Annotated in this window: 208 protein-coding genes (2 of these 208 running past the window's edge); 130 read left to right on the forward strand and 78 right to left on the reverse strand. The window is 44.0% G+C overall.

The genetic code is table 11. From position 1 onward, the window contains the following. Window positions 1-880 carry the 3' portion of an alginate export family protein gene (locus WAE59_RS15625; RefSeq protein ID WP_337856915.1) on the forward strand. 494 nt of this gene lie to the left of the window's left edge, so 880 of the gene's 1,374 nt are visible here — the last part of the coding sequence; the start codon falls outside the window, past its left edge; it ends in the stop codon at window positions 878-880. A gap of 14 nt (window positions 881-894) precedes the next feature. On the opposite strand, the gene WAE59_RS15630 is transcribed toward WAE59_RS15625, so the two are convergent. After that, window positions 895-2,682 (reverse strand): amidohydrolase, encoded by a 1,788-nt coding sequence (locus WAE59_RS15630; protein WP_337856916.1) that lies wholly within the window; start codon window positions 2,680-2,682, stop codon window positions 895-897. A 277-nt stretch (window positions 2,683-2,959) separates the two neighbouring features. Here WAE59_RS15630 and WAE59_RS15635 point away from each other — a divergent pair, with 277 nt between their 5' ends. After that, window positions 2,960-3,739, forward strand: coding sequence for an alpha/beta hydrolase (locus WAE59_RS15635; RefSeq protein WP_337856917.1), 780 nt, complete (start codon window positions 2,960-2,962; stop codon window positions 3,737-3,739). Between the two features lie 96 nt (window positions 3,740-3,835). Here WAE59_RS15635 and WAE59_RS15640 read toward each other — a convergent pair whose 3' ends face one another. Next, entirely contained in the window at window positions 3,836-4,261 is a 426-nt protein-coding gene (locus WAE59_RS15640; RefSeq protein WP_337856918.1) for a Rid family hydrolase, read from the reverse strand. A gap of 118 nt (window positions 4,262-4,379) precedes the next feature. Between WAE59_RS15640 and WAE59_RS15645 the strand changes: the two genes are divergently transcribed. The 7 genes from WAE59_RS15645 (at window position 4,380) to WAE59_RS15675 (ending at window position 15,730) form a co-directional block, all read left to right on the forward strand. Continuing rightward, window positions 4,380-4,997, forward strand: coding sequence for an RNA polymerase sigma factor (locus WAE59_RS15645; RefSeq protein WP_337856919.1), 618 nt, complete (start codon window positions 4,380-4,382; stop codon window positions 4,995-4,997). A gap of 112 nt (window positions 4,998-5,109) precedes the next feature. Beyond that, window positions 5,110-6,264 (forward strand): FecR family protein, encoded by a 1,155-nt coding sequence (locus WAE59_RS15650; protein WP_337856920.1) that lies wholly within the window; start codon window positions 5,110-5,112, stop codon window positions 6,262-6,264. 309 nt (window positions 6,265-6,573) lie between these two features. Continuing rightward, a complete protein-coding gene (locus tag WAE59_RS15655) occupies window positions 6,574-10,047 on the forward strand; it encodes a SusC/RagA family TonB-linked outer membrane protein (RefSeq protein ID WP_337856921.1) in 3,474 nt (1,157 codons plus the stop codon). 18 nt (window positions 10,048-10,065) lie between these two features. Continuing rightward, window positions 10,066-11,490, forward strand: a complete 1,425-nt coding sequence (locus WAE59_RS15660) for a RagB/SusD family nutrient uptake outer membrane protein (protein WP_337856922.1) — start codon at window positions 10,066-10,068, stop codon at window positions 11,488-11,490. Between the two features lie 49 nt (window positions 11,491-11,539). Continuing rightward, window positions 11,540-12,577, forward strand: a complete 1,038-nt coding sequence (locus WAE59_RS15665; RefSeq protein WP_337856923.1) for a TlpA disulfide reductase family protein — start codon at window positions 11,540-11,542, stop codon at window positions 12,575-12,577. 39 nt (window positions 12,578-12,616) lie between these two features. Then, window positions 12,617-14,536: a sigma-54 dependent transcriptional regulator gene (locus WAE59_RS15670; protein ID WP_337856924.1), complete on the forward strand. Its 1,920-nt coding sequence runs from the start codon at window positions 12,617-12,619 to the stop codon at window positions 14,534-14,536. Between the two features lie 288 nt (window positions 14,537-14,824). Further along, a complete protein-coding gene (locus WAE59_RS15675; RefSeq protein ID WP_337856925.1) occupies window positions 14,825-15,730 on the forward strand; it encodes a LysR family transcriptional regulator in 906 nt (301 codons plus the stop codon). 12 nt (window positions 15,731-15,742) lie between these two features. Here WAE59_RS15675 and WAE59_RS15680 read toward each other — a convergent pair whose 3' ends face one another. From WAE59_RS15680 to WAE59_RS15690, 3 genes are read right to left on the reverse strand one after another with little or no spacing between them, the layout of a single operon-like run. Beyond that, a complete protein-coding gene (locus tag WAE59_RS15680) occupies window positions 15,743-16,345 on the reverse strand; it encodes a pyridoxamine 5'-phosphate oxidase family protein (RefSeq protein ID WP_337856926.1) in 603 nt (200 codons plus the stop codon). A gap of 15 nt (window positions 16,346-16,360) precedes the next feature. Then, window positions 16,361-16,633, reverse strand: coding sequence for a hypothetical protein (locus WAE59_RS15685; RefSeq protein WP_337856927.1), 273 nt, complete (start codon window positions 16,631-16,633; stop codon window positions 16,361-16,363). A gap of 25 nt (window positions 16,634-16,658) precedes the next feature. Then, window positions 16,659-17,813: an MFS transporter gene (locus tag WAE59_RS15690; RefSeq protein ID WP_337856928.1), complete on the reverse strand. Its 1,155-nt coding sequence runs from the start codon at window positions 17,811-17,813 to the stop codon at window positions 16,659-16,661. Between the two features lie 179 nt (window positions 17,814-17,992). Here WAE59_RS15690 and WAE59_RS15695 point away from each other — a divergent pair, with 179 nt between their 5' ends. Next, a complete protein-coding gene (locus tag WAE59_RS15695; protein ID WP_337856929.1) occupies window positions 17,993-18,877 on the forward strand; it encodes an alpha/beta fold hydrolase in 885 nt (294 codons plus the stop codon). A 13-nt stretch (window positions 18,878-18,890) separates the two neighbouring features. Here the strand turns inward: WAE59_RS15695 and WAE59_RS15700 are convergent, their stop codons facing one another. Together WAE59_RS15700 and WAE59_RS15705 are read right to left on the reverse strand one after the other, a co-directional pair. Next, window positions 18,891-19,502 carry an RNA polymerase sigma factor gene (locus WAE59_RS15700; RefSeq protein ID WP_337856930.1) on the reverse strand — a complete coding sequence of 204 codons (612 nt, stop codon included), beginning with the start codon at window positions 19,500-19,502 and terminating at the stop codon, window positions 18,891-18,893. Window positions 19,503-19,613: 111 nt separating this feature from the next. After that, window positions 19,614-20,510 carry a hypothetical protein gene (locus tag WAE59_RS15705; protein WP_337856931.1) on the reverse strand — a complete coding sequence of 299 codons (897 nt, stop codon included), beginning with the start codon at window positions 20,508-20,510 and terminating at the stop codon, window positions 19,614-19,616. A gap of 541 nt (window positions 20,511-21,051) precedes the next feature. Here WAE59_RS15705 and WAE59_RS15710 point away from each other — a divergent pair. Both WAE59_RS15710 and WAE59_RS15715 read left to right on the forward strand, forming a co-directional pair. Next, window positions 21,052-22,542, forward strand: a complete 1,491-nt coding sequence (locus WAE59_RS15710; RefSeq protein ID WP_337856932.1) for an alkaline phosphatase PhoX — start codon at window positions 21,052-21,054, stop codon at window positions 22,540-22,542. A gap of 73 nt (window positions 22,543-22,615) precedes the next feature. Continuing rightward, the gene (locus WAE59_RS15715) at window positions 22,616-24,421 is read left to right on the forward strand and encodes a cytochrome-c peroxidase (protein ID WP_337856933.1); all 1,806 of its coding nucleotides are present in this window, start codon (window positions 22,616-22,618) and stop codon (window positions 24,419-24,421) included. A gap of 163 nt (window positions 24,422-24,584) precedes the next feature. Here the strand turns inward: WAE59_RS15715 and msrA are convergent, their stop codons facing one another. Beyond that, complete coding sequence (gene msrA, locus WAE59_RS15720) at window positions 24,585-25,184, reverse strand: peptide-methionine (S)-S-oxide reductase MsrA (protein WP_337856934.1); 600 nt, start codon at window positions 25,182-25,184, stop codon at window positions 24,585-24,587. Between the two features lie 248 nt (window positions 25,185-25,432). Here msrA and WAE59_RS15725 point away from each other — a divergent pair, with 248 nt between their 5' ends. Continuing rightward, on the forward strand, window positions 25,433-26,398 hold the full coding sequence (locus WAE59_RS15725; RefSeq protein WP_337856935.1) for an isopenicillin N synthase family dioxygenase: 966 nt from the start codon (window positions 25,433-25,435) through the stop codon (window positions 26,396-26,398). A gap of 2 nt (window positions 26,399-26,400) precedes the next feature. Here WAE59_RS15725 and WAE59_RS15730 read toward each other — a convergent pair whose 3' ends face one another. Further along, window positions 26,401-28,215 carry a serine hydrolase domain-containing protein gene (locus WAE59_RS15730; RefSeq protein ID WP_337856936.1) on the reverse strand — a complete coding sequence of 605 codons (1,815 nt, stop codon included), beginning with the start codon at window positions 28,213-28,215 and terminating at the stop codon, window positions 26,401-26,403. A gap of 139 nt (window positions 28,216-28,354) precedes the next feature. Here WAE59_RS15730 and mutL point away from each other — a divergent pair, with 139 nt between their 5' ends. The 7 genes from mutL to WAE59_RS15765 all read left to right on the forward strand — a co-directional run bounded on the left by mutL (window position 28,355) and on the right by WAE59_RS15765 (window position 36,337). Next, on the forward strand, window positions 28,355-30,223 hold the full coding sequence (gene mutL / locus WAE59_RS15735; protein WP_337856937.1) for a DNA mismatch repair endonuclease MutL: 1,869 nt from the start codon (window positions 28,355-28,357) through the stop codon (window positions 30,221-30,223). Window positions 30,224-30,228: 5 nt separating this feature from the next. Next, complete coding sequence (locus tag WAE59_RS15740) at window positions 30,229-30,981, forward strand: rhomboid family intramembrane serine protease (RefSeq protein ID WP_337856938.1); 753 nt, start codon at window positions 30,229-30,231, stop codon at window positions 30,979-30,981. Then, window positions 30,974-31,849: a rhomboid family intramembrane serine protease gene (locus WAE59_RS15745; RefSeq protein WP_337856939.1), complete on the forward strand. Its 876-nt coding sequence runs from the start codon at window positions 30,974-30,976 to the stop codon at window positions 31,847-31,849. Before WAE59_RS15740 ends, WAE59_RS15745 begins: the two co-directional genes overlap by 8 nt. Window position 31,850: 1 nt before the next feature. Beyond that, window positions 31,851-32,963, forward strand: coding sequence for an endonuclease/exonuclease/phosphatase family protein (locus WAE59_RS15750; protein ID WP_337856940.1), 1,113 nt, complete (start codon window positions 31,851-31,853; stop codon window positions 32,961-32,963). 18 nt (window positions 32,964-32,981) lie between these two features. After that, entirely contained in the window at window positions 32,982-34,442 is a 1,461-nt protein-coding gene (gene cysS, locus WAE59_RS15755; RefSeq protein ID WP_337856941.1) for a cysteine--tRNA ligase, read from the forward strand. A 77-nt stretch (window positions 34,443-34,519) separates the two neighbouring features. Further along, window positions 34,520-35,377, forward strand: coding sequence for a DUF4440 domain-containing protein (locus WAE59_RS15760; protein WP_337856942.1), 858 nt, complete (start codon window positions 34,520-34,522; stop codon window positions 35,375-35,377). A gap of 72 nt (window positions 35,378-35,449) precedes the next feature. After that, complete coding sequence (locus tag WAE59_RS15765) at window positions 35,450-36,337, forward strand: glycerophosphodiester phosphodiesterase family protein (protein WP_337856943.1); 888 nt, start codon at window positions 35,450-35,452, stop codon at window positions 36,335-36,337. On the opposite strand, the gene WAE59_RS15770 is transcribed toward WAE59_RS15765, so the two are convergent. The 3 genes from WAE59_RS15770 to WAE59_RS15780 form a co-directional block, all read right to left on the reverse strand. After that, window positions 36,334-37,296: an AAA family ATPase gene (locus tag WAE59_RS15770; RefSeq protein ID WP_337856944.1), complete on the reverse strand. Its 963-nt coding sequence runs from the start codon at window positions 37,294-37,296 to the stop codon at window positions 36,334-36,336. The genes WAE59_RS15765 and WAE59_RS15770 overlap by 4 nt on opposite strands. A gap of 4 nt (window positions 37,297-37,300) precedes the next feature. Beyond that, window positions 37,301-38,668, reverse strand: coding sequence for a peptidylprolyl isomerase (locus WAE59_RS15775; RefSeq protein ID WP_337856945.1), 1,368 nt, complete (start codon window positions 38,666-38,668; stop codon window positions 37,301-37,303). A 64-nt stretch (window positions 38,669-38,732) separates the two neighbouring features. After that, window positions 38,733-39,323, reverse strand: a complete 591-nt coding sequence (locus WAE59_RS15780) for a hypothetical protein (RefSeq protein WP_337856946.1) — start codon at window positions 39,321-39,323, stop codon at window positions 38,733-38,735. A 111-nt stretch (window positions 39,324-39,434) separates the two neighbouring features. Between WAE59_RS15780 and WAE59_RS15785 the strand changes: the two genes are divergently transcribed. Then, a complete protein-coding gene (locus tag WAE59_RS15785) occupies window positions 39,435-39,977 on the forward strand; it encodes a hypothetical protein (RefSeq protein ID WP_337856947.1) in 543 nt (180 codons plus the stop codon). Beyond that, window positions 39,974-40,603 carry an RdgB/HAM1 family non-canonical purine NTP pyrophosphatase gene (gene rdgB, locus WAE59_RS15790; protein WP_443147263.1) on the forward strand — a complete coding sequence of 210 codons (630 nt, stop codon included), beginning with the start codon at window positions 39,974-39,976 and terminating at the stop codon, window positions 40,601-40,603. Before WAE59_RS15785 ends, rdgB begins: the two co-directional genes overlap by 4 nt. Here the strand turns inward: rdgB and WAE59_RS15795 are convergent. Beyond that, window positions 40,527-42,809 carry an OstA-like protein gene (locus WAE59_RS15795; protein ID WP_337856948.1) on the reverse strand — a complete coding sequence of 761 codons (2,283 nt, stop codon included), beginning with the start codon at window positions 42,807-42,809 and terminating at the stop codon, window positions 40,527-40,529. The two genes, rdgB and WAE59_RS15795, sit on opposite strands and share 77 nt — an antisense overlap. A 59-nt stretch (window positions 42,810-42,868) precedes the next feature. Here WAE59_RS15795 and tilS point away from each other — a divergent pair, with 59 nt between their 5' ends. The 3 genes from tilS (at window position 42,869) to bshA (ending at window position 45,953) form a co-directional block, all read left to right on the forward strand. Then, a complete protein-coding gene (gene tilS / locus WAE59_RS15800) occupies window positions 42,869-44,206 on the forward strand; it encodes a tRNA lysidine(34) synthetase TilS (protein ID WP_337856949.1) in 1,338 nt (445 codons plus the stop codon). Between the two features lie 48 nt (window positions 44,207-44,254). Next, window positions 44,255-44,737, forward strand: coding sequence for a hypothetical protein (locus WAE59_RS15805; protein WP_337856950.1), 483 nt, complete (start codon window positions 44,255-44,257; stop codon window positions 44,735-44,737). A 70-nt stretch (window positions 44,738-44,807) separates the two neighbouring features. Continuing rightward, window positions 44,808-45,953: an N-acetyl-alpha-D-glucosaminyl L-malate synthase BshA gene (bshA, locus tag WAE59_RS15810; protein ID WP_337856951.1), complete on the forward strand. Its 1,146-nt coding sequence runs from the start codon at window positions 44,808-44,810 to the stop codon at window positions 45,951-45,953. 74 nt (window positions 45,954-46,027) lie between these two features. Here bshA and WAE59_RS15815 read toward each other — a convergent pair whose 3' ends face one another. Continuing rightward, window positions 46,028-47,071, reverse strand: a complete 1,044-nt coding sequence (locus WAE59_RS15815) for a lactonase family protein (RefSeq protein WP_337856952.1) — start codon at window positions 47,069-47,071, stop codon at window positions 46,028-46,030. Window positions 47,072-47,144: 73 nt separating this feature from the next. Then, window positions 47,145-48,542 carry a pseudouridine synthase gene (locus WAE59_RS15820; RefSeq protein ID WP_337856953.1) on the reverse strand — a complete coding sequence of 466 codons (1,398 nt, stop codon included), beginning with the start codon at window positions 48,540-48,542 and terminating at the stop codon, window positions 47,145-47,147. 758 nt (window positions 48,543-49,300) lie between these two features. Between WAE59_RS15820 and WAE59_RS15825 the strand changes: the two genes are divergently transcribed. The 4 genes from WAE59_RS15825 (at window position 49,301) to WAE59_RS15840 (ending at window position 55,008) form a co-directional block, all read left to right on the forward strand. Next, window positions 49,301-49,936, forward strand: a complete 636-nt coding sequence (locus WAE59_RS15825) for a lytic transglycosylase domain-containing protein (protein WP_337856954.1) — start codon at window positions 49,301-49,303, stop codon at window positions 49,934-49,936. Between the two features lie 128 nt (window positions 49,937-50,064). Further along, a complete protein-coding gene (locus tag WAE59_RS15830) occupies window positions 50,065-51,087 on the forward strand; it encodes a 2Fe-2S iron-sulfur cluster-binding protein (RefSeq protein WP_337856955.1) in 1,023 nt (340 codons plus the stop codon). A 134-nt stretch (window positions 51,088-51,221) separates the two neighbouring features. Beyond that, entirely contained in the window at window positions 51,222-54,065 is a 2,844-nt protein-coding gene (uvrA, locus tag WAE59_RS15835; RefSeq protein WP_337856956.1) for an excinuclease ABC subunit UvrA, read from the forward strand. A 10-nt stretch (window positions 54,066-54,075) separates the two neighbouring features. Next, window positions 54,076-55,008, forward strand: coding sequence for an NAD(P)H-hydrate dehydratase (locus WAE59_RS15840; protein ID WP_337856957.1), 933 nt, complete (start codon window positions 54,076-54,078; stop codon window positions 55,006-55,008). On the opposite strand, the gene WAE59_RS15845 is transcribed toward WAE59_RS15840, so the two are convergent. The 4 genes from WAE59_RS15845 to WAE59_RS15860 form a co-directional block, all read right to left on the reverse strand. Continuing rightward, window positions 54,971-55,819 (reverse strand): anti-sigma factor, encoded by an 849-nt coding sequence (locus WAE59_RS15845; protein WP_337856958.1) that lies wholly within the window; start codon window positions 55,817-55,819, stop codon window positions 54,971-54,973. The genes WAE59_RS15840 and WAE59_RS15845 overlap by 38 nt on opposite strands. 1 nt (window position 55,820) lies before the next feature. Further along, on the reverse strand, window positions 55,821-56,372 hold the full coding sequence (locus WAE59_RS15850; protein WP_337856959.1) for an RNA polymerase sigma factor: 552 nt from the start codon (window positions 56,370-56,372) through the stop codon (window positions 55,821-55,823). A 110-nt stretch (window positions 56,373-56,482) separates the two neighbouring features. Then, complete coding sequence (gene lipA / locus WAE59_RS15855) at window positions 56,483-57,361, reverse strand: lipoyl synthase (RefSeq protein ID WP_337856960.1); 879 nt, start codon at window positions 57,359-57,361, stop codon at window positions 56,483-56,485. A gap of 84 nt (window positions 57,362-57,445) precedes the next feature. Next, entirely contained in the window at window positions 57,446-58,534 is a 1,089-nt protein-coding gene (locus WAE59_RS15860) for a Gfo/Idh/MocA family protein (RefSeq protein WP_337856961.1), read from the reverse strand. Between the two features lie 154 nt (window positions 58,535-58,688). On the opposite strand from WAE59_RS15860, the gene WAE59_RS15865 reads away from it, so the two are divergent. From WAE59_RS15865 to WAE59_RS15875, 3 genes are all read left to right on the forward strand, one after another. Further along, window positions 58,689-59,087, forward strand: coding sequence for a hypothetical protein (locus WAE59_RS15865; protein ID WP_337856962.1), 399 nt, complete (start codon window positions 58,689-58,691; stop codon window positions 59,085-59,087). A gap of 104 nt (window positions 59,088-59,191) precedes the next feature. Next, window positions 59,192-59,923: an endonuclease gene (locus tag WAE59_RS15870; RefSeq protein ID WP_337856963.1), complete on the forward strand. Its 732-nt coding sequence runs from the start codon at window positions 59,192-59,194 to the stop codon at window positions 59,921-59,923. Between the two features lie 54 nt (window positions 59,924-59,977). Beyond that, window positions 59,978-60,382, forward strand: coding sequence for an OsmC family protein (locus WAE59_RS15875; RefSeq protein WP_337856964.1), 405 nt, complete (start codon window positions 59,978-59,980; stop codon window positions 60,380-60,382). Here WAE59_RS15875 and ytxJ read toward each other — a convergent pair. The 3 genes from ytxJ to WAE59_RS15890 form a co-directional block, all read right to left on the reverse strand. Further along, on the reverse strand, window positions 60,379-60,711 hold the full coding sequence (gene ytxJ, locus WAE59_RS15880) for a bacillithiol system redox-active protein YtxJ (RefSeq protein ID WP_337856965.1): 333 nt from the start codon (window positions 60,709-60,711) through the stop codon (window positions 60,379-60,381). The genes WAE59_RS15875 and ytxJ overlap by 4 nt on opposite strands. Window positions 60,712-60,915: 204 nt before the next feature. Then, complete coding sequence (gene ribH, locus WAE59_RS15885) at window positions 60,916-61,407, reverse strand: 6,7-dimethyl-8-ribityllumazine synthase (RefSeq protein ID WP_337856966.1); 492 nt, start codon at window positions 61,405-61,407, stop codon at window positions 60,916-60,918. Window positions 61,408-61,490: 83 nt separating this feature from the next. Next, entirely contained in the window at window positions 61,491-62,159 is a 669-nt protein-coding gene (locus WAE59_RS15890) for a tetratricopeptide repeat protein (RefSeq protein WP_337856967.1), read from the reverse strand. 191 nt (window positions 62,160-62,350) lie between these two features. On the opposite strand from WAE59_RS15890, the gene recF reads away from it, so the two are divergent. Both recF and WAE59_RS15900 read left to right on the forward strand, forming a co-directional pair. Then, window positions 62,351-63,454 (forward strand): DNA replication/repair protein RecF, encoded by a 1,104-nt coding sequence (gene recF / locus WAE59_RS15895; protein ID WP_337856968.1) that lies wholly within the window; start codon window positions 62,351-62,353, stop codon window positions 63,452-63,454. Continuing rightward, entirely contained in the window at window positions 63,447-63,737 is a 291-nt protein-coding gene (locus WAE59_RS15900; protein WP_337856969.1) for a DUF721 domain-containing protein, read from the forward strand. The genes recF and WAE59_RS15900 overlap by 8 nt, the downstream gene beginning before the upstream one ends. 243 nt (window positions 63,738-63,980) lie before the next feature. On the opposite strand, the gene WAE59_RS15905 is transcribed toward WAE59_RS15900, so the two are convergent. After that, on the reverse strand, window positions 63,981-64,745 hold the full coding sequence (locus WAE59_RS15905; protein WP_337856970.1) for an FKBP-type peptidyl-prolyl cis-trans isomerase: 765 nt from the start codon (window positions 64,743-64,745) through the stop codon (window positions 63,981-63,983). Window positions 64,746-64,842: 97 nt separating this feature from the next. Next, the gene (locus WAE59_RS15910) at window positions 64,843-65,262 is read right to left on the reverse strand and encodes a nucleoside-diphosphate kinase (protein WP_337856971.1); all 420 of its coding nucleotides are present in this window, start codon (window positions 65,260-65,262) and stop codon (window positions 64,843-64,845) included. 109 nt (window positions 65,263-65,371) lie between these two features. On the opposite strand from WAE59_RS15910, the gene WAE59_RS15915 reads away from it, so the two are divergent. The 7 genes from WAE59_RS15915 to WAE59_RS15945 all read left to right on the forward strand — a co-directional run bounded on the left by WAE59_RS15915 (window position 65,372) and on the right by WAE59_RS15945 (window position 73,217). Beyond that, complete coding sequence (locus WAE59_RS15915; protein ID WP_337856972.1) at window positions 65,372-66,382, forward strand: DHH family phosphoesterase; 1,011 nt, start codon at window positions 65,372-65,374, stop codon at window positions 66,380-66,382. 7 nt (window positions 66,383-66,389) lie between these two features. After that, on the forward strand, window positions 66,390-67,388 hold the full coding sequence (locus WAE59_RS15920; RefSeq protein WP_337856973.1) for an FKBP-type peptidyl-prolyl cis-trans isomerase: 999 nt from the start codon (window positions 66,390-66,392) through the stop codon (window positions 67,386-67,388). Between the two features lie 75 nt (window positions 67,389-67,463). Further along, on the forward strand, window positions 67,464-68,231 hold the full coding sequence (locus WAE59_RS15925; protein WP_337856974.1) for a TatD family hydrolase: 768 nt from the start codon (window positions 67,464-67,466) through the stop codon (window positions 68,229-68,231). 2 nt (window positions 68,232-68,233) lie between these two features. After that, window positions 68,234-69,250, forward strand: a complete 1,017-nt coding sequence (locus WAE59_RS15930; protein ID WP_337856975.1) for an asparaginase — start codon at window positions 68,234-68,236, stop codon at window positions 69,248-69,250. Between the two features lie 72 nt (window positions 69,251-69,322). Then, a complete protein-coding gene (locus WAE59_RS15935) occupies window positions 69,323-70,738 on the forward strand; it encodes an MBL fold metallo-hydrolase (protein WP_337856976.1) in 1,416 nt (471 codons plus the stop codon). 51 nt (window positions 70,739-70,789) lie between these two features. Beyond that, window positions 70,790-71,761, forward strand: a complete 972-nt coding sequence (locus WAE59_RS15940; protein ID WP_337856977.1) for a polyprenyl synthetase family protein — start codon at window positions 70,790-70,792, stop codon at window positions 71,759-71,761. A gap of 7 nt (window positions 71,762-71,768) precedes the next feature. Next, window positions 71,769-73,217: a M28 family peptidase gene (locus WAE59_RS15945; protein WP_337856978.1), complete on the forward strand. Its 1,449-nt coding sequence runs from the start codon at window positions 71,769-71,771 to the stop codon at window positions 73,215-73,217. Here the strand turns inward: WAE59_RS15945 and xrtN are convergent. The 4 genes from xrtN to WAE59_RS15965 are packed head-to-tail and all read right to left on the reverse strand — an operon-like array spanning window position 73,185 to window position 77,916. Further along, window positions 73,185-74,408 carry an exosortase N gene (gene xrtN, locus WAE59_RS15950; RefSeq protein ID WP_337856979.1) on the reverse strand — a complete coding sequence of 408 codons (1,224 nt, stop codon included), beginning with the start codon at window positions 74,406-74,408 and terminating at the stop codon, window positions 73,185-73,187. The two genes, WAE59_RS15945 and xrtN, sit on opposite strands and share 33 nt — an antisense overlap. Next, window positions 74,408-76,945, reverse strand: a complete 2,538-nt coding sequence (locus WAE59_RS15955) for an XrtN system VIT domain-containing protein (protein ID WP_337856980.1) — start codon at window positions 76,943-76,945, stop codon at window positions 74,408-74,410. Before WAE59_RS15955 ends, xrtN begins: the two co-directional genes overlap by 1 nt. A 51-nt stretch (window positions 76,946-76,996) precedes the next feature. Then, window positions 76,997-77,299 carry a winged helix-turn-helix domain-containing protein gene (locus WAE59_RS15960; protein WP_337856981.1) on the reverse strand — a complete coding sequence of 101 codons (303 nt, stop codon included), beginning with the start codon at window positions 77,297-77,299 and terminating at the stop codon, window positions 76,997-76,999. Further along, entirely contained in the window at window positions 77,296-77,916 is a 621-nt protein-coding gene (locus tag WAE59_RS15965; protein ID WP_337856982.1) for a hypothetical protein, read from the reverse strand. Before WAE59_RS15965 ends, WAE59_RS15960 begins: the two co-directional genes overlap by 4 nt. A gap of 185 nt (window positions 77,917-78,101) precedes the next feature. Here WAE59_RS15965 and WAE59_RS15970 point away from each other — a divergent pair, with 185 nt between their 5' ends. The 6 genes from WAE59_RS15970 to WAE59_RS15995 all read left to right on the forward strand — a co-directional run bounded on the left by WAE59_RS15970 (window position 78,102) and on the right by WAE59_RS15995 (window position 87,896). Next, window positions 78,102-78,638, forward strand: coding sequence for an RNA polymerase sigma factor (locus WAE59_RS15970; protein ID WP_337856983.1), 537 nt, complete (start codon window positions 78,102-78,104; stop codon window positions 78,636-78,638). A gap of 78 nt (window positions 78,639-78,716) precedes the next feature. Continuing rightward, entirely contained in the window at window positions 78,717-79,715 is a 999-nt protein-coding gene (locus WAE59_RS15975; protein WP_337856984.1) for a FecR family protein, read from the forward strand. 124 nt (window positions 79,716-79,839) lie between these two features. Continuing rightward, the gene (locus tag WAE59_RS15980; RefSeq protein ID WP_337856985.1) at window positions 79,840-83,298 is read left to right on the forward strand and encodes a SusC/RagA family TonB-linked outer membrane protein; all 3,459 of its coding nucleotides are present in this window, start codon (window positions 79,840-79,842) and stop codon (window positions 83,296-83,298) included. Window positions 83,299-83,310: 12 nt separating this feature from the next. Beyond that, window positions 83,311-84,876: a SusD/RagB family nutrient-binding outer membrane lipoprotein gene (locus WAE59_RS15985; RefSeq protein WP_337856986.1), complete on the forward strand. Its 1,566-nt coding sequence runs from the start codon at window positions 83,311-83,313 to the stop codon at window positions 84,874-84,876. 24 nt (window positions 84,877-84,900) lie between these two features. After that, on the forward strand, window positions 84,901-86,436 hold the full coding sequence (locus WAE59_RS15990) for a DUF5689 domain-containing protein (protein ID WP_337856987.1): 1,536 nt from the start codon (window positions 84,901-84,903) through the stop codon (window positions 86,434-86,436). Window positions 86,437-86,483: 47 nt separating this feature from the next. Beyond that, window positions 86,484-87,896 carry a calcineurin-like phosphoesterase family protein gene (locus WAE59_RS15995; RefSeq protein WP_337856988.1) on the forward strand — a complete coding sequence of 471 codons (1,413 nt, stop codon included), beginning with the start codon at window positions 86,484-86,486 and terminating at the stop codon, window positions 87,894-87,896. A 79-nt stretch (window positions 87,897-87,975) separates the two neighbouring features. Here the strand turns inward: WAE59_RS15995 and WAE59_RS16000 are convergent, their stop codons facing one another. Then, entirely contained in the window at window positions 87,976-89,124 is a 1,149-nt protein-coding gene (locus WAE59_RS16000; protein WP_337856989.1) for a fatty acid desaturase family protein, read from the reverse strand. Between the two features lie 249 nt (window positions 89,125-89,373). Here WAE59_RS16000 and WAE59_RS16005 point away from each other — a divergent pair, with 249 nt between their 5' ends. Then, on the forward strand, window positions 89,374-90,336 hold the full coding sequence (locus WAE59_RS16005; protein WP_337856990.1) for an acetyl-CoA carboxylase carboxyltransferase subunit alpha: 963 nt from the start codon (window positions 89,374-89,376) through the stop codon (window positions 90,334-90,336). A 141-nt stretch (window positions 90,337-90,477) separates the two neighbouring features. Here the strand turns inward: WAE59_RS16005 and WAE59_RS16010 are convergent, their stop codons facing one another. Then, on the reverse strand, window positions 90,478-93,501 hold the full coding sequence (locus tag WAE59_RS16010) for a glycosyltransferase family 117 protein (protein ID WP_337856991.1): 3,024 nt from the start codon (window positions 93,499-93,501) through the stop codon (window positions 90,478-90,480). Window positions 93,502-94,243: 742 nt separating this feature from the next. On the opposite strand from WAE59_RS16010, the gene WAE59_RS16015 reads away from it, so the two are divergent. The 3 genes from WAE59_RS16015 (at window position 94,244) to pth (ending at window position 96,489) form a co-directional block, all read left to right on the forward strand. Continuing rightward, window positions 94,244-95,185, forward strand: coding sequence for a ribose-phosphate pyrophosphokinase (locus WAE59_RS16015; protein WP_337856992.1), 942 nt, complete (start codon window positions 94,244-94,246; stop codon window positions 95,183-95,185). 59 nt (window positions 95,186-95,244) lie between these two features. Continuing rightward, on the forward strand, window positions 95,245-95,823 hold the full coding sequence (locus WAE59_RS16020) for a 50S ribosomal protein L25/general stress protein Ctc (RefSeq protein ID WP_337856993.1): 579 nt from the start codon (window positions 95,245-95,247) through the stop codon (window positions 95,821-95,823). A 105-nt stretch (window positions 95,824-95,928) separates the two neighbouring features. Next, window positions 95,929-96,489 carry an aminoacyl-tRNA hydrolase gene (pth, locus tag WAE59_RS16025; RefSeq protein ID WP_337856994.1) on the forward strand — a complete coding sequence of 187 codons (561 nt, stop codon included), beginning with the start codon at window positions 95,929-95,931 and terminating at the stop codon, window positions 96,487-96,489. On the opposite strand, the gene WAE59_RS16030 is transcribed toward pth, so the two are convergent. The 5 genes from WAE59_RS16030 to WAE59_RS16050 form a co-directional block, all read right to left on the reverse strand. Continuing rightward, window positions 96,479-98,071: a response regulator gene (locus WAE59_RS16030; protein WP_337856995.1), complete on the reverse strand. Its 1,593-nt coding sequence runs from the start codon at window positions 98,069-98,071 to the stop codon at window positions 96,479-96,481. The genes pth and WAE59_RS16030 overlap by 11 nt on opposite strands. Window positions 98,072-98,101: 30 nt before the next feature. Further along, the gene (locus WAE59_RS16035; RefSeq protein WP_337856996.1) at window positions 98,102-98,929 is read right to left on the reverse strand and encodes a CheR family methyltransferase; all 828 of its coding nucleotides are present in this window, start codon (window positions 98,927-98,929) and stop codon (window positions 98,102-98,104) included. Window positions 98,930-98,945: 16 nt separating this feature from the next. Further along, a complete protein-coding gene (locus WAE59_RS16040; RefSeq protein ID WP_337856997.1) occupies window positions 98,946-102,422 on the reverse strand; it encodes a hybrid sensor histidine kinase/response regulator in 3,477 nt (1,158 codons plus the stop codon). Between the two features lie 82 nt (window positions 102,423-102,504). Beyond that, window positions 102,505-103,188 (reverse strand): LytR/AlgR family response regulator transcription factor, encoded by a 684-nt coding sequence (locus WAE59_RS16045; RefSeq protein ID WP_337856998.1) that lies wholly within the window; start codon window positions 103,186-103,188, stop codon window positions 102,505-102,507. Window positions 103,189-103,197: 9 nt separating this feature from the next. Further along, entirely contained in the window at window positions 103,198-104,697 is a 1,500-nt protein-coding gene (locus WAE59_RS16050) for a sensor histidine kinase (protein ID WP_337856999.1), read from the reverse strand. Window positions 104,698-104,826: 129 nt separating this feature from the next. Here WAE59_RS16050 and WAE59_RS16055 point away from each other — a divergent pair, with 129 nt between their 5' ends. The 3 genes from WAE59_RS16055 (at window position 104,827) to WAE59_RS16065 (ending at window position 108,026) form a co-directional block, all read left to right on the forward strand. Continuing rightward, window positions 104,827-105,180, forward strand: a complete 354-nt coding sequence (locus WAE59_RS16055) for an arsenate reductase (protein ID WP_337857000.1) — start codon at window positions 104,827-104,829, stop codon at window positions 105,178-105,180. A 68-nt stretch (window positions 105,181-105,248) separates the two neighbouring features. Further along, window positions 105,249-105,986 carry a carboxypeptidase-like regulatory domain-containing protein gene (locus WAE59_RS16060; RefSeq protein ID WP_337857001.1) on the forward strand — a complete coding sequence of 246 codons (738 nt, stop codon included), beginning with the start codon at window positions 105,249-105,251 and terminating at the stop codon, window positions 105,984-105,986. A 75-nt stretch (window positions 105,987-106,061) separates the two neighbouring features. Further along, entirely contained in the window at window positions 106,062-108,026 is a 1,965-nt protein-coding gene (locus WAE59_RS16065) for a M1 family metallopeptidase (RefSeq protein WP_337857002.1), read from the forward strand. Window positions 108,027-108,085: 59 nt separating this feature from the next. Here WAE59_RS16065 and WAE59_RS16070 read toward each other — a convergent pair whose 3' ends face one another. Continuing rightward, complete coding sequence (locus tag WAE59_RS16070; RefSeq protein WP_337857003.1) at window positions 108,086-108,727, reverse strand: hypothetical protein; 642 nt, start codon at window positions 108,725-108,727, stop codon at window positions 108,086-108,088. Window positions 108,728-108,775: 48 nt separating this feature from the next. On the opposite strand from WAE59_RS16070, the gene WAE59_RS16075 reads away from it, so the two are divergent. From WAE59_RS16075 to rpsJ, 6 genes are all read left to right on the forward strand, one after another. Then, window positions 108,776-108,997 carry a VF530 family protein gene (locus tag WAE59_RS16075; RefSeq protein WP_337857004.1) on the forward strand — a complete coding sequence of 74 codons (222 nt, stop codon included), beginning with the start codon at window positions 108,776-108,778 and terminating at the stop codon, window positions 108,995-108,997. 271 nt (window positions 108,998-109,268) lie between these two features. Next, on the forward strand, window positions 109,269-110,132 hold the full coding sequence (locus WAE59_RS16080) for a helix-turn-helix transcriptional regulator (protein WP_337857005.1): 864 nt from the start codon (window positions 109,269-109,271) through the stop codon (window positions 110,130-110,132). 340 nt (window positions 110,133-110,472) lie between these two features. Continuing rightward, entirely contained in the window at window positions 110,473-110,886 is a 414-nt protein-coding gene (gene rpsL, locus WAE59_RS16085; RefSeq protein WP_008244597.1) for a 30S ribosomal protein S12, read from the forward strand. 16 nt (window positions 110,887-110,902) lie between these two features. Continuing rightward, window positions 110,903-111,370 carry a 30S ribosomal protein S7 gene (gene rpsG / locus WAE59_RS16090; RefSeq protein WP_099440695.1) on the forward strand — a complete coding sequence of 156 codons (468 nt, stop codon included), beginning with the start codon at window positions 110,903-110,905 and terminating at the stop codon, window positions 111,368-111,370. 19 nt (window positions 111,371-111,389) lie between these two features. After that, window positions 111,390-113,504 (forward strand): elongation factor G, encoded by a 2,115-nt coding sequence (gene fusA / locus WAE59_RS16095; RefSeq protein ID WP_337857006.1) that lies wholly within the window; start codon window positions 111,390-111,392, stop codon window positions 113,502-113,504. 62 nt (window positions 113,505-113,566) lie between these two features. After that, a complete protein-coding gene (gene rpsJ / locus WAE59_RS16100) occupies window positions 113,567-113,872 on the forward strand; it encodes a 30S ribosomal protein S10 (protein ID WP_008244591.1) in 306 nt (101 codons plus the stop codon). A gap of 77 nt (window positions 113,873-113,949) precedes the next feature. On the opposite strand, the gene WAE59_RS16105 is transcribed toward rpsJ, so the two are convergent. Continuing rightward, the gene (locus WAE59_RS16105; RefSeq protein ID WP_337857007.1) at window positions 113,950-114,555 is read right to left on the reverse strand and encodes a hypothetical protein; all 606 of its coding nucleotides are present in this window, start codon (window positions 114,553-114,555) and stop codon (window positions 113,950-113,952) included. 80 nt (window positions 114,556-114,635) lie between these two features. Between WAE59_RS16105 and WAE59_RS16110 the strand changes: the two genes are divergently transcribed. From WAE59_RS16110 to dnaK, 33 genes are all read left to right on the forward strand, one after another. Further along, a complete protein-coding gene (locus WAE59_RS16110) occupies window positions 114,636-115,472 on the forward strand; it encodes a sulfite exporter TauE/SafE family protein (RefSeq protein WP_337857008.1) in 837 nt (278 codons plus the stop codon). After that, window positions 115,469-115,864 carry a DUF1634 domain-containing protein gene (locus WAE59_RS16115; RefSeq protein WP_337857009.1) on the forward strand — a complete coding sequence of 132 codons (396 nt, stop codon included), beginning with the start codon at window positions 115,469-115,471 and terminating at the stop codon, window positions 115,862-115,864. The genes WAE59_RS16110 and WAE59_RS16115 overlap by 4 nt, the downstream gene beginning before the upstream one ends. Window positions 115,865-116,043: 179 nt before the next feature. Beyond that, entirely contained in the window at window positions 116,044-116,661 is a 618-nt protein-coding gene (rplC, locus tag WAE59_RS16120) for a 50S ribosomal protein L3 (RefSeq protein ID WP_337857010.1), read from the forward strand. Between the two features lie 4 nt (window positions 116,662-116,665). Further along, complete coding sequence (rplD, locus tag WAE59_RS16125; protein ID WP_337857011.1) at window positions 116,666-117,295, forward strand: 50S ribosomal protein L4; 630 nt, start codon at window positions 116,666-116,668, stop codon at window positions 117,293-117,295. Between the two features lies 1 nt (window position 117,296). Then, the gene (rplW, locus tag WAE59_RS16130; protein WP_324371161.1) at window positions 117,297-117,587 is read left to right on the forward strand and encodes a 50S ribosomal protein L23; all 291 of its coding nucleotides are present in this window, start codon (window positions 117,297-117,299) and stop codon (window positions 117,585-117,587) included. Between the two features lie 24 nt (window positions 117,588-117,611). Continuing rightward, window positions 117,612-118,436, forward strand: coding sequence for a 50S ribosomal protein L2 (rplB, locus tag WAE59_RS16135; RefSeq protein ID WP_337857012.1), 825 nt, complete (start codon window positions 117,612-117,614; stop codon window positions 118,434-118,436). Then, window positions 118,436-118,702 carry a 30S ribosomal protein S19 gene (gene rpsS / locus WAE59_RS16140; protein ID WP_008244581.1) on the forward strand — a complete coding sequence of 89 codons (267 nt, stop codon included), beginning with the start codon at window positions 118,436-118,438 and terminating at the stop codon, window positions 118,700-118,702. The genes rplB and rpsS overlap by 1 nt, the downstream gene beginning before the upstream one ends. A 7-nt stretch (window positions 118,703-118,709) precedes the next feature. After that, window positions 118,710-119,072, forward strand: a complete 363-nt coding sequence (gene rplV, locus WAE59_RS16145; RefSeq protein WP_012780780.1) for a 50S ribosomal protein L22 — start codon at window positions 118,710-118,712, stop codon at window positions 119,070-119,072. Window positions 119,073-119,077: 5 nt separating this feature from the next. Continuing rightward, complete coding sequence (rpsC, locus tag WAE59_RS16150; RefSeq protein ID WP_337857013.1) at window positions 119,078-119,935, forward strand: 30S ribosomal protein S3; 858 nt, start codon at window positions 119,078-119,080, stop codon at window positions 119,933-119,935. 38 nt (window positions 119,936-119,973) lie between these two features. Then, window positions 119,974-120,396 (forward strand): 50S ribosomal protein L16, encoded by a 423-nt coding sequence (gene rplP, locus WAE59_RS16155; protein ID WP_048907441.1) that lies wholly within the window; start codon window positions 119,974-119,976, stop codon window positions 120,394-120,396. 72 nt (window positions 120,397-120,468) lie between these two features. Continuing rightward, on the forward strand, window positions 120,469-120,678 hold the full coding sequence (gene rpmC, locus WAE59_RS16160) for a 50S ribosomal protein L29 (protein WP_337857014.1): 210 nt from the start codon (window positions 120,469-120,471) through the stop codon (window positions 120,676-120,678). A gap of 13 nt (window positions 120,679-120,691) precedes the next feature. After that, on the forward strand, window positions 120,692-120,946 hold the full coding sequence (gene rpsQ, locus WAE59_RS16165) for a 30S ribosomal protein S17 (protein ID WP_048907439.1): 255 nt from the start codon (window positions 120,692-120,694) through the stop codon (window positions 120,944-120,946). Between the two features lies 1 nt (window position 120,947). Then, window positions 120,948-121,316 (forward strand): 50S ribosomal protein L14, encoded by a 369-nt coding sequence (rplN, locus tag WAE59_RS16170; RefSeq protein WP_008244575.1) that lies wholly within the window; start codon window positions 120,948-120,950, stop codon window positions 121,314-121,316. Window position 121,317: 1 nt separating this feature from the next. Further along, on the forward strand, window positions 121,318-121,656 hold the full coding sequence (rplX, locus tag WAE59_RS16175) for a 50S ribosomal protein L24 (RefSeq protein WP_136835526.1): 339 nt from the start codon (window positions 121,318-121,320) through the stop codon (window positions 121,654-121,656). Then, window positions 121,656-122,222, forward strand: a complete 567-nt coding sequence (gene rplE / locus WAE59_RS16180) for a 50S ribosomal protein L5 (protein ID WP_337857015.1) — start codon at window positions 121,656-121,658, stop codon at window positions 122,220-122,222. The genes rplX and rplE overlap by 1 nt, the downstream gene beginning before the upstream one ends. After that, the gene (gene rpsN / locus WAE59_RS16185; protein WP_012780786.1) at window positions 122,222-122,491 is read left to right on the forward strand and encodes a 30S ribosomal protein S14; all 270 of its coding nucleotides are present in this window, start codon (window positions 122,222-122,224) and stop codon (window positions 122,489-122,491) included. The genes rplE and rpsN overlap by 1 nt, the downstream gene beginning before the upstream one ends. A gap of 117 nt (window positions 122,492-122,608) precedes the next feature. Continuing rightward, window positions 122,609-123,007, forward strand: coding sequence for a 30S ribosomal protein S8 (gene rpsH, locus WAE59_RS16190; RefSeq protein ID WP_048907435.1), 399 nt, complete (start codon window positions 122,609-122,611; stop codon window positions 123,005-123,007). 18 nt (window positions 123,008-123,025) lie between these two features. Continuing rightward, window positions 123,026-123,583 (forward strand): 50S ribosomal protein L6, encoded by a 558-nt coding sequence (gene rplF / locus WAE59_RS16195; protein ID WP_337857016.1) that lies wholly within the window; start codon window positions 123,026-123,028, stop codon window positions 123,581-123,583. 5 nt (window positions 123,584-123,588) lie between these two features. Next, on the forward strand, window positions 123,589-123,942 hold the full coding sequence (gene rplR, locus WAE59_RS16200; RefSeq protein WP_337857017.1) for a 50S ribosomal protein L18: 354 nt from the start codon (window positions 123,589-123,591) through the stop codon (window positions 123,940-123,942). Between the two features lie 18 nt (window positions 123,943-123,960). Further along, window positions 123,961-124,479, forward strand: coding sequence for a 30S ribosomal protein S5 (gene rpsE, locus WAE59_RS16205; protein ID WP_084237681.1), 519 nt, complete (start codon window positions 123,961-123,963; stop codon window positions 124,477-124,479). A gap of 4 nt (window positions 124,480-124,483) precedes the next feature. Then, on the forward strand, window positions 124,484-124,663 hold the full coding sequence (gene rpmD, locus WAE59_RS16210; RefSeq protein ID WP_337857018.1) for a 50S ribosomal protein L30: 180 nt from the start codon (window positions 124,484-124,486) through the stop codon (window positions 124,661-124,663). 112 nt (window positions 124,664-124,775) lie between these two features. Continuing rightward, window positions 124,776-125,222 carry a 50S ribosomal protein L15 gene (gene rplO, locus WAE59_RS16215; protein ID WP_337857019.1) on the forward strand — a complete coding sequence of 149 codons (447 nt, stop codon included), beginning with the start codon at window positions 124,776-124,778 and terminating at the stop codon, window positions 125,220-125,222. A gap of 3 nt (window positions 125,223-125,225) precedes the next feature. Beyond that, window positions 125,226-126,563, forward strand: coding sequence for a preprotein translocase subunit SecY (secY, locus tag WAE59_RS16220; RefSeq protein WP_337857020.1), 1,338 nt, complete (start codon window positions 125,226-125,228; stop codon window positions 126,561-126,563). 9 nt (window positions 126,564-126,572) lie between these two features. After that, window positions 126,573-127,358 (forward strand): type I methionyl aminopeptidase, encoded by a 786-nt coding sequence (gene map, locus WAE59_RS16225; protein ID WP_337857021.1) that lies wholly within the window; start codon window positions 126,573-126,575, stop codon window positions 127,356-127,358. 71 nt (window positions 127,359-127,429) lie between these two features. Further along, a complete protein-coding gene (gene infA, locus WAE59_RS16230) occupies window positions 127,430-127,648 on the forward strand; it encodes a translation initiation factor IF-1 (protein WP_048907428.1) in 219 nt (72 codons plus the stop codon). Between the two features lies 1 nt (window position 127,649). Further along, on the forward strand, window positions 127,650-127,766 hold the full coding sequence (ykgO, locus tag WAE59_RS16235; protein WP_008244551.1) for a type B 50S ribosomal protein L36: 117 nt from the start codon (window positions 127,650-127,652) through the stop codon (window positions 127,764-127,766). Window positions 127,767-127,876: 110 nt separating this feature from the next. After that, window positions 127,877-128,254: a 30S ribosomal protein S13 gene (gene rpsM / locus WAE59_RS16240; protein WP_048907427.1), complete on the forward strand. Its 378-nt coding sequence runs from the start codon at window positions 127,877-127,879 to the stop codon at window positions 128,252-128,254. A gap of 21 nt (window positions 128,255-128,275) precedes the next feature. Further along, window positions 128,276-128,665, forward strand: a complete 390-nt coding sequence (gene rpsK, locus WAE59_RS16245; protein ID WP_048907426.1) for a 30S ribosomal protein S11 — start codon at window positions 128,276-128,278, stop codon at window positions 128,663-128,665. Between the two features lie 65 nt (window positions 128,666-128,730). After that, the gene (gene rpsD, locus WAE59_RS16250) at window positions 128,731-129,339 is read left to right on the forward strand and encodes a 30S ribosomal protein S4 (protein WP_048907704.1); all 609 of its coding nucleotides are present in this window, start codon (window positions 128,731-128,733) and stop codon (window positions 129,337-129,339) included. Between the two features lie 79 nt (window positions 129,340-129,418). Continuing rightward, window positions 129,419-130,411, forward strand: coding sequence for a DNA-directed RNA polymerase subunit alpha (locus tag WAE59_RS16255; RefSeq protein WP_337857022.1), 993 nt, complete (start codon window positions 129,419-129,421; stop codon window positions 130,409-130,411). A 95-nt stretch (window positions 130,412-130,506) separates the two neighbouring features. Next, entirely contained in the window at window positions 130,507-131,037 is a 531-nt protein-coding gene (gene rplQ / locus WAE59_RS16260) for a 50S ribosomal protein L17 (RefSeq protein WP_337857023.1), read from the forward strand. A gap of 255 nt (window positions 131,038-131,292) precedes the next feature. Continuing rightward, window positions 131,293-132,321, forward strand: coding sequence for a class I SAM-dependent methyltransferase (locus WAE59_RS16265; RefSeq protein WP_337857024.1), 1,029 nt, complete (start codon window positions 131,293-131,295; stop codon window positions 132,319-132,321). A 167-nt stretch (window positions 132,322-132,488) separates the two neighbouring features. Further along, window positions 132,489-134,402, forward strand: a complete 1,914-nt coding sequence (dnaK, locus tag WAE59_RS16270; protein ID WP_337857025.1) for a molecular chaperone DnaK — start codon at window positions 132,489-132,491, stop codon at window positions 134,400-134,402. A 74-nt stretch (window positions 134,403-134,476) separates the two neighbouring features. Here dnaK and WAE59_RS16275 read toward each other — a convergent pair whose 3' ends face one another. The 6 genes from WAE59_RS16275 to WAE59_RS16300 are packed head-to-tail and all read right to left on the reverse strand — an operon-like array spanning window position 134,477 to window position 140,979. Further along, window positions 134,477-135,376, reverse strand: a complete 900-nt coding sequence (locus tag WAE59_RS16275) for a nucleotidyltransferase family protein (protein ID WP_337857026.1) — start codon at window positions 135,374-135,376, stop codon at window positions 134,477-134,479. Window positions 135,377-135,417: 41 nt separating this feature from the next. After that, entirely contained in the window at window positions 135,418-136,539 is a 1,122-nt protein-coding gene (locus WAE59_RS16280; protein ID WP_337857027.1) for a M42 family metallopeptidase, read from the reverse strand. Window positions 136,540-136,579: 40 nt separating this feature from the next. Then, entirely contained in the window at window positions 136,580-137,011 is a 432-nt protein-coding gene (locus tag WAE59_RS16285; RefSeq protein ID WP_337857028.1) for a GNAT family N-acetyltransferase, read from the reverse strand. 3 nt (window positions 137,012-137,014) lie between these two features. Then, window positions 137,015-138,178, reverse strand: a complete 1,164-nt coding sequence (locus tag WAE59_RS16290) for an MFS transporter (protein WP_337857029.1) — start codon at window positions 138,176-138,178, stop codon at window positions 137,015-137,017. Beyond that, entirely contained in the window at window positions 138,178-139,719 is a 1,542-nt protein-coding gene (locus tag WAE59_RS16295; RefSeq protein WP_337857030.1) for an acyl-CoA carboxylase subunit beta, read from the reverse strand. The genes WAE59_RS16290 and WAE59_RS16295 overlap by 1 nt, the downstream gene beginning before the upstream one ends. Window positions 139,720-139,743: 24 nt before the next feature. After that, on the reverse strand, window positions 139,744-140,979 hold the full coding sequence (locus tag WAE59_RS16300) for a porin (protein ID WP_337857031.1): 1,236 nt from the start codon (window positions 140,977-140,979) through the stop codon (window positions 139,744-139,746). 192 nt (window positions 140,980-141,171) lie between these two features. Here WAE59_RS16300 and WAE59_RS16305 point away from each other — a divergent pair, with 192 nt between their 5' ends. From WAE59_RS16305 to WAE59_RS16340, 8 genes are all read left to right on the forward strand, one after another. Beyond that, window positions 141,172-141,510 (forward strand): hypothetical protein, encoded by a 339-nt coding sequence (locus tag WAE59_RS16305; RefSeq protein ID WP_337857032.1) that lies wholly within the window; start codon window positions 141,172-141,174, stop codon window positions 141,508-141,510. 87 nt (window positions 141,511-141,597) lie between these two features. Then, window positions 141,598-143,202: a SulP family inorganic anion transporter gene (locus tag WAE59_RS16310; RefSeq protein WP_337857033.1), complete on the forward strand. Its 1,605-nt coding sequence runs from the start codon at window positions 141,598-141,600 to the stop codon at window positions 143,200-143,202. A gap of 6 nt (window positions 143,203-143,208) precedes the next feature. Continuing rightward, complete coding sequence (locus tag WAE59_RS16315; protein ID WP_337857034.1) at window positions 143,209-143,880, forward strand: carbonic anhydrase; 672 nt, start codon at window positions 143,209-143,211, stop codon at window positions 143,878-143,880. An 82-nt stretch (window positions 143,881-143,962) separates the two neighbouring features. Further along, window positions 143,963-145,579 carry a histidine kinase gene (locus tag WAE59_RS16320; RefSeq protein WP_337857035.1) on the forward strand — a complete coding sequence of 539 codons (1,617 nt, stop codon included), beginning with the start codon at window positions 143,963-143,965 and terminating at the stop codon, window positions 145,577-145,579. Between the two features lie 123 nt (window positions 145,580-145,702). Continuing rightward, window positions 145,703-148,294 carry a zinc-dependent metalloprotease gene (locus WAE59_RS16325; protein ID WP_337857036.1) on the forward strand — a complete coding sequence of 864 codons (2,592 nt, stop codon included), beginning with the start codon at window positions 145,703-145,705 and terminating at the stop codon, window positions 148,292-148,294. A 36-nt stretch (window positions 148,295-148,330) separates the two neighbouring features. Further along, window positions 148,331-151,681 carry a SusC/RagA family TonB-linked outer membrane protein gene (locus tag WAE59_RS16330; protein ID WP_337857037.1) on the forward strand — a complete coding sequence of 1,117 codons (3,351 nt, stop codon included), beginning with the start codon at window positions 148,331-148,333 and terminating at the stop codon, window positions 151,679-151,681. A 12-nt stretch (window positions 151,682-151,693) separates the two neighbouring features. Then, window positions 151,694-153,022: a RagB/SusD family nutrient uptake outer membrane protein gene (locus WAE59_RS16335; RefSeq protein WP_337857038.1), complete on the forward strand. Its 1,329-nt coding sequence runs from the start codon at window positions 151,694-151,696 to the stop codon at window positions 153,020-153,022. An 81-nt stretch (window positions 153,023-153,103) separates the two neighbouring features. Then, window positions 153,104-153,853: a LytR/AlgR family response regulator transcription factor gene (locus tag WAE59_RS16340; protein ID WP_337857039.1), complete on the forward strand. Its 750-nt coding sequence runs from the start codon at window positions 153,104-153,106 to the stop codon at window positions 153,851-153,853. A 38-nt stretch (window positions 153,854-153,891) separates the two neighbouring features. Here WAE59_RS16340 and pruA read toward each other — a convergent pair whose 3' ends face one another. After that, on the reverse strand, window positions 153,892-155,526 hold the full coding sequence (pruA, locus tag WAE59_RS16345; protein WP_337857040.1) for an L-glutamate gamma-semialdehyde dehydrogenase: 1,635 nt from the start codon (window positions 155,524-155,526) through the stop codon (window positions 153,892-153,894). Between the two features lie 49 nt (window positions 155,527-155,575). On the opposite strand from pruA, the gene lpxK reads away from it, so the two are divergent. The 3 genes from lpxK to WAE59_RS16360 are packed head-to-tail and all read left to right on the forward strand — an operon-like array spanning window position 155,576 to window position 159,436. Then, on the forward strand, window positions 155,576-156,634 hold the full coding sequence (gene lpxK, locus WAE59_RS16350; RefSeq protein WP_337857041.1) for a tetraacyldisaccharide 4'-kinase: 1,059 nt from the start codon (window positions 155,576-155,578) through the stop codon (window positions 156,632-156,634). Then, complete coding sequence (locus WAE59_RS16355; protein ID WP_337857042.1) at window positions 156,606-157,421, forward strand: purine-nucleoside phosphorylase; 816 nt, start codon at window positions 156,606-156,608, stop codon at window positions 157,419-157,421. The genes lpxK and WAE59_RS16355 overlap by 29 nt, the downstream gene beginning before the upstream one ends. After that, a complete protein-coding gene (locus WAE59_RS16360) occupies window positions 157,421-159,436 on the forward strand; it encodes a putative porin (RefSeq protein WP_337857043.1) in 2,016 nt (671 codons plus the stop codon). The genes WAE59_RS16355 and WAE59_RS16360 overlap by 1 nt, the downstream gene beginning before the upstream one ends. Here WAE59_RS16360 and WAE59_RS16365 read toward each other — a convergent pair. Next, on the reverse strand, window positions 159,433-160,614 hold the full coding sequence (locus tag WAE59_RS16365) for an asparagine synthetase B (RefSeq protein WP_443147265.1): 1,182 nt from the start codon (window positions 160,612-160,614) through the stop codon (window positions 159,433-159,435). The genes WAE59_RS16360 and WAE59_RS16365 overlap by 4 nt on opposite strands. A gap of 176 nt (window positions 160,615-160,790) precedes the next feature. Here WAE59_RS16365 and WAE59_RS16370 point away from each other — a divergent pair, with 176 nt between their 5' ends. The 3 genes from WAE59_RS16370 to WAE59_RS16380 all read left to right on the forward strand — a co-directional run bounded on the left by WAE59_RS16370 (window position 160,791) and on the right by WAE59_RS16380 (window position 162,962). Next, complete coding sequence (locus WAE59_RS16370) at window positions 160,791-161,228, forward strand: peptidylprolyl isomerase (RefSeq protein WP_337857045.1); 438 nt, start codon at window positions 160,791-160,793, stop codon at window positions 161,226-161,228. Between the two features lies 1 nt (window position 161,229). After that, entirely contained in the window at window positions 161,230-161,763 is a 534-nt protein-coding gene (locus tag WAE59_RS16375; protein ID WP_337857046.1) for a DUF5606 family protein, read from the forward strand. A gap of 404 nt (window positions 161,764-162,167) precedes the next feature. Continuing rightward, on the forward strand, window positions 162,168-162,962 hold the full coding sequence (locus WAE59_RS16380; RefSeq protein ID WP_337857047.1) for an SDR family NAD(P)-dependent oxidoreductase: 795 nt from the start codon (window positions 162,168-162,170) through the stop codon (window positions 162,960-162,962). A gap of 138 nt (window positions 162,963-163,100) precedes the next feature. Here the strand turns inward: WAE59_RS16380 and WAE59_RS16385 are convergent, their stop codons facing one another. Together WAE59_RS16385 and WAE59_RS16390 are read right to left on the reverse strand one after the other, a co-directional pair. Continuing rightward, entirely contained in the window at window positions 163,101-163,616 is a 516-nt protein-coding gene (locus tag WAE59_RS16385) for an Rpn family recombination-promoting nuclease/putative transposase (protein WP_337857048.1), read from the reverse strand. A 58-nt stretch (window positions 163,617-163,674) separates the two neighbouring features. After that, window positions 163,675-163,866, reverse strand: coding sequence for a PD-(D/E)XK nuclease family transposase (locus WAE59_RS16390; protein ID WP_337857049.1), 192 nt, complete (start codon window positions 163,864-163,866; stop codon window positions 163,675-163,677). Between the two features lie 118 nt (window positions 163,867-163,984). On the opposite strand from WAE59_RS16390, the gene WAE59_RS16395 reads away from it, so the two are divergent. Further along, window positions 163,985-164,197 (forward strand): hypothetical protein, encoded by a 213-nt coding sequence (locus WAE59_RS16395; protein WP_337857050.1) that lies wholly within the window; start codon window positions 163,985-163,987, stop codon window positions 164,195-164,197. Window positions 164,198-164,344: 147 nt separating this feature from the next. Here the strand turns inward: WAE59_RS16395 and WAE59_RS16400 are convergent, their stop codons facing one another. Both WAE59_RS16400 and WAE59_RS16405 read right to left on the reverse strand, forming a co-directional pair. Continuing rightward, window positions 164,345-164,539: a hypothetical protein gene (locus WAE59_RS16400; protein WP_337857051.1), complete on the reverse strand. Its 195-nt coding sequence runs from the start codon at window positions 164,537-164,539 to the stop codon at window positions 164,345-164,347. Between the two features lie 162 nt (window positions 164,540-164,701). Next, the gene (locus WAE59_RS16405; protein WP_337857052.1) at window positions 164,702-164,998 is read right to left on the reverse strand and encodes a GIY-YIG nuclease family protein; all 297 of its coding nucleotides are present in this window, start codon (window positions 164,996-164,998) and stop codon (window positions 164,702-164,704) included. A 237-nt stretch (window positions 164,999-165,235) separates the two neighbouring features. On the opposite strand from WAE59_RS16405, the gene WAE59_RS16410 reads away from it, so the two are divergent. The 5 genes from WAE59_RS16410 (at window position 165,236) to WAE59_RS16430 (ending at window position 169,211) form a co-directional block, all read left to right on the forward strand. Then, window positions 165,236-165,835 carry an RNA polymerase sigma factor gene (locus WAE59_RS16410; RefSeq protein ID WP_337857053.1) on the forward strand — a complete coding sequence of 200 codons (600 nt, stop codon included), beginning with the start codon at window positions 165,236-165,238 and terminating at the stop codon, window positions 165,833-165,835. 89 nt (window positions 165,836-165,924) lie between these two features. Continuing rightward, entirely contained in the window at window positions 165,925-167,136 is a 1,212-nt protein-coding gene (locus WAE59_RS16415; RefSeq protein WP_337857054.1) for a FecR family protein, read from the forward strand. A 386-nt stretch (window positions 167,137-167,522) separates the two neighbouring features. Then, a complete protein-coding gene (locus tag WAE59_RS16420; protein ID WP_337857055.1) occupies window positions 167,523-167,927 on the forward strand; it encodes a hypothetical protein in 405 nt (134 codons plus the stop codon). Further along, window positions 167,846-168,418 carry a peptidoglycan-binding protein gene (locus tag WAE59_RS16425; protein WP_337857056.1) on the forward strand — a complete coding sequence of 191 codons (573 nt, stop codon included), beginning with the start codon at window positions 167,846-167,848 and terminating at the stop codon, window positions 168,416-168,418. The genes WAE59_RS16420 and WAE59_RS16425 overlap by 82 nt, the downstream gene beginning before the upstream one ends. A 127-nt stretch (window positions 168,419-168,545) precedes the next feature. Continuing rightward, entirely contained in the window at window positions 168,546-169,211 is a 666-nt protein-coding gene (locus WAE59_RS16430) for a DUF6266 family protein (protein WP_337857057.1), read from the forward strand. Between the two features lie 61 nt (window positions 169,212-169,272). Here the strand turns inward: WAE59_RS16430 and WAE59_RS25885 are convergent, their stop codons facing one another. The 7 genes from WAE59_RS25885 to WAE59_RS16460 form a co-directional block, all read right to left on the reverse strand. Further along, on the reverse strand, window positions 169,273-169,431 hold the full coding sequence (locus tag WAE59_RS25885) for a DUF4143 domain-containing protein (protein WP_443147266.1): 159 nt from the start codon (window positions 169,429-169,431) through the stop codon (window positions 169,273-169,275). Window positions 169,432-169,583: 152 nt separating this feature from the next. Continuing rightward, window positions 169,584-171,212 (reverse strand): sodium:solute symporter family transporter, encoded by a 1,629-nt coding sequence (locus WAE59_RS16435; RefSeq protein WP_337857058.1) that lies wholly within the window; start codon window positions 171,210-171,212, stop codon window positions 169,584-169,586. Window positions 171,213-171,219: 7 nt separating this feature from the next. Then, the gene (locus WAE59_RS16440) at window positions 171,220-173,430 is read right to left on the reverse strand and encodes an alpha-N-acetylglucosaminidase (RefSeq protein WP_337857059.1); all 2,211 of its coding nucleotides are present in this window, start codon (window positions 173,428-173,430) and stop codon (window positions 171,220-171,222) included. A 4-nt stretch (window positions 173,431-173,434) separates the two neighbouring features. Then, the gene (locus WAE59_RS16445; protein ID WP_337857060.1) at window positions 173,435-174,625 is read right to left on the reverse strand and encodes an acyltransferase family protein; all 1,191 of its coding nucleotides are present in this window, start codon (window positions 174,623-174,625) and stop codon (window positions 173,435-173,437) included. Window positions 174,626-174,736: 111 nt separating this feature from the next. Then, window positions 174,737-176,335 carry a RagB/SusD family nutrient uptake outer membrane protein gene (locus WAE59_RS16450; RefSeq protein ID WP_337857061.1) on the reverse strand — a complete coding sequence of 533 codons (1,599 nt, stop codon included), beginning with the start codon at window positions 176,333-176,335 and terminating at the stop codon, window positions 174,737-174,739. An 11-nt stretch (window positions 176,336-176,346) separates the two neighbouring features. Then, window positions 176,347-179,388, reverse strand: coding sequence for a SusC/RagA family TonB-linked outer membrane protein (locus tag WAE59_RS16455; protein WP_337857062.1), 3,042 nt, complete (start codon window positions 179,386-179,388; stop codon window positions 176,347-176,349). A gap of 63 nt (window positions 179,389-179,451) precedes the next feature. Continuing rightward, complete coding sequence (locus WAE59_RS16460; protein ID WP_337857063.1) at window positions 179,452-180,342, reverse strand: inositol oxygenase family protein; 891 nt, start codon at window positions 180,340-180,342, stop codon at window positions 179,452-179,454. A gap of 162 nt (window positions 180,343-180,504) precedes the next feature. Between WAE59_RS16460 and WAE59_RS16465 the strand changes: the two genes are divergently transcribed. The 3 genes from WAE59_RS16465 to WAE59_RS16475 all read left to right on the forward strand — a co-directional run bounded on the left by WAE59_RS16465 (window position 180,505) and on the right by WAE59_RS16475 (window position 185,399). Beyond that, on the forward strand, window positions 180,505-181,515 hold the full coding sequence (locus tag WAE59_RS16465; protein WP_337857064.1) for a LacI family DNA-binding transcriptional regulator: 1,011 nt from the start codon (window positions 180,505-180,507) through the stop codon (window positions 181,513-181,515). Between the two features lie 99 nt (window positions 181,516-181,614). After that, window positions 181,615-183,909: a GH92 family glycosyl hydrolase gene (locus WAE59_RS16470; RefSeq protein ID WP_337857065.1), complete on the forward strand. Its 2,295-nt coding sequence runs from the start codon at window positions 181,615-181,617 to the stop codon at window positions 183,907-183,909. 5 nt (window positions 183,910-183,914) lie between these two features. Beyond that, complete coding sequence (locus tag WAE59_RS16475; protein ID WP_337857066.1) at window positions 183,915-185,399, forward strand: glycoside hydrolase family 28 protein; 1,485 nt, start codon at window positions 183,915-183,917, stop codon at window positions 185,397-185,399. A gap of 72 nt (window positions 185,400-185,471) precedes the next feature. On the opposite strand, the gene WAE59_RS16480 is transcribed toward WAE59_RS16475, so the two are convergent. From WAE59_RS16480 to WAE59_RS16500, 5 genes are all read right to left on the reverse strand, one after another. Then, window positions 185,472-186,722: a TlpA family protein disulfide reductase gene (locus tag WAE59_RS16480; RefSeq protein ID WP_337857067.1), complete on the reverse strand. Its 1,251-nt coding sequence runs from the start codon at window positions 186,720-186,722 to the stop codon at window positions 185,472-185,474. Window positions 186,723-186,734: 12 nt separating this feature from the next. Next, entirely contained in the window at window positions 186,735-188,069 is a 1,335-nt protein-coding gene (locus WAE59_RS16485) for a RagB/SusD family nutrient uptake outer membrane protein (RefSeq protein WP_337857068.1), read from the reverse strand. Window positions 188,070-188,080: 11 nt separating this feature from the next. Next, entirely contained in the window at window positions 188,081-191,740 is a 3,660-nt protein-coding gene (locus WAE59_RS16490) for a SusC/RagA family TonB-linked outer membrane protein (RefSeq protein WP_337857069.1), read from the reverse strand. 229 nt (window positions 191,741-191,969) lie between these two features. After that, the gene (locus WAE59_RS16495; protein WP_337857070.1) at window positions 191,970-193,130 is read right to left on the reverse strand and encodes a FecR family protein; all 1,161 of its coding nucleotides are present in this window, start codon (window positions 193,128-193,130) and stop codon (window positions 191,970-191,972) included. Between the two features lie 116 nt (window positions 193,131-193,246). Then, on the reverse strand, window positions 193,247-193,840 hold the full coding sequence (locus WAE59_RS16500; protein ID WP_337857071.1) for an RNA polymerase sigma factor: 594 nt from the start codon (window positions 193,838-193,840) through the stop codon (window positions 193,247-193,249). Window positions 193,841-193,985: 145 nt separating this feature from the next. Between WAE59_RS16500 and WAE59_RS16505 the strand changes: the two genes are divergently transcribed. Continuing rightward, the gene (locus tag WAE59_RS16505; RefSeq protein ID WP_337857072.1) at window positions 193,986-195,881 is read left to right on the forward strand and encodes a TlpA family protein disulfide reductase; all 1,896 of its coding nucleotides are present in this window, start codon (window positions 193,986-193,988) and stop codon (window positions 195,879-195,881) included. On the opposite strand, the gene WAE59_RS16510 is transcribed toward WAE59_RS16505, so the two are convergent. Beyond that, a complete protein-coding gene (locus WAE59_RS16510) occupies window positions 195,878-196,006 on the reverse strand; it encodes a hypothetical protein (RefSeq protein ID WP_337857073.1) in 129 nt (42 codons plus the stop codon). The two genes, WAE59_RS16505 and WAE59_RS16510, sit on opposite strands and share 4 nt — an antisense overlap. A 54-nt stretch (window positions 196,007-196,060) precedes the next feature. Continuing rightward, window positions 196,061-196,534 (reverse strand): 23S rRNA (pseudouridine(1915)-N(3))-methyltransferase RlmH, encoded by a 474-nt coding sequence (rlmH, locus tag WAE59_RS16515; RefSeq protein WP_337857074.1) that lies wholly within the window; start codon window positions 196,532-196,534, stop codon window positions 196,061-196,063. A 92-nt stretch (window positions 196,535-196,626) separates the two neighbouring features. Here rlmH and WAE59_RS16520 point away from each other — a divergent pair, with 92 nt between their 5' ends. Genes WAE59_RS16520 through WAE59_RS16530 form a run of 3 tightly spaced genes read left to right on the forward strand, consistent with a single transcriptional unit; the run spans window position 196,627 to window position 200,313 of the window. Further along, on the forward strand, window positions 196,627-198,447 hold the full coding sequence (locus WAE59_RS16520; RefSeq protein WP_337857075.1) for a MutS-related protein: 1,821 nt from the start codon (window positions 196,627-196,629) through the stop codon (window positions 198,445-198,447). A 35-nt stretch (window positions 198,448-198,482) separates the two neighbouring features. Continuing rightward, on the forward strand, window positions 198,483-199,820 hold the full coding sequence (locus tag WAE59_RS16525) for a GH1 family beta-glucosidase (protein WP_337857076.1): 1,338 nt from the start codon (window positions 198,483-198,485) through the stop codon (window positions 199,818-199,820). A gap of 43 nt (window positions 199,821-199,863) precedes the next feature. Further along, on the forward strand, window positions 199,864-200,313 hold the full coding sequence (locus tag WAE59_RS16530; protein ID WP_337857077.1) for a putative signal transducing protein: 450 nt from the start codon (window positions 199,864-199,866) through the stop codon (window positions 200,311-200,313). Window positions 200,314-200,367: 54 nt separating this feature from the next. On the opposite strand, the gene WAE59_RS16535 is transcribed toward WAE59_RS16530, so the two are convergent. From WAE59_RS16535 to WAE59_RS16545, 3 genes are all read right to left on the reverse strand, one after another. Further along, window positions 200,368-202,644, reverse strand: a complete 2,277-nt coding sequence (locus WAE59_RS16535; protein ID WP_337857078.1) for an aconitate hydratase — start codon at window positions 202,642-202,644, stop codon at window positions 200,368-200,370. A gap of 189 nt (window positions 202,645-202,833) precedes the next feature. Beyond that, the gene (locus WAE59_RS16540) at window positions 202,834-205,599 is read right to left on the reverse strand and encodes a bifunctional aconitate hydratase 2/2-methylisocitrate dehydratase (protein WP_337857079.1); all 2,766 of its coding nucleotides are present in this window, start codon (window positions 205,597-205,599) and stop codon (window positions 202,834-202,836) included. 335 nt (window positions 205,600-205,934) lie between these two features. After that, entirely contained in the window at window positions 205,935-206,552 is a 618-nt protein-coding gene (locus tag WAE59_RS16545; protein ID WP_337857080.1) for a polysaccharide deacetylase family protein, read from the reverse strand. 66 nt (window positions 206,553-206,618) lie between these two features. Here WAE59_RS16545 and WAE59_RS16550 point away from each other — a divergent pair, with 66 nt between their 5' ends. From WAE59_RS16550 to WAE59_RS16565, 4 genes are all read left to right on the forward strand, one after another. After that, complete coding sequence (locus WAE59_RS16550; RefSeq protein ID WP_337857081.1) at window positions 206,619-208,067, forward strand: TolC family protein; 1,449 nt, start codon at window positions 206,619-206,621, stop codon at window positions 208,065-208,067. Window positions 208,068-208,098: 31 nt separating this feature from the next. After that, the gene (locus tag WAE59_RS16555; RefSeq protein WP_337857082.1) at window positions 208,099-209,445 is read left to right on the forward strand and encodes an efflux RND transporter periplasmic adaptor subunit; all 1,347 of its coding nucleotides are present in this window, start codon (window positions 208,099-208,101) and stop codon (window positions 209,443-209,445) included. An 81-nt stretch (window positions 209,446-209,526) separates the two neighbouring features. Continuing rightward, window positions 209,527-210,525 carry an NAD(P)H-dependent glycerol-3-phosphate dehydrogenase gene (locus tag WAE59_RS16560; protein WP_337857083.1) on the forward strand — a complete coding sequence of 333 codons (999 nt, stop codon included), beginning with the start codon at window positions 209,527-209,529 and terminating at the stop codon, window positions 210,523-210,525. Window positions 210,526-210,572: 47 nt separating this feature from the next. After that, entirely contained in the window at window positions 210,573-210,911 is a 339-nt protein-coding gene (locus WAE59_RS16565) for a hypothetical protein (protein ID WP_337857084.1), read from the forward strand. A gap of 59 nt (window positions 210,912-210,970) precedes the next feature. On the opposite strand, the gene WAE59_RS16570 is transcribed toward WAE59_RS16565, so the two are convergent. Both WAE59_RS16570 and WAE59_RS16575 read right to left on the reverse strand, forming a co-directional pair. Beyond that, window positions 210,971-212,821, reverse strand: a complete 1,851-nt coding sequence (locus tag WAE59_RS16570) for a DEAD/DEAH box helicase (RefSeq protein WP_337857085.1) — start codon at window positions 212,819-212,821, stop codon at window positions 210,971-210,973. Window positions 212,822-212,905: 84 nt separating this feature from the next. Beyond that, entirely contained in the window at window positions 212,906-213,313 is a 408-nt protein-coding gene (locus WAE59_RS16575; protein WP_337857086.1) for a DUF4293 domain-containing protein, read from the reverse strand. 85 nt (window positions 213,314-213,398) lie between these two features. Here WAE59_RS16575 and truA point away from each other — a divergent pair, with 85 nt between their 5' ends. From truA to WAE59_RS16590, 3 genes are all read left to right on the forward strand, one after another. Then, window positions 213,399-214,157, forward strand: a complete 759-nt coding sequence (truA, locus tag WAE59_RS16580) for a tRNA pseudouridine(38-40) synthase TruA (RefSeq protein WP_337857087.1) — start codon at window positions 213,399-213,401, stop codon at window positions 214,155-214,157. Between the two features lie 3 nt (window positions 214,158-214,160). Continuing rightward, window positions 214,161-215,939 (forward strand): ABC transporter ATP-binding protein, encoded by a 1,779-nt coding sequence (locus tag WAE59_RS16585; protein WP_337857088.1) that lies wholly within the window; start codon window positions 214,161-214,163, stop codon window positions 215,937-215,939. An 83-nt stretch (window positions 215,940-216,022) separates the two neighbouring features. Next, on the forward strand, window positions 216,023-216,832 hold the full coding sequence (locus WAE59_RS16590) for a 3-keto-disaccharide hydrolase (protein ID WP_337857089.1): 810 nt from the start codon (window positions 216,023-216,025) through the stop codon (window positions 216,830-216,832). Here the strand turns inward: WAE59_RS16590 and WAE59_RS16595 are convergent, their stop codons facing one another. Both WAE59_RS16595 and WAE59_RS16600 read right to left on the reverse strand, forming a co-directional pair. Then, complete coding sequence (locus WAE59_RS16595) at window positions 216,833-217,267, reverse strand: hypothetical protein (protein ID WP_337857090.1); 435 nt, start codon at window positions 217,265-217,267, stop codon at window positions 216,833-216,835. Continuing rightward, window positions 217,254-218,483, reverse strand: a complete 1,230-nt coding sequence (locus WAE59_RS16600; RefSeq protein ID WP_337857091.1) for an MFS transporter — start codon at window positions 218,481-218,483, stop codon at window positions 217,254-217,256. The genes WAE59_RS16595 and WAE59_RS16600 overlap by 14 nt, the downstream gene beginning before the upstream one ends. 102 nt (window positions 218,484-218,585) lie before the next feature. Between WAE59_RS16600 and WAE59_RS16605 the strand changes: the two genes are divergently transcribed. After that, entirely contained in the window at window positions 218,586-219,488 is a 903-nt protein-coding gene (locus WAE59_RS16605) for a LysR substrate-binding domain-containing protein (protein ID WP_337857092.1), read from the forward strand. Window positions 219,489-219,577: 89 nt separating this feature from the next. Then, the gene (sucD, locus tag WAE59_RS16610; RefSeq protein ID WP_337857093.1) at window positions 219,578-220,450 is read left to right on the forward strand and encodes a succinate--CoA ligase subunit alpha; all 873 of its coding nucleotides are present in this window, start codon (window positions 219,578-219,580) and stop codon (window positions 220,448-220,450) included. Between the two features lie 125 nt (window positions 220,451-220,575). On the opposite strand, the gene fabG is transcribed toward sucD, so the two are convergent. From fabG to WAE59_RS16630, 4 genes are all read right to left on the reverse strand, one after another. Then, window positions 220,576-221,319 carry a 3-oxoacyl-[acyl-carrier-protein] reductase gene (gene fabG, locus WAE59_RS16615; protein ID WP_337857094.1) on the reverse strand — a complete coding sequence of 248 codons (744 nt, stop codon included), beginning with the start codon at window positions 221,317-221,319 and terminating at the stop codon, window positions 220,576-220,578. Window positions 221,320-221,340: 21 nt separating this feature from the next. Continuing rightward, window positions 221,341-222,414: an agmatine deiminase family protein gene (locus WAE59_RS16620; protein ID WP_337857095.1), complete on the reverse strand. Its 1,074-nt coding sequence runs from the start codon at window positions 222,412-222,414 to the stop codon at window positions 221,341-221,343. Between the two features lie 9 nt (window positions 222,415-222,423). After that, complete coding sequence (locus WAE59_RS16625; RefSeq protein ID WP_337857096.1) at window positions 222,424-223,293, reverse strand: carbon-nitrogen hydrolase; 870 nt, start codon at window positions 223,291-223,293, stop codon at window positions 222,424-222,426. 65 nt (window positions 223,294-223,358) lie between these two features. Further along, window positions 223,359-223,757 carry a cysteine-rich CWC family protein gene (locus tag WAE59_RS16630; RefSeq protein WP_337857097.1) on the reverse strand — a complete coding sequence of 133 codons (399 nt, stop codon included), beginning with the start codon at window positions 223,755-223,757 and terminating at the stop codon, window positions 223,359-223,361. Between WAE59_RS16630 and WAE59_RS16635 the strand changes: the two genes are divergently transcribed. Further along, window positions 223,645-225,783 (forward strand): LruC domain-containing protein, encoded by a 2,139-nt coding sequence (locus WAE59_RS16635; protein WP_337857098.1) that lies wholly within the window; start codon window positions 223,645-223,647, stop codon window positions 225,781-225,783. The genes WAE59_RS16630 and WAE59_RS16635 overlap by 113 nt on opposite strands. A 70-nt stretch (window positions 225,784-225,853) precedes the next feature. Here the strand turns inward: WAE59_RS16635 and WAE59_RS16640 are convergent, their stop codons facing one another. From WAE59_RS16640 to WAE59_RS16655, 4 genes are all read right to left on the reverse strand, one after another. Beyond that, the gene (locus WAE59_RS16640; protein ID WP_337857099.1) at window positions 225,854-228,232 is read right to left on the reverse strand and encodes a ribonucleoside-diphosphate reductase subunit alpha; all 2,379 of its coding nucleotides are present in this window, start codon (window positions 228,230-228,232) and stop codon (window positions 225,854-225,856) included. Between the two features lie 107 nt (window positions 228,233-228,339). Further along, window positions 228,340-229,314 carry a ribonucleoside-diphosphate reductase small subunit gene (locus WAE59_RS16645; RefSeq protein WP_337857100.1) on the reverse strand — a complete coding sequence of 325 codons (975 nt, stop codon included), beginning with the start codon at window positions 229,312-229,314 and terminating at the stop codon, window positions 228,340-228,342. Between the two features lie 379 nt (window positions 229,315-229,693). Continuing rightward, complete coding sequence (locus WAE59_RS16650; protein WP_337857101.1) at window positions 229,694-230,158, reverse strand: septal ring lytic transglycosylase RlpA family protein; 465 nt, start codon at window positions 230,156-230,158, stop codon at window positions 229,694-229,696. Between the two features lie 111 nt (window positions 230,159-230,269). Further along, window positions 230,270-230,686: the 3' portion of a methionine-R-sulfoxide reductase gene (locus tag WAE59_RS16655; protein ID WP_337857102.1), read on the reverse strand. 69 nt of this gene lie beyond the right edge of the window; the window shows 417 of its 486 coding nt (coding positions 70-486); its start codon lies beyond the right edge, outside the window; the stop codon is at window positions 230,270-230,272.

Raw genomic sequence — 230,686 nt, forward strand, 5'->3', positions numbered from 1 at the left:
AGGCAGGTTAATTTCTGTTCGGGATGGCAATACGACCCGTCAATATTTCACTGGTACAAAACTATGTTATAGCGCTCCTGATTTTGCCCTGGACGCTTTCGTAATGAATGCAGATGAAGTTCAGTCTGGTCTCTTTGACAACCGCAGCAGCGGGGCTAAACTCTGGGGTGCTTATTCGAATTTTAAATTTCATAATGCAGAACATCTTGACCTTTATTATCTGGGGATCAAGCGCAATCAGGCTCAGTTTGAAGTAGGGAAAGGGCGGGAAGTCAGGCATACGCTCGCCGCGCGGTACTGGAGAAAGGGCAAAGGTTTCGTTTATAACCTTGAAGCGGCCTACCAGTTTGGGACTTTCAGCGAAAAAAACATCAGCGCCTGGACAACGGCCATAGAATTGGGATATACTTTCGAGTATCTTATGTTTAAACCATCTGTAAATCTTAGGAATGATTATGTCTCCGGGGATAGAAAGCTGGCGGACGGAACACTGCAGACCTTTAACCCTTTATACCCGAAAGGTGGCTATTTCGGTTTCAATCCCTTGATCGGCCCCTCCAACCTGATCGACATCCATCCCTATCTCCTACTCATGATTACTGACAGATTATCTGTACAAGCCGACCTGATCTTTAACTGGAGGTATGCCATACAAGATGGGCTGTACAGGCCGGGTGGTACTTTCAATGCTGCCGGATCAGGTTCCAGGCATCACTACATCGGCACCACTCATCTGCTGAGTGCAGATTATCAATTCAACAGACACATTGCCTTGAGTTGCGGGGGGCAATATTTTGCCCTGGGTGATTTTTTAAAAGACATTACACCACACTGGGCGAACGCTAAATATTTTAATGCCCAGTTTTCCTTTAAATTCTAAACAGCAGCTGGTATTTATTGGTATTGATACCCTCCGTAAAAATTTACCGGACTCCAGTCTGGCAGAGCCTTTGGCACTTCTGGAGCAAGATTTTTATATTCGCCGGAGCCGTATATAACTTTACCATTTAAAATCGTAAGCACTGACCTGATGTCTTTAATGTCATTCTCGTCCACATTCAGGTAATCCGCGGATAAAATTGCCAGATCTGCGAGATAGCCCTTTTTAAGCATTCCCCGGTCATGTTCCTGCCGGATGAGCGAGGCACTGCCCTGGGTGTATAATTTTAATGCGGTAATCCTGTCCAGTTGGTTTTCTTTTGCAGCGAATTCCAATCCGCCTACCGACTTCCCGGTAACAAACTGGTAAATCCCCAGCCAGGGGTTGTAACTGGATACCCTCGTTCCGTCAGTCCCACCGCCAACCCTAATGCCCTTTTCCATCATCCTGCGAACGGGAGGGGTATTGAGCGCAGCTTTTTTGCCATATCTGGAGATAAAGCCCTCAGCCTGAAAGGCCATGCGGTCCTGGATAGCTAATCCTCCGCCAAGTAATTTGATCCTGTCCAGATTTTCATCGCTCACTGTTTCCGCATGATCGAAGAACCAGATCAGCCCATTTAGCGGAGTTTCCCTGTCCACTTGCTCAATCACATTCAGGAAGCGGCTGATGCTTTCGTTATAGGTGGCATGCAAGCGAAATGGCCAGCGGTTTTGAACAAGTTTTGATATGACCGCTTTGAGTTGAGTCTCCATTAGTGCGGGGAGTTCCGGGCGTGGTTTGATAAAGTTCTCAAAATCGCCGGCGGAAGCAACCAGGTTTTCCCCGCCACCCTGAACACGATATTCAAGGGTATGATCGTCCGAATGGTTTTCTCCGCTATGTTCGGCGATCTCAACCATATTGATCCACTTGATGTAATCCTGCAGTTCCGTTCCGGGCTTTTGTGCAAAAAGATAATAGGGGAGTCTGACAGTCAGTTCGGCCTTTTTAGAAAGTTCGTCAGTGATGCCATAGTCGTCCGGAAAGTTTTGAAAACCTCCGCCTGCATCCATCACACTGGTAACGCCAAGTGAATTGAGTTCCGAAATAAACTGTTTGGTTGAATTTATTTTCTCTTCCTGCTTCAGCTCAGGAAGTTTTGCGAGTGTTGAATACAGAATAAACGCATTTGGCTCAGCCACCAGTAGTCCCGTTGGCTGGCCATATTGGTCCTTTTGGATCAAACCACCGGCAGGGTTTGGCGTATCGCCTGTAATTCCCAGTTTTAGGATCCCTGCTTTATTCAAAAAAGCCTGGCCATAAAGGTGCAGGATGAAAGCAGGAGTAGTGCCCGTCGCGTCGTTAATTTCTGCTAAAGTAGGGAGTCTTTTCTCCGCAAACTGATACTCACTCCATCCCCCTACAACCCTGACCCACTGATCGGCCGGTGTTCGGGCTGCCTGTTCTCTGAGCATGGTTAAAGCACGTTTGAGCGATTTTACGCCATCCCATCTCAGTTCAGCATTGTAAAATCTGCCACCGCGGATCACATGAAGATGCGAATCATAAATGCCTGGAATGACTGTCTCTCCTTTCGCATCGATCACCTTTGCTTTTGAATTGCTGTATTTCAGGATTTGCTTATTGCTGCCCACCGCAATGATTTTATGGCCAGCAATGGCAAGGGCTTCTGCGGATGGCTGATCCTTGTTCAGCGTAATGACCTTGCCATTGGTAATGATCAGATCTGCCTGCTCTTGTGCATGAATGCTGTAAGGTAAAAGGAAAGCTATAACTAGCAGTATGGTCGATGGTTTCATATTTGTTGTTTTGAGTAAAAGAAAAATGATTGAATGGCTTGCTTTGTCAAATGTAAGGCAGAAGGGTGTCTCGGAAATGAATTTAAGTATCACTTAAATCATATGAGTTATCAATAAATTAATACGCTGTGAAATTCTGCTGATTCCCAAGTCGGGGCGATATCTGATTAATTATTTTTCTGATGACAGTTAGCAATTGCATGATTTTGCTTCAGAATTAATACTCGCGAATTTGGCCATTACAAATCCAGCCCATATGGGTACTAAACAAAAGATCATGAAAAGAAAAGTTTCTATTAAAAAGATGGCCGTTGCCGCTGTAATGCCAGTCATCTTATTGGCCATCCCGGGATCCCTTTCCGCCCAGGCGCCAAAAGTTAAAAATGTAGTATTGGTTCACGGCGCTTTCGCAGATGGTTCTGGTTGGCGGTCCGTTTATACACTGCTCAGCAAAAAAGGCTACAAAGTTACCGTTGTACAAAACCCGCTTACTTCCCTGGAAGATGATGCTGCTACGACCAGACTTGCGCTGGACAAACAAGATGGTCCTACAATACTGGTGGGCCATTCCTACGGTGGCGCCGTGATTACTGAAGCAGGGAACCATCCTAAGGTGGCAGCACTGGTCTATGTGGCTGCGTTCCAGCCGGACAAAGGAGAGACCGTTCTCCAATGGGTGCAGTCTGCTCCTGCTGCTCCTGAAAACGGGGTTCTGCCGCCGGATGAAAAGGGAATAGTGTATTATGATCAGCAAAAGTTCCATGCAGGTTTCTGTGCAGACCTTCCAAAAGAACAAGCGGAATTCCTTTATGCTTCACAAGGGGCCTTCCATGTCAAAGCTTTCGTGACACCGCTGACCGCAGCAGCATGGACGAGCAAGCCCAGTTATGCCGCGCTCTCCACGGAGGATAAAAGTCTTGATCCGGTAATTCAGCGTACGATGTACAAACGTTCAAATACCAAGGTAACCGAGATAAAAGGAAGTCACCTGATATTTGTTTCACAGCCTGAAAAGGTAGCAAAGGTTATTGAGCAGGCTGCTCAGGAACAAAAGTAAAGCAAGCGCATTGCGCTGCACCTGAATAAATGAAATGAGCTCGATATTCCATCGAGCTCATTTGGCAATTTTTTAGCTGAACCTCTCCAAACTAATTCATGCTTTAACCTTGTCTTTTTCTGCTTTTTTCTTCTTTTTAGCGCGTGCCTCAACCTTGATCTCGACAACCTGACCAGGTAGTGCAAGTCCGATAATCTCAACCATGGTGCTGGGCACTGACATCACATCGGGGTAAGCGGTCCTGCCGAGTTTTTTCCTCGCCCGGAAGGCAGATTCCATATCCGTCACGTAAATTGTTTCCTCCACAACAGTATCCATCCCCATATCGAAAGTTTTCAACAGCTTTTCGATGTTTTGGTAGGTTTGCTGCATTTGTGCTTCCATGCCTTCCGCCAGGTTCCCCGATTCATCCGCACCGAGCTGCCCGGAAATCCAGACAGATTTTCCTATTTTTAATGCCTGAGCATAACCATACTCTTTTTCCCAGGGCATACCTAAACCCCTGATTTCTTTAGTCTCCATATTATCGATTTATTTTAAATGTTGAATTTTACAAATGCAATTTAAAGGTATTGGGATCAGCGCAAATTCCCCCGCTTTTCGCGATCAGGCAATTTATAAGTGCTATAAAAAGGATGATATGATTATATTAGCGCTTCCGGAGCTCCGGATTGCCTCCATGGACCACAAAAGCGACTTCATTTCCGATGCACAGCTACTGTCGCAGTTAAAAAGCGGTGAGCGCGCTGCGTTTGACGCCTTGTATCAAAGGTACTGGAAGGACGTATACCGTATTGCATTTAAACGCCTGCAACATGAGGCACATGCCCAGGACATTACCCAGGACATCTTTCTGCTGCTCTGGCAAAAGCGTGCTGAACTGAGAATCGATAACCTACCGGCTTATCTGGCCACATCTGCCCGCAATAAAGTATTCAATCTCCGGGTTAAGGAACAGCGGTTCACCCCAATTACAGAACTGCTTGCGGACGTACGTCAGCATGCTGACCAGACGGATGCCCAGCTGATCAGGGAGGAATTTAAAATCGCCTATACCGCACTGCTCAAAGGCTTGACGCCGGTACAGCAGCAAATATTCGAATTGAAATATTTTGAAGATTTCGATACTGACGAAATCGCAGAGAAATTATCCCTATCTAAAAAAACAGTTCAGAATCAAAATAGTCTCGCGCTTGCCAAACTCCGGTCCTCGCTTGGTTTACTGGCACTGCTCATCCTGATGTATAAAAATTTGTAGCTGAATTCTGCTGAAAACCAGAGATTTTAAGAAAAGATCAATTTTTTTTTAAAAAGATCGGGAAGATAAGGGAAGATCTTTGTCATGTATTAAAAGCCAGGCGCTATTCACCATGGAGAAAGATCATTTTCTAAAAATATTATCAAAAGTACAAGACCGTACAGCAACAGAAGAGGAGGAAAATTTCCTGAGGGCTTACGACCGGATGTTTGAAAAGCAGCCGGATGGCTTGTCGCACCTTTCCCCGGCAGAATTAAAGGCAATGGAAAAAAAGATCAGATCGGGAATAGCCAGGGAAATGGGGGACAGGCCGGTCAGGATATCCCTCATACCTGGAGTCCGTCACTGGTGGCTGGCAGCTTCGCTCGGCATATTGTGCGCTGCCGGGATGATTTTGTACCTGTCCAGGCGCGAGGAGGGAATGATTCGTTATACGGGTAAGGTGCATACGATTTTACCGGGTAATAAGGGAGCAGTATTGATCCTGGGCAATGGAAAGCGCATTGATTTATCTGCTGCGGCCAAAGGTGTCGTTGCTGTACAGGGCAATATGAATATCGCAAAAACCGCATCTGGAATAATCGAATATGTGGCGGCCAATACCGCGCAGCCCGGTGAAAAACCAAGCTGGAACTCCATCGTTACCCCTCGCGGCAGTATCGTTGCCGTCCTGCTGCCTGATGGAAGTAAGGCTTACCTCAACGCGGGTTCATCTTTGCGTTTCCCGGCAGCGTTTACAGATGCCGAGCGGGCGGTGGAACTTTCGGGGGAAGCGGAATTTGAGGTGAGGCATCAGCCATCGCGGCCTTTCGTAGTAAGCTCTGCAGGGCAGAAGGTAGCGGTCTTAGGTACCCACTTTAATGTCAATGCCTATCCTGGTTCCAGGCGTGCCAGGACAACCCTGATCACAGGGAGCATAGCCTTATCCAGCAGCGTTGCGACCAGGATTTTGAAACCCGGTCAGCAGGCAAGTATTGCTGCGGGGAACAGCGATCAGAACATCAGCATCCGGGAGCTCAGCGAGCCGGCTGAGGCCATAGCCTGGAGGAAAGGGATTTTTCACTTTGAGAATTCAAGCATTCAGGAAGTGATGAAAGTATTTAGCCTGTGGTATGATGTAGACATCGTAGTGGAGGCCGACGTGCCTGAGCGATTGTTCTCCGGAGATATTCATAAGACACTCAGCCTGGAGAAAGCCCTGAAACTGCTCAATTACCATCAAGTATATTTTGAAATAAACGGCCGGAGCATCCGGGTCCGTTCCTGATCATCAACTTCCTAAAACTGACCTATTCACTTACTAAACCAACAAACCAACATGAGAAAAGACTACTAAAAAACAAAGCATTCCAGGAAGGGCGGTCAGTGAAAAAAATCTTTTCAAAAAAACCGCAGCGGTACTTCGAACTACCGCCGCGGCAAATGCTGAGCCATCCTTTTCCAGCCAGAAGCTGGAATAAATAATCAATTCGGTCAATTATTCAACTTACAACTCAACATGATCAAAGGTAATGAATTTATAACTCCTTTTGAAAGCTGGCGTATACGCCGGTTTTACAATAAAATATTATTAGTGATGAAACTAACTGCATTTTTGATATTTATCAGTTTGCTTCAGGTAAACGCAGAGAGCTTTAGCCAAATTTCGCTGAATGCCAGGAAAGTTCCATTGGTGAATGTCCTCAGGCAGATCCGGGCACAGACCGGCTATACCTTCTTCTACGAGGATAAAGATGTCAGTGAGCGCATGGTCAATATCCAGGTCTCCAATGTTTCCCTGGACCAGGCGCTTTCCATCTGCCTTAAGGGTACTTCACTGGATTTCGAACTGGTCGAGGATAATGTGGTGATTAAGCCTCGGGAAAAGAGCTTGCTAAATGCGCTATCAGAGATGGTCAGTTTGCCACGAACGGTCAACGGTACGGTCAGCGATGCCAAAGGCCCCATTCCTAATGTCAACGTACGGGTAAAAGGCACGTCGCGGAGTACGGTTACCGATGCCCAGGGGAGATTTCGTCTCGAGCGCTTAGAAAAGGGTGATATCCTGGTATTAACTTGTATAGGGTACAAGACTCAAGAGGTGATCATCAAAGATTCAGACCTGCTTGCCGTTCATATGGATGTAAACATTACCGACCTTGACCAGGTGGTCGTCATGGCTTACGGCAGCATTCGGAAAAAAGACCTTACGGGCTCCGTCTCTGTGATCGACATCAAAGACGTACAGGATGTTCCTTTCAATACCATCGATAATGCATTGGCAGGTAAGGCTTCGGGTGTTCAGATCACCAAGACGGATGGTACCCCTGGCGGGGCAGTGCGGATGCGGATCCGGGGTTCGACTTCGCTGTTAGGCGGAAACGAGCCACTTTACGTGATTGACGGGGTTCCTGTTCAGGTAGGTTCAGCATACCAGGAACCTGGCTACGGTATCAGCAGCCCAATGGGGAATGCCGTCAACAATCCTTTACTCGGCAACGGCGGCTCGACATCTGCGCTTTCCACGGCATTTGTGAACGGCTTGAACACGCTGGGCGGACTCAACGTTGATGATATTGAATCCATCACCATACTTAAGGATGCATCCTCAACGGCTCTTTATGGCTCGAAAGCCGCCAATGGTGTCGTGGTGATCACCACGAAAAAAGGGAAGAGTGACCAGCCGGCACAGTTCTCCGCCAGTTATTCCTCTACCCTTCAAACTGCGCTAAAACCCGATTTGTTAAACGGACCGGAATTTGTCGAGCTTTTTACCGAGTCCGTCCGAAATGCTTCAAACCGCTATAAGAGTTTCAATATCATCCCTGGGGCCTTTATCACCAATCTGTTGGCAAATCCTGCTTCATTTTTTGGAACGGCAAATACCGATTGGATTGATGAGGTTACGCGGCAGCCGATTGCCCACAATGCTGAACTGTCAATGCAGGGCGGAGGCAGCAGCTCCAGGTATTTTACTTCCCTATCCTATAACCAGACCCCGGGAGTGGTCAGGGCAACGGATTTAAATCGCATCTCAGGTAAACTTAATATTGAAAGCGACATCCGCAACCGGCTTAAACTGGTCGCAAATATGCTGCTGGGCTACACCGATCAGAATATAGGTGACGGTGCCTATGCGCAGGCCCTGAGGGCCAGACCAGATCTTGCTCCCTACTCAGCAAGTGGTACCCTCACAGATTTTACCGCTCCGGGAAGTGTCAGGAGATCTCCATTCATGAATCCCCTGGCTTTGCTGACAGCCACTAATAATGCGAAAAAGTTCTCACTGCTTGGCTCTTTTTCCGGGATTTATGATATTACCCGCGACCTGCAGTTTAAAAGTATTGTATCGCTCAATATGTACAGCTATAACCAGAGGCTGTATACACCCAGCTACCTCACTGTAGGCGGATTAGGCTCCGCGACTTATAGCAATGACGGGATAGGCAACAATTCCAACAGCAGGTTTGCAGACTGGCTCCTGGAAAACACGCTCAACTACCGAAAAGAAATCAATGAAAACCACAGTCTGGACCTGCTGATTGGTACCTCCTATGAAACTACGAAAATGAGTATGTTTTCGGTAACAGCGACTGGTTATCCCAATGACAACGTGTTGAATAACTTGTCTTCAGCAATCAGACCGATTTTTACCAAGGGAGATGATCCTGGCAGGCCCCAGGCTTATCTGGTTTCTTTTTTTGCGAGGGCTAATTATGGATATCTCGATAAATACCTGTTTACCTTTACAGGAAGAGCAGATGGCTCTTCTAAATTCGGTGCGGAAAATAAGTTTGGCTATTTTCCTTCTGCTGCCATCGCCTGGAGAGTATCAAAGGAAAACTTCCTGAAAAATGTTTCCTGGATCAGCGATATCAAATTCCGGGGAAGTTATGGTGTAACCGGAAACCAGAACATCGGCGACCAGATGTCGAGGACACTTTACAGTCCATATTCCTATGCGGGACAGAGTGCGCTCATTCCGAACCAGCTGGGAAATGAAACGCTGAAATGGGAAAGCACCCGCTCTACAGATGGCGGAATGGACATTTCCTTATTTAAAGAACGCTTAAGTGTGGTGGTCGATTATTACAGGAAGCAGACAAACGGAGCGCTGATTTCCCTGCCCCTCGCGCCTAGCAGTTCATATGGCTCGATCTTGAGTAACGTGGTGGGCATCAGGAATACCGGTTGGGAGGCCGCCCTTTCAGGCGATATCCTGCGTACGCGCTTTTTCAGGTGGAACGGATCCTTCAACATCACTTTCAATGAGTCAATGGTGACCAAATTGAGTGCCGACGCGAGCTTGTCGCAGATCGGCGACCTTACCGGCCTGAACATGGGGAATACCGCATTGATCGAGGGACGCCCATTGGGCTTGATAACCGGTAAAAATGTGAAAGGACTGATTCGCACTGCAGAAGACCTGGCAGCTTATAAAAAGAAGATGGGTATTTATGCCAACAGGCAGCCCTATGCGTATATGGGGATTGGAGACCCGATTTACGAATTAAACAACGAAAACGCTACCAACGGAAGTCTGCCGAACTATAATGTAATTATCGGAAGTGCAGCGCCAAAATATTTCGGTGGGTTTACCCAGGGTTTTAGCTACAAGAATCTTGATTTACAATTGTATTTCACCTATTCACAGGGCGGAAGCCTGATTTGGGGCGACCATGCCAGCAGCATGCAGTTTTCCAACAATACCAATATGAATGCATCCATTTTGGAGCGATATACGCCCGAGAATCCAAATACCGATCACCCATTGCTATGGTACGGTTCACAATACGACAAATCGAATCTGGATGTATTTAGTTCATCATTTATCAAACTGCGGACCCTTTCGCTGAACTACCGGTTTGTTCCGAATCTCTGGATGAGTAAAGCCGGCATCCGTCAACTGGGTATTTTCGCCACGGCGATGAATGTATTTACGGTCACCCGGTACCCTGGACTGGATCCTGAAGTATCAAATGATCCCTACAGCGTAACCGGCGGGTATATTGATGCGAGTAATTATCCATCGGTACGATCATTTACAATAGGCTTTAAAACTACTTTTTAACCATCCAAACGTATCAAAATGAAGATGAAACTATATATGCTGTTTTTTACCATCGCCTCAGTGCTGAGCAGCTGTAAAAAGCAATTGAACGTTTACCCGACGACCTCAGAAGTTGATGGTAATGTAATCGTAGATAGCAAGAGCGCACAGACCGTTCTCAATGGTGTTTATTACCAGTTTGCCGCCGGAACGCAGGATTATTCCGGAGTACCTGCAACAGGATGGATTACCTATAATGAAGTCATGTATTCTTTCATGGCTGGGACATTGGATTATTCGGGTGGCGGAAGTGAGTTTGAACTGTTTGAAATAGATGACCGCAATTCTGCATCGGATGTGCTCTGGTCTTATAATTATTTGCTGGTCAATGCCGCAAATGGTTTCTTAAAAAACCTGGAGCCTGCTGGTACCATTCCCGAAGGGCGTAAACGAGAGATGCAGGCAGAGGGTATGTTTTTGCGTGCTTTTGCCAATACACAACTGTTGCTCGCTTTTGCGGAATACAAAGACATGAACAGCAAGTACGGCATCTTACTGCGGAAAGAATTTGTTAACGCAAATAACATCAATTTGGCTCAGTCTACCGTAGCGGAGTCCTATGCATTTATTCTGCAGGACCTGGACTTTGCGATATCAAACCTGCCATTGCAAGGCAGTCAGCTTTATTATGCGAACCGCTGGGTTGCCAAATTGCTGAAAGCAAGGCTTTTGATCAACCGTGCTGCTCAGGGAGACTATGCGCAGGTCATCAGTCTGACTGATGATATCATCAAAAACAGCCCATTTGCCCTGGAGAAAAACCAGCGGGATATTTTTTGGACCAAAGGATTTTCCAGTAAGGAAGTGATGATGTCAGTACAACCTTATGCAGATCAGCAATTTAAACTGGTATCCTACCAACAGGGCCTTCATTATACTGGAACGGGATTGATGACTTCACTGTTCCGGGATGATCCACGTCGGGAATGGGTTTATACCGTCGTAGATGATTACTATCTGGGTGAACTCAACGAAGTGACCAAGTATTACTCTGGTAATCCGGATCCCAACCTGGCTACGCCCGTACCAAATGCTGAGAACTGCTACGCCTTTAGGCTAAGTGAGGCCTATCTGTTACAGGCAGAGGCGCTTGCCGTTCAGAATTCTGAGCTCGCTACAGCAAAGAACCTGTTGAAAACTGTGGTAGCGAATGCTGGTCTGAGCAATTTTGCGGAGATTGAGGCTGCGACTTCAGGAGCAGATCTTCAGGTACTGATCGTGAAGGAAGTGATGAAAAATTTCATCTGCGAAAATGGGGTTGACTGGTATGCACTTAGACGTTTGCCTTTTCAGACCCTGAAAAGTATCAGGCCCGCTATACCTGACCAAACGAGGCTTATCCTTCCGGTGCCCTACAGCGAACGTGCGAAAAACATAAAAATCCAGCAGAACCCAGGGTATTAAAGAGGGCCTGAAAATTTTTACACCACAAATATTCAATTAACAAACAGTCATGACCATCAAAAAAAATATATGGGCGGTAGCAGCCTTATTGCTGCCATTTTTATCCAATGCACAAGTCCAATGCACAGTTTCAGGAGAAAGCAAATATGCCAGAGCAAACGACCATGCTTTTTTGTACTATCTGCACAAAGACGGTTTTTATGAAGACACCGTCAAAATCAGCGGGGCTAAGTTTTCTTTCAAGACAGATATAAGAACAGCCCGGGAAGCCCAGCTGCGGATCGATCAGCTGGGTTCGAAAAGCTCCGGGCCCCGTGGCCCGGGAGCCGTCGGCATCTATCTGGAACAAGGAGAGGTCAATGTTTCCGTCGGGGAGCCGATCGGGCTTTCAGTAATCACTGGCGGTGCCGAGAATAAAGTATACGCAGCTTACAGGAAAGCCATGGCTGATCCTGGGGGCGAAGAACAAAAAACAAAGGCGTTTATAGAAGGCCACCGCGAGTCTATGGTCAGCCTGTGGCTGGTCAAAACAATGACTGAAAGGCCATCATTTGAGCTGGCTCAGGTTGAACCCCTATTCCATCTCTTTGCTGAAGATTTGAAGAAGACCACTGTTGGACAAGCCATTGCGAAAGCTATCGAAAAGAAAAAAAATGGAGTCGAGTCGGGCAAAATGGCGCCGCTGTTTGCCTTGCCGGATACCACTGGCAAGATGATCGCAGTCCAGGATTTCCGTAAAGGTTATGTGCTGCTGGATTTCTGGGCAAGCTGGTGCGGGCCTTGCAGAGCAGAGAACCCACATGTGCTGAAGGCCTACAATGCATTTAAGGACAAAGGTTTTACGGTATTTGCCGTATCTCTGGACGAAGCCAAAGATAGAGACAAATGGATTAAAGCGATTAAAGATGACCAGCTTGGCTGGACACAGGTGTCCGATCTCCAGGGCTGGACGAGTGCGGTAGTCGCGCTTTACGGCATAGAGGGAATTCCCCAAAACTACCTGATTGATCCGAGCGGTAAGGTGGTTGCTAAAAACCTCCGCGGAGATGCATTGAGTGAAAAGTTAGCGGAGCTCTTAGGCAAATAGAGAAACGGTCATGATCGTCAATATTTAGAATAAGTGGATATGAACAAAAAAATACTTATTGTCGAAGACGAATTTGCTGTAGGCGGTGCGCTGCCTACAGCATTGCTGCAGGCGGGTTATACCGTGACTGGCATTGCTTCTTCAGTAGAAGCTGCCGGGGAACTGCTGCACAATCATGGGGCAGATCTGGTCATTTTGGATGTTCAGTTAGAGGGAAAGCGGGGAGGTATTGAGTTGGCCAGGAAGCTGAAGCAGCACAATATGGCCTTTATTTATTTATCCGGGAATCCCAGTCAAAAAATACTGGATGAGGCCAAGGCGACAGATCCTTGCGGTTTTTTGGTCAAACCTTACCGTGAGCAGGACCTGCTGGTAACCGTTGACATTGCGATTTACAGGCAGAGGGGTGTTATGGCATCACAATCACAACAAAAAAATCTGCTGGAAAAACAGTTAGCTTACGTTTTTAGTCATACATCAGATGATCAGCAGAAACTGCTGAAAGTTGCCGAGGTGATGCGGGATTTTATCCCTTTTGATCTTATTGTTTCAGGCAGTCAGCCGTCAAATTCCGGCCAGTTTTCTGATTTTGGATATTTACGTACCGGATTTGATGAATATCAGTTTATTGGAGAGCAAGAGTTGATCACGATTTCTGGTCTGAGCGCAGGCAAACTATCAGAGGCAGTTAAAAATAGTTATGAGATGAGCGGTAATGCTGTTCATGAAGGAATCCTGTTAGAAAATTCAACTTCCAGCCCCTTGCAGAAAGTTTGGACCAACTGTTTTAAAATCTCCTCAACGCTCATGATCTCTGTTGTCAATAGCGAAGGATTTACGGTAGATTATGCCTTTCACAACCGTGAACCTTTCCTGTATACAGAAAAACATAAAGCCGCACTAGAAATTCTGAAGCGTTGTTTTAGGGGTACCGCCGTTAAATCCATGCATTCAGCAGTAAAATCACCTGTCCATAATTTCCCCGGTATTATTGGTCAGCATCCCCTTTTGCTTGCCGCATTGGACCTTACCAAGCAAGTTGCGCCTTACAATACCTCCGTGCTGATACTTGGTGAAAGCGGGACTGGAAAAGAAAAGGTTGCACATGCCATTCATGCCCTGTCATCTAGGAAAAGTGGACCTTTTATAGAAGTGAACTGCGGTGCTATCCCAGCTACACTCATAGAATCGGAGTTGTTCGGCCACGAAAAGGGAGCCTTTACCGGCGCCACGGAGAAAAGGAAAGGCAGGTTCGAACAGGCAGATGGTGGCACCGTTTTTCTGGATGAAATAGGAGAATTGCCTTTGGATATGCAGGTTAAACTGTTGCGTGTTTTACAGGAGAAGGAAATTAATTACGTAGGCAGCAATGCCCCGAAAAAGGTAGATTTGCGTATCGTAGCCGCCACCAACCGCAATCTGGAAAAAGAAGTAGCGGCGGGTAATTTCAGGCTTGATCTCTACTATCGGCTTAACGTATTTCCAATAACCTTACCGCCATTGCGGGACAGGAAGAGCGATATCGTTGCTTTGATCATGTTTTTTGCCCACAAGTTTTGCAGGGATTTCAACAAAGAGTTTAATGGCATCTCAGCATCTATGGTCGACAAGATGCTGGCGTATCAATGGCCGGGTAACATTCGCGAGCTGGAGAATGTGATGGAGCGCGCTGTGATACTCAACTGTGGGAATTCCGAATTGGAATTGAAGCAGCACCTTACCGGCACGATGTCAGAACAACCCGAAAAAGCCGGTATTGAAACCCTGGAAGATGTGAAAAACATTCAGCGGAAGACAGAGAAGGTTTACATCATTTCCGTGCTTAAAAAAACAGCAGGCCGGATTCGCGGCAGCAGTGGTGCAGCAGAATTGCTAAACCTTAAGCCAACAACACTGGAATCCAGAATGGCCAAATTGGGCATCAAAAAAGAAGACTATTCCGGACCTGCAGTAAACTGATTGAGGACATTAGCCATAAAGCCACAATCTGCTAATGCGAAACTCCATTTTTTTCAGAGTCCAGGAGCTATGATCTCCGAAAATACTGGAGTGATTTTGTAATTTAAATACAATCCGTCATTTAATTTAGATGTAAGTATTTGATTTTCAATTTGATGAAATATATTTTGTTGAGGCTGTTGATTTTGATGTTTATGGTACATGTTTGACTATACCATTACTCAATGGAGCCTAACAACCCATCGACGGTTAATACCGCAATATTTAAAAACCTTAAACATCCAAGCAATGGTCAATTTAGAATGGTTCAGAACCTTTAAAGTCATTTATGAAGCAGGAACACTCTCTGCGGCAGCACAAGCCCTGTTTATCTCTCAGCCAGGGGCTAGTTTACACTTAAGTTCACTGGAATCTTTTGCCGGTCACCGTCTTTTCGACCGGGATACGCGGAAAATGGTCGCGACGGAACGGGGTACCATGCTCTACAATTTTATCATTGACCATATGAACAAGCTCGAAGAGGCGGAGCAGATTTTTCACCGGAAATCCAAGGCAGAAAAGCCAACGGTGAATATTGGAATGTCCATTGAAATCTTCCAGCATATGCTTGAAGCGCACATATCCGACCTGCCATTCAATCTGGTTACGAAGTTTGGTGATCACAGCCAAATGCTGCAGGAGCTGAACAATGGCACTTTAGACCTGATCCTCACACCACAAAAAGGTACGCAACATAACATTGAATATAAGCCATTCACGAATGAGCGGATTGTACTTGTTTGTGGAAACCAGACAGATACCACAAAATTCGAAGAACTTCTACTGAAGGACGACCGGCCGGCATTGAAGGACTGGTTATCCAGTCAGATTTGGTACACGACTGCATCCGATATGGAGCAGCTCAAACGCTTTTGGTCGGCAAGTTTTGATACTTTACCGAGCTTCAGGCCTAAATGTGTTGTGCCGTCCTTCGGTTCTATATTGCGCTGTTTGTCTAATAACAAGGGGTTCGCAGTAGTACCCGATTTCCTATGCAATCGGGAGATCGCAGCCAAATCGGTCAAGCTGGCCTGGGCGGGCAGTCCAGCGCTGGAAAGCACCCTTTATTTCGGGAAGCGTAAGACTACAGCCTATCCGGAAGAGATCAAATACCTGGAAGAAATCCTGGTTAGGAACTGTTCGCCGCTAACCTGAAAAGGGCAGGCATTATGTGCCCTTTAAGCGCCTGATCTCTTCTTCCAGGGATTGTACATAGCCATTCCTTTCAGCGAATGCCGCTTCTATTTCATCCAGGGTATAACGGGGCGTAATGTGTTGGGGGCAATTCCAATTGAAACCCTTTATTGAAAAAAGGAGCATTCGTTCAGCTTTGTGTTTATAGTCTGCCGGGTCAAGGCGTTGAAAAAGTTCCGGATCTTCCGTGATCTCTACGATCTTTATGTCTGCGAACAACTTGAGCCTGGCCCTTTGCGGATAATCCATTAAAATCAAAGATACTTTAGCGTTATCCGCCGCATTTCCAACAGAGATATATTGCCTGTTGCCACTGAAATCTACCAGTCCGATAGTGGACTCATCGAGCACTTTAATGAAACCTTTTGGTCCGCCCCGATGCTGTATATAAGGGTAGCCTGTTTGGCTGATGCTGGCCATGTAGAAGCTGTCCCTGCTGCTGATAAAATTAATTTCAGCCGCTGTAAGTTCTTCTCCATGATATCCGTTCTCCATCCTTGCATAGGCTGCACGGCTTCCATGCAATTCCTGCAATTTCTTTACCGCGTCGGTAAATGCGATTTGTTCGTAGTTCATCTTGCCAGGTTTTGTTTATTCGTTAATGCCTTTGATCTTTGGGACCGCATCGGGATCGAATTCATACTTGTCACAGCGGTCTTCATACCAGTCGTTGACAAATTGTTCCTGACTTTCCAAATAAGCTTCAATGGCAGGTATGCCTGTTACTTCCTTTTCGCCGTCGACCAATCGCGTGGTCTCAGAATTGTCTGTTATAATGAATTCGTATTTCAAGGGCGTTCTATCTAATCGCTCCTTCCAGCCAGTAATATCATGGCCGGTTTCCGGATAAAATATTTTAATCATTTTGTTCTGTTTAAAATTTTAGTGTTTATTTAAGCGTCGTTTTAATCCATACACGACGGGAAATATAAGCCAGTAGTAATATCAGAAAGATCAAGAAAAACATTGCGACATCCAAATTAATATCGAGTAATCCAATCATCATTAAAGGTCCGCTGCCGTAGCCGGCGAAAAGAATTCCAGTACCTTTAGCTATGGCCTCCATTGGCGATGAATGTGCCGCCGGGAGTTTGAGGATACCGATAAACAGAGGTTGGCTGCAACCAAATCCAATCGACATGACGCCCAGTGCGCATTCCGCAAGCCATAATGGCAAATTCCCCGTCAATACCAGGAGACCGCTAGCCGTTAATCCAAGTGAAAGGTAAAGGATGGTGATAACTTTTTTATCGAGCTGGTAATGGTAGATCAGTAAGCTGGCCAGGAAACCGGGCAGGCCGAAAATGAACAGATCAGTCGCGATATGAAATTCATCCAGCTCATAGCGTGTAGTAAAATAATGACTGATCCAGACAAATACCCCGGAATGAAACACACCTGTTAAATATGCAAAGCTATAGCTATAGCCCCTTTTCCAGTTTGAGGTTGATTTTGTGGGGGTTTTTGATTGAACGGGCCTTATTGCTTCCCAGCGTTCCTGACCCTCTTTATGGAAATAAATAAAGAAAAGCAATGCGGCAAGCGCGCCGGTGGACAGATAGAGGTATCGCCAGCCAATAAAGCCATTTAACCAGCCACCCAAACTGGGGCCGAAAGTCATGCCCGTAGCCAATGCAAAAATGATCAGGACCATGTAATCCAGCGAGCGCTTTCGCTTGTAAGGCCTCAGGGCCAGGGTTAATGCCGATGGAAGCATAATGCCAGTGCCAAAGCCGGTTAATGCCCTAATGGTCAGAAAAAAAGCTGCGGAAGTGGCCGTGCTCAGTATGTAGGCAAACATGCACAACGCAGTAAGTGCATATAAGATGCACTTTCGGAGGTCGACAGCCGGCTTTAGGAAGACCATTGCAGCCGCGGCGATGGCAAAAGGAATTGCAAATGCAGGTACAGCCATGTGTATCAAAGAAGAATTGAAATCTTTTTCCAAGCTGGGGGTTAGCGGAGCGATCAGATAAGCTTGAATCATCAGGAGCATACAGGCCAGGCCCGGAATTAGATCGGGGCCCTGGAAAACTTGATTCATGTAATGGCGTTTCATGCTACAAATTTCGGCTGGGGGAGCCGTGTTTGCATATCATTTTAATGATATATCCTATTACCAAATTGATGCTGTCCGGGTTTATTTTTATAATGACTGTTATCATCAGGATAATGGTAAAAGGCAGCATAAGGTCGCAAATTCGAAATACTTTTGGAAAATACATGCAAAATCAAACCACATACAACTTTATCATGATCTCCGGACTAAAGATCTTTTATCGTGAAGCCGGTCCCAGGGATGCTCCGACCTTACTCTTATTGCATGGCTACCCTTCTTCCTCTTTCATGTTCAGGAACCTGATCAATGATCTGTCTGATCAATACCATCTGATTGCTCCGGATTACCCTGGATTTGGTAAAAGCGAACAGCCCCCAATTGCAGAATTTGACTATACATTTGACAATTTTGCGGCAATTATAGAAGGACTTTTAGATAAGCTGGGTATCGGAAGGTATAGCATTTACCTCATGGACTATGGTGCCCCTATAGGTTATAGGATAGCTGCGAAATATCCTGAAAAAGTAGACAGCCTGATTGTACAAAACGGTTGTGCATACGACGAAGGCCTGGATACATTCTGGGAGCCGATCAAAGCGTACTGGCACGACCGGACTAACAAAGAGGCAGAAGAGATATTACGCAGTTTCCATAGTCAGGAGGGTTTAAAGTGGCAGTACACGCATGGTGTCCCTAACATTTCGGTCGTCAGCCCGGATAATTGGGAGATGGATCTCCGGCACCTGGAAAGACCTGAAAATGACCAGATACAACTCGACCTTTTTTACGATTACAGGACCAACCCTCCAAAATATCCGGAATGGCAGCAATATTTCCGGGATTACAATCCGGAAATGCTGATTGTATACGGTAAGAACGATTACATCTTCCCCTCATCTGTTGCGGAGGCATATAAAAAAGACGTTAAAAATCTTGAATACCATTCATTCGACACCGGGCATTACGCACTGGAGAGCCATGGCATAGAAATCGGGGCAACCATAAAAAATTTCCTGGATCGAAAGCTGCGTCGACAATTATGGCGATAGCACCAATTTAAGGTTAAGCCAATTTCAGATGCTTAATTTCTGAAGGGTTGAATAAAGCACGCAGTGTATGGATTGCCCTTCTCAATCTCGTTTTCACTGTACCCAGCGGTATGTTTAATATCTCAGCAACTTCCATGTGTGTGTAGCCCTGAAAATAGATCAGGTCAAGTACATCTTTTTCAACTCCTTTTAAATGGGCAGTCAGCGTTCTAATGCCGATGAGATCTGGATTCATACTGGTCTGGTAATGTGCAAATTGCCCGACGCTCAGTTCTTCTATCGGCGAACGTTGGGCAGTTTGCAGGTTTGCTTTGCTCCTGGTGTAGTCTATAGCCAGATTTCTGGTCATGGAAATCATCCAGGTAAACAATCTGCCTTTGCTGGTATCATATCTTTCTATGGAATTCCAGATCTTGACGAACACCTCTTGCAATACATCTTCGGCGACTTCATCTGATTTTACGATACGGCTGATGACCCCAAAAAGAGCTGCGGAGTACATTTTATACAGTTTTTTAAAGCTCTTAGGACATCTTGAGCGCAGGCTCTGAATGAGCATTGTCTCGTCATGAATTGGTTGAGTGGTCTCAGTTTCATTCGGTTGAACGGCGGGGCGGATTCTCATAATAGCAGGTGTATATCAATCCCTTACAATTCTGAGTCCAATCCTTGCCATTACAGGTGAATATTCCTACTAGGAGTAAAGATACGTATTAATCATACTGTACCTCACCGGTCACAACCTCCTGATTTTGGCGGCCGATAGCTTAGTCAATTTTACAATTGTTTCTATTAGAAATTTATCTTTTTTCATTTCCCTTGCGATTTCCAATTGATATTCTTGCTTTCCTAGCAGTTTCCCTTCCAATTGTCCTTCTAGCCTTCCTTCCAATTGTCCTTCCAGTTTTCCTTCTAGTTTTCCTTCTAGTTTTCCTTCGTGCTTTGCGCGGTCGAGTAATAATTCTCTGATTCCCATAGTGGTGTTTCTTCTTGTTATTTTATTAAGTTCCTGTTCAAATAGTTTGCTGTTTTCCTGATCTCCAAACCGGATGTGGTAAGTCAAAAAGTTCAAGAGCGCATCGATTTTTTCTTTGGGCATTTTTTTGCTGAGGAGCTGCCGGGCCAATTTCAGTTTCACTTCCAGCAGGAAGGCATCTTTGTTGCCTGAACTCAATTGCCTGCCTTTCAATGCGGCTTTAGCGATCAATAGTACTACGGCAAAAGGATTTTCGCTGGCTGCCAACTGTTCTTCATCCTGTTGCGAGATTTTTAATACGTTATAAGTATAGACCAGGCTGGTACCCATATAAGACATTTGAAATGTATTGCTGCGTGATTTTTTGACAGGCTCTGTGAGTATGGCGAAAGCAGCAATGGGTTTTTCATGCCTATCAAAAATCCTGGAGTGGTAAGTGTACATGCGGCGACTAAAATCTTCCATATACCTGCCCTGTATTTCCAGGTGGATCAACACCCATTCTTCAGTGCCTTCCTTTGTGTACACCCTGACCAGTTTGTCAATGATCCTGGGTTTGTACACATCGTCCTGCGGGGGGAAGAGTTGTTCCAGTTCCTGGTTCAGGAAATCAAATCCCCGGCTAAAATCAAAATGGCTTTCCGCATCGGGGATCATAAAACGGAGAAAATCTTCGAAAAGATCTTCGAGGATCCCTTTATACAGCAGGTCATCTTTTTGATAGCTCTGTTTTTTTTGGGGTTTTTATTGTACAGCGCTTTAGGTTCCTGCAGCCTTTCGTATGCAGGGACCCAGCCGCCTGCGGGCACTGGAAGATGGGCGATATATGTAAGGTAAATGATCATGTTTTTCTGTTGCGAATATAGTCTGGCTTTCGCAAAATGCCAAGCTAAAAGGTAAAATTATTTTTCATAAGTAACTGAAAAACAATATTTTGAAAAATTATACAGGATTTTGTGATGCGAAGAAAAATATTGGTTCGGTGGGATTTGTTGTTGGTTGATTTCAGGGGTTTAATTCTTCTTGCAGGGTTTAAGTTTTCTAAGTATAGTTTAAGCCTGAAGACTTAAACCAATCATAATGATCTTGTTGACCGCATAGAAGAATTCTAAATTAAGGAAGGGGGTGTCATTTAACATGGGCTTAAATTCTTCGCAACATTGTCGCTTTAAGTTTGCATCAGAAACGAATACAAACGATGAAAAAAAATCTACTGAAAACGAAATCTCTTACCCTGGCTGTTGCAGCTTTTGTTGCTTCGGCAGTGGCGATCTCTGCTTGCCGTAAAGACAGGACTACCGGAGGCACAGAGGAACCTGTGGCGATTGACTTAAAAGATTACTCTGTAAACCCTTCCTTAGTGAAAACGATGACCGGGTTTGAGAACCTGAAGATCACTACACTGATCAGCAGTGATGACGTGCTTCCGGAATCGCCTAATTTTATCTTCGGCGCTCAGCCAGATGGAGCAGGTATCCTTAAAAACCCTTCCGGTGATGGCTTTATCATGATCAATAACCATGAAATCCTGCAGTCGGTATCCAGGGTGTACCTGGACAAAAATTTTAAACCGGTAAAAGGGGAATACATCGTGGATTCCGATGGTGGAATGACCCGCCTTTGTTCGGCCACTATGGCTACACCAGAGGAACACGGCTTTGCCCAGAATGTATTCCTGACGGCTGGAGAGAGCGGTGCGGAGTCGATGATCCATGCGATTGATCCTATTGCCCCGGCAGATAAAAAGAACCAGCAGCGTACCTTAAGTGCACTGGGCAGATGGAGTGCTGAAAATGCGGTGCCATTGCCGAAAGGCGCTTATCCTGGCAAAACAGTGATCATGATCGGTGAAGATGAAAGTGACGGACAATTGGCCATGTATGTGTCTAATACCCAGGGCGACCTGAACAGCGGTAAACTGTATGTCATGAAACGTACGAACAACGACCCTGTAGAGACCAATATGAGTAAAGGTCAGGCTTACGACGTGGAGTTTGTAGAATTGACCAATCCTAAAACTTCTACCGGTGCACAGTTGCAGCAACAGACTGTTGATAAAAAAGCACTGATGCTGGCGAGGGTAGAGGACATCGATTATAGAAAAGGCAGCGCTGCGAACGGCCGCGAGCTTTACTTCACGGCGACTGGCGTAAGTCAGGCCGATAAACTTACCCCGGTGAGTGGCAAGACCATGTGGGGCCGCGTGTATAAATTGGTACTGGATGCCAATGACCCGCTGAAAGGAAAGCTGGAAGTGGCTGTAGATGGCCATGACAGTCCTGGAAAAAGCATCGTAAACCCAGATAACCTCTGCGTAACGGAGAACTATGTGTACATCCAGGAAGATGGCGATTCATTTTACTTAAATAACGACCACGACGGTACCATCTGGCAATTCTCAATGGCTGCGAAATCCCTGAAACCGATGCTGCAGATGAACCATAGAAGAACAGATGCGACCTTCAACGCGAAATACAATTCTGTAAACAGTGCACTGCTGAGCAGCTGGGAATATGGTGCCATGTACGACGTTTCGTCGCTGACAGGTATCCCCGACAGTTTTGTGATCAACCTGCACCCGCATACCTGGCAAGATGCCAAATATAGGAATGCCGACGGTGGATCTGCCCGTCTGACCAACAACAGTGAAGGCGGACAAGTGGTGATCGTACGCGGCATCGCAAGATAAATAACCTTTCCCCCTCTAAATCCATCCCTCCCGGCAGATTGCCGTGGAGGGATCTTTGATTATACAATACCATATGAACGGCATTAAGCAGATCAGCATTTTTTTTCTCCTGATCACCAGTACCACACTTTTTGGAATCTATTGCAGCACGAAGTCAGATCCGGCAGGCCCCAGGGTGAAAGCCTCATTTGATGCCGAACTGGCAAAACTTCGGCAAATCGTGGAGGGCGAACTGCGCCCGGCACTGGCTGCAAAAAACGAGGCCGCGCTAAAAAAGAGTTTTTTGCATGCCCGGAGTCAATACAAGCAAGTGGAGTATTACATGGAATATTTCTTCCCGACCACCGCGGTGTTGATCAACGGCGCACCCATCGATGAGATAGAGCTCGGCGAAAATCTCGTGGAGCAGCCTACCGGTTTCCAGGTGATGGAGGAGTTGATCTATGAAGCACCCAATGCGGAAAACCGGCAGCTCCTGGCCAATGAAATCAATAAAATGAAGCTGAACCTGGCACGTGTGGCCCGGTACAATGCGCAATATGAAATCACGGATGAACAGATCTTTGATGCCATGAGGCTGGAGGTGTTCAGGATCACGAGCCTGGGGATTACCGGATTTGATACACCCACGGCATTGCAGTCGCTGCCAGAGGCCGCCGCAGCTTTAAATGGCATTAAGGGCGTATTGTCGTTGTACGGCGCAGAGGAAGGTTTGTCGGCCCGGATCGATATCGCCATATCGGTACTGCATCAGGCCCCTGATTTCAATGCGCTCAATCGCCTGGACTTCATCACGAAGCACCTGCAGCTGATCAGTGCGGATATAGACCAGCTGAGGCGCAAACTTCAGATTTCCCCGGTGTCGGGAAGTTCGGCGATGTCGGACGACGCAATTGGTTTATTTCAGAAAGATGCCCTGGATGTGAAGCGTTTCGTAGGTAACCATACCGAATACCCGACGGAAGAGAAAATTGCGCTTGGTAAATTGCTGTTCAACAGCAAGGTATTGTCTAATGCGGGCAACAGGAGCTGTGCAAGTTGTCACCATGAAAGCAGGGCTTTCACAGATGGGCTGCGTACCGCAAGCGGAATGGATGAGCGGGACAAAAGCAAGTCTATCGCCCTGCTGAGAAATACACCTACACTGCTGTATGCAGGATTTCAGCGCGGCTTTTTCTATGACCTGAAAGCGGGCTCTCTGGAAGACCAGGCCCTGGATGTGGTGCACCATAAACAGGAAATGGATGGCTCGCTGAAAGATGCAGCGTCCAGGATCAATCGGGATTCGGTGTGGACTGCCGCTTTCCGCAAAGCATATGGTACTGCAGCTGCGAAGGCAGATCCCTGGAAGATACAACATGCGCTGGCCACTTACATCCGTTCATTGGCACCTTTCTCTTCTCGGGTAGACCAGTACATGCGGGGAGATCAGCAGCAGCTCAATGAAGAAGAAAAGCGGGGTTTTAACCTGTTTATGGGCAAGGCCAAATGCGGCAGTTGCCATTTCGCCCCCTTATTTAACGGTACACAGTCGCCGATGTTTGCCAAGAGTGAGGCCGAGGTGCTGGGTGTACCCGGAAGGCCCGATACAGCAAAGGCAGTGATCGACAAAGATCAGGGCCGGTATAGCCTGAGCCCCTATCCGCAATACCGCTACGCGTTTAAGACCACTACCTTGCGCAACGTGGCCAGGACGGCGCCCTATATGCACAATGGCGTGTACAAAAGTCTGGAAGAGGTGTTGGATTTTTACAACCGCGGCGGTGGGGCAGGTATCGGCATGAGCCTGGAAAACCAGACCCTGTCGGCGGAGCCCCTGAATTTGAGCAAAAAGGAAATGCAGCAGATCATTGCCTTCCTGAAGGCGCTGGACGATTAGAAGAGGGTGTCCGAAAAGGTGCAATTTACTATTCTATGTTTCTCGTCATCCTGAATTTAGTTCAGGATCCCCGCTTGAGCATGGTTTAAATAGCATGTCCGTAGATCCTGAAATAAATTCAGGATGACGTACGTACCTTTTCGGACATCCTCTAATCGGTTTTCTAATGCTTTAATTTGGCTTTGAAGATTTTCTCCAGCTTTTCCATTTTGGGCAGAATGACCATTTTGCAGTAAGGCTGGCTGCCGTTTCTGTTGAAATAGTCCTGGTGATAGTTTTCTGCCACATAGAAAGGAGCGGCTGCGGCAATCTGTGTTACGATTGGCTTGTCAAAGGCCTTGCTGCTGTTCAGCTCTTTTTTATAGGCTTCGGCCAATTGTTTTTGAGCGGCATTGTGGTAGAAAACTACCGAACGGTATTGTGTGCCTACATCTGCGCCCTGGCGGTTGAGTGTAGTCGGGTCATGACTTTTCCAGAAGACTTCCAGCAGTTCTTCGTATTTGATTTTGGCCGGGTCGTAAGTGACTTCAATCACTTCGGCATGTCCCGTAGTTCCGGTACATACATCATCATAGGATGGATTGGCAACCGTACCGCCTTCATATCCAGACCTGACGGAAGAAACACCATCCAGGCGTTGAAAAAGGGCTTCTGAACACCAGAAGCAACCCATGCCGAAGGTGGCTTTTTCCAGTTTTTTGCTTTGTGCGCCGGCGCCGGTAAAGGACAGCAGTATCAGTGATAATAAGATTAGATTTTTCATGTGTGTGATTTTTTAGCAGGCTGAGCCTCTGTGCTCTTGTAAAACTACGCAGCACAACGGGATTTAGTTTGTAAGCCAAGTGAAACCGGGCCTATTTTACACTCAACTGATAATCCTGGCCGGTTTGGTTGTTGGTAACTTAAGTTTTTTATCTTGAGCTTGTTAATCAAGATAAAAAGATGGTTTTAGCGTTTATTAACAATACTTTCTTAAATTTATCTCATTATTAATCCTTAAATATACTTCTAATGTCAGCACCATATATTCCAAGTTTAGACCTGAGTTCCTACATCAACGGCAATGAGGAACAACGTAAAAAGTTCTCTGACGAACTGGGCCGGGCCTTTAATGACTCTGGTTTCGTGACGATCACCAATCATGGCCTGAGCCAGGAACTGATCGATAAGCTCTACAAAAACATACAGGCGATGTTTGGCCTTTCGAGGGAGCAAAAGCAGCAATACGAAAGGGTAGAACTGGCCGGTCAGCGTGGATATACCAGTCCGGGAAAGGAAACGGCCAAAGGTGCAAAGACAGCTGATCTTAAGGAATTCTGGCAGATCGGTCAGGAAGTGATGGATGCAGATCCGATCAAAAGCCAATATCCCGACAATGAGTTTTTGAAGGAGATCCCGGAATTCAATGAGGTGACGCGGGAGATTTACCAGCGCCTGGAAGCAAACGGCAAGCAACTGCTCCGTGCCATAGCTACTTACCTGGAATTACCGGTGGATTACTTTGATCAGCATGTACACAATGGCAATTCGATCCTGAGGGGAATCCATTATTTTCCGATCGAAGATCCGGATGCACTGCCGGATGATGCGGTACGTGCAGGTGCACATGAAGACATTAACCTGATTACCTTGCTGATCGGTGCCAGTGCTGATGGGCTGGAAGTGCTGACCCGGAGCAATGAATGGCTGCCGATCAAAGCGGGCCATACAGACATTGTGGTGAATGTAGGCGATATGTTGCAAAGGCTGACCAACAACAAATTGAAATCGACCACCCATAGGGTAGTGAACCCGCCTCGTGAACTGATGAAAACTTCACGTTTCTCTGTGCCATTTTTCCTGCACCCGCGTTCGGATATGGACCTGACCTGCCTGGATTCCTGTGTAGATGCGGAACATCCAAAATTATACACGGACATGACGGCCGGTGAGTACCTGGATGAAAGACTGAGGGAGATCGGCCTGAAAAAGATGTAGGCCTATTTCAGACCTTTATCAATCGCCTTATTGATCGCATCCTGTATCCTTCCGCGGATCTTCATGTTGCTCAGTTTATCTGTCACCGTAGGGTGGACACGGTTGGACAGGAACACATAGACCAGGCCGCGGCTGGGATCTACCCATACGCAGGTGCCGGTATAGCCGGTATGTCCGTAGGTCTGTGAAGAAGCCAGTTCTGAAGGATACTTTTTGCTCAGGTCCGGATCCCAGCGGTCGAAGCCAAGCCCCCTTCTGCTGACGTTGGATTGCTTGGTCGTGAAGGTCTCTACAGTTGCCGGGCTAAAGTACTGCGTTCCGCCATAGCTGCCTTTATTGAGCAGCATCTGGTAAATGATGGCAACATCGTTGGCGCTGGCAAAGAGTCCGGCATGACCGGATATGCCTCCCGCAAGTGCTGCTCCCTGGTCGTGTACATAGCCTTCCAATAAGGTTTTCCGGAAATAAGTATCCTGCTCCGTAGGTACGATCTGCTCTTTGCTGAACCGGTTCCTGGGTAGAAATCCGGCAGTCTGCATGCCCAGGGGTTTGTAGAAATTGTCCCAGACGTACTGATCCAGGGGAAGCCCGCTGATGCGTTCAACGATGTCTTTCATCACGTACATGCTGATGTCGCTGTACACGTACTGACCGCGGGTCTTGATGGGAGAGTTCAGCATTTTTGGCCACATGACATCCTTGAAGTAATTCCTGCGGATGTAATAGTTGTCGGCCACCTTAGTTGGGTAGGCCGCGCTTGAATCGCGGCTATAGTCGCTGCTGGTTACAGCATTGTGAAAGGGAATGTAAGGAATGAATCCGGCCTGGTGCAGCATCACCTCCCGCACGCTGATCGCATTCATGGGGCTGGTACGTGCTTTGGGAATGTATGCGCCGATATTGGTGTCGAGATTGAGCTTCTGCTCTTCCACCAGTCGCATGACCGTAGGCGTAGTCGCCGTAGTTTTAGTGAGGGAGGCCAGGTCAAAAATATCGCTTACTTTTTCAGGGAGGCCGCCATAAGTATGGTTGCCATAGGCTTTGTTGAAGATCACTTTGCCATCTTTGGCCACCAGTACCACAGCTCCGGGTGTGGCTTTTGCGTTGATGGCTTCCATGGCAATTTTGTCGATCGCAAGCAGCTCATCAGCATTGACACCGGCATCTTCCGGGAGGGTATATTTGAGCCGGATGGCGCTGGTGCTGAAACCAGAACCAGTGGTATACTTAGCTGAAATGGCAGTATTCAGTTTTTTGCTGAGTCCAATCCCGCCAAAGATGGCCTGGGGGATGACCGCTACTGCCAGGGGAGTACTGTCGCTGCTCCAGATGATCGGTGCCTTCAGTGCATCCAGCGCGCTCAGCCCTTTGGCTTCCCCAAAAACAGCGAGGATCACTTGTTTGCTGCGGGAAAGGCTGAGGATGAAATTGGTATTCCTGGCCTCAGATGCAGCAGCTGAAGGCAGTGTGATGATGATCGTATTGAAATATTTCAGGTCATCTTCCAGGTCGTTCAGGGTAGTTGCGGAGGCATAGTTTGCGGCAGAAAAGGAAGTGATCTTCGTGTATTTGTTGAGCAGACTGTCGAACACCTGCTGCTGGTCAAATCCCAGGCTGACAGCCGCGATATTCCTTTTTTCGAGCTTCATCAAAGGCACAATGGTGTCGTGGTTGTTAAGCAGTACTGCATTTCCGGCGATGGAATTGCTCAGGCTGAGCAGTTGTTGGTTTTGCTGATGACTTTGTGCGCAGGCGGTAAAAGTGAAAAGGGCAAAGAAACTGATGGTGATGATACCAGCAAGGTTATTTTTTCTCATATAAATCTCGATCTCTGTAGGTCTTGTTAGTACAACGTAAAATTAGGGATTTTGGTTGAAGCTTTTGTTAAAGATAGGAAACATCGTTCGGATTGAGGCTTATTTTGCCTAAATTAGCAACCTTTACCGAGGAACATAAATGTCAGATATCATACAACTTTTACCCGATAGCATAGCGAACCAGATCGCCGCAGGAGAGGTCGTGCAACGTCCGGCATCGGCAGTAAAAGAACTTTTGGAAAACGCTATAGATGCAGGGGCTAATAAAATACAACTGATCATCAAGGATGCCGGAAAGGCACTGATCCAGGTGATCGACAATGGTTGCGGCATGAGCGTAACCGACGCACGCATGTGTTTTGAACGTCATGCGACCTCTAAAGTGCGCAAGGCCGAGGACCTTTTTGCCATTCGTACCATGGGATTCCGCGGTGAGGCCATGGCCTCGATCGCAGCGATTGCACAGGTAGAGATGCGGAGTCGCCGTCATGAGGATGAACTGGGGACCAGGATAGAAATAGAGGGTTCGGAAGTGATCCTTCAGGAGCCGGTGGCTACACCCGAAGGAACCAGCATCTGCATCAAAAACCTTTTTTACAATACACCTGCGCGCAGGAATTTCTTGAAGAGCAACCCTGCCGAGATGCGGCACATCATCGATGAATTTCAACGCGTGGCGATGGCCAACCCTTCGGTGTCTTTTACCCTGCACCATGATGGGGCAGAGATCTACAGGCTTCCGGCTTCCGTATTGAAACAACGGATCGTGCACCTCTTTGGCAACAACTACAATGAACGCCTGATCCCTGTAGAGGAAGAGACCAGCATCATCAACCTGAAAGGTTTCATCGGCAAACCACAGTTTGCCAAGAAGACCCGGGGTGAGCAGTTCTTTTTTGTGAACAACAGGTACATCAAAGACCCTTACCTCAATCATGCGGTAAACCGGGCTTATGAAGAACTGCTGGCGGAGGAAAACTTTCCATTGTATGTGCTTTTTATAGACATAGATCCGGCTAAGATCGATGTAAACGTACATCCCACTAAGACGGAGATCAAATACCTGGATGAGAAGTCCATCTATGCGATACTGCATTCGGCCGTTAAGCGTTCCCTGGGTAGGTTCAATATCAGCCCGACGATCGATTTCGATCAGGAGACGGGTTTCAGCAGTATGATCACACCAATGCAGCCGGAAGAGATTGTGCCGCCAAGCATCAGTTTCAATCCTGACTTCAACCCTTTCGCAGGTGATAAGCCAGTATCTACAAGGGATGCTGCTTATGCCTCTTTTACCAAAAATTATGGTGGTGGCGGGGGCATGTCGGCCAGTACCAAGAACTGGGGCTCGCTTTATGAGATTGCGGAACATCAGCCGGCAGCGCAGTCGAGCCTCGATTTGCCTGCTACGCAGAATGACGACGTTTTTGCTCCGGTGCAAAAGCAATTGATGCAGCTGCACAACAGGTACATCATCTCGCAGATCAAATCGGGGCTAATGCTCATCGACCAGCAGGCTGCGCATGAACGGATCCTGTACGAGCGTTTTAGTTTGCATTTGGAGGATAGGAAAGGGGCATCCCAGCAGAGTTTATTCCCGCAGACCGTTACTTTGAGCCCGAATGACTATGAACTGGCCAGAAGTTTGCTTGAGGATATCAAAAGTTTGGGTTTTGAGGTACGGGAATTCGGTAAAAATACCCTGGTAATAGAAGGAATCCCTGTGGATCTGGGCAGCAGCAATATCAATGAAACACAATTGTTTGAACACCTGATCGAAGGCTTTAAGAATTCGCAGCAGGAGTTGAAACTTGATAAAAGAGATGCGCTGGCCAGAAGCATGGCGCGCAACAGTGCGATCAAGAACGGAACTGTGCTGAGCCAAACAGAGATGAATACCCTGATTGAACAACTTTTTGCCTGTAAGACACCTAATTTCAGCATCAGCGGGAAACCCGTGATCCAAACCATAGGGCTCACAGAACTGGATAAGAAATTTGATAAATAAGACGAATGAATAACCTCAATATACCGCCGGTAGTAAAGAACTTATTGATCATCAATGTGCTTTTTTTCGTGGCGACGATCGTATTTAAAAATACGGGGATTGCTGACCTTCGGGATATTTTAGGAGTCTATTATTTCGATTCTTCTCTATTTAAGGTGTGGCAGCTGCTGACTTATATGTTTATGCATGTTAATTTTATGCACCTGTTTTCGAATATGTTTGCATTGTTCATGTTTGGCGGCATGCTGGAGAAAAGGTGGGGTGCAAAGCGATTTTTGAATTATTACCTGATTACAGCGCTAGGTGCTGTAGTTTTACAAATGGGCGTTCAGGCCTATGAGGTTTATCACATTACCGGATCAGCAATAAATAACCCTGTGAATAATCTGCTGAGGACAGACCAATACATCCAGGGCGATATTAACATCCCTAATCTGAGTCAGGTCGATCACGATACGCTGTTGGGCATTTATGGAGGCACTATGATGGGAGCATCTGGAGCTGTATTTGGCGTTCTTGTTGCTTTTGGTATGTTGTATCCTAACATTGAGTTAATGATGCTCTTCTTTCCTGTACCAATTAAAGCGAAGTATTTCGTGATTGGTTACGTGATATTGGAGCTGAGTTCGGGTGTAGCGAGAGTACCCGGTGATTCTGTAGCCCATTTTGCACACCTTGGTGGTGCCTTGATCGGCTTTATACTGGTGAAATTTTGGAAAGATAAAAATAACGATAGATTCTATAAGTATTATGAGTAACAACACTTTTAAAGATTTAAAGCATAAGGTGTTTCAATCAGGTGATCCATCTTATCTTTATATAGGGATCAATACGATCATCTTTGTGGTATTCGCATTGATCAATGTGCCATTTTTTCTTTCAGGCAACGGGGGAAGTGCTTATGATGGACTGATCAGGGAATACATGGGCTTCCCTGCTTCTTTGCAACAATTGCCGTATCGTTTTTATACGATATTGACCTACCAATTCTTCCATGAGGGTTTCTTTCATTTGCTGTTCAATATGCTTTGGCTGTTTTGGATGGGCCGGATTTTTCTGGATTTCCTGAAACCACGTCAATTTCATTTCGTATACCTGTGCGGAGGTTTTGCCGGGGCACTGTTGTATTTATTGGCCTACAATGTATTCCCTGTCTTTGCTGCTGTTACTGCGAGCGGCACCGCCACTGTGATCGGTTCTTCTGCTGCGGTGATGGCCATTGTGGTCGCAACAGCAACATTGGTTCCTGATTATAGTTTGCGTTTGTTGCTTCTTGGAGATGTAAAATTGAAGTATCTGGCCATTGCTTATGTGGTATTAGACCTCATTGGTACTGCTTCTCCTGCTGCCGGCGGGAGTTTCGCGCACCTGGGTGGTGCGATCCTGGGTTTTGCCTATATCAAAATGCTGAGAGGAGGTACCGACTGGAGCAATATCTTCAAAAAGAAGCCCAAACTGAGGGTAGTAAAAAACAATACTTCAGGCAAAACTACTGCGCCAAGAAAAAATGTAGATCGGGTAGATCAGCAGGAAATAGATGCCATACTGGATAAAATTTCTAAAACTGGCTACGATAAACTGAGCAGGGAGGAAAAAGAAACCCTATTTAAGGCCAGCAAACATTAGCATGAAGAGATCAAAGCCAACATTCCTGGATAAATTGATGCGCCTGATTGCTGTTTTGCTCGCAATAGCATTGGTGCTCGGTTTTTTGGCTGGACGTTTTGACCCCAGAGATTATAAATACATTCCCTTTTTTGGCCTGGCTTATCCCTTTATGCTAGGCTTAAATGTGCTAATGATCATCTGGTGGTGCATCCGTGGCCGTTGGTCTTTTGCCTGCTCTACACTGATACTGATCCTTCTGGGCTGGTCGGCGCTTAGCGCAACATTTGGTATTTTTGGAAATGAGGGCATTGGGCCTAAAGCGCGTGCTGAGGACATCCGGATGATGACTTACAATGTGCACAGCTTCAAGCCCTATGGTACTGATATCGTTGATTCTGTAAAGGAGCAGATGCTGGATCTCATTCAAAAAGAAAATCCAGATGTCATATGCTTTCAGGAATACTTTACGCGTAGGAAAGGTCCATATGACATCACTGATAGTTTGAAGCGCATTTTGGACACCCGGCATTTTTACTTTGTGCCTTCATCTGACAACAATTATGAAGCGACAGGTCTGGCCATTTTCTCGAAGTATCCGATTGTTAATAAAGGTGTAATCGCGTTTGGCGAAAATTTTGTCGGCAACGGCAGTATCTATGTCGACCTCAAAATAAGGGGACAAAAGCTCAGGGTTTACAACGTACACCTGCAATCGATCTCGTTTGAGAAACAGGATTACAACTATCTGGATAAGGTGACAAAAAAGATGGATGCTGAACTGGTACCTGCAAAGCGAATTGCCAGTATGCTCAAAAGCGCCTTCCTGAAGCGCAGCGCACAGGTAGACATCATGAAGGCACACATGTCGACCTGTGAGATCCCATTTTTGGTAGCCGGAGATTTCAATGACACGCCCGCTTCTTATGCGGTGACGCAAATGACAAAATCGATGAACAGCACCTTCAAAGCCCATGGCAGCGGTTTGGGGCGCACCTATAATGGCAAGTTCCCGAATTTTCAGATCGATTATATCGCCACAACAAAGGACATTAAGGTACACAACTATCGCATCATAGAAGCTCAATTGTCAGATCATTTTCCTGTTCGCAGTGATTTGTCTTTAAATCCCTAAATTTTTTACCTTTACAACATGAATACAGGCTTACAGCTTTACAATACCCTTACGCGTAAAAAAGAACCATTCGAACCGCTCAACGCTCCTAATGTGGGCATGTATGTTTGCGGTCCTACCGTTTACAGTGATGTTCACCTGGGTAATTGTCGTACCTTCATCTCCTTTGATCTGATTTTCCGTTACCTCAAATACAGTGGTTATAAGGTGCGCTATGTGCGCAATATAACCGACGCCGGACACTTGGAAGGCGATAGGGATGAGGGAGATGATAAGTTTGCAAAGCGCGCCAAGCTGGAGCAGCTGGAGCCGATGGAGATCGTACAGAAATACACTCTGGGTTTTCATGACGTGCTGAGGATGTTCAATACCATACCACCAAGTATAGAACCTACGGCTACAGGGCACATCCTCGAACAGATAGAAATGATCAAGGAAATCCTGAGCAATGGTTACGCTTATGAAGCCAATGGCACGGTTTACTTTGACGTAGAAAAATACAGCAAACAATATAATTATACCATCCTGACCAACAGGAATTTGGAAGACATGCTGGCCAATACCAGGGAACTGGGCGGGCAGGATGAAAAACGTGGCCGACTGGATTTTGCCCTCTGGATCAAAGCAAAACCGGAAACGCTGATGCGCTGGCCATCTCCATGGGGTGTGGGTTTCCCGGGCTGGCATATTGAGTGCTCCGCAATGAGTGCCAAATACCTGGGTGATGAATTTGATATCCACGGTGGCGGGATGGACCTTGCCGCTACACACCATACCAATGAGATTGCACAATCGGAAGCCTGCAGCCATAAACAACCGGCCAAGTATTGGATGCATACCAATATGCTGACTGTAAATGGTTCAAGGATGTCTAAAACGGCAGGAAACGGGTTTTTGCCCGGCGAGCTTTTTACAGGTAATCATCCTTTACTGGTTAAGGGTTTTAGTCCGATGACGGTGAAGTTCTTTATGCTGCAGGCGCATTACAGGAGTACGCTTGATTTTTCCAATGAAGCCCTGGATGCCTCTGAGAAAGGTTTCAGAAGGCTGATGAATGCGGTCGCACTTCTGGACAAATTAAAGGTTTCTGAACAGAGTGATTTTGAGATCGCGCCTATCGCAGAAAACTGTGGCAATGCAATGAACGATGATTTCAACAGTCCGGTGGTCATCGCAGAGCTGTTTGAACTGGTAAGGATCATCAATACTGTATACGATGGCAAGGGTGCAATTTCTGCAACTGAACTGAAAAAGTTGAAGAAGGTGATGAATGATTTTGTATTTGAGATTTTCGGTCTGAAAGATGAAGACACTTCCAACACAGAACTGAACTCGGTGCTGGATCTCGTCATTGATATCCGTAAATCTGCCAAGGAAAATAAAGATTATGCAACTTCAGACAAAATCCGCCTGGGCCTCCAGGATATGGGCATACAGCTCAAGGACAGTAAAGAGGGCACCAGCTGGAACAAGATCTGATATTGTGCAATTGTTAATTACTTTTTAACCCAAAAAACACAGCATCTCTTATATTCGCTGTAACTATATCAAATACTATGAATAAATTTCTTTGTACAATCGTTGCTGCATCTATTACGATTGGCGCTTATGCGCAAAAATCTGATGGAAGCACCAAATCCCTGTTGAAAGCTGAAAAGGAATTTGCGGAAAACCTCTCAAAAAATGGTGCCAAGGTAGCATTCAATGAGTATGCTGCAGATAATGGTCTGGTCTTCAGGCCAAATCCTGTAAATGCAAAAACCTATTATGCGACACAAGGTGACACTAAAGACCTGAGTTGGACTCCGGCTTACGCCCGGGTATCCAGGAGTGGTGACTGGGGCTTTACTACCGGTCCTTTCACTTATAAAGGAAAAGAAACCGCTTATGGACAATATTTTTCCGTATGGAAAGCGGCTCCAAATGGCAAATGGGAACTGGTATTGGATCTGGGAACGGAGCACAATAAGCCCCTGAATAAAGTAAGCAATGAATTCATCGAACCAAAGGATTTCTATAAGCCTAAATTCCTCAACGACAGACAGCGCCTTGCCGGTGCAAACATCATTGAGACAACGGAAAAAACCTTGAATGCGACCTTAAAGTCATATGGCGTATCGGCATTTGCCGGATTTATCAATCCGGATGTAAGGATCCTTTTTCCAGGTTATGAGCCGATCATCGGTAAAGATAAGGCCCTGGCTTTCTTCAATAGTATGATCAGCAAAATAGCCTTGAAAACAACTAAGGTTGATAAAGCTGATGGAGGTGACCTGGCTTATTCTTATGGCATTGCTGCGGTAGATTATAAAGCCGACCTCAGGGAAAGCTTCAATTATGTATTCATTTATGAGCGTCAGGCTGACCACAACTGGAACCTGATTGCAACCGTATTTACTCCTGCTGATCGTTAAGATCTTATTGACATTTCGCACATGAAGGGTTTCTTAAAGGAGTATTTAAGGAACCCTTTTTATTTGAAGCTTATGAAAGGACCTTTAGTTTTTATAGTGATGCTGCTCTTTATGACCATACAGGCATCGGCACAGAAATTTGACCTTCAGGGCAACAGGGGTGCCCGGGGTATAATGCCTGAGAATACCATTCCCGGTATGCTCAGGGCTATAGATTTAGGTGTGAATACCCTGACCATGAATGCAGTGATCTCGAAGGATAAGAAAGTGGTGCTCTCCCAGGAGCCTTATTTCAACCATGAATTTAGTACCCGCCCTGATGGGAAGGCCATTACCCTGAAGGATCAGAAGAGCTACAACATTTATAAGATGGATTATGCCGATGTAGCGAAGTTCGACGTAGGAACTAAAGTGCATAGCCGATTTCCTTACCAGGAGAAAATGCCAGTCAGCAAGCCATTGCTGGAGGAAACCCTGGATGCTGTCGAGGCTTATGTGAAAGAACGTAAATTGCCAAAACCGGAATATAGCATAGAGACCAAGACGATTCCGAAAGGAGACAACGAGTTCCAGCCGGAGCCGGCGGAATTTGTAGCGCTGATCATGGAGATTGTGAATGCCAGGAAATTAGCAAAGAGGGTGACCATTCAGTCTTTTGATGTGCGTACACTACAGTACCTGCACGAACACTACCCTAAGGTGAAAACAGCTTTGCTGATCGATGAAAAGATTGACTTTGAAGTAAATGTAGCTGAATTAGGCTTTAAACCGACCGTGTATAGTCCTTATTCCGTTCTCGTAGGAAAAGGCCTGGTAGAGCGCTGTCATGAAGCCGGAGTGAAAATCATTCCCTGGACAGTGAATACCGTAAAGGATATGAAATACCTGATCGAACTTGGGGTTGATGGCGTGGTTACAGATTATCCGAACATCTACAAGAATGTAAAGGAGGACAATTAAAATAGGTTTTGGATGATTTTTTCGATGGAAAGACCTTCTGCTTCTGCACGGTAATTCCGCACAATGCGGTGCCTTAAAATGGCTTCAGCTACAGCTTGCACATCTTCGATGTCGGGAGAATACTTCCCGGATATGGCAGCATGGCATTTGGCACCTACGACCAGGAATTGTGAAGCTCTAGGGCCTGCGCCCCAACTGATGTATTTGTTTACTTCCTCCGTTGCCAATGGCGTATGAGGCCGCGTTTTACTCGCCAGTCTAACCGCATATTCTACAACGTTGTCGGCAATCGGAATATTTCTGACCAGCTTCTGAAAGAATTGGATCTGTTTGGCATCGATGATCTTTCTTAATTCTGTTTGGGTGTTACTGGTGGTATTTTTTACGATGGTGAGCTCCTCTTCAAAAGTCGGGTAGCCCAAATGCACGTTGAACATGAACCGGTCTAGCTGGGCTTCCGGGAGGGGATAAGTACCTTCCTGTTCAATCGGGTTTTGTGTGGCCAGTACAAAGAATGGGTTGGGTAACACATGTCTTTGTCCGGCGGCGGTTACTGCTTTCTCCTGCATCGCTTCCAACAGTGCCGCCTGAGTTTTAGGTGGGGTCCTGTTGATTTCATCAGCGAGAACAATATTGGAGAATATTGGGCCAGGGATGAACTTAAAGTTCCTGTCCTCGCCCAATATCTCTGCGCCGATGATGTCACTTGGCATCAGGTCGGGCGTAAATTGAATTCTATTGAAATTCAGGTCCATTACACCTGAGACAGTTTGTACGAGCAATGTCTTCGCTAGACCGGGTACCCCCACCAACAGGCAATGCCCGTTGCTAAAGATGGAGATGAGGACAGATTTTACAATGGCTTCCTGTCCGATCACTACTTTGCCGATTTCGGCTGTGATGTTTTTGTAGGCCTGGTGTAAAGCGTCTACGGCTTTGATGTCATTCTCAAACTGCATAAGGTTATTTTTTGGCTACAGGGCTAGTCCATAATTTCAATTCATCACAGCTACCATAATCTTCGTCGATCTTAATATAGGTATTTTCCCTTCTTTTCTCAAACCATTCGCTGAGTACACGGGAAATTTTATCCTGCTGTGCAAATTCCTTAAATTTAGCATAGTCCTGTTCCAGATTTGCTTTATGAGGTGCAATCTTAGATTTCAGTAACAGGATTTTGTAACCCTCTTTGCCATCAGGATCTGAGAAAGCAACCGGTTGGGAAATTGCGCCTGTCTTCATGGTGTCAACCACAAGAAATACCTTCGGGTCCAGTTTATCGGCAGGAATGAAAGTAGTCCTGGTAGATCTTCCATCATAAAACATGATCATACCACCATTGTATTGAGATTCTTTATTTCCGGAATACAAAGATGCAGCAGTAGAGAAAGGCAATTTTTTGGCCAGCAAATTTCTGTAGATCGTGTCAGCTTCAAGCTTGATGCGCTCCATACTCGCAGGTGTCGTCTGTGGTTTGATCAGGATATGACGGGCCTGAACCTGCTCACCACGGCGTTCGATCACCTGGAGAAAATGAAAGCCATGTTCTGATTCAAATACCGGGGAAAGTTCACCGGCTTTCAGTTTAAATGCCTGTGCAGTAAATTCTTTCACCATTTGCTGACGGTCAAAGAAGCCAAGGTCACCACCGTCGGGGGCCGAACCCGGATCTTCGGAGTAAGACTTGGCAAGAAATGCGAAATCTTCACCGCTTTTAACCCTCAGTCTGAGTGCTTCAATTTTATCTTTGAATTTTTGTTTCTCTGCGGCAGTCAGTTTAGGATACAGCACAATTTCACCCACTTCAAATTCAGTAGGGATATCCGGCAGACTGTCTTTCGCATAGGATTCAAAATAGCGTTTCACTTCCAGTGGGGTGACATTTACGTTTTCTGTGATCTTTTGCTGCATTTTGTTGGAGATCAGTTGCTCCTTAATGTCAGGTCTGATCTCATCCTTGTATTGCAATACGGATCTGTTCAGGAAACCTTCCAATCGCTCCTGTCCACCAGCTCTTTGGATCATGTTGCGCATACGCTTATCTACCTCTTCATCAATCTGTGGCTCTTCTACCATAATGGAGTCGATCTCCGCCTGTTGTTTCAGGAGTTTCTGGGTCAGCATTTGCTGAAGGATGTAACACTTAAATTTAGGGTCATCAGGATTTCCCTGGTTCAGGAACTGTGCATATTGCTGGTTGAGCTCCGACAATAAAATGATGTTGTTACCTAAAACAGCTACTACTTTGTCTATGTTCTTTTTAGGACCTTGAGCTTGTGTGTTGAAAAACAAGCAGATCAGTCCGCTTGCGATCAAATAAAATTTCCTCATTCTATGGTTGTTCAATTGTATTCTTTATTTGCAAATTTAACATTATCTGTACGAATGGCTGTATTTATAATTTAGCCAGTTTCTTCAATTCATCCTGGTAGCGCTTTATAGGGAAACGTTTCCTTAATGCCGTTACCCAGTCTTCTTCCATTTTCCGTTGATAATCTGCGATCACCTGTCCCCTTGCTTCCTCAAAAGACATTGTTCCATAAGCACTTCTATGTTGATCATAAAAGTTCCTCAGTTGATGTTCATCGTTTTGAGCCCGCTCCCAGATTTTTTTCTCCGAGATGTTGAACATCAGAACTGCCTCCTTGTATTCATTCATGATGAAACTATATTCTGCGCTGGTTTTTGAAATCCTTTTTTGTGCACGAAGCGCAGCTTCATAGTTCTCAATTTCACGCAGGTAACTCGTGTCTCTATCCATTCCTGCCTCCCGCGCATCCAATACCTTCAGCTTAAAATCAATATAAAGGTTAAGACAAGTTTCCAGTTCGCTGTAGGTTGCATTGGCATTACCAGCATGGTTCCGTTTAAAAAACCACATGAATTCCTTATTGCTTATGGCCTTTCCATTCACTACAGCCACATGCTGTGCATAGGCAGCGTTAACAAAAAGGGAAAGCATCACGACACAGCAAACTTTTCTCACAAAAGATCTTTGGTATTAATTTTTAAGGCATAAAAGTAATAAATAAAGGCACTATAATGAGATATTTAACTAATTTTAACAGAAAAAAGATTTCCTACAAAACAAGCATTGATGGCGAACGAACTGACAACTAGCGGAGATGGACTGCGTTTATTTTTTACAGACGATGTGTATCTGGTAAAGGAAGCTGAATCTCAGCAGATTCCGGATAGTTTGCCGATAGAACCAGTTCAGGCGAAGGTCGCAGCAACCGTTGCAGCAGCTCCGCCGGAGTACAAATTCCTTGGCAACAACAAACGTAATATCCTCATCCTGGTCAATGATCCATTGCATGAAGTGAGTGACGAAAAGGGGAGGGAGCTCTTGAGAAAGATTGTTAAATCTGTAAACCTGAGTGCCAATGATTTTGCCTTGCTCAACTACCATCAATACCCTGACAGCAGTTATACACAGCTGATGGCTCATTTTACCAGTACCATCGTGTTTGCTTTTGGTGTGTCATCACAACAGTTGGGCCTGCCTGTACACCCTGAGAATGTAGTGGTGAGAGAAGGGGAGGTGATGCTGATTTTCTCTGCTGAACTGAAACGCCTGGAGGCTGATATGGAAGGAAAGAAAGCTTTGTGGGGAAGTCTAAAGAAACTCGGATTATGATACCAGAACTTGTATTCGCAACGAACAACAATTATAAAACCAAAGAAATCAGTGCTTTGCTGGAAGGTCAGTACAAGGTGCTCAACCTGAGTGATATCGGCTGTACAGTTGATATACCTGAAACAGGAAGTACCTTTGCAGAAAATGCCACACTAAAAAGTCGCTATGTGGTAGAAAATTACGGAATCGACTGTTTTGCTGACGACAGTGGCCTGGAGATCGAAGCGCTTAACAATGAGCCGGGAATCTATTCCGCACGTTATTCCGGTAATAAAAATGACCAGGAAAATCTGGAGCTGGTACTGGAAAAAATGAAAGGCCTCAGCAACCGGAAAGCCAATTTCAGAACGGTAGTTTCCCTGATAAAAGATGGACAGGTCTATCTATTTGAGGGACTCATTTATGGTACGATCAGGCGGACACCCAGTGGTGAGCAGGGCTTTGGTTATGATCCGATATTCGAGCCTTTAGGCTACGATCTCACTTTTGCCGAAATGAGCATGGCTGAAAAAAACGCGATCAGTCACCGGGCATTGGCCATGCAAAAACTTATTGCTTTTTTGAAGGTGCAGGCTGCAGCTTCTCAATCAGGCTATCAGCCTTTGCGGTATCTAAAGATTTCTTGAGTATTTGCTGCACTGCCGGAGCTTCCTTGCTAATTAGAGAATCTGCTTTTTTTACGGTGGTTGTGGCCGCAGGCACAACTTTTTTGAGCGCATCGGTTGCTTGTTTCTTCAGAGCGCCCGGACTAAGGGGAAGTTTAGCTTCGGAAACTGTCTTTGGGATTTTTTGAGCAACTGGTTTCTTTGCTGCAGGTGTTTTTGCAGTCGGTTTGGGTTTTGGCTTCCCATTGATCACTTCTTTCTTGGATAAAGGCCTCAGTTCGGGTTTCCAGATGAAGCCCGTGAGTATGATGTCTTCCTTCAGTTCACCCATCGGGGTTCTCGCCCCCTCAGGATTTTTGATGGCAGAAAGCTTAGTAATCTTCTTGTTCTTGAAGAGTATTTTGATCCTGCTGCTCACCGTCTGGTTCATGTCGGTATAAGCGCTATCCTTATTCATATTGTAGTACACACTCTCAGCATTGCCATCGACAAATACATTACTGATTTCACCGTTGGTGAAGAATGCAGTGATCAGTTTTCCCTTGACCTGGTTAAACTTGGCGGAATCTGAATTTACATTCACCAGGAAACTGTTGCGTAGGGTCTGCATCGTATGCAGTTTTTTGTTCCGGAGTCTGAGGTAAATCGTATCACCGGTTTGCTGGGAATTCTGCGACCAGAGAATGGGTTTCCCATACCACCTCAATGTGGAGTCGGCACTCGTGTAAAACAAGGAATCGGCTACAGCCTGCATGTTTGACTTGAATACACGGACGTTGTGGTATGCCTTGATGATTCGGGTTCTAATGGTGTCTGCGGGGCTGGTGATGGTCGTATCCTTCAGGATACTATCTTTGAGTCCGGGCTTTTTCAAGGCTGCTTTAACGGCTGGTTTTAATGCATTTGATGCCCCCTTCGCCTGGCTTAAAGCTTTACGTGCCAACGTATCTGTTTTCTTTTGCAGGCTGTCTGTTTTCCTGACTAACGAATCTGTTTTCAGCAGGTTAGCTTTTTGAGTGAGGCTGTCCGGTACCTTCAGCGGAATGCTGTCAAGAGCTGTTGTGGTTTTGCTCAGGCTGTCGGGAGCAAGTACTGTTTTATCCTTGTCTCTTTTTCGCTTTCGTTCTGCTTTGTCCGGCTTCGACGGATTTTTTTCAGGTTCCTTTGTTTTTGGTTTTAGCGATAAGGAATCAGTAAGGGGGGTAACTGGTACTGTCGGTTTTGGGACAGCAGGTTCCTTGGGTTCTTCATCCGCAAGCTCATTGTCTTTGCTTAAGACCGGGGAAGCAATCAGAACCAGTTTTTTCTGTAGTACTTTTTGCGTTTCGAGGGTGTCTGCTCCCAACCATAGTGTATCCAGGCGCATTTTCCCATTTATTTTAACGGAATCTGCGGTTCCGAGTCCTACATAAGGATTTTTAGTGACCAGCGCACGCTCATCGGCCCGGTAGTAAAATCCGAGCTGTCCGTACATGACCGTTTTGTCTGAAGTATCACGGAAGACGATGTTTCTTACTGCTTTTCCTATCCCCTTGATGCCATCATAATAAAGACTGTCGCCTTTTAGTGAACGTGCGCCGTTAGTGTAGAGGTTTTTTTTGCCAAAAAATGCATATTCTGTTTTGGTATTGTAGGCCCCATTTTCAGTATAGAGGTTATCTTCCTTGCCTTTAATATCTGTAGGGCCGTAGAAGTAAACGAGATTACTTTTGGTATTGTAACGAAGCGTATCTGAAGTGATCCTGACCTGCGGAGTAACTGCCACCACGTCGAACCTAAAATAGGCATCATCACTGGAGGATAAATAAAAACCTCTTTTACTGGTGATGGTTACATCCTTATTCACAATTTTTCCGCCATCTACATAGGTGCCGATTTTTGTTCCCGTGTTGTAGTCAAGGATATTTGTTGTTAGTATCGAGCTGCGGTCGATCATCCTCACATTACTGGTCAGGTGGGCAATCTTCGTATTTCCATCATAGGTGAGGTGATCTGAATAGATGTTGATCGTATCTCCCTGGTTGATGTGTACATTGCTGAAAGCTTCAAATATGTTTCGTTCGGTATAAAACAATGCACTATCGCAGGAGAGGGTCGCTCCCTGGTGTTCAAATATTGGTTTTTTAAGGTGTGTAGCATTGGAACTCTTTACCATACTGCCACTTTCATTGTCCTTTAAAACAATCTTTACCTTCTGCTGCGCAATAAGGCTAAATGGCAATGCCATTAATATAAACAAAAAGCGTATTTTCTGCACTTTACAAAGTTAGTTGTTATTTTTGAAAGATGTTACCTCTTCAAAGTTTTAAGGACTTCATTGCCCAAAATATGCTCTTCGCAGTTGGCGATACCATTCTGCTTGCGGTAAGCGGAGGTAAGGATTCTGTGCTGATGGCGCATTTTTTCAAAGCTGCAGGTTATCGCTTTGGCATTGCACATTGCAATTTCAACCTGAGGGCCGACGAGTCCCAAAGGGATGAAAGTTTTGTACGGATGCTGGCGGCTACCCTGGATGTCCCTTTTCATGTAACGCATTTTAAGACCAAAGATTATGCCGCTGTCCATAAGGTTTCTACACAGATGGCTGCACGTAACCTCCGCTACGATTGGTTTGAGGAAGCCAGGGTAGCATATGGCTATGCAGCAATAGCCTTGGCGCAGCATCAGGACGACGCCATTGAAACCCTGCTGCTGAACCTTACACGTGGGACAGGTATCGCCGGTCTGCACGGAATTTTGCCAAAAAGAGGACACCTGATCCGTCCCTTGTTGTTTTTGTCGCGGGGAGAGATTGAAACACTCATCGAATCGGAACGCATCGACTATGTAGAGGACAGCAGCAACCTGAGCAGCTTTTACGCCCGAAACCGGATCAGGCTGAAGGTCGTTCCTGAGCTCAAGCAGCTAAACCCCAATCTGGAAGAAACTTTTACACACAATATCAGACGTTTTGCTGAGACAGAACAAGTTTTGCAGGATGTGGTCTCTTCGCTCCGGGATAACTTGTTCAGATCGCATGGACAGGATAGCCACATTTCCGTCAGGGAAATCAAGAAGCTACAGCCCCAACATTTGCTGCTTTTCGAACTATTAAGGCCCTACGGATTCTCTGAGCACGTCTGTACAGAATTGCTGGAAGGACTGCACAAACAAAGTGGTACATCTTATTATAGTACTACACACCGGATTACCGTCAATAGAGAAGACCTTATTCTGAGTTCAAGACAGCGGGATACGGTGCCCGCGCACACTTTTATTCATGGTCATGAGGAGGTGTTGAAACTTGGCGACCAGGAACTTGGGCTAAGTTATTCTGCAGTTCCTTATTTCGAAAAAGATTCAAATAAGGCCTTTGTAGACGAAGGTTTGCTGATTTATCCATTGATACTGCGTACGCGTCAGTCTGGCGACCAGTTTATCCCGCTGGGCATGAAACAAAAGAAAAAGCTTAGCGATTTTTTCATTGATGAAAAAGTACCATTGGGTGAAAAAGACCGTATTCCCTTACTGATCAACGGAAATGGAGAGCTGATCTGGGTTGCGGGCATGCGGCAGGACAACCGTTATAAAGTGACAGTGGGAACTAAAAAAATTGCAATCTTTGAATTAAAAACACGGCCATGACCTGAATGCAATTAAAAAACGAGTAACTTTATTTCAAAATCAGACCAAATGGGAAACCGCTACGCATTTTTTGAAAAACAATACATTGGCAGGGATTACATCCGCATCTGTATCCGGCTGGTGATGGCCGCATTCTGTTTTGCAGCTTATGTATATGAGCGCGACCGTGACAATACACAGGATTTATTCCTCGTCGTTGGTTTTGGTATCATCGGCGTTTCCATTGCGCTTTTGTTTCTGATCCAGTACAAGACAACCGTCGACAATAAGCGGATTATTATTGATGGACTTTGGTCAGCAAAGCGGGTGGAGATCGACCTAAACACAATTAAAACTGTAAGAAAGGATACTTATAGTAATTATTTCTTCAATAATCCTGTCTATAATCTGCATCGAAAAGGCAGCATCCGGTTTTACTCTTCCGGTAAAGATGTTGTCGTACTGACCGATAATGATGGCTTTCAGTATTACATTGGCACACAGCGACCGAACGAGATGTACCTGGTCATCCAGGCAGAAATGAAAGCTTAGCTAAATAATTGCATTGGTTTAACACAAAGCTCGTTTTAAGTGCGGTTATTTGCATCGTAAAACAAAATTAATGAAGATAGGTATTGTTTGTTACCCTACCTTTGGCGGTAGTGGCGTTGTGGCTACTGAACTAGGTAAAGCACTGGCTGATGAGGGCCATCAAGTGCATTTCATCACATATAGTCAGCCTGCCCGGCTCGACTTTTTCTCCGAAAATTTATTCTATCACGAAGTATCTGTAAGGGATTATCCTTTGTTCGACTATGCGCCTTACGAATCTGCTTTGGCCAGTAAACTGGTAGATGTGGTGCGTTTTGAACAGCTTGATATTCTGCATGTGCATTACGCCATTCCGCATGCTTCGGCTGCTTTTATGGCCAAGCAAATTCTGGAAACTTATGGAATCAACATTCCCTTTGTCACTACGCTGCATGGTACCGATATTACACTGGTAGGTAAGGATCCGACCTATAAGCCGGTCGTTACTTTTTCTATTAATAAATCTGATGGTGTAACTACGGTTTCCCAAAGTTTAAAGGACGATACGGAAAACCATTTCAGGATCACCAACGAAATTAAGGTAATCCCCAATTTTATAGATTTCAATCGCTTCAGTCTGAAGCCAAAGGATCACTTTAAAAAAGCAATAGCACCCAACAATGAACGGATCCTGATCCACACCTCCAATTTCCGCAAAGTGAAAAACACTGCTGATGTGATCAGGATGTTCCAGAAAATACAGCAGGTAATCCCCTCTAAACTCTTGATGGTAGGAGATGGACCTGAACGTTCTGCCGATGAAAAACTTTGCCGTAGTCTGAATATCTGTGAGCATGTGCGCTTCCTGGGGAAACAGGATGCAATAGAAGAGATTCTTTCTGTGTCTGATTTGTTCCTGATGCCTTCGGAATCGGAAAGTTTCGGACTGGCGGCCCTGGAGGCAATGGCCTGCAAAGTGCCTGCAATTACTTCTAATGCGGGAGGCTTACCGGAATTAAATATAGATGGTTTCTGCGGTTATATGAGTAATGTAGGGGATGTAGACGATATGGCGGAAAAAGCCATATCTATTTTGAAGGACGATGCAGTGCTTGCTCAGTTCAAAGAGAATGCACTGACCAGGGCCAAGGATTTTGACCTGAAGAAAATCCTTCCTGAATATGTTAATTATTATAATCAGGTCATTGCCTCGCAACTGAAGTTGAAGGAGGTTTAGTGTGCAATGAGCTTAAAAATAAAGGCCTTTGGAAAACGTATTTCCAAAGGCCTTTATTTTTTAAAGGTAAATGATTACTTAGTCGCCGTGAACACCAGGCATACCGGTGCTCCTACCTCAATTCTTTTGCCTGTGTCTTTCAGGCTTCCGTTGTTCATGTCCCGCTCGAAAATGACAATGTTGTTGGTATATTGGTGACCGACCAGCAGGTATTTCCCGCTCGGGTCGATTACAAAATTCCTCGGGCCTTTTCCTCCTGTACTGACGATCCCTCTTTTACTGAGCAAACCACCCTTTTCAACGGCGAAAATCGTGATTTTGTTTTCGGAGCCTCTGTTGCTTGCATAGAGAAACTTACCATCTGGCGAGAGTTGGATATGTGCCGCTCCATTTTCACCGCTGAATCCCTCTTCCGTAATTTTAGTGGTTTGGATCTTTTCCAATGAGCCATCGTGATAACGGAATACCGTAACGCCAGCAAATAGCTCATCTATCAGATAAGCATACTTTCCATCCTTACTGAAGGTCAGGATCCGTGGTCCGGAACCGGGTTCCACAGCAACACTGTCATGCGGGAGCAGGACATCGCTGGCTGAGCCCTTCTGATAGGCATAGACATGCACTTTGTCTGTACCCAGATCGTTAATCACTACATATTTGCCATCTGGTGTAAACTGTGCCATATGAACATGCGGAGCACTTTGACGATCCTTGTTTATGCTGCTTCCAGTGTGTTGTAAGGTCTGCTTCAGCGGACTGATTGAGCCATCTGCTTTCAGCCCAAATACGGATGCACTGCCTCCGGAGTAGTTGGCAGAGATCACATGTTTGCCATCTGTGATGATGAAACAGGGATCTGCGCCAGTGGCTTGCTTGTTCAACAATTTTAGACTGCCCAAAGAGGGGTCATAACTGAAAGCACTTACTGTACTGTTCTTACCGCTTTCATTCACGCTATAGATGAACTTTTGATCGGGACTTACAGCAAGGTAACTAGGGTTTTCTATTCCTTTATTGACCTGCTTTAGTTTAAAGGCTGCAGTTTCTATATTGAACTGATAAACATAAATCCCTTCACTTCCACCCGGTTTCGTATAGGTACCTACGATGAGATTCATTTCTTTTTGTTGAGCACAGCTATTTAATGTCAACAGAATCAAGGGTAAAAGGAAGGTCTTTTTCATGCTGTATTTATTGGATAAGGTGTTTGATCTGAATCAGTTCATGTTCCTCCAGGAAGCGCCATCTGCCGCGTGGCAAATCTTTTTTGGTAAGGTTTCCATAAACTACGCGGTCCAGTTTCACGACGTCATAGCCCAGGTGTTCGAAGATACGGCGTACGATCCTGTTTTTTCCACTGTGGATCTGGATGCCGATCTCACGTTTAGATGCGCCGGCAACATAAGAGACCGAATCTGGTTTAATGATCCCATCTTCCAGTTCCAGTCCGAACTGGATCTTGTTCATGTCTCCCTGGCTCAAACTTCTGTTTAATTCTACATGATAGATTTTGGTGATGCCGTTTCTTGGATGTGAAAGTTTATCGGCCAGATCGCCGTCATTGGTCATCAATAACAGACCTGTGGTATTTCTATCAAGGCGCCCTACCGGATAAATACGTTCCCGACTTGCTTTTTCTACCAGCTGCATGACAGTTTTTCGTTCCTGTGGATCGTCTGTAGTTGTGATGTAATCTTTAGGTTTGTTCAGTAATACGTAAATCCTTTTTTCGCGTTTCAGTAATTCGCCATTGTAGCGGATTTCATCTTTAAAAGGATCTACTTTTTGTCCCAGTTCAGAAACCACTTCACCGTTTACAGATACCACACCCGCAGCGATCAGTTCATCAGCTTTACGGCGTGAACAGATACCCGAATTGGCAATGTAGCGGTTCAGACGAATCAGTCCGTCGTCTTTCTGTACTGGATTTTTCCTTCCACGCATGGTAGGGCCGTTATCTATGCGCTCACCTCTGTCCTGGAAAGAAGGCTTAGAATCATCTCTTTTTCTAAATGGACGGCTATCTGTACTTCTGGATACACCACCTTTTTTATCGTCGAATTTCCTAAAAGGCTGGTCGCCTTTGGAACCGAAATTGTCTTTTTTGATATAGCTGCGTTTTTCGCCAGCTGGTACATCCCTTGAACTGCCTTCTTTAAATGCACGGGATTGTCTCGGTTTGAAATCGTTATTGTCAGCAGATCTGGCTGCTCTTGGTTTATAATCGCCTTCCGGGTTTCTTGAAGTTCTCGGTTTGAAGTCCCTGTCGCCTTCAGTCCGTGGTCTGAAGCTTTTGGAATCTCCATCTCTGCTACCCCGGGGTTTAAAATCTTTTCTGTCTCCTTCTCTTGGCTTGAAGTCTTTTCTGTCGCCCTCTCTGGGTTTGAAATCCCTGCTATCTCCGTCTCTCGGTGTTCTTGGCTTAAAATCCTTCGTGCCTCCAAACTTTTTATCCTTTCCCTCTTTATCATCAAACTTGCTTTTTCCTTTGTAGGAACTATCTGTTCCACTTGGTCTTCTGCCTGTTGTGCTTCGGTTTCCCGGTTTGGACTTGTCATCCCGACTGTTCCTGTTATTGTCTTTTGTCATGATACGCTATTAACCGCAAAATTAAGCGGGCAGCAAATTTAGTTAAAAATGCGGTCAATCACAATTTTAACTCATTGGTTTACATATTTATTGTATATCAACAGAACAAAGCCAACCCTGCTTTAACCAGCATGTTCGCAACTGATCTTATAATATTTACCGTATGGGTCTTGCTCTATCTCTGCTTCGTACAAGCCCTTCTTAAACCTTCTTAAGGCCGGGGGGTATAGCAAGGCCCTATCAACGCTTTACCAATGCCCTACAAGTGCGGGGCTCATGTGGGGCTGTCCTATGTTGGAATAAGGTTACAATTTGTAACTTTATTTAGGAACAAACGAGGCGTCGCACGGTTCGCCTGGAGATGGATCCGATGGCGTTGTGCCCCTAAAGTGATCAGGAGCCTTTACATTTACGAGGGCTATTAAATTGCTAAAATTTAGCTAAAATCACCCTTTTAAAATCTGGCCTGAGGTATGCTTAAAGGGCGTTTTTAGAAGGTTATTTTGCAATAGCTTGATAATTAGGCTTATATGTTGTATGTTTGCAGCCGTTTTATATTGTTAACCAAAAAAAGGAGGAAAATGATAAAGAAACACATAATAACATGTACGGTAATCATTGCATTACTGGTTATGGCAAAAGTGTTTGCTTACAACATGCCCCAAGCAGCAGAAAGTCTTTCAAAAAAGGACAAAACCAAAACAACAGATACAACAAAAACACCACCACCACAAACAGTAGCTAAGCCAGCATCTCTTATGGCAAAGCTCAACTTCGCAGAAGAATCACTACCACTAGGGGATGCCCGGGTAGAACGTAAGATGAAAAAGGTCCTTGCTGCATTCAATCATAGTAAAATACAGACCAATAAACTGCACGCAAAAGCTGCAGAGTGGTTTCCTGTGATAGAGCCGATTCTGGCCGCTTATGGTATACCGGAAGACTTTAAGTACGTTCCTCTGGTAGAATCGGGATTACAAGGCGGAACTTCGCCCAAAGGCGCATCAGGTTTCTGGCAGTTTATGCCGGGCACCGCACGCAATTATGGCTTGAAAGTCAATTCGCGGGTAGACGAACGTAAAAATTTGCGAAAATCGACGATCGCTGCCGCAAAATACATCAAAGAACTTTATGGGATCTTCGACAGCTGGACGCTGGTTGCCGCTGCCTACAATGTTGGGGACACTCACATGAAAAGGCAGATCAACCGACAAAATCAGGACAATTATTTTAAGATGAAACTGAACAGTGAAACTGCCGGTTACGTCTATAAACTGATTTCCATGAAGGCGATCGTACAGGATCCGGTACGTTATGGCTATAGGGCGCCAAGGGCACTCCTGGCTTATAACGCCGAAAGGGCTGCGAATGCAGCCGCTGCATCAGCAGAATAACAATAAGAGAAAAAAGACTGCAATAATAATGGGGAAAGCCGTTCCAATTTTGGGACGGCTTTTTGATTTTGTGCTAATTTTACTAATTTAAGCCTCCTATGGCATTGATGGAACTTCTGATTACAAACATGAAATACAGCGCAGGGGAAACGGTGTTGCTGACTTTCGAGGTCCTAAATGGCGATAAGCCCGATTATATGGCTGGGCAGTTCCTCACGCTCGTATTTAATATCAGTGGTCGGGAAGTCCGCAGGTCTTATTCGTTGTGCAGTTCACCCGATGCAGATGAACTGCTTTCCATTGCCATTAAGCGTGTGGAGAATGGAGAAATCTCCCGCTTGCTTCACCACAATACTTCAGTCGGAGACATTTTGTATGCAATGCCACCTAACGGGCAGTTTACCTATGAACCGGTTACAAGTCTGGCAAGGACTGTCGTGCTTTTCGGTGCAGGGGTAGGAATCACACCACTGTTTTCTATATTAAAGACTGCCTTGCTGAGAGAAAAATATTCAAAGCTGGTATTGGTTTACAGCAGCAGGTCGGTGGCTGAGACCTTGTTTTATGAGGAGCTTAACGATTTGCAGGTTCAATATCCCGATCGGTTTAAGATCATTTTTGTTTCCAGTGGAGCGAAAAATCTGTTGATGGCCAGGCTAAATGTTTTTCTGATCGAGAAGATCGTGAAAGAAGAAGTGTCCTTTGAACCGAAAGATGCATTGTTCTACACCTGCGGACCGATTGATTATATGGTAACCTGTCGCATTAAATTGCTGGAAATGGGTTTCGACCTGACTCAGATCAGGCGGGAAACCTTCGTGCTGCCGGAAGATGAAGTGGATGATGACGACATGACAGAGAAAGTGCCTCGGGATACCAATACCTATTCGGTTTTGCTGGATTATCGGGGACAGCAGCATCTGTTGCAGGTACCCTATGACAGGACCATCCTCCAGGTGGCCCTGGACCAGCGGATCAATATCCCTTATAGCTGCCGCTCTGGTATCTGCAGTACCTGTACCGCCAGTTGTACCAAAGGTCATGTGCACATGGATTATAATGAAGTGCTGACAGATGATGAGGTGGAAGCAGGCCGGGTACTGGTGTGTACAGGACATCCCACAGAAAATGGGACTACGATCGTTTGGTAAGCCAAACATATCGGTGTAATATCTGTTCTGTAATTCAGTAAAATAAGGTGGTTATTCCTGATAATGATTTATCTTTGCAGATTGAAAAATTGTTATCTTAAAATTTAGATCGCAATATCGTTTTTATATAAAATATGAGCAAAAATACCGTTGATCTCGGCGAGCAAAAAGATGTAGAAGTATATGGGGCCCGGGTACATAACCTTAAAAATATAGATGTTTCCTTTCCGAGAAATCAGCTGGTGGTGATCACTGGACTGAGCGGTAGTGGTAAATCTTCTCTTGCATTTGACACAATTTATGCAGAGGGACAACGCCGGTATATGGAGACCTTTAGTGCCTATTCCCGTCAGTTTATGGGGGGGATGGAACGTCCGGATGTGGACAAGGTTTCAGGGCTGAGCCCGGTCATTGCCATTGAGCAAAAAACCACCAGTAAGAACCCGCGTTCTACAGTAGGTACCATCACAGAAATTTATGATTTCATGCGTTTGCTGTACGCACGTGCGGCTGATGCTTTCTCCTACAATACAGGAGAGAAAATGGAACGCATGAGTGAAGACCAAATCCTGGGCAATATCTTCAATAAATACAGTGACATTGCGGTCAATATTCTCGCACCCGTAGTAAAAGGCCGTAAAGGACATTACCGTGAACTTTTTGAACAAATCCGGAAGCAGGGTTATGTAAAAGTACGTATCGACGGAGAAATTCAGGACATTACCCCGAAGATGCAGGTAGACCGTTACAAGATCCATGACATTGAGATCGTGGTGGACAGGCTACTGGTGGACCGCAAGGATGTGAAGCGTTTGCAGGATTCTTTACAGACCGCCATGAGACTGGGAAAGGGAATCATTAAGATCAGCGATAAAGAAAACAATGTCTCTCATTTCAGCCGCTTCCTAATGTGCCCGACTACGGGCATTTCCTACGATGAGCCACAGCCGAATAGTTTCTCTTTCAACTCTCCTTATGGAGCTTGTGAGAACTGTGATGGTTTGGGTTATATTTTTGTAGTGGATAAGGAATCGGTGATGCCCAACCTAAAACTGAGCATCATGAATGGCGGACTGGCACCCTTGGGTGAATACCGGGAAATCTGGATGTTCCAGGTTTTAAAAGCCCTGGCAAAGAAGTACAGTTTTTCTTTATCGACCCCACTGGAGAAATTAACGGAAGAGCAGATCAGCATCTTATTGAACGGTACACCCGAATTATTGAGTGTAGCTGTAGAGTATAATAAATGGAATGTTCAGAACTATCAGATCACCTTCGACGGTATTATTAAATTGCTCGAAGAGCAGCAGGAGCGTAAGGGTGAAGGTGCAGTAGACGATATGGAAAATTTCCGTAAGTTGAAAACCTGTCCGGTTTGTAATGGTGCAAGATTGAAGAAAGAAAGTCTGCATTTCAAAATCGACGGGAAGAACATCTTTGAACTGGCAGAGATGGACATCAACAGTCTGCAGCAATGGTATGTAGATGTGGAGAGCAGGCTCAGCGAAAGACAGAATACGATTGCTAAAGAGATACTTAAAGAGATCAGGGCGCGCCTGGGTTTCCTGACCGATGTTGGCCTGACCTATCTAACCTTAGACCGTACTGCCCGTACTTTATCTGGTGGTGAAGCGCAGCGGATCAGATTGGCTACCCAGATCGGTTCCCAGCTGATGAACGTGATGTACATCTTAGATGAGCCAAGTATTGGCTTACATCAGCGCGACAATGAGCGCCTCATCAATGCGTTAAAAAATCTCCGGGATCTCGGAAATACCGTTTTGGTGGTTGAGCATGATAAAGACATGATCCTGGAAGCAGACCATGTGATAGACGTGGGGCCGGCCGCTGGTGTGCACGGCGGACAGATTGTAGCACAGGGTACGCCTGCTGATATCCTGAAATCGGATACGCTGACCGCAGCCTACCTGAATGGACGTAAGGGAATAGAAGTCCCTAAAAAGAGAAGAAAAGGGAACGGACATAAATTGTCGATCATCAAAGCCACCGGACATAACCTGAAAGAGGTTTCTGTAGATTTTCCTTTGGGCAAGTTCATTGCTGTAACAGGCGTATCGGGCAGTGGTAAATCGAGCTTGATCACAGAAACTTTATATCCAATATTGAACCATCATTTCTTCAGGGCAAAGAAACATCCGCTGCCTTATGAAAAAATCAATGGATTGAAAGAAATAGATAAAGTCATAGAGATAGATCAGGCGCCGATCGGCCGTACCCCACGGTCTAATCCATCTACTTATACCGGGGTATTTTCAGACATTAGAAACCTGTATGTACAATTGCCAGAGGCAAAGATACGGGGCTATAAGCCCGGACGTTTTTCTTTCAATGTGAAGGGCGGCCGCTGCGAAACGTGTCAGGGAGGGGGAATGAAAGTTATTGAAATGAATTTCCTGCCGGATGTACAGGTGCCTTGTGAAGAATGTGGGGGTAAACGCTACAACAGGGAGACCCTAGAGGTGCGTTACCGTGGTAAGTCCATCAGCGATGTGCTGGACATGAGCATAGAAGATGCCTGTGATTTCTTTGAGAATATGCCTGCGATCTACCGCAAAATCAGGACACTAAAGGATGTGGGTTTAGGTTATATTACTTTGGGACAGTCCTCAACTACATTGTCTGGAGGAGAAGCACAGCGCGTAAAACTCGCAACGGAATTGTCGAAGAAAGATACTGGAAGTACATTTTACATTCTAGATGAACCCACTACCGGTTTGCATTTTGAAGACATCAGCGTATTGCTGGGGGTACTGAATGAACTGGTAGAGAAGGGCAATACGGTACTCGTCATAGAGCACAATCTGGATGTGGTGAAGGTGGCAGATTGGGTCATTGATCTGGGTGAAGAAGGTGGTGCTGGTGGTGGAAGGATCATTTTCGAAGGTACTCCTGAGGGTTTGGTTCAGAATCCGATCAGTCTGACCGGGAAGTTCCTGAAGAAAGAAATGGGATTGTAAACATAAGCAAATGCAAAGGTCAATTAATGATTTTCTACCCGATGGCTCTGCCCCTCAAGAAGTGGTAGCGACTCCGGGAATGAATTCTGGAGGAGATTATCTATTGATCGGCAAGGCTGATGTGAAACAGTTGTTGAAAGTCCGCGCAGCCTTTAGCCATAAGGGTACTTATGGTCATGCTTTGATTATTGCAGGCGCGCCTGCTACGATGGGCGCAGCATTACTGTGTGCCAAGGCATGCCTTTACGGTGGTGCCGGACTCACGACAGCGGCCATTCCGGAAAGTGGTTTACAGGCTTTGAATACTACTGTTCCGGAAGTGATGTACACAGAACGGGCAGCATTGCTGCAAAAAGATGCACTGGAAAGGTATACCTCTATTGCGATAGGCCCCGGATGGAAACAGGGAATGGGCTATTCCGACTCGGATATTCAGCTCATGCGGATCTTGATCGAGCGTAAGTTACCAGTACTGGCTGATGCCGACGCCTTAAATTTCTTCTCAGAAAACAAAAGCGATCTGGATAAGCTGCCAAAGCATAGTGTCCTAACGCCTCATATGAAAGAATTTGACCGCCTTTTTGGTGTGCATGCAGACTGGTGGTCGCGACTAAAGACCTTACGAAAACAGGCCATGGAAAGTGAGATTGTGATAGTTCTGAAAAATCAATACACTTTTATAGCAGATCAACAGGGCAAAATATACATCAATACTACCGGTGGACCAGCAATGGCGCAAGGAGGAATGGGAGATGTACTTACAGGTCTGATTGTATCTTTTATTGCCCAGGGATATGAGCCTGAAAATGCAGCAATTGTGGCCTGTTACTTACATGGTTCTGCAGGAGATGAGTTGGCTGAAGAAAGGTTCAATGTAACTGCTTCCGCAGTAGCGGAGCGAGTGCCTAGATCACGTTTCCTGCTACAATCATTTGCTCCATAGTAGGGCTTGGGCTTCCGCCGCGTTGCTCTAATGTCACTGCAAAGGTTTGTGCTGAAGCAATATCCTTCATATTTTTCAGGATCCCACTGTGTGCTGTTTCGATATCGAAAACACCGAGATCAACTGGTTTGCCATTGACCAAAGCCCAGAGTTGATACTGATGGTTTTTATCGTTTACCGGCAAATGTAATTTAGAATTGTCCATCATCACATGATTTCCTGTTACATGCCAGTAAACCACCATTTTCGCAGTGGGATCCATAGCGGTTCCGGCGAGTTTCACAGTTTTCCAGTTAGGATCATTCGTCATGTCGACTATCTTCTGCAGATCAGCATTGTCCTGTTTGATGTAGTTGACAGTACTTGTAAACTGCTCTTTCTCCATACTGAGACTAGCGATTTCATTTCGTGCATCGCCGAGTTCATTGTGCGCAGAGAACAATGCAATCACAGATACAATTAATAGGGCAATACAAGCAACCAGTGCTAGCCGAAGGGTCCTTATTTTAGATTCGTAATTGGGCTGGAGCGGAATTACCCTGGCCTGTTCGGCATCTGGTGTAATTGGTTCCTGGATAGGTTTGAACTTAGTAATGTCGGCCAGGATCTTTTGATCCAGACCTGCTGTCGGTTGCACTGCCCGTGCCACAGCATACTTTTCCATGGCAATTTCAATAGCTTCAATTTCCTGTTTTACTGCAGGATATTGTGCTGCCATTGCCTGAACTTCAACTTCCTCCTGGTCATTTAACTGACCGAGAACGTAGAGCTCAAGTATGCCGGATTCAATATATGCGCTTTCTTCTTCCACTTTAATTAAAATGTTTTCTTAACTCCATGATCGCCATGCGGATACGCGTTTTGACGGTTCCCAATGGTAAATTTAATTCCTCTGCAGCTTCTACGTGTGTATATCCTTTAAAATACACCATGTCGAGGACCTTATTAAGATCGGGTTTGAGTGCTGTAACCATTTCTTTTAATCCCAGAACATCGGCATTAAAAGTCACCTCTCGCTGCGTGTCAATGAAATCTACGTTATTTTCTATGTCTTGGTTTTTGGTAGAATTTTTAAAATCTTTAGAGCGTAACTTATCAATAGAAAGGTTTCTGGCGATGTTCATCATCCAGGTAAACAGACGACCTTTACTGCTATCATAGCTATCTGCTGAATTCCATATTTTGATGAAAGTTTCCTGTAAAAGATCTTCTGCTACTTCGGTTTGCTGGATCACTCTGGAGATTACACCCAATAAGGCACCTGAGTACATGTCGTACAGTGCCTGAATAGCCATGGTATCCTGTGATTTCAGTTTACGGATGAGCTCTTCTTCGGAGAGTGATATTTTTTTTGTCGGTGCCAATGAATTGCTAATATACAGAAACAACAACAAGAACAAAGCGATATTTGTTTTTTTGTGCTGATTGCAGCAAGTAAGAATGAAATGAACAGGATGGACTAATATCCTGTTTGTTAGAAATCAAAAAGATGTTTTTCTGCATGGTACGAAGAACGAACCAATGGTCCGCTTTCCACGTATTTTAAACCTTTCGCCATACCAGCCTCTTTGTATTTAGCGAACTGGTCGGGGTGGATCCAGTCGATGACCGGATGATGATTACGCGTAGGTTGCAGGTATTGCCCTAATGTCAGGATATGTACTCCGTTAGCCACAAGGTCGTCCATTGCTTCAAGTACGTCTTCTTCGGTTTCTCCGAGGCCGAGCATGATGCCCGTTTTGGTACGCAGACCAAATTCAGAAATGCGTTTTAACGCTTCAAGACTGCGGTCATATTTAGCTTGAATCCGTACTTGTTTAGTTAGGCGTTTCACCGTTTCCATGTTGTGGGAAACCACTTCTGGTCTTTCTTCCAATACACGGTACAGATTATCCCACTGACCTTTAAAATCAGGGATAAGGGTCTCAAGTGTAGTTTCCGGGCTTTCCCTGCGTATAGCCTGTAAGGTCTCTGCCCAAATAATGGAGCCACCATCTTTAAGATCATCACGGTCTACAGAGGTAATTACACAGTGTTTAACCTGCATCAGTTTTACGGAATTGGCTACACGGTTGGGTTCGTCGGTATCTACTGCAAGAGGTCTTCCTGTAGCCACTGCGCAGAAAGAGCAGGATCGGGTACAGATGTTGCCGAGGATCATGAAGGTTGCCGTACCGGCTCCCCAACATTCACCCATATTCGGGCAATTGCCACTTTCACAAATGGTGTGCAGCTTGTGGGTATCTACCAGGCTGCGCACTTGTGCATACTCTTTACCAACAGGAAGCTTTACTCTAAGCCAATCTGGTTTACGTTGAACTGGGTTTTCTGAAACAACCGGAAGTGCGATCATAGTACAAAGTTAAGCAATAGGTTTCAAATGTTAACCAATAGAGCAGAGTTTAGGATCATCCGAAGATCATAAAAACCTTTAGGGCTACAAGTAAACTTTCTTTCCAGTCTTTGCCGACCGCTTTGCGGCTTCCAGAATTCGGACAACTATCAGGTTATTTTCCAGTGAGGAAAGGTCATTTACAGGGGAAATTTCATTGTGGAGCAATGCACTGAGATAACTCAAATAGCTGCTTTGAGATTTCGGCAGCAACGGGGCGGTACTAATCCTGTAATTTTGATCAGACTTATTTTTGATGCGAAGGGTGTTGGCATTGACTGCCTGAATGTAACCTGTCTGACCAAATAGTTCGAGGTCTTTGATGTTGAATGGCCAGTTCCAGGATGCTTCAATGATTCCCGTAGTCTCTGGATATTCGAGCAGGATGGTTGCGTCATCGTCTACATCCGGGTAGGTCGTTTTTTTAATTTGTTTAATTGTTGCGGTTACAGATACCGGTGCTTTACCGTCCATCAACCATGTGAATAGATTAGCTCCATAGCAGCCAAAGTCGATCACAGCTCCTCCTCCATTTTTTACAGGATCAGTGAGCCAGTGTAGGAATTCTTTGCTGACCCCTATTTCTTTGGGGCCACTGTGGCCATCATGGGCTACCATTTTTCTAAGCCCGCCGATCGCATTTTCCTGTTTCACCTTGATGTAGGCTTCCTGGTTACTGGGGTACCAGGTGGTTTCATAATTGGTCAGTACTTTGATGCCATATTGCCTGGCCAACTGGACAATCCTTTCGGCATGCTTTACGGAAACAGCAAGGGGTTTTTCCACCATTACAGGGATGCCACGGGGAGCTGCTGCTTCTACCACTGACAAGTGTTCTGATATCGCATTGAAAGCGAGCACGACGTCGGGTTTACGATTGGCCAATAACTCGTTTAGTGTGGGGAAAAAGATCTCGTCCGGTAATGATGCCCTTTTTTTGAAGCGGGCAATTAAGACCTGATCATTTTCGGCAATGCCAATAATGTTGACTTCACCCTTTACATAGCTGTCCATAATGAGGTTTACATGGTCATGACTTAGGCCGGCCAGTGCGACATTGAGTTTGGATTGCGCTCCTGAAAAAAGACAGAGGAAAGTAAATAATACGAGTAATGTGCTACTTATTTTGAACATCGGTAGGTATATAGGTTAGGATGATTCATTTCATCTGAAATAAATATATAAATTAAAGAATTAGCGCTGAGAATAGAATTTAACATCTCTTAACATTTTGGCACTTAAACCATTTTCCTTATTGCCATTCTATAAGTAAAATAACAAGAGCAAAATGAAGAAATTACTTTTAAGCGCTATTTTATTCATTAGTATGGGTACAATGGCATTTGCACAGCAAGATGTTGCAAAAAAAGTTAAGAAAACACCGGAGGAAAAGGCCAAACACCTGACGGCAGAACTAAATAGTAAGTTGGCACTCACGGCGGATCAGCAATCAAAAATTTATGCAATTAACTTAGAGGGGATCAAAGCGCAAAGGGCCAGCCATCAAAAGGGAGAAAAGAAAGATGGAGCACATGTTAAAACTGAATTACAAAAAAGAGATGCAAAGATCAATGCCCTGCTCACTGATACACAGCGTAAGAATTATGAAACCTGGAAAAATGAAAAGATGAAATCTGCACATAAGAAAGGTAAGAAAAAATTAAAGCAGGGAACTGACAAAGTCTGATTTGACTTTGCGGCAATAGGGTAGATGGAGAAGCGGTCGGTAACGACCGCTTTTTTCTGTATAAAACTTTGTTGTACGGGCTTTGTTAATGGTAGAAAAGAAATATGCCAGAAGGACCTTCCATTGTTATTTTAGCTGAAAAGATGGAGCATCTGAAACACAAGATCGTACTGGAGGCTACTGGCTATGCTGATCTTGATATGGACGCGATTTTCCACAAGAAAATCATGGATATCAAAACCTGGGGCAAGCATTTTTTGATCTGCTTCAATGACTTTAGCATCCGCATACATCTGGGGCTTTTCGGTAGCTACCAATTTCAGGAACCTAAAAAGGTGAATCCTAAAATCGCACTTCATTTTAACGACGATGCTGTATATTTTTATGTTTGTACCGTAAAACGGATAGACGAGCCTTTGGATGAGGTTTATGACTGGTCTGCGGATGTGATGTCCGATCAATGGAATGCTGCGAAGGCGATGAAGAAGCTGAAAAAAATAGAAACAAAGCAGATTTGTGATGCGCTGCTCGATCAGCAGATTTTTAGTGGCGTTGGTAACATTATAAAGAACGAAGTTTTGTATCGTTGTAAAGTACATCCAGAGAGTTTGGTAGGTCAAATCCCGCTTGCAAAGCTAAAAGCTATTGTCAGGGAATGCAGGAGCTACAGTTATGATTTTTTGAACTGGAAGCGGAAAAACGAATTGTCTAAGCATTTCGAAGTGTATGAGCAAAAAGAGGCAAAGAAATCAGGTAAAAAAGTAAGGCGGAAGGATACCGGTAAGGGAAAGCGGAGCAGCTATTTTGTAGAAGAAGAGCAAGTACTGTATGTCTAATATGTTTGCGGCATTATAAAGAAATAGTGTTAATTTTAGGGCTCAAAATAGACTATGGCAACTTCAAAAATAACGTATAACGGTAGTTTACGTACTACATCGATTCATGAAAGATCAGGAAATGAGATTATTACTGATGCGCCGGTAGATAATAAAGGTAAAGGAGAAGCCTTCTCACCAACCGATTTATTAGCTACTTCACTGGGTAATTGTATGCTGACCATCGTAGGCATTGCTGCTGAGGAACATGGATTTAATATTGACGGCACAACTTGTGAAATCACCAAGATCATGGCCGAAAACCCAAGAAGGGTATCTGAAATTGTAGTGAATTTCCAATTTCCTGCAAATGACTATTCGGATAAAGATAAGAAGATCATTGAGAGATCCGCCAATACTTGTCCTGTAGCCTACAGTTTACACCCAGACATCAAAAAAACCGTTTCTTTCAATTATTAAGAACCGATAACCTCTGCAACTTCTTCCGCAGAGATATCGCTATGTGAAGCATCTAATACACATTCACCGTCTTTAATCAACAGAATCTGCGGTGATTCATGGTGTACCTGGAAAGTTTCCGCAATCAGTGCTGAAAGTTCACGATAACTGATTAAATCTAAAAAGTAAAGTGAGGTGGCTGGGGGGATTGCCTCCCAGTCCATTTCAAAACGGCGCTTAGCCATAGCACTAACGGAACAACGCGTGCTGTGTTTAAAAATTAAACTGTATCCTGTATTATTTTTTATTTCGCTGATCTGCGAGCTGTCGGTAATATTCTTCCACTGCATCTGATGTCTTTTCTTTAAAAGGGCTTAGCTATGCCTTATCCTCTTCTTCGCTTGCCTTCAGGGTATGAACTGTAAGCAGGGCAAAGACGACTGGAACAAGCTTCTAATATAGCTATGGCAAAAAATACGCCAATCAGTAATATTGCAATCTTCTTCATTCTACTAATTTACAATTTTTTGAAATAAACAAGCATTTTTTATTCTTTAAATGCTTGCTTTTAAATCTGCCATTTTTATCGCCGTAATGGCAGCCTCATCGCCTTTATTCCCATGTTTGCCTCCGGCCCTGTCAATAGCCTGTTGCTGATCATTGGTCGTCAACACGCCAAATATAACGGGTTTACTGTGTTTAATGCTAACATTGGTCACGCCCTGTGCTACTGCGTCGCAAATGAAGTCAAAATGTTTAGTGTCGCCCTGAATTACACAACCCAGACAGATTACTGCATCGAGGTCGGTGTGTTTGCTCAGTAGGATATCGGCCGCGCTAGTCAGTTCGAAACTGCCAGGGACGGCAACAGAAAGTATGTTCTCTTCCGATACACCATTGCTGAGCAGGGTCTGCAATGCGCCATTGTATAAACTTCCAGTGATTTCTGCATTCCATTCAGCCACCGCGATTGCGAATTTATAGGCGCTGCCATTAGGAACAGTAGTGTGGGAAAAGTCGGAGAGGTTTTTTAATTGTGTTGCCATGCTGCAAACTTAGCCAAAGATTGGATATAAAAAAAGACCAGCTGCAAAGCTGGTCTTTTTACTATAGGATTACCGGCCCGTATTTAGTTTACCTGCGCCTTTGCACGTGCGATGTAAGAATCGATCATGGCAGCTTCCTGGCTTTCCGGATATTGTGTTTTAACTTTAGTATACGCCTCTTCTGCGTTTTTAAAGTCTTTCAATTGCTCATATACCAGTCCTAATTTTTTCAGGAACATTGGAGAAGTGAACTTATTGCTGGCTTTATCAGCAGCTTTCTTGTAATAAGTAGCAGCTTGTTTGTAATCTTTTAATTCACTGTAAGCGTCGCCTAATAAACCAAGCGCTAAAGGATCGGCAACAGGACTTCCTGTGTCTGAATATTTCCCTAAAGATTCAACTGCTTTTTTGTATTCGCCTTTACGCAGGTAAATGCCACCAAGGTAAAGATTAGCAAGGTTAGCCGATTTTGTGTTGGCATACTCATCTGCAATCTGCTCAAATCCAGGAAAACCACCTTCACCATTGATCGCTTTGTTGGCCAAAGAATCTACGCCCAGGAAACTCTCTGATTTGTACATCTTGGCAGAGGCTTCTTCAGCTCTGTTTTTTAGATATACATTCTGATACCAAAAGTAAATAGCAACTAATGCTACAATTGCTCCAGCAATGAACAATAAGCTCTTTGAGTTCTCTTGTAAAAAAGGCCCCTTTTTTACTGTTGGATTTATTTCTTTTTCTGTTGTGGACATTTTATTTAAAAAAATTAAGGATTGCAAAAATACGTTTTTACATCAAAGTATCAACCCCTTTTTTGAGTATTTGAATAAAGTTTAATGATCTGAGCGTTAATTAGAAGCATGAGCTGGTTCAATTAATTAAGGCATGATGCTTTTATAGCTTGGAAATTGATCGTTTTAAACGGTAACTTTGAGGGAATCATATGTGGTTAAAAAACATTACACTTCTCAATTTTAAGAATTACGCAGATGCCAGTGTTAGTTTTTCTAAGACGGTAAATGCGTTTGTTGGCAATAACGGAGCCGGTAAAACCAATTTACTGGACGCCATCCACTATTTATGTCTTTGCAAGGGATACTTCAACCCGATTGATAGCCAGCAGATTAAAACGTCTGAGGATCTGTTTCTGATTCAGGGGGATTTCAATCGCGACGAAAGGAACGAGAAAATCACCTGCGGGGTTAAGCGCAATCAAAAGAAGCAGTTTAAACGCAATAAGAAAGAGTACGATAAACTTGCCGACCATATCGGCCTGTTTCCACTAGTGATGATTTCACCATATGATACCAATATCATCACAGATGGTAGTGAAGAGCGGAGACGCTTCATGGATAATGTGATCTCTCAAACAGATGCGCATTACCTGGATGGACTGATCCTCTACAACAAGCACTTGCTAAACAGGAACGCCTTATTGAAGCAGATCGCAGTGACCAGAAGCTATGATCCTTCGCTTTTGGAGATCTATAACGACCAATTGGTGGCTTCCGGGCTGAAGATCTTTGCCAAACGGCAGCAGTTCATGCTGGACTTTATTCCCTTGTTTGATAAGTATTACCAATTTTTAACCGAAGATAAGGAACAGGTCAATCTAGAATACCAGAGCCAACTCGCAGATACTGGTTTTGAGCAATTGTTGTTGAAGTCTATAGAAAAGGATAAATTACTGGAACGTACTACTACCGGAATCCATAAAGACGACCTGATATTTCAGATCAGCGATATGCCTTTGAAGAAGTTTGGTTCGCAGGGACAGCAGAAATCTTTTTTAATTGCCCTAAAGCTCGCACAATATGCTTATCTTCAGAAATATAAAGGCTTTAAGCCTTTGCTGTTGCTCGATGATATTTTTGATAAACTGGACGATAACCGAATGCATAAGTTGATGGAGATGGTTTCTCAGCAGGATTTCGGACAGATTTTTATTACAGATACCGGCAGGGAGAGGGTACTCGCCTTGTTTGAGAAAATCAAAGTACCCCTTACTCTTTTTGAAGTTAATAACGGAGCCATAAACCATGCGTAAACCCAATGACATTACCCTGAAAGAGGGGATCGGAAAACTGCTCAATACCTACCGGCTGAAAAGTAAATTCGATGAGACTTCTGTGGTTGCTTACTGGCCGGATCTGATGGGCAAGGCTGTCGCCAACCGTACAACTCAAATCTATGTATCTCAGCGGAAATTATTCGTAAGGATTGAATCATCAGTTGTGAAGAATGATCTGATGATGGTCAGGACCGGCATCATTCAAAAAATCAATGAACGAGCCGGTGCTGAAGTAATTGTAGATATTGTATTTCTATAGTTCAGTCCTAAAATACTTTGCTGACTAACCAAATGATCAGCGCAATAACAAGTACGACGACTATAATACCGGTCCAGACTCCGGCTTTAAAAATGCCTTCAACCAATTCACAACTTGTTAGTGTTGTGGTCAGGAATGCAATAATGGCTAGGGGGAAATATCTTTTGTATGTCATGGCTTATATTTTTCTTTACCTAACAAAGAAAGTTGCCAATGGTTTTGGGATTTGTCCCCATACCCTGATTACTGTGCCTGCTGCGCGGCTTTAGCCGGAGGCGTTACTTTCAGTAACTCAATTTCAAAGATCAATGTGCTATAAGGTGGGATATCCGCTCCGGCACCACGTTCTCCGTACGCAAGGTTATAAGGGATAAAGAATTTATACTTAGAGCCCGTCTGCATCAATTGTACACCTTCTGTCCAGCCCATGATCACGCCGTTCAATGGCAATGCGAGTGGTTCATTGCGAGAATAAGAACTGTCAAATTCCTTACCGTTTAGCAAACTACCTTTGTAATGAACAAGTACAGTGTCGGTCGCTGCGGGTTTAACGCCAGTTCCTCTTGTCACCACCTGGTATTGTAAACCACTTGGGGTTACCTGTACACCCGGTTGAGTTTTATTCTTTTCTAAAAAGGCTTTTCCCTCGGCAATGTTGGGTGCAAATTTCTTTTGGCTCATTGTTTTGAACAGGTTTGAAATCGCCTGTCTGGAATTTTCCTCAGAGATCAATGGGGTAGTACCCGCGAATGCATCTTTAAGGCCTTTGATCAGCAGATCATAGTTTAATGCAGTCAGTCCTTCATTTTTCATACTGCTGGCCATACCTATTCCGAAAGAATAGCTGGCAGAATCCAGGGAGGATTTAAAAGTTACCGGATTGGGTTTCGCAACTGAGGTCGTCTTTTTTGTTGCTGTCGTCGTTTTTTTTGCAACTGGCTTTTTGGTCTGCGCCAGCACTGCAAGTGAGCAAAGAGGTAGCAGGAGTGTAATGATTGTCTTCTTCATTTGTGTAAAATCAATTTATGCGGAAAGGTACAAACTAAATAAAAAAAAACAAGCACCGTTGAGGGTGCTTGCTTTATATCGTTTTGTGATGACAGGATTAGAAACGTTCGTCAGCGCTAAAGAAGAAATCTCCTTCGATGGCAGCGTTTTCATCTGAATCAGAACCATGAACTGCATTGGCATCGATAGATTTTGCATATTTGTTGCGGATCGTACCTTCAGCTGCTTCTGCAGGATTAGTAGCGCCGATTAAAGTTCTGAAATCTTCAATTGCATTTTCTTTCTCCAGGATTGCAGCTACAATTGGTCCCGATGACATGAATGCTACCAGGTCTTTATAAAAAGGGCGGGCTGCATGTACTTCATAGAATTTGCCTGCAGTTTCAGCAGTCAGCTGCGTATATTTTAATGCGATGATTTTGAAACCCGCAGAGGTGATGTCATTAATAATTGCACCAATATGCCCGTTTGCAACTGCATCAGGCTTGATCATGGTAAAAGTTCTGTTTGTAGCCATTTTTTATTCTAAATTTTCTGCAAAAATACGTTTAATACTGTTAATATTAAAGCTTGAAATATATTAAGCTTCAATTAATCTTTAAATCATTAGCTTTGCCAGGAATATTATGTTGTCTATCTCAGAAATAAAGGAGCTGCTGGCTACGCCGCAAAAGATTGTAATCACAACCCATCATAAACCTGATGGCGACGCAATGGGTTCATCCTTAGGATTATATGCGTATCTAATTCAGTTGGGCCATCACGTTAAAGTGATCACGCCAACAGATTATCCCTACTTTTTGCATTGGTTGCCCAATAACTCTGATGTGATCATTTATACAGAACAGAAAGAGAAGTCGGCAAGCTACGTAGCTGAAGCCTCTATGATTTTCTGCCTGGATTTTAATACATTGAGCAGGATCAATGAATTGGGTGAGCTTGTTCGTGCTTCGAACGCTTATAAGCTGATGATCGACCACCACCTCGAGCCCGAAGATTTTGACGATTATCGCCATTGGAGTATCAATGCCTGTGCTGCGGCGCAATTGGTTTATGAATTTATTGTCAATGAACTCGAAGACGGTCAAATGATGAATAAGGACATTGCTACTTGTCTATATACCGGTATCATGACTGATTCAGGTTCATTCCGGTTTGAATCGGCAACTTCTGCAGTATACAGAATTGCGGCAAGTCTGATCGATCTTGGAGCTGAGCACTGGAGGATCCATCAGTTGGTGTATGATAACGCAACAGAGAACCGCCTTCGGTTTTTGGGGCATTGCATCAGTAACAAATTGGAGATATTAAGGGCATACAATACCGCAATTATCTCTGTAACAAAGGAGGAATTGAATGAATTCAATATCGTAACGGGCGATACGGAAGGAATTGTGAACTATGCCCTCTCTGTAAATGGCATTAAGCTAGCTGCATTTATTATTGAAAGAACTGATAAAGTTAAATTATCTTTGCGCTCCACCGGAGATTTTCCTGCAAATGAGATTTGTAAGAAATACTTTAACGGGGGCGGACATAGAAACGCCGCAGGTGGCGCTTCTGATAAAAATCTGGCAGATACAGTAGAAGAATTTAAAACGATATTAACAGAATATAAAACTCAATTATTACAATAAAAACCACATGAAGAAAGGTATAATTATTCTTTTCGCGGCCACACTTGGATTGGCTGCTTGTAACAACTACAAAAAAGGACCAGGAGGTCTGATGTACCAGATCCATAAGGATGGCGGTAAAGACAAAATCAAAGAAGGTGATATCGTGAAGTTGAACTTTATCCAGAAAAACGAGCGTGATTCTGTAATGTTCAATACTTTTGATATGGAGCAGCCTCAAATCTTCCCTGTAGGTAAAAAAATGTATGCAGGTGATATGAATGATGTACTGTATCTTTTTGGTGAAGGTGACAGTGCTACTTTCAAATTGAACCTGGATACAATGGCTAAATATTCTGGCCAGCCTAAACCACCGGCAAATGCAAAAGATACTTATATCGTATTTACAGTTAAAGTAGAAAAAGTATTGAAGAAAACTGCTGGTGAAGCAGACTCTACTTTCCAAAAGAAAGCTCAGGAGTTCTTCCAGAAAGACTACCAGGCTGATGTAGCTACTAAAAAAGCAGCTGAGGCAGGGAAAATTTCTAAATTCATTGAAGACAACAAATTGAAGGTTCAAACTACAGCTTCAGGTCTGCAGTATGTGATCACTAACCCGGGAAGTGCTGAAAAGCCTGTTTTGGGTGATACGATCATGTTGAACTATACCGGTAAATTGCTGACTAAAAAAGCGGATGGATCTGAGCGTATTTTCGATACTTCTGTAGAGAAAGTAGCGAAAGATGCTAAAATCCACAACCCTATGGCTCAATATGCACCACGTCCTTTCACTATCGGTAATGCAATTCCGGGATTTGACGAAGGTTACCAGTTGATCGGTAAAGGTGGTAAGATCACATTGATCATCCCATCGAAACTGGGTTACGGTGAAGGTGGTCAGCCACAGGCTGGTATCACACCTTTCTCTCCTTTATGTTTTGAAGTGGAGATCGTAGATATCAAAAAACCAAAAGCTGCTCCGGCTGCACCAGTAGCACCTGCTGCTCCTGTTGCCCCTGCAAAATAGTATTCTGGCGACAGAACATCGACATAGAACCCTGTAAGGTATGCGCCTTACAGGGTTTTTTTATTAACTTCGTCCATGCTTTTAACCGATACCCACACGCATCTGTACTACGAAACGGATGAGGAGAAATTAGCGGAGCTGATACAGCGCTGCTTTGACAATAAGGTAGAGCGCTTGTTCCTGCCAAATGTAGACGTAGCTTCCATAGCCAAAATTGAACATTTGGTAAAGAAATATCCTTCTAATTGTTTTGCAATGGCCGGTCTGCATCCCTGCGATGTAAAGGAAGACTATGAACTGGTTCTTGATGAAATCTGCCAGAGCATGGTTGACAGGGACATTTATGCCATTGGGGAAATCGGCATTGATTTACATTGGGACAAAACCACGCTGGATATTCAGAAAGTAGCTTTCAAAGAACAGATCAAATGGGCAAAAGATATGGAATTGCCGATTGTGATCCATTGCCGCGAAGCTTTCGATGAAATATTTGAGGTACTTGAAGCGCAAAAGGGCGCCGATTTGCGTGGCATATTGCATTGTTTTACGGGCAATACCGATCAGGCATTTCAAGCAATTGAACTGGGTTTTCACCTGGGGATAGGAGGGGTTGTTACCTATAAGAAATCCGGACTTGATGAAGTACTAAAGCACATACCACTTGAAAAAATTGTGCTTGAAACAGACTCCCCTTATTTGGCCCCGGTCCCTTTCAGAGGGAAACCCAATGAAAGCAGCTATCTGCTGCATATTGCAGAACGGGTAGCCGAAATCTATCAAATCAGCCTTGAGGAGGTTGCAGAGGTGACAACGGCCAATTCCAGGCATATCTTTAACATTTGAGCATGAACAATATACTGATCATTTATACCGGTGGTACCATTGGGATGGTAAACGATCCTAAGACAGGCGCGTTAATTCCCTTTGACTTTAAGCAAATCCAGCAAAATGTGCCGGAGCTGGAACGGTTGAATTACAATCTTGATGTGTATTCTTTTGATCCAATCATTGATTCTTCGAACATGACACCTGAGATCTGGGGAGATATTGCACAGTTGATCTCAGATAAATATGAAGAGTTTGATGGTTTCGTCATCCTTCACGGCTCTGATACCATGGCTTTCACCGCTTCGGCCCTGAGTTTTATGCTGGAAAATCTGAGCAAGCCGGTAGTCCTAACTGGCTCCCAGTTGCCAATCGGTGAGATTCGAACGGATGCTAAGGAAAATCTGATTACCGCGCTGGAAATAGCTGCGACAAAAAAGAATGGCAAGGCAATGGTGCCGGAAGTATGTATCTATTTTGATTACCAATTGTACCGGGGCAACCGCTCCATTAAGTACAATTCGGAGAAATTTGAAGCTTTTCGCTCCCCCAACTATCCGATTCTCGCAGAAGCAGGTGTAACACTTTCATTTTTCAACAACTACATATTGCCACAGCCCGATAAGGATCTGAAAGTTCATTTGAACCTGAATCCCAACATCGGTGTATTGAAGCTTTATCCGGGAATCTCTCCCCAGGCGGTGAGGGCCATTACGCTATCTTCAGTAGATGCGATCGTTATGGAAACTTTCGGTTCTGGAAATACCACTACGGCAGATTGGTTTACAGATTGTTTGGAAGAGGCCATCCGTAACGGAAAGATCATTGTCGATATTACGCAATGCCAGCGTGGTTCTGTAGAGCTGGGGATGTACCAGACCAGTAAAAAATTGCAGCAAATGGGCGTGTTAAGTGGTTATGATATGACCTTTGAAGCGACAACAACAAAGCTCATGTACCTGATGGGGCAGGGGCTGGATCGCGAAGCAATTTCGAGGCTTATCGAAAAATCACTCCGGGGAGAATTGACTGTTTAAGGTAAAACTTATAGCCCAGGCTTTTTGCTGAGGGATTATAATGTTAATTTTGATGATATAATGCAAGGGATCATGAACATAGAGCAAATTTATACAGGTTGTCTGGCGGAAGCCGCTTATTATATAGAGAGTAATGGGGAGGCTGCGATTATCGACCCTCTTCGTGAGGTAGCTCCTTATTTAAAGAAGGCCTCAAAAGACAATGCAGTGATCAAATATATCTTTGAAACGCATTTTCATGCCGATTTTGTGTCAGGTCATGTAGACCTCGCAGAAAAGTCAGGAGCTGAGATCGTTTATGGCCCCACTGCCAGAACTTCCTTTAAATCACACATTGCCTCCGACGGAGAAACCTTTAAAGTGGGTGACCTTACGATAACTGTATTGCACACACCAGGTCATACTCCGGAGTCGGCAAGCTACCTGTTAAGTGATAAAGATGGGAAGCCTTATTGCGTATTTACCGGAGACACCTTGTTTATAGGAGATGTGGGAAGGCCTGATCTGGCACAACAGGGAGAGTTGACAATGGAAGATATGGCATCTACGCTGTATGATTCTCTCCAAAATAAAATATTACCACTTCCGGATGAAGTATTGGTGTATCCGGCTCATGGTGCAGGTTCTGCTTGTGGCAAGAATATGAGTAAGGAAACTTTTGATACCCTGGGTCATCAGAAGCAAGTAAATTACGCACTGAAGGCGGCTAGCCGTGAACAGTTCATTAAGGAAGTGACAGAGGGGATTTTACCTCCACCTCAATACTTTGCGAAAAATGCAGCCATGAATAAATATGGTTATGATAGTTTTGATGAGGTATATAAAAAGGGACAAAACCCACTATCTCCTGCAGAATTTGAAGCGTTGGCCAACCAGACAGGCGCCGTCATTTTAGATACCCGGGATCCTCAGGTATTTGCCAAATCCTTTATTCCTTCCTCTGTAAATATTGGTTTGAATGGACAGTTTGCTCCATGGGTGGGTGCCTTGATCAGCGATTTGCAGCAACCTTTGCTGCTGGTTGTGGAGACAGGGAAAGAAGAAGAAGCAATTACACGTTTAGCCCGAGTAGGATATGATAATACTATAGGTTACCTGGAAGGTGGCATTGAAGAATGGAAAAATGCAGGTAAAGATCTGGACGAGGTTCGTTCCATCTCAGCGACTGAGTTTGAAACCATCAGTCAATCCGACAATACCTTGAAAGTACTAGACGTGCGCAAGCCGGGAGAGTATGAGGCAGAGCATTTAGAAATGACAATGGCACGCCCATTAGATTACATCAACGAATGGACTTCCGCTTTAAGCCCTAAAGAAACCTATTACATTCATTGTGCTGGTGGTTATCGCTCAATGATTGCCGCCTCTATACTAAAAGCCAGAGGAATAGATCAGGTTGTCGATATCGCTGGAGGTTATGGTGCAATTAAAAATACCGGACTGAAACGTACAGACTTCGCTTGTCCCTCAAAAGCAATGACGGTTTAGTTTGGATCAATTTTTTTATAAGATATACAAGAATCTATTATTTTAACCTGAATGCCGGGAATAAACCAGATCAAACAGCCAATCGCAGCAGATATAGAGGTCTTTGAAGAGAAATTTAAGGATTCAATGCACAGTGACGCTCCATTATTGGACAGGATCACTCATTATATTGTCAAACGAAAGGGAAAGCAAATCCGACCGATGTTTGTGTTTTTTGCTGCAAAGCTATGCGGAGGCATTATTGAGTCGACCCATCGTGGCGCTGCTTTAGTGGAACTGCTGCATACTGCAACTTTAGTGCATGATGATGTAGTGGATAACGCCTATGAACGCCGGGGATTCTTTTCTATCAATGCCCTATGGAAAAACAAGATTGCAGTATTGGTAGGCGATTATTTGCTGGCTAAAGGTTTGCTGCTTTCTGTAAACAACAGCGAGTTCAGGTTATTGCAGATCGTCTCTGAGGCGGTAAAGCAAATGAGCGAGGGTGAACTGTTGCAGATCGAGAAGGTGAGAAAGATGGACATCAGTGAAGAATTATATTTCGAGGTCATCCGTCAGAAGACAGCTTCACTGATTGCATCATGCTGTGCCTGCGGGGCGGCCTCAGCGGGAGCAGATGAAGAAAGCATCGAGAAAATGAGATTATTCGGTGAAAAGGTAGGTATTGCCTTTCAGATAAAAGATGATACCTTCGATTTTGGAACAGATGATGTCGGTAAACCTATTGGCATAGATATAAAGGAGAAAAAGGTAACTCTGCCATTGATTTATGCACTCAACAGGGTAACCAAGACTGAAAAGAGAAGAATCATCAGCCTGGTAAAAAACCACCAGGATGATCCGGTAAAAATTCAGGAAATTATTGATTTCGTTAATGCCAATGAAGGTGTTCATTATGCAAACCAGAAAATGATACAATACCAGCAGGAGGCGTTTGACATCTTATATACTTTTGAAGCAGGGGAGGCCAGAACAGGTCTTGAACAACTGGTCCGGTACACGACGGAACGTAAAAAATAAATTCTCGATGAAAAGGGCATTATTTCTTTTTGGGTTTTTGCTAAGTATGGCAACTGTGAAGGGGCAGGATTTCAGTACGACTTTCAGCAGGATAAATACAGAGGTGTTATCATCCTCTAAAGCTTACCCCAATCTCAAACAAGCTACAGAACTTATCGGACACCGGCTTACCGGTTCAGAAAATGGAGCTAAGGCGGAGGAGTATGCTTTTAAGCTGCTTAAGTCTTACGGATATGATGTGAAATTTCAACCTTTCGAAGTGGAAAGCTGGAATAGGATCAGTAACGAAACCAGTGTTGGAGACAGCACATCGGCACTGAAAAGGATCACTTCCGTTACACTTGCACATTCGCCTGTGAAAGCGGATGTTACAGCAGAATTAGTAGATCTGGGAAACGGCCTGGAAGCGGATTATCAGCAAATGGCAGAAAAGGTTAAGGGTAAGATCGCTTTGGTCTATCTTGGTGTTTTACCTGGCTCTCCTGAAGGGACACCAGCGCTGCACCGCTCAGAGAAAGCAGCTATAGCCGCCAGGTATGGAGCATCGGGAATTGTACTCATAAATGGGGTAAAAGGTGGGGTATTGCTAACCGGTACGGCCTCCGTTACGGGTAAGCTCATCACTATACCGGCGGTTTGCATCGGTTTAGAGAATGGAATGCGCATCAAGGAGAAGCTTTTGAAGCAAGCACAGTTTGCGAGATTAAACATGACTAATTTCTCCGGTTTGATACGCGCCAGAAATGTGATCGCGACGCTTCGGGGCAGCGAATTCCCTGAAGAAAAGATCGTGATTGGCGGGCACCTCGATAGCTGGGACCTTGCTACAGGTGCTATCGACAACGGCATCGGTTCTTTTGCTGTGATCGACATGGCCAGAACTTTCAAAACTTTGGGCCTAAGTAGTAAACGTACTATCGAATTCATCCTGTTTATGGGCGAAGAGCAAGGTCTTTTGGGTTCCAAAGCATATGTTGAGGCAGCCAGGCATTCCAACAAACTTGATCAGATCAGATTTATGCTCAATTACGATATGACCAATGATCCGAAGGGTTTTTCTTCCAGCAGGAAAGAGATGAAAGAATTGTTTGCCGAATGGGGTCAGCAGATCACAAAACTGGATACTGGCTTTAAGAATGTCTTTTTTACTGGTGCATGGCTGCATAGCGACCATCAGCCTTTTATGCTCCAGGGAATTCCTGTTGGCGGTGGGACCGGAGGCAGTTTGCCAAATAACTCGGCACCATTTTACCATTCTAACGGCGATGTATTTAAGTTGGTTGACGAATCTGAACTGAAGAACACCGTACGTTATAGTGCGATGTTACTTTATGCCCTGGCTAACGTAGCAGACATTCCGGTAGCAAGGCAAAGTGAGGATGCGATAAGAGATTTCCTGAAAGAGAATGGGGTGGAAGTTCCTCTAAAAATCGCCGGCGAATGGCGATGGCAGTAACGTCTCTACTATTTTACGTAAGTCCTCGGATCTTGCCGTGTTGACATTTACCAGGTAAAAAGGACGGCTGTTTACAGCACTGTTCCATCTCCATTTCCACTGGTTGGTCGTTTTCATTTCTCCGTCATCGAACCACCAGGCTGCATATATTTTTTCTTGCCCTTTCTGAAGCGTAGCTGTGTAGATTTCTATATCAAGAATGGTTTCTTTGCGGATCAAATTAAATTCGTAGCCACTACCGGTCCAGCAGATCATTGGATTGTGCTCAGGTGCATAAAATGGAGTTGGTTTCAAGTAAATTAACGCCAGATTGTTTTGCAGCTTCGTGACATCTCCGTAAACTGTTTGCTTGGTATAGCCCTTGAGTTGAATGTGCCGATGAGCAACACGCCCTTGCTTGTGGGGCGGACTCAGGTAGGGGCCAAACCATACAACTAAGAGCAAGAGAATTAGCAATGTCGTTTTGTAGCTAAAGGTATGGACAGTGGTTTCAATATCATTCACAGGTGATTTGAACAACCAGTTCAGGAAACGTTCCGCAAATAATGCAAGCGGAAGCATCACGTAGACAACCATACAAATCATTCCTGCAAAATCATGCAGGAAATTTCCCGGCATTATCTTAAAGATCACGATCAGCAGGATGCGAAAATAGTTGGACATGATGTTCAACAAGAGTGTAGAGAGCAGTAACCCACAAATTGGGATAAAGCGCAGGGAAAGTTGATGTTTTTTTTCGTAATTCGCCGCAGTGAAAAGCGCGATTAATAACGACAAATGCAACATATTTAGTCCTGCACAAGCTTGATCAATGTAGAATTCGAATTTGCCAATAATTATCAGGTTACCAACTGATTTGACGGGCATTCCAGCGAAGGTCATGGTTTTTGCGACGATGTCGCTTAACCACAACCTAAGAGGAAAGCCGAGCGTGTCACCAAGGAACTTAAAAATCGGGGAGAGAATTACCATCACAAAAGTGATGATCAGGCTGAGCTTCCCAATAAAGTTTTCAAATAGCAACGATAAGCTAAATAGCAACATGAAATATAGTGTCGTCCGCGTAGGCAAAAGGATCGCTAAAGTTGTAAAGATCAGCGCGGGTATAAAAAACCGACGGCTGTATTTTGACTCCTCAACACGTATTGCGTAGCCGAGTACGATTATCCCAACCATGACTACCAGATTCATTAAAAAGTCAATTTTTTCAGATAACCGTTCCTGTGTAAAATGTAAGCCATAGTCGTGATGGCAAGAATGATTAACATCCATTCTTCCGGCTCTGGCGCGGCACCAGAAGAATTCATGCTTGCATTTTGCAAACTTTTTTTACTTTCATCAATTCCAAATCGCTCATAATCCCTTTGTGTTTCAAGCACAACCAGACTGGACACCGGACTGGCAATGAAAGCTTCATCGGCGGTTTTAATGAGTTCTTCCCTGTCATAGTCATTGGCGAAATACGTAGTTGCCATCCGTTTAAGAATATCATTATATGCAAATAATCTCAATAGATGATCCGGTGTATTGGCTTTTACGGTCGTCGAAGCAGTTTCTTTTTTTGTAATTGCCAGTTGTGCCGAAGGTATACATACCAAGGTGTCTGTTTCGGGCGCTTCTTCAAATACTTTTGCTTTTAATGAATTAATCAATTTCTCCTGACTTCCCCCATTGTATCTAAATGCGCGAAACTCTTTTAGTGTTTTGAGGTAAGGATTTGACGAAGTTTCCAATTCATAAAGCTGAACTGACGGTTTTGTTGCAAAGAAGTTAGATAGTTTATTACCAAATTCAGTTCCCTTTAGGTCATCAAGATTGGGAGACAGCTCGCTGCTTTTAGTAATCACAAGTGCAAGGGAAGGCTCCGCTATTTTGTAGAAGGGGAAGAGACTGAAGTTTTGCTTATTCAATTCCTTAAACTGCGCTTCCAGATTTTCTTCGGTCAGTACGGTTAACTGGTTATTGTATACGTAAACTTTTTTGTTCTTAAGCTGTCTCCATATATTCTGAAATTCTGGAAAGGACCAGCTGTTGTTGATGTCTAAATAAATCGTTTCGGGATTAAAGGACCGTTTGATGGGCCTGGCATCCTGTAGACTATAGGAGATTCCCGCAAACTGGAATGAATTTCTCGATAGCGGTACCTCGTCCATCGTGATGTTCCATTGATCTATATAATCCCGCTCCAGAGCATAGGTCTTATTCTCTTTTTGTTTCAAATCGCTCTGCAGGTTTTTTACTTCGCTGGAAAGCGTCATTTCAATTGCCTCTTCGGCTCCATCAAAACTGGGTCCGTCAAACCATATGTTTTCATAAATCAAACTTTTGCCGGTTTTTTTGAGCGGACTTGTTACACCAATTCTGAATTTCCTGTTTTCTTTATTACTGCAGGGGAAGACCCTTACGCTTAAGGTATTACCTTCCTGCCAATGCAGTACTGAGGGGTCTCTTCTTTCCACGCCCACTATAGCTTTGTAGGCACTGTCCGCCTTGCCTTTTGTGGTCAGCCTGGATGTGGCTTCCCTTCCGTTTATCCATAGTGAAAGCGAAGATGCCACAGCGCCTTCGGGAAGGTGAAATGTATAGATGGCTTCCTGTTCACTTGCCCAGGTCCGGAGGTCGTTATTTTGTATCGTCAGTGTTTTCTCAGTATAGGCCATTCTAAACTCCGGGTATATGCGTATGTTGGTCACAATGCTTTGGGTTTTTAGATAATCCCCCGACCAAAGCCGCTCTTGTGCCAGGTGTCGGGAATTGTAACTTGCCTTCAGAATTTTTATTTTATCTTCCGGATCCATTCTGGATTTCCCTATCAATAACTCAGCTATCATGACGAGTGGGTCATGCTGTTTGGGCTCGTCAAAGCCCGATCCCTCAAAATCCCCCCAGAACCAATTGCGGTTTTCCTTTGGGGTGGTGTAGACTAAATCTGCTTTAAGGAATCTTTCTGTGATGAAGTTATGTGGTATTTCGCGCGAAACAAGCACCCATTCCGGAAGATTGTTTTTATGAAGCGTATTTTGATTTTGTATACGCCGGATACAGTCGTTTATTCCTTTCCATTGGTATACGAATAGTACTGTAACGACTAATGGTACGACTATACCTAATCCAAGCAGGTACTTTGCGCTTGGGTATTCGCGCAACATACGGCTCAGCAAGCTTATCGTCAGGATCAGCAAAAAGAGCGGAATGAAGGCGTGAAGGGATAGGCCGATAAAGACAACAGCGAGTATGCCAATCGCGTATATAGGAACTAAATAGATCGCGTAGTAAGCAAAGACGACTGTAGCGATTCCCAGAATAAATACCATGATATGGTTCATCTGTCTCGAGAGGTATTGTCGGATGGAAGTTGCGACTATCGCAGCACAGGATAGAAACAATAAAATACACAACCAATCGCTGGAACGCTCAAACAGGTTCATCTCCTTGTTGAGCGCAAAGGCACTGATAAACCACAGGACTAAGAGGTGTGAAGTATAAATGATGCTTCCCTTACGAAATGCCCAACCATGGTTTGATATCGTTTTCAAGAATACCAGTACAGTATAAAACACCGTTATGGAGTAGCAAAAAAATAGCGAAGAATATTTTACTTCACTGTAGCGCAGAACATCTTCTATTAACAGCATCACCGAGGAGATGACAATGGCCAATATGCCCAAACAATTGAGCGTGTCGGCAGTTAGTGTAGAGTTTCGTTTAAATAAGGCTGAAGTTATCATAGTTTGTATGTTGAAAGAACTTTGTGATTCAAAGTATATGGTTAAAAAAAATTATTGCTTCTGCTGTTTGATTAAATTTTCAAGTGCCTGAAGATGCCTGATGAAAGCAGCCCGGCCCAGTTCTGAGGCGGCATAAGTAGTATTCGGCTTTCTGCCCAGGAATGACTTGTGTACGGTGATGTATTCCTCTTTCTCCAGGGCTTTGAGGTGAGAGGCGAGGTTGCCATCTGTTACGTTCAGCAATTCCTTTAGGGAGTTGAAGTCGTAATTCTCATTGGCCACCAATACACTCATGATCTGCAGGCGTATCCGGTTCTCGAAAGCTTTATCGAAATGTTCCAGTACTGATCTCACCTGTCGTATTTAAAATGCATAATTGAACCATAGATGATGTGCAGGATGCCAAATCCGATAGACCAGAAGATGATACCATATCCTGGATATAAAGCGCCAATAAGACCCAATATGATTTCCATAATCCCTAACCATTTTACATCTTCGAAAGTATAGTGGCTGGCCGCTACGAGCGCGAGGCCGTAAAATAGCAAACTCGCAGGGGCAATGATGCCATAGTATCCCCTGAGCATGAGAATAAGGATGAAAATGCCACCCGTTACCAGTGGTATTGCCATGTTCAACAGTAATTTCTTACTACTCGGATTCCAGACATTCTGATTTTTTCTGGCTGCTTTTCTCAGGGTTAATATGAAACCGGAGATCAGTGAAAGCAATAAAACTGCGAGGGCAATAAAAAATAACTGTAGGATTGTACCCTCGTCTGAAACATAGTAGTCTCTTGACTGTAGAGAAAAACCTTTACCGTAGACCGTTCTGTAACCCAACCATGCGCCAATAAGCGCATAGATACCAGCCAGTATCCCTGAAAGCCCACTCAGAGAGATAAACTTTGCAGAACGTTCCATCAGGTTTCTGATAGAATTGAGTTCGGTATAGATTTCTTTGTCTTCCATAAAAGTACTTTGATGTTCAAAGTAATGAAATAGTTTTTACACCTGCAATAGCTATTGATAATTATTTGTCTTCCGCCTCATTTCAAACACCCCTATTATTTAACATTGGCCTAACATAGCAAGCGTAATTTTGTGGGCAAATGGGAGAGTTCGGGATGTATTTAGATTTTACAGACGAAGCATTAATGAATTTAATCAGTAACGGTGAATCGAAAGCGCTGGAAGCACTTTTCAATCGTCACTATAAATCGCTTTGTCAATTTTGCGTGGTTTATACCAAAGACTATGAAGCAGCCGAAGAAATCATCGCTGATCTTTTTATTAAAATATGGGATGGAAGATTGGGGGAGCCAATCTTAAACGTAAAGGCTTACCTTTTTGCTGCTGCACGCAATTTGTCCCTAAATCATCTGCAAAAGAAAAAAGCGCCGGTCACTTCTATCGAAGAACTTCCTGAAACACATCTTTTTCAGGATCTGAATACCCCCTTCCGGATCCTTTCGGGACGAGAATCCTCTACGGAGATACTGCGTTTAATTGATCGCCTGCCGGATAGACAGCGGGAGATCTTGCTGATGAGCAGGATTGACCAAATGGACAAGCAAAAAATTGCAGCAGTCCTGGCAATCTCTGTGAGAACGGTAGAAACTACACTTTACCAGTCTCTTCGTGAACTTCGGAGAATGCTCAACGATTCTCCGAATGTCAATTTGGGGCATTAACAATTTATTAACGCAAGCTTAACCGGATACGCTACGTAATCAATTCCAATATCCTGTCTTTACAGATAGAGACAAACAATGGAAGATTACAGATATCAATTAATAGTTGCCTATTTCGAAAAGACCATCACCGATGATGAGCTAACGGAATTGCAGATCTGGTTGGAACAACATGCCGATCATCAGGAGCAATTTCGTGAAACCATGCAAATTCTTGAAGCATCACGCTTATATTTTAAGACTACAAGGCCGGCCGCTGCCAGCTGGAATACAATCAATGCGCACATTCAGAAAGAAATGCCCCAGAAGCCAGAAAGGAAGCTAAACTGGCTTGCATATGCAGCTACCTTACTGATGGTTTCCGGTTCCGCAATCTGGTGGCTTGTACATCAGTCTGTGAAACCAATGGAGCCGATCACCTATTCCGTAATTTCAAATCCGGAAGGAAGGCAATCTAAAATACTTTTGCCGGACAGTTCTGTGGTCTATTTAGCTGGTGGTAGCAAGATCAGGTATGCAAAGAATTTCAGGGGAAAACAGCGTACTGTGTCACTGAATGGCGAAGCTTTTTTCGATGTAAGGCACCGAAAGCGGCCATTTGTCATCAAGAGTGGAGAAATTACGACAGTAGTATTGGGTACTTCATTTAACGTCAAAGCTTTTCGGGCAGACCACAAGGTCACGGTAACTGTGAATACCGGCAAAGTAGGGGTCATGAGTACTATTGGCGGAAAAAAAACTTTGCTGAAGTACTTGTTACCCAATCAGCAGCTTGAAGTAAATGCAATCAATGGCCGCTATGTCTTCACTGAGGCTAATGCACATCATGTGAGTGCATGGATCAAGAACCATTTTGTATTCGATAATACACCGCTTTATGAGGTGCTTGCCACATTAGAACATAGGTATGGTGTAAATATAACCCTTATGGATAAGGAAGTTGGGAATGAAAGAATCACTGCCAAGTTCAGAAACCTGCCTTTTAAGCAGGTCATGCAGGAATTAGTAATCTTGTCCAGACTTAACTATCAGGAAAAAGACGGACAGTTTTTTATGTACGAAAGCAACAGCAAATAGGAGGAAAAATAATGGAATAGAGCTACTTCAGGTAATTAGAAAAGCCCGGAATTGCTGGTAACAATCCCAGGCATCAGTTCAAAAATTTAAACTCGGAATAAGTAAGTATAAACAAAGTAAATATATGAAAAAGTTATGGTTATTGACCATACTGGTGCTTTTACAGATGTCTTTAAACATTTTTAAAGCCCAGGCGCAAGTAAATGTTGACCGTGTGATTCCTTTCAGTGCGCAAGGAATTACACTCAAAGAAGCTTTCCAGCAATTGGAAAAATCAGGAGGACTTTCCGTCAATTATAACAATACGAAATTAAACGACAAACGGGTATTGACTGTCAGTAAAGCAGATAGAAGTATCAAAGAAATCCTGGACCTGCTGCTGAGCGGAACCCCCTTTACCTTCAGAAGGGGAAATGGCAACAACATCCTATTGGTTGAGAAGCCAGTTCCCAGCGGAAAAATCACCGGAAAGGTCGTTGACGAATCGGGAGCCCCGCTACCGGGAGCAATGGTCAGGATCACTTCCCTGGGTTTATCCAGACAGACGGAAGAAAATGGTAGCTATACATTATACGTGGTACCCGGAACTTACACATTGGAGATCAGCTTCATTTCCTATGAAAAATTCATCGCTCAAAATGTGCAGGTCCAGGCGAACAGTACAGCCCTGATCAACGCGAAAATGGTGCCTTCCAACAATTCACTTTCTGAGGTAGTGGTTACTGCACTGGGTATTAAAAGAGAAGAACGCTCACTGGGTTATGCGGTCACCAAAATAGACAGCACACAATTGACCGATGCGATTTCCAGCAACTGGACAGATGCCCTCTCAGGTAAAGTGGCTGGTCTGAACCTGGTCCGTAATGGTGGCCCGGCCGGATCAAACAAGATCATTCTGCGGGGTGAAAATAACCTGACCGGTGATAATGAGGCCCTGATCGTCATTGATGGCGTAGTGGCTTCCAGCAGTTCAAGACGTACCGCTGCTACTGGCGGCGGGGTGTACGGCACTTCCGGAGATATCATGCCGGCCGATTTTGGTAGTGGTTTAAATGACTTAAATCCTGATGATATAGAAAATGTGACGGTACTTAAAGGACCGGCAGCTTCCGCATTATACGGACAAAGAGGGGCAAACGGAGCCATCATCATCACCACAAAATCTGCGACGAAAAACAGAAAGGGAATGGGGATTACTTTTACCTCAAACAGTGTATGGGAAGATGTAAACCGCGGACCGGAAAGGCAACAGGAATTTGGAGCCGGTACTTTCGGGGTTTCTTACTTCTCTTACGGGGCTACAGCAGATGGGCCAAGTACAAATGCAACCAGTTCAACATGGGGTCCTGCGTTTAGCAACGGCGGGATGTTTTACCAGTTTGATCCTGTGACCAAGACAAGGGGGGTAGACAGGACACCATGGGTGGCCTACGAAGATCCGATTGATGCATTTTTTACTACCGGATTTGAATCTACCAATACCGTCAGCTTGGATGGAACTTATAAGAAAGTTGGTCTGCGCCTGTCCGCCAGTCACGGAGACAACGAATGGATTGTGCCAAACACAGGATTGGACAGGACCAGTGTGTCACTGAATGCGAATACCAACCTGACAAAAAAACTAAGCATCAACCTCAAAGCACAGTACAGCAACAGACATAGTGATAACCTGCCTGCTACAGGTTATGGCAACCAATCGCTGATGTATTGGTTTATGTTTGCCCAACCCAATGTGAATGTCGACTGGTATAGGGATTACTGGGCTCCTGGCAAGGAATTCCAACAATTGATCAATATCACTACCACCAATCCTGAAAGTCCATATGCCATTTCCGAGCAATACATCAATGCCCAGCGCAGAAATGGATTATTAGGTAACATTCAGGCCAATTACAATTTCACTAAGGAATTGAGTTTAATGGCCCGTGCATCAATGGACTTGAACAAAGATATCCGTGAAACACGACGTCCATGGGATGCTTCCGGAAATAAATTTGCCCAGGGCTCTTACCGGGTAGGAAATATCCGGTCCTATGAGGTGAATGCCGATTTCATGTTGAAATACAATAAACAGTTCAATAAAGACCTGCAGCTGACTGCCACCGCAGGAGGTAGCCAAATGCGAAATGTGTACAACAGGCTGGAAGCGCGCGCAGATGGATTGGTGATTCCGAATATTTACAGGCTGGATAACAACCAGAACCCTTTGGTCTATGCGCCTGATACTGCCAGGTACAGAATTAACAGTTTTTATGCCGCGGCTTCATTTGCCTATAAAAACTACCTGTTCTTAGACATCACCGGCCGTCAGGATTGGAACAGTACCCTGGCAACCCTCACAAGAACGGATAATGTAGGCTTTTTCTATCCTTCTGCCAGTGTCGCTTTCATTGCTTCTGACTATTGGAAACTCCCTAAAGCAGTAAGCTTTGCCAAACTGAGGGCATCAATTGCACAGGTGGGAAGCGGTAGTACCATACCTTACAGAACAGAGTACAATTACCTGTATGCATCAGATGGTATCTATCCGGATAGCGCAATGAACAATCCAAGGACCTTGCCGAACCCGAATTTGAAGCCATTGATCACCACTACAGTTGAGCTGGGCCTAGATTTGAAATTGTTTAAAAACCGGTTAAATTTCGACCTGGCTGTATACTCAGGCAACACTAAGAACCAGATATTAAACCGCATTGTAGATAAATCTACCGGTTACAATGTACAGGTAGTGAACATCGGTCGCGTAGATAATAAAGGTATTGAGCTGGCAGTAAATGCTACTCCTGTTCAGAGCAGGAATTTCAAATGGACCACTTATGGAACTTTCTCTGCCAATAGAAATACGATCAAAGAACTGGCAGATAGCTCCCTGGTACTGCGTACTGGCGCTTTAGGTGGTGGTCAGGTCGTAGCAAACGTCGGCGGCAGCATGGGAGATTTATATGGCAGGGGTTACTTAAGGTCACCTGATGGGCAGATTGTTTACAATCCAACTACTGGGGTAGCCTTAGAAAATCCTGATCTCCTGTACCTTGGCAACACGATGCCTAAGTTCAAACTCAGTTTCGGAACAGGCTTCACCTATAAAAATTACAGCTTAAATGTGTTGTTCGATGCCCAGCTCGGCGCGGTAGGCCATTCACTTACTTTCTCCAGGATGGCTTCACTGGGCAAGCATAAGGTGACTTTGCCAGGAAGGTACAATGGGGTCATCGGAGATGGTGTGCTTCAGAACGCCGATGGTACTTATAGAAAAAATGATGTAATCGCTACTGATATTGCGGCTTACTACGAATCAATTTACGGCAGTGGACAGGCAGAGGGAAGTATTTTCAGAACTGATTACCTCAAATTCAGGGAAGCGAATATTGGCTATGCCTTTAATAAAAGATTCCTGCAAAAAATGGGGATGAGCAAGGCAACGCTAAGTGTGTATGGACGTAACTTGTTCATTTGGTCGCCATGGCCGGTTTTCGATCCTGAGTTCGGAACATTAGCAGGTTCAGATATTGTTCAGGGTTTTGAAACAGGTCAATTGCCATCAACCAGAACAATAGGGGTACGTTTAGTTGTGGGCATTTAATCTTAAAAAATTATGAAAAATAATAAAAATACGATTGTATATATACTCTTGACAGTGTTGGGGCTATCCGCACTCTCTTGTACAAAGGATTTTACGGAAGTCAATACAGATCCAATCGGTGAGCGCAGTACAGAAGCACATCAGCTATTGGCTCCGGCCTTGGTGAATATTCTGAGCACCAATATGTCACGTAACTGGAGTTTCAACAATCAGTTGATGCAGGTTACCGTAGAGATCAACGACTCAGAGGGTAGGGTGTTCAGGTATGATGTCAGAAGGACCTGGGCCGATTATACCTGGAACAATTGGTATGTAAACATCACCGACCTCAAAGACATCTACAAGATCTCCAGCCAGCCGGAAAGCATGAATAAATCCTATCAGGGAATTTCTTTAATTGCGCAGACCTGGGCTTATTCACTGCTTACAGATACTTATGGAGATGTACCTTATTCTGAGGCCAATAACGGTAAGGAAGGCAATATGCAGCCTGCCTTTGATCAGCAAAAGGACATCTATGCAGATATGTTTAAAAAACTCGAGGCAGCTAATGAGCTTTTGAAAGAAGGAACGGCCATTGTGGCCACAAGCGACCCGGTTTATAAGGGTGACATCTCAAAATGGAGAAGATTTGGCAATTCACTTTACCTCAGGTTATTGCTGCGTGCATCAGGGAAAGCAGAAGTCAGGTCAACTGTAACAGCTAAAATGAAGGAGATGGTAGATACCAATCCTGCAAATTATCCGGTGATGGAAAACAATACGCATACGGCCAAAATCTTATGGAATGGAACAAACAGCAGTACCGCTGTTTATTCTTCACCACTTATGGTAGGTATTCGCGCCGTCGATTTTAGAAGTATGCCGATCTGTGATTTCTTTCTGGGCAAGCTGGTGGCCTGGGAAGATCCAAGGGTGCAGCCGAGCCTGGGTACCGGAGGGGTACCACGCTTTGGCATCGACAGGGGAGCCGACGGCTATGTTGGTGTGCCAAGTGGTTATTCGCCAGGTTCAGGTGTCGTCATACAGGCGCATTTCAATTCGGATGCAGAGAGTAAATTTACCTTACAAACAGATCCGAATACAGGAATCATCATGAACTGTGCAGAGGTCAGTTTTATCCTGGCTGAAGCTGCAGCGAAAGGTTGGATCAGCGGTGCAGCGGAAAACTATTATTATAAAGGTATGGCCGATGCTATCAATTATTGGATGCCCACTTACATTTCAAGTCCGACTGATGCCAGGTTCACAACTTACGTCAATGATGCAAATTTAAAGTGGGATGCCAGCCTGCCTTTGGAGTCTTCTGCTATGGGCAGCAAAAGCCAGATGGAGATGATACACATCCAGAAATACTATGCCATGTTTTTGGTGGATTTTCAGCAATGGTTTGAATATAGAAGAACAGGACATCCCATTCTGCCAAAAGGACCAGGTCTGGCCAATGGAGGTAAAATGCCTGCAAGGCTAAATTACCCGCTGGTTACACAATCTACAAATCCCAGCAGCTACAAAGCGGCGATTGCTGCGCAAGGTCCGGATGACATCAACACCCTGGTTTGGTGGCAAAAACCCTAATTCTTATTTATTCATAAAAATATCATGAAAAAGATTTTAAAAAAACATATACTGATGGTTGGGGCCTTTGTGCTCATTCTGGCTGCATGTAAGCGGGATAGTGATTATGTGATGAGCACCCCTAGTCCTTATATCTCCAATTTAGATTTAAGAAAGCTCTATAAAGGAAAAGATGTTGTCCTGACCAAAAATGTAACCCGGGAAGCAACTGTCGTAAAGGGTCAGGTGACCTCGGATCATTCCGGAAATAACCTGCCGGCCGGACTATTGTTCATCCAGAATCTGAGAATGGTAGGCAGTGGTATAGATTCATTACGCGGAATCGCAATCAACATTGGTGCTGCAGCTGCCAGTTACAAACCAGGTGACTCTGTACACGTCATCATAGAAGGGAGCGTTTTAAAACGTGTCAACGGCATCCTGCAGATCGCAGATGTTCCTGCTTCCAATGTAACTAAGGTAGCCTCCAACATCAAGCCCTTCGTTACCCCTATTTCTGCAGTAAGCATGTTGGCCAAGCCAGAGAATTTCGAAGGTTGCTTCGGTGTCATTTATAACTGTAATTTTGAACCTAATATCGGTGTAGAAACCATTGAAGGGGTAAAAACACTGAATGAAGGCTCGGGCGATATGCAAATGAATATCAATGCTACAGCGGGATTCAAATCCGAACTGCTGCCCTGGTCTGCCAATGTTCAGGGAATCGTCATTCCATCAGCAAGTACCGGAGTTCCGCAGATCTGGCCAAGGGTGAAAGAGGATTTTATAGCGACCAGTATCGTAGTCGATCCAAATATTCCACTGGGACCTAATCCGGCAATCATAACCGGCTACTTTGCAAACCCCTCTGGTACCGATGCCAACTATGAATACATACAGTTCATGGCTACACAGGATCTGGATTTCAGACAAAAACCCTTCAGCGTATATACAACTAACAACGCAGGCGCTTCTACACCCACAGGTCTTCCAATGAATGGATGGAACACAGGAGGGCTGCGTACCTATAAATTTAACCTCACCAAAGGTACGGTAGCTAAGGGCAAATTCTTTTACGTAGGTGGATATAAACAGATATCTGGCGTCACTTCAACCGACATCAGTCAGGCCAATTGGGTGGTAAGTAAGCTGTATAATGATAATGACGGAGACGATGGAATTGGCGATAAAACAGCTAACTTGTTGGCCAATAGTGGAAACGCAGCGGGTGTTGCTATTTTTAAAACCACCACTGTGGGCTTAACTACAGAACCATCAGACGTGATCTTTTTTGCCGGCGGCGGAACGATTTATGGCAGTGGTGTAGGATATTCGATCACCACTAATGATTTTTATAAACCAATGAACGGAAGTACAGCTCAGCCATTTTACACACAGGGGACCAACACCTCAAAATTTGCAGTGCCTGTAGACAGTGAGTTTAGCTACCTCGGTGGCGTGTACAGTATTGGCACCAAGACCTGGACCACTAAGCGGGCACATAAAACCCTGCCGGTTCCTAAGGCGGCATTGCTGCCGGTAATTGAAGAAATGCCAGGGGTCACAAAAATTACAAATTAAACCAGTTCCCCTAAAAGAGTAGATGAATTATTTTTAATACCATACACATGAACAGAAAATCATTCTTGCAGAGTTTAGGCTTCATTGCCGGAAGTGCATTCATCAGTCTGCAGACTGATGCTTTCTCTAAACTACGCCGCAATAAAACCATCAGCGGAAAAGTAACAGATAAAAATAAAGGGGTAGCCAATGTGGTGATCTCCGACGGTTTCTCTGTGGTCCGTACCGATAGCAAAGGGCAGTATACCATCACCCTCAATGATAAAGCAACCAATCTATTTATGAGTACCCCTTCAGGGTATGAATTTAAAACCAATGCAAATATCGCCAGACAGTATGAAGCATTGGGCAGTCGTAACGAATACGATTTTACACTCACACGTCTGAAGAAGAACGACAATAAACATAATTTTATCGTCTGGGCCGATCCTCAGGTACGTACGAAAGATGATGTGAAACAAATGATGGAAACTTCCGTTCCCGATACCATTGCACAGATCAAGGCATTAGGGCCAGATGCCCTGGTACATGGAATCACAGTGGGAGATATCGCCTGGGATTTCCTGGAGTTTTTTGACGATTACAATAAAGCGGTTGCACAAATGGGCATACCATTCTTCCAGGCCCTCGGTAACCACGATATGGATTACAGGCAAGGTGGCGACGAGACTTCTGATAAGACATTTAAAGAATTCTTCGGTCCAACCTACTACTCTTTCAACCGTGGCAAAGCGCATTACGTAGTTCTTGACGATGTGAGGTACCTGGGATCTGAACGTCTTTATGATGGATACATCACCGAAGAGCAGATCGCCTGGTTGGCAAAAGACCTGCAATACGTAGATAAGGATGCCTTGCTGATCATCAACCTGCACATTCCTTTGCACAATGGTGTGAAAAACAATGCCGACTTCTATAAAATCCTGGAGGGCTTTAAAAATGTACATGTAATGTCTGGTCATACACACTATAATGTAAATAACATCAGCAACGGTGTTTTTGAACACAATCACGGTGCCGTATGCGGTGCCTGGTGGTCGGAAAACATTTGTTCCGATGGAACGCCGAGAGGTTACGGTGTCTATACCGTAGATGGAAACCAGCTGGAATGGTTCTACAAACCCACAGGTTTGCCTAAGGAACACCAAATGAGCATTTACATCGATAAACTGACCAATCAAAATCGCTTATTGGTCAATGTCTGGAACTGGGATCCGGAATGGAAAGTAGAGTACAGTCTGGATGGAAAACCAATGGGCCTACTGCAGCAGCAGACCGGAGCTGATCCGGATGCAGTGAGGTTCAATGCAAAAGGGAAGCCGGCCAAAGGTCGCGCTTTTACCAAGCCTACGCAAACAGACCACCTCTTTATGGCACATTTTAAACCGGAAGTAAAGACCGTAAAAATTACCGTCACAGACCGTTTTGGTGCGGTACATAGCAAAGAGCAGAGCATCTAGTTTCTGCTGAGCACAACAAAAAGAGGGCTTTCCGCAAGGGAGCCCTCTTTTTGTTAAGCCTAATTGCAGGGCGTACAAACTAAGCGTAAGCTGCGGATATTTTTCTGGTAACCATACAGGATGAGCGGTTGATGTACGGGTTTTCCTCATAAGATTCTTTCCCGAGTCTACGGAGGGTTTTATAATGAGAGACCAGCGCATCGCTGAAAGTGATGCTTTCAATATAAGGCAGGTTAAATTCCAATGCCGTCTGCTTCACGATCTTTCCAATCTCCGGATAATGAATGTGACAGATCTTAGGGAAAAGGTGATGTTCAATCTGACGGTTCAACCCTCCGCAAAAGAAGGCTGCAATGCCGCTATTTGCAGAGAAATTGGCTGTAGTCCGCATCTGGTGCTCCGCCCAGGCTTCTTCCACATTTCCCTCTTCATTGGGGAGCGGGAAGCTGGTGCCTTCCACCACATGTGCCAGTTGAAATACCAATCCCAATACCAGGCCCTGCGCAAATTGCATCGCCAGGAAACCAATGATGAACTGCCACCAGGTGATGTCCATAACAAGCAGTGGCAGCACAATAAACAGAAAGTAATAGATCCCCTTATAGAAAAACAGGTTGAAATACTCGACCTTAGGGTGAACAACAACATGTTCGCCGATCTTTTTCTGGAAAAACTTTTTGTAGTCTTTTCTGAATACCCAGGAAAGCATAGACAGGCTATACAGTGCAAAGGCGTAAAAGTGCTGATAGCGCTGAATTTTATTTACGGTTTCCGATTCGGAAAAGCGGATCAGCCCGGGAGCTACGTCGATGTCTTCATCATGACCGGCAATGTTCGTATAAGTATGGTGTACTACATTGTGACAAATGTTCCATACATATGGACTGGCACCAATAAGACTGAAAATCAGGCTTCCCGTGTTATTAATTGCAGCGTGTTTTGAAAATGATTTGTGAATGGCATCGTGACAGATGTTGAAACCTACAAAGGCACCCGACATGCCGAGGATGATCCCAAGGATGAGCTTGATGTAGAGATCGAAACCACCAAAGAGGATCAATAAATAGGTGCCGGAGAGTATGCCGAGAAAAAAGGCAGCCTTGAACCACATGGCCGGAGAGGCATGGGTTGAGAGGGCATTGTCAATAAAGTAGGTATCTACACGTTTCCTGACTGTGGCATAAAAAGTGGACTTGTTGACATTGGTAAACTTGACTTTTTTAGCCATGAAGTGATTTTTGTAAGGTATTGACTTAAAAGTCGATGGATAATTGCTAATGTACCATATTTTAAGCGGTATCACTCATCTGGTGCATTATTATTCAATTACGAGAATATGAACCTAATGGTTTTCCATTCCCATTGGTATAGGGATAGTCCGATTCATTAAATTGATGGTCTGTTCAGAAGGTAAAATGATCTTAAGCCAATGAGCCTGTAAAAGTTTTAAATAAAATACCTATTTTTACAGCCCCTTATGGAACAGATAAAAACATCATTTGATTTTGAAAAGCCTTTGGCTGAGTTGGTTCAGCAAATTGAAAAGGTCAAACAAGTTGCCGATAAAACAAAAGTAGATATGTCTGCTACACTAACAGAACTGGAAGAAAAGGTTGCACAAACACAGCAATCCTTGTACAGTAACCTTACGGGCTGGCAAAAGGTTCAGATGTCCAGGCATCCGGAAAGACCACAGACACTGGACTACATCAGTCTGATCTGTGATGATTTCATAGAAATGCACGGCGACAGAACAGTGAAGGATGATAAGGCCATTATTGGAGGTTTCGCGACTATTGATGGGCAAACCGTTATGGTCATCGGTCATCAGAAAGGTAAAAACACCAAAGAACGTCAGTACCGCAACTTTGGGATGGCAAATCCTGAAGGCTACAGAAAAGCACTGCGTCTGATGCGCCTGGCAGAAAAGTTCAATAAACCTGTAATTTCTTTTATCGATACCATGGGTGCTTACCCGGGCTTAGAGGCAGAAGAACGTGGGCAGGGTGAGGCCATTGCGCGTAACTTATTGGAAATGTCGGTATTAAAAGTGCCTATCATTTGCCTCGTAGTAGGTGAAGGTGCATCTGGAGGTGCATTGGGCATTGGTATCGGCGATAAAGTATACATGCTGGAACATACCTGGTATTCTGTGATCTCGCCTGAGTCTTGTTCATCCATTTTATGGAGGAGCTGGGATTATAAGGAAAGAGCGGCAGAGTGCTTAAAGCTGACTTCAGATGACATGTACAATAACAAACTGATCGACGGCATCATTAAAGAACCACTTGGCGGAGCTCATCAAAACCCCGAGGAAATGGCCGCAACAGTAAAAGCGCAGATACTGAAAGATCTTAAAGAGCTTAAAAAAGAGAAAACAGATAAAATGATCGCTGCAAGGATTGATAAATTCTGTGCGATGGGCGTGGTTAATGAATAATTAAGCCCAATATAGCATCCAAAAAAGAAGCCTCCGAAATTATTTAATTTCGGAGGCTTCTTTTTTTATACCCATTTTTTCATGCAGGATATAATAGTATACCAGCGCAGCTCTTTATAAAACTGCGCTGATGATGATTACTTAATTCGGTGCGAAGTACCTGGAGAATCTGGATTCCAGGGCTGCAAATTCTGCATTCAAACTTTCAGTCAGTTTAGTCTGCTTGTGTTCGGCTGTAGTCCTGGCCATTTGGTTCAGGAACGACATGCCCAATTGCACATTCTGACCGCCTACAAACTTATTTTTGCTCTGCGAAACATCAGCCAGGTAAGTAAGCTCTTTCTTGATGTAAGCTGCAGACTTTTCAATCAGTTCATTGGCTTTCTTGGTCTCATTTAAATAATACAGGTTTTCTGCCATGAAATAAACACCCATCATAGAGCGGAGACCATAAAAGCGGTCAGGCATCACTTCGAAATAGCGGTCAGCTACCTTTTTGGCTTCTGCAGTCTTTCCTTCTCTCAATAAACCCGTGATGGCATTATTGAATACATTAGTGAAAATAGAGATGTCATCTGAAGACTGTGTATCCAGATATCTGGCATTTTTTACATTACCCCATACAAACTTGTTCATTAGGTTATTGTATAAGGCAGGGGTATTGATCAGTTCAGTTTTCGTTGCGGTATCTGTTTTCAAAGGAATCAGGCGCAAGGCAAGCCCTTCATTGTACAGGTAATTGTCCAGCCCATTGTACTGATCTGAAGGTACTGTACTTGCAAAATAAATTGGACGTTTCCAGTTGTTGTGCGCCAGGATGTCCAGCATGGCCAGTGTACCTTTAGTCACATAGTTCTTATTGAAGGTCCATTGCAGTTCAGGTGCAATCTTCGCAGAGTCTGCTGCAGCAACTACATTGTTTTTGATTACATCCGCTTTATTAACAGTCAATTTGAAATTCTTTGTAGGAATAAAGTTCACCCGTTTGCCACCCTCCAGCGGAAGTTTGTCTTCATCATTGTCGGAAAGCAAGAGGTCTACAATGTTTTTCAATTCTACTGAACCCGCAATTTTATAATCCTGGTAGTACATTACGTCCCTTACCCCCTGAACGTATTGAGATTCATTCATAGACAGTGGGAGAGGAGCCGAGCCGTTTTGAACCCGCTTCATGCCGTTAATGTACCAATCGGTATCAAATAAACTCAGGTTGACCAGACGGATATCAGGTCTGATGTTCTCCACCTCTTGTGCATACCAAAGCGGGTAAGTATCATTGTCACCATAGGTGAAAAGGATCGCATTTGGGGCACAGGACTGCAGGTAATCGATCGCAATGTCGCGCGCTACAAATTTGGTAGAACGGTCATGGTCATCCCATCCCTGGGCGGCCATGATCACTGGCGCTGCAAACAAGCCGATTACTGTAGCCAATACAGCGGCAGTAGCTGGTGTCAGTTTTTTAAAGATCCATTCCCTGATGGCCAATACACCGAAGCCCACCCAAATGGCAAAGGCATAGAAGGAACCTGCATATGCATAATCACGCTCCCTCGGTTCCAAAGGTTTCTGGTTCAGGTAAAGCACGATGGCGATACCGGTAAAGAAGAAAAGTAAAGCCACAATTCCTGCATCCTTCTGATTGCGTTTGAAGTGCCAGATTGCACCCATCAATCCGATGATCAAAGGCAGGAAGAAAAAGCGGTTATAAGCATTGCTGTCGGTAATAGAAGGTGGCAGATGACTTTGATCACCCAAACGGATGGCATCAATTGGTTTTACCCCACTGAGCCACTGGCCTTCGTAAATACTCCCTTGTCCCTGGTCGTCGTTCTGGCGGCCTACAAAGTTCCACATGAAATACCTCATGTACATTTGTCCAATCTGGTAGCTGAAGAAGAAGCCGATATTGTCAATCAGGTTGGGGAAATGCGTATCGTCAAATCCCATCATGTCTTTATAGTACCCAACATGCCTTGCGTCGTCGCTGTACATACGTGGGAAAGGTGTAGTCCTGTCGTATACGGTCTCGGTTTTTGTACCTGCAACCTCATATTTCTCAGCACCTTTTCTGTATAAAGTTTTTCCTTCTTTATATTCTGTAGGTTGTGAATTGTAATTGGGACCAAACAGCAATGGGCGGTCTCCGTATTGTTCCCTGTTCAGGTAACCGAGGAAGGAGAATGCATTGTCGGGATCACTGTTGTTCAGGTTAGGGTCTGCTTTTGCACGGATAATGATCATGGCAAAAGAACCGTATCCAAAAATGATCAGCACGGTAGAAAGTAAAGCCAGATTGAGGATTTTCTTTTGATGTTTGATCGAATAGCGGATGCCCCACACTAAAGCACCAATCAGAATGATCGCGAAGAAGATTACACCAGTACCAAAGCCCATACCCAGGGTGTTGACAAAGAACAAGTCGAAGTAGGCGCCAAACGAAACCAGGTATTGGATGATACCATATTGAATGACAGCCAGAATCAATATACCAACCAGACCCGCTTTAATGGTACCGGAAGTCGTTGGGTTTTTAGTTTTCTTAAAGTAATAGACAAAAGCGATGGCAGGGATGGTCAGTAAGTTCAATAAGTGGATACCGATCGATAAGCCCATAATATAGGCAATGAACAAAAGCCATCTGTCGGCCCTTGGTTCATCGGCCACAGCTTCCCATTTCAAAATGGCCCAGAATACGATGGCCGTAAATAAAGAGGAAAGTGCATATACCTCTGATTCTACAGCAGAGAACCAGAAACTGTCGGAAAATGTATAGGCCAATGCCCCAACCAGTCCTGCGCCCATGATGGTGATCAGGTTGGCTTTGCTGACTTCTTCAGCTTGCTGAACCAGTACTTTCTTAGCCAGTGCTGTGATTGTCCAGAAGAGGAACAATATGGTTGCAGCACTTGCAATTGCAGAACCTACGTTCATGAAATAAGCTACTTTACTGAGGTCACCAAAAGCAAAAAGCGAAAAGAAGCGCTGGATCATCAGGAATAGCGGCGCCCCAGGCTGGTGGACCACCTGCATTTTTAATGCAGAAGCAATGAACTCACCACAATCCCAGAAACTTACAGAAGGCTCTAATGTTAAGATATAAGTTAATGTGGCGACGGCAAAGCAAAGCCAGCCGGTAATGTTATTAATCTTTGAATAATTCATTTGTTTATTAAGTAGTTTTAATCATAAGGCTACTAAAGCGCAGCCGAAAATAAAGAATAAGATTGATAATCGGTAAAGTAATGCGGAGTTTAACACTTTTTGGGCTACCATCTCCATACCACCTTCGTACCTGAGTTGTACCTGCTTCGCAAAAAGGTACCTGTTTTGCGAAGCAGGTACAACTCAGGTATGCATCAGCTGCGCTTCAGGCGAAGAAAGGGGAGCAATGGTCTTTGGTTGGCTCCGTCCCTCTTCCGTCATTCCTCCGTCTTCGCTCCGACTATTTGTACAAATAGTCGGAGAAAGCATGGAGTCTGATGGCTGGAGGAAAGTTAAGTACCACGGCGCTTCAATGCCGATAGGAAATAGTTCCGTTCCGGGAGCGGAATAACCCCAGGCCTTTGTTGAGTATAGGTTGACTGAAAAATTTTTAAAAAAAGTTTAAATTTTAATTTGCTGATTCTCTGTGAATAATTGATTTCTGGCGCTGGAAATGGAAAAATATTTTGATTTTTTTTGCGCCTGCATTTGCAGAATTCAAAAAACTGCGTACATTTGCATTCCAATTCGGAAGCAACGTTGCTAAAGAAAAGGAAGATTGTCCGATAGTATAAGGGTAGTACAACGGTTTTTGGTACCGTTTGTCTTGGTTCGAATCCAGGTCGGACAACAAATCATATTCGGATTGTGAATTAAACTCCACAATCCGATTTTTTTTAACCAGTATTGAAATTGTTCAATAATGCCATTGCAATTCAACCCAGTTAAACTTTTTGCCGGTAGCGGGACAAAAGATTTGGCGCAAAAAATTGCCGAAAGTTACGGCAAGGCTCTTGGTAGTGTAACCCTCAGTAAATTTAGCGATGGTGAATTTCAGCCTTCATATGATGAAACGGTAAGGGGATGTGATGTGTTCCTAATCCAGTCAACCTATCAGCCCTCAGATAACCTGATGGAATTGTTGTTGCTGATTGATGCTGCGAAAAGGGCTTCGGCGCATTACATTACTGCTGTTGTACCTTATTATGGTTTAGCCAGACAGGACAGAAAAGATAAGCCAAGGGTGGCAATAGGCGCAAAACTGGTAGCCAATTTATTGAAATCTGCCGGTATCCACCGGATCATGACAATGGACCTTCATGCAGCGCAGATCCAGGGCTTTTTTGACATTCCTGTAGATCACCTGGATGGTTCAGTAATTTTCGTTCCTTATATCAAAAGTTTAGGTTTAGAAAACCTGACCATTGCTTCACCAGATATGGGTGGCTCTTACAGGGCACGTACTTTTGCTAAGTTTTTCAATGCTGAAGTGGTGATTTGCGACAAAAGACGTAAACGCGCCAATGAAATTGAATCCATGTCGATCATCGGAGATGTAAAAGGGATGGATATCGTGTTGATCGATGACATCTGCGATACTGCCGGTACCCTGGCTAAAGCTGCGGCTTTGATCATGGAAAAAGGAGCGAAAAGTGTAAGGGCAGTTTGTACGCACCCGGTATTGTCCGGTAAGGCTTATGAGACTGTAGAGAATTCAGCCTTGACGGAACTGATCGTAACTGATACCATTCCATTGAAGCAGGAGAGTTCGAAGATCAGGGTGTTGAGTACCGCACCTCTATTTGCGAAGGCAATAGCTAATGTAAATGAGCACGGGTCAATCAGTGACCTGTTTACTGTTTAATACAAATAAATAATATATAACCGATGGGGGCTTAAACCTCTGTCACAAATTCAAAAAAAATGAAAACAGTCGCAATTAGCGGTTCTACAAGAGAGAACGTAGGGAAACGCGATGCCAAAGAGCTTCGCTATGAAGGTAAAGTTCCTGCGGTATTGTATGGTGGTACAGAGCAATCACACTTTGCAGTAGTTGCAACGGAACTTAAGGATGCAATTTATTCTCCTGAAGCAAGCTTTGTTGAGATTTCTTTAAACGGTGTTAAAACTAACGCCATCATCAAAGAATTACAATTTCACCCATTAACTGACCAATTGTTGCACGTAGATTTTCTTCAGTTGTTTGACGACAAAGAAATCTTGATGGAAATCCCTGTTAAATTGACCGGAACTTCTCCAGGTGTTAAAATGGGTGGTAAACTGGTTCAGAAATTACGTAAACTTCGTGTGAGATCTTTACCTAAAGACATGCCTCAGGCAGTTGAAGTAAGTATCGCAAAATTAGAAGTTGGTAACTTATTCCGTGTACGTGACCTGGAAAAAGGTGCTTACACAGTAACAAACACTCCAGAAGATACCATCGTTTCTGTAGGTATGTCTAGAGCATTGAAACAAGCTGAACAACAAGCAGGTAAAAAATAATTTATCCGCTTCAGCATAAAAAGCAGCACCCATCACCGGTGCTGCTTTTTTTTTGAAGCAATGTGCGAAAGCTCAATTCAAATTAACTGTTATCTTTGCAGCATCATGAAATATCTAATCGTTGGTTTAGGAAATATAGGGCCTGAGTATGTAAATACAAGGCACAATATCGGGTTTAATATCGCGGATGAACTTGTGGCACAACTTGGCGGGAGCTTTTCCAACCTGCGCCTGGCCTATTACTCAGAGGTATCTTTTAAAGGAAAGAAACTACATGTGATCAAACCAACTACCTATATGAACCTCAGCGGTAAAGCAGTGAATTATTGGATGCATGAACTGCGCATTCCTATAGAAAACGTGCTGGTTATTGTAGATGATCTGGCCCTGCCTTTAGGTAAGCTAAGGCTAAAGCTTCAGGGCAGCAGCGCAGGGCATAATGGCTTGAAAAGTATCGAAGGCCTTTGTGGCGGACAAGGATATCCGCGTCTGCGATTTGGGGTGAGCGACAACTTTCCTAAAGGAAGGCAGGTCGATTATGTACTGGCTCCCTTTGATAAAGAAGAGCAACCTGAGCTTCCTGCTTTGATAGACAGAAGTGTGGAACTCATTAAAAGTTTCGTTACAGTGGGGCCGGCCCACACCATGACTGCTTTTAATAAGTAGTGTCTGTATACTTGCTGATCTTTTGATGAAGGAGTTCCAGTTCAAAAGGTTTACTCATTACGTCCGTTGCGCCTGCATCCATTGCAGTCTTTTTATCATTGTCCATCACTGCTGCTGAAAAAGTGATGATCGGGATGCGCTCTTTTCCTGGTACTTCGCCTTCCCTGATGAGCTTGATGGCATCCAATCCATTCATAACAGGCATAAAAGTATCCATCAGGATGATGTCGTAATCATTTTCTTTGAGTTTATCTATCGCATCTTTTCCGTTTTCCACTACATCGGCATCAATTTGCCAGTCTTTCAGGATCTTAATGATCAGGAATTTATTGATTGGATTATCTTCGGCGACCAGTACCCGGACATGTCCGAGCGGACTAAGGGTTTGAGCTTTTGGCTTGACTACAGGTGCCATTTCTTTGACAACCTCATACCAGTTGGTGAAACAAAATGTACTTCCTTTGTGCTCTTCACTAAATACTTCAAGGAGGCCACCTTTTAGCTTTGAGAGGTTCTTGACTATGGACAGGCCAAGACCCGTTCCGCCAAATTTTATGGTCGTTTGTTCATCTGCCTGTTCGAAAGTTTCAAAGATTTTTTCTATGTTTTCCTGCGCAATGCCAATCCCGGTATCAATCACCGAAAATCTGATCCGGATGTTATTCCCCTTACTGCTCAGGATCTCCACTTTCAGGGTAACACTGCCACTGGAAGTAAACTTAATGGCATTGCCGATGAGGTTCATCAGGATTTGGTTCAGTCGCAATGAATCAGCCATGATGTGCTGAGGCAGCTCGGGATCCAGTTCAGTCCTGAGTTCCAGTTTTTTTTCTTTGGCGCGGATGCGCAAGAGGTTGACCACAGCGTCGCACATGCCGATGATGTCGGTTTCAGCTCTGTTTATCCGGAATTTTCCGGATTCTATTTTGGATAAGTCGAGAATGTCATTGATTACGCCAAGCAGGGAGTTTGAAGAGATTTCCAGCAGATTGATCATCTCTTTCTGTTCCTGTGTAAGGCTGGTACGTTCCAGCAGGTGTGCGATACCAATGATCCCGTTGATGGGGGTCCGGATCTCGTGGCTCATATTGGCCAGGAAATTCTCCTTGATCCTTTTTCCCTGTTCTGCCTGTTCTTTGGCCTTGATCAGTTCCTTCTGATAGGCTTCTAATTCTTTGTTCTTTTTTTTGAGTTCCCTTTGGTTCCTGACAAATTGTATGAAAGAGTCCACTTTCGCGGATGTTACAAAAGGGTCCAATGGTTTGTAAAGGTAATCGACCGCTCCTGTATTGAGCCCTTTTACTGCATATTTGGTTTCTTTTGAAATGGCAGTCACGAATATGATCAGGATGTCTTTGGTCCTTGGATTGCTTTTTAGGATTTCCACCAGTTCAAAACCGTCCATTTCAGGCATTTGTACATCTACCAACGCAATGGCGATGTCCATTTCCCAGGAAATGCGCAGCGCTTCATTTGGATTTGTAGTGCTGATGAGGTTGATATCATTCCGCTGGAGCAAAGCTTCCAGTGCAACGATGTTTTCCGGTCGGTCATCAACAATTAATACATTAATCTTTTCCATTGGTAGCGAGTTTGTCAGTTTTTATAAAGCCTAAGCTATTTTTTGGTAAATGTTGTTTTTTTTATCGATTACTTTAAATCTCCCCAGCTCCGCGCTGCGTAATGTTTCTTTAGAGCCAAGACACAGAAAGCCGAAATTAGCCAGGCTATTGTAGAAGAGTTCGATCACTTTTTTTTGCAGTTCGGGATTGAAATAGATCAGTACATTGCGACAGGAGATCACCTGGAACTCGTTGAACACTCCGTCTGAAGCAAGATTGTGAACTGAAAACAGCACATTCTTTTTTAGGGAATGGTTGATCACAACAGCATCGTACTTAGCTGTATAGTAGTCAGAAAGCGTATGTTTGACACCAGTTTTAGTATAGTTTTCAGCATATTGCTTCATTTTTTGAGGATCGTAAATCCCATTTCTGGCATAGTCCAAAACCTCGGAATTGATATCTGTACCGTAAAAGAAACAGCGGTCGTAGAGGTTTTCTTCAGAAAAGAGTATGGCAAAAGAATAGAGTTCCTCTCCCGTGGAACAACCTGCATTCCAGACCTTGATGCGTTGGTAAGACCTAAGGTATGGTATGATATTAAGTGCAACTGATTGGTAAAATTGGGGGTCTCTGAACATTTCCGTCACATTTACAGTAACCTCAATCAGGAATGATTCAAAGTAATCGTGGTCATTGGTCAGTAAAGTACGTAAATCAAATAGATTTAGTTTTTGCAATTGCATAATTCTTGTCACTCTTCGCTTTAATGACGCAGGTGAGTAGTCCTGGAAATCGAAACCATGAATCTGTTTGATTAACTCAACGAGTTCAGATAATTGTTCGTAAGTGATGTTTTCTGGGGATGAATCGTTCATATACTAACCTGAATTATTAGCTTAACCATACCCTAAGCATAGATAATAACTTGTCCATATCCACAGGTTTGGAGATGTAGTCACTCGCCCCTGCTTCTATACATTTTTCACGGTCATTTTTCATTGCCTTGGCAGTGAGTGCGATGATGGGCAGTTTATTGAAACGTTTGTCTGCCCTGATTGCCCTTGTTGCTTCATATCCGTCCATCTCCGGCATCATGATGTCCATGAGCACAAGGTCAATTTGTTCAGCATCATTTAACCGCTCGATGGCTTCACGGCCATTGTTGGCAATGACGATGTTCATGTCGTACAGTTGCAAAGCACTGGACAAGGCAAAAATATTCCTCATGTCGTCATCTGTAATGAGTATGGTCTTATTCTTTAATGCTTTTTCTATCGTAGAGAAATTGCCTTTTGGAACTGATGGGGTAGCAGGTTTTAGTTCTGCCTGCTTGAGTTTGTTCATGAAAAGACTCACCTCATCGATCAGCCTGTCGTTGGATTTGTTGGATTTGAGGACCATCGCCTCCGTATAACGCATGATATGTGCCATTTTCTCGTCATCCAATTCCATTGCAGTGTTGATGATCACTGGAACATGCACCATGGCCGGTTGGGATTTGATCATGTCCAGCAGCTCGAAGCCGGAAATATCGGGCAGTTTAAGGTCCAGTATGATGCAATCGAAAGTATGGGCCTTTAACAAATCAAGGGCTTGTTTTCCGGTGAAGGCCTGCCTGACTTCCACACCTTTTTCCGTTAGTTGCTCTGTCAGAACAGTGCTGTGCAATTCCTGATCTTCGACTAAAAGTACCGTGTTGAAGTCATATTTGGCATGTGCGGAACTCAACAGGTTGAAGGCCTCGTCTAACTGGTCTTTTTCTATCGGTTTTTTGAGGAAACCGATGGCACCTTCTTTTTTTGCTTTACTTTCCTTCTCGTTGCCAGCCGACATCATGTGTACAGGGATGTGCTTCGTGCGTGGATCGGACTTCAATTTTTTAAGTATGGTCCAGCCGTCCATAACTGGCAGCATGATGTCCAATACAATAGCATCCGGAAGTTCAGAGAAGGCCAACTCAAGTCCTACGTCTCCGCTATGTGCAAGTATGGGTTTGAACCCTCTTTCCAGTGCATAATCATTCAGTACGTCAGCAAATACGATGTCGTCTTCTACGATGAGCAGGGTTTGTGTCCCGTTGTCTTGTTTTTCAATGCTGACAGGAGTGGACTGAACTGGTTTTTCCTCTGTAAAGCTTGCCTGTTCAGGGTTTTCCTTTGGTTCTGCAGTTGCTTCAATATGTTTTTCAGGGATAAAAAGGGTAAAAGTGCTTCCTACGTTCGCTTCACTTTGTACCTGAATTTCACCTCCAAGGATGTAAGCAAGCTCTTTACTTATGGAGAGGCCAAGTCCTGTACCACCATATTTTCTGCTGGTAGAGCCATCTGCCTGTTGAAATGCCTCGAATATCAGCTTTTGTTTATCGGCAGGAATCCCTATCCCGGAATCCTGTACAGAAATGGAGATGATCTGCGCTGAGGTATCTTTTAACTGGTCTGCAAAATAAGTTGTATCTGGAGCTGCGTTGCTGATTTTAAGGGTAATCTCTCCATGTTCCGGAGTAAATTTAAAGGCATTGGAAAGCAGGTTTTTAACGATCTGCTCCAGGCGTGCCTGATCGGTTAAGATGCTTTCAGGGAGCGCTTCGTCCAGCAAGGTATGGAACTTGATCTTCTTACTTCTTGCCAGTTCGCTGAACAGTGCTTCCATGTCGTTCCTGACCACAACAGGTTTTAGCGGCTCTATGCTGAGGTCTATTTTTCCAGACTCTATTTTTGACAAGTCGAGGATGTCATTGATCAATGTAAGCAGATCTGTTCCCGCATTGTGTATCACGCCGGCGTACTTGATCTGGTCTTCATTCAGATTTTCCGGTCGGTTTTCTTTTAAGATCCTGGCCAGGATAAGGATACTGTTCAGGGGAGTTCTTAACTCATGACTCATATTGGCCAGGAATTCAGACTTATATTTGCTGGACATTTCCAGTTCCTCAGCTTTAAGGCTCATGGCTTCACGTGCCTGGTTGACCAGGATATTGCGTTCTTCCAGCAGTTGGGCTTTTTCTTCCAGCTCGGCATTGGTTTGCCTTAACTCCTCCTGTTGCACACGAAGTTCTTCTTCAGAAGCCTGAAGTTGTTCAGATTTATAAACCAGCTCTTCATTGGTGGTGCGGAGTTCTTCCTGCTGACTTTGCAATTCTTCAGACTGTTGTTGAGTCTCCTCAAATAATGCCTGTAACTGAACACGTGCAATCGCACTATTGACGGCCACACCGATACTTTCTGATATGGCATTTAGCAACAGCATGGTTTTTTCCTCGGGCTCCTGATACAAACCAAACTCCAGTACGGCCAGGGTCTGGTTTTGGAAAAGGATGGGAATGAGAAAAAGGTGGCTTGGAACCACGTCGCCGAGTCCTGAACTGATCTTCAGGTAGTCCTTTGGAATATTGGTCAGCAACTTTATTTTCTTCTCTGCCGCGGTTTGGCCGATCAGTCCTTCTCCATACTCATATTGAGTTTGACCTCCCTTTTTAGGGGTATAGGCATAGCCCCCGCTATACTTGAAAGATTTCCCCCCGTTGTTGACGAGGAACATGGCGCCTACAGATGCATGGATGTGTTCGCTCATGGAAGACGTGATGTTGGCAGAGAGTTCCTCAATCTCCTGTTCCCCCCGTGTGGATTCTATGATGGCGGTGGCGCTTGCCAGCAGCCAGTTCTTAAATTCATTTTCGGCAGAGATTACAGCCAAACGCTCGTTGGATTCCCTGATCTGTAGCTCTGTTTCTTTTTGCTGATCGAATGTGCGCTTGATGTAGGAAAACAAAAATAGAATGAGGCAAAATATAATCCCGGCACTCAGTAAGACCACCCATTCGCTTTGAGCACTGCTGTCCAATGTAGCCTTTTTCCTCGTGGCCAACAGCTTATATTCTACATCGATGATCTTTCCGGAAATCGCGAGTATCCTGTTCTTATAAAACTGTCCTTTACCTTTCATGACCCGGCTTGCTGCAGCAGCCTGACCCTGGGTGTCGTTTAGCTTTAGTACTTCCTGCATTTCTTCTACCTTAGCATGTGCGTAGAAGTCCAGCGAGTCAATCCTTTCCTCCTGTTCGGGATTGTCTGAAACAATTTCCTTGAGATTCTGGACCGTTGGTAATATTTTAGCTGAGTTTTTATTGTAAGGTGCCAGGTATGTTCTTTCACCGGAAAGAATGAATCCCCTGATTCCTGTTTCTGAATTTAAAACGTAAGTTTCTACATCTTTTGCGATGTTGATGACATCGTAGGTATGACTTTGCCAATTGGTGCTGTCATTTAATTTTTCAATACTCAGGTGGGAGGTAATGGCAGAAACCAGGACAAATAGCAATGAGATGCCAAATCCTGTCAATACCTGCTGCTTAAAGGACAGTTTAAACATAATAAAAGGTAAGTAAGAAATTAATTACAATATTAACATTAATATCTTATTTGCGTGTTTTTGTTTAGCTTTTATAGCAGATTTAACACAGGTCCTGAAGACAGTGCGCATAGGTAGCGCCTATTGGAATACTCTTGTTTTCAATCCACACCTGTGTCCGGTCGAATTTGCTGATTTTGCTCCTCGCGATGATGAAGGTCCTGTGCGTCCTTATAAATTGGTTAGGAGGGAGGAGCAACTGCATTTCATTGAGTGTCACCCTTGTACTCAGTGTTTTTTTGTCGGAGAGGTGGATTTGTGTGTAATTTCCTGAAGCTTCGAAATAGCTGATGTCTTCCAGCAGCACTTTAATCTGCTCATAACCGTCTTTGATGAAAATGAACTTGCTTTCAGGAAGGTCTTTCCTGTTTCTCAGGTTGTATAATTCCAATGCTTTGTTGCAGGCTTTCAAAAAGCGGGAGAGTGGAAATGGTTTCAAGAGATAGTCTAATGCATCCAGTTCAAAACTCTTCACCGCATGTTCAGAATAAGCAGTGGTAAATACCACCATAGGTGGCATATTCAGGCTTTTTAAGAAGTCAATCCCACTGATATCCGGCATTTTAATGTCCAGGAAAATGAGGTCAACCTTGTTTTGTTGCAGATAGACAATGGCATCGAATGCATTAGTAAAAGTGGCTTTCAATTCGATAAAAGGCACTTTAGCGGCGTGTGCTGTTACCACGTCCAGGGCGATGGGTTCGTCGTCTATTGCGATGGCAATCATTGGCTCAAATTAGGGTTTTTCTGTCAGATTCAAAGTCAGATGTATAAAAAATTCCTTAGCATTTTGTCGGATGATCAGTTCGTGCTGATCTGGATACAGCAATGATAACCGTTGCTTGACATTTTGCAGGCCAATGCCACTTTGAAGTCGCTCGGGATCGTGCTCTGAATGTACATGGAGGCTATTGTGTACATCGAAATATAACGTTTGCTCGGCAATCTGCAGTGTGATCTTGATGTGTGAGGGATTGTTTAAGCTAATGCCATGCTTGAATGCATTTTCTACAAAAGGAATGAGGAGCATGGGGGTGATGAGCAGCAGTCCCTCGTAGGAGTCGACCTGTGTTTCGATACGGATTCCGCTGCTTGTAGCGGTTCTTAGCTTTTGTAGCGCAATATAATTATTGAGGTAATCGATGTCTCTGGTCAGGAGTATTTTATCCTCGGTATTTTCCTGGAGCATGAATCGCATCATATCCCCCAGTTTCTGGATGCCCTCTGCCGTGCGTTCGGAGTTTTCCTGCAATGCAGTTCCATAGAGGGTATTGAGTGCATTGAACAGGAAATGTGGATTGATCTGTGATTTGAGAAAATTAAGGTTTGCATCTGATTTTCCAAGTTCGGTTTTCAGATTGATGATTTCTTCTGTCTTTTGCAGGCTCCGGTTTTTGTAGGTCTGCCATGCAAAAGGCGTGACAAATATCATGAGGCTGAGGAAGTTGCCGAGACTTGCTATGGTCATGTATTGCTCCTCCCGTGCGCCAGCTACCAGTTGCTTTATTGAAAGGGAGTTCATGCCGGAATAGACCCCAATATTACCATCCATAAACCCATTACCTGATCTGGACAATAGCACCAGGAGAACGAGCAATAAAGAAGTAAAGATCCCCAGTGAAAACATCCTGAAGAAATAGGCACTGAATTTCCATTTTCTGTCGAAGACTGCCGGGATCATCACGCGCAATGCATATAAATAAATCAGCATGGCTGTAGGTACCACCAGGATCAGGTACAATTTGATGGTTGGATGTACATTTAGAAAATATGCCGCGGATACGGCCAGGATCCAGGCGCTCAGGAGAAAACCGGTTTCTTCTTCCAGACCATTTCTTGTGTTTCTTGAGTTTCCGGATAGCAATATAAATAGAGTCTTCAATGCCAGTAGTGCAGCCCAGTATACATTGATGATGCCGATGAGGATTGCAGCAAATATCAGGAAGTAAACCGGTAAAATATTTTTTGCAGCTCCCTCTTTCTTGTTCAGTTCAGGCTCGACGTGGAAATGGAGGAAAAGATAGCAGATGTAGATGACCAGGTGATTGAACAGGATTGGAATAAAGCGTTCGCCGATAAGGGTGAAGCTGTATTGCAAGACGCCGTTGACGGTGGCTGACTGGCTGATCGATGAATTGAAGGGGATGAGTATTTGATCGAATATGGAAAAAATGAATGCGATGACGACAAATGTGGTGACGATCCAAAATTCAATGCTGAGTTCTTTATGCTTCATGCCTTTAAGAGGTTTATTGGTAATTATCTTCTTTTATTTACTGCAATACTACGCACAGCAGAAGTGTCAAAAATAAAAATGTGATGAAAGCCTGAAAAAATGTGACGAATTATCATTTATTTTTGCAAAATGACTGTATACGGAATACCAAATTGCAATACTGTAAAAAAAGCAACCAGCTGGTTGACGGAGCATGGCCTTGACTTTGAATTTCATGATTTTAAAAAAAAGGGAATTACCGCGGAGCAATTGGCCGGCTGGTGTGAAGTTTTTGGCTGGGAAAATGTATTGAATAAGAAAGGGACCACCTGGAGAAAACTATCGGCCGGGGAGCAGGCAGCTGTATGCGATCAAAATAGTGCGATTGCCGTATTGCTGCAACATACCAGCGCGATCAAGAGGCCGATTGTAGAGGTCGATGGAAAAGCAGTGCTGATCAGTTTTAACGAGGAGGCCTATCAGGCTGAGTTGAGTAAGCCTTAGCTGACCTAAGAGGCTGTTAAAGTTTGTTAAATAATGATGGCCCTTGCAGTTGGAGTTTATCTTTGAGTATGTTCAAAAAGATGATCTTCCTGTTGCTGTCTGTTTTGCCGCTGTTTGCAGCAGCCCAACAGGTGTTTTCTGGTAAGGTGTACGACCTGAATGATAAAAAAATGCCCTTGCCTAATGCTCTGGTGAGAAATTTGAGTACTGGTAAATCGACAATGAGCCAGGCGCAGGGCAATTTTTCCCTTCCTGCCAAGGTTGGAGAGCTGATCGAGGTTTCTTTCGTGGGCTATCACACCGACACGCTTTATCTCATCAATCTGTCAGCCAGGACGATTTACCTGCCTGCAAATTCGACCCGTTTAAAAGAGGTAGCTATTTTAGGTGCAAAAGTGAACCCACTTGTGCTGTCGCCGGATCCGGAGGCCAGGGTTTTCAAGCGCTTTGAAAATGATGCGTTGAATGGAAAGGGAAATAATGACAGGGTAGGGGGCTTGAAATTCAATTTAGGCTACGGCAAGTACAAGCGAAAGCAGGAAAAGTTGGAAGCTGATGAAGAAAGGGATTTTTATGAGGCGGAGATCAATCAAACATTTACAGCGGAGTATGTCAGTAAGCTGACTAAATTAAAAGGAGATGATCTTAAGAACTTTATGAGTATTTACAGGCCATCTGCATTATTAGTCGGGGGACAGCGTCCGTTTAACTACGACTTTTATACCGTAAAGGCCTATCATACCTGGCTGAAGCTGCCAGAAGCGGAACGTAAACTACAGGCGATTCCGAAACTTAAGAATAATTAATAATCCCGTTACATTGACGATGGATTTCTGGGGTTTTTATACCTTTAGTGATCAAACTTTTAACCTACATCAAATATGTTCAATAAGTCTATTTTACTAGGGGCATTGTTATTTGCCTTTGGCCTTTCTGCCATGGCTCAGCAAACAGGTGCAGTCGCCGGGAAATACGATGCCCATGCTGCATTCAGCCCATTATTTTATACACAGAATGGCAATGAGTATCGTTCTGCAAATGGCTATCCAGGTCCAAAATATTGGCAGAATAAAGTAGATTACTCGATTACAGCAAATTTAGATGAGGCTGCCAATAAGGTAAGCGGCACGGTAACGATAACTTACAAAAACAATAGCCCGGACAAATTGCCCTTTCTGTGGTTGCAATTGGACCAAAACCTGTTTGCCCCTGAATCGAGGGGCAACTCACTGATTGCCGCTGGTAGCCGTTATGGTGCACGTGGCGAGAAGTTGGAAGGCGGATATAAAATAGAGGGACTGTCTGTAGTTCAAAAACTGAAGCCTGTTAAGTTTACCTCGCTAATAGAGGATACCAGGATGCAGATCAGGTTAGCTGAACCATTGGCTGCGAATGGAGACGTGGTTACTATTAAAATGAATTTTGCCTTTGTTGTGCCTGTGAATGGTTCAGACCGGATGGGGCACCTGACTACTAAAAACGGGGAGATTTTCTCTATTGCGCAATGGTTTCCGAGAATGTGTGTGTATGACGATGTATTGGGCTGGAATACTTTGCCTTATTGGGGTGCAGGTGAATTCTATTGTGAATATGGCGATATCGATTTTTCCATAACCGCACCTGCAAGTCACATTGTAATGGGCTCAGGGGAGTTATTGAACCCGCAGGAAGTATTTACCCCTACACAGCTTCAAAGATGGAATGCCGCAAAATCCAGTGATCAAACCATTGCGATACGTTCGGAATCTGAAGTAAATGATCCTAAGTCGCGCCCGGCAAAAGACAAATTGACCTGGAAATATAAAATCAAAAATACAAGGGATGCTGCATGGGGTTCTTCGAAGGCATTTGTACTGGACGCAGCCCGGATCAATCTACCTAGCGGTAAAAAGGCATTGGCAGTAGCCGCACATCCGGTTGAAAGTAATGGTAAAGATGGTTATGGAAGGGCGGCCGAATACGTTAAAGCTTCTATTGAACATTATTCGAACAAATGGTTTGAATATCCTTATCCGATGGCCATCAATGTAGCCAGTAACGTGGGGGGAATGGAATATCCCGGAATTGTATTTTGCGGCTGGAAAGCGAAGAATGAGAGCGCATGGGGAGTAATTGACCATGAATTCGGGCATACCTGGTTTCCGATGATCGTAGGTAGCAATGAACGTAAATATGGATGGATGGACGAAGGATTCAATACCTTTATCAACGGGATTTCCAGCGCCGAATTCAATAAAGGAGAATATAAGCAACAGCCGGAAGATATGCACAAGGTTGCGGAATACCTGCAGAATCCTGGTCTGGAATATATTATGTTGACTCCAGATGCCATGAAGGAAAGAAATATCGGTGTGAACCTGTATAGCAAGCCCGGATGGGGATTGGACATTCTGAGGAATGAAGTGTTGGGAGCTGATCGCTTTGATTATGCCTTTAAAAATTACATTGAGCAATGGGCATTCAAGCACCCGACACCTTTTGATTTCTTTCGTTCGATGGAGAACGCTGCCGGGGAAGACCTTTCCTGGTTTTGGAGAGGTTGGTTTTTGGAGAACTGGAAGATGGATCAGGCCATTAATGGTGTGACTGAAACAAAACGGGATGGAAAAAGCGTTTACAACATCACAATTGCAAATCTGGAGCAGATGCCAATGCCTGTAATTCTGGAAGTAACTCGGAAAAGTGGTAAAAAAGAGATCATCAGACTGCCGGTTGATATTTGGATGAGGAATACGCAATGGACAATTCCCTATGTTTCCGATGAAGAAATTACGGCTGTGGTGCTGGATCCGGCAAAAGTGCTCCCTGATGTAAACAGCAGCAACAACAGTTGGAAAAAGAATTAAATATTCTTTTAATTGGCAAAAAGCCCCTGTCGATGGTCGACAGGGGCTTTTTGCTGGTATTATTTATAAAAACTCTGTTTTAATTTTTCAGCATCTATTGTGCTTGCAGATGGTGTTTCATCCAGCCGGATCTGCCAGCCCTTTTGGTTCAATAGTTTGATCTCTACTTTAGCGACGGAGAGGTCTTTTCCTTTGATGGCCTGTTTAAAAATGACAGGCGCTTTGGGTTCGATATTTGAGGAAGTATGGAACAAGATTTCCAACCTGAACTTGGGCCATATTTGAATATCAGCCAATTGAGCCGAGTAGATTTTTTGGGCGGTACCTACAGGGATGATGCCCAGAAATTCACCTTTAAATTTGTTGTCTTTCTCTGTACTCAGGCTAAGCGGCAGCTGGAATGAAGTCTCATTCACCAGGTAGAAGTGCACTACGGAATTGCTGTGTTGGTCGGTAACAATCCCAAGGTATACACCATCGGTGATGAACTCTTTTTCAGGTATACTGGGTCTGGTCCTGACAGCAGTGGTCTCGTCTTCAGAAATTTCTCCATGTACCAAAGTAACCTTCGCGGCCAGTACGGGAATTTCAAAGTCATTGGCATCTGTGACGCCAATCGTATCTTTATCTATAATTCTGGTGATATAGCCTTCCAGGTTTTCATCCACGAAGCGGACGAAGTCTCCTAATTTATAATTCATTTGTCGATCTGTTTAACACTAATCAAATTTAGTTATTATTTTTGCCCTATGGCGGAGCAGGAGCAAAAAAACAATCCATTGCATGGGAAAACACTAGAGTTTGTCCTAAAACAACTCGTATGGCACTATGGCTGGGAAGAATTGGGTATGCTGGTTAAGATCGCCTGTTTCAATAATAATCCCACGATGAATTCCAGTCTCAAATTCTTACGTAAAACAGATTGGGCCAGGAAAAAAGTGGAGAAACTCTACCTCAACACTTTTCATTAAAGGCAGGCATTCAGGACATCCTTCTTTTTTAAAGTTAAGTTTGCTGAATGTTAATTTTATTATTTAAATTTGTTTTAACTAAATTCAGTCAGATGAATCTCAGGGCTTTAAGTGGGATTCATGTATTGAGATATTATAACCTAAATTTTATTGTATAAGACACCATCCGGAAGAATATGGGTTTTTCTGTTTGGTGGAGAGAACGAAGGCGTATAGGATATGCCTGATTATAATTGATAGGATAATAGTAAATTAATATATAGTGCTTTCGATGAACGAACCTGCTGCTGAATATGTACATACTGCATTGCCTTTCCCTACCATTTCGGGAAAGAAGACGATTGAGGTTTGTCGTTTCGACAGTTTTTCTAAATATTATGCTTTTGAATCCCATCGGCACAAGTTCGATATTGTAATCTGGGCTACACGTGGCCTGGGTGCCCAGTGCATAGACTATGTGGAATATGAAATGCTTCCGGGAAGGTTGTTTTTTGTTCGGGGAGGCCAGGCTCATCAGTTGAAGCAATATGCTGAAGATGGCTGGGTGATTCTGCTGAATGAAGAGGCCTTAAGAAATTTAAACGCTTCATTGCTGGATAATTTTTACCGCAGACCTTACCTGGATCTAAAAGAGCTTTCCTGTGAAACTTTTATGGGGTTATTTAGTTTATTGCAATTGGAAATGCGACAACAGGAGCCAAATGTGATGATGATTACCAACCTGCTAAATGGAATGTTGCTGTGTGCAGATCAGCGGAGTTCTTTTTTAAGTGCTATTGGTGGGGCGGACGACCGCTTTTCGATGATCAAGCGTCTGAAAGCATTGATTGAAAAAGATTATAAACGTCATAAGGATCCTGACTTTTATTACGATGCCATTGGGCTGCCCGGCCGCAGGATCAATAACATTACGAAATCTATTTTGGGTAAAACCGTGTACGATTTGATTCAGGATCGCTTATTGTTGGAGAGCAAGAGCTTGCTTAGTGGTACTTCGCTTACGGTGAAGGAAATTGCGGCAGAGCTTGAGTTTAATAGTCAGGGCTACTTTTGCCGGTTTTTTAAAAAAATGACTGGCATTACAGCGCTTGATTACCGTGCATTTTCGCATTCGGAGAATTTGGGGAGGCTCTAAAGTGCAATACTTAGGCCCTAAAGTATAACGATTCTTGATAAGCATGTTTTACATTTGCGCAGGTTTTTGGCCGGGCCATATTGGTTTTGATGAGCTGGAAATTTAGAAAACGATTAATAATCAATTATTATAAAGACTTTGTCGTTCTTTTTTTTGATTAGAATGATAAAATTTAGGGAAGTTAATAAGTAATAGGGCGATCCGGATGGATGCCCTATTTTTTTGTGCCTTAATAATTTTGTGTTAACCCCTTGATTTATAAAATGTATTGTCTTACCTTTGCAGTCCCTTATTGAGGGGTAAAGTTTTTAAACATTAATAGAAAAACAAAAAAGAAACAATGCCAACCATTCAACAATTAGTTAGAAAAGGTAGAGTAGCACTGGAGTTCAAGAGTAAGTCTCCGGCGTTGGACAGCTGTCCACAGCGAAGAGGTGTATGTACACGTGTATATACTACTACCCCTAAAAAACCAAACTCAGCAATGCGTAAAGTAGCGCGTGTACGTTTAACCAATGGTAAAGAGGTTAACGCGTACATCCCTGGAGAAGGTCACAACTTGCAGGAGCACTCGATCGTATTGATCCGTGGTGGTCGTGTTAAAGATTTGCCAGGTGTACGTTACCACATCATCCGTGGAGCATTGGATACTTCTGGTGTTGCTGGTCGTAACCAACGTCGTTCGAAATATGGTACTAAACGTCCTAAGCCAGGACAAGTAGCTGCGGCACCAACAAAAGGTAAAAAGAAATAATTAGGAGGAAAGAAAAATGAGAAAGTCAAAACCAAAAAAGAGAATTATCCTTCCTGATCCTAAGTTCAATGATGTTCAGGTAACCAGATTTGTGAACAATATGATGTACGATGGAAAGAAATCCATCGCATATGATATTTTCTATAACGCTGTTGAGCTGGCTGAGAAAAAAGCTGGTGAAAATGGCTTAGAAGTATGGAAACGTGCTTTAGCTAATGTAATGCCTGCTGTAGAGGTTAAGTCACGCCGTGTAGGTGGTGCTAACTTCCAGGTGCCTACAGAAGTAAGACCAGACCGTAAGATTGCTTTAGGTATGAAATGGTTGATTTCTTACGCTCGTAAACGCGGTGAAAAAACAATGAAAGAGAAATTAGCAGGTGAAATTGTTTCAGCAGCTAAAGGTGAAGGTGCAGCAGTTAAGAAAAAAGAAGATACGCATAAAATGGCTGAAGCCAACAAAGCGTTCTCTCACTTCCGTTTCTAATCATACAGAATCATAGAAAATGTCAAGAGATTTAAAATACACAAGAAACATTGGAATTGCAGCTCACATTGATGCAGGTAAAACTACAACAACTGAGCGTATCCTTTATTATGCTGGTGTTAGTCATAAAATTGGTGAGGTGCACGAAGGTGCAGCTACAATGGACTGGATGGCACAAGAGCAGGAGCGTGGTATCACGATCACTTCTGCGGCTACTACTGTAAACTGGAAATACAGAGGAGATAACTACCACATCAACATCATTGATACACCGGGACACGTTGATTTTACCGTAGAGGTAAATCGTTCATTGCGCGTATTGGATGGTCTGGTATTCCTTTTCTCTGCAGTTGATGGTGTTGAGCCTCAGTCTGAAACCAACTGGAGACTGGCAAACAACTACAATGTAGCCCGTATCGGTTTCGTTAACAAAATGGACCGTTCCGGAGCTGACTTCCTGAAAGTTGTTGGGCAGGTTAAGAGCATGTTGGGTAGCAATGCAGTTCCGCTGCAATTGCCTATCGGTGCTGAAGACAGCTTCAAAGGTGTAGTTGATTTGATCAACAACCGTGGTATCGTATGGAATGAGCACGATAAAGGTATGACCTTTACTGAAGTTCCAATTCCTGAAGATATGCTGGACGAAGTTGCTGAGTGGAGAGAGAAATTGCTGGAATCTGTGGCTGATTATGATGAGACTTTGATGGAGAAATTCTTCGAAGATCCTAATTCGATCACAGAGCGTGAAATCTTAGACGCTTTGCGTGCAGCTGTATTGGATGCTAAAATTGTACCTATGGTTTGTGGTTCATCTTTCAAAAACAAAGGTGTACAGACCATGCTTGACTATGTGATGGAATTATTGCCTTCACCAATGGATTCAGAAGGTATTGTTGGAACTAATCCAGAGACAGGAGCAGAGGAATTGCGTAAGCCAGATGAAAAAGAGCCGTTTGCAGCTTTGGCATTCAAAATTGCGACAGATCCTTTTGTTGGACGTTTATGCTTTATCCGTGTTTATTCAGGTAACCTTGAAGCAGGTTCTTATATTTACAACGCACGTTCTGAAAACAAAGAGCGTATCTCACGTATCTTCCAGATGCATGCGAACAAGCAAAACCCAATTCCTAACGTAGGTGCTGGTGATATTGCTGCGGTTGTAGGTTTTAAAGACATCAAAACAGGAGATACACTTTGTGAAGAGAAAAATCCGATCGTTTTGGAATCTATGGTGTTCCCTGAGCCAGTTATTGGTTTGGCAATTGAGCCTAAAACTCAAGCTGATATCGATAAATTGGGTATGGGCTTATCTAAATTGGCCGAAGAAGACCCTACATTCAGGGTTCAGACAGACGAGGAAACTGGTCAGACTGTAATTTCTGGTATGGGTGAGCTTCACTTAGATATCTTGATTGACCGCTTGAAACGTGAGTTTAAAGTTGAAGTTAATCAGGGAGCTCCACAGGTAGCTTATAAAGAGGCGATCTTTGGATCTACTCAGCACCGTGAAACGTATAAAAAACAATCTGGTGGTCGTGGTAAATTCGCCGACATTCAGGTGGTAATTTCTCCAATTGATTCAGATTTTGAAAAAGGTGGTTTGCAGTTTGTAAATGAAATCACTGGTGGATCTATTCCTCGTGAATTTATCCCATCTGTTGAGAAAGGTTTTGCTGCAGCAATGGCGAATGGTGTATTGGCTGGTTATCCACTTCCTGATATGAAAGTTCGTTTGATCGATGGTTCATTCCACGCAGTCGATTCAGATGCTTTGTCATTTGAACTTGCAGCAAGAATGGCTTATCGTGAAGCCTTGCCAAAATGTAAGCCTACATTGATGGAGCCAATCATGAAAATCGAGATCCTGACCCCAGAAGAAAATATGGGTGATGTTATCGGTGATATGAACCGTCGTCGTGGCCAGCTTTTGGGTATGGATACACGTAATGGTTCTCAGGTGATCAAAGCAACAGTGCCTCTTTCTGAGATGTTTGGTTATGTAACTCAGTTGCGTACCATCACTTCGGGTCGTGCGACTTCAACTATGGAGTTTGATCACTATGAAGCAGCGCCTAAAAACGTTCAGGATGAAGTTATTGCCAAATCAAAAGGCAGAATTAAATCTGTAGATTAAAAAATAAAATCGGCAGCCGGTTATTAATAGCTCTAACCGGCCGCCTCAATTAAATAAATATCATGAGCCAAAGAATCAGAATCAAATTAAAATCTTACGATTACAATCTGGTAGATAAATCTGCTGAGAAAATCGTAAAGACTGTTAAACCTACGGGTGCAGTGGTAAGCGGACCTATCCCTTTGCCTACAGAAAAGAAAATCTTCACTGTTTTGCGTTCACCACACGTGAACAAAAAAGCACGTGAGCAGTTTCAATTGTGCGCATACAAACGTTTGTTAGATATTTATAGTTCTAACTCTAAAACAGTTGATGCCTTGATGAAACTTGAATTGCCTAGCGGTGTTGAAGTAGAAATCAAAGTATAACTTTATAGTTGACGTTAAACAAAAATGCCTGTCTGGATTTCCAGACAGGCATTTTTGTTTAACCTGAATTTTGTTATTTATTTCCCCCGGCTTCTGATCTCTTCCAGTTTATTGCGTTCATCTTGTAATTCACGTGCGAGTTTTTTCTCTTTTTCATTGGCCTTTACTTTGTAAGCCTGATATTCCTGGGCAATCTCTTCATAAAGTGTGCTGCGGTACCTGGCCTCGTGGATATGTTTTGCCGATCTTAGTATAATAAAGGTGAGTACAAGGGCAAGTCCAAGAATTAAGCCCCATACCATCAAATTATAGTTGGATTTAGTAAAGGAAATTCCTAGAAAACTGATTTCGTTAATCCGTGCATTTGAATTCGCAAGTGAAGAGGTGGTTCCCGAAATGTTCTTTTTTAGGGTGTCAATTTCCTTTTCCTGGAGATTTATCTTTTTTCTGACCTCCTTCAACTGCTGTTGGGTGCTATTGAGTGAATCCCGGACACTTTGCCAGAAGGAAGAGAGCCGATTAGGGTTAACTAATTTGTAGCCATTCAAAGTCTTGGATTTGGAGAGTAGGACCTGGTATTGTCCCCTAAGGCTCGGATCTGTATTTGTTGTGTCAGCAACCTGAGCATGAGCGTAGAACTGAATTAAAAAAAGTGCAAGAATCAGGAATAGATTTTTTTTCATGTTCAAATAGTTTACGTCTAATTTAACATTCATTATTTAATTTTATTGTGTTTTGTGGAGAGATAGTATATTTGCAAGGCATGTCGGTATTACTCTTTACAATCATCGTCCTGGCCGGGGCATTTCTGGCCGGTCTTGTCGGGTCTTTAACCGGTTTAGGTGGTGGAGTTGTGATCATTCCCTTGCTGACGCTCGTTCTTGGTGTGGACATCCATTATGCGATCGGCGCTTCTATCATTTCGGTAATCGCGACTTCTTCAGGTTCCGCGGCAGCGTATGTTAAAGAGGGGATTACGAATATTCGTATAGGGATGTTTTTGGAGATTGCGACTACAGTCAGCGCGATTATCGGTGCTGTGATTACAGTCTTCATTGATCCTGGTTATATCGCAGTGATATTTGGGTTGATCCTTTTGTTTTCGGCGATGATGATGATCCGGAAGAAGGTAGACCGTTCGGATAATGATACTTCAGGGAAAATAGCCGTATTTTTTAAGCTCAATGGCGCTTATCCGACAGAAAACGGGCAGAAAAAATATGCAGTTCATAATGTTGTAGGCGGTTTTTTAATGATGTTCATTGCGGGTATCATTTCAGGTCTGTTGGGTATAGGATCTGGTGCATTGAAAGTCATCGCTATGGATAATATTATGAGAATTCCGTTTAAGGTTTCTACTACGACCAGTAATTTCATGATGGGGGTGACTGCGGCTGCCAGTGCGATCGTTTATCTTCATCGTGGACAGATTGATCCTGGAATAGCCATGCCGGTCACAGTAGGCGTATTGTTGGGTGCAACTATAGGGTCCAAGATATTGGTGAGGACCAAGACAGATAAATTAAAAATAGTTTTTGCTGTAGTGGTGACATTTCTTGCAATTCAGATGATTTATAATGGTTTAACGGGTAGGTTATGAGTAAAGGTAACAGGAACTTTTTGGCAGACAAGGACATTCAGTTGATCCTGGGTACCTTGCTGCGGGTAGGTGTGATTTCTTCCATGAGCGTAGTGTTCTTGGGAGGAGTAATTTATCTGATATCCAATTCCTCAGCTGTGGTAGACTACAATGAATTTGACCCGGGAAAATCGGGTTTATCCTCCATCGTTGCAATTTTTGCTGGCTTGAAGCATTTGGACGGTGCGGCGATCATTCAATTTGGTACTTTACTACTTATTTTTACACCTATTTTAAGGGTAGTTTTTTCTGTTTTTAGTTTTCTTATCGAGAAGGATTATCTGTATGTGCTCATTGGTTTGTTTGTTTTGTCTGTGATCCTTTTCAGTCTGAGTAATAAGTTGGCGGGTTAAATTCAGTTTGAAGGTCTATTAACCGCCGTCAAAAATAATTTGCAGTTATTTGAAAAAATAATGAGCTAACTATTTGAAAATTAAGATTTCTTTCCTATTTTTGCCGTCCCTTAACGGGGATGTATATCCACCTTGAACGAAGCCCTACTGCTTCGATGGGTGTTAAATTAAATTAGAAAATGTCAGGTATTATTGGAAAAAAAGTAGGAATGACCAGCATTTTCGACGCCGATGGAAAGAACATTCCATGTACGGTGATCGAAGCTGGACCTTGTGTAGTTACACAGGTAAAGACCGCAGAGAAAGACGGTTACGTTTCAGTTCAGTTAGGTTTCGACGAAGCCAAAGAAAAGAACACCACTCAGCCTTTGAAAGGCCACTTTGCAAAAGCGAACACTACCCCAAAGCGCAAATTAGTTGAATTTGAGCCATTTGAGGAATCTTTGAGTTTAGGTGATACCGTTACGGTAAGTATCTTTGCTGAAGGTGATTTTGTGGATGTAGTTGGTACGTCAAAAGGTAAAGGTTTCCAGGGTGTTGTAAAACGTCATGGTTTCGGTGGTGTTGGAGGTCAAACTCACGGACAGCACAACAGGATGCGTGCTCCAGGTTCACTGGGTGCTGCTTCTTATCCTTCACGTGTATTTAAAGGCATGCGTATGGCGGGTAGAATGGGTGGAGACAGAGTGAAAGTTCAGAACTTACAGGTTTTGAAAGTTTATGCTGATCAAAATCTTGTTGTAGTTAGTGGTTCCATTCCAGGAGCTAAGGGTTCTTACGTAATCTTAGATAAGTAAGCAGATGGAAGTTAAAGTATTAAACATTTCAGGAAAAGAGACAGGTGCCAAGGTGCAACTTCCTGAGTCGGTATTTGGCATATCGCCTGTTGACCACGCAATTTACTTAGATGTAAAGCAATATCTGGCTAATCAACGTCAGGGAACGCACAAGTCTAAACAACGTAATGAGATTGCAGGTTCAACCCGTAAACTATATAAACAAAAAGGTACTGGTGGTGCTCGTGCCGGAAGTATTAAATCTCCATTGTTCAATGGTGGTGGTCGCGTGTTTGGTCCTCAGCCGCGTGATTATAGTTTTAAACTGAATAAAAAATTGAAAGTATTGGCTCGTAAGTCTGCATTGTCTTACAAAGCACAGGATCAGAACATCGTTGTTTTGGAAGATTTCACTTTTGATTCAATCAAAACTAAAAACTACATCAATTTAGTTAGCGCTTTGAATTTGGCTGGCGAAAAGACATTGTTGGTTTTACCTTCACAAAATAACAATATCTATTTATCAAGCAGAAACATTCAGAAAGCGAAAGTAATCACTGCAGATCAATTGAATACTTATGATGTATTGAATTGCGGTAAGCTTTTGTTAACTGCTGATTCTCTTAAAACATTGGAGGAGGCATTTGCCAAGTAATATGGAACTTTTAAAAAAACCGATATTAACAGAAAAAGCTTCTGCATTAACAGAGAAGTCTAACCGCTTTACCTTTAAAGTAGATCATAAAGCGAATAAACTGCAGATCAAGCAAGTTATCGAGAAGATGTATGGCGTTAACGTTTTAGCTATCAATACAATGGTAGTTGACGGTAAAGTTAAATCTAGAAATACTAAAGGCGGATTAGTTACTGGTCGCAGCCCGAAATACAAAAAAGCTATTGTAACGCTTAAAGCAGGCGAGACTATAGATTATTACGCGAACATTTAATAAGAATTGAATATTTTATAAACTATGGGCTTAAGAAAATTTAAACCAGTTACTCCGGGAACCCGCTTTAGAGTAGGTGCCAGTTTTACGGAGATTACAGCAACCAAGCCCGAAAAATCATTGGTTGTATCTTCTAAGAAATCGGGAGGACGTAACAATACAGGAAAGATGACTATGCGCTACATGGGTGGTGGTCACAAAAAATCTTACCGTTTGATTGACTTTAAACGTGAGAAATTTGATATTCCTGCAACAGTAGCAACTGTTGAGTACGATCCAAACCGTACAGCACGTATCGCATTATTACATTATGCGGATGGTGAGAAGCGTTATATTATTGCTCCCGAAGGGTTGCAAGTAGGGCAAAAAGTAGTGTCAGGTGATACTGCTACTCCAGAGGTAGGAAATACCTTGAAATTGTCTAACATCCCATTGGGATCGATCATTCACAACGTGGAAATTCATCCAGGTCGTGGTGCTCAGTTAGCACGTAGCGCTGGTGCTTATGCACAACTTGCTGCACGTGATGGTAAATATGCTACTTTGAAGATGCCTTCAGGTGAGACAAGATTGATCTTGACTGCTTGTTTGGCAACAATCGGAGCTGTTTCTAACTCTGATCATGCAAATGAGGTATTAGGTAAAGCAGGACGTAGCCGTTGGTTAGGTCGTCGTCCGAGAACACGTCCGGTAGCGATGAACCCTGTCGATCACCCAATGGGTGGTGGTGAGGGTCGCTCATCAGGAGGTCAGCCTCGGTCAAGGAACGGTATGTATGCCAAAGGCTTCAAAACCCGTACACTTAAAAAATACTCAAATCGTTTCATCATAGAGAAAAGGAAGAAATAATGGCTCGTTCGATAAAAAAAGGACCTTATATTGACCATAACGTAGAGAAGAAAGTAGTATCTATGAATGATTCAGGCAAAAAGTCTGTCATTAAAACTTGGTCACGCAGATCAATGATCTCACCAGATTTTGTGGGTCATACATTTGCAGTACACAACGGTAATAAATTTATACCGGTATACGTAACAGAAAACATGGTTGGTCATAAGCTGGGAGAGTTTGCTCCAACCAGAACATTTAGGGGTCACTCTGAAAAGAAAAAATAATTAAGAGATGGAAGCAGTAGCGAAATTAAACAATTGTCCAACCTCACCACGTAAGATGCGTTTGGTTGTAGATCTTATCAGAGGTGAGCGTGTTGAGAAAGCTTTACATATTTTAAAGTTCACCAATAAAGATGCAGCAATAAGAGTTGAGAAACTATTATTATCAGCTATCAAAAACTGGGAGACTAAAAATGAAGGTTCTCGCCCTGAAGAAAACCAATTATACGTGAAAACGATAATGGTAGGCGGTGGCCGTCAGTTGAAAAGACTGAGACCAGCTCCTCAAGGACGCGGTTACAGAATACGTAAACGTTCAAACCACGTGACTTTGATAGTAGATAGTAAAAACGTTGAAACTCAAACTAATTAACAGAAATGGGACAAAAAGCACATCCAATAGGTAACAGGTTAGGAATCATCAAAGGTTGGGATTCTAACTGGTTCGGTGGCAACAACTATGCTGATAAATTAGTTGAGGACGAGAAAATAAGGAAATACCTTTCTGCACGTATCGCTAAAGGCGGCGTAGCTAAAGTGGTAATCGAGCGTACTTTGAAACGCATTACTGTTACAATCCACACGGCTCGTCCGGGTATTGTAATTGGTAAAGCGGGTCAGGAAGTTGACAAGATCAAAGAAGAGTTGAAAAAATTGACTAAAAAGGAAATTCAAATCAACATTTTTGAGATCAAACGTCCTGAGCTTGATGCACAATTAGTAGCAGAAGGTGTTGCCAAACAATTAGAGGCAAGGATCTCATTCCGTAGAGCAATGAAATCTACTATTGCATCGACAATGCGTATGGGCGCAGAAGGTATCAAAATTATGACTTCAGGTCGTTTAGGTGGTGCTGAGATGGCTCGTAGCGAACAGTATAAAGAAGGAAGAATTCCTTTGCATACTTTCCGTGCTGACATTGACTATGCATTAGCTGAGGCTTTAACTACCTACGGTAAAATAGGTGTTAAAGTTTGGATCTGCAAAGGCGAGGTTTACGGTAAACGTGATCTTTCTCCAAACATCGGTGCAACGAGCAATGCTCCAGGCAAAGGTGGCAGACCAGAAGGTGCATTCGCAGGAGGCAGAGACAGAGATAACCGTGGCGGTGGCGACAGAAGAAACGATAACCGCGGTGGTGGTAATCGTGGCGGAAGAGGTCCTGGTCAAGGCGGTCCTGGAGCAGGAAGAGATAATAGAGGTGGAAATACTCAAAACAGAGGTCCTCGTAAATAATTAGTTAACAGATCGTTTAACGATAATATTAGAATAAAATGTTACAGCCAAAAAGAACGAAGTTCAGAAAGATGCAAAAGGGCAGAATGAAAGGTTTAGCAACTCGTGGTGCTGAATTGTCATTCGGGTCTTTCGGGATTAAATCTTTAGAGTCGACCTGGATTACCAGTCGTCAGATAGAGGCAGCCCGTATTGCGGTAACTCGTTTCATGAAACGTGAAGGCCAGGTGTGGATTAGGATATTCCCGGACAAACCGGTAACTAAAAAACCAGCTGAGGTACGTATGGGTAAAGGTAAGGGTGCTCCTGAATATTGGGTAGCCGTAGTTAGACCCGGACGCATTATTTTTGAAGCCGAAGGTGTTCCTTTAGAAGTTGCTAAAGAAGCAATGAGATTGGCCGCTCAAAAATTACCTATCCAAACAAAATTTGTAGTACGTAGAGATTACGTAGAAGCATAGAAAGTTTTGGGTTGAATGTTGTAAGTAACTTGTTATTACAACCTCTAGACCCGCAACATAAAAATTAATAAAATGAAGAACTCAGAAATAACAGGGCTTTCACAAGAAGAACTAGTAGCCAGGATTGCAGAAGAAACTGAAAACTTAGTAAAGTTGAAATTTGCGCACACAATATCGGCTATTGAAAATCCTTCCCGCATACGTAAAGTAAGAAGAGATATCGCCCGATTAAACACTGAAGTGACTAAGCGTAAAGCTGAGTCTGCTACTGAAACTAAATAACTTTAGAGTCGAAATGGAAAGACAATTAAGAAAAACAAGAACCGGGTTGGTGGTAAGCAACAAGATGGATAAATCTATTGTTGTAGCGGTAGAGCGTAAAGTGAAACACCCGATCTATGGTAAGTTTGTTAAGAAAACTACCAAATTTATGGCTCATGACGAGAAAAACGATTGCGGTATTGGTGATACAGTACTGATCATGGAGACTCGTCCGCTGAGTAAAAACAAGAACTGGAGATTAGTGGAAATTTTAGAAAGGGCTAAATAACATGGTACAACAGGAATCAAGATTAAACGTAGCCGATAATAGCGGCGCAAAAGAAGTATTGGTTATCCGTGTACTTGGTGGTACTGGAAAGAGATATGCTTCTATTGGTGACAAAATCGTTGTTACCGTTAAAAGTGCATTGCCTTCCGGAAACATTAAGAAAGGAACAGTTTCTAAAGCAGTTGTTGTAAGAACAAAGAAAGAGATCAGACGTAAAGATGGTTCTTACATCCGTTTCGACGACAATGCAGCAGTATTATTAAATGCACAAGATGAGCCGCGCGGTACACGTATTTTTGGCCCGGTAGCGAGAGAACTGCGTGAAAAACAATTCATGAAAATTGTATCATTAGCACCGGAGGTATTATAAAATGAAAAATAAAGTAACTACACCAAAAGTAAAGATCCGTAAAGGAGATTTAGTAAAGGTTATAGCCGGCGATTCGAAAGGTCAGCAAGGTACAGTGCTTTCAGTATTAGCTACTAAAAGCAGAATCCTGGTTGAGGGCGTTAACCTTGTATCAAAACATACAAAACCAAATGCTGCTACACCAAACGGTGGTATCATAAAAAAAGAAGCTGCTCTTCATATTTCTAACGTGGCGTTGATCGATCCTAAATCAGGTAACATCACTCGCGTTGGCAGAAAGCTTAACGCTGATGGGAAATTAGTTAGGGTATCTAAAAAATCAGGAGAGGAGATCAAATAATGGCTTACGTACCAAGATTAAAAAGTAAATATAAAGAGGAGATTGTAACTGCACTTAAAGATAAGTTCAATTACAAAAGCGTAATGCAAGTTCCTAAGTTGGAGAAAATTTCTATCAACCAAGGTGTTGGTCGTTTCTCTGTTACTGACAAGAAAATTATGGACAGCTCTATTTTAGAGATGACAACCATTTCTGGTCAGCAGGCAGTTGGCGCTAAGTCTAAAAAAGATATCTCTAACTTCAAGTTGCGTAAAGGTATGCCAGTTGGTGTACGTGTAACTTTACGTGATAACAACATGTATGAGTTTTTAGATCGTTTAATTTCCGTAGCTTTGCCACGTATCCGTGATTTCAAAGGTATCAATGATAAAGGTTTTGATGGAAAAGGTAACTACACATTAGGTGTTACTGAACAAATCATCTTCCCTGAGATCAACATCGATAAAATCAATAAGATTTTAGGAATGGATATTACATTTGTAACATCTGCTACTACAGACGTTGAAGCATTGGAATTGTTAAAACAATTTGGGTTACCATTTAAAAATCAAAAAACAGAGCAATAATGGCAAAAGAAGGTGTAAAAGCTCGCGAAATTAAGCGTCAGAAATTGGTTGCTAAATATGCAGAGAAACGTGCAGAATTAAAAGCAGCTGGTGATTATGAAGGATTAGACAAGTTACCTAAGAACTCTTCAGCAGTTCGTTTGCACAACCGTTGCAAATTGACAGGTCGTCCTCGTGGTTATATGCGTACTTTCGGTATATCAAGGGTATTGTTCCGTGATATGGCTTTAGCAGGTAAAATACCTGGAGTAAGAAAAGCAAGCTGGTAGTCCCAGCTTTCTTTTGTGCTTGAGGGGTCTTCCCTCAAGCTCTAATAAAAATTTTAACCGATGGCAGGTCGCCCCGAATAGGTCGGGAAGGAAACCACTATCACAACTATATAAAAAATGAATACAGATCCAATAGCAGATTATCTTACAAGGGTAAGAAATGCCATCAAGGCAAATCACAGAATTGTAGAGATTCCTGCGTCTAACCTTAAAAAGGAAATTACTAAAGTACTTTTTGACAAAGGTTACATTGCTAACTACAAATTTGAGGATACTACAGCTCAGGGAACAATTAAGATTGCATTAAAATACAATGCCATCACAAAAATCCCGGCTATCCGCACATTAGTACGTATCAGCAAACCAGGCTTAAGGCAATATGCCGGTGTTGAAAATATGCCAAGAGTATTAAACGGTTTAGGTATCGCAATTTTATCTACATCTAAGGGTGTTATGACTGATAAAGAAGCTGCTAAACTTAACATTGGTGGCGAAGTTTTGTGTCACGTTTATTAATTAAAGGAGGATAGCAAAATGTCAAGAATAGGAAAAGCCCCAATTACTGTGCCTGCTGGTGTTACCATTACTGTTTCTAAAGAGAATGTAGTAACTGTAAAAGGACCAAAAGGAGAGTTAACTCAAGCAGTAGATTCAGATATCACTGTAAGTCAAGAAGACGGCGTACTTACTGTACAACGTCCATCAGAGCAAAAAAGACATAAAGCGTTACATGGTTTGTACCGTTCATTGTTGAATAATATGGTTGTTGGTGTAACAGAAGGTTATAAAATACAACAAGAATTGGTAGGTGTGGGTTACCGTGCTACTAACCAGGGAAATACTTTGGATCTTGTTTTAGGTTATTCTCACCACTATGTATTCCAATTACCGGAAGAAATTAAAGTAACAACAACTTCAGAAAAAGGTCAGACTCCTAAGATCATTTTAGAGAGTATCGATAAACAATTGATTGGTCAGGTAGCAGCGAAGATTCGTTCGTTACGTACTCCAGAGCCTTATAAAGGTAAAGGTATCAAGTTTGTAGGCGAAGTGTTAAGAAGAAAAGCAGGTAAATCGGCTTCTAAAAAATAATCATCATGGCAGGGAAAAAATTATCTCGTAGAGATCGTATAAAAAAAGGAATCAGAAAAAGATTAACAGGTTCTGAAAGCCGTCCACGTTTATCGGTTTATAGAAGCAATAAAGGAATTTATGCTCAAATCATTAACGACGTAACCGGCAATACAATTGTATCGGCTTCATCTTTATCTAAAGACTTTGCTGGTACCGGTAGCAAATCTGAGCAGTCAGTGGCTGTTGGTAAATTGGTTGCTGAGAAAGCAATAGCAGCAGGTGTTAAAGAAGTTGTTTTCGATAGAAATGGCTACTTATACCATGGACGTGTTAAATCGTTGGCAGAAGGTGCTCGCGAAGCTGGTTTAGTATTTTAATCTGAAAATAGGATAAGAATGTCAACTATCAATATAAAAAGAGTTAAGACTAGCGAGATCGAATTGAAAGATCGTTTAGTTAGCATACAACGCGTTGCCAAAGTAACTAAAGGTGGACGTACTTTCAGCTTCTCAGCCATTGTGGTTGTGGGCGACGAGAACGGAATCGTAGGTTATGGATTGGGTAAAGCGAAAGAGGTTACAGAAGCCATCGCTAAAGGCGTGGATGATGCTAAGAAGAATTTGGTTAAAGTTCCATTGTTGAACGGTACTGTTCCTCATGAGCAAATTGGTAAATTCTCTGGTGGTTTTGTCCTGATTAAGCCAGCGGCTGTCGGTACCGGAGTTATTGCCGGTGGTGCAATGCGTGCGGTGTTGGAAAGTGCTGGAGTACATAACGTATTGGCAAAATCAAAAGGTTCTTCAAATCCACACAACGTGGTTAAAGCAACTGTTGATGCATTGACAAAGATGCGTGATGCTTATACAGTAGCTCAGCAACGTGGCGTAGATTTAAATAAAGTTTTTAACGGATAATATTATGGCGAAGATCAAAATAACCCAGATAAAAAGCATTATCGACAGAAGCGAGCGCCAAAAGAGAACAATGCAGGCTTTAGGTTTAACTAAAATGAACCAAAGTGTAGAGGTTGAAGCAACATCTGCCATTATCGGAATGGTAAGGAAAGTTAACCACTTGGTTGCTATCGAGAATTTATAATGACTAAAGGTTGTAAATGTAGTTTATATAATTACATTTGCAACCTTTGTATATTGTTTAACCGTTGTCCCTGATTAGTGAAAGCGAAGGGCAACACAATAAGTTTCAAAAAATGAACTTAAGTAATTTAAAACCTGCAGCAGGTTCTACAAAAAATAGTAAAAGGATTGGTCGTGGTACTGGTTCTGGTCGTGGTGGTACTTCCACTCGTGGTCATAAAGGTGCTGGATCCCGTTCTGGACACAAAACCAAAATTGGTTTCGAAGGTGGTCAAATGCCATTACAACGTCGTGTACCTAAAGTTGGTTTCAAACCTATCAACCGTGTTGAATATGTTGGTGTTAACTTAGATGTTCTACAAGGTTTGGCAGAAAGATTTGAATTGACTTCGATAGATTTTGCAACACTTCAGGAACATGGCCTGGCGTCTAAGAACGACTTAGTGAAAGTTCTTGCACGTGGCGAGGTTAAATCTAAATTAGAAGTTAAAGCCCATGCTTTTTCTGCAGCTGCACAAAAAGCTATCGAAGCTGTTGGAGGCTCAATCGAAAAATTGTAATTAATGAAGAAGCTGTTTACTACTTTAAGTAATATTTGGAAAATTCAAGAATTAAAAGAGCGTATAGTATTTACGCTCATGATTCTTTTGATATATAGATTTGTTTCTCACGTGGTTTTGCCAGGTGTAGATGCAACTCTTTTAGGCGATAATGAAAAGTCAGGCCTTTTGGGTCTATTGGATATGTTTGCCGGAGGATCATTTTCCCGTGTGTCTATTTTGGCACTGGGAGTTATGCCTTATATTTCTGCGTCAATCGTAGTTCAGCTACTGGGAATTGCAGTACCTTCATTTCAGAAGATGCAAAAGGAAGGCGAAAGTGGTAGAAAAAAGCTGAATCAGATTACCCGTTATCTTACCGTAGCAATTACTGCTGTTCAGGCAGTTGGCTATGTGAAGACTCAGGTTCCCCAACAAGCGATCGTAATTGATCACACACTTTTCTTTGTGCTTGCTACCTTTGTTTTGGCAGCTGGAACTTTATTTGTGATGTGGCTTGGTGAGAAGATTACAGACAAAGGTATCGGTAATGGTATTTCATTGATCATTATGGTAGGTATCATTGCCAGGCTTCCTGTTGCGCTTTATCAGGAGGGAACCTCCAGAATAGCAGGTGAAGGTGGTCCGGTGGCCCTGGTCATCGAGATCGTTGCGCTGTTTGCAGTTGTAATGTTTACCATTATGATTGTTCAGGGAGTGCGCAAAGTGCCTGTTCAATATGCTAAACGTATTGTTGGAAACAGGCAGTTTGGCGGAGTTAGACAGTATATTCCATTGAAGGTTAATGCAGCTGGCGTAATGCCGATCATCTTCGCTCAGGCGTTGATGTTCATCCCGGCAACACTTACGCAGTTTTTCCCTTCATTACAGAATACCTGGCTTACGCAATTTAGTGATTACACTTCATTGGCTTACAGTCTGACATTTGCTTTCCTGATCATTGCATTTACATTTTTCTATACGGCTATAACTGTCAATCCAACCCAAATGTCGGATGATATGAAAAAGAATGGTGGATTTATTCCTGGAATTAAACCTGGATTAGCTACTTCGTCGTTCATTGATGACGTGATTTCAAAAATCACTTTTCCTGGAGCGGTGTTTTTGGCGATCATCGCTATTCTTCCATCCATAGCTGTGAAATTTGGGATAAAATCAGAGTTCGCTCATTTTTATGGTGGAACGTCACTTTTGATTTTGGTAGGCGTTGTATTGGATACCTTGCAACAGATTGAAAGTTATTTGTTGATGCGTCATTATGACGGCTTAATGAAGACTGGTCGTGTTACTGGAAGGTCTGGCATTCCTGCTCCTGCGAGCGGTAGCAATGCTGTGATTTAATAAATATTAATGTCCAAAATCTATTACAAATCTCTTGAGGAGATAGAGCTGATCAGAGAGAGTTCCTTATTGGTTTCCAGAACTCTTGCGGAAGTAGCTAAGGTGATCAATCCAGGGATTACAACTAAGTCACTAAATAAATTGGCCGAGACCTTTATTCAAGATCATGGAGCGGTCCCGGCCTTTTTAAATTACAATGGTTTTCCATATTCCTTGTGTATATCTCCGAATGAACAGGTAGTTCATGGTTTTCCAAGCGACTATGTAATTCAGGAGGGAGATCTTATTTCTGTGGATTGTGGTGTGATCAAGAATAATTATTTTGGCGATTCAGCGTATACATTCTCGATTGGCGAAATAAGTGAAGAGAAGAAAAAGTTGGTTGAAGTCACCCAGGAATGTCTTCAACGGGCCATTGATAAGGCTATCGTTGGATCCAGGATCGGAGACGTGGGATTCGCTGTTCAGGATTTAGCAGAGCGTAATGGATTTGGGGTAGTTAGGGAGCTTGTAGGACACGGTGTAGGCGTAAAGTTGCATGAGAAGCCTGAGGTTCCTAATTACGGTAAGCGAGGTAGCGGTATTAAGTTGGAAGAAGGAATGGTGATCGCTATTGAGCCAATGATTAATGCTGGTACTGCCAGTGTTAAATTTTGGTCAGATGGTTGGACCGTTACCAGTAAGGATAATAGACCGTCTGCGCATTTTGAGCATACAGTGGCTGTAAAAAAGGGGAGGGCAGATGTTTTATCGACCTTTTCATTAATAGAAGAAGTTTTAATAGAAAAAAAGTAAATAATTAAAATTTTTTATTTAATTTTGCAACCCTGTTTAATAGCAGCTAATTAAGTAAAAATCAATATTATATGGCTAAACAAGCCTCAATTGAACAAGACGGTGTAATAAAAGAAGCGTTGTCCAATGCAATGTTTCGGGTTGAACTCGAAAACGGTCATGAGATAATCGCACATATTTCGGGAAAAATGAGGATGCACTACATCAAAATTTTACCGGGAGACAAAGTAAAATTAGAGATGTCGCCTTACGATTTATCAAAAGGCAGGATTACTTATAGATATAAATAAAATGAAAGTTAGGTCATCAATTAAAAAACGTAGCGCTGATTGTAAGGTTATTCGTCGTAAAGGTAAACTTTACGTAATCAACAAGAAAAACCCTAAATTTAAGCAACGTCAAGGTTAATTAAAATTTAGATTTTAGGTTTACGAATTCTTATTGGATTATACAGGACGTGAGTTCTTTAATCGTAATCGTAAATCCAAGGTCGTGAATCAAAATCGCTAAATACAAATATGGCAAGGATATCAGGTATAGATTTACCAAGAAACAAGAGAGGCGAAATCGGATTAACTTATATCTTCGGAATAGGTAGATCAACTGCTCAGCGTATATTGACTGAAGCAGGTATCGATTTGAGCAAAAAAGTACAGGACTGGTCTGATGATGAATTATCAGCAATCCGTACCATCATCAACGATGGCGTTAAAGTGGAAGGTGCTTTACGTTCTGAAGTTCAACTGAACATTAAACGTTTAATGGACATTGGTTGTTACCGTGGTTTGCGTCACAGGAAAGGTTTGCCAGTGCGTGGTCAACGTACTAAAAACAATTCTCGTACACGTAAAGGAAAGAGAAAAACAGTTGCAAACAAGAAAAAAGCTACTAAATAAAATTAGTACTGAATAATAATTATGGCTAAGAGTAAAAAAGTTACCAAAAAGCGTATTGTTGTTATAGAGCCTGTTGGTCAGGCACACATCAATGCTACTTTTAACAATATCATTGTTACTTTGACAAATAACAATGGTCAAACTATATCATGGTCTTCTGCAGGTAAAATGGGTTTCAAGGGTTCTAAAAAGAATACTCCATATGCTGCTGGACAAGCTGCATCTGATTGCGGTAAGGTAGCGTTTGACTTAGGTCTGCGTAAAGTAGAGGTTTTTGTTAAAGGACCGGGTTCGGGCCGTGAATCAGCAATCAGAACATTGCAGGTTTCAGGTATCGAAGTTACCTCGATCAAAGATATTACACCGCTTCCACACAATGGATGTCGTCCTCCTAAGAAGAGAAGAGTTTAATTTATTAATTTTTAAAGCTAAGAGTCTGCAGCTACAGGTTGCATGATACTTTAAAACAAAAAGCAATGGCAAGATATACAGGACCAAAGTCCAAAATCGCGCGTAAATTCAGAGAGCCTATTTTTGGCCCTGACAAAGTATTAGATAGAAAAAATTACCCTCCTGGGCAACACGGTGCCTCAAAAAGGAGAGGAAAGCAATCAGAGTACGCAGTACAGTTGATGGAAAAACAAAAAGTTAAATATACTTATGGTGTATTGGAGCGTCAGTTCCGCAACTTGTTTACCAAAGCATCTTCGAGAGAAGGTATTACTGGTGATAACTTATTGCAATTATTAGAAGCTCGTTTAGACAACACAGTTTACAGATTAGGTATTGCTACTACACGTTCAGCTGCGCGGCAGTTAGTTAGCCATAAACACGTAACAGTTAACGGTGAAGTAGTGAATATTCCTTCATACCAATTGAAAGCTGGTGATGTTGTAGCCGTTCGCGAGAAATCTAAAACTCTGGAAGCTATCACTAATTCTGTTGCAGGAAGAGTAATCAATAAATTCAATTGGTTAGATTGGAATGCGAATGAATTGACCGGTAAGTTCTTAGCTTATCCGAATCGTGATGAGATTCCTGAGAATATCAAAGAGAACCTTATAGTAGAGTTATACTCGAAGTAATATATTCAATTAGTTGCCTTTTTAGGCAACTAATTTTTTTACGTTACATAATTTTAATAACGATCTAAAAACATTATAAATGGCAATTTTAGCATTTCAGAAACCCGATAAGGTAATCATGCAGAAATCAACAGATTTCGATGGTATATTTGAATTTCGTCCTTTAGAGCCCGGTTTCGGTGTAACAATTGGTAATGCCCTGAGAAGAATTTTACTTTCTTCTTTAGAAGGTTATGCCATTACAAGTATACGTTTTTCTGGTGTATCTCATGAATTTTCTACAATGAAAGGTGTTGTAGAGGATCTTACTGAAATCATTCTGAACTTGAAACAAGTTCGTTTCAAGAAAGTTGGTGATTCAGGCGATTCTGAGAAAGTTTTTATCGTAGTAAACGGACAGGAACAATTTGTTGCTGGTGACATCACAAAATTCTCTAACAATTTTGAGGTACTTAATCCTGACTTCGTAATTTGTAATATGGAGAAATCAGTTACCTTAGAAGTGGAATTGACCATTAATAAGGGACGTGGTTATGTACCAGCAGAAGAAAATAAAGTTAATGATGCTGTCGTTGGTGTGATTGCAATCGATTCGATTTTCACGCCAATGAAAAATGTGAAATATACGATCGAAAACTATCGTGTTGAGCAAAAGACAGATTATGAAAAATTAATACTGGATATTTCTACGGATGGATCCATCCACCCGGAGGAAGCATTGAAAGAGGCTGCAAAAATTTTAATCCAGCACTTCATGTTATTCTCTGATGAGAATTTGGTATTGGAGTCTCAAGCTAAAGAAGAAACTAAAGAAGTGGATGAGGAAATCCTGCACATGCGGAAGATCTTAAAAACTGAATTGGTTGATTTAGATTTATCTGTTCGTGCGTTAAACTGCCTTAAAGCAGCTGACATACGTACTTTAGCTGATCTTGTTTCTTATGATGTTGCTGATATGTTGAAATTCAGAAACTTCGGTAAGAAATCTTTAACAGAGATCCAGGAGCTTGTTAAATCTAAGAGTTTATCATTTGGCATGAACTTGTCGAAATTTAAATTAGACGAAGAGTAACAGCTAATTATATAGCACAAATAACATATTGTTAATAGTGTATAAATCCCTCAGATTAAATTCAAAGAGACGGTATACACTGAATAAATTCAAAAATGAGACACGGTAAAAAAGTAAACCACTTAGGAAGAACAGATTCACATCGTAAAGCGATGCTGGCAAATATGGCTTCTTCGTTAATTAAACACAAAAGGATTTCAACTACTTTAGCTAAGGCAAAAGCATTGCGTATGTACGTTGAGCCTATCATCACCAAATCAAAAAATGATACTACGCATTCACGTCGTATTGTGTTTAGTTATTTGCAAGACAAGGAGACCGTTACTGAGTTATTCCGTGATGTGGCAGCTAAAGTTGCGAATCGTCCCGGAGGTTACACAAGAATCATTAAGTTAAACAACCGTTTGGGTGATAATGCTGAAATGGCATTGATCGAGTTGGTTGATTACAATGAGGTTTACGGTAAAGAGGCTGATGCAGCTGAGAAGAAAACCACCCGTCGTGGAAGAAGCAAAGCTAAAAAATCAGATGCTCCTGTTGCTACTGCAACTGAAGAGGTTGTTGTTGAGGAAGAAGCGACTGAAGCACCGTCGGCTGAAGAATCTAAAGAAGACAAGGGAGAATAATTATTTATTTTTCTTAAGGAAAGGCCCTGTTCATTTATGGATAGGGCCTTTTTTCAATTTCTACTTTTCTGTTTTTAAGATTTCTAGCACTAAATAAATATGTCCAACCAGTTACAACTTACTATATTCCGAGATCACATACTGAACAGCATCTCAACTCGGACCTTTGTTAAAGCTTCCCTCGGAAATTATCAAGGAAACGTTAAAGAGCTAAAAAATATATACGTCCGTCAAGTCGTTATCAAGCGCAACGATATGCTATCATTTACCTATCGTTATAAAACCAGGGATATCGTTAAGAATTTTCAGATAGCTGAGGGAGTAGACTTAATGGTGGCCCTTATGAGTAACGATTTTAGGATTTGTACTGTTTTTTCATTTGCGCAGGAATTTATTCTTGAACTGAATAAGCAGGGTGTCCTATCTGTTCGTGAACGCAAGTCTGACCCAAAACCTATAGTTGATCTTTTGCATGATAAAGAAAAAAAGAGAATCATAAATGCAACGGGGAAATCTTACTTAACGGACTTGAGAATTTCGGATTCAACAGGGAAGGTATACAAAAATGCGCAAGATAAATATCGGCAAATCAATCAGTATATCGAGATTATAAATAGCTTGATTAAGGGTTTGCCAGAAGGATCGATTAGGCAAGTAGCTGATATGGGATCAGGCAAAGGTTATTTGACATTTGCCCTATATGACTATTTGCGTAATGTTGTTCAATTGGAAGCAAAGGTTACTGGAATAGAATATCGCCAGGACTTGGTTGACTTGTGCAGTGATATTGCGACACGTTCTTCATTCAATGATTTGAAGTTTGTGCAGGGGATTATTGAAAATTATGAATTGGAATCTATTGATTTGTTGATTGCTTTACATGCCTGTGATACAGCTACCGACGACGCTATTATAAAAGGCATTCAAGCAGGAGCTAAATTAATTGTAGTTGCTCCTTGCTGTCATAAACAAATTAGAAGGGAAATGGAAAAGAACAAGGTGAAAAATGATGTATCCTTTATGACCAAGCATGGCATTTTTCTGGAACGACAAGCAGAGATGATTACAGATGGAATTCGCTCCCTGATTCTAGAATATTTCGGCTATAAGACGAAGGTATTTGAATTTATATCAGACGTGCATACCCCTAAAAATGTACTGATCGTAGGTACGAAGAGCGGTATTTCGGATCAACGCAAGTCCGATATATTGATTGAAATTTTAAAGATAAAGCAGTATTTTGGAATTGGCACTCATCATTTAGAAAAAATAATGCCATGTTAGCTTATCGATTTCTGTCATAGTGTCACATTTTGGCTAACCAATTCGGACAGTTTTAAGCCTGTTATCTGGCTCCGCCGCTATTTTTTCTGCCAAAACCCTATTGGCACATTGCTTGTTAAACAGTTGTAAATTAAAAAGATTTTATAACATATAGATAGATAAATAGCATGTCAAAAATTATTGGTATAGACTTAGGAACAACAAACTCTTGCGTAGCCGTAATGGAAGGTAACGAACCTGTAGTTATAGCCAACAGTGAGGGTAAACGTACTACGCCATCCATTGTTGCTTTTGCAGAGAATGGTGAGCGTAAAGTTGGAGAGCCTGCAAAACGCCAGGCAATCACTAACCCAACAAAAACAATTTCGTCCATTAAAAGATTTATGGGAAGCAGTTTTGCTGAAGTTTCTAAAGAAGCATCGCGCGTTCCATACAAAGTTGTAAAAGGCGATAACAACACTCCTCGTGTGGAGATTGACGACCGTAAATATACTCCTCAGGAAATATCTGCAATGATTTTGCAGAAAATGAAAAAAACTGCTGAAGATTTCCTTGGTCATGAAGTTACTGAAGCTGTGATTACCGTTCCAGCTTACTTTAATGATGCACAACGTCAGGCAACAAAAGAAGCGGGTGAAATTGCGGGATTGAATGTTAAACGTATCATCAATGAGCCGACTGCCGCTGCTTTAGCTTATGGTCTGGATAAGGCACATAAAGACATGAAAATTGTTGTGTTTGACTGTGGTGGTGGTACTCATGATGTGTCTGTATTGGAATTGGGTGATGGTGTATTTGAAGTGAAATCTACGGATGGTGATACGCACCTTGGTGGAGATGACTTTGACCACATTATTATCGATTGGTTGGCCAATGAATTCAAAACTGAGAACGGTATGGATTTACATCAGGATCCAATGGCATTGCAACGTTTGAAGGAAGCTGCTGAAAAAGCAAAAATTGAATTATCAAGCACAACTTCTACAGAAATCAACTTGCCTTATATCACTGCTGATGCAAGTGGACCTAAACATTTGGTTCGCACATTGAGCCGTGCTAAGTTTGAGCAGCTGGCTGCAGATTTGATTAAACGTACAATCGAGCCTTGTAAATCTGCGTTGAAAAATGCTGGTTTGAAAACTTCTGATATTGATGAGATTATTTTGGTAGGTGGTTCAACCAGGATTCCTGCAATTCAGGACGCTGTAAAAGCCTTTTTCGGCAAAGAACCTTCTAAAGGCGTTAATCCTGATGAGGTTGTAGCTATTGGTGCTGCAATTCAAGGTGGTGTATTAACCGGAGAAGTTAAAGATGTATTGTTACTTGATGTTACTCCTCTATCTTTGGGTATTGAGACTATGGGTGGCGTGATGACGAAATTAATCGAAGCAAATACGACCATTCCTTCTAAGAAAGCAGAGACTTTTTCAACTGCTGCTGATAACCAGCCTTCAGTAGAAATTCATATTTTGCAAGGAGAGCGTCCGATGGCTGCTCAAAACCGTACAATTGGTCGTTTTATTCTTGATGGTATTCCACCAGCTCCACGCGGAGTTCCTCAGGTAGAAGTTGCTTTTGATATTGATGCAAATGGTATCCTACATGTATCTGCTAAAGATAAGGCAACAGGAAAAGAGCAAAAAATCCGTATTGAAGCATCATCAGGTTTAACAGATGATGAGATCAAAAGGATGAAAGAAGAAGCAGAGCAAAATGCAGAAGCTGACAAAGCAGCTAAGGAAGAAGCAGAAAAGATTAATGGAGCTGATGCTTTAATCTTCTCTACAGAGAAGCAATTAAAAGAGTTTGGCGATAAGATTTCTGCAGATAAAAAAGCACCTATCGAAGCTGGTTTAGCTAAATTGAAAGATGCTCATGCTTCTAGAAACTTTGCTGATATTGATGCTGCACAGGCAGAACTTCAAAATGCATGGAATGCAGCCTCAGAAGATATGTACAAAGCAGGTCAGGATGGTGCACAACCAGAAGGTGCAGCCGGAGCAGGCGATGCGCAAGGATCAGATGCTGGTGACAATGTTACAGACGTTGATTTTGAAGAAGTGAAAGACGATAACAAGTAATCATCTTCAAGTATACAATAGCATACAAAATAAAAAGGCCCTGGATGATCATCCAGGGCCTTTTTATTTAGAACTTAATTCCAAAGACTAGTTGGATAAATTCCATTTTTTACCAATTGGTCAATGCTGTTTTGTACAAAAGGTTTGTCTTCTTTATAAGTAACGCCAAACCATTGGCTATCCGTTGGAATTACCTTAAAGCTTGCTGTATTGGTTTTTACCAGATTTTCACCAATTAGTGGAATGAAGAATTCTGCTTTTGGTTTGTCTTTATTTTCCAGCGCAAATACCCTGAACATTTCTTCAGTTAATTTGAATACGGCAGGTGTGAAGCCCCAAAAATTCATAGAAACAGGGGTGTCATATTCCAGAGGATATTCAACTCCATTTTCCTCATAAACGATTGTTTCTCCTTTTTTATAGACCTGGGTACGTTCTGTAATGTCTTCGAGGTAACCTGCATCATTAGTTTTGCAAACGCCACGTGATACGGAGCCAAAATCAGACAACGTTTTTCCGATTTGATAACCGACGATGGAGTAGTTGCTGTCGTTTGCTTCAGTTGTTAGGAAGTGGACCATTTTTTGGAAAGCATCAAATCCGTAGTAATCATCTGCATTAATTACGCAGAAAGGTTCTTTGATGGCATTTCTTCCTGAAAGGATGGCGTGAGCAGTACCCCAGGGTTTTTCGCGATAAATCTCTTCTTCGATTCCAAATTGTTTCAGGTCGAAATTTTGAAAAACATAGTCGGTTTCAATTTTTCCTTTGAGTTTGGCATCAAAAATTGCCTTAAAATCTTCCAGGAATTCTTCTTTAATGATAAAAACAACTTTACCAAAACCAGCTTTTATTGCATCGTATATGGAATAGTCAATGATTGTTTCACCGTTCGGGCCAAAGCCATCAATTTGTTTCATGCTGCCATAGCGACTCGCCATACCAGCTGCTAGTATTAATAAGGTTGGTTTCATGTAGCGAAAATAGTGATTCAGTTTATATTCAAGGTAAAAACTTAGGACTGTTTGTTGTATTTGAAATCGTGGTCTTTTTCGATATTCAGCAGGGAATGATAAATCAAGCTGATTACATTATCCACATCTTCTTTATGGATCATTTCTACTGTGGTATGCATGTATCGTAAAGGTAGAGAGATCAGTGCAGAAGGTACCCCGCCGTTGGAATAAGCAAAGGCATCTGTGTCTGTACCGGTAGATCTCGATGAAGCCTGACGCTGGAAAGGAATGTTATTTTTCTCCGCAGTTTGAATCAATAGTTTGTTTAGATTGGTCTGTACGGCAGGCGCATAAGAAACAACCGGCCCTTTTCCGCAGGCCAAATCTCCCTGAGTGATCTTATTGATCATTGGCGTAGAGGTGTCATGGGTCACATCTGTGATGATGGCCACATTGGGTTTGATCCTGTGCGCAATCATCTCAGCTCCTCTTAAGCCGATTTCTTCCTGCACAGAATTCACAATGTATAATCCAAATGGAAGTTTCTTTTTATTCTCCCTGAGTAATCTTGCAACTTCTGCGATCATGAAACCGCCAGCTCTATTGTCGAGGGCTCGTCCTACGTAATAACGGTCATTCAAAACCATAAACTCATCCTCGTAAGTAATCACACAACCAACGTGGATGCCTAGCTTTTCTACTTCTTCCTTTGAAGTGCAACCACAATCCAGGAAAATGTTTTTAAGCGCAGGTGCCTCTTCTTTTTCCCCTCCACTGCGTGTGTGGATAGCAGGCCAGCCGAAAACAGCCTTAACCAGGCCTTTGTCAGTATGGATATTTACTCTTTTGGAAGGAGCGATCTGGTGATCAGAGCCCCCATTACGGATGACGTATATCAATCCATCTGAAGTGATGTAATTGACAAACCAGGAAATCTCATCAGCATGGGCTTCGATCACTACCTTGAATTCTGCTTCAGGATTGATTACACCTACAGCAGTACCATAGTTGTCGATGAAGCTTTCGTCGATATAAGGTTTCAAATAGTCGAGCCATAATTTTTGACCTGGATATTCGAATCCGGTAGGGGAAGGGTTGTTGATATATTTTTCAAAAAATTCCAGTGATTTTTTATTTACAACGGGAACGTGTTCCTGTTTATCGTCTTTTTTCTTTGTCATTTTTTAATTTATAATTCTAAACAAATATAGAAACTAAGGGCTAAGCGCCAAGTGAATTGTCAAGTTGTAACTCCATAATGACAAAATCAATTCCGTGTTTTTGTGATGTCAGATTTGTCTTTAGAAAGCCAAATTTAGCGTAGAAATCTACTGCAGATACCCGGGCATTACACCAGATTTTGCTGCCGCCCATGTCGCGGACGTGATCAATGATGTGACTGAGTAATACTGAGCCAAAGCCCTGGCCTTGTGCACTGCTGATGGTTGCAAATTTCCTGAACTGGTAATCGTTTTCCACATGAAAAAGCGAAACTACGGATACCAACTGATCATCAGCGAATAATCCAAAGTGCATTCCTTCAGCATCGTTATCCAACTTCACAGCTTCCATGGGCAGGTTTGGATACATGGCCTCGTGTCGGATTCTCCAGGTAAGGTCATCTCTGATCTGTTCAATGTGAACGACTGACATAAGCTAAACTTTTAATTTTTTTCGATAGAAATAGTAGATGCAGATATTGAGCAGGATTACTGTGCTGATGCCAGCACAAAAGAAAGGCCACTGTCCTTTTTCCCATAACCAGAGCCCCATCGCGGAACCAAAGGCCGCACCGACAAAGCTCACCGACATGAATACGGTATTCAAACGGTTTCGGGCTTCTGGTAAGATTGCATAAATCCTTGTTTGATTCGTCACGTGAATGGCCTGTTGACCGATATCTATCAGGATAATACCTATTACAAATAAATACAGATGGTTTCCTGTGAAGTAAAATGTTCCTATGCTGAGTAACTGGAGCGCAAGTCCGATGATCAGGTTTTTCCGTGGATTCATTCCGCCGCTTAACTTTCCCACTAAGGGGGCGGCTAAAGCACCCGCTGCTCCGGCAATCCCAAATAATCCGATTTGTAGTGTTTGTAGATTAAATGGTGGATTGGCAAGAAACAGGACCATGGTAGTCCAAAACGCACTCAATGTGGCAAAGGCCAGAAAATTGATCAACGATGCTTCCCTTAGTACGGGTTCAGTTTTGATGTAATGCCCCATTGATGCCACCAGTTGAGCGTAAGTACCTTTAAATGAAGGATGACTTGTTGGAAATCTTTTGGCCATTAGAAACAACAATAAGGTGCAAATTGCGGCTGCCATAAAATACACCGAGCGCCATCCCCAGATGAAGCCGATGCTACCACTTACTGCCCTCGAGGCTAAAATGCCGATAAGCAGTCCGCTCATAATGATTCCTATAGTCTGGCCACGGTCTTCATCAGTACTTAAATTGGCGGCCATGGGCAAGATCAATTGTGGTACTACAGAACAGGCGCCAATGAATACACATGCGATCTGCAATAGAAAAAAGGAATGTGAAAAACCTGCCAGCAGCAATGACATAACAGCCATTCCTGTAATTAACAGGATTTGTCTGCGTCTCTCGAACATGTCACCCAGGGGTACGATCAAAAATAGGCCCAGCGCATAGCCTGCCTGTGTCAGGTAGCTGATCTTTCCTGCATGACTTTCTGTAAGTCCAAATTCCCGGGCCACGAGGATTACCAATGGTTGGCAATAGTAAATATTGGCCACAATTAAGCCTGTACAAAAGGCCATCAAAAGTACGTCGGTGCGGTTCAATTTCATTATAGTGGAATATTGCCGTGCTTTTTGCGCGGGAGGTTAACGACCTTGTTTTCCAGCATCTTGAATGCTTTGATCAGCTTTGTCCTGGTTTGTGCCGGTTCAATAACCTCATCTATGAAGCCTCTTTCCGCTGCTCGGTATGGATTGGCAAATATTTCAGAATACAGACGTTCCTTTTCTAACCATTTTTCTTCCGGATTTTCAGCGGTGCTGATCTCTTTCTTGAAGATGATTTCTGCCGCACCTTTTGCACCCATAACTGCTATTTCTGCGCTTGGCCAGGCATAGTTGAGGTCGGCACCTATGTGTTTAGAGTTCATGACATCATAGGCACCACCATAAGCTTTCCTTGTGATCACGGTGATTCTCGGTACCGTAGCTTCGCTAAAAGCATACAGTAGTTTTGCTCCGTTAGTGATGATGCCATTCCATTCCTGATCTGTTCCTGGCAGAAACCCGGGAACATCTTCAAAGACCAATAGGGGGATATTGAAGCAATCGCAAAAACGAACAAACCTCGCAGCCTTAACTGAGGCGTGATTGTCCAGCACACCAGCGAGGTAAGCAGGCTGATTGGCCACAATACCAATGCTTCTGCCCGCCAATCTGGCGAAGCCCACTACGATGTTCTCTGCGTAATCTTTATGGACCTCCAGGAAACTGTCTGCATCAGAAACTTCGCTGATGACAGACCTTACATCGTATGGCTGGTTGGCATTTTCCGGCATGATGGAATTCAGTGCGACCCGGTCCTCATCACTTGCTGCATAAGGTAAAGCGGAAGGGATCTCCTCGCAGTTCTGGGGCACATAACTCAGCAACCTTTTGACATGATCTATGGCCTCCAACTCGTTTGCACAGGCGAAATGCGTAACTCCGGATTTAGTGGCATGAGTATTTGCCCCGCCCAGTTCTTCGGCGGTCACTTCCTCATGCGTTACTGTTTTGACCACATTTGGTCCGGTTACGAACATGTAAGAAGTATGTTCTACCATCAGGGTAAAATCGGTAATTGCCGGAGAGTAGACTGCACCGCCCGCACAGGGTCCCATGATGGCCGATAGTTGAGGAATCACTCCCGATGCCTGTACATTCCGGTAGAAGATATCGGCATAACCGCCAAGGGAAACTACACCTTCCTGGATCCGTGCACCCCCACTATCATTGAGTCCGATCAGGGGTGCACCATTTTTCATTGCCATTTCCATGATCTTACAGATCTTCTCCGCATGGGTTTCTGAGAGGGAACCACCGAAAACCGTGAAGTCTTGAGAGAAAACATATACCAATCTGCCGGCGATGGTTCCGTAGCCGGTAATTACACCATCACCGGGATATTTTTCTTTCTCCATGCCAAAATCGGTGCTTCTGTGGGTAACCAGCATTCCAATCTCCTCGAAGGAATTTTCGTCCAGCAGAAAGTGCAGGCGTTCGCGGGCAGTTAATTTACCTTTTTGGTGCTGACTGGCGATTCTGGCTTCTCCGCCGCCGAGCTGCGCTATTTTAATTTTATCCTGAAGTGTGGTGATCTTGTTCTTCATATCAAGTCTTTTAACAATCAAAAATTACCAGCGGTATTGAAGGCGCGTGGTAAATACATCATCTTTGAGGTCGTCAATGTATTGCGGCAATAATGTAGGGTCATTCACGACATGTTCATTGTATACCGTCAGTTTTAACCTTGAGTTGATCAGGTAGGTGAGGCCATAACCTAATGTACTGAACTTGATGTCCCCCGCTGTAGTATTGCTATTTGCAGCGCCAATTTCGTGTTCATGGATATCCTTATTGGGATCGTATACATCGTAGCCCACCAGTGCCGTTAATTTTGTTTTGGCAATCTTTTGTGTCAGCCATAGATAGTATCCGGCGAAAGAGCGTAAGTAGAGATCAGTAGCCGGTTGCGCCGAAAAGCTGGTGCTGGCCACGGGACCTGTAATGGATGAAGATGCGGCTACGCCCGGCTGTGTACCACCAATATATTCCATTTTCAATGAAGTCGCACCGAAGCTGTTATCATATTGGAGCTGCAGGTTGGCACCAAAATAATTCCTTTTGGCATACCAGTTTACATTGTCCGGGCTAGTGTTTTTCTTGTAGACATTTCCTTCCAGACTGTAAAAACTCTCCGTATCACTGCGTACAGAGCCCCGGTAAAAAGAGCCTCCAAAGCCGATGTGCAGTTTTTTGTTGGCCAGGCTATCAAATTTGAAGGCCAGGTTGCCCACAATGTCTTTCTTAGAATCATAGTCACGGGCTGCATGTCCGCTTCCATTAATCGCGGCGATCTCAGCGGTTAGGAATTTGGCAATCTTGTGTGGCCTATAACTGATCATTGCACCCAGATCACGTTCTCTGGGCATCAGCGTTTGAAACACCCTGGCACGTTCAGGAAAATCCCTGTAGCCTGAGGAATATACGATGGAATAGCCAAAGGGGCGGTTAAACAATCCCGCAGTAAACAGCAGGTCTTTGGAGTTTTCCTGATGGAACTGAATAAAGGCATCCATCAGCTGGACGCCGTTTTGTGTGGCATCAATCTGGAATACGATGCTCGAGAATTTATCTGCACGGTCTATTTTCAACCTTCCGCGTCTGATGATGAAGCGCTCGTCGGAGTTTTTGGCCCAGTCGCCACCAGAGAAAGAAGAGATCCCGGAAGACTGCGCCCTTTGGTATTGGGTCTGCAAATAGCCTGTGATGGCAATCTCGTGAGCATCATAGGAAGAGGGGGCGTTATTGTTTTGTGCACTTAGCACCCATGGGCAGCACAGCACCAGGCAGAGTAAAATTTGCTTCATTTAAGTTCGACATTCGTTGATGGGACTAAATTACGCTTATTGGGAGAGTTTTCTATAAACAGATGGGCATATTTTAACGAATAGGAGCGAGAATCCCAGAGGGGCAACAACTAAATTACATTTTTTTTACAACTTAATTTGCTGATAAGGGCTCTTTAACGTTATTTTTGAAAACAACAAAGAAAAATACAAATGTTCCTGAGGAAATATCGTGTACTTCTGGTGATTGCTTTCTTAGGTGTTTTTACATCGAAGATGGTCATTTCCGGTGCGCCTGTATTTTTCAGCCACATCGATAAAGAGATCATGAATTCCGTGATCATGCAGATCGAAGCGGAGCACAGTGCCGATGGTGATGCCGGTAAAGCCAAAGTGAAGCTTTGTGACTACAAGATCGATTTGCATTACGACTATAACATGCTTTTCGTACGCAGCGAGTATGGCCTCAAAAATAGTTTCATCGAGCACTTCAAGCGATATGTAGATCCATATCACCCTTCTGTTCCCACGCCTCCTCCTAACCACTGCTAATTTAATCAAGGCATTTCCATTTCCTTCATTTGAAGGTCTGGCTATGCAATTTTTAAGAATTAGTTGAATACATTAAAACATAGTTTTATGCAAAGTGGAAACTCAGTCTTTTCAAGACTGGATGTGAAGAAATATATATTAAAAAAGAACCTGAAGCGCGATTTACCCTCAAGTATCGTGGTGTTTTTGGTCGCCCTACCATTATGTCTGGGGATAGCCCTGGCCTCAGGTGCCCCTTTATTTGCCGGTCTGGTCACAGGTATTGTCGGGGGTATTGTTGTAGCCAGCATTAGCGGTTCTCAACTGAGTGTCAGCGGCCCTGCCGCAGGTCTTACAGCGATCGTATTGGCAGCAATTACCCAGTTGGGTACGTACGAGACCTTTTTATTGGCAGTAGTACTGGCCGGTGGGATACAGTTGATCCTGGGCTTACTAAAAGGCGGTACGATTGGAAATTATTTCCCGTCGAGCGTAATCGAGGGCATGCTTGCAGCGATCGGTCTTACCCTTATTCTTAAACAATTTCCACACGCTTTGGGAGTAGATTCAGATTTTTTCGGTGATGAGAGCTTTTTTCAGTCCGATAACGAAAATACTTTTTCTGCAATTGGAAATGCCTTGAGTCATCTTAGTCTGGCAGCCATTGTCATCAGTGGGCTGTCTATCCTGGTGCTGATCGTCTGGCCGAAACTTAAAAAAGTCAGCATGATCCCTGCCCCGCTTGTGGTGGTGGTATTGGGCACTGTATTGGCACTTGTCTTCCAGGGGACAAGCTATTCCCTTGATGCCAAGCATCTGGTAGAGATTCCGGTGGTCAATAGCTTTTCAGAATTCACAGCTTTATTTGCTACGCCAAACTTTTCGGCTATTGGCGACAGCAAGGTATGGGTTGTAGCGCTCACGATTGCTATCGTTGCAAGTTTGGAGACCCTGCTCAGTATCGAAGCAGTGGACAAGATAGATCCGATAAAAAGGGTAACACCGACCAATAGGGAGCTGATGGCTCAGGGCGCGGGAAATATGCTTAGCGGCCTGGTAGGTGGTTTGCCCCTTACTTCAGTAATCGTGCGGAGTTCTGCGAACGTCAATGCTGGTGGCCGTACCAAAATGTCGGCTATTTTTCATGGGGTCTGGTTATTGTTGTCCCTGCTTTTTATTCCCGGGCTGATCAATATGATCCCTTTAGCCTGTTTGGCAGCGATCTTATTGGTGACTGGCTATAAACTTACCAGGATAGCCTTGTTCAAGCACATGTACCATAAAGGATGGGACCAGTTTGTTCCATTTGTGGTCACCATCATCGCAGTTTTACTGACCGATTTATTGAAGGGTGTGGCTGTCGGTATGTTGGTCTCTATATTTTACCTGCTGCGTACCAATATGCGGAACCCATACTTTTACAAGATCCAGGAAGAAGGCAATAAAAAGAACATCAGAATTAAGCTGGCAGAAGAAGTATCTTTCCTGAATAAGGCGGCCATTCAGGTTGTCCTTACCAACATCCCTAAAGAGACCAATGTCATTATTGATGGCAGCAATTCCCGGTATATCGATCCGGATGTGCTCGAAACCATCTTTAATTACAAGCACAATGCCTACACTAAGGGTATTATTGTAAGTTTAGAAAATATTAAGGAACAGTATACTGTGCCAAAATTGAATAATAAAGTTATAGAAGAAATCAATAGATAAAATATTATGTGCGCAAAATTAGAAAAACCACAAACAGAACAAATTACATACGAAGGATTATTACAAGGCAATAAAGATTGGGTAGCGGCAACCCTCCAGGAAGATCCTGAATTTTTCGACAGGTTATCTGCCGGCCAGAAACCACCTGTACTTTGGATAGGTTGCTCAGATAGCAGGGTGCCTGCAAACCAGATCACCAATACCATGCCTGGAGATATCTTCGTGCATAGAAACATTGCAAATGTGGTGACGCATACAGACATGAATTTGCTGAGCGTATTGGATTATTCGGTCAATGTGCTTAAAGTAAAGCACATCATCGTTTGCGGTCACTATGGCTGCGGTGGTGTGAATGCAGCACTTGGAGACAAGCAAGTTGGTCTGATCGACAATTGGTTGAGAAATATCAAAGACGTATACCGGACACATGAGCGTGAGTTGGCCACCATCAAAGATACTCAGCGCAAGTTTGACCGTCTCGTCGAATTGAATGCCATAGAAGGTGCGGCGAATGTCATGAGTACCTCTATCGTACAGAATGCCTGGGCTTCTGGTCAGGAACTGTCGGTTAATGCCTGGGTATACAGTTTGAAAACCGGATTGATCACTGACCTGAAAGTTAGTGCTTCCAATGCGGACGACATCTCTCCTGTGTTTAAGATGCATGTAGATAAGTAATATTGGCAGATACTTTTAACTCAAAACTCCCGGTACACCTACCGGGAGTTTTTTTATGCCCTGCAGCACTTATATTTGCTTCATGAAGTTTGCCGTTTACAGTTCCAGATATTTTATCAGCATAGGATTGCTGATGTTGGCCTGTTTCACCGGAACAGCCATCTTCATATCGGATAAGCTGGGCCAGCAAACCGATCGGATCAGTGCTGATGTAGCGACCAAGGTCTACCAATTGAAGTCCAATATCATGAAAGGCGAGTTCAATGGCTTTGTGAGCGGGATCCATCAGGCAGGACTGATTGTTGATTATACGCCCTCGACCTCCAGTTTGCTGAAAAACAAAGCGCTGCTGGAAGCGCAATTGCTCAACCGGCCAAAGGTTCAGCATGGCTGGTATGCCATCCGGCAGAACGACAAAACCAGTTATCAGTCCTTCAGTAAAGAAAAAAATAGCTTTTATTACCGCAGCACACCAGGATACCTGAAATCGTGGGCCGACAGCCTGTTCCAACAGCAGGCAAAGCAGTTCAACAGTAAATTGATCAAAGTAGCAGATACACTTCACTGGCTGGCATCAGCATCCTATCAATTGCCGGATGCTGCAGTTGTTCTTCTGGGTATGGACATCAACCTGCGCAAGCTCCAGCATTACCTGCAGAGTGTAGATACGATCGGCAGAGCATCTGCATTCATTGCTGATGAACATGGTTATTACATTACCGGGCCGGAAGAACAGTTGATCGGAACAAAAATAAAAGAATCATTAAGTGCTCATTCAGGCACTACCAGGCTTGCAGATAGCATCAGTACCTATGAAATCACCAATTCGAGCTACCTGCAGGTGCCTGTGTTGAGATTTTATACGCCTTTGTCTATCGCTGGCATGAAATGGACAATGGTCATCGATACGCCATTGCTCACCGTAGACGAAGATGTAAAGGTCATCGAAAAATATGTGATGATCTTATTCATCCTCACGGCGATCCTCATTCTAGTCCTGATTGCCTGGTTTCAGGCCAAATGGCAGAAAGAGTTTATGCTGCGTCAGCAGGCAGAACTGAAACGTAAGGAGCTTGTTCTGGAAAAGCAGGAGCTCAATCTCGTTGCCGAACGGCAACAAAAAGAAAATGCCTTATTGCAGCTCAACAGTCTTAAGCAAAAGGTCAACCCGCATTTTCTGTTCAATTCCCTGAGTTCACTGAACGGTCTCATTGCCCGAGATCCCGAGCTGGCCAAATCCTTTGTACTCAAATTATCCAGGGTATACCGGTATGTACTCGAGTCCTATCCCAACGGACTGGCCAGTGTGGAAGATGAACTCGGCTTTGTCAGGGAATACTTCTTTCTCCTCAAAATCCGGTTTGGTGATGCACTGGCCCCGCTGGAAGTAGCTATCCCGGAGGAAATACAGGCCGACAGCATTCCTTTCATGAGCTTGCAGACATTGATCGAAAATGCAGTGAAGCACAACGTACTTTCCAAAACCAGGCCCCTCCAGATCACCATTCAGTATCTAGATGATTACATCGTGGTCAGGAATAACCTGCAGTTGCGAAATGACGTCAGCGATTCCGGCAAACAGGGACTCAACTACCTGAGGAGCACCTATGCTTACTTCAATAATCAGGAACTCCAATGCGGGATATCCGGAGACCATTACATCTGTTACCTGCCTGTGCTCAAATTAACTGAACCTTAATCAGGACATCATACTGAGTTCATCTTAAAAAATTCACTCCTGAATACTGCGGGTTCAGTCGGCAAATCTGCTGGTTCACTCTGCAACGTTTCCTAATCCGCCAATTATCAGGCATTTTGGAACATGATTTTGACTAAGACTTCATTAATTTCGTTTGCAATCTTCATTTCTGCAATCGCCGTTCAGGGCCAAATTCCAAAGAAACTTCCCAAAACCAGCCCTGTAAAACTGACTGCAGACACATTGAAAAAGAAAGCAGATTCCACCGCACAGAAAGAACTCAAAAATTATACTGATTTACTAAAAAAAGCCATCACCTCGCCCGGATTGTTTAAAGTACACCAGGTGGAGACAGACTATTATTTCGAATTGCCTTTGAAGCTGATGGAGAAGGATTTCCTGGTGGTCAACAAGCTTTCCTCTGTACCACTGGCACTTAATGAATCCGGATTGAACAAGGGGATGAACTTCGAAAATAAAGTGATCCGTTTTTCCCGCAATAAACTGGCAAAAACCATCTGGGTCAAAACCATCGTGCCACAGGTACAGTCTGCCCCTGGAGATGCCATCACACGTTCTGTTAAGGACAATTTTACCGGTTCGGTGATCGAATCTTTCAAGATCGAAGCATACAGTCCTGATTCTTCTGCAGTGGTCATCAAAGTCAACAAAGTATTCGATGGAACCGAAAAGAGCTTCAATGACGTCTTTACCGATATTGGCCTGGGTACTTCTCCCAAAACTGCCCTCTCGGCCATAGAACGCATCAAGAGCTTTCCGCAAAATATTGTGGTTAGATCCTTGATGAGCACCAGGGTTACTGAAGGACAAAACAGCATTCCCATCAGTGTGAATGTGACTACTAACCTGCTCCTGCTTCCCGAACTGCCCATGCAGCCCCGCTTTGCAGATGCCCGTGTTGGCTTTTTTAGTACACCGAGGTGGTATTTCTCCGACGAACAGCATAAAATGGAAAGCCGTGAACTGATCACCCGCTGGAGGATGGAACCCAGGCCTGAAGACCGGGAACGTTACCTCAAAGGCGAACTGGTAGAGCCGGTAAAACCCATTATCTTTTATATAGATCCTGCTACACCGAAGCAATGGAGAAAACAGATCATCGCAGGGGTGTTCGACTGGCAGAAGGCATTTGAACAGGCTGGCTTCAAGAATGCCATCCAGGCGCGGGAAGTAACAGATACGGCAGATTACGACGGTGATGATATCCGTTACTCGGAGATCACTTATGCCGCTTCTCCGAAGTCCAATGCCATGGGCCCGGCAGTGGTAGACCCCCGTTCCGGAGAAATCCTGGAGTCTGACGTGATCTGGTGGCACAATGTGATGACTTCCGTTCAATACTGGATGCGCATACAGACCGGCATCATTGATCCCGAGGTGCGTGGCAATAAGATGTCCGACGACAAGATGGGGCATGCCATCCGCTTCGTTTCTTCCCATGAAATCGGGCATACGCTGGGATTGAAACACAACATGGGCTCTTCAGCAGCATTTCCCGTAGACTCCCTGAGGTCGCCATCGTTTACCAACAGGATGGGGGGCACAGCACCATCAATTATGGATTACGCCCGTTTTAACTATGTAGCGCAGCCCGAAGATAAAGTGACCAGCATCACGCCGCAGATCGGGCTGTACGATAAATATGCCATTGCATGGGGTTATCGTTGGTTGCCCCTCTCAGATCCGCATGCTGAAATCCCAGTATTGAGAAAATGGATCGAGGAACACCAGAATGATCCTTTATATCATTATGGCGAACAGCAAAGCAGTATGAATGTGGTAGATCCACGGGCACAGTCGGAAGACCTGGGAGATGATGCGATGAAAGCCAGCAGGTATGGCCTTGCCAACCTGAAACGCCTCATTCCACAGATCGCAAGCTGGTCGGCCAGTTCAGGGGAAGATTATTACCAGACAGGAAAGCTCTATATGGCAGCACTGGGACAGTGGCAGACCTATGCCGAACATGTGACTGCCAATATCGGAGGTTATTATCTCGAAAACCCTGTGAGCGGCGACGGTAAAAAAGCGTATACTCCTGTGCCAAAAAGATTACAACAAAATGCCCTGGAATACCTGAAAACGGAAGTATTCTATATGCCTGAATGGCTTTTTGATCAGCAATTGCTGAGCAAGACTTTCCCGGTTAAGGATACACCGCTGGGGCCTTTTGAATATGCACCTTATAACCTCAGGAGGGAATTCCAGTACGGTCTGTTGTACAGCCTGACCAGTGATGAGCGTCTGCTCAGGATGCTGGAGATGGAACTGTTGTATGGCCGGGATTCCGTATATACAGCATCCGGAATGCTCAGGGAAGTGCGCAATTCGGTATTCGATAAAACGCTAAAGGGAAAATCGCTGAGTATTACCGACCGGATGCTGCAGCAAAATTATGTCGATGTCATGCTGGTTAGTACCGATAAGCTCCTGGAGAAAGTCACAAAGAAAAGCCTGATCGCAGTGCAGCCGGGCAATTTGCCGCAAACCTGCGATCTGGGCATCCTGCCGGAACTGAGGAACATCCATGTGAGCTCCATGGGCCGTACTTCCGATGTGGCAGCGTTGAAGAGGGCCGAGCTGATGCAGGTATTGAAGTTGCTGCAAAACCATCAGGGCCGGGGAGATGAAGCCACAAGGGGCCATTACCAGGATTTGATCCTGCGCATCAGTCAGAGTCTAAAAATCAATTAATTATATAAGCGTAAAACAATCAAACTATATTTAGATATGAATAAACCACTACTTTTATTCCTGTTCCTGCTGGCGATGAGCTTCGCAGGTTATGGTCAGAAAAGCACCACCATTACCGGAAAGGTGTCGGGTCCGGATGGACAACCGATTCCGGGTGCTTCCGTTTTTGTGGATCAGGCTACCATCGGGGAGCAGACGGGCGTCCCTGGTGTGATCCAAAATTCTGTGATCGGAACCGTTACCGACACCGAAGGAAAGTTCAGCCTGACTGTACCTCAAGGTACAAAAACACTCAGGGTCAGTTACCTGGGCTACAGTTCTGTTTCTGTCAATATTGAGAATAGAACCCAGGTCAATGTCCGCATGGAGAATAGCGACAATGCCTTGAACGAGGTAGTTGTCAATGGTTATACCAATATCTCCAAGCGGAAAAACACAACAGCGACATCGCTTGTTGCGTACGATAAAATTCGTCAGAATGGTGTTTCCGGTGTGGACCAGATGTTACAGGGACAGATTGCAGGTGTCAATGTCACCAACATCAGCGGTGGCCCGGGTTCGGCACCCAAAATCAGGATCCGTGGTACTGCTTCCTTAAACGGAGGCCAGGACCCTTTATGGGTATTGGACGGAATTCCGCTGGAAGGGACCAACCTGCCGGCTATTTATGATAAAGACAATATCGATCAACTGCGCAACCTTCCCATAGCGGGATTAAATCCGGATGACATTGCCGAAATTACCATTCTTAAAGATGCCGCAGCAACCGCGATCTATGGAGCCAGAGCTTCGAATGGTGTGATTGTCATTACCACCAAAAAAGGAAAAAAGGGGCCAACCTCCATTAGTTTCAATGCCAGCACCTTTGTGGCTGAGCGTCCCGATTTTGATAAGCTGAACCTCATGAATGCTTCAGAAAAAGTCGATTTTGAGCTGGCATTGGCGGGCCGTTCAGATTTGTCGTACAGGGGCAACCAGGGATCGATAGCCAGGATATTGAACAGCAACAACGAATTGGCCAACTACCGTGCAAACGGTTTCTCTGCGCTTAACCCTGTCACGCAGAATGCCATCAACAGCCTCAGGCAAAACAATACCAACTGGAGAAATGAAATTTATCAGGCTGCGGTAAACCAGCAATATGGATTGAGCCTTTCCGGTGGAAATGATGCGGCCAATTATTATTTTTCTTCCGGTTACTATAACGAACAAGGTACCACAAAAGGTACTGGTCTGGAAAAGTACAACATTACCTTAAAAACAGATTTTAAGATCTCTCCGAAAATTACAGCAGGCGCTGCGTTATTTGGTTCTAAAACCCATCGCAAAAGTTACCTGACGGAGATCGATGCGCGCACCAGTCCCTCTAACTATTCCAGGAACGTAAATCCTTACCAGACCGTAAGAGATGCCAATGGCAATTACGCCTATGATCAGGATATTTTCGGCACCAGTAATTTTAGCGGAGATGTCTATATCCCTTTTAATGCCATTGAGGAGCGGGAAAATACACGCTATGGCTTAGACAACAGCAGCTTGAAAGGCGTCTTCGATTTCAACTACCAGGTATATAGCGACCTGAAATTTAGTACTCAGTTGGGGCTGCAGTTTGAAGAAACCGGAGCGGAACGTTACATGGGTGTAAATTCTTATGCAGGACGTAAGCTAAGGGAGTCTACCAGGTATTACAACTCCACGACTAAAAAGTATGAATACTTCCTTCCTGTGGGCGGAGCCATTCAAAATGATAAGAGCTCACTTTTCCAGTACAACTGGAAGATGATTGCCGAATACAATAAGGTAATTGCGGAAAAGCATGAAATTGAAGCAGTTGTAGGAACCGAATTGAGAAGGAATAAGAATACCGATCTGACGACCAGGGGATTTGGTTTCAATGAAAGGACCCTGACCAATCAGAACATCTTATTTCCAAATGCCGACTTTGCCAATGCAGAAAGCTTCCGTGCGTACAAAAAGGGAATGGTAGAGAATGCCTTCGCATCCATTTATGGAACACTGTCCTATACCTATGACCGTAAATATACCCTATACGGAAGTATCCGTTACGATGGTTCAGACCTCTTTGGTGTAGATCCTAAATACAGGTACCTGCCCATCTATTCAGTTTCCGGAGCCTGGAACGCAAAAGAAGAGCATTTCATTAAAAATGTTGACGTGATTTCCAATCTCCGTCTGCGCGCTTCTTACGGTTTGCAGGGCAACATCGACAAAAATACCTCACCAAAAATTATCGGCCGTTATGAAGATGTCACCATTCTGCCGGGCGGAACAGAGACCGGTGTCGTCGTGACCAGTCCTCCGAACGAAAAATTGAGGTGGGAGAAAACATCGACCTTCAATGCCGGTCTGGAATTGGGCTTGTTTAAAAATGCTTTGCAGGTGACGGTAGATTATTACAATCGCTATGGTAAAGACCTGATCGGTTCGGAGGCGCTGCAACTTGAAAACGGCTTTGAATTTACCAACTCCAATTTCGCGAGGATCAGGAATAAAGGTCTGGAACTGAATATTTCTACGAGAAACATCAATACAGACCAGTTCAACTGGTCTACAGATTTCAACATCAGTCACAATAAAAGCGAGGTGCTGCGTGAAAAAGCGCCTGCCGGACAGCGTACCCCATCCAGGGAAGGACTTCCTGTCAATTCATTGTTTGTGTTGAAAACTGCTGGTCTGGATGAAAATGGTTTGCCATTGTTCGCCAGGAATGGTCAGTTATTGAAGTTGGAGGAATTTTACCAATTGTATGATCCCTATGCAGATTTCTTTCCTGGCGAAGCTGCAGAAACCAGGCTTACTGCCGATGGCTTCAAGGACCTATATACGTATATCGGTGACCGTGATCCCAAATTTACCGGAGGTTTAACGAACCGCTTCCGCCTGGGTAATTTTGATCTGGCGGTGACGGCTATATTTAACCTCAATCAATGGGTAATGGCAAATGCGCCATACAACCCGGCTACTTTTGACCGCGGTCAGAACTATTCCAAAGACCTGTTGAATGTACTGACACCCGGCAATGGCAGCCAGCTGCCAGCGATCTTTGGAAAAGACACTTACGACGACAGGTGGATGGCCTATTACTGGCTGAACAACGGAGATCCGGTGTCCTCTTTCAGAAACCTGGATATCTACGCTAAAAAGATGAGTTACGTCCGCATCAACAGCATGCGGATGGGATACAGCCTGCCAGCTGCTCTGGCGAAGCGGATCAAAGCAAGCAGCATCAGGTTCAGCGTAGAAGCCAGAAACCCTTTTGTGTTTGGTTCTGATTACAAAGGATATTTCGATCCTGAAACTTATGGTAACATTTATGCACAGCCAATTACGAAGAGCATTTCTTTTGGCCTGAATGCAACATTTTAAGCTTAAATACAGATGAATAAGATCATAAAATTAACAGCCGTCCTCCTTGTCGTACTTTCGGCCAGCAGCTGTAAGAAATATTTGGATATTGAGCCTGTTGGACGGGTGATCCCTAAAACGATAGAAGATTTCAGGGGGATGCTGACTTCAGCTTACAATGGCTTCCCGGTTCATAAGTCTTTATTGGCCGTGCGTACAGATGAATTGCTGCTGGATGAATATGGCACCAATTTCCCTGCCTATAAAGACATTTACACCTGGAACGACAATGCATCCGATGGCTTGACCACGCCAATTCCCTATGTTTCCTTTTACACGGTAATCTTCAACGCAAACCATGTCATTGCAGAAGTGGAAAAAGAAGCAGGAAGCACTGCGGAGACGGCGCAACTGAAAGGAGAGGCCTACCTGCTGCGGGCTTATGCACATTTTGAGCTGCTGAACCTATATGCAAAACCTTATAATGCAAGCACTGCCGCTACAGATCGCGGGATTGTATTGTCGCTGGCCATCGATCTGGAGCAAAATTACAAGCCGGCTACTGTTGCAGAAGTGTATGCCCAGGTGCTTGCAGATATCGCTGCGGGTCAGCAATTGCTGAACGTGACCAGTTTCGAGGCAGGATTCAACTATCGTTTTACCAAACGTGCGGCAGCAGCATTTGCTGCCCGGGTCTATGAGTTTAAAGGAGATTGGGCAAATGCGCTGGCATCCAGTCAGCAGGCACTGGCTTTGAAGAGTGACCTGGAAGACCTGAATGTTACAGGAGCATTGTTACCAAACAATTACCGCTCGAAAGAAAACATCATGTCTATGGAAAACGCCTTTAATGCAGGCATTACCAATTCATCGATGATCTCAGGTCATTTGCTGGGCATCTACAACCAGGCTAATGACCTGCGCTACCCACTTTATTTTGGAAGGTCATTTGGCAATACCGTTTCCCTCAAAGGCGGGTCGAACGATAAGAAGATCTCCTTCCGGAATGGAGAATTGTATCTGATCCAGGCCGAAGCTGCCCTGCAGAGCGACAATATGGCTCTGGCGCTGAAAAGCCTGCTCGATCTAAAAGTGAAACGTTTGAAACCAGCTTATTACCAGACAGAAGCCACACGCATTTCTGCTTTGGCCAAGGCAGCTTTACTTCAGGAAATCCTGAATGAGCGCGAAAGAGAGCTGGCACTGGAAGGCCACAGGTGGTATGACCTCAGGAGGTATGGGCAACCTGAACTGGTACACAGTTTTGAGGATGGCAGTACCTATACCCTGCAAAAAAATGATCCAAAATATACGTTGAGGTTCCCTGCTGAGGCAAGGGCCAACAACCCAAATCTTCAATAACACATCCTGATTTCCCTGAATTGAGGGGCTGCTGAAAAGCAGCCCCTTTTTATTTACTTTTGTAATCAAGCAATTATAGGGATGACTGCATTGATTATCGAAGATGAAGAACTGGCGGCTGATACCTTGCGTAGTATGCTGCTGCACATCAACCCCAATATCCAGGTACTGGATGTACTGGGGACAGTAGAGGCTGCGGTAAACTGGCTGCGCCGTAATAAGGCCGATCTGCTGTTTATGGATATCCATCTGGGCGATGGGGAGAGCTTTCAGATTTTCAGACAGGTAACTGTTGAAAGCCCTGTGATCTTTACAACGGCATACGACCAGTATACGCTCAAAGCCTTTAAAAACCAGGGCATCGATTACCTGCTGAAGCCCTTTGACGAAGAAGATGTCAGGGCTGCACTGGCCAAGCTGAACACGATCCGCAAAATGCCGGATGCCCTGCTTCCGCTACTGCAGTCGGGCAGTATCAGCGGAAATCAGCGCAACCGGTTTATGGTCAAGTCCGGGAAGCTGATCAAGACGGTGCAGGCAGAAGATGTGGCTTATTTTATGGCCGAGGACAAATACCTTTTCCTGGTCACCAGGGAGGGACACAATTACATCATTGCAGAAACCATCGGAAGCCTCGAACCCAGGTTAGATCCCGCAGATTTCTTCCGCATCAACCGGAAGTTCATCATCAATATCCATGCGATCCGGGAAATGTACAAACTGTCCCGCAACAGGGTCAGGATCCTGCTTTCGCCCGCACCGGCCGAAGGACTGGAAGTGGTGGTGAGCGAAGAGCGTGCCGAAGCTTTCAAGAACTGGCTCGATCAGTAAGCATAAAAAAAGCTCCTGAGTTCAGGAGCTTTCTTTATTTAATCATTTGCTAAAAAAGGATAGCGGTAATCTTTAGGTGGATCAAAAGTTTCTTTGATCGTTCTTGGAGATACCCAGCGTAACAAGTTGATCATCGATCCGGCTTTGTCGTTGGTACCCGAACCTCTGGCACCACCAAATGGCTGCTGGCCCACTACGGCGCCAGTACATTTGTCGTTGATGTAGAAGTTACCAGCCGAATTTCTCAGCGCCTGTGTCGCTTTCTCAATTGCGTAACGGTCCTGGGCAATCACAGCACCGGTGAGGGCATAGATCGAAGTCGTATCAATGGTGGTCAGGATGCTGTCGAAATCTGCATCATCATATACATAGATCGTCAGTACCGGACCAAAAAGCTCTTCGCACATGGTCGTGTATTTAGGATCAGTGACCAGCAATACCGTAGGTTCTACAAAATAACCTTTAGATTTATCGTAATTGCCACCGGCAATCACCTCCACACTACTGTCGGCTTTCGCAGCATCAATGTATTTGGCCAGTTTATCGAAGGACACTTCGCTGATCACGGCGTTGATGAAATTGCCGAAATCTTCTGTTCCGCCCATTTTAAAGGTAGCCAGGTCGCGCAGCATGTATTCTTTTACCTTAGGCCAGATGCTCTTAGCCACATATACCCTTGAAGCAGCAGAACATTTCTGTCCCTGGTACTCAAAAGCCCCGCGGATGATCGCAGTACTGGAAGCTTCTGCTTCCGCCGAACCATGCACCAGGATGAAATCCTTACCGCCGGTTTCGCCCACAATGCGTGGGTAGGTTTTGTATTTATGGATATTGGTACCTATGGTTTTCCAGATGTTCTGGAATACACCAGTAGATCCGGTGAAGTGGATCCCTGCAAAATCAGGATGGTTGAAGACCACTTCGCCCACTTCAGGGCCATCGGCATATACCAGGTTGATCACTCCGTCAGGTAGGCCAGCTTCCCTGAAGATCTGCATCAGCACATTGGCAGAGTAGATCTGGGTATCTGCAGGCTTCCATACCACTACGTTGCCCATCATGGCAGCAGAAGCAGGCAGGTTACCGGCTATCGCCGTAAAGTTGAAAGGCGTCAGCGCAAATACAAATCCTTCCAGCGGACGTTGCTCTACCCTGTTCCATGATCCTTTAGGAGATACAGGAGGTTGTTGTTTATAGATCTCAGCCATATAGCTGACATTGAAACGCAGGAAGTCGATCAGTTCACATGCTGCGTCAATTTCAGCCTGGTAGGCGTTTTTAGACTGCGCCAGCATGGTCGCTGCGTTGAGTTTATAGCGGTACGGACCTGCTACCAGGTCTGCGGCTTTCAGGAATATCGCTGCGCGGTGCTCCCATGCCAGGTTTTCCCAATCGGCCTTTGCTGCCAGAGCAGCATCTATGGCCTGTTTTACATGGCTTTTATCGCCAAAGCTGTACTGACCTAAAACATGTTGGTGGTCGTGCGGAGGAGTAGCGGTTCTTTTATGATCGGTGTGTACTTCCTTGCCGCCGATGTACATCGGTATCTCAATTTGTTGGGAACGGGCATCGGCCAATGCAGCCTTTAAAAGTTCACGTTCTTTACTTCCTGGTGCATAACCCAAAATGGGTTCGTTCACAGGAGTTGGTACGTTAAAAAATCCTTTAAGCATGATATAAATATTATTTGCGCAAAGATAATTCTTATTTTTGAAACCAAATATGATTAAAAACCTGCGTTTGGTCCTGCTGCCTTTTTCCATCCTTTACGGACTGGTACTCCTGATCAGGAATAAGCTGTACGACACAGGTGTATTGAAGTCTGTGGCCTTTGACCTTCCGGTGATCTGTGTAGGCAACCTTGCGGTGGGAGGCTCGGGTAAAACTCCTGTTACAGAATATCTTGTGCGTTTGCTGGAAGGGCGGAAGATTGCCATTCTCAGCCGCGGATACGGCAGGAAGACCCGTGGGTTTATTCTGGCCGACCAAAGGGCCACTGCTGCCCGGATAGGGGACGAACCTTTGCAGTATTACCATAAATTTCCAGAAGTCACCGTTGCGGTATGTGAAGACCGGGTAAAAGGGATCAATCAACTGAAAGATACGCACGACCTGATCATCCTGGACGATGCCTTCCAGCACCGGGCCGTAAGGCCGGGATTCAGCATTTTGCTGTTCGAATACCAGAAATTGCTCCGGCCCCAGTTCCTCTTGCCGGCTGGTAACCTCAGGGAATATTTTGCCGCCTACAAACGTGCAGATCTGTTGCTCATGACCAAGGTGCCCCAGGCACTTTCTTCAGAAGCACAGGCGGTTTGTCGTGCAAAGTTCAAAAGCGCCGGTTCCGCCACCTTCTTTTCCGGCCTTGCTTATCAGGAACTGCAGCATTTATTTAAGGACGAAAAACTGGAACTGAACAGCCTTAACGCCGACACCCGGCTGTACCTCATCACCGGAATTGCCAATCCAGCACCCTTGTTCGATCATTTGAAGCAGCGGGTAAAAACCATCAGGCACTATGATTTTCCGGACCATTACGACTTCAGTCCGAAGGACCTGCAGCGCGTCCTTACCGACTATAAAAATGATCCTTCAGAAAGAAAGCTCATCATCACAACAGAAAAGGATGCACAGCGTTTACTAGATGATGCATTAAAAGCATTACTTTTGGATTTACCTGTGTTTTATCTGCCCATAAAAATTGCATTGCATGCCGCAGATCAGCACTCATTTGACTCAAAGATTTTAGACTATGTTTCAAGCACTACACGAAACCGTTGAATATATCAAACGTAAAACCAGTAATTTCCAACCGGAGATCGGCATTGTGCTGGGCACCGGACTGGGCGGACTGGTGAAGGACATCGAGGTTGAATTTCAGCTCATGTACTCCAATATTCCCAACTTCCCGATCTCTACACTGGAATTTCATTCCGGTAAACTCATCTTTGGCAAGCTGCAGGGCAAGAATGTAGTGGCCATGCAGGGCCGCCTGCACTACTACGAAGGTTACAGTATGCAGCAGATCACCTTCCCGATCCGCACCATGAAAGCCCTGGGGATTGCCCATCTTTTTGTATCGAATGCAGCCGGTTCACTGAACCCCGATTTCAAGAAGGGCGACCTGATGGTCATCAGCGACCACATCAACCTTCAGCCGGAAAGCCCGCTGCGGGGCAGTAATGATTCAGATATGGGACCGCGGTTCCCCGACATGAGCCAGCCCTACAACCGTAAACTGATCCAGCAGGCATTGGAGATCGCAAAATCAGAAAACATCAATTGCCATCAGGGCGTATACATCGCCGTTACCGGACCAAATCTGGAAACCAAAGCAGAATACAAATACCTCCGTATCATCGGGGGAGATGCCGTAGGAATGAGCACCGTACCGGAAGTCATTGTGGCCAACCACATGAGCATCCCTGTTTTCGCCATCTCCGTACTTACGGATGAAGGTTTCCCTGAAGTGCTGGAGCCCGTAAGCCTGGAGGAGATCCTGGAAACTGCAAAAGCAGCAGAACCCAAAATGACAAAAATACTGAGCCAGTTAATATCTACCATCTAATGTACAGACACCTCGCCTTCTTTATTTTTAGCTTACTGATCCTCTGTGCCAGCAGCTCCTCCGCGCAGGACCTGAAGACTACCGTGAAGCAAAATAAGGAAATGGACTCATTGCGGAAAGAAGAGGAAGAAGGAAAGGATTCTATCATTTTCACCTCCAGGTTTATCCGCTACACGACTTTAAAACTGACGAAGGACAGCATCCAGACCATGCCGCTGGATACTACGCTGGAAGGTTTCCATAATTTCAACATCCTGGTACAGCCCCGCCGCCCTACACAGGGACTGGGAAATCTTGGTCTGCCGGCCCTGCCTTTGTTGTTCGAACCGGTGAAGACCATTGGCTTCGAAGCGGGTTTCCATACGCTGGAGCAATATGCCATGACGCAGGACGACGTCAGGTATTACCAGGCACGTACGCCCTTCACCAGCCTATACTATGTGAGTGCAGGAGAGGCCGAACAGGTGCTCAAGATCATTCACTCTCAAAACATCAAAAAGAACCTGAACGTAGGGGCCAATTTCAACAGGATCGGTGCCAATGGTTATTATGCGAGGCAAAGGGGAGACGACCTCAACGGTGCCCTGTTTACCTGGTACGAATCTCCCGGGAAGCGGTACAACCTCTGGGCAAGTGCAGTTTTCAATACCATGAAGGCCTATGAGAACGGCTCTATTGTAAATGACAGCATTTTCACGGCGCAAACAGCGAGCATCAATAAAATGTCGGAGGCCGTGCGCCTGAGCAATTCCAGGCGTATCTACCGGCAGAATTCAGTGATGCTCAAGCAAACCTATTTTGTGGGCCGTATAGACAGTCTGGACCAGGAGATCACCAAGAAAATCCTGCCGACAAACCGGGTCACCTATACTTTTAAGTACAATACCAATTCCTATGCCTTCCAGAAGGACCAGTTACTGGCAAATGAAAAACTTTTCCCGGTTGGCCGTGGAGATGCCTCTTATACCAACGACAGTACACATTACAGCCAGGTACAGAATGAGTTCATCTATAGCTTTTTCCTCAGGGCGAAGTCCAGTTCGCTGATCAAAAATGAGCTGAAACTGGATGCGGGGATCCGCCATGATTTTTACAACTACAACCAGGTGTCGCTTTATAAGAACAGGCAGAAGTTTTACGACTATTCTTCCAGCTTTCAGAACATCACCCTCCTGGGGACTGCGGGATACCGTTTCTCCAACAGGATCGATCTGAATGTAGACCTGCAGCAGATTTTCCAGGGCAGGAATACCGGCGACTTTCTTTACGAAGCCAAAAGTAATGTCCTCTTGAGCAAGTCAGTGGGCAGGATCGTATTGGGTGCCTATTTCCAGAATAAATCGCCAGAGGAAGTTTTCTCCAGGTACGTGGGCAACCATTATGAGTGGAGGGGAGATGCTTTGAATGCTGGCTTCGACCGGACAAAAACCATCAATGCCTCTTTCAGCTACCTCAACGACAAGCTGGGGCTTGATGCGACTGCAAAATATTTTCTGACCGATAAGTACCTGTATTTTGAACAGGCAGATTCCAATTCCATCCGCCCGGCACAGTTGGGCAGCACGGTCAACCTGCTGCAGCTTTCTTTGGGTAAGCGCTTCAGGTTTGGCAAGTTTACCCTGGACAGTTACCTTGTTTACCAGAAAACTGACAATGCCAATATCCTGCGTACACCAGAGTTCTATACTTTCAACAGTTTCTATCTCGACCAGACCTTTTTCAAAGTGCTCAAAACCAATGTTGGTTTCGACATCCGTTACAATACACCTTATTATGCCTATTCGTATTCTGTGCCTGCCGGACAGTTTTATGTCGATGAAGCCAAAAGGCGTTATGCCGGTGAACCGGTCGTGGATGTTTGGGTGAAGGCAAGTCTGCGCAGGGCCAATGTTTTCGTCAAATGTGACTATGTCAACCAGGGCCTGTTTTCAGGAGGGTATTACACGGTAAACCATTATCCGATGCCAGACCGTTTGTTGTTTAAGTTTGGCGTGAGCTGGAATTTCTACGATTAAGTCTTCTGCGGTTTCTTTTTAGCGGCCGGAAACAATACATTGTTCAGGATCAGGCGGTAGCCTGGTGAATTGGGATGCAGGTTGAGGTCTGTCGGCGGATCACCTACAGCATGCTGATAATCTTCAGGATCATGTCCGCCATAGAAAGTAAACTGGCCTTTGCCGATTTCACCGTTCAGGTACCTGACTTCTTCTGCCCCTTTGTTTTCTCCAAGTACAGTTACGCTGGGTTTCACGAGGCGCTTTCTAAAGGCTGTGGTCTGGCCCATAAAGCCTTTGATCACCTTGTCGTGGTTTTGTGTCAGCATGGTCGGCACCAGGTCCCATTTGGCAGAAAAGTCAAAGAGGGTAAAAAAATCATTGCTTTGCGACAGTGCGCGTGTCTGGGTCACATCAATATCGGAAAACTCATAATTGGCCGGATTCACATCCAGTCTGAAATCTTTAAAGGCAAAGGTGCGGGCAAAATTGAGCTTAGCCTGGGCCTGCGGATCGGCCGCATCCCCGTCAAACATGCTTTCGCAGATATCCACCCCTTCAGCGCTCAATGCGATGTCAAAACTATCCGTACCCGAGCACATGGCAAAGAGAAAACCACCCCCCGCACAGAATTCACTGATGCGTTTGGCCACTGCGAGCTTCATCTGAGATACTTTGCTAAAGCCGTTTCTTTTGGCAGTAGCTTCCTGGTTCTTCACATCCTCCCGGTACCAGGTCGCATTCCGAAAGGAGCTCCAAAAGCGGCCATACTGACCCGTAAAATCTTCGTGATGCAGGTGGAGCCAGTCGTAGCCCGAAAGTTTATCCTTCAGTACATCGTCGTCATACACCACCTCGTAAGGGATTTCTGCGTAGGTCAGCACCATGGTCACTGCATCGTCCCAGGGCAGTTTGCTCTTGGGTGAGTAGACCGCTATCTTCGGTGCTTTCTCCAGCTTCACCATTTCCATATTTACCTGCGGGTCGCTGATCTCATTGAGGATGGCCGTTACTTTGCCATCGGCAAGTACCTGGTAAGAAACACCCCTGGTCTTGCATTCATCTTCTATGCCTTTGTTGTACCCGATCAGGAAACTGCCGCCCCTGTAGTTGAGGAGCCAGCTCACATCAGCATTTTGTTTGATGCCCCAATAGGCAATGCCATAGGCCTTCAGGTGGTTTTTCTGGTCTTCATCCATGAAGATCAGTATGGAAGAAGCCTTTACTGCCAGTGTGAAGACCAATAAAAAACAGAGCAGAATGGATCTTTTTAGCATCATAGTTCGCATATTGGGTGTTTACGAATGTAAGAAAAAGGGCGCATATTGCATATGATTACAAATTTAGCTAAGTTTGGCATTTACTAAAATATCACATGAGCAAAGCAATAATCAAAACAGATAAAGGCGACATGACTGTTCAGTTTTACGATCAGGATGCCCCAAATACAGTTGCTAACTTTAAAAAATTAGCTAACGAAGGTTTTTATAATGGTGTTACCTTTCACCGCGTGATCCCTAATTTCGTCATTCAGGGCGGAGATCCTACCGGAACAGGCGCAGGTGGCCCGGGTTATAAAATCGATTGTGAGCTGACAGGAGAAAACCAATACCATGACCGTGGTGTATTGTCTATGGCACATGCCGGCCGCAACACTGGTGGATCGCAGTTCTTCATCTGCCACAGCAGGGACAATACTGCGCATTTGGACAGAAACCACACTGTGTTTGGTAAAGTAGTAGAAAATGTTGACGTAGTAGACAGCATCAGACAAGGAGACAAAATTACAAGTATAGAAGTAATCGAAGATTAATATGAACTTAAGAGGAATCGTAGCTGTATCCGGAAGGCCAGGACTGTTTAAATTAGTTGGACAGAATAAAGGCGGATATGTTTTGGAGAGCCTGGATGCTCAGAAAGTTAAAATTGTAGCAAACATCACTACAACCAAACTGGCTTCATTGGAAGACATCACCATTTATGGAGAAGATGACGACCTGAAACTGGTAGACGTAATGGCGAATATTGCTGCTTCAGGCAATGTTCCGGATGCGAAAGCAGATGGACAGGTACTCAGGAAATTTTTCCTTGAGGTAGCTCCTGCACATGATCAGGAAAAGGTATATGCTTCTGATATGAAAAAGATCGTAAGCTGGTACCATTTGTTGAAAGACCTTCCTTTATTTACAGAAACGGCACCTGATGCCATTGCCCAGGATGCACCTAAAGTAGAGGACAAGGTAGAGAAAAAGCCAAAAGCGACACCGAAACCGGCAAATGCGAAGGCAACCAGCAAAGCTACTGCCCCAGCTAAAAAAGCAAGCATGACGAGTAAGAAAGGCGTATAATTTAAAAATACGATTGCAAATAACATAAGGAAAGCCCTGGCATTTTGCCGGGGCTTTTTTGTTTACAAAGCGCAATTTTTTACATAGGAGTAGATTTACAATGAAAAATACAGGGACAGTCAAGGCTGGGTTAAGGTCTGCGGCATAGCTGAATGATAGCTGCGATAGGTTTGGTATATGCCGGGATAAAACAAACATCAGTCAAACATAACGGAGATATAGGGCAGATACCTTTCAGATGCGGGCGCATCCCTAATTCCCGTTTATTGTATATCGTTCTGTTTATTCGTCATTTTCTGAAATAGCGCAGGAAGATGTCCTGAATTCAGATTAAAATGTTGTTTTTCAGTTGTTTGGTGATGTGGCACTAAATTGGCGATACCATCAGATTAAACTCACATATTATGGACTTACAGTTAAATAACAAAAAAGCGTTAATAACCGGTTCTACCGCCGGGATAGGCTATGCCATCGCACTCCAGTTGGCAAAGGAAGGTGCAGAGGTCGTGTTAAATGGGCGCACGCAGCAGCGGGTAGATCAAGCGGTAGCACAGATCAAAGCAGACAGTGGAAATGATCAGATAAGTGGCATCGTTGCTGATTTTAGCGATGCCGAATCCATTAAAAATCTGATCGGCGAGCTGCCTGAGGTAGACATCTTGATCAATAATGTAGCCATTTTTGAACCCAAAGCTTTTGCGGACATCACTGACGAAGACTGGCTGCGCTTTTATGAGATCAATGTGCTGAGCGGCATCCGTTTGTCCAGGGCATACTTTGGTAAAATGCTGGCGAATGGCTGGGGCAGGATCATTTTTATCTCCAGCGAGTCTGCTATACAGATCCCTGAAGAAATGATACATTACGGGATGACCAAAACTGCACAGCTCGCAGTAGCGCGTGGCCTTGCTGAACTTACCAGGGGTTCTGCGGTCACTGTAAACTCTGTGCTTCCGGGGCCAACATTATCAGAGGGTGTTGGTGGGTTTATAGAAAATCTGGCCAAAGATCAAAGCAAAACCACTACAGAGGTAGAGGCAGACTTCTTTAAAACGATTCGTCCAACTTCCATCATTCAGCGTTTCCTTAGTACAGATGAAGTGGCAAATATGGTTACTTATCTGGCGAGTCCCCTGGCCTCAGCTACGAACGGTGCCGCCATCAGGGCTGAGGGAGGTTTATTGAAGGGAGCGGTTTGATGTCTTTCTAAAGCCCAATTTGGAAGGAGCATAAAAAAAGCGGGTGGAATCATTACGATCACACCCGCTTATCTAAATTAACGCTCTCAATATATTATACGCTTATAAAGTTGATATATTGTGAGCGAAGTATTTTTTTTAGAGTTTTTCTATTTCTTCGGCTGAAAGCTCGGTGAACTTTACGATCAGTTCCAATGGCTGACCGTCAGCCTTCATTTTTCGGGCAATTTCTAATTTTCCTTCAATTTTGCCGTCCTGCTTTGCGGTTTCCAAAGCCGAGTAATTGTCCCATTTTTGTTTTACACTTGCATCATATTTCATGCGCTCCTCCTTTGTTAGGTTGCTGTATTCAGCGATGTCAAACATTTTTTTGAATATCGGTTTTCTCAAATAAGCTGGCATCTTGTCCATTTGAGTGATGTATTTCAGGACATGCAGCCACTTGTCGAGATCCGAATCCAGATCTTTTCCTGTCTTTACAAAGTTACGCAATTGGATGTAAGTGTGCCTTAGCTTGTCATAGAAAATTTTCCCGGTATCCGGTCTGTAAAAGCAAACATCAAAAAGGTATTCCTTATCTGAAGGATCGATATCGAAGTCCTCCAATATGGCGATAAGATATACTTCTTTAAGGTCGTAATTCCATTCTTTCATTTTGCCTCTGGGTGCCTGTTCTGTTACAAGCCTGGAACTGTAGTAGATACTTCTCTCTTTAACTTATAGACCCCTCATCTTTGGCGATGCCGTGATGTTCGTTTTTGTTGTATATCAGGTCGACAATATTTTTTCTGCCTCGTAGTACCTGGTTGAGAAAGTCGATAAGGAGGTCTTTATTTGGGTCTGAGCCGAAGATTTTTTTGAATGCGATGTCATTGAGCGGGTCGATGTAACGTTTGATTTCCATAAACAATTGAATTGGTTATGGCGAATAGAGCCAGATTTGGGGAAACTGACTAAATGCAGGTAGAAAAATTTTATTAGACCAGATCAATATAATTATCGCTTCTAAAAATATATATGCATTGGAAACTACATTTGCTTTTGATTCTTCATTAGAAGTAAGCTCTGTAAAAGTATCGGCATTGATAGTTAAAGACCTCAAAAAACTAAAACGCTATATAACTTCAGGCAATCCATATACCACGAAACTCACACCCGATGAGGCATTCCAAATTTCAAGTGTATCAATGGATCAGCAAATAAAAGAAGGTAATTTATCATTTGTTGTTAATTAATCGGGAGACCCCAATCTTGTTGGCATTATACAGGTTGTGCCACCAACAACGCAGTGGTTGTAAAATGTCTCAGAATGTATAAATCCGTTACTATTAGCGTTTTGGTAATAATAAAGTGTACTCCTGTTTTTAGAATTGGTTAGCTTTTTAAAGTTTTTCTATTTCTTCGGCTGAAAGCTCGGTGAACTCCGTGATTTTTTCTATGGAAAAATCTTTAATTTTCATTTTACGGGCAATTTCCAGCGCTTTTCTATGTTCGCCCTCAATTTTTCCGTCCTGCTTTGCGGTTTCCAAAGCCGAGTAATTGTCCCATTTTTGTTTTACACTTGCATTGTAATACATACGTCCTTCCTTTGTTAGGTTGTGTACTTTGTTCCAGAGCAGCAAAATTAATTAAATCTATAAAGTTATCGTCCAGACGTCCATGAAATATTTCGGTTGTTTCCTGGCAAGTCCATCATTGCGAGGTACCCATGAAACAAGTTCAGGGCAGGCTGAGCAATCTCAAATTTCGACACCGTTACTTAAGTCTTTCCATTCCGGATTCATTTGATTAATCATATTGAGCTTGCTTTGTCTGTTTCCTCCCTTAATTCGTTTTTCTTCGTCTATTGCTTCTTGAATCGAGTCAAAGAAATGAAAATATACAAGCTTATTTATCCGATAACGGGAAGTGAAACTTCCAGGATATCGGCTGTTTTGATGGTCAAAGACCCGCTGCCTCAAATCTGAGGTGACACCGACATATATTACTGTATTGTACTTGTTGGTCATTAAGTAGACCCATCCTCCTTTTTCCATTACCATCTAGATGTTGAAATGGAGATTGCTTCGTGCCTCGCAATGACGTTGAATGCGATGTCATTGAGCGGATCGATGTAACGTTTGATTTCCATAAAGAATTGAATTGGTTATGGCGAATAGAGCCAGATTTGGGGAAACTGACTAAATGCAGGTAGAAAAATTTTATTAGACTTGCTAGGCCTATAGGCAGATATTCCATCAGGTTTTTTCTTCTTTTTTTATTATTTTCGTCATATGCGGTCTAAGTACTATAGTTATAGTGATGCTCAGCTTGCTGAATTGACCCTTCAGCAGGACGACTATGCCTATAAAGAACTGTATGAACGTTACTGGCCGCAGTTGTTTTCTTTTGCGCGCAGGCTGCTGAGAGATGAAGAAGATGCGAAGGATGTGATCCAGGAAACGTTCATTAAGCTCCATACAAAATTGAGCAGCATTGAGGTAGAGCAGTCGGTCCGGTCTTATTTGTACCGGAGTGTGCGCAATGCGATCATTGACCGGGCCAAGCATGATAAGATCAAGGGCAACTATATTGAAGGCATCAGACAATATATGGAGGCGGGGTATGAACATGCGGACGCTCAATTGCAGCTGAAAGAATTGAGTGCATTGATAGAAAGTGAGATTGAGAAATTGCCGCCGAAAATGCGTGCTATTTTTGAGCTGAGCCGGAAGCAGTACATGAGCCATAAGGAAATCGCAGAGGAAGTAGGCATTGATGAAAAGACGGTGAAGAAGCAGTTGTCCAATGCGATCATCAGGCTGCGCTCCAGGCTCGGTTGCTTTTTCTGGCTCCAGATCATGAGCCTGGTTCTTTGGATAAACCGAAGTTGAGTTTGTTTTAAAAAAAAATGCTACCGGTCTACTACCATTGCTATAGTTAGTCGTTCTCTCTATAAAATGGCGAAAAATAACATTAGAAAATGACTGAAGCAGAAATCAAAGATTTGGTAGAAAGGTACTCCAGGGCAGCATGTACTGGGGAGGAGGCCGCTATCGTTGAGGGTTGGTTCAATGACTTTGCCAGAAAAACGGTTGATGACAAGCCTGCGCCAGACTTTGAACGGATCGGGCCGGAACTCTGGGCACGGATCAAACCGCAGCCTGCAAGTCGGAAACTTCATGTGGATTTAAAATATATGGTGGCTGTAGCCGCTGCGGTAGCAACCATTGTCTTTGGCGTTTGGTTTTTCAGCCCTTCTCGTCATGGTGATAATGGCCGTCATCCTGAACTTGTTTCAGGATCTGACATAGCCCCAGGAAAGAATGGTGCTACCATCACCCTTTCTACTGGCGAGGTGATCCGGTTGAGCGAAGCGAAGAAAGGTGTAATCATAGACCCTACATCATTAACCTATGATGATGGTAGTGAGATTGCTTCGGAAGCTGCGCAACCTCGCAATGACGGCCGTGACGGGCAATCCCGCAATGACGGCCGTGGCGGGCAATCCCGCAATGACGGCCGTGGCGGCGGGACTGGTTTCAGTCTGAAGACTGAAACCGTAGTGCAAATGACTGCAACTACCACCAAAGGCCAGACCTATGAATTTACCCTTCCCGATGGTACGCACATCTTCCTGAACGCAGATTCAAAAATCACCTTCCCTTCACAATTTTCTGGGAAAGAACGCAAAATTTTGCTTGAAGGCGAGGCTTACTTCGTGGTAAAACACGACGAAAAACAGCCTTTTCGGGTAGCAAGTGTAGGTTTAGATGGTAAGCAACAAATTGTAGAAGATATCGGAACAGAATTCAATATCAATGCGTACCGGGATGAAGCCAGTATAAAGACTACACTGGTGGAAGGTAGTGCGCGGGTGAATGAAACGATGCTCAGCCCCAACCAGCAAGCGACAAACAGGGGAGGTGCCATCAAACTGAGCCAGGTAAATGCGGCAGATGTCGCAGCCTGGAAGAACAACAAGTTTATTTTTGATAACGATGACATCCGGTACATCATGAGGCAAGTGTCCCGGTGGTACAATGTAGAAGTGATCTACAAGGAAGTTCCCAACACAAAATTTGGCGGTACGGTATCACGCTTTGACAACATATCCAGTGTACTGGGTATATTAGAAGCAGCAGGAGGCGTCACTTTCAAGCTCGAAGGAAGGAGGGTGTATGTTGGCCGCTAAATTATCAAACACCAAGAACGCATTTAATCTCCCTATAGATAAAGCAATGAAGAATTATAAACCATTAAGGTGGAGGTTTCGGCAATACTGTCCACCTGATTTCGGAATCCGCTGTCCAGCCATTTCGCTGCAAAATGTCCACTAATTTCAGCCAAAGTATCCACTTGACTGATTTTAAAGGCTTTGAATCATCATTTATATGGGGTCTGCATTCCTGGTCTGCTGAGCAGTTTCAGAAAGCTCAGCGTACTGAAAATAGGGTAAAATCTGGATTCTAAACACAGAGTTATAAAGAATTGAATTGGGGAGGCTACTAACGCTTATCTAAGCGCATTTATCAGGCAGAAATACCTAGCGCCAGGTCCAGGGGATCCAGAAAGCGTTGGGTGAAAATTGACTGGACACTTTGGCCCGAAAAGAGGTGGATACTATCTCCGAAATCTCCAGTATGGCTCTATGATGAGGTTAAAAAAGAGCATGTGCTGATCGTCGTGCTGATGGCAATTCTGATATTTCTATCGGTTTTGCTGCCTGATCCGGAAGAGACGGCGAGCTATTTATTGAAGCAGATGATCCCGCTGGTATTGATCGCTCTGTCGGTATTTATACTGGTGCTGGGGCTGGCCTTTTGGCTGGTACAGCGCTTTTGGGAGGCAATGGGATTGCCGGAATTGGGGGAGATGGTTTTACAGTTTAACGGGATGCGGTTATGGTTACAGTTAGGGTTTTATTTTGCGTGTTTTGCGCTGGTCTTGGCTACTGGGGTTGGGGTTTTAATGGCGGTGTTGTAGGGCATGAGGAACAAGAGATTACTTCCTTGCCTCGCAATGAGGGCACAGGAGAAGAAAGAAGAAGGCAAGGGGCATATGCTGTCGTCCGCGCAGCGCAAAAAGAGATTGGAGTTCAGGAAATTGGCCAGAATACTGGTCCGCGGGTTGATCAGTATGGGGCCTTTGTTGGCATCAAAAGGCTTCCATGGTGTGCTGCTTTCGTTTCTTGGGTATTTCGGGAAGCAGGTTATGCAGCGCCAAGGACAGCATGGAGTCCCTCGCTCTTTCCTGCCAAGAGGAAAGTTAAAGCAGCAGGACGAGGAATGGTAATGGGATTGTATTACCCTTCTCTTGGTCGCATTGGGCATTGTGGGATCGTAATGGGGCTGAGGGGTGATTTTTGTGTCACCGTTGAGGGAAATACGGGAGCAACAGGGCAGCGCGAGGGGCAGGGGGTATGGCGCAAGACGCGGCATAAGCGGACGATCCATTGTTATGCGGATTGGTTGTGACTGGATGCGCAAGTCTGAAGACTTGCGCTAGTGAGATTGCTTCGTGCCTCGCAATGACGGCCGAGGGAACTCGCAATGGCGGCAGTGGCTGCGTTGCAAATAAAAAAATAAATCATAAATAGAAAATATGGGAAAATCAGCGAATGGGATTTTTGGAAATTTCCACGGGAGAATAGGGAACACGGTGTATTATACACGGAAGGGCAAGCAGGTGGCACGGAAGATTGGCATCAACAACAGGCCTCCGAGTTTAAAGCAGCTATATTGCCGGCAAAGGCTGCAAGTGTTGAGCGCTTTTTTTAAGCCAATAAAGGCTTACCTGGAGCTGGGCTTTGGCCAATCGGTGCGGGGTACGGAGATGTCGCCTTACAATGCTGCGGTGAAATATAACCTAAATAACGCAACGCAGGGGGAGTACCCCAATGTGAGGATGGATTATGAAAAGGTAGTGCTGAGCAGAGGTTCCCTAAGCCCGGCTCTAAATGCTTCGGTTTTGAAAGAAGCAGAGGGACTGAGGTTCAGTTGGGACCCAGGGTTTATCCACTACCAGAACAGGTACGATTCGGCCATGCTGCTCCTTTATTTTCCTGAACAGGAACAGGCCATTTGTTTGCTCAATGAAGCGCAGCGACAGACCGGGACAGCATTTGTTCCCCTTGCAGCACAGCAACTGAACAGGGAGGTACATCTATACATCGCTTTTGCCGGGCAGGGCAATCAGGCCGTCAGCGACAGTGTGTATGTCGGGGCTTTTAATTTATGGAACGATTCTGTTTTGCAGGAAATCAGCTAAGCCAATTACTTCTACATTTCCTTTGATGGTGTAATGGTCAGACCCGGAATAAATGAGGAACTTATTCTGTTTGTGCCGCTGTCCTGTAATAGCTATACTGCCATTTACTCGAGAGTTGACTGATGATATTTTCTATTACAAATCCTTCCCAACTGGCTCCAAGTGCCGGATGGCCGAGTAAATCTTCAAAATCTGAGATGTTTAACAGTTTGTGTAGAATATGCGATTTAACATTTCAAAATATGATTCTTCAGCTAGATCATAAATAGGTGAAAAGTATGTAATTTGAAAGTTCAACTTTCAGATTGCAAGAAAAATGGCCAAAAAGTATGTAATCTGAAAGTTGAACTTTCAAATTACATACTTTTTGGATTACCAGAAGACGGTATAGAGTGCGGTAAGAATCCCCATGATTAGAATGGAGCCCAGGGCAAAACCGGTACTGATCCTGAACATGGAAGTGTCTACTACAATGTCCTGATCGGAAGCGAGCTTTTGCGGTTTGCTCAAACTGATGACCACCATCAGGATTACAATGACCACGAAATCTATCGCCATGCGGTCCAGGAATGGATAATCCGGGAATGCGCCGTTAGTCCATACGGGAAGGAACTTCAGGACTGTGGAAAGCGGTATGGTGACCAGTGCTCCGGTCATGGCTGCAGCTGCGGTGGTGCGTTTCCAATAGAAACCCAGTAGGAAAATGGCCAGCACGCCGGGCGAGATGAAACCCACATATTCCTGGATGAATTGGTAGGCCTGGTCCAGCGAACGCAGGGACGGAGTTACAATGGCCGCTATGACCATGGAGATGACTACTGCCCAGCGGCCTACCCTGACCAGCTTACGGTCTGAGGCATCCTTATTGAAATATTTTTTATAAATGTCCAGCGAGAAGATGGTGGAGATGCTATTCGCTTTACCCGCCAAGGAAGCCACAATGGCTGCGGTCAGCGCGGCGAAAGCGATACCTTTCAGGCCAGGCGGCAGCAGGTTCATCAGCGTAGGATAGGCATGGTCAGGTTTGATGACACCTGCTTCGGACATTTCTGCCTGGAACAGTCCTTTATTGTGCAATACATACATCACAATGCCTGGCAATACCGCAATGACGGGAACCAATAGTTTTAAAAAGGCCGCAAATAGGATCCCTTTACGTGCTGTATTCAGGTCTGCGCCCAAGGCCCGCTGTACAATATACTGGTTGCAGCCCCAATAAGCGAGGTTGTTGATGAGCATACCGCCTATGATCACTGAAAATCCAGGGAGCTCTTTGTAATATTTGTTGGAGGAATCGAAGATCATGTGGAAATGCTCAGGGGCTTCGTTCCGCAGCACCGAGAGTCCCTTGAAGATGTCTTTCCCAAAGCCATACTCCTGGGACAGTAATGAAAGGGCCAGGTAAGTGGTGATGAGGCCACCGAAAATGAGGACGAGCACCTGTACAACATCGGTATACCCAATGACTTTCATGCCACCCAGCGTCACGACCATGGAGAAGATGCTGAGCCCTACAATGCACCATTCGAAACTGAGTGAGGAAATGGAGGAAATGGCCAGGGCCCCAAGGTAAATGATGGAAGTGAGGTTTACGAAGACATATACCAGCAGCCAGAATACGGCCATGATGGTGCTGACTTTGTCGTTGTACCGCTTGGACAGGAACTGCGGCATGGTGAAGATCCTATTTTTCAGGTAGACGGGAATGATGAATACCGCGACCAGGATGAGGGTAGCTGCGGACATCCATTCATAGGAAGCAATGGCCAGCCCAAGGGCGAAACCGGAGCCCGACATGCCGATGAAGTGCTCGGCAGAGATATTGGAGGCAATGAGTGAGGCACCAATGGCCCACCAGGTCAGTGAGCCCTCGGCAAGGAAAAAATCCTTGGAACTCATGTCACTGGATTTCTTTTTGTGGTAGATGTAATAGCCGTATGAAGATATGGCTATGAAATACACAAAAAATACAATGTAGTCTGCGGTTTGTAGGTGGTTCATATCGGTTTTAGTTTCCAATCATCTGTTTACGGTATTTTTTATGCATTTCGATGGCAGTTTTTACCGGGTCGCCCGAAGGATTTACGAAATAGTCCTTGCGCTGGTTTACCCATTTCCATTCCCATTCCCGGATCTCTTTATCGAAAGCCTTAAGGTCTACCGTTGTTCCGGCACCAAGTGCCTGTGTCGCCTTCGCGAAGAACTGCTGCCAGCGGGGTTTATAAAAATCGTTGAGCAGTCCGCTCCATTGCCGGCAGGCGTATTCGTGCAGAGGGTTATTCGCATCGCCCCATAAGGTGATGAGGTCTTTGGCGTTCATCTCGTACAGTTGTTTTTCTTCGTTGTTTTCGCCCCATTTTCTGGCATCGGCTACCCAGGGACCCAGTAAGAAATCTTTTCTGGTGGCCAGGAGCTTGTCCATGTCTTCGATGAGGGCAATGAACTTTGTGGATTCTGCTTTGAATGTGGCCAGGTCTTTCTGGCGGTAGGCTGCTACAAAACGTCTTTGTAGGGGAAGTGCATAATTGGCCAAAACCTGCCTGCTGAGGTCTACAAGATCGTACTGGTAACCGTCGCTGCTTTTGCTGCTTGCTGCAGCGAGGATCAGTTCGTCCCAGGCCGGGAGCAAATCCTGCATGTGGTAATTGAGTTTGGTATTCGTCCAGCGTGTAACCGAGTCCAGGGTAGGCCTGGCCTGTACAATGGATTCGGCACCGTCACGGATGTATTTGTCGGCGGGCACCTGGTAAACGGTCTTTCTCAAAATGTCCCAGGCTTTCAGGGCATGCACATCTTTGTTGCCGTAGCGGTTCCGGACGAAGTCTGGTAGCCATTGGTCCAGTTCTATGGCGGTATTGCGCCAGATGTTGGCGGTCATGAGTTCGTACATCACCGGGTTTTGCTCTATGCCTTCCATCGTGAGGCCAATGCCTTTCAGGTTGCCGCTTTTGGGGTCATTTAGGGCTTCGGCAGGGGCTTTTGCCACGACGTCCATACGGCCGAAGAGGTTGGTATTGCCCCCGAAATTGTGCAGCATGTTCCAGATCCAGGGCTTGCCATAGAAGGCGGAAGTGCGTTTCCAGACCGGCTCTATCTCTGTAGCCAGGTCCAGTAAGATCATTTTGTCGTTGGGCACCGCTTTCAATAGGGCCTCCGTTTGTGCTTCTTTCCAAAACTTGCGGTCACTGTAAAACAGCCAGCCCTGCATGACCCAGATGGCATCCGGATCGGCTTGTTTCATCCCATCATATACCCTGGCGCTGAGTCGGCCCAGGAACTCCGGATCGTCCGATGGAGGTTCATTTTCATTGAAGGTATCTGCAGAATACAGGTGATCGGTACCCAGCATTTCAGTTTGTTTGATGAGGAATCGCTTACCGATCTCCGCAAACATAGGGTCTTCGGCATCGAGGATATAGGTATCGGCAAAGCCGTTGTTCCAGTTGGTGGCCTTCAGTTTGGCATTGGGGAATTTTTTGGCAAATGAGGCCGGTACGTGCCCGGTGAATGCTGGAAGTACGGGTTTCATGCCGAGTGCACGCTGGCGACCGAGGATTTTTTTCTGCAGTTCGAAATGGCTTTTCATCCAGGATACTGGCAGGGGACCGCCCCAGCTGTCCATATTGCCCATCCAAAACCAGCCAAAATAGGCTGGCCCGGTAAAGAAACCTTTCAGGTCTTCATCGCTGAAGCCCATTTCTTTGTACAAGAGGTACCATGTGTATTCTTCTCCGGTGATGGCCAGCGGCATGTTCAGGCCATGCAGGGCCATCCAGTCAATTTCTTTTTCCCAGCGCTGCCAGTCCCACCAGCTCATGCTGTAGTTGAATGTGCAGTAGTTGAGGTAATAGCGGTATTCGTAGGGGGTAACTTTCCTTACTTTGGCAGGAACTACAGGTAGCACTTTGGGCAGGTTGAGGTTGGTGCCGTTCCAGGTCACCTGGCAATGGGCATACTCGGTCAGGTAGTGGTACAGCGCGGATGCAATGGACACCCCGTTGCTGCCCCTGAGCACGATCTTGCCTCCTTTGCTTTCGACTTCAAAGACATCTTTGCCATTTTCAGGAGCAATGCTTTCCGTTGTAAAGGAGCTGCGGTGCTGTGGTACGGTTCTGGTAATTAATGCCTCAGAAGATTCGAGGCCGGACTGGGCCTTTATGGGGTTCAGTGCAAAAAAGCAGAGGGCAAGGGCTAGATAGAAGCTAGGTTTGATTGTCATTCGTCTATATTTTTAAAAACCATTTTTTATTGTAGAGTACTTGTAAGAGCTTCAGTTGCAGGACCAGCACGGCAGTCCAGAGCAGCGCCGGTTGCCAATCGGCCGGTACTTGCCGGATGAGTCCGCCAAAAATGAACTGGGCCGTCGATTCAAAATTGACCAGTCCATGTGCAGCCATATAGATCAGAATGGAATTGGTACCGATCCATAGGAAGGGCTTCGTCCATTTCTGAAATCCGGAAAGGTCAATAATATAATAAAATAAGCTAAAAAGCAAGATGCTCCATCCGCCTGCAAAGAGGACGAAAGAACTTGTCCACATGCTCTTGTTGATGGGAAAGAAGCTATTCCAGGCGAGTCCGGCAGCCAAAAGGAGGAGTCCGGAGAGGGCCATGAGCCATGCTTTTTTCTTTGGAGGGTAGGCAGGAGCATCCCATTTGAGCAGTTGGCCGGTAAAGATACCCAGCATTGCTGAACAGACCGCAGGTATGGTACTGAGCAGTCCTTCGGGATCGTAGAATTTACGGTGCAGTTTGCCTGGCAGGAAGAGCTGATCGATATAGGCAGAAAGGTTGCCTTCTGGTGTGAGCATGCCCGCACCATGCCCGGGAACGGGAATGAGCAGCATGGCCGCGCAATAGCCCAGCAGTATGGCGCTGAACCAGATCAGCTGTGCGCGGAAGGAAAAGTTAAGGTAAATGACTGCAGCAAAAAAAGTAGCCAGGGCAATGCGGCCCAGCACACTGGCGAAACGGGTTTGTTCGTAACCCTGCCATTGGAAAAGGCCATTGACCACCATACCCAGAAGGATCAGGATCAGCGTTCTTTTGATGAGGGCCCGGTACAATTTCTTTTTCGCTGAGGTTTTGTCAGCGGAATTTGTTTCCTGGAAATACTTATGGTAAGAGAAAGGCATGGATACACCCGATATGAAAATGAACAATGGAAAGATCATATCGTAGAAGCTGAACCCATTCCATGGGCTGTGGTGCAGCTGGTTGCTGATGCCGATCAGCAGGCGTTCCAATCCGGACAGGCTTTGGTCTGTTGCAATGGTCCAGTCGGTAGGGTTGCGGACGAGCCGGTGTTTATTCATGATGGCATTGGCCAGGCCATGAAAAATGCCTTCTCCGCTGATGATCCAGAACATGTCGAAACCACGCAGGGCATCTAAAGAAAGGAGTCTCCTGTTCATAGCGGTTTTGTATCTTGTATATTTGGTTGTTGAAAAGGTATTCCAATATGAAGAAAATTCCCCGGAATCATGTGCTTCCGGGGAATTTGTTCTGAATGTTTCTGTCGGTGCCTATTGGTAGCCGTCGTTTTGTGTCAGTTTTGGGTTCAGTACCCTTGCACTGGCTGGTATCGGCATCAAACGTCTTCTTACGTCGTTGTTTGTTTTAAAGCCCCAAGCCGCTTCGTATTTTCCAAAACGGATCATGTCATTTCTATGCCAGCACTCCCATGCAAATTCCCTGCAGCGTTCTTTATAGATATCCTCCAAAGTAACGCTGGTCCAGGCCGCTGTGGTTGTACGTACCGCCCTTAACTGGTTCACTAAGCCTAAAGCAGTTTGTCCATTGGTAGGGGTAGCGCCGCGCAATATGGCTTCTGCTTTCATCAATAAGATGTCGGAATACCTAAACATTGGAAAATCATTGTTTTGGTTCCTGTTGGAAGAGGTACTGTCGCAATAGAATTTATTGTTGCGGTAACCCATGTTCCAGGCGATTTCATCATTACCTGCATCAAAAGGTCTGCTTGCATCACGTAAGGTGACGTTTGGTGTGATGTCTACCTGATAAGTGATTGGCGTAGCACCATCTGCTCCGGTATAGAACTGGTCGTATCCTTTTTTAGTGGTTGCTACGTTGACAGGCGCTCCGGAATGCAGGAATTGCAAACCTTTGATCCATTGTGCATTTCGCTTGTCATTGGCATCATTGAAATTGGCATAGAATACAGGTAGTGTACTCATTGGTGCACTTGGTGTATGTTTTAAGCTGAATTTTGCTTGTAAAGAACGTGGTAAGGAATACCTGGCAAAGAACAGATAGCCATTGGAAAAGCCCGGATCGAACGGTAAAGCGAAGATAAACTCTTTAATCTGGGGTCCATTGTCTATGAAAAACATCTTTTTATAGTCTGATTCCAGTGCAAAGGGGCTGCCTGTTGCGGTAATAATGGCATCGCATTGTGCTACGGCATCGTTGTAACGTTGTGTGCCTGTGTATACTTCTGCATTCAGGTACATTTTGGCCAATATTGCGTTTGCAGTGTATTTGGTAGGACGGCCATATGTAGCTGCGCCTACTACTGAGCTCAGGTTGGGCAGCACTTCCTTAAGTTCAGCCTCGATAAAGTTAAAGACCTGCAGTCTGGATTTTGTTTCAGGAGGTGTGACATCGCCGAAGGTGGTCACGATTGGAATATTGCCCCAGAGGTCCATCATCATGAAAAAGGCGAGTGCACGGGTAGCTCTTACTTCCGCTAAAGCCGTAGTTTTAGCGGCGGATTCCGGCGCGTCTTTTAGCAAGTATAAACTTTGGTTGGCTTTACTGATTGTACTGGAAAGCCATCCCCAGCCACTGCTCACATGCCCGTTGTCCGGGTCCCAGGTATGTTTATGGTGTTGCTCGTACCTTCCGCCATCATACCAGTTGCCTCCCCTTGCAGGCATGATCGACTCATCGGTACTGAGTGACTGCAGGAAGAAATAGTCTGTGGTAATTCCCTGGCGCAGTTGCACGTACACTTGTCCGGTCAACTGTATGAAATGTTGATCTGTTTGTGGGAATGTTTCAGGAGTAAGCTGTGTCTTTACTTCTAAATCCAGTTTGTGACAGGATGTCAAAGTCGCCATCGATAAAATCGCTCCCGCAGCTATGTTGATAAGATTTTTCATCTTCGTACTGATTAATTAAATGATACATTCAAACCGAACAGGAATGTCCTGGTTTTTGGGTAAAAGTTATTGGTATCTACACCGGGTGCGATACCGCCCTGATTGATCTCCGGGTCAATACCTTTGTATCCGGTAATGACGAATAAGTTATTCGCTGTCGTATACAGACGTAATGAGCGAACTCCCGGAATCAGGTTTTTCTTGAAAGTATAGCCCAGGGTCGCATTGTCCAAACGCAGGTAACTGCCGTTTTCCAGGAAACGGGAAGAGTATTTATAAGAGTTGAAATCGGCAGTGGATTCATTCTCTACTTCTACAGGTATGTTGGTGAACTGAGCAGTATTGGGGCGGAAAAGGTCTGCCCGGGTTACGTTCATGATCTTGTTGCCCAGAACTGCCCTCATAAATACGCTGAGGTCGAAGTTCTTGTAACTCACATTGTTTGTCCAGCCAATTAAAGCCTTAGGCTGGGCGCTACCCAGTACATAATAGTCCGTTTTATTGAGTAAGCCTTGTGTTTTGATATTTCCCGCAGCATCATAATATTGAGAAACCCCGTTTGCGTCTTTACCGGCATATTTGAAAGTAAAGAAGGTTCCTATCGGCTGTCCGGGAGATAGGATCTGCAATGTTGCACCGCTTTGTCCGGCACCATCAGGTTGCACTACAAGTCTGTCATCGATCTTGAACTCGCTGTCGGAAAGTGTAAGTACTTTGTTGACGTTATGCGCCAGGTTAATTCCTGTAGTCCAGCTGAAATTGGCAGTGCTGACCGGTGTGCCATTCAGCACAATTTCCACACCTTTATTGCTGAGTTTGCCGACATTGGCGGTTAGCTGTCCTGAAGGATAAAGGTTTTGATCGACGTCAAAAGCAATGATCAGGTCGGTTGTTTTCTTATTGTACCAATCCAATGAACCACCCAGTCGTCCTTTTAGTATGCTGAAGTCCATACCTACGTTTGTGGTGGCTGTTTTTTCCCAACGCAGGTTGGGGTTTTCATTTTGAATTGCGCCGTACGCACCTTCTCTGGGAGCTCCGTTGTAATAAAACTGTCCTACTGCCCCGTAGATGAGTTTTGTAGTTAGTGGCGCAAATCCCAATGAGTTACCCGCGATACCATAACTTCCGCGCAGTTTTAATGTACTGATCAGACTTTGATTTTTCAGGAAATTTTCCTGGTCAATGTTCCAGCCTGCACCTACAGATGGGAAGTAACCCCATTTTTGGTTGTTGCCGAAGACGTTTGAGCCATCTCTACGAATAGATCCCTGTAACAGGTATTTATTTTTGTAGTTATAGTTTACCCTTGCAAAATCAGAAATCAACAATATTTCCTGGTACAGGTATTCCGGACCGTAGTTTACCCGGAAATCTGAAATTGCATAAGGATTTCCAAGACTTAAATTGTTGTAACTAACGTCGTTTATAGGGAAGTTGGTAGATGAGGTCTGTAAGCCATCATTGTTTAATGACTGCTGGTAAGAATATCCAACTACCGCATTGATGTCGTGGTCACCAAACTTCCTGTTCCAGGTCAGATAAGTCTCGATGATCTTATTGGTATTTTGGTAAGCATTCCTTAAGGCCAGCCCATTTGCACCTACCAATGAAACAAAGGATGGGTTTGCGGGAGGGTCAGGTGTATTTCTCACGTTATTGTACCTGGAGGTGTAAATGCTGTTGTAGAAAGCTCCATAGACCGTTTGGGTGTTCTGGTAAGATGCAGCAACATCATAAGTAAAGCCAAAAGGCAGTTTAAGGTTCGCCGTAAAGGTTCCCAGTATGTTTTTTGTTTTCAGGTTCTCTGTAGCATTCTCCAACATCGAAACCGGATTGTAGTAGCTCGTCTGGATCAGGTTGTCGAAATAAGAACCATCAGGGTTTTTAACCGGTGATGTAGGCAAATAGGTGAGCATCTGGGAAAGTACCGTGTTGCGGTAGGGTACCAGATCGGCATCACTGATGGAGTTGCTCAGGTTCAATCCGAGTTTTAATTTATCGTTGAGAGCTTTTTGCTCCAGACCTATACGACCGATGAATCGGTCCAGTTCGCTGGTCCTTACGATACCTTGTTGCTTGAAATAGTTTAAGCTCGCATTGTAGGTGGTTTTTTCGCTACCACCGCTTAATGAGATGTTGTGGTTGTAAGATATCGCATTTTTCCGCTGCACTTCATTTTGCCAGTCTGTGTTTGCACCCTGATCATTTGCCGGTGTGAGTGCCGAGTTGTTTTTGGCAAGGAAAGCTTTGAGCTGGTTGGCATCCATCATCTCATACTGGTTAGATACATTCTCCACACCAAAATAGGTGCTGTATGCCAACTGAGTAGCGCCGGCTGAACCGCGTTTGGTGGTGACCATGATCACGCCGTTCGCAGCCCTGTTGCCATAGATTGCTGCTGCAGCAGCATCTTTCAATACATCAATAGAAGCGATGTCGTCTGGTGCCAGTAGCGAAATGTCTGCGCCGGGTACGCCGTCTATCACGAATAAAGGCGATTGTGCACCTTCACGCAGGGTAGAAGCACCACGCATGACGATGGCCGCGTTCCTGTTCGGATCGCCACTGCGGCTGATGTTCAGGCCCGGTACTTTACCTTGAAGCATCTGGCCTACGTCACTAATGGCGCCTTTGTTCAGGTCATCACCTTTCACACTGGAAATGGAACTGACCAGGGCCTTTTTAGTGCTTTTACCGTAACCTACCACGACTACGTCGGAGAGGCTGGTACTGGATGTGCTCAGGCTTACATTATAAGTTGCGGCATCAGTAACGGTTACTTCTTTTGGATCGAAGCCCAATGAACTGATGACCAGGATATCTCCTTTTTTTGCAGTGATACTGAAAGTACCATCAGGTCCCGTAGGTGCAGCTTTTTTAGTCCCTTTTACGGCAACAGAGGCACCCGGAAGTGCCAGGTTTTGCTCGTCTAATACCTTTCCACTGATCTTTTTCTCGGTTTGTGCCATGGCTATGTTAGATAGCAGGCAGCTCATTAAGAGTAGCATACACACGAAGCTACGCTGTAACAGTGCATAATTAAATCTCATAATTGGGTAAGTTTAGTTTCATAACTGATTGGTTTAATAATATTTGGTGTACTGTTGCGGGATTTAAAATTTGAGGGTCAGGGGCAGGTATTTCGCCACCAGATCCTGGTAATAAGGCCTCAGTTCTTCCCAACTTTTCTGGTTCGGGTTTTTGGAATAGAGGTCATAGGGATTGAAGAGATTTACCCATTTGAACATTTCATGATCTTTCTCATTCATTAAATGTGTGTAAGCATTTTCTCTGTGCTGCGAGTAGAAAGAGTGATAGCGCAGCATATACAGTCCAGGCTCCGGAATGTAATCCTTCATCATGTGGTAGACATACTCATCATGTCCCCATGACATGTGTACATTGTCCAGCCCACAGTTTTCTGTATATACGCCCAATTTGGACTGGTAGATTTCTGACTTAAAATCAGGGTTCGCGGCAAAGAATTCCGGGTATACGATCTTATCTGAATATGCGCAGCCCACAGGGAAAGTATCACCTACTACGGCCCACTGCGGTTCTCCGAACAAACACAGGACTTTGCCCATGTCGTGGATCAATCCGACGAGTACCATCCAGTCGGGATGGCCATCGTTGCGGATGGCTTCCGAAGTCTGCAGCAGGTGCTGCATCTGATCGAGGTCTGTATCCGGGTCAGAGTCGTCTACCAGCTCATTCAGAAAATCGAAGGCATCCCAGATCGGCATTTCCTTTTTGTCGAACTTCAGGTAGTCGGCCTTCTTCTGCAATACGAAATCGTAGGTCTGGTAAGTATGGTTGAGCCGGTAAAATTCCTTTACCCCATCCTTTACATTTTCTTCATAGTTTCTGAAGGCCTCTTCCTTTTTATCCTTGTTGATTGCTGCCGGATCGGGGTAGCGGTTCAGTACATCTTCTTCCCATTCATCGAGGTTATGTAATGGGCTGTTCTGATCCTCAGCGGAGTTGATTTGGTTCGTGCTCATTAGATTTACAATTAATCTTAATTAGACAATTTGGCTAGTTTGTAAGTCTAAAGTTGTAGTTTTGATTAGTTAGATTTTCATATCTGACCCAATTTATTTACTTAACCGATTAAGTAATAATCGACTTTTATTGACCTAAACCACCAAATAATTGCTTGTAAAATGGCGAATGTTACCATTAAAATACTGGCTGAGCAACTGAACCTGTCTACCGCGGCTGTGTCAAAAGCATTAAGGGACAGCCATGAGATCAGTCCCCTCACCAAGCAGCGCGTACTCGATTTAGCAGCCAGTTTAAACTATGTTCCGCATCCGTATGCAGGCAGTTTAAGGGAGCGGAAAAGCAAGACAATTGCAGTGGTTTTACCCGAAGTGGCCGACAGTTTTTTTTCCCTGGCCCTGAATGGTATTGAAGAGGTCGCGATTGAAAAAGGTTACCATGCCCTGATCTACCTGACGCATGAAAGTTTTGAGCGGGAACAAGCTATTCTGAAAGACCTGGAGTCGGGCCGGGTAGACGGTGTCATCATGTCGGTGTCTATGAAAACCAACACCTTTGAGCACATCAAGCGCCTACAGCAGCGCATCCCCATGGTGTTTTTCGACAGGGTCTGTGAGGAGATAGATACTGCGAAAATCACAACCAATGATTACGAATGCGGTTATACCGCCACGCAGCACCTGATCGACAGGGGCTGCAAAAAAATAGCCCTGTTGTCTGTATCCGATTCCCTGTCCATCAGTTCGCAGCGCATGAAAGGCTACCAGCAGGCCTTGCTGGACAATGGCAGGGCCGACGACGCGCCCCGCATTGTTGCCTGCAGTGACGATGAGGCCACAAACTATGCCTTGATGATGGAACTGCTCCGCTCTGAAGACCGGCCGGATGGGATCGTCGCGACGGTGAGTAAAATGACTACCGAGATCTACCTCGCCTGCATGGAACTGAAAATCAATATTCCTGAAGACATCAAAGTGGTGTGTTTCTCCAATGATGCTTCGGCGCCGATCCTGAATCCTGCACTGACGACCATCACACAGCCGGCATTTGAAATGGGTAAGCTGGCAGCCACACTGATGTTCAAAGCACTTCAAAAGAAATATTTCCTGCTATCTGACCAAAGTGCTGTCATTCCCTCAGAACTGCGGATCCGTAGCTCTACCGGGCATTGACCTGATGTTACGTAATCGATTAAGTAAATAAATAAGAAGCAGCCTGCGGGATTAAAAGGTAAAATTCCCATTTTCGGGATCAACCAAATCTAAATTCCATTGAAGAAGGTAACCTGCTTCCTTATCCTTTGCTTATGTGCTGGCCTGCTGAATGCCTCAGCGCAGCAGACAAAGCTCCTGCAATATGTACAGCCCATGTCTGGAACTGCGGCGAGTACCACCATCTCTGCGTTGAAACATGGGGAGGATGGCTCGGAGAAATATGCGAATACCATTCCCGCAGTTGGAAGTCCATTTGGCATGACCCAATGGAGCCCCCAGACCAGGCTTAGCGAAGCGAAATGCCTGCCGCCCTATTATTATAAAGACAGTCTGTTGAATGGGTTCAGGGCAACGCATTGGATCAGTGGATCCTGCACACAGGATTATGGAAGTTTTACTTTTATGCCCATCACCGGCAAACTGCAGACCAGGGCTTCGTTGTATGCCAGTCCTTTTTCACATGCAACAGAGATCAGCACGCCTGCTTATTACAGGGTAGGGCTGCCCAGGTACCAGCTGCAGGCAGAAATAACGGCCACAGCACGCTGTGCCATGTTGCAGTTTACGATGGAAAAGGCCGATAGCCTCTATTTGCTGATCAGTCCCAACAGCGATGAAAACGAGGGTTACATTAAAATAGATTACGAGAAGGGCGAAGTGTACGGTTATAACCCGGTGCACCGCATCTACCAGGGATGGGGCAAATCTGCCGGCTTCAGTGGTTATTTCGTGATGAAGGTAGAACGCCTGTTTCAAAAGGGAGGTACTTTTAGTGAAGGAAATGTATTTAATACAGATAGTATTGCGCGGCTTAAAGATATAGGTGCATACCTGGGCTTCAGGTTGCAAAAGGGAGAACAACTACGGATCCGCGTAGGTACTTCCTTCAGTAGCATTGAAGGCGCCAGGAAAAACCTGGCAGCAGAGATTCCGGACTGGGATTTTGGCAGCTTAAAAGTCAAAAATGAGCAGGTTTGGGAGCAGGCACTAAGCCAGACACTGGTAGAAAGTGCAAAAGAAAAGGATAAAAGGGTATTCTACACCTCGCTGTACCATGTGATGCAACACCCAAGGCTGTATAACGATATTGATGGCAGCTATCCGAGGTTTGCCGGAGATTACCAGCTGAACGTTCTTCCTAAAGGCAATTATTATGACGATTTTTCCATGTGGGACATCTATAGGGCACATTTGCCATTAATGGAAATCCTGAAGCCGAAACTGGTCAATGACTGGGTAAATTCGGTGGTGTTGAAGGGCAGCCAGGGTGGATGGCTGCCCATCTTCCCCTGCTGGAACAACTATACTTCCGCCATGATCGGTGATCATACCACCGCTTTCATATCCTCTGCCTTCAATAAGGGGATCCGTGATTATGATGTCGGCGAAGCCTACCGGCTGATGAGAAAGAATGCTTTTGAGGTAGCAAATGATGCCGACTATAAGAACGGGATGGGTAGGAGGGCACTGAGCTCGTACTTGAAATACGGTTATATTCCGATGCAGGACAGTGTGCCGGAAGCCTTTCATAAAAAAGAGCAGGTGAGCCGTACCCTGGAATATGCTTATGACGATTATGCGCTGGCCCAGGTAGCGCGCAGTCTCGGTAAAACCGAGGATGCACTGCGCCTGACTAAAAGGGCTGGTAATTATAAAAATGTATTTGACCCTAAGGTGAACATGGTGCGCGGCCGTAATGAAGACGGCAGCTGGTATCCGGTATTCAACCCTGATACCCGTGAACCTTACATCACCGAGGGTACCCCCAGACAGTATACATTTTATGTGCCGCAGGATGTACCCGGACTTGCCCGCTTGCTGGGTGGAAGGGCAGGACTGGAGTTGGCCCTGGACAGCCTGTTCAGCAAAAAAGAGTACTGGCATGGCAATGAGCCCGGGCACCAGATCCCTTTTATGTACAACTATACCGGCACTCCATGGAAGAGTTCCCTGAAGGTACATCAGATTCTGGAAGAAGAATATAGCGATGGCCCGGGCGGACTGAGCGGCAACGATGATGCCGGACAGATGTCGGCCTGGTACGTATTTGCGGCAATGGGGTTCTATCCTTTAGATCCCGTGTCAGATCAGTACCTGCTGACAGTTCCATTGTTCAGCCATACCAAGATCCGGCTGGAAAGCGGAAAAGTTTTCGAGCTCATCAGGCATGGAGATTTGCAAAAAACACCGTATATACAGGGGCTCAAGCTGAATGGAAAACCTTATGCCTACACTTACATCCGCTATGCTGACATCCAGACCGGTGGGAAACTGGAATTCTTCCTGTCGGATAAGCCCGGTAAATGGGGCAGTTCAGCGCAATACCAGCCAAAAGGTTTGACACAACGATAAGAACTATGATGAACATCCAAAAAACATACCTGTCGCTTTTCCGCATTTTTCTACTATGTGCGGTACCATTTATGGGTAAGGCCAGTGCAGAGTTTAGCCCGCAAAACGACTATTCCATCAGCGCGTATGGGGCATTAGGAGATGGTAAACACGATGATGCTGCGGCTATCCAGAAAGCAATTGATGCCTGCTCTGCTGCGGGAGGAGGAAGGGTAGTCATCCCCGCTGGAAAAACTTACCTCGCAGGGCCCTTTAAACTCAAGTCCAACGTCGAATTTCATGTTGAAGCCAATGCCAGGGTACTGGCCAATCCCGACGAACAGGTGTATAAGGAAAGTGCTTTCAGGGCAAATGTAGGAGAGGGGACGATCTGGATCGGAGGGGAACGACTGGAAAATGTGACCCTTTCCGGAAGCGGTATTATAGACGGGAATGGGGTTTCCTTTATGGGAGCTGAACTCGAAGATTCCTATGTCCTGAAACCTTTCAATGTTCTGGATCCCCGCCCGCATGTGCTGACCATTATTGGCGGCAGGAACATCAGGATCCATGACCTGACCATCCGCAATTCCGCTTACTGGACGGTACACCTGATCGGTTGTGACGACGTGGTGATAGACAATATTACCTTATTGAACAGCCTTAAAGTGCGCAACAGTGATGGGATTGACCTTGACCACAGTAAAAATGTGCGCATCAGCAATTGCTACATTGAATCGGGGGATGATTGTATTTGTTTGAAAAACAGGCGTGAATATGAAGAGTTCGGTGCCTGCGAAAATATTGTGGTGACGAATTGCACCATGACTTCACGTTCCTGTGCCATCAAGATCGGCTCAGAGAATATGGACAGCATCAATAATGTGCTGATCAGTAATTGTGTGATCACAAAAAGTAACCGCGGAATCGGAATTCAAAACCGTGATGAAGGTACCGTCTCTAACGTGATCTTTTCCAATATCCTGATCGACTCCCATTTGTTCTCGGATGTGTGGTGGGGAAAAGCTGAGCCCATCTACATCACTGCATACCGTCGTGCCAAAGGCAATAACAAAGACGCCAACTGGCGTTTCCCCAAAGGTGCTACAGAAGGAAAGGTAGGGGCTGTGCGCAACATTACTTTTTCCAATGTAAAATGCAGCAGTGAAAATGGGGTGTATGTGAGTGCCGAATCGGCAGATAAGGTATCAGGAATCTTTTTCGATCAGGTGGATTTGCATATTGCCAAGACAACCAGTATTCCCGGAGGCATTTACGACCGGAGGCCTAGTGAAGCCGAAGGATTGGTGAAAAGCAGCATCTCTGGTTTTTACCTGGAAAATGCTACGGGCATCAAAGTGAGAAACAGTTCAGTGACCTGGGGCAAGGAACTTCCTGCCTATTATGGACATGCTCTTTTTAGTCGAAAAGTGACTGAACTGCAATTGCTGAATTTTGAAGGAAATGCTGCCTTCAAGGGCAAAACTGTTGCGATTAAGAACGAGAAATAATCTGTTTACATCAAGCTATATGGTTAAAAAAAGGCCGGAAGCAACTGCTTCCGGCCTTTTTTTATTGGAGCTTTATTTAAGCAGTTTGTCCAGCTGCTGGCGCAGCAGCGGATCAGAAGGGCGGTACGCATCTCCGGAAACGATCTTTCCTGTTGGATCGATCAGGATGAACCTGGGAATGGAATTGATGTTGAACTTTTTGACGAAATCAGTACTGAAATCCTGATCTGACATCAGCTGGATCCCGCCCAGGTTGTGTTCCTTTACATAACTGATCCACTTGGTCTTGTCGACCATGCGGTCTACAGAAAGACTTACAAATTGTACGTTCTTACCTTCGTAGTCATGCTCTACTTTTTGCAGAAAGGGGATTTCGGCTTTGCATGGTCCGCACCAGGTAGCCCATACATCGATATACACATATTTACCCCTGAGTGATTTTAAAGATACCATTTGACCGTTGACATTCGGGAAATTGAAATCCGGAGACATGGCTTTTCCAGTCATCATTTTGTAGTTTGCATATACAGTTTCGATCTCCTTTTTGTATTCCGGATTTGTAGCACTTGCCATAAAGTTCTGATAAGCCTGTTGCTTGGCGGTACTGTCCTTCACCATTTTAAGGATTTCCCCGGTGAACTGGTAGCTGAGGTAATCTTTGATGAAACCTGCAGGAACATCATTGGTGACTACCTTTAGTTTCACAATAGAAGTTCCTGTATAGCCCAGGGTAGTATCTGCCCTGTATTTGGTGTTCCTGAAGTAAGTGATGTAATTGCCGATCCAGGAGCGGTAGGCTGCCGATCTTTTAAACAAGGCCTCATTGTCCAATTCCGGGTTTTGGTAGACGGTCGCCATCAATGTGTTCCGTTCAGCTGGGGCGAGTGTTTTGACGAAGGCTTTTTTCTGCGCTTCCATCATATAGGTCATGAATTTTGGGTCGGCTTTTTTCTCGGTCAGGATTTTTTCCAGGTTGAGCATTCCCAGGGAATCCATTCCATAGAGTGACACACATTGCCTCAATGCTTCCCTGCTGATGAAATCAATATCTTTTTCTACCAGGCTTTTAAGGGCTGCGCTTTTTTGCTTCTTTGCTTCGGGCAGCATGGCACTTTTGAAGTTTTCCAGTTTTTGCCGGACTTCATCAAGGGGCATCACATAAAATTTGTAAAGATAGCCCCCGTCCTTGCTCATGGGCAGGTATTTGGCCAAAACTTTATTTTTCTCGGGAAGAAGGTCGTCTTTCAATGCAGATTTGCTGATCTGGGCTGAACTCGAATAGCCAATTAGTGCCAGTGCTGCCAGGCTGATTATTTTTTTCATATGATTGGTGTTTTATTTAAAGTTACGTTCCATCCCCGGATTGAATAAAGTTACTCTTACAGGGATTTCAAAAGTATATTTTGGACTATGTGGGGGCAAAGATGCATCTACGCCCTGTGTGTCCGGATTGATGCGCCTGACTTCAGGCATACGTCCCTCTCTGTCCAGGCGCTTCATGTCGAACCAGCGGACACCGCTGTAAGCCAGTTCCCTTCTGCGTTCTGCAAGTACCTTGAGCAATGCATCTTCTCCATTCGCTGCGGTCTGATCCGCGTAACTGGCTGTTTTAATTCTTTTTTTCCTCAGGTCATTGACAATGGCCATGGCTTCATTGAACTTGCCTTCCCTGGCCAGCAGTTCCGCTTTAGTAAGGTACATTTCGGGAAATGTGGTGCCAAAATTGTAGGTTCCGGGGAGTGAAGCACGGCCTAGTCCATTGTTGTTGGTTACGGTTAGAAACTGATACCTGATGTCTGAACTGTCGAAGAAGCTCTTCAGGTCTGCCGAATACAGCATAAAAACCGGACTTCCACTGATCGCCGATCTTTGCCAGAGGACCTCTGGGTTCAGGTCATATACCGGCAATTGTGTATAAGCCGTATAGTTGTTGTAATTGAGCAGCGTATGTGGGGCCAATAAAGCCAGATCGGTATATTCTTTGGCTTTTGGATAATTGGCCATATAAAGGTATACACGGCTCAGCAGACTATAAGCGGCATATTTGCTCACCCTGTAGCGGTTGATGTTACTTTCAGGTAATGCGGGAATGGCAGTGCTCACATCATTAATGATGCCATCAAGAGTCACCTGAACGGATGACCTTGCCGGTACTTTATCAGTGACGTTGATGCTGGTAACCAAGGGCAATCCGGGATCCGTTGCCGCTGTGGCAGGATCGTAAGCTTTTCCAAATACCGTCAGCAGGTTGAGGTAGCAATAGGCACGGACGACTAATGCTTCGGCCTTCACACGCTCTTTTTGCGCAACAGTTCCGTCTGCAGCTTTCATTACTCCATTAATGACCACATTTGTGCTGTAAATGCTGTTGTAAAGTGCTCCCCAGACATCCGGACTGGCATTTTCATTGACAGTGATGATCGGCCTCCAATAATATCCATTGGCTGTAGCAGACTGACTCAGCTGATCGAGTTTATTGAAATTGTCGTCCGCAAAATCCAGGAGATTGATGGGGAATGTTTTGTTCATTGCCGGAGCATTTAGCACACCCTCGTAGTCTGCCAGTTTTTCCGGAATTACAATCCCTTTTGGTTTTACATCCAGGAACTTACTGCAAGCTGAGAAGAGATTGGCAACAAGGATTAAAAGTACAATATATCTGATCTTCATGACATTCATTTTTAAAAATTAGTAGAAAAGGTAAGACTGTAAAAGGGCTGTGTTTCAAGCCTCCTCTGTCCGGTATTCCTATTGATCGCTTCAGGATCAATATCGTTGCCGCTAAAGGTATAGCGGAAAGGATTCTGAGCCTGAAAACGTAGTTGTGTATTGTTTAGCCCGATTTTCTGTAGGAAGGGGGCTTTTGCATTGTAGGTAATTACTATATCCCTCAGGCGAATGTAATCCGCTTTGCGTACGAATTCAGAAGCATACTGATAACCATAAAGTGCATAAGACTGATAGTACCCCGGTGCACTGCTGCTGGCCCTGACATATCCGGGAATGCGGGTTTGCTGCTCATCACCGGTTTTTCTCCAGAAATTATTCGATCCTTCAAGCGGATTGTTGGCAAAAAAGCCGATGTTGTTTGGATTGGGTTGCTCTACGCGCATCACATGACCACCATAATACATGAGCAGGAAAGACAGATCGAAAGCACCGATGCTAAACTGATTGTTAAGGCCTAATGCATATTTTGGCGTAGTAGTGCCGTTATAGATCAGGTCATCTTTGGTTACATCTACCTGGCTGGTACCATAAAAGGCCAGTATTTTTTTGTTGCCTGCCTTGTCCAGCACATAAGGCTGACCGATTTCATTCAGTCCGCCATAGTTGTAACTGAACAATGCCCCCAAGGGAAGCCCTTTTATGGAGTTTGTACCTGAGGTGATCAGTTGAGAATTTGCAAATTCGGTAGCCTTCACTTCGAGCACTTTGTTGTCATTGAACGAAGCCGTGAGCTGCGTACGCCATTGAAATTTACGTTGCTTGATGTTGTTGCTGCTCACCATCAGTTCCAGACCTTGATTTCTAATAGAGGCAGTATTGGCATAATATTCATTGAAGCCGGAAGTGGGATCTGCATCGAAACGCCCAAAGACGTCCTTGGTTTTCTTGACATACCAGTCTACCGATCCGGAGATCCTGTCTTTCAGCAGGCTGTAATCGAGACCCACATTGTAATTTTGTGTTGTCTCCCAGCGCAGGGATTGATTTTCAGGAGTCAGCACACTGTTGTAAGCCAGTGGGACTGTAAGTGAAGTATTCAGGCCCGTAGCCAGAATGAGGAAGGCACCGTTGTTACTGCTCGGCACGTTTCCATTGAAGCCCGTGGCCGCCCTTAACTGCATGCTGGTGATCCAATCCTGCCGCTTGATGAATTCTTCTTCTCCAAGTCTCCAGTTCAGACCTGCCGACCATAGGGGCTTGTTGCGGTATTTTGGATCTACACCAAAGAGGTTCGACTGATCAAAGCGCAGACTTCCTGTGGCCACATACTTACCTTTGAAAATATAAGTGCCCTGCCCGTAAAAGGACATGAACCGCCTGTCTGTCTCGGTCTCACCGAAGTAATTCGTACTCCGGAAAAAGGTGCCGAAACCCACATTTTCAAAAGCTGGCGATGAAACCGCGTTCAAGCCGATCATGTTGATGGGTTTGGTGATCAGCGTTTGTCCGTCATATCCAAAGAACGAAGTTTTATATCCTCTGTTGATGGTGCGTTTTTGCTCTGCACCGAGGATGGCAGAAAAATCATGGTTATTGCCGTCAAACTTGTGGTTTAAATTCAGTTGTCCTCTCAATGTATAATTTGTAATCCGCTGATTGTTCCTGACGAGTATATTGCCCTGTGGCATATTGGTAAACATGGCCTTTCCTGTGGTGGCATTTTTTAATGCTGTAGTATTGAGCAGCACACGGGTATTATAGGCATCCTCATATTGCAACTGGTCCAGGATGACATTCTGATTTTCATAATTACCGCCCAGATCCATGCTCAGCCAGTCTGTGATTTTGGTATTCAGACGTCCCTGAAATTTCACTGAAGATCCTTTGGAAGTGTTTACGTTACTCGAGAGTTCCCGATAGGGATAATACTGCATGTCATATAAGCCCGCAGCCATCAGGTCATCATTTTTCTGTTTAGTGATGGCCCTTCCCAGGTAATCCCTGCCCGGATCGAGGGTCACGGGGAGTGCATTTCCTTGTTCATCTGCCAAATGTTCATAGGGGAAAAAATCCGAGTAAGCAGGGGTATTCCCGCTTCGGTCGAGATAATTGGTATAGGTCCCTTTAAAATCGAAATTAAACCTTTCTGAGAATTTGAAGGTATTGGCCATATTCAACATGAACTGTTCATTTTCCGATTTGCGGTTTACGGGGATTTCATTGATGTAATTCAGTCCCAGCACATAGGTATTCCTTTCGCTTCCTCCGCTTACATCAAAGTTTACGTTTTTTGCCTGCCTTTTCTGGTAAAATAAGTGCTCGTATTCCTTCAGGTTATCGTAAGATCCGAGGCTGCGCAGTTTCTCGTCTACTTGTGCCTGGCTAAGCAGTGGATTGGATACGCTTAATTGCGTCTGGCCGAACAGTATTTGCTCAGCAGGATTCATTTTGTAGTAACCCAGGTCATACAATACAAAGGAAGGTTTTGCCACATTGAAATATTCTTTTTGCAGTTGCACAAATTCACTAGCCGGGGCATATTTCAGGTAACTGAAGTCCGGCTTATTCTGAATTGCATAGGTGCTCCTTAGATTGAAAACAGGTTTTCCGGATTTACCCCGTCTGGTCTCCACAATGATGACACCATTAGATGCCCTGACACCATAAATTGCTGCTGCGGCGGCATCCCTGAGTACGCTCACTGATACAATATCATTTGGATTGATGGTCCGGAGGTCTATTTCAGTAGGAAAACCGTCAATTACGATCAGGGGTTGCTTTACAGCATCAAAGGTGGATACCCCCCGGATTGTCAGTTCACCGGATTGAGAATTGTAGATCAATCCAGGGATTTTACCCTCCAGACTTTCGAGGAAGTTTCCGGTTACGGCAATCCTCTGCTGATATTGCGCTTCGTTCAGGGTAGAAGCAGCCCCGGTCAGTTGATCCTTCTTGATCTTTTGGTAACCTGTGGAGATCATTACTTCGCTCAGTTCTTCATCTTCAGGTTGAATGGCAATGTTCAATACTGGTTTCACAGCTACTTCGAGCGTTTTGTACCCCATATAAGAGATCACCAGAATGGCCTTTTCTTCTACTCCTTTGAAGCCAAAAGTGCCGGCAGCTCCGGTGATCACCAGGCGGTTGGAGTGTTTGATTTTTACGGTAGCCCCGGCCAGAGGCAGGCCTTTTTCGTCCCTGACGGTTCCGGAGACGTCGATTTCACTAAAGACTTCTGTGAGACGGTCCAGGAAAGATTTCTCCCGGCGCTCTACGATGATGTTCTTGTCGCGGATCGTGTAGCTCAAGGCCTGTCCGTAAAAGCTCTCGTTGAGCACTTCTTCAATAGAGGCTTCACTGAAATTCACATCCAGCCTTCTGTTCTGGTCTATTTTGGAATCCGCATAGAAAATACTGTAGCCCGTTTGCCGGGTGATTTCCCTGAACAGTTGTTTGAAGCTGACCTCCTTTCGGCTGAAAGTAATCTTTTGCGCAAAGCTACTTGCGCTCACCTGTATGATGCAAACGATTAATAAAACTGTAGTAATGTTAGCCCGCATAAGCCATTTTCTTTTAGTGTCGCCGCTGATTCGGCTGTCCGCGTTCATTTTCAGCGGGAATTTTTTCAGGTGCAGGTGGTTCCAGCACGAATTCTTAGTACAAAATTTCATACATTTGATTGTTTGGATTTGACTCGAAATGAGATTTTAACGAATAATTGACGAGATGATCTGAACATTTGGCCAGGGGTGTTGGACGCACTCCTGGTTGTGTATCATACTTTCTCCGATTGGTCGGTTATTCCAACATCAGGGGCCTGCTTTCTGGTAAATTTTCTTCATGCTTGATTGGTTTAGTTATTGATTATTTAAGCGGGTTGGTTAGTCCTGCGATGATTTATTAATACATGACGGTTACTTTTTTCCCTGCTACTTTGAAACGGATGCCTTCACTTTCGGCCAATAGCTTGAGTACAGTGGAGATGGTCCCATATTTCGAAATCGTCCCACTGTATGTCTTTTCTGCTTTCTCCTGGCCGTCATATTGTACCTCTACGTCGTACCATCTGGCGATTTTTCTCATCACTGAGGTCAGGCTTTCGTTTTCAAAGTTGAAAATCCCATTTTTCCAGTCAGTGAAAACCTCTGCTTTTACCTCAGCCACGGTGATGCCTGATTTATTGAACTTCGATTGTTGGTTTGGTTTCAGTAGTGTATGCTTGTTGATGCGTACTGAGCCTTCCAGTAGGGTGGTACGGATTGAGGGTTCATCGGTATAGCTGTTGACATTAAAATGCGTACCCAATACTTCCAATTCCTGCAGCCCGCTTTGCACAATAAAAGGATGTGCCTTGTCCTTTGCAATTTCAAAATAGCCCTCACCTGTAAAACTCACGCGGCGTTGGGTCTGCAATGTAAGATTGACAGGATAAGTTAAAGAAGATGCTGCATTCAGCCAGACCATAGATCCGTCTGGCAAGCGTACCTGATAGGTTTCACCTTTGGATGTAGAAAGCGTATTTAATGCCTGAGCATCTTTTCCGGTTCCTTTGATTTCATAAACCAATTGCCCATTTGCGGATTTTGTGATCGTTACGCCAGACTCATTGGCCAGTTCGCCATCTGAAGCCTCAGAAAGTCTGATTTTCTTTCCATTTGCCAGGGTTAAAGTTGCGCCATGTTTGCCCGGAGAGATATCCTTATTGTAGGCGATTTCAACCAGTTCATTGCGGCTCTTGCTAAAGTAAAATAAGCCTGCAGCAAAAATGACCAGCGCAACTGCAGCTGCGATTGCTGGTCTTGTCCAGAGCACCCGGGTTTTCATGGCCGGCTTAACGCCGCTTTCGCCCTTGAGTATCTGCGCTAATACCTGGGCTTGTTGAAGTTCGTCCATTTCATAGGGCCCGGTTTCCTGGTCGTACTCCAGGCCCAGGCGTTCTTCTATTTCAACCTGAAAGACCGGGTTGTCAAAATAACCGAGCAGTTCAGCTTTTTCCAACTCAGACATTGAGGCTTTAAAATAACTGTCTAATAATTGCTGAAGTCTTGAATTGTTTCCCATGCGCATTTGGCCGAATTATTCAGGCCCTTTAATGGTATGACACGGGAGCAGCCATCTTACAGGGTAGTGTTTTTTGAAATATTTGTTAAGTCGTTGTTTTACAGTTGGATTGTTTTTTATTTGTTGAACAGGCTGAGGATAAATAGCGGGTATACAACAGCATGTTTTTTAAAATGCATTCTGATTTTCATCAGTGCCGCTTTCATGTAAGCATTTACCGTTTGGGGGGAGATGTTCATTTCAGCTGCTGCCTCTTCATATTTCAGCCCCTGCTGGTGGCAGAGTTGATAAACCAGGCGCTGCTGAGGGGAGAGTGCTTCAATTGCCTCATTCAGGATGCTGTTGACTTCGTTATATTCCAACTGAAGGATTGTAGATTCATCGCTTTCATCATAAGCTCTGGTGAATTCACTGACTGTTTTGGCCAATTGTAATTGTTGACGGACAATGTTCAAAGAATGGTTGCGTACAAGGCGATTTAAATAACCACCAAAATTTTTTACCTCCCTGAGCTCTTCTCTATTCAGCCAGATCTTTAGAAAGATGTCCTGTACTACTTCTCCTGCACTTTCATCAGAAGCCGTAATCCTTTTACTGAAACTGAAAATGAAACGCTGGTAATGCTTAAAGATTGCAGTGAAGGCACGTTGGTCACCCTCGGCTATTTGAGCCAGCAGTTCAGTTTCATTTTCAAGGAGTTTATGGACCATAATTGCGACCCTATAAAACTAAGGATTTTTGAGGCTGCAACAAAATAGGCAGGCCAAAGGAATGTAATCAGTATTTGATGCCGTATAAATTTATAGGAATAAGTGTTATATTTATGTTTTATAATCCAATATTTAGCTCTTACCTATGAAATCTTTCAAAAATATCCTTGCTGCAATATTGATGTTGCTGCCATTTTGCCTTACTGCACAGGTCACATTTCTAAATCCGAAGCCGGAGGCGGGAAGTATGCTGAAGTTTAGCTATGACCCGAGCGGTACGAAATTGGCAGGCAAAGATGATATAGAATGCTATGCTTATGTCTTTCATCAGACCAAACAACAAATATCTCCTGTGAAATTGATCAGGGAAGGCTCGGTGTATAATGGAACGTTCCAGACCACTGATAGCACCAGCCTGGTTGCTCTGCAGATTTCATCTGATGGCATGATTGACGATAATTCAAAAGGTTATTATATAACAATGTTTAAAAACGGGAAACCTACTGCATATACCCATTTAAGTGAAGCGATATTGCTTGATTACTATGGTGAAAATCTCAGGATGAAGCCCAATTTTGCGAAGGCAAGTCAACTGTATCTACAGGCATTTGGTTTGCAGCCGGACTTGAAAAGAGGTCAGCCCGAATACCGTTATATGGTCAGCTCCTACAATGCTGATCCTGTAAAAGGCGGGGAAATACTGAGGACAAAAATTGCCCAGTTGTCCAGGGCATCCGATGAGCAATCGATGTCGATGCTGAGCAGCTTGTATCACGTAATGAAACAACCGGCTAAAGTTGATTCTGTCAATAACCTGATGCTCGCTAAATTCCCGACGGGATCTTATGCATGGTCTGTGGATTACAATGCAATTATCAGGTTAAAAGATCCGGTGGCTATGGAGCGTAAAGTGATAGATTTCAAAAAGAAATATGGTTATGGCGATAGTAAGGCTGATGCGCAAAAAATGTCCTGGATCTATGAACGACTTGCCGGCGCATATGGAGCCGCCGGAAATTACGATAAGTTTGACCTTTATTCCAGTCAAATTGCCGATAAGGTGAACCGGGCTGCCCTGTATAATAGTATTGCCTGGCCGCTGGCGGAAAAGAACGAAAACTCCGGTTTTGCTGCAAGGATTTCAAAACTATCACTTGATCTTTTGGATGCGGCTAAAGCGGACGAGTATCCAGCATATTTCCAAAACAAAGAAAGCTACCTGGCCAGCTTGAAGCGCAGCCATGCAATGTATGCAGATACCTATGCACTGATCTTGCACAATTTAGGAAATGATAAAGATGCGGTAACTCATCAGGAAAGTGCAATGGAATTTAGCGATGCAGATGGCAATGAGCGTTATGTAATGTATCTGGATCTTTCTGGGAATAAAGAGAAAGCACTTGCACAAGCGGAAGGTTTTCTAAGAGAAGGTAAGGGGACGGAAGCGATGAAAAATCGGTTAAAAGCGCTGTATGAGCTGAACACTTCAACGATGCCATTTGAAACTTATATTGCCAATCTGGAAAAAGCAGCTCATGAAAGAGGGGTAGCAGAATGGAAGAAAAAGATGATCAATATCCCTGCGCCGGCATTTTCCCTGCTCAATATGAAGGGTGAGACTGTGAGTTTAGCCAGCCTGAAAGGTAAAGTCGTGGTGTTGGATTATTGGGCAACCTGGTGCGGACCATGTGTTGCTTCCTTTCCGGGAATGCAAAAAGCGGTGACGAAATATGCGAATAATCCGAATGTGGTATTTCTTTTTATCAATACAAGGCAAACTGAAGGCAATAGGGAGGAACTGGTGCAAAAATTCATTGCCGAAAAGAAATATACCTTCAATGTGTTGTATGACACGAAGAGTAAAAAAGATCCGTCTCAATTTGACCTGATCAATGCCTACGAAGTATCCGGCATACCAACGAAATTCATCATTGATGGCGAAGGGAAAATCCGCTTCAAAGTAGTCGGCTTTTCGGGTTCTGCCGATAGCGTAGTGAAGGAACTGGATACGATGATCAGCCTGGCAAGTGCTAAGCCTTAAAGAAAATACCACATTATTGCGATCACAATGATCGATAAGATGATCGCAATCGTATAGCTCAAACGGTCTTTTTTGGGATCGCTTTTGAATTTGTAGTCTCTTTTATAATCTGATGGTAAACGCATGATGAACTCCTTTCTTTATATAACGATGTGCAATGGTTTCAGTTTCCATAAATTTTATTCATGGTGGTAGGGCTCGCCTTTTAAAATGCTGAAGGCGCGGTAGAGTTGCTCAACAAAGAACAAACGCACCATTTGATGCGAGAAGGTCATGTCTGACAGGGAAATGCTGCCATTCGCACGTTTGTAAACACTTTCGTCGAAACCATAGGGGCCGCCGATTACAAAGACCATATGCTGGATACTACCGATCATCTGCTTGTTGAGGTAATTGGCAAAAGCTATGGAAGTATATTTTTTCCCTTTTTCGTCCATTAGGATGAGTTGATCAGCATTGCTAATCTGCTTTAGGATGAGTTCCGCTTCTTTAGTCTTTTGCTGTGCCTCAGTTAGGTTTTTTGTGTTCTTGATCTCGGGGATCACGACAAGATTGAAACCAATGTAATGCTTCAGTCGGTTCAGGTATTTTTCTATCCCTTCGATCAGGTATCTGTCTTCCGTTTTCCCTACAACGAGTAAAGTGATCTTCATTTTTTTATCTTTATGGCCCCTGCAGGAGGTAACAAATACCGACTGCCATAGTCCAAAAGACCGGGGCAAATGCTTTCAAAAGGATAAAGATAATGGTAAAAACAAAATATAACATCTTAACAGCATACGAAAATAAAGTAAAAGAGCAGCAAACACGGATTGATGGCCTGAAAAAGAAGCTGAATCAGATTTCCTTCTCGAGGCTGGCACTCTTCATTTCGGACATTGCTTTTGTGGCACTGATCATCAATATTGGATTTTCCTGGCTGCTGGGGGTATTGTTATTGATTCCAATCATGCTGTTTTTGTATCAGGTGAAAAGGCAGACTACAGTTCAAAATGAACTGCGCTATGCTGAACAATTGCTTTGGGTGTACCAGAATGAAGTCGATCAGTTGAGTCTGTCTAATAATGGTTACGATCATGGGGGAGCATATGTAGATGATGCTCACCCTTATACTTCTGATTTGGATATTGTGGGGCCAGGTTCGCTTTACGCACAGTTGAACCGCTGTAAAACAGAGGACGGACAGGATTTGCTGGCAAGTAGTTTGAGTAAACCATTTGATGAAATTGAGATCTTTTCAAGACAGGAGGCCATCAGTGAACTAGAAGGATACATTGAACAGACCTTCCATTTCAGGGCAGAGCTGCAGGGGCATGAATCTGGTCAACTTCGGATGATTAAAGCGAAATTGCAGCAGCTGCCACAGCAATTGGTCTTTACAAAAGGGAAATTGCTACAGATATATGTTAAACTGACTCCCTTCCTAATGTTTGGTCTATTGGCTATTGCTGCGGTCTATGATGGGTATTTATGGAAGGTGTTTGGTTTGATGGCCCTTGTCAATGCTGCCCTTACCTTCTTCTACCTGGCACAGATCAATAAGGTATATTATGGCTTTACTGGTAGTTCTAATCTACTGAATGCTTTTTCGGGAGCCATAAAATGGACTGAGGACGTGATGTGGAAGAGTCATTATATCCGCCTTTTATTCGTAAAAGGCCCCGGTGCGGGAAGCTTACAGGTCAGCCGGCAGGTAAAGCAACTGGCCTCTATCATACAAGCGTTTGATGCCAGGCTGAATTTTCTGCTTGCTGCTTTTCTGAACTTATTTCTGCTCTGGGATCTCAAATATTCGATCAGACTGGGAAAGTGGCATGAGGAAGCTTCTGAGGGTTTAATGGGCGGCTTGTACCGCATCAGCCAATTTGAAGAACTCATCTCTTTCGCTACCCTGAAACATAACCAGCCGGACTGGAATTTCCCAACCGTAAGTGAAGACTTTGAATGTAAAGTCAGTCAAATGGGACATCCCCTGATTCCGGAACCGGTGCGGATACTGAATGATTTTGAATTTTCTGAAACTGCAACAGTAGATATTGTGACAGGCTCTAATATGGCGGGTAAAAGTACTTTCCTCCGTACATTGGGGATCAATATGGTGCTTGCTTACGCAGGAGCACCTGTTTGTGCTTCAGCAATGGATCTGTCAATATTTGAGATTTTTTCCTACATGCGGATCAAGGATTCGTTGAACGATCAGACTTCTACTTTTAAAGCTGAACTGAACCGGCTAAAGATGATCCTGAATGCCATCGCTAAAATTCCGAATGCGCTGGTATTGATTGATGAGATGCTCAGAGGTACCAATAGCCGGGATAAATATTTGGGGTCAAAGGTCTTTATTGAGAAGTTGATAGCCCAGCGAACGGCAGCCCTCTTTGCTACTCACGACCTTCAGCTCTCTGAGATGGAAGAGGAGCATAAGCGGACTGTACGCAACTACCATTTTGACATTCAACTGCAAGAGGGAGAGATGAATTTCGATTATAAGTTGAAGCATGGGCCATGCAAGACGTTCAATGCAGCTTTGTTACTGAAAGAGATCGGTTTAACATTAACTTCATAATGGATTCCCATATTGCCGGAATTAAATAGATCTACATGATTAAAGCATCTGATTTTGGTAGTGATTTTTCCTGGGGATTGGCAGTTGCGGCTGCGCAGATAGAGGGGGCTGCCGATACCTACGGCAAAGGACCATCTATATGGGATACCTTTTCCAAACGCTCCGGTAAGATCAAGAAGGGGCATCACACAGGCATGACCTGCGATTTTTACCACCGCTATAAGGAGGATATCGCAATGGTGAAAGCCCTGGGCTTCTCAGTTTTTCGGTTTTCGATCTCATGGTCCCGGGTATTGCCACTAGGTTCAGGAATGGTCAACCGGGAAGGCTTACGTTTTTATCATGAGGTCATAGATACCTGCCTGAAGAATGGCTTGGTTCCTTACATTACGCTATATCACTGGGATCTGCCGGAAGCCCTTGAAGAGGAGGGCGGCTGGACGACCTATGCGGTGAACCATGCTTTCAATGAATTTGTGACGCTATGTGGAAAGGAGTATGGAGATAAAGTAAAAAATTGGATTGTGCTCAACGAGCCTTTCGGCTTTACCTCCCTGGGTTATATGTTGGGCATCCATGCACCAGGTAAGACCGGGCTTTCTAATTTCTTTTCCGCGGTACACCACACGGCAATTGCACAGGCTGACGGAGGAAAAATCCTGCGGGCCGAAGTGCCGCAAGCGTATATTGGCACCACTTATTCGTGTTCAGAAATTATCCCCTATACACAAAGTGAGGCCGATCTCAGGGCGGCAAAGCATGTGGATTGTCTGGTGAACCGTTTATTTATAGAACCTGCTCTAGGTATGGGATATCCGGGAACTGATTGGGAAGTCATGGAGAAGTTTGCAATCCAGCATTCGACCTGGAGGCATACTGAACGGCTGACCTTCGATTTTGATTTCATTGGTTTGCAGAATTATTTCCCCATAACGATCAAGTACAACGCTTTTGTACCCGTCGTACAAGCGTGGGAAGTAAAGGCAAAAAGTAGAAAGAAACCACATACGGCGATGGGCTGGGAAGTAAATGCGGATAGCTTTTACAACATCATCAAACAATTCGCGGCATATCCTGGCGTGCGGAAACTGATGATCACAGAAAATGGGGCGGCCTATATAGATAAATTGCAGGATGGTCAGATACATGATCAGGAGCGTATCAACTATTTCGAAGCATATTTGACTGCACTGCTCAAAGCAAAACGAGAGGGCTTAAACATTTCAGGTTATATGGCCTGGACGTTGATGGATAATTTTGAATGGGCGGAGGGTTTCAATGCACGTTTTGGTTTGGTGCATACCGATTTTAAAACACAACAGCGAACGATCAAAGATTCCGGATATTGGTTTCAGGATTTTTTGAAACACTAATTTTTTTGTATATTGATGATCACGCTTAACACAACTAACCAAAATGGATAAAATCGTAGTTTTTGAAACCTATTATAATCCTATAGAGGCAAGTATCATCAAAGAGCGACTCATAGATAGCGGCATTCAATGTTTTCTTACCGATGAAAATACAATTGCAGTAAACCCACTTTATAATCAGGCACTCGGTGGCGTAAGACTCCATTTGTTTGAACGGGATGTTGCCATTGCAAGAAGTATTCTTCAGGATGAGGATGTACAAATTCCGCTGGCTGAAGAAGTTGCTGAATTTGACGAGACACCCATAAAAATCCCGGATGAGTCCAGAACGGAAGAAGTATGTCCAAATTGTGGCTCGAGGGATGTGGGATACGTACAAGCGACGAAAAACCGGTTTGGCATCTTTACTACAGTTATTTCGATTTTACTGATGGTCTATCCCTTTCGGGCAAAGAAGACTCATCATTGCTTTAATTGTGAATATGAATTTTAAGGCATAAAAAAACTCCCGCTTTAAGGCGGGAGTTTTGATATATATCAATATTAATTATACATTTTTAGCAGCGGCTTCTCTGCGGATGATGTTTAAAGCGCCACCTGCTTTAAACCATTCAATCTGCTGTGCATTGTAACTGTGATTTACACTGATCTCTTCCCTGGTTCCATCTGAATGGTTCAAGACCAATGTCAGGGGCGCATTAGGAGCGAAGGTAGTTAGTCCATTGATGTCAATTACATCATCCTCAAGGATTTTATCGTAATCTTCTTTGTTGGCAAAGGTAAGTCCCAGCATCCCTTGTTTTTTCAGGTTGGTCTCGTGAATACGGGCAAATGATTTAACCAGTACAGCACGTACACCCAGGTGACGAGGTTCCATAGCTGCATGCTCGCGGCTTGATCCTTCACCATAGTTTTCGTCGCCGATGACGATAGAACCTAAACCAGCAGCTTTGTATGCGCGTTGAGTAGCGGGAACCGGACCGTATTCACCTGTCAGGGCATTCTTAACAAAGTCGGTTTTCTCATTGTAATAGTTGACCGCGCCGATCAGCATGTTGTTGGAAATGTTGTCCAGGTGACCGCGGAATTTCAACCATGGGCCAGCCATGGAGATGTGGTCTGTAGTACATTTACCTTTGGCTTTGATCAATAACCTCAAGCCTTTAAGGTCGGTGCCTTCCCATGCAGCAAAAGGATCAAGTAACTGTAACCTGCTTGAGGTAGGGGATACCAAGACCTGAACCCCGGAACCATCTGCCGCAGGCGCCTGAAATCCAGCATCCTCAACAGCATAACCATTTACTGGTAATTCATCGCCTTTTGGTGGGTCTAATTTAACCTGTTCACCTTTATTGTTGGTCAGGGTGTCAGTTAACGGATTGAAGCCCAAATCGCCGGCTATGGCAATCGCAGCAACGATCTCCGGTGAGGTTACAAAGGCAAAAGTATTGGGATTACCATCGGCACGTTTGGCAAAATTTCTGTTGAAGGAGTGTACAATGGTGTTTTTTTCTTGTTTTTCGGCACCAACCCTGTCCCACATACCGATACACGGTCCACAGGCATTGGTAAAGATTGTGGCATTCAGGTCTTCGAAGGTACCTAGTAAGCCATCACGGTCTGCAGTGTAACGAACCTGCTCTGAACCAGGATTGATACCAAAGTCAGCTTTTGTAGTCAGGCCTTTGTCAATCGCTTGTTGCGCGATGGAAGCGGCCCTTGACAAATCCTCATAAGAAGAGTTTGTACATGAGCCGATTAATCCCCATTCCACTTTTAACGGCCATCCGTTTGCTTCAGCAACTTCTTTCATTTTGGAAATCGGAGTAGCTAAATCCGGAGTAAAAGGCCCGTTCAGGTAAGGTTCCAGTTCAGATAAGTTGATTTCGATCAGCTGATCGAAGTATTTTTCAGGCTCTGCATATACTTCAGCATCACCGGTTAGGTGTTCTTTTACTTCATTAGCGGCATCAGCAACATCAGCTCTGTTTGTAGCGCGTAAATAGCGCTCCATGCTTTCATCATAACCGAAAGTAGAAGTGGTAGCGCCAATCTCTGCACCCATGTTGCAGATCGTACCTTTACCCGTACAGCTCATACTGGTCGCACCGTCGCCGAAATACTCAACAATAGCACCCGTACCACCTTTTACAGTTAATATACCGGCAACTTTAAGAATCACATCTTTAGCTGAAGTCCAGCCGTTCAGTTTGCCTGTCAGTTTTACACCAATCAGTTTAGGGAATTTTAGTTCCCATGGCAAGCCTGCCATCACATCACAGGCATCTGCACCGCCTACACCAATAGCCACCATACCCAAACCACCTGCATTAACCGTATGCGAGTCGGTACCGATCATCATCCCGCCAGGGAAAGCATAGTTTTCCAGTACTACCTGGTGAATGATGCCTGCACCTGGTTTCCAGAACCCGATGCCATATTTATTGGACACTGAAGCCAGGAAATCGAATACTTCCTTACTTTCCGTATTTGCCGCAGGTAAATCGATGGCTGCGCCATTTTTGGCGGTGATGAGGTGGTCACAATGTACAGTAGAAGGAACGGCAACTTGAGGTCTGCCAGCCTGCATAAACTGCAATAAAGCCATTTGTGCAGTAGCGTCTTGCATGGCCACACGGTCAGGAGCAAAATCTACATAGTCCGTACCCCTCACATACGCGGTACCTGGATTTTCGTCCCACAGGTGGGTGTAAAGTATTTTTTCTGAAAGTGTTAAGGGTCTGCCTACAACTTTACGGGCCGCTTCTACGCGAGGGCCGAAGTTTGCATACACCTTTTTGATCATTTCTATATCAAAAGCCATGCTTTATTTTTTTAATTATTTATTGTTAGTAATGCTAACTAAATTAAACAATTTTTGACTGAGTTGTTTTTGAGAATTGTCAAATTATGTTATTTAAAACTATTCTATAAAAGCTATTGCATAAAAAAGGCTATCCGGTATGTCGGATAGCCATCAGTATGTTTAGCAAAATATGTAATTATTTGTTGCTTATTGTTTAGTAGAAATCGGGCTGAATTTTGTTAAGTTGATTCCTTCTACTGCTACTTTGTACTCTTCAATGCTTGGAATGCGCCCTAAGATTGAAGAAAGAACAACTACTGGTGTAGAAGCCAACAAAGACTCTCCTTTTTTACCTTCCCGATCTTCCACCACACGACCCTGGAATAAGCGTGTAGAAGTAGCCATTACAGTATCACCTTTAGCTGCTTTTTCTTGATTGCCCATGCATAAGTTACAACCTGGGCGCTCCAGGTACATGATATTCTCATATTCAGTTCTTGCTGTGCCTTTAGGTAGTGCATCGCTGAATTCAAATCCAGAATATTTTTGTAAGTATTCCCAATCGCCTTCTGCTTTTAACTCATCGATGATGTTGTAAGTTGGAGCAGCCACAACCAATGGAGCTTTGAATGATACAGTGCCGGTTTTATGCTCTACATTTCTCAACATTTGAGATACGATTTTCAAGTCATCTTTATGCACCATACAAGAACCTACGAAACCAAGGTCCACTTTTTTATCGCCGCCATAGAAAGTCAAATCTCTGATGGTATCGTGGGTGTATCGTTTCGAAACGTCTGCGTTATTTACGTCCGGATCGGCAATCATTGGTTCTTCAATCAAATCTAAATCAATAACTACTTCCGCATAGTATTTCGCATTATTGTCCGGCATTAATGCTGGCTTAATACCAGTTTTAATTTCTTCGATACGTTTGTTTGCTTTATTGATCAATCCCTGAAGCACTTGGTTATGGTTGTCCATACCTTTGTCTATCATGATTTGAATACGGTGTTTAGCAATTTCTAAAGACTGGATTAAGGTATCATCCTGAGAAATGCAGATAGAAGCCTTTGCTTTCATTTCTGCGGTCCAGTCCGTAAAGGTAAAGGCCTGATCTGCGAGTAATGTACCAATGTGTACCTCGATGATACGGCCCTGGAATACGTTTTCGCCATCAAACTGTTGCAGCATTTGTAATTGTGTGGCATGAACAACATCGCGGAAATCCATGTGCTGTTTCATTTCACCTTTGAAAGTAACTTTTACTGACTCCGGAATTGGCATGGAAGCCTCACCAGTTGCCAATGCTAATGCTACTGTACCGGAATCAGCACCGAAAGCTACACCTTTAGACATACGTGTGTGGGAGTCGCCACCTATAATGATTGCCCATTCATCGATGGTGATGTCATTCAATACTTTGTGAATAACGTCTGTCATTGCATGATATTCTCCTTTAGGGTCACGCGCAGTAATTACGCCAAAGTCATTCATAAATTTCATCAATTTAGGAATGTTTGCTTGTGCTTTTTTGTCCCAAACGGATGCAGTGTGGCAGCCTGATTGATAAGCGCCATCAACAATCGGAGAGATAACTGTAGCAGCCATCGCCTCTAATTCCTGAGCAGTCATTAAGCCTGTAGTATCTTGAGAACCTACAATGTTTACTTCTACACGAACATCAGAACCAGCATGTAAAACCTTACCTGGAGTCAGACCCACAGCATTTCTATTGAATATTTTTTCTGCAGCTGTTAAACCCTGGCCTTCGATAGATACTTCCTTTGCTGGTGCGAACACTGTTGGTGCTTCGATGCCTAAAGTTTTAGCTGCAAAAGTTTGAATTTTTTTACCAAATACGATAGCATAGGAACCCCCGGCTTTGATAAATTCCATTTTTTGAGGGGTCAGTGCTTTTGAAATATCAATGAGCTCCTGATCACCATTGTATAATTTCTGAGTCTTCGTATTGATCGTAAGAACCGTTCCAGTTTCAATAGAATAAACTTCCTCTAAAATTGGCTCATCTTTTTCGTTACGAATAACATGGCCATTCTCATCTGTTTTCTTAACCCAGTTTTTAAGGTCGATACCTATACCACCGGTTACATCAACAGTGGTTAGGAAAATTGGAGAAATACCATTCGTACCTCCAACAATTGGAGCAATATTTACAAATGGAATATATGGGCTGGATTTTTTTCCTGTCCAAAGTGCAACATTGTTAACACCCGACATGCGGGAAGAACCTACACCCATCGTGCCTTTTTCAGCCACCAACATCACACTTTTATCAGGATGTTGTGCTTGCAATGCCTGAATTGCCTCCTGAGCCTCAGGAGTGATCATGCATTTGCCATGCAATTCACGATCTGAACGTGAGTGTGCCTGGTTACCCGGAGACAATAAATCCGTAGAAATATCTCCAATACCAGCGATAAAAGTTACAACTTTGATTTCTTCTGCTACTTCAGGAAGTTTGGTGAAAAATTCAGCATTTGCATAACTCTCTAATATTTCTTTAGCGATCTCATTACCATTGTTGTAAGCACCTTTTAAACGATCTGTATCGGCATCGTACAGGTAAACTTGCGTCTTGAGGACGTCTGCGGCCTTTTTAGCGTTGTCGCCATTGTCAGCCAATGCGATGTCTAATAGAACTTTGATGGATGGCCCACCCTTCATGTGAGACAATAATTCGAAAGCGAAATCTGGCGTAATTTCTGCAACAACTGCTTCGCCTAAGATAATTTCTTTTAGAAATTCTGCTTTTACAGCAGCAGCAGCGGTCGTGCCGGGTAGGGTATTGTATATGAAAAAATTAACAGAATCTTTTCTGTTAAAATTGTTTACACTTTTGATTTGAGTGATGATTTCACTCAATAACTCAGCTCCATCGATAGGTTTAGGGTGAAGACCTTGGGCTTTTCTATCTTCAATCTCCTGGATATAATTGTTATAAATACTCATCTTGGGTTGTTTATTTTCTGCGAAAAGTTTGTGTATCAAAACCGCTATGCGCTTTTCACAAAAAGAATACTGTTTTTAGCGTATCAATTTGTGGTTTTTGAACAAAAAAACAATTTTTTACTCGAAACAAAAGTAGCAAAAAACAACCTTTAAGTCCAATTTAGGCAGGCGATTAAGTAATTTGGAATTATTCTAAACTGCAATTATAAGACTTGTTTTGTACTCGTATTACCGGTGATTTCCTTTATAAAAGATTTTAGCTTATCGGGTCTATTTTTTAGTGTAAATCGACACAAAAAAATCTACCATTTGACTGATGTCGCCATCACTTAGGACTATAGCGCTGAAAATGTAAAACCTTTATCTGTAAAATACTGTAAAAAGCGGGGAAGTGCGTATTCCAACCTATCGAATGCTTTTAAGCTATCGTGAAAAACGACAACTGACCCATTGGTAGTATGTTTAATTGCGTTCCTGTAACATTTTTCAGGTGAAAGGTTGGGGTCAAAATCCCCAGTGATGACATCCCACATGATGATCTGAAGATCAGGTTGTAAATTGCGAAGGGCTTTAATTTGCGTTTTTCGGATACGTCCGTAAGGTGGTCGGAAAAGTTTGGTTTTAGTAAGCTCCTGACATTGAATGAAATTTTCAAGATAGCGCTCATCTGGTGTGGCCCATCCGCTGAGGTGATTGAAGGTATGGTTGCCAATGCTGTGGCCCTCTTCTTTAAGCGCGTCAAAGAGTTTCGGGTATTTTCGGATATTGTCTCCAATACAGAAAAAAGTTGCCTTCGCGTTGAAGCTTTTTAATGTTTTTAGCGCAAAGGCTGTAACATCGGGTATGGGTCCATCGTCAAAGGTCAGATAAATGACTTTATGATCTCTGGATTGGTTCCAGGTAAGCGAGGGATAATACCATTTTAATAAGCGTGGTGATTTTACCAGGTACATGTTCAAAAGTAGTAAAGTTTATAGTAATATTGTGAAACCATTATGAGCAAAGCGCTCCAAAAATTTATGATAAGAACTATCCCTAATAGTAAGATCCAGCGGCTGGCGCTGGTTTCGTGTCTGTTATTTTCCCTTGGTCTTTCACAAAGTACTTCGGCCCAGGAGGTCATTACCATTCAGCAGGCCATAGAAAATACGCTAAATAATAACCTGCAGATCAAGCAGGCCCGGTTAAGTGAAAATTTATCGGATGAAAATTTAAAGCAGTCCAAAGCTTCTCTTTTTCCAACACTGAACGGAAATGGAAGTTACAATGTGAACTTCGGGCGAAGCCTGGATCCTTCCACTCAGTCCTTCAGCAGTCAGCAGTTCTCCTCTTTTAATGGTGGTGTTTCTACAAGTGTGGATCTGTTTCAGGGCTTTCAGAAACTGAACCAGATCAAACAGAACAAACTATTGCTGGATGCAGACAAGACATATACAGAGAAGGTAAAGAACGACCTCGTGCTCCAGGTCATTACTTCCTACATGCAAATCTTATACAACAAGGATTTTTTGGTCGCAGCACGTCAGCAATTGGCAGTGGCCAAGCAGCAACTGACGCAGCAACAGGAATTGCTGGATGTGGGTAACAAGACCTTAGCTGATTTGGCAGAATCTAAGTCGCTTGTAGCTACGGCGGAGCTAGATGTGACAACAGCAGAAAATGCATTAACCATCTCATATATCACGCTCGCACAGTTGATGGACATTCCTTCGGCTACACAATATGAAGTGAAACCACCAGATGTTTCCAGTTTCAATGGAACTGCTGCTGTATACAGTCCTGAGGATGTCTACGGGCAAGCCCTGGCATTGTTTCCAGATATCAAACTGGCATCCATCCGTACAGAAGCAGCTAGAAAAGCTGTTGACCTGGCTAAGGGCAGTTATTACCCAAGTCTATCTTTAGGAGCGGGTTTCAATACCAATTATTCCAGTGGCAGAAAGACCCTGTTGGGGGTAGTGCCTAATGGAGAGCGTGAAATTGGCTATACAGCCAGCGGGGAAAAGGTGATGACAGCAATGTTCACAGAACTCACAGAAACTTATCGCTTTAAAGATCAATTGAAGGATAACTTCGGCCAGAATATTGGGTTTAGTTTGCAGATTCCAATATTCAATGGTTTTAGAACCAGGACAACTGTAAGAAGGGCGAAGATCACGCTGATGCAAAATCAGACTGAGGAGCAGCTGGCAAAGAATAATCTAAATAAAGTGATTTATCAGGCTGTGGCTGATTTAAAGGCTGCCCAAAGTACTTTCGAATCAACCTCAAAAACTTTTGCAGCCAGGAAAGAAGCTTTTTCTGTAATTGAGCAGCGTTATAACGTTGGACTGGTAAATGCGCTCGACTACAGTACTTCGCAAACGAACAAGAATAAAGCTGAGATTGATATGATCCGGGCAAAATATGATCTGCTCTTTAAAGCGAAAGTGATCGACTATTATCTGGGCAAACAGATTGCCTTTTAAGAATAACACATACCATTAAAATAAAGTATACATGAAATTAAAAACCATATTGATCATTGTCGGTGTCCTGATTGCACTCTTGGTGGTCGCAAAACTGACCGGCCTCATTGGTGGGGAAAAAACGGAAAAGGTAACGATAGAAAAAGCGCAGGAAAGAGAAGTAATAGAAACGGTCACAGCTAGCGGAAAGATTCAACCGGAAACGGAAGTGAAGCTGAGTTCCGAAGTGTCGGGTGAGGTAACAGAACTGTTAGTGAAAGAGGGTGATGTTGTTAAGAAAGGACAACTGCTAATTAAGGTGCGTCCGGATGTGTTGAAGTCGGGATACGACCGTGCAGTGGCTTCCAACAGTTCTCAAAGAGCTAGTGTGGCAGGGGCTAAACAAGTACTGGAGCAGAATCAGGCAAACTTTGTGAATGCTGAAGCAACTTATAAACGTAATGTAGAATTGTTTGGTAAAAAAGTGATTTCAGCGTCGGAATTTGATGCCGCAAAGGCAGCTTATCTCACTGCCAAGACCAATTTGGGAAGGGCAAAAGAAGACTATACAGCTTCCAAGTTTCAATTAGCGCAGACGGGAGCGAATGTGCAGGAGGCTGGTGCAAATCTGGCTAAAGCTACAATCTTTGCACCGGTAGACGGTGTAATCTCCAAATTATCTGTGGAACTTGGTGATCGAATCCTTGGGACAGCGCAAATGGCTGGTACAGAGATCATGAGAATTTCCAACCTTTCTTCCATGGAGGTCAACGTAGATGTAAACGAAAATGACATCAACCGTGTAAATGTTGGTGATAAGGCCAATATCGAGGTAGATGCATTCGCAGATAAAAAATTTAAAGGTGTGGTCACAGAGATTGCCAGTTCATCGAAAGATGTGGGTACGACAACGAGTGTAGATCAGGTGACCAATTTCATTGTGAAAGTACGTATCCTGGCAGAATCTTACAGCGGTGTCGAAGGTGGAGCAAAAGACCTTCCGTCTCCTTTCAGGCCGGGCATGTCAGCAACAGTTGATATTGAGAGTGAGTCTGTAAAAGGAATGGCTATTCCAATCCAGTCTGTATTTACTGAAGATAAGAACAAGGCGAAGGACAAACAGGATAAAAACGACAGTGACGAAAATGCAGATAAGCAAAAATCGAAGTTAACTGATAAGACCGTTAAGCAATATGTATGGCTGTTCAATAACGGGGTTGTGAAAAAAGCGGAAGTAACTACAGGTATCCAAAACGACCAATATATCGTTATCAGAACCGGATTGAAAGCTGGACAAGAAGTGGTAACGGGGCCATATTCGGCTATTCAAAACCGTTTAAAAGAAGATATGAAGGTAGAAAAAACCACTAAAGATCAACTCTTTGCTGCCCCTAAATAAAAAGTAAAGAAGATCAGTCATTTTAAATAAGTAAATTGCCCCGGTTTAAAACATTAAACCGGGTTTTTTTATTAAGATACTATGACACCTAAAGTTGCGATGATTGGTGGCGGTAGTTGGGCTACTGCGATCATAAAGATGCTTTCTGATAATTTTACAGCCAAAGAAATTTACTGGTGGATGAGGAGTTCAGAAGCGATCTCGCATATTGGTAAGTACCGGCATAATCCAAATTATTTGAGTTCTGTAGAGATTAGGATTCCTGCAGACCGTATCTCCAGCGATATACAGAAGATCGTTAGCGCAGCAGATTATATCCTTTTGAATGTGCCTGCCGCCTTCCTAAAGGAAACCCTGGCACCTATCACTGCTGATCAGCTCAAAGGAAAGAAGATCATCTCTGCAATCAAGGGTATTGTACCGGATGAAAACCTCATAATTGGAGAGTTTTTGAATCAGAAATATGGAATCCCATTTGAAGATATTGTCGTGATCAGTGGACCTTGCCATGCGGAAGAAGTTGCGCTTGAGAAGCTTTCCTATCTCACTATAGCCTCTATGGATGTTTCCCTGGCAGAGACCTTTGCAGACCTGTTAAATACCCGCTATATTAAAACAAATGTTTCTGACGATATTTTTGGGACTGAATATGCAGCGGTGTTGAAGAACATCTATGCGGTGGCAAGTGGTATCTGTCATGGTGTGGGCTATGGAGATAACTTTCAGGCTGTTCTGATTTCCAATGCTATTCGTGAGATTAAACGATTTGTAGAAGCTGTACATCCTATTTCCAGAGATATTAAAGAGTCTGCTTATCTGGGCGACCTACTTGTAACAGCTTATTCGCAATTTAGCCGAAACCGTACCTTTGGGAATATGATTGGAAAGGGCTATACTGTGAAATCAGCACAGTTAGAAATGAATATGGTTGCGGAAGGGTATTATGCAGTAAAGTGTATGCACCATATCAATAAAAAGTACAAAGTAGATATGCCAATTAGCAGGGCGGTCTATGCCATTCTTTACGAAAAACACGCGCCCCAGATCGAAATGCGCCTACTGACCGAGCAGCTGAATTAGCAAACAAAAGCAATGCAGCACTTGTTCTATTGGCAAACATTAAAGCTATGAAAACAAAATATTTAGCAGGACTGCTGGTGCTGGCAATGAGTGCAACAGTACTCGACGAGGGAAAAGCTCAGGAAAAGAAAAAAGAAACGGTAGGACAGTCTATCGACAAAACAGGAAAAGCAATCGGTAAAACAGCGACTAAAGTAGGAAATAAGACCGCTGAGGTTGCAGTAAAAGGTGGTGCTAAGGTAGTGGACCAGACCTTTAAAGGTAAAATGGCGCCTGATGGTTCCAATGTATATATAGATGGTAAGAACCAGAAATATTATATCAATAAGAAAGGTGCAAAGATCTACTTGAAAGCTTCAGAAATTAAAGACAGGCCTAAACCTTAAATCATAGAAAAGCCCTTTAGCTATGCTAAAGGGCTTTTCTTATTTTGAAATCTTAAAAACTAAGATCTGCGTTTTCTGTCGCTGCTACCTTCGCGTCTGCCAGATCCGCCGCGGTCTTCACGGCTTCTTCCAGAGAAATCTCTAAAACCACCGCCGCTATTTCCGCGTTCCCCACCTTCACGTCTGCCGCTTCCAGCTCTTCTATCGCCATCACGTCTACCAGCATAACCGCCACCGCCTCTTCTTTCGCCACCGCCAAAGCCACCACGGCTACGACCAGCGCCATCACCGTCAGCTGTTTTTTCGATCCTCACTCCACGGTTGTTGAATTCGACACCTTTAAAGTTATTGAATAAAGATTCTACAGTAGCATTTTCTACTTCAAAGAATGAATACACACCTTTCAAGTCGATCTTGCCTATGCTTTTGCCGCTGATCTTTCCGTTATTGCAAACGAAAGAAAGTAAATCGCCACGGGTAAAGTCATCTACTGAACCGAGGTTGATGAACAGGCGTGTGTAACCTTCGCTACTTCTCATACCTCTTTCGCCACGCTCTCCGCGTTCTCCGCGATCGTCTCCTGAAGAGTTCAGGTCCGGTGCGTTTTTATAGTACTCTAAGAAGCGGTTGAATTCTAAGGAAGCAAAACGTTTGATCACTTCTTCTTTGCTCAGTTCGGCAAATTCGTCCATGATGCGTGGGATGTATTGCTCAATCTGTGCTTCGTTCACTTCAACATTATGCACTTTGTGTACCAGGGCAAACAGTTGTTTTTCACAAACATCAAAGCCCGTTGGCAATTCTGCTTTTGTAAACTGTTTTCCTATGATTCTTTCAATCTGACGTATTTTGCCAATCTCTTTAGAGTTGACAATACAGATAGATACACCGGTTTTACCAGCACGTCCGGTACGACCACTACGGTGGGTGTAACTCTCAATTTCATCAGGTAAAGAGTAATTGATTACGTGTGTCACGTTGTTTACGTCAATACCACGGGCGGCAACATCAGTAGCAATTAGCAATTGCATGTTACGGTCCCGGAAGCGTTGCATCACCTTATCGCGTTGTTGTTGCGAAAGGTCTCCGTGCAATGCATCAGCATTGTAACCATCTTTGATGAGGTGCTCCGCTACGTCCTGGGTGTCCAGTTTAGTTTTACAGAAAACTACTGCAAAAATCTCAGGGTTGAAATCGACAATACGTTTTAGTGCTGCGTATTTATCCCTAGCACGTACAGTATAATATTCGTGCTCGATATTTACGTTGCCGGTATTTTTTGTTCCCATGGTAAGCTCTACAGGAGAGTCCATGTAATTTTTAGCTATCCTTCTAACCTCAGGAGGCATAGTAGCAGAGAATAACCATGTTTTTTTGTCATCAGGAGTTGTCGACAAGATGTCGTTGATGTCTTCCTGGAAGCCCATGTTTAACATTTCATCAGCTTCGTCAAGTACTACATACTTCACGTTACTGAAATCTATCGCCTTACGGCCGATAATGTCCAACATGCGGCCCGGTGTAGCCACTACTATTTGTACACCGATCCTAATTTCACGCAGCTGTTGCATAATGTTTGCGCCACCGTAAACGGCAACGACATTAGCACCAGAGATGTTTTTGGAGAAATTTTTGATGTCGCTCGTAATCTGTAAGCACAGCTCTCTCGTAGGGCACAAAATTAGCGCCTGAGGCTTGTTGCTTTTAAAATCGATCAATTCTAACAGAGGTAAACCGAATGCGGCTGTCTTTCCTGTTCCTGTTTGGGCCAAACCAACAAAATCGTTATTGCCCTCTAACAGCACAGGAATACTTTGTTCCTGAATAGGTGTTGGATTTTCGAAACCTAAATCCTTTACGGCATTAACAACGTCATCACTTATCCCCAATTTACTAAATGGGTTTATCATGTAATATAATTTATTAAGCCGCAAAGGTACGGTTAATAATTGGCATTTTATAGAAGTGTAACTAAATAAAAATGAGGCAATTAATTATCTGAGCCTATCTGCAGACCTAAGTAATTGCTCGTCCCGTCTAATTCCACGGTAAGCGAGTGCTGAAAAGATGATGCTCAGAAGTGGCATGAATGCGCCTATCGAAGGTTTTACATCCTCCAGACCACCAGGAAAATCCCGGAAGGTAACGAAGATCCAGGCACAAAGGGCGAGGGTAAGCACAATATTTAGCAGGATGAGATTTTTTTGCAGGCTTCTGTTTTTGAAATTGAAAATGTTGAGTAAACTCAATAAAGCGATAAACAGATTTGCGATCAGTAGTAGTGTAGATGGTCTGGGAACTTCAGGTGCATCGGCAGGTAAGGTTACTGGAGGTAATACCAACAACAATAAAATAGTAAGGCCTGCCAACAGCAGCCAAATCGATTGTATTCTCTGTATCATATCAATTCAATAATTTTAACAAAGATATCAAAAGGCCTAAACTAAGCAATCTGATATATGATTTAAAAAAGATAAATTTGTAGCCTTGAGCACACAACGTTACTTTATAGAATTGTCTTATAACGGCACCGGGTACCATGGCTGGCAGATACAGCCCAATGCCATTACTGTGCAGGAATGCCTGGATAATGCGCTGTCAGTTTATTTCAGACAGCCAGTGGTCACTTTGGGTTGCGGAAGAACGGATTCTGGTGTACACGCCACGCAATTCTACGCACATTTCGATCTCGAAGTTAATCCCGAAAAGAGACCGGACCCCGAGCGTTGCTTAACAGGGATCAATTCCTTACTGCCTTACCAGATTGCTATTAAGCGTGTTTTTGAGGTGCATAACGATGCACATGCGAGGTTTGATGCTACAGCAAGAGCTTATAACTACTACATCCACTTTCATAAAGATCCCTTTAAACTGGAGCGCTCATGGTTATTTAAAGGCGAACTCGATATCAATGCCATGAATGCTGCTGCGGAAAGGTTGATGGATCATACTGACTTTTCTTGTTTCAGTAAATCCAATACACAAACTTTTACCAATAACTGTAAAATTACGGCAGCATATTTTGAGCAAAAAGAGGATGGACTTATATTTACCATACGCGCGGACAGGTTTCTTCGCAACATGGTCCGTGCTATCGTCGGTACATTGGTGCGGATCGGCAAAGGTGAAATTGATATGGAGCAGTTCGAAGCGGTCATTGCCAGTAAAGACCGAAGCAGTGCCGGACAATCCGTGCCTGCCTGTGGTTTGTACCTTGTGAATGTAGTTTACCCCTTTGTAACCTAATCTATGTCTAAAATAACCGGAGATGCCATTAATGTAGGTTTATTGAAAAGAGTTTTTCTGTATGTAAAGCCGTATAGAAATATCTTTGCCTGGTCCATTGTGCTCACAATTTTACTGGCGTTGATCGCACCGGTAAGGCCTTTTCTAATTCAGTACACGCTAGATCAGTATATCATGAAGGATAATTACTCCGGTCTCCTGTCCATGACTATTCTGATGTTGGTAATGCTTGTACTTCAGGCATTGATCCAGTTCAGTCATACTTACCTGACTAATACATTAGGCCAATCCGCTATCCGCGATCTGCGTATTAATGTGTTTAACCATATCACTCAATTGAGACTCAAATATTTCGACAATACACCAATTGGACAACTGATCACCAGGACAGTATCAGATCTGGAAACCATAGCTGAAATCTTTTCTGAGGGGCTTATCGTTATCATAGGGGATATACTGATGGTGATCGTTATCATTGCCGTAATGGTATATAGGGATTGGGCGCTTACGTTGGTCGTATTACTGCCTATGCCTTTACTTATCGTTGCTACTTCTGTATTTCAAAAAGCCATTAAATCAGCCTTTCAGGAAATTCGAACACAGGTGTCCAATCTGAACACTTATCTGCAGGAGCACATTACTGGTATTTCTATTATCCAGTACTTTGCACGTGAGGAGCAGGAGTATCGTAAATTTGTGAAGATCAACGCGCTTTACCGCGATGCAAATATCCGCTCGAACTGGTATTATTCGATCTTTTTTCCGGTGGTTGAAATTATATCGGCCATGTCGCTCGGACTTCTGGTTTGGTATGGAGCAAAAAGCATCCTGGAAAAGCCCATGGAGGTGAGTCCGGGTACAATTGCCGAATTTATACTTTACATCAGTATGCTGTTTCGCCCTATCCGTGAGCTTGCAGATAAATTCAATACCCTACAGATGGGTATGGTGGGGGCAGAACGCGTGTTTAAGGTGCTGGACACAGATGAGGTGACCACTAACGATGGCGTTTTGGCACCAGTGGCTATGAATGGTGCTATTTCTTTTCAAAATGTATGGTTCGCCTATAATGATGAGAATTATGTATTGAAAGATATTTCTTTCCGGGTGGATGCTGGCAAAACCATTGCGCTTGTAGGGGCTACAGGTGCTGGAAAGTCTTCAACAATCAATATTTTGAATCGTTTCTATGAAATCGGTAGAGGGGAAATTTGCATTGACGGAACCCGCATTCAGGATTATGAATTAAACTACCTGCGCAGCAATATAGCTACAGTGCTTCAGGACGTATTCCTCTTCTCAGACACCATCTTCAACAACATCACACTGAACAATCCCGATATCAGTATGGAAGAGGTAGTGGATGCTGCAAAAAAGGTTGGCGCGCATGAATTCATAGAAAGACTTCCCGGCGGATATCACTATAACGTCATGGAAAGAGGGGCGACGCTGTCGGCGGGACAAGCACAACTGATCTCTTTTATCCGTGCACTTGTTTATAATCCGGCCATTCTGGTGTTGGATGAAGCAACATCTTCTGTAGATACGGAAACTGAAATGCTCATCCAGCGTGCCATAGAAAATCTGATGAAGGGACGCACTTCTATCGTCATCGCCCACCGCTTGTCGACAATTCAAAAGGCTGACCAGATTCTGGTTTTGGATAAAGGAGAAATCAAGGAGATGGGAACTCATCAGCAATTGTTGAGATTAAATGGCTACTATAAAAAACTGTACGATTTGCAGTTCAATTCCTCAGGGCTGAAAGTCGATGAAGGGTGAATTTCCGGTAATATAAAATGAATTTTTGATCAGCAGAATGTGGTAGAAAACTGTATTTTGCAGCGCAAACCAAAATTTAGCTCATGAAAAATGCTTTTTTTGCCCTCCTGATCTCTGGTCTTACTCTTTTCAGTTGCGGCCTCAAACAGAATGTAGGTGCTTCTGCTGAAGATAAGGGCTGGAAACAGCTGTTTAATGGAAAGGATATCAACGATTGGTTCGTCAAAATCTATCATCATGAAGTCGGGGAGAACTTTGGAAATACTTTTAGGGTTGAGGATAGCATCATAAAAATACGTTATGATCAATATGACGATTTTAACGATCAGTTCGGCCATTTGTATTATAAAACCCCTTATTCCTATTATCATCTTAAATTTGAATATCGCTTTGTGGGCAAACTGCAAAAAGGTGCGCCAAGTTATACGCTGCTGAATAGCGGTGTAATGTTTCACTCCCAGGATCCCAGGACGATGCTCAAAGAACAGGACTGGCCAATTTCAATTGAAATGCAATTGTTGGCGGGTCTAGGAGACGGTAAACCAAGACCGACTGGAAATATGTGTTCACCTGGTACAAATGTGGTATATCAGGGCAAAATCGCCGCAGATCATTGCATCAATTCGAGTTCAAAAACTTACGATGGTGAGCAATGGGTAAAAGGGGAGCTCATTGTTCTTGGAGATTCATTGATTAAGCACATCATCAATGGTGATACGGTGCTGCAATATTCCAAGCCACAGATAGGTGGTGGTGTAGCTAATGGTTACGATCCCAAGATAAAAGTCGACGGTAAACTACTGAGCAGCGGTTTCATTGCACTGCAAAGCGAAGGTCAGCCAGTAGATTTTAAGAACATCCGGATCAAAGACCTTTCTAAACTGAAAAAATAGTTACACGTTTTCGTCAGCCACAATTATAATATCTTTATCCAATTTTACCGTGTGCAGCACTTTAGTCTTTTCACTATAGACCACAACTTTGTTTTCATCCAGATATTGGACTAGCCGGTAAGGTGTGGATTTCTGGACGTATCTCCATTGGGTATAAAACTGCTCTTCAGTTTTTACCTCTCTGGGTAGGTAAGTAATCACCGCTTCAATATCGATGATGCTGTCTATAAAAAAACGACTGTTTGTGGTCAGTATCTGTTGTGCTTTTTCATCTGTTTTGAATTCCTGGATAACGATTTCGCGAAGTTCCGTTGCCGATTTGCTTGGATTTCTATTAATGATGTCTACAATAAGGTTGTTCACCTCATGTTTAGTTTTAAGGAATTTCTCATTGCCGACATGACTGATGCGAAAATAGATGTTAAGTGGTTTCATGTTGTATAAACATATGGAAATTTTTAGTATTTCTCGCTTTATACAATACAAATAATACCGCTGCGAGTATCCCGGTCAGCCCGGCAATTCCTACAGCATGTCGGGGTCCGAATGCATGTGCTGTCCAGCCGATCAGCAGACTGCCAATTGGGATCATGCCCTGATAGGCCATCACATAGTAGCTGATTGCCCTTCCTCTCATCTCAGGACTTGCGTGCGTCTGTATGTAGGTGTTGATTGCAGAAGTCTGTGCCATCATGCCTAACCCACTTAGACCCATAAAGAATAATGCGAGTAATAGTATTGAAGAGTAGGCCAGAAGGATGAGGCTAAAACCGAAAATGACGCTGGCTATAATTACAATCTTTGTGAGTGGTTTAGCAGATTTCAACTGAGCCAGATACATGGCACTGAGGACAGAACCAAAGCCTGCGGCACTCTCAAACCAACTGAACGTTCCTGCATTTCCTTTGAAGAGGTCTTTTGCAAAGATCGGCATAAGCGTATTGAAAGGAATCACAAAAAGGCTGCTGATTCCGATCATAACCAGCATGCTGCTCAGTTCCTTGTCTCCGGAAATATATTTAAAACCATCTTCCAATTCTGTCCAGATGCTTTTTTGAGAACTGGGGCTGAGGGTAACATTTAGTTTCATCAAAAATAGACAGCCGAGTACAGGGATGTAGCTTAGGAAATTGCCGATAAAACAGAAGTCCTCTCCGAAAGTGCTAAGTATAACGCCAGCAATAGCAGGGCCAATGATTCTTGCCAGATTGGTCATTGTTGAATTGAGTGCGATTGCGTTGGGTAGGTCTGACTTTTCTTCCACCATATCTACCATGAGAGATTGACGGCAGGTTACATCAAATGCATTAATGACCCCCTGAAGTAAGCTTAAAGCAATAATCGCGGGAATACTATAGTATTCGAAAAAAATAATTGCGGCCAATGCTCCTGCCTGTAACATAGAAATGATCTGGGTGATCACCAATATTTTATATTTGTTGTGTCTGTCAATCAGGCTTCCTGCATATGGGGAAAGGAGGAGCGAAGGGATCAGGCTAACGAAAGCAACCGTTCCAAGGAGCATTGCTGATTCGGTAAGCCGATATACCAGCCAGCTAACCGCCGTCTTTTGCATCCAGGTACCTACAAGGGAAATGGATTGTCCATAAAAAAAGAGTTTGAAATTGCGGTATTTTAAAGATCTGAACATGTATTTTGAATTGATGATACAAAAATCGGCATAAAATAGATAGTGGTAAAATTGATTGTTTTAATGATATTGATTAGTTTTAACGATTGATTATTTCGTGTTATGGAGTTTAGGCGATTGGGATATTTCATTAAGGCAGCAGAAATGTTGCATTTTACACATGCGGCAGAAGCTAGTTTTGTGACACAGTCGACGCTTTCCCAGCAGATCAAGCAATTGGAAGAAGAGCTTGGGACGCAATTGTTTGACCGGGTAGGTAAGCAGATTAGGCTGACGGAAGCTGGAAGAGTGTTCTTGAACCATGCCCAACAGGTAATGCGTGATGTGAAAAAGTCTAAAGAGGCAATCAAGGAACTCAACGATATGGTTAGTGGCGAACTGAAGATTGGTGTGACCTATGCCTTCAGTTCGATGTTATTACCCGCCCTGGCTCCATTTAGCGCCAAATATCCCGGAATCAAAATCATTGTGGAATATGGTACTGCTGGTGAATTGGAACAGCAGTTGAAGCTAGCTGATCTGGATGTAATACTCGCGTTTCATGACCAATCAGACAACACAGGACTTGAGATGGAGCCTTTATTTTCTTCCAGAATTATGATGGTTGTTTCAAAAAGGCATCATTTAGCCAGTATGAAAAAGATTTCCCTTTCAGAACTGGGCAAAGTTGAGCTTATTTTGCCAAGTAAAGGCTTCAGCTCACGTGATCTACTCAATCAACTGTTTAGTGAGCGGAATATCAAACCCTTGATAAAGATCGAAATGAATGATGTACACTCACTACTTTCTATGGTAGATGAGGGTCAATGGGCTACCATCATCAACGAAAAGGCAATTCTTACCTGGGAAAACCTGATAGCCATCCTCATTGCTGGGAAAGAATACTACAAACAGGCCTTTGTATTGTGGCAGAAAGGTGTTTATCGCAAACGTTCAGCCACACTCTTTGCCGATGAACTGATCCGGATTCTGCAAGTAAGGAGTGGAGATAAGAAATTGTCTTAATCATATTACGTAATTCTTTGCATTTTTTTTAAAAATGTTCTGGAATGCTAAGCTCTTTTCTCTAAGTTTGCACAAAAAAATAAAGATACATGAGTGTTTTAGTAAATAAAGATTCAAAAGTTATAGTTCAGGGCTTTACAGGAAACGAGGGTACTTATCATGCTTCTCAAATGATCGAGTATGGAACAAACGTTGTTGGCGGTGTTACCCCAGGAAAAGGTGGCCAGACTCACTTGGAAAAACCAGTTTTCAATACTGTGAAGGATGCGGTCGATCAGGCCGGCGCCAATGTATCTATTATTTTCGTTCCCCCAGCTTTTGCTGCAGATGCCATCATGGAAGCTGCTGAAGCTGGAATCAAAGTAATTGTTTGTATCACTGAGGGTATTCCTACAAAGGATATGATCCAGGTGAAAGAATATATATCCGACAAAGACTGCCGTTTGATCGGTCCTAATTGTCCGGGGGTGATCACTGCTGATGAGGCTAAAATTGGTATCATGCCAGGTTTCATCTTCAAAAAAGGTACGGTGGGTGTCGTTTCCAAATCAGGTACACTTACTTATGAAGCCGTAGATCAAGTGGTAAAAGCAGGATTAGGCATCACTACAGCGATTGGTATCGGTGGTGACCCGATCATTGGAACAACTACTAAAGAAGCAGTAGAACTGTTGATGAATGACCCTGAGACAGAAGGTATCATCATGATCGGTGAGATTGGTGGTGGTATGGAAGCTGAAGCAGCACGCTGGATCAAAGAAAATGGTACTAAACCAGTAGTAGGGTTCATAGCTGGACAAACTGCTCCTGCAGGCCGTAGAATGGGGCATGCTGGTGCTATTGTAGGTGGTGCAGAAGATACCGCTGCTGCCAAGATGAAGATCATGGCGGAATGCGGGATTACTGTAGTAGAAAGTCCTGCAGAGATCGGCGCAGCAATGGCTGGATTGTTAAAAAAATAAGAAGACCTTCTTGTATAATGTAAAAGCTCTGGTGATCTGATCATCGGAGCTTTTTTATTTAAGCATGAAAATAAAAAGGGGGGATGAAAACTCATCCCCCCTTCCTGTATTTGAGATAATGGTTCTTATAGCATACCGCCGCATACAGATAATACCTGTCCGGTAATGTATGCACTCATATCGGAAGCCAGGAATAGGCAAGCGTTAGCTACATCTTCCGTGTCTCCAGCTCTTTTCAGGGGGATGCCTTCTTCCCATCCCTGCACCACTTTGGGGTCAAGCACCTCTGTCATTTCTGTACGGATGAAGCCAGGTGCAATCACATTCGTACGAATGTTGCGTGAACCCAGCTCTTTTGCCAACGATTTAGAGAAGCCAATGATTCCCGCTTTGGATGCAGCGTAATTGGCCTGACCAGCATTGCCCTGTACACCAACTACGGAACTCATATTGATAATGGATCCTTTGCGTGCCTTCATCATTACTTTAGAAGCAGCTTTAGATACGTTAAATACAGACTTCAGGTTAACATTGATCACCTCGTCCCAATTCTCTTCGCTCATGCGCATTAAAAGACCATCTTTGGTAATTCCTGCATTGTTCACTACGATATCTAATGCGCCAAAGTCAGCAACAATGTCTGTGATCAGCTGCTCTGCTTCAGCAAATTTTGAAGCATCTGAACGATAGCCTTTTACTTGGGTACCGAAAGCCTGCAATTCTGTCTCCAGTGCCTGGCCTTTTTCTACTGAGGACAGGTAAGTGAATGCAACATTGGCGCCCTGTTCTGCAAATTTCTCGGCAATCTTACGGCCTATTCCTTTCGACGCACCTGTGATCAGCGCTGTTTTTCCTGCTAATAATTTCATCTAATTTGTTAGTATGGTTATCTATATGTTTTTTGTGGCCGGTTCCTGCTGGCTCAGGCAGTGGAAACTTCCCAGTCCCCATATAATATCTGTAGAATCTATTCCTACCACTTCGCGGTCAGGAAATACACTTCGGATGATCTCCAGCGCTTTCTGATCATTCACATCCCGGAAAGTCGGCACGATGACTGCGGCATTGGCAATATAGAAATTGGCATATGAAGCAGGCAAACGGGTATCCTCGTATATTACTGGCGAAGGCATAGGCAATTCAACTATATTTAATGATCTGCCATCCTTTAGACGTAGCGTCTTCAATGTTTCCAGATTTTCCTGCAGCAGATGGTAGTTTTCATCCAGAGGGTTACTTTCTACAACGGTCAGTACAGTATCTTCATTTACAAAACGTGTAATATCATCAATATGTCCGTCGGTATCATCCCCTACAATTCCGTCTCCAAGCCAAAGCACCTGTTCAGCACCATAGAATTCAAGTAAGTATTGTTCGATCTGTTCCTTATTCAGTTCAGGATTTCTATTTTCATTGAGCAGACACGCCGTGGTAGTTAGAATTGTACCTGCACCATTAAATTCCACAGATCCGCCTTCCATCACAATGCCTGGATGGTATACCGGTAGATTGAAATGTTGTGCAATCTTTGTAGGAATGATATCGTCCAGATCGTAAGGTGGATATTTCCCGCCCCACGCATTGTAACCCCAGTCTACTACGGCTTTTTCAGTACCGGACTTGCCCAAGAGAAAGGCGGGTCCATGATCCCGGCACCAGGCATCATTACTCGAATTGAAATGAAACTCAATCTGGCTCAGATCCGCACCGGCTTTTTCTAATTCTGCAATAGCAAAAGCCTTGGTAGCCTCATCGTTGATGTTGATGCGGACTTTTTCTCCCTTAGCTACAACCTTGATAAATTCACAGTAAGGAGCATAGATGGTTTCAATTTTTCCTGGCCATGAAGCCTCTTTATGCGGCCAGCTGAGCCAGGTTGCTTCGTGCCTATCCCATTCTGCGGGAAAGCTATAACCCTTTTTTTTGGGGCTATTGTTGAATATTACTTCGTTAAATGATGACATTCCCTGTTCTTAATCTTCGTCAATATACCTTTTAGTGATTTGCGAATAACTATCTATTCTTCTGTCGCGAAGGAATGGCCAGTGGGTTCTGTAGCTATCAGATTTCGATAAATCCAATTCTACCACCTTTAAAGTTTCTTCATGGTGTGGCGCCTGGTAGATGACAGTTCCAAAAGGATTGGAAACAAATGAACCTCCCCAGAATTCTACACCTGCTTCTTCTCCTACACGATTGATGCTCACGACAGGGATCCCATTGGCTACAGAATGAGAACGTTGTATGGTTTGCCATGCATTATATTGTTCGTTATTGGTCTGTTCATCCTGTGTAGTCGCCCATCCTATAGCGGTAGGATAAACCAGGAAGTCGGCTCCCATTAAGGCAGTGATGCGAGCTGCTTCAGGATACCACTGATCCCAGCAAATTAGCACACCGATTTTTGCATATTTGGTCTTAAATACTTTGTAGCCAAGGTCTCCGGGTGTGAAGTAGAATTTTTCGTAGAATCCAGGATCGTCAGGGATATGCATTTTCCGGTATTTACCGAGATAAGTTCCATCGGCATCCAGTACGGCAGTAGTATTGTGGTAAAGTCCTTCTGCTCGTTTTTCAAAAAGAGAAGCAATAATAACTACTTTCAGTTCAGCAGCTACTTTAGACAAGATGTCTGTTGATGGTCCCGGTATGGATTCCGCCAACTTGAAGTTGTCGTAGTTTTCTTCATCACAAAAATATAAAGAAGTAAAGAGCTCCTGAAGACACACTACCTGTGCACCTTGTGCGGCAATCTCACGGATTTTTACAATCGCTTTATTTAAATTTTCCTGTTTATCACTGGTGCAACTCATCTGCACCAGTCCAACCTGTACTTTCGCCATGCTTTTCTCAACAAATTATTTGCTGCAAAGTTAGCCAAAAAAAATAAATAAGGTTCGGATCCGAGCTATATAGCAGTCAAAATATCCCGGTACTCCTGCTGTAAAGAAAATAAACAAAATGAACAGAGGCAGCCATCATGTTGTTCACTAATGTATTGCATTTCGTTCAGACTAAGCTGAACCACGCTGCATTGGCATTTGGTGTAGGAATTTGCCTTACACTCTATGGGAGAACCACAGCGCTCACAGGATATGATCTCGTGTTTACTCATGCTGGGACAAAGATACATGCTTTTCATGGTATTCACTTTGTTGATCCTCTTTATTACATTACTATTAAAAAAAACGGCCATGAGAACTTTCTTCCCTTTCTTTTGCCTGTTTTTCATCGCTGCAGTGGTTTTGAGCTCCTGCAAGAAAAACAGATCAGATGTTCCCGACCCTACTACTCCCGGGACAGACATTCCTAATTCATTCAGGTACGCAACAACTAAAGACCTTTCGGTGTCTGTTCAGTTGCTGACCAATGACAACAAGCCCATTAAAGGGGCTGTCCTAAGCGTTTCTGATCCCAGTGGGAGCGACAAACTTTTTTTAAAAGCGGTCAGTGATGCCGATGGCTATGTGAGGGGTAAAATTACAGTTCCCTCTTATCTGGACACATTGCTCATCAGCCCCAATTTTGTTGGGCTCATCAACAATGCTAAGGCGTATGTAGGTGGGAAAACTTCCGTTAGCGCGATCTTAGGTGGCACTTTCACTGCTAGTGGTGACATTGTGCCTAATCAGATTCCACCATATACTGGAGACCCTGGCACGATATTGAGCCTCCAAAACAAAAAAGCTGATGTATCAGCCCGGGGACTTCTGACAGTTACTTATGGTTATCCCTCACCTTATACCGCTTCTTCAGATGCCGTAGTAAACAGCAGCACTTACCCCTCGAGTCTTGGTAGACCAAAGTATCTGGAGAACACACCAGATGTCATTGACGCGAGTTTGCTCAATTATGTAAATGCTTCTCTACCAGAAGGTAAGCCCTTGACAACTACTCATCCGGAATACTTGACAACGAATGTTGGTTCAAACATCGTAGTGACGCAGACCAGCGATGTCTGGATTACCTTTGTTTCTGAAGGTGCGGGCTATTTGAACTCACTGGGATATTATGCTTATGATACGGATAATCCTCCGTTATCTGTTACAACAGGAACTTCACTTGGAGGTATTGATAAAGTGACAATGGTCTTCCCAAATGCTTCTGCTTACCAGTCTGGTGGTGGATTGAATTCAGGTGATAAAGTGAAAGTTGGCCGTTTTGAGGCAGGTACGACCATTGCTTTTGTGCTGCTTCAAAATGCATGGACAGGATCGGGAGTATCAACCAGTGGTACTAAATTTTATTCCGAAGCCAAGTTTAATCCTGAAATTGCGAGTACCAGGAAAAAACATTCTGTCATGCTGTATGATAATGTCCATAACTTGTTCCTTTTTGGTTTTGAAGACATCAATAGAGAGCAGAGTTCTGACAATGACTTTAACGACCTTGTCGTTTATGCAACTTCAAATCCAGTGACAGGAATCAGTACAGCTAATGTAGCAACTATCGATAAAGGTGGTGACACGGATGGAGACGGGGTACTTGACGCTCTGGATGATTTCCCTAATGATGCTTCTAAAGCCTATATCACTTATTTCCCATCGCAAAATGGCTACTCTACTCTGGCTTTCGAAGATTTCTGGCCACAGAAAGGGGATTATGACTTGAATGACTTAGTTGTCAATTATCGGTATACTTTCATCTCTAACGCATCAAATGCCGTAACCGAGATGACTGGTGAATACCTTCCTGTCGCGGCAGGTGCAAGCTTTAAAAATGGCTTTGGAGTGCAGTTGCCGGTTGCAGCCTCTAAGGTGGCATCTGTAACAGGGCAGGTACTACAGAGCAACTATATTCAGTTGGCTTCCAATGGCGTAGAGGCTGGGCAAGCCAGAGCTGTCATCATTCCATTTGATAACCATCAAAATCTGTTGAAAAATGCTGATGGTACGGACCAGGTGAATACAAATCCTTCTAAGCCAAAGGTTACGCCAACTAAGGCTACCGTTTTGATTAAGTTTGCGAGTCCTGTTTCTGCTGCTGAAATCGGCAATGCACCTTTCAATCCTTTCCTGATCAGTAGTTTGAGAAGAGAATATGAGATTCATCTTCCCGATAATGTACCTACGGACAAAGCAAACAAGTCCATTCTTGGTACTCAGGACGATGCCAGTAATCAGGGTACAGGGAAATATTATATGAATAAGGAAAATGCACCCTGGGCGATCAGCTTCACAGATACATTTGTTTACCCTATAGAGGGTAGGGCAATTTCAGATGCGTATCTGCGCTTTCTGGATTGGGCCAAGTCGGGAGGTACAGCTTATAAAGATTGGTATACCAATACCGGCTCTGGGTACCGAAATACTTCAAATCTCTACACTAAATAATTGTTTGATATAACAAAAGGGCCGGTTCTTTTTAAGAACCGGCCCTTTTGTTATATCAGCTTTTTCTGAATTAGCCAGAGCAGCTGATGCAACCTTCTTCCATGCTGCAAACAGGACCTTCAACAATTTCCTCAGCACTTTGTGCAATGTGTTCAGGAATTACAGGTTCCATATTTTTACCAGCCTGATTCTCTACCGTAAACTTAACGGCTTGAGAAGCTGCTTGCGTACGCAGATAATACATACCTGTTTTCAGGCCTTTCTTCCATGCATAGAAGTGCATTGAAGTTAGTTTTGATGTGTTTGGAGCATTGATAAACAAGTTCAGGGATTGCGACTGACAGATGTAAGCACCTCTGTCTGCTGCCATGTCAATTATGCTACGCATTTTGATTTCCCAAACGGTTTTGTATAATTCTTTAATGTAGTCAGGGATTTCAGCAATGTCCTGGATAGAACCATTGGCCAGGATAATTCTGTCTTTCATTGCAGGAGTCCACAAGCCTAAAGCGACAAGGTCTTTCAGTAAATGTTTGTTAACCACAATAAACTCACCGCTCAGTACCCTTCTCGTGTAGATATTAGAAGTATAAGGCTCAAAGCATTCATTGTTACCCAAAATTTGTGAGGTCGAAGCAGTAGGCATCGGGGCAACCAGCAAGGAGTTATACACACCATCTTTCACTACTTTTTCACGTAAAGTTTCCCAATCCCATCTTCCGCTATCTGGTTGTACGTTCCAAAGATCAAACTGGAACTTGCCTTTTGATAAAGGAGAGCCTTCAAAAGTTTGATACGGACCATGTTTCACAGCAAGGTCATGGGAAGCAGTCATGGCTGCGAAGTAAATGGTTTCGAAGATCTCTTTGTTCAGAATCCTTGCACCTTCACTTTCGAAGGGTAAGCGCATTAGAATGAACGCATCAGCTAAACCTTGTACACCCAAACCAACTGGTCTGTGACGCATGTTGGAATTTTTTGCTTCTTCAACGGGATAATAATTGTAATCGATGATCTTGTTCAGGTTGACGGTTGCCTGATAAGTAACATCATATAATTTCTGATGATCGAACTCTCCGTTGATCACGTATCTTGGCAATGCCAATGACGCCAGGTTACATACTGCAACTTCGTCTTTAGACGTATATTCTATAATCTCTGTACAGAGGTTGGAACTTTTGATCGTACCCAGGTTTTGCTGGTTAGATTTGCTGTTGGCAGCATCTTTATACAATAAATAAGGCGTACCTGTCTCAATCTGTGAATCCAGGATGGCAAACCAAAGCTCTTGTGCTTTGATGGTTTTGCGCGCACGTCCTTCTTTCTCATAACGTTCATATAAGGCATCGAATTCTTCACCGAAGCAATCTGCCAGTCCAGGCGCTTCATGCGGACAGAACAAACTCCAGTCGCCGTTTTCTTCTACTCTTCTCATGAACAGGTCGCAAACCCAAAGTGCATAAAACAAATCACGGGCACGCAATTCTTCTTTACCATGGTTTTTACGTAAATCCAGGAAGCTCAATACATCTGCATGCCATGGTTCCAGGTAAATGGCAAAAGCACCTTTACGTTTACCTCCACCTTGATCTACATAACGCGCAGTATCATTAAATACTTTAAGCATAGGAACGATACCATTGCTCGTACCATTTGTACCACCGATGTAGGACCCTGTAGCACGTATGTTGTGAATGCTCAAACCAATACCGCCGGCACTTTGTGAGATTTTGGCTGTTTGTTTCAGTGTATCATAGATACCTTCGATGCTATCGTCCTGCATGGTAAGCAGGAAGCAGGATGACATTTGAGGTTTTGGAGTTGCAGCATTGAAAAGGGTAGGTGTCGCATGTGTGAACCAACGCTCACTCATCAGGTTGTAGGTTGCAATTGCACTATCGATATCTTCTTTATGGATACCCACCGCCACGCGCATAAATAAATGTTGCGGACGCTCTACGATTTGTCCGTCTAATTTTAGCAGATAAGATTTTTCCAGGGTTTTAAAACCGAAATAATCAAAGCCAAAATCTCTATCATAAATGATGGTGCTATCTAAAATGTCTGCATTTTTTTCTATAACATTCCATACATCATCAGCAATCAGCGAAGCTGGTTTGCCATTTTTAGGATCTACGTACAGGTATAGCATCTCCATCGTTTTGGAGAATGATTTTGTTGTGTTTTTATGTAAGTTGGAGACAGCTATCCGGGAAGCAAGCAATGCATAGTCAGGATGCTTGGTCGTCAGGGAGGCTGCCGTTTCAGCAGCAAGATTGTCCAGTTCAGAAGTGGTTACCCCATCATAGAGCCCTTCAATTACCTTTTTGGCAACATCTATAGGGTCTACCAATTCAGGGTTAAAACCATAACATAACTTCTCAATGCGGGCAGTTATCTTATCAAATCTCACCGCTTCTTTGCGGCCGTCTCTTTTTAGTACAAACATATTTTCTTAGGTATTTAAGGTGCATATTGAATTTGAGAGCGGCAAATTCAGCATCGGCACCGATGTTAATTATTATTTGTTTTCCTTATTGCTAACCCCAATAAGTATTAAAAGTCATCATCCAGTGAGAAAGCGGAAGCTTTGTCCTCCGTAGAAGTTAGTACACCGCTTTTCTGGTAATCGCCAACTCTTTTCTCAAAGAAGTTTGTTTTACCCTGTAGGGAAATCATCTCCATAAAGTCAAATGGATTTGTGGCATTGTATATTTTGGTGTAACCAAGTTCTTGTACCCATCTGTCAGCCACAAATTCAATGTATTGCGACATCAGTTTGGCATTCATACCAATCAGTGCTACTGGCAGCGCATCTGTAATGAATTCTTTTTCAATCTCTACAGCATCTTTAATAATACCATGGACCTGTTCCTGTGTCAGTTTGGTTTGCAACATGCTGTATAATAAGCAGGCAAACTCACAATGCATACCTTCATCACGTGAAATCAGCTCATTGCTAAATGTTAGTCCGGGCATCAATCCGCGTTTTTTCAACCAGAAGATCGAGCAGAAACTACCGCTGAAGAAGATACCTTCTACGGCAGCGAAGGCTACCAGACGTTCAGCAAAATTACCACCCTCAATCCAGCGCAAAGCCCATTCTGCTTTTTTCTTAACACAAGGTACGGTCTCTACAGCATGGAACAAGCGATCTTTTTCATCAGGGTCTTTGATATAGGTGTCGATCAGGAGAGCGTAAGTTTCAGAGTGGATATTTTCCATCATGATCTGAAAACCATAAAAGCACCTTGCTTCAGGCAACTGAACCTCACTCATGAAATTCACAGCAAGGTTTTCGTTTACAATACCGTCACTGGCAGCAAAAAAAGCAAGGATATGGGAAATGAAATGTCTTTCACCGTCATTCAGGTTGTCCCAGTGCTTTTGATCATCGGATAAATCAATTTCTTCAGCGGTCCAAAAGCTGGCCTCACTCTTCTTATACATCTCCCAAATCGCTGGATATTTAATCGGTAAAAGAACAAAGCGATCTTTGTTTTCCTTTAATAATAACTCTTCTTCTTGCATAAGCCTCTTTTTTGTATTTTGATAGGATAAACTAGAAGATTCTATTCTTAAATCATTACAGACACGGAAACCATACTTATTTACAAGATTAAAAAGACATGAAATCCTCCGGCAACCTTAAGTAATTAAATATTAAACCTTTAAATAAAGACCTGTGTGTGATTTATTAAAGAATCTTATGGAAACAAATATAAAGAGTGATGACTTTTTTAATGCACAAAGTTGTTAACACGATGTGGGATAAGCAGCTGAATCTGATCAGATTTTGGTCATAATCAGGGAGCAAAAAAGCTAATTATTTCTTTTTAAGCGCTTAGGGAAAATTTTTCAATGTTAATAATTTAAAAAAACTGACTTTAAAGATCCTAAAGTTAGGTCTTTATTCGGTTTCGGGCTGGTAGCTGATCTCTACTTTTGCCACACCTTTTCCGTAAATGCCAATTTCTTTTGCAGCAGCTTCAGAAAGGTCTATTTTATATTTTTTGGAATGCGGTCCGCGGTCATTCACTTCCACTTCCACAGATCTTCCGTTCTCTGGATTCGTAACGGTCACTATGGTACCGAATGGAAGACTCAAATGAGCTGCAGTCATTTTAGCACGACGGTAGCGAACGCCGCTGGTGGTCTTACGACCTTCAAATCGCCGGGCATAATAAGTAGCGTAAACTGATTTGGATATGACCTCCGACGCATCGTCATCGTCGTCTGAGGTTTTTAATAGGGTAGGTGTAGCGGATTTTTTAACATTGCTGGCGATAGTGCCGGCTCCCTGATCTCCTGTCGATTCCTGTGCAAAACCCATGAATGACAGTAGCATACCACATAACAATAAACAATACTTCATATATTTACTTTAGTTGGTGAATGCTGCAAACATAAGTAAACAAATCTCGTATCCACAAAAAATGCCCGGCATTTATCACCAGGCATCAGTTGATTGTTGTAAAATGACAAATTATTTCTTGTCGGGTACGAAGCTCATGGAAATTGAGTTCACACAGTTCCTCGTATTCTTCGCTGTAAAGCCTTCACCAATAAATACGTGTCCCAAATGTGCCTTGCAATTGTGGCAAACGATCTCTGTACGCTGACCATCTGCATCTGGAATACGGTCTACTGCACCTTTGATCTCGTCATCAAAACTTGGCCAACCACAGTGCGATTCAAATTTCGATTCTGAGCTGTATAAAGGGGCATTGCAGCGCCTGCAGATATAAGTTCCTTTTTCTTTATTGTTCAGCAGTTTCCCTGTACCAGGATATTCAGTTCCCTTACGTACGATTACATCTTCTTCTTCTTTGGTTAACTTATTCCATTCCATATTCTTTGTGTTTTTTTTAGGGTCTTCTTTTTCTTTCTTTGGTTGCTGTGC

The sequence above is a fragment of the Pedobacter sp. GR22-6 genome (assembly GCF_037402555.1).
Classification (GTDB): domain Bacteria; phylum Bacteroidota; class Bacteroidia; order Sphingobacteriales; family Sphingobacteriaceae; genus Pedobacter.

Coding starts and splice junctions, on each gene's coding strand:
- WAE59_RS15630 (WP_337856916.1), bottom strand. CDS start 2,682: ATGAAACCATCGACCATACTGCTAGTTATAGCTTTCCTTTTACCTTAC.
- WAE59_RS15635 (WP_337856917.1), top strand. CDS start 2,960: ATGAAAAGAAAAGTTTCTATTAAAAAGATGGCCGTTGCCGCTGTAATG.
- WAE59_RS15640 (WP_337856918.1), bottom strand. CDS start 4,261: ATGGAGACTAAAGAAATCAGGGGTTTAGGTATGCCCTGGGAAAAAGAG.
- WAE59_RS15645 (WP_337856919.1), top strand. CDS start 4,380: ATGATTATATTAGCGCTTCCGGAGCTCCGGATTGCCTCCATGGACCAC.
- WAE59_RS15650 (WP_337856920.1), top strand. CDS start 5,110: ATGGAGAAAGATCATTTTCTAAAAATATTATCAAAAGTACAAGACCGT.
- WAE59_RS15655 (WP_337856921.1), top strand. CDS start 6,574: ATGAAACTAACTGCATTTTTGATATTTATCAGTTTGCTTCAGGTAAAC.
- WAE59_RS15660 (WP_337856922.1), top strand. CDS start 10,066: ATGAAGATGAAACTATATATGCTGTTTTTTACCATCGCCTCAGTGCTG.
- WAE59_RS15665 (WP_337856923.1), top strand. CDS start 11,540: ATGACCATCAAAAAAAATATATGGGCGGTAGCAGCCTTATTGCTGCCA.
- WAE59_RS15670 (WP_337856924.1), top strand. CDS start 12,617: ATGAACAAAAAAATACTTATTGTCGAAGACGAATTTGCTGTAGGCGGT.
- WAE59_RS15675 (WP_337856925.1), top strand. CDS start 14,825: ATGGTCAATTTAGAATGGTTCAGAACCTTTAAAGTCATTTATGAAGCA.
- WAE59_RS15680 (WP_337856926.1), bottom strand. CDS start 16,345: ATGAACTACGAACAAATCGCATTTACCGACGCGGTAAAGAAATTGCAG.
- WAE59_RS15685 (WP_337856927.1), bottom strand. CDS start 16,633: ATGATTAAAATATTTTATCCGGAAACCGGCCATGATATTACTGGCTGG.
- WAE59_RS15690 (WP_337856928.1), bottom strand. CDS start 17,813: ATGAATCAAGTTTTCCAGGGCCCCGATCTAATTCCGGGCCTGGCCTGT.
- WAE59_RS15695 (WP_337856929.1), top strand. CDS start 17,993: ATGCAAAATCAAACCACATACAACTTTATCATGATCTCCGGACTAAAG.
- WAE59_RS15700 (WP_337856930.1), bottom strand. CDS start 19,502: ATGAGAATCCGCCCCGCCGTTCAACCGAATGAAACTGAGACCACTCAA.
- WAE59_RS15705 (WP_337856931.1), bottom strand. CDS start 20,510: ATGATCCCCGATGCGGAAAGCCATTTTGATTTTAGCCGGGGATTTGAT.
- WAE59_RS15710 (WP_337856932.1), top strand. CDS start 21,052: ATGAAAAAAAATCTACTGAAAACGAAATCTCTTACCCTGGCTGTTGCA.
- WAE59_RS15715 (WP_337856933.1), top strand. CDS start 22,616: ATGAACGGCATTAAGCAGATCAGCATTTTTTTTCTCCTGATCACCAGT.
- msrA (WP_337856934.1), bottom strand. CDS start 25,184: ATGAAAAATCTAATCTTATTATCACTGATACTGCTGTCCTTTACCGGC.
- WAE59_RS15725 (WP_337856935.1), top strand. CDS start 25,433: ATGTCAGCACCATATATTCCAAGTTTAGACCTGAGTTCCTACATCAAC.
- WAE59_RS15730 (WP_337856936.1), bottom strand. CDS start 28,215: ATGAGAAAAAATAACCTTGCTGGTATCATCACCATCAGTTTCTTTGCC.
- mutL (WP_337856937.1), top strand. CDS start 28,355: ATGTCAGATATCATACAACTTTTACCCGATAGCATAGCGAACCAGATC.
- WAE59_RS15740 (WP_337856938.1), top strand. CDS start 30,229: ATGAATAACCTCAATATACCGCCGGTAGTAAAGAACTTATTGATCATC.
- WAE59_RS15745 (WP_337856939.1), top strand. CDS start 30,974: ATGAGTAACAACACTTTTAAAGATTTAAAGCATAAGGTGTTTCAATCA.
- WAE59_RS15750 (WP_337856940.1), top strand. CDS start 31,851: ATGAAGAGATCAAAGCCAACATTCCTGGATAAATTGATGCGCCTGATT.
- cysS (WP_337856941.1), top strand. CDS start 32,982: ATGAATACAGGCTTACAGCTTTACAATACCCTTACGCGTAAAAAAGAA.
- WAE59_RS15760 (WP_337856942.1), top strand. CDS start 34,520: ATGAATAAATTTCTTTGTACAATCGTTGCTGCATCTATTACGATTGGC.
- WAE59_RS15765 (WP_337856943.1), top strand. CDS start 35,450: ATGAAAGGACCTTTAGTTTTTATAGTGATGCTGCTCTTTATGACCATA.
- WAE59_RS15770 (WP_337856944.1), bottom strand. CDS start 37,296: ATGCAGTTTGAGAATGACATCAAAGCCGTAGACGCTTTACACCAGGCC.
- WAE59_RS15775 (WP_337856945.1), bottom strand. CDS start 38,668: ATGAGGAAATTTTATTTGATCGCAAGCGGACTGATCTGCTTGTTTTTC.
- WAE59_RS15785 (WP_337856947.1), top strand. CDS start 39,435: ATGGCGAACGAACTGACAACTAGCGGAGATGGACTGCGTTTATTTTTT.
- rdgB (WP_443147263.1), top strand. CDS start 39,974: ATGATACCAGAACTTGTATTCGCAACGAACAACAATTATAAAACCAAA.
- WAE59_RS15795 (WP_337856948.1), bottom strand. CDS start 42,809: ATGGCATTGCCATTTAGCCTTATTGCGCAGCAGAAGGTAAAGATTGTT.
- tilS (WP_337856949.1), top strand. CDS start 42,869: ATGTTACCTCTTCAAAGTTTTAAGGACTTCATTGCCCAAAATATGCTC.
- WAE59_RS15805 (WP_337856950.1), top strand. CDS start 44,255: ATGGGAAACCGCTACGCATTTTTTGAAAAACAATACATTGGCAGGGAT.
- bshA (WP_337856951.1), top strand. CDS start 44,808: ATGAAGATAGGTATTGTTTGTTACCCTACCTTTGGCGGTAGTGGCGTT.
- WAE59_RS15815 (WP_337856952.1), bottom strand. CDS start 47,071: ATGAATCTCATCGTAGGTACCTATACGAAACCGGGTGGAAGTGAAGGG.
- WAE59_RS15820 (WP_337856953.1), bottom strand. CDS start 48,542: ATGACAAAAGACAATAACAGGAACAGTCGGGATGACAAGTCCAAACCG.
- WAE59_RS15825 (WP_337856954.1), top strand. CDS start 49,301: ATGGCAAAGCTCAACTTCGCAGAAGAATCACTACCACTAGGGGATGCC.
- WAE59_RS15830 (WP_337856955.1), top strand. CDS start 50,065: ATGAAATACAGCGCAGGGGAAACGGTGTTGCTGACTTTCGAGGTCCTA.
- uvrA (WP_337856956.1), top strand. CDS start 51,222: ATGAGCAAAAATACCGTTGATCTCGGCGAGCAAAAAGATGTAGAAGTA.
- WAE59_RS15840 (WP_337856957.1), top strand. CDS start 54,076: ATGCAAAGGTCAATTAATGATTTTCTACCCGATGGCTCTGCCCCTCAA.
- lipA (WP_337856960.1), bottom strand. CDS start 57,361: ATGATCGCACTTCCGGTTGTTTCAGAAAACCCAGTTCAACGTAAACCA.
- WAE59_RS15860 (WP_337856961.1), bottom strand. CDS start 58,534: ATGTTCAAAATAAGTAGCACATTACTCGTATTATTTACTTTCCTCTGT.
- WAE59_RS15865 (WP_337856962.1), top strand. CDS start 58,689: ATGAAGAAATTACTTTTAAGCGCTATTTTATTCATTAGTATGGGTACA.
- WAE59_RS15870 (WP_337856963.1), top strand. CDS start 59,192: ATGCCAGAAGGACCTTCCATTGTTATTTTAGCTGAAAAGATGGAGCAT.
- WAE59_RS15875 (WP_337856964.1), top strand. CDS start 59,978: ATGGCAACTTCAAAAATAACGTATAACGGTAGTTTACGTACTACATCG.
- ytxJ (WP_337856965.1), bottom strand. CDS start 60,711: ATGCAGTGGAAGAATATTACCGACAGCTCGCAGATCAGCGAAATAAAA.
- ribH (WP_337856966.1), bottom strand. CDS start 61,407: ATGGCAACACAATTAAAAAACCTCTCCGACTTTTCCCACACTACTGTT.
- WAE59_RS15890 (WP_337856967.1), bottom strand. CDS start 62,159: ATGTCCACAACAGAAAAAGAAATAAATCCAACAGTAAAAAAGGGGCCT.
- recF (WP_337856968.1), top strand. CDS start 62,351: ATGTGGTTAAAAAACATTACACTTCTCAATTTTAAGAATTACGCAGAT.
- WAE59_RS15900 (WP_337856969.1), top strand. CDS start 63,447: ATGCGTAAACCCAATGACATTACCCTGAAAGAGGGGATCGGAAAACTG.
- WAE59_RS15905 (WP_337856970.1), bottom strand. CDS start 64,745: ATGAAGAAGACAATCATTACACTCCTGCTACCTCTTTGCTCACTTGCA.
- WAE59_RS15910 (WP_337856971.1), bottom strand. CDS start 65,262: ATGGCTACAAACAGAACTTTTACCATGATCAAGCCTGATGCAGTTGCA.
- WAE59_RS15915 (WP_337856972.1), top strand. CDS start 65,372: ATGTTGTCTATCTCAGAAATAAAGGAGCTGCTGGCTACGCCGCAAAAG.
- WAE59_RS15920 (WP_337856973.1), top strand. CDS start 66,390: ATGAAGAAAGGTATAATTATTCTTTTCGCGGCCACACTTGGATTGGCT.
- WAE59_RS15925 (WP_337856974.1), top strand. CDS start 67,464: ATGCTTTTAACCGATACCCACACGCATCTGTACTACGAAACGGATGAG.
- WAE59_RS15930 (WP_337856975.1), top strand. CDS start 68,234: ATGAACAATATACTGATCATTTATACCGGTGGTACCATTGGGATGGTA.
- WAE59_RS15935 (WP_337856976.1), top strand. CDS start 69,323: ATGAACATAGAGCAAATTTATACAGGTTGTCTGGCGGAAGCCGCTTAT.
- WAE59_RS15940 (WP_337856977.1), top strand. CDS start 70,790: ATGCCGGGAATAAACCAGATCAAACAGCCAATCGCAGCAGATATAGAG.
- WAE59_RS15945 (WP_337856978.1), top strand. CDS start 71,769: ATGAAAAGGGCATTATTTCTTTTTGGGTTTTTGCTAAGTATGGCAACT.
- xrtN (WP_337856979.1), bottom strand. CDS start 74,408: ATGAATCTGGTAGTCATGGTTGGGATAATCGTACTCGGCTACGCAATA.
- WAE59_RS15955 (WP_337856980.1), bottom strand. CDS start 76,945: ATGATAACTTCAGCCTTATTTAAACGAAACTCTACACTAACTGCCGAC.
- WAE59_RS15965 (WP_337856982.1), bottom strand. CDS start 77,916: ATGGAAGACAAAGAAATCTATACCGAACTCAATTCTATCAGAAACCTG.
- WAE59_RS15970 (WP_337856983.1), top strand. CDS start 78,102: ATGAATTTAATCAGTAACGGTGAATCGAAAGCGCTGGAAGCACTTTTC.
- WAE59_RS15975 (WP_337856984.1), top strand. CDS start 78,717: ATGGAAGATTACAGATATCAATTAATAGTTGCCTATTTCGAAAAGACC.
- WAE59_RS15980 (WP_337856985.1), top strand. CDS start 79,840: ATGAAAAAGTTATGGTTATTGACCATACTGGTGCTTTTACAGATGTCT.
- WAE59_RS15985 (WP_337856986.1), top strand. CDS start 83,311: ATGAAAAATAATAAAAATACGATTGTATATATACTCTTGACAGTGTTG.
- WAE59_RS15990 (WP_337856987.1), top strand. CDS start 84,901: ATGAAAAAGATTTTAAAAAAACATATACTGATGGTTGGGGCCTTTGTG.
- WAE59_RS15995 (WP_337856988.1), top strand. CDS start 86,484: ATGAACAGAAAATCATTCTTGCAGAGTTTAGGCTTCATTGCCGGAAGT.
- WAE59_RS16000 (WP_337856989.1), bottom strand. CDS start 89,124: ATGGCTAAAAAAGTCAAGTTTACCAATGTCAACAAGTCCACTTTTTAT.
- WAE59_RS16005 (WP_337856990.1), top strand. CDS start 89,374: ATGGAACAGATAAAAACATCATTTGATTTTGAAAAGCCTTTGGCTGAG.
- WAE59_RS16010 (WP_337856991.1), bottom strand. CDS start 93,501: ATGAATTATTCAAAGATTAATAACATTACCGGCTGGCTTTGCTTTGCC.
- WAE59_RS16015 (WP_337856992.1), top strand. CDS start 94,244: ATGCCATTGCAATTCAACCCAGTTAAACTTTTTGCCGGTAGCGGGACA.
- WAE59_RS16020 (WP_337856993.1), top strand. CDS start 95,245: ATGAAAACAGTCGCAATTAGCGGTTCTACAAGAGAGAACGTAGGGAAA.
- pth (WP_337856994.1), top strand. CDS start 95,929: ATGAAATATCTAATCGTTGGTTTAGGAAATATAGGGCCTGAGTATGTA.
- WAE59_RS16030 (WP_337856995.1), bottom strand. CDS start 98,071: ATGGAAAAGATTAATGTATTAATTGTTGATGACCGACCGGAAAACATC.
- WAE59_RS16035 (WP_337856996.1), bottom strand. CDS start 98,929: ATGAACGATTCATCCCCAGAAAACATCACTTACGAACAATTATCTGAA.
- WAE59_RS16040 (WP_337856997.1), bottom strand. CDS start 102,422: ATGTTTAAACTGTCCTTTAAGCAGCAGGTATTGACAGGATTTGGCATC.
- WAE59_RS16045 (WP_337856998.1), bottom strand. CDS start 103,188: ATGATTGCCATCGCAATAGACGACGAACCCATCGCCCTGGACGTGGTA.
- WAE59_RS16050 (WP_337856999.1), bottom strand. CDS start 104,697: ATGAAGCATAAAGAACTCAGCATTGAATTTTGGATCGTCACCACATTT.
- WAE59_RS16055 (WP_337857000.1), top strand. CDS start 104,827: ATGACTGTATACGGAATACCAAATTGCAATACTGTAAAAAAAGCAACC.
- WAE59_RS16060 (WP_337857001.1), top strand. CDS start 105,249: ATGTTCAAAAAGATGATCTTCCTGTTGCTGTCTGTTTTGCCGCTGTTT.
- WAE59_RS16065 (WP_337857002.1), top strand. CDS start 106,062: ATGTTCAATAAGTCTATTTTACTAGGGGCATTGTTATTTGCCTTTGGC.
- WAE59_RS16070 (WP_337857003.1), bottom strand. CDS start 108,727: ATGAATTATAAATTAGGAGACTTCGTCCGCTTCGTGGATGAAAACCTG.
- WAE59_RS16075 (WP_337857004.1), top strand. CDS start 108,776: ATGGCGGAGCAGGAGCAAAAAAACAATCCATTGCATGGGAAAACACTA.
- WAE59_RS16080 (WP_337857005.1), top strand. CDS start 109,269: ATGAACGAACCTGCTGCTGAATATGTACATACTGCATTGCCTTTCCCT.
- rpsL (WP_008244597.1), top strand. CDS start 110,473: ATGCCAACCATTCAACAATTAGTTAGAAAAGGTAGAGTAGCACTGGAG.
- rpsG (WP_099440695.1), top strand. CDS start 110,903: ATGAGAAAGTCAAAACCAAAAAAGAGAATTATCCTTCCTGATCCTAAG.
- fusA (WP_337857006.1), top strand. CDS start 111,390: ATGTCAAGAGATTTAAAATACACAAGAAACATTGGAATTGCAGCTCAC.
- rpsJ (WP_008244591.1), top strand. CDS start 113,567: ATGAGCCAAAGAATCAGAATCAAATTAAAATCTTACGATTACAATCTG.
- WAE59_RS16105 (WP_337857007.1), bottom strand. CDS start 114,555: ATGAAAAAAAATCTATTCCTGATTCTTGCACTTTTTTTAATTCAGTTC.
- WAE59_RS16110 (WP_337857008.1), top strand. CDS start 114,636: ATGTCGGTATTACTCTTTACAATCATCGTCCTGGCCGGGGCATTTCTG.
- WAE59_RS16115 (WP_337857009.1), top strand. CDS start 115,469: ATGAGTAAAGGTAACAGGAACTTTTTGGCAGACAAGGACATTCAGTTG.
- rplC (WP_337857010.1), top strand. CDS start 116,044: ATGTCAGGTATTATTGGAAAAAAAGTAGGAATGACCAGCATTTTCGAC.
- rplD (WP_337857011.1), top strand. CDS start 116,666: ATGGAAGTTAAAGTATTAAACATTTCAGGAAAAGAGACAGGTGCCAAG.
- rplW (WP_324371161.1), top strand. CDS start 117,297: ATGGAACTTTTAAAAAAACCGATATTAACAGAAAAAGCTTCTGCATTA.
- rplB (WP_337857012.1), top strand. CDS start 117,612: ATGGGCTTAAGAAAATTTAAACCAGTTACTCCGGGAACCCGCTTTAGA.
- rpsS (WP_008244581.1), top strand. CDS start 118,436: ATGGCTCGTTCGATAAAAAAAGGACCTTATATTGACCATAACGTAGAG.
- rplV (WP_012780780.1), top strand. CDS start 118,710: ATGGAAGCAGTAGCGAAATTAAACAATTGTCCAACCTCACCACGTAAG.
- rpsC (WP_337857013.1), top strand. CDS start 119,078: ATGGGACAAAAAGCACATCCAATAGGTAACAGGTTAGGAATCATCAAA.
- rplP (WP_048907441.1), top strand. CDS start 119,974: ATGTTACAGCCAAAAAGAACGAAGTTCAGAAAGATGCAAAAGGGCAGA.
- rpmC (WP_337857014.1), top strand. CDS start 120,469: ATGAAGAACTCAGAAATAACAGGGCTTTCACAAGAAGAACTAGTAGCC.
- rpsQ (WP_048907439.1), top strand. CDS start 120,692: ATGGAAAGACAATTAAGAAAAACAAGAACCGGGTTGGTGGTAAGCAAC.
- rplN (WP_008244575.1), top strand. CDS start 120,948: ATGGTACAACAGGAATCAAGATTAAACGTAGCCGATAATAGCGGCGCA.
- rplX (WP_136835526.1), top strand. CDS start 121,318: ATGAAAAATAAAGTAACTACACCAAAAGTAAAGATCCGTAAAGGAGAT.
- rplE (WP_337857015.1), top strand. CDS start 121,656: ATGGCTTACGTACCAAGATTAAAAAGTAAATATAAAGAGGAGATTGTA.
- rpsN (WP_012780786.1), top strand. CDS start 122,222: ATGGCAAAAGAAGGTGTAAAAGCTCGCGAAATTAAGCGTCAGAAATTG.
- rpsH (WP_048907435.1), top strand. CDS start 122,609: ATGAATACAGATCCAATAGCAGATTATCTTACAAGGGTAAGAAATGCC.
- rplF (WP_337857016.1), top strand. CDS start 123,026: ATGTCAAGAATAGGAAAAGCCCCAATTACTGTGCCTGCTGGTGTTACC.
- rplR (WP_337857017.1), top strand. CDS start 123,589: ATGGCAGGGAAAAAATTATCTCGTAGAGATCGTATAAAAAAAGGAATC.
- rpsE (WP_084237681.1), top strand. CDS start 123,961: ATGTCAACTATCAATATAAAAAGAGTTAAGACTAGCGAGATCGAATTG.
- rpmD (WP_337857018.1), top strand. CDS start 124,484: ATGGCGAAGATCAAAATAACCCAGATAAAAAGCATTATCGACAGAAGC.
- rplO (WP_337857019.1), top strand. CDS start 124,776: ATGAACTTAAGTAATTTAAAACCTGCAGCAGGTTCTACAAAAAATAGT.
- secY (WP_337857020.1), top strand. CDS start 125,226: ATGAAGAAGCTGTTTACTACTTTAAGTAATATTTGGAAAATTCAAGAA.
- map (WP_337857021.1), top strand. CDS start 126,573: ATGTCCAAAATCTATTACAAATCTCTTGAGGAGATAGAGCTGATCAGA.
- infA (WP_048907428.1), top strand. CDS start 127,430: ATGGCTAAACAAGCCTCAATTGAACAAGACGGTGTAATAAAAGAAGCG.
- ykgO (WP_008244551.1), top strand. CDS start 127,650: ATGAAAGTTAGGTCATCAATTAAAAAACGTAGCGCTGATTGTAAGGTT.
- rpsM (WP_048907427.1), top strand. CDS start 127,877: ATGGCAAGGATATCAGGTATAGATTTACCAAGAAACAAGAGAGGCGAA.
- rpsK (WP_048907426.1), top strand. CDS start 128,276: ATGGCTAAGAGTAAAAAAGTTACCAAAAAGCGTATTGTTGTTATAGAG.
- rpsD (WP_048907704.1), top strand. CDS start 128,731: ATGGCAAGATATACAGGACCAAAGTCCAAAATCGCGCGTAAATTCAGA.
- WAE59_RS16255 (WP_337857022.1), top strand. CDS start 129,419: ATGGCAATTTTAGCATTTCAGAAACCCGATAAGGTAATCATGCAGAAA.
- rplQ (WP_337857023.1), top strand. CDS start 130,507: ATGAGACACGGTAAAAAAGTAAACCACTTAGGAAGAACAGATTCACAT.
- WAE59_RS16265 (WP_337857024.1), top strand. CDS start 131,293: ATGCTATCATTTACCTATCGTTATAAAACCAGGGATATCGTTAAGAAT.
- dnaK (WP_337857025.1), top strand. CDS start 132,489: ATGTCAAAAATTATTGGTATAGACTTAGGAACAACAAACTCTTGCGTA.
- WAE59_RS16275 (WP_337857026.1), bottom strand. CDS start 135,376: ATGAAACCAACCTTATTAATACTAGCAGCTGGTATGGCGAGTCGCTAT.
- WAE59_RS16280 (WP_337857027.1), bottom strand. CDS start 136,539: ATGACAAAGAAAAAAGACGATAAACAGGAACACGTTCCCGTTGTAAAT.
- WAE59_RS16285 (WP_337857028.1), bottom strand. CDS start 137,011: ATGTCAGTCGTTCACATTGAACAGATCAGAGATGACCTTACCTGGAGA.
- WAE59_RS16290 (WP_337857029.1), bottom strand. CDS start 138,178: ATGAAATTGAACCGCACCGACGTACTTTTGATGGCCTTTTGTACAGGC.
- WAE59_RS16295 (WP_337857030.1), bottom strand. CDS start 139,719: ATGAAGAACAAGATCACCACACTTCAGGATAAAATTAAAATAGCGCAG.
- WAE59_RS16300 (WP_337857031.1), bottom strand. CDS start 140,979: ATGAAGCAAATTTTACTCTGCCTGGTGCTGTGCTGCCCATGGGTGCTA.
- WAE59_RS16305 (WP_337857032.1), top strand. CDS start 141,172: ATGTTCCTGAGGAAATATCGTGTACTTCTGGTGATTGCTTTCTTAGGT.
- WAE59_RS16310 (WP_337857033.1), top strand. CDS start 141,598: ATGCAAAGTGGAAACTCAGTCTTTTCAAGACTGGATGTGAAGAAATAT.
- WAE59_RS16315 (WP_337857034.1), top strand. CDS start 143,209: ATGTGCGCAAAATTAGAAAAACCACAAACAGAACAAATTACATACGAA.
- WAE59_RS16320 (WP_337857035.1), top strand. CDS start 143,963: ATGAAGTTTGCCGTTTACAGTTCCAGATATTTTATCAGCATAGGATTG.
- WAE59_RS16325 (WP_337857036.1), top strand. CDS start 145,703: ATGATTTTGACTAAGACTTCATTAATTTCGTTTGCAATCTTCATTTCT.
- WAE59_RS16330 (WP_337857037.1), top strand. CDS start 148,331: ATGAATAAACCACTACTTTTATTCCTGTTCCTGCTGGCGATGAGCTTC.
- WAE59_RS16335 (WP_337857038.1), top strand. CDS start 151,694: ATGAATAAGATCATAAAATTAACAGCCGTCCTCCTTGTCGTACTTTCG.
- WAE59_RS16340 (WP_337857039.1), top strand. CDS start 153,104: ATGACTGCATTGATTATCGAAGATGAAGAACTGGCGGCTGATACCTTG.
- pruA (WP_337857040.1), bottom strand. CDS start 155,526: ATGCTTAAAGGATTTTTTAACGTACCAACTCCTGTGAACGAACCCATT.
- lpxK (WP_337857041.1), top strand. CDS start 155,576: ATGATTAAAAACCTGCGTTTGGTCCTGCTGCCTTTTTCCATCCTTTAC.
- WAE59_RS16355 (WP_337857042.1), top strand. CDS start 156,606: ATGTTTCAAGCACTACACGAAACCGTTGAATATATCAAACGTAAAACC.
- WAE59_RS16360 (WP_337857043.1), top strand. CDS start 157,421: ATGTACAGACACCTCGCCTTCTTTATTTTTAGCTTACTGATCCTCTGT.
- WAE59_RS16365 (WP_443147265.1), bottom strand. CDS start 160,614: ATGGATGAAGACCAGAAAAACCACCTGAAGGCCTATGGCATTGCCTAT.
- WAE59_RS16370 (WP_337857045.1), top strand. CDS start 160,791: ATGAGCAAAGCAATAATCAAAACAGATAAAGGCGACATGACTGTTCAG.
- WAE59_RS16375 (WP_337857046.1), top strand. CDS start 161,230: ATGAACTTAAGAGGAATCGTAGCTGTATCCGGAAGGCCAGGACTGTTT.
- WAE59_RS16380 (WP_337857047.1), top strand. CDS start 162,168: ATGGACTTACAGTTAAATAACAAAAAAGCGTTAATAACCGGTTCTACC.
- WAE59_RS16385 (WP_337857048.1), bottom strand. CDS start 163,616: ATGAAAGAATGGAATTACGACCTTAAAGAAGTATATCTTATCGCCATA.
- WAE59_RS16390 (WP_337857049.1), bottom strand. CDS start 163,866: ATGGAAATCAAACGTTACATCGACCCGCTCAATGACATCGCATTCAAA.
- WAE59_RS16400 (WP_337857051.1), bottom strand. CDS start 164,539: ATGTATTACAATGCAAGTGTAAAACAAAAATGGGACAATTACTCGGCT.
- WAE59_RS16405 (WP_337857052.1), bottom strand. CDS start 164,998: ATGGAAAAAGGAGGATGGGTCTACTTAATGACCAACAAGTACAATACA.
- WAE59_RS16410 (WP_337857053.1), top strand. CDS start 165,236: ATGCGGTCTAAGTACTATAGTTATAGTGATGCTCAGCTTGCTGAATTG.
- WAE59_RS16415 (WP_337857054.1), top strand. CDS start 165,925: ATGACTGAAGCAGAAATCAAAGATTTGGTAGAAAGGTACTCCAGGGCA.
- WAE59_RS16425 (WP_337857056.1), top strand. CDS start 167,846: ATGGTTACAGTTAGGGTTTTATTTTGCGTGTTTTGCGCTGGTCTTGGC.
- WAE59_RS16430 (WP_337857057.1), top strand. CDS start 168,546: ATGGGAAAATCAGCGAATGGGATTTTTGGAAATTTCCACGGGAGAATA.
- WAE59_RS16435 (WP_337857058.1), bottom strand. CDS start 171,212: ATGAACCACCTACAAACCGCAGACTACATTGTATTTTTTGTGTATTTC.
- WAE59_RS16440 (WP_337857059.1), bottom strand. CDS start 173,430: ATGACAATCAAACCTAGCTTCTATCTAGCCCTTGCCCTCTGCTTTTTT.
- WAE59_RS16445 (WP_337857060.1), bottom strand. CDS start 174,625: ATGAACAGGAGACTCCTTTCTTTAGATGCCCTGCGTGGTTTCGACATG.
- WAE59_RS16450 (WP_337857061.1), bottom strand. CDS start 176,335: ATGAAAAATCTTATCAACATAGCTGCGGGAGCGATTTTATCGATGGCG.
- WAE59_RS16455 (WP_337857062.1), bottom strand. CDS start 179,388: ATGAGATTTAATTATGCACTGTTACAGCGTAGCTTCGTGTGTATGCTA.
- WAE59_RS16460 (WP_337857063.1), bottom strand. CDS start 180,342: ATGAGCACGAACCAAATCAACTCCGCTGAGGATCAGAACAGCCCATTA.
- WAE59_RS16465 (WP_337857064.1), top strand. CDS start 180,505: ATGGCGAATGTTACCATTAAAATACTGGCTGAGCAACTGAACCTGTCT.
- WAE59_RS16475 (WP_337857066.1), top strand. CDS start 183,915: ATGATGAACATCCAAAAAACATACCTGTCGCTTTTCCGCATTTTTCTA.
- WAE59_RS16480 (WP_337857067.1), bottom strand. CDS start 186,722: ATGAAAAAAATAATCAGCCTGGCAGCACTGGCACTAATTGGCTATTCG.
- WAE59_RS16485 (WP_337857068.1), bottom strand. CDS start 188,069: ATGAAGATCAGATATATTGTACTTTTAATCCTTGTTGCCAATCTCTTC.
- WAE59_RS16490 (WP_337857069.1), bottom strand. CDS start 191,740: ATGAAATTTTGTACTAAGAATTCGTGCTGGAACCACCTGCACCTGAAA.
- WAE59_RS16495 (WP_337857070.1), bottom strand. CDS start 193,130: ATGGGAAACAATTCAAGACTTCAGCAATTATTAGACAGTTATTTTAAA.
- WAE59_RS16500 (WP_337857071.1), bottom strand. CDS start 193,840: ATGGTCCATAAACTCCTTGAAAATGAAACTGAACTGCTGGCTCAAATA.
- WAE59_RS16505 (WP_337857072.1), top strand. CDS start 193,986: ATGAAATCTTTCAAAAATATCCTTGCTGCAATATTGATGTTGCTGCCA.
- WAE59_RS16510 (WP_337857073.1), bottom strand. CDS start 196,006: ATGCGTTTACCATCAGATTATAAAAGAGACTACAAATTCAAAAGCGAT.
- rlmH (WP_337857074.1), bottom strand. CDS start 196,534: ATGAAGATCACTTTACTCGTTGTAGGGAAAACGGAAGACAGATACCTG.
- WAE59_RS16520 (WP_337857075.1), top strand. CDS start 196,627: ATGGTAAAAACAAAATATAACATCTTAACAGCATACGAAAATAAAGTA.
- WAE59_RS16525 (WP_337857076.1), top strand. CDS start 198,483: ATGATTAAAGCATCTGATTTTGGTAGTGATTTTTCCTGGGGATTGGCA.
- WAE59_RS16530 (WP_337857077.1), top strand. CDS start 199,864: ATGGATAAAATCGTAGTTTTTGAAACCTATTATAATCCTATAGAGGCA.
- WAE59_RS16535 (WP_337857078.1), bottom strand. CDS start 202,644: ATGGCTTTTGATATAGAAATGATCAAAAAGGTGTATGCAAACTTCGGC.
- WAE59_RS16540 (WP_337857079.1), bottom strand. CDS start 205,599: ATGAGTATTTATAACAATTATATCCAGGAGATTGAAGATAGAAAAGCC.
- WAE59_RS16545 (WP_337857080.1), bottom strand. CDS start 206,552: ATGTACCTGGTAAAATCACCACGCTTATTAAAATGGTATTATCCCTCG.
- WAE59_RS16550 (WP_337857081.1), top strand. CDS start 206,619: ATGATAAGAACTATCCCTAATAGTAAGATCCAGCGGCTGGCGCTGGTT.
- WAE59_RS16555 (WP_337857082.1), top strand. CDS start 208,099: ATGAAATTAAAAACCATATTGATCATTGTCGGTGTCCTGATTGCACTC.
- WAE59_RS16560 (WP_337857083.1), top strand. CDS start 209,527: ATGACACCTAAAGTTGCGATGATTGGTGGCGGTAGTTGGGCTACTGCG.
- WAE59_RS16565 (WP_337857084.1), top strand. CDS start 210,573: ATGAAAACAAAATATTTAGCAGGACTGCTGGTGCTGGCAATGAGTGCA.
- WAE59_RS16570 (WP_337857085.1), bottom strand. CDS start 212,821: ATGATAAACCCATTTAGTAAATTGGGGATAAGTGATGACGTTGTTAAT.
- WAE59_RS16575 (WP_337857086.1), bottom strand. CDS start 213,313: ATGATACAGAGAATACAATCGATTTGGCTGCTGTTGGCAGGCCTTACT.
- WAE59_RS16585 (WP_337857088.1), top strand. CDS start 214,161: ATGTCTAAAATAACCGGAGATGCCATTAATGTAGGTTTATTGAAAAGA.
- WAE59_RS16590 (WP_337857089.1), top strand. CDS start 216,023: ATGAAAAATGCTTTTTTTGCCCTCCTGATCTCTGGTCTTACTCTTTTC.
- WAE59_RS16595 (WP_337857090.1), bottom strand. CDS start 217,267: ATGAAACCACTTAACATCTATTTTCGCATCAGTCATGTCGGCAATGAG.
- WAE59_RS16600 (WP_337857091.1), bottom strand. CDS start 218,483: ATGTTCAGATCTTTAAAATACCGCAATTTCAAACTCTTTTTTTATGGA.
- WAE59_RS16605 (WP_337857092.1), top strand. CDS start 218,586: ATGGAGTTTAGGCGATTGGGATATTTCATTAAGGCAGCAGAAATGTTG.
- sucD (WP_337857093.1), top strand. CDS start 219,578: ATGAGTGTTTTAGTAAATAAAGATTCAAAAGTTATAGTTCAGGGCTTT.
- fabG (WP_337857094.1), bottom strand. CDS start 221,319: ATGAAATTATTAGCAGGAAAAACAGCGCTGATCACAGGTGCGTCGAAA.
- WAE59_RS16620 (WP_337857095.1), bottom strand. CDS start 222,414: ATGTCATCATTTAACGAAGTAATATTCAACAATAGCCCCAAAAAAAAG.
- WAE59_RS16625 (WP_337857096.1), bottom strand. CDS start 223,293: ATGGCGAAAGTACAGGTTGGACTGGTGCAGATGAGTTGCACCAGTGAT.
- WAE59_RS16635 (WP_337857098.1), top strand. CDS start 223,645: ATGAGAACTTTCTTCCCTTTCTTTTGCCTGTTTTTCATCGCTGCAGTG.
- WAE59_RS16630 (WP_337857097.1), bottom strand. CDS start 223,757: ATGTCTGTCCCGGGAGTAGTAGGGTCGGGAACATCTGATCTGTTTTTC.
- WAE59_RS16640 (WP_337857099.1), bottom strand. CDS start 228,232: ATGTTTGTACTAAAAAGAGACGGCCGCAAAGAAGCGGTGAGATTTGAT.
- WAE59_RS16645 (WP_337857100.1), bottom strand. CDS start 229,314: ATGCAAGAAGAAGAGTTATTATTAAAGGAAAACAAAGATCGCTTTGTT.
- WAE59_RS16650 (WP_337857101.1), bottom strand. CDS start 230,158: ATGAAGTATTGTTTATTGTTATGTGGTATGCTACTGTCATTCATGGGT.